The sequence below is a fragment of the Nonomuraea jiangxiensis genome, assembly GCF_900099965.1.
Lineage (GTDB): Bacteria > Actinomycetota > Actinomycetes > Streptosporangiales > Streptosporangiaceae > Nonomuraea > Nonomuraea jiangxiensis.
In genome coordinates, this window is the sequence record NZ_FNDJ01000011.1 from 56433 (window position 1) to 283751 (window position 227319).

Annotated in this window: 212 protein-coding genes, 1 tRNA gene, 1 pseudogene and 2 riboswitches (2 of these 216 running past the window's edge); of the genes and pseudogenes, 122 read left to right on the forward strand and 92 right to left on the reverse strand. The window is 70.1% G+C overall.

Going from position 1 to position 227319, the window contains the following annotated elements; translation table 11 throughout:
* From BLS95_RS23975 to BLS95_RS23985, 3 genes are all read right to left on the reverse strand, one after another.
* Nucleotides 1–854: the 5' portion of an STM4014 family protein gene (locus tag BLS95_RS23975; protein ID WP_342742756.1), read on the reverse strand. Its footprint begins 193 nt before the window's first position; 854 of the gene's 1047 nt are visible here — the first part of the coding sequence; the start codon lies at nt 852–854; the stop codon falls past the left edge of the window.
* Nucleotides 851–1801, reverse strand: a complete 951-nt coding sequence (locus BLS95_RS23980; RefSeq protein WP_090935241.1) for an STM4015 family protein — start codon at nt 1799–1801, stop codon at nt 851–853. Before BLS95_RS23980 ends, BLS95_RS23975 begins: the two co-directional genes overlap by 4 nt.
* Before the next feature lie 115 nt (nt 1802–1916).
* The gene (locus BLS95_RS23985; RefSeq protein WP_176993361.1) at nt 1917–2855 is read right to left on the reverse strand and encodes an STM4015 family protein; all 939 of its coding nucleotides are present in this window, start codon (nt 2853–2855) and stop codon (nt 1917–1919) included.
* A gap of 222 nt (nt 2856–3077) precedes the next feature.
* On the opposite strand from BLS95_RS23985, the gene BLS95_RS59105 reads away from it, so the two are divergent.
* From BLS95_RS59105 to BLS95_RS23995, 3 genes are read left to right on the forward strand one after another with little or no spacing between them, the layout of a single operon-like run.
* On the forward strand, nt 3078–3212 hold the full coding sequence (locus tag BLS95_RS59105) for a hypothetical protein (protein ID WP_281250032.1): 135 nt from the start codon (nt 3078–3080) through the stop codon (nt 3210–3212).
* A complete protein-coding gene (locus BLS95_RS23990) occupies nt 3209–4357 on the forward strand; it encodes a methyltransferase domain-containing protein (RefSeq protein ID WP_090935243.1) in 1149 nt (382 codons plus the stop codon). The genes BLS95_RS59105 and BLS95_RS23990 overlap by 4 nt, the downstream gene beginning before the upstream one ends.
* A 1-nt stretch (nt 4358) precedes the next feature.
* Nucleotides 4359–4751, forward strand: a complete 393-nt coding sequence (locus BLS95_RS23995) for a hypothetical protein (protein WP_143043852.1) — start codon at nt 4359–4361, stop codon at nt 4749–4751.
* A gap of 62 nt (nt 4752–4813) precedes the next feature.
* On the opposite strand, the gene BLS95_RS24000 is transcribed toward BLS95_RS23995, so the two are convergent.
* Entirely contained in the window at nt 4814–5179 is a 366-nt protein-coding gene (locus tag BLS95_RS24000; RefSeq protein ID WP_090935248.1) for a DUF4345 family protein, read from the reverse strand.
* Nucleotides 5180–5536: 357 nt separating this feature from the next.
* Nucleotides 5537–6382 carry an NAD(P)H-binding protein gene (locus tag BLS95_RS24005; protein ID WP_090935251.1) on the reverse strand — a complete coding sequence of 282 codons (846 nt, stop codon included), beginning with the start codon at nt 6380–6382 and terminating at the stop codon, nt 5537–5539.
* 118 nt (nt 6383–6500) lie between these two features.
* Between BLS95_RS24005 and BLS95_RS24010 the strand changes: the two genes are divergently transcribed.
* Nucleotides 6501–6893, forward strand: a complete 393-nt coding sequence (locus BLS95_RS24010) for a winged helix-turn-helix transcriptional regulator (RefSeq protein ID WP_218135962.1) — start codon at nt 6501–6503, stop codon at nt 6891–6893.
* Between the two features lie 89 nt (nt 6894–6982).
* Here BLS95_RS24010 and BLS95_RS24015 read toward each other — a convergent pair whose 3' ends face one another.
* Nucleotides 6983–7444, reverse strand: coding sequence for an ATP-binding protein (locus BLS95_RS24015; RefSeq protein ID WP_143043853.1), 462 nt, complete (start codon nt 7442–7444; stop codon nt 6983–6985).
* 384 nt (nt 7445–7828) lie between these two features.
* Between BLS95_RS24015 and BLS95_RS24020 the strand changes: the two genes are divergently transcribed.
* The 5 genes from BLS95_RS24020 (at nt 7829) to BLS95_RS24040 (ending at nt 11815) form a co-directional block, all read left to right on the forward strand.
* Nucleotides 7829–8656 carry a helix-turn-helix domain-containing protein gene (locus BLS95_RS24020; RefSeq protein ID WP_090935260.1) on the forward strand — a complete coding sequence of 276 codons (828 nt, stop codon included), beginning with the start codon at nt 7829–7831 and terminating at the stop codon, nt 8654–8656.
* Nucleotides 8646–8864: a DUF397 domain-containing protein gene (locus BLS95_RS24025; RefSeq protein ID WP_425434747.1), complete on the forward strand. Its 219-nt coding sequence runs from the start codon at nt 8646–8648 to the stop codon at nt 8862–8864. Before BLS95_RS24020 ends, BLS95_RS24025 begins: the two co-directional genes overlap by 11 nt.
* Nucleotides 8865–9138: 274 nt before the next feature.
* Entirely contained in the window at nt 9139–9606 is a 468-nt protein-coding gene (locus BLS95_RS24030; RefSeq protein ID WP_090935266.1) for an SRPBCC domain-containing protein, read from the forward strand.
* Nucleotides 9607–9629: 23 nt separating this feature from the next.
* Nucleotides 9630–9956 (forward strand): ArsR/SmtB family transcription factor, encoded by a 327-nt coding sequence (locus BLS95_RS24035; RefSeq protein ID WP_090935996.1) that lies wholly within the window; start codon nt 9630–9632, stop codon nt 9954–9956.
* A gap of 188 nt (nt 9957–10144) precedes the next feature.
* Nucleotides 10145–11815 (forward strand): thiamine pyrophosphate-binding protein, encoded by a 1671-nt coding sequence (locus BLS95_RS24040; RefSeq protein WP_090935269.1) that lies wholly within the window; start codon nt 10145–10147, stop codon nt 11813–11815.
* 148 nt (nt 11816–11963) lie between these two features.
* Here BLS95_RS24040 and BLS95_RS24045 read toward each other — a convergent pair whose 3' ends face one another.
* Nucleotides 11964–12587: a TetR/AcrR family transcriptional regulator gene (locus BLS95_RS24045; RefSeq protein ID WP_090935272.1), complete on the reverse strand. Its 624-nt coding sequence runs from the start codon at nt 12585–12587 to the stop codon at nt 11964–11966.
* Nucleotides 12588–12708: 121 nt separating this feature from the next.
* Here BLS95_RS24045 and BLS95_RS24050 point away from each other — a divergent pair, with 121 nt between their 5' ends.
* Nucleotides 12709–13107, forward strand: coding sequence for an ester cyclase (locus BLS95_RS24050; RefSeq protein WP_090935274.1), 399 nt, complete (start codon nt 12709–12711; stop codon nt 13105–13107).
* A gap of 108 nt (nt 13108–13215) precedes the next feature.
* Here BLS95_RS24050 and efeB read toward each other — a convergent pair whose 3' ends face one another.
* The 6 genes from efeB to BLS95_RS24080 all read right to left on the reverse strand — a co-directional run bounded on the left by efeB (nt 13216) and on the right by BLS95_RS24080 (nt 19985).
* On the reverse strand, nt 13216–14793 hold the full coding sequence (gene efeB, locus BLS95_RS24055) for an iron uptake transporter deferrochelatase/peroxidase subunit (RefSeq protein WP_245765233.1): 1578 nt from the start codon (nt 14791–14793) through the stop codon (nt 13216–13218).
* Between the two features lie 11 nt (nt 14794–14804).
* Nucleotides 14805–15950 (reverse strand): iron uptake system protein EfeO, encoded by a 1146-nt coding sequence (efeO, locus tag BLS95_RS24060; RefSeq protein WP_090935277.1) that lies wholly within the window; start codon nt 15948–15950, stop codon nt 14805–14807.
* A gap of 11 nt (nt 15951–15961) precedes the next feature.
* Nucleotides 15962–16807, reverse strand: a complete 846-nt coding sequence (gene efeU / locus BLS95_RS24065) for an iron uptake transporter permease EfeU (protein WP_218135963.1) — start codon at nt 16805–16807, stop codon at nt 15962–15964.
* A gap of 102 nt (nt 16808–16909) precedes the next feature.
* Complete coding sequence (locus BLS95_RS24070) at nt 16910–17752, reverse strand: carbohydrate ABC transporter permease (protein ID WP_090935282.1); 843 nt, start codon at nt 17750–17752, stop codon at nt 16910–16912.
* Nucleotides 17749–18708, reverse strand: coding sequence for a carbohydrate ABC transporter permease (locus BLS95_RS24075; protein ID WP_090935285.1), 960 nt, complete (start codon nt 18706–18708; stop codon nt 17749–17751). Before BLS95_RS24075 ends, BLS95_RS24070 begins: the two co-directional genes overlap by 4 nt.
* Complete coding sequence (locus BLS95_RS24080) at nt 18705–19985, reverse strand: extracellular solute-binding protein (RefSeq protein ID WP_090935289.1); 1281 nt, start codon at nt 19983–19985, stop codon at nt 18705–18707. Before BLS95_RS24080 ends, BLS95_RS24075 begins: the two co-directional genes overlap by 4 nt.
* A 146-nt stretch (nt 19986–20131) precedes the next feature.
* Here BLS95_RS24080 and BLS95_RS24085 point away from each other — a divergent pair, with 146 nt between their 5' ends.
* Genes BLS95_RS24085 through BLS95_RS24095 form a run of 3 tightly spaced genes read left to right on the forward strand, consistent with a single transcriptional unit; the run spans nt 20132 to nt 24732 of the window.
* A complete protein-coding gene (locus BLS95_RS24085) occupies nt 20132–21142 on the forward strand; it encodes a LacI family DNA-binding transcriptional regulator (protein WP_090935292.1) in 1011 nt (336 codons plus the stop codon).
* Between the two features lie 32 nt (nt 21143–21174).
* The gene (locus BLS95_RS24090; protein WP_090935295.1) at nt 21175–21537 is read left to right on the forward strand and encodes a nucleotide pyrophosphohydrolase; all 363 of its coding nucleotides are present in this window, start codon (nt 21175–21177) and stop codon (nt 21535–21537) included.
* Between the two features lie 33 nt (nt 21538–21570).
* On the forward strand, nt 21571–24732 hold the full coding sequence (locus BLS95_RS24095; protein WP_090935298.1) for an AfsR/SARP family transcriptional regulator: 3162 nt from the start codon (nt 21571–21573) through the stop codon (nt 24730–24732).
* On the opposite strand, the gene BLS95_RS24100 is transcribed toward BLS95_RS24095, so the two are convergent.
* Nucleotides 24719–25210, reverse strand: coding sequence for an SRPBCC family protein (locus BLS95_RS24100; RefSeq protein ID WP_090935300.1), 492 nt, complete (start codon nt 25208–25210; stop codon nt 24719–24721). The genes BLS95_RS24095 and BLS95_RS24100 overlap by 14 nt on opposite strands.
* Nucleotides 25211–25281: 71 nt before the next feature.
* Here BLS95_RS24100 and BLS95_RS24105 point away from each other — a divergent pair, with 71 nt between their 5' ends.
* From BLS95_RS24105 to BLS95_RS24115, 3 genes are read left to right on the forward strand one after another with little or no spacing between them, the layout of a single operon-like run.
* On the forward strand, nt 25282–26505 hold the full coding sequence (locus BLS95_RS24105) for an amidohydrolase family protein (RefSeq protein ID WP_090935303.1): 1224 nt from the start codon (nt 25282–25284) through the stop codon (nt 26503–26505).
* Nucleotides 26506–26522: 17 nt separating this feature from the next.
* On the forward strand, nt 26523–27557 hold the full coding sequence (locus BLS95_RS24110) for an alpha/beta hydrolase (RefSeq protein WP_090935306.1): 1035 nt from the start codon (nt 26523–26525) through the stop codon (nt 27555–27557).
* Nucleotides 27558–27585: 28 nt separating this feature from the next.
* On the forward strand, nt 27586–28266 hold the full coding sequence (locus tag BLS95_RS24115) for a helix-turn-helix domain-containing protein (RefSeq protein WP_245765234.1): 681 nt from the start codon (nt 27586–27588) through the stop codon (nt 28264–28266).
* On the opposite strand, the gene BLS95_RS24120 is transcribed toward BLS95_RS24115, so the two are convergent.
* Together BLS95_RS24120 and BLS95_RS24125 are read right to left on the reverse strand one after the other, a co-directional pair.
* Nucleotides 28250–28918, reverse strand: coding sequence for an alpha-ketoglutarate-dependent dioxygenase AlkB family protein (locus BLS95_RS24120; protein WP_090935308.1), 669 nt, complete (start codon nt 28916–28918; stop codon nt 28250–28252). The genes BLS95_RS24115 and BLS95_RS24120 overlap by 17 nt on opposite strands.
* A 47-nt stretch (nt 28919–28965) precedes the next feature.
* Nucleotides 28966–29691: a 2OG-Fe(II) oxygenase gene (locus tag BLS95_RS24125; RefSeq protein WP_090935311.1), complete on the reverse strand. Its 726-nt coding sequence runs from the start codon at nt 29689–29691 to the stop codon at nt 28966–28968.
* A gap of 122 nt (nt 29692–29813) precedes the next feature.
* Here BLS95_RS24125 and BLS95_RS24130 point away from each other — a divergent pair, with 122 nt between their 5' ends.
* Nucleotides 29814–30623, forward strand: a complete 810-nt coding sequence (locus BLS95_RS24130) for an alpha/beta hydrolase (protein ID WP_090935313.1) — start codon at nt 29814–29816, stop codon at nt 30621–30623.
* Here BLS95_RS24130 and BLS95_RS24135 read toward each other — a convergent pair.
* Nucleotides 30620–31114, reverse strand: coding sequence for a hypothetical protein (locus tag BLS95_RS24135; RefSeq protein ID WP_143043854.1), 495 nt, complete (start codon nt 31112–31114; stop codon nt 30620–30622). The genes BLS95_RS24130 and BLS95_RS24135 overlap by 4 nt on opposite strands.
* 54 nt (nt 31115–31168) lie before the next feature.
* Complete coding sequence (locus BLS95_RS24140; protein ID WP_218135964.1) at nt 31169–32818, reverse strand: CocE/NonD family hydrolase; 1650 nt, start codon at nt 32816–32818, stop codon at nt 31169–31171.
* Nucleotides 32819–33762: 944 nt separating this feature from the next.
* Here BLS95_RS24140 and BLS95_RS24145 point away from each other — a divergent pair.
* Nucleotides 33763–34335 carry a maleylpyruvate isomerase family mycothiol-dependent enzyme gene (locus tag BLS95_RS24145; protein ID WP_090935319.1) on the forward strand — a complete coding sequence of 191 codons (573 nt, stop codon included), beginning with the start codon at nt 33763–33765 and terminating at the stop codon, nt 34333–34335.
* A 1982-nt stretch (nt 34336–36317) separates the two neighbouring features.
* On the opposite strand, the gene recQ is transcribed toward BLS95_RS24145, so the two are convergent.
* Both recQ and BLS95_RS24155 read right to left on the reverse strand, forming a co-directional pair.
* Nucleotides 36318–38135 (reverse strand): DNA helicase RecQ, encoded by a 1818-nt coding sequence (recQ, locus tag BLS95_RS24150; protein WP_090935322.1) that lies wholly within the window; start codon nt 38133–38135, stop codon nt 36318–36320.
* 108 nt (nt 38136–38243) lie between these two features.
* A complete protein-coding gene (locus BLS95_RS24155) occupies nt 38244–39440 on the reverse strand; it encodes an MFS transporter (protein WP_245765235.1) in 1197 nt (398 codons plus the stop codon).
* Nucleotides 39441–39538: 98 nt separating this feature from the next.
* Between BLS95_RS24155 and BLS95_RS24160 the strand changes: the two genes are divergently transcribed.
* From BLS95_RS24160 to BLS95_RS24170, 3 genes are all read left to right on the forward strand, one after another.
* Nucleotides 39539–40300, forward strand: a complete 762-nt coding sequence (locus BLS95_RS24160; RefSeq protein WP_090935325.1) for an SDR family NAD(P)-dependent oxidoreductase — start codon at nt 39539–39541, stop codon at nt 40298–40300.
* A 28-nt stretch (nt 40301–40328) separates the two neighbouring features.
* On the forward strand, nt 40329–40574 hold the full coding sequence (locus BLS95_RS24165) for a type B 50S ribosomal protein L31 (RefSeq protein ID WP_090935328.1): 246 nt from the start codon (nt 40329–40331) through the stop codon (nt 40572–40574).
* 362 nt (nt 40575–40936) lie between these two features.
* Entirely contained in the window at nt 40937–41176 is a 240-nt protein-coding gene (locus BLS95_RS24170; RefSeq protein ID WP_143043855.1) for a DUF3040 domain-containing protein, read from the forward strand.
* Between the two features lie 26 nt (nt 41177–41202).
* Here BLS95_RS24170 and BLS95_RS24175 read toward each other — a convergent pair whose 3' ends face one another.
* From BLS95_RS24175 to BLS95_RS24185, 3 genes are all read right to left on the reverse strand, one after another.
* Entirely contained in the window at nt 41203–41433 is a 231-nt protein-coding gene (locus BLS95_RS24175; protein WP_090935334.1) for a DUF6343 family protein, read from the reverse strand.
* Between the two features lie 12 nt (nt 41434–41445).
* A complete protein-coding gene (locus tag BLS95_RS24180) occupies nt 41446–42144 on the reverse strand; it encodes a maleylpyruvate isomerase family mycothiol-dependent enzyme (protein ID WP_090935336.1) in 699 nt (232 codons plus the stop codon).
* Between the two features lie 120 nt (nt 42145–42264).
* Complete coding sequence (locus BLS95_RS24185) at nt 42265–42981, reverse strand: hypothetical protein (protein ID WP_143043856.1); 717 nt, start codon at nt 42979–42981, stop codon at nt 42265–42267.
* A 189-nt stretch (nt 42982–43170) separates the two neighbouring features.
* Between BLS95_RS24185 and BLS95_RS24190 the strand changes: the two genes are divergently transcribed.
* Complete coding sequence (locus BLS95_RS24190) at nt 43171–44043, forward strand: sugar kinase (RefSeq protein WP_090935342.1); 873 nt, start codon at nt 43171–43173, stop codon at nt 44041–44043.
* Between the two features lie 18 nt (nt 44044–44061).
* Here the strand turns inward: BLS95_RS24190 and BLS95_RS24195 are convergent, their stop codons facing one another.
* Nucleotides 44062–47331, reverse strand: a complete 3270-nt coding sequence (locus tag BLS95_RS24195; protein WP_090935345.1) for a discoidin domain-containing protein — start codon at nt 47329–47331, stop codon at nt 44062–44064.
* Between the two features lie 239 nt (nt 47332–47570).
* On the opposite strand from BLS95_RS24195, the gene BLS95_RS24200 reads away from it, so the two are divergent.
* The 6 genes from BLS95_RS24200 (at nt 47571) to BLS95_RS24225 (ending at nt 53998) form a co-directional block, all read left to right on the forward strand.
* Nucleotides 47571–48560 (forward strand): LacI family DNA-binding transcriptional regulator, encoded by a 990-nt coding sequence (locus BLS95_RS24200; protein ID WP_090935348.1) that lies wholly within the window; start codon nt 47571–47573, stop codon nt 48558–48560.
* A 99-nt stretch (nt 48561–48659) separates the two neighbouring features.
* Complete coding sequence (locus BLS95_RS24205; RefSeq protein WP_176993362.1) at nt 48660–50009, forward strand: ABC transporter substrate-binding protein; 1350 nt, start codon at nt 48660–48662, stop codon at nt 50007–50009.
* 4 nt (nt 50010–50013) lie between these two features.
* Nucleotides 50014–50880 (forward strand): carbohydrate ABC transporter permease, encoded by an 867-nt coding sequence (locus tag BLS95_RS24210; RefSeq protein ID WP_090935353.1) that lies wholly within the window; start codon nt 50014–50016, stop codon nt 50878–50880.
* Nucleotides 50877–51863 carry a carbohydrate ABC transporter permease gene (locus BLS95_RS24215; RefSeq protein WP_090935355.1) on the forward strand — a complete coding sequence of 329 codons (987 nt, stop codon included), beginning with the start codon at nt 50877–50879 and terminating at the stop codon, nt 51861–51863. Before BLS95_RS24210 ends, BLS95_RS24215 begins: the two co-directional genes overlap by 4 nt.
* Nucleotides 51864–51866: 3 nt before the next feature.
* Nucleotides 51867–53396 (forward strand): glycoside hydrolase family 13 protein, encoded by a 1530-nt coding sequence (locus tag BLS95_RS24220; RefSeq protein WP_090935358.1) that lies wholly within the window; start codon nt 51867–51869, stop codon nt 53394–53396.
* 74 nt (nt 53397–53470) lie between these two features.
* Nucleotides 53471–53998 carry a carboxymuconolactone decarboxylase family protein gene (locus BLS95_RS24225; protein WP_090935361.1) on the forward strand — a complete coding sequence of 176 codons (528 nt, stop codon included), beginning with the start codon at nt 53471–53473 and terminating at the stop codon, nt 53996–53998.
* A gap of 49 nt (nt 53999–54047) precedes the next feature.
* Here the strand turns inward: BLS95_RS24225 and BLS95_RS24230 are convergent, their stop codons facing one another.
* The 7 genes from BLS95_RS24230 to BLS95_RS24260 all read right to left on the reverse strand — a co-directional run bounded on the left by BLS95_RS24230 (nt 54048) and on the right by BLS95_RS24260 (nt 62630).
* A complete protein-coding gene (locus tag BLS95_RS24230; protein WP_090935364.1) occupies nt 54048–55043 on the reverse strand; it encodes a LacI family DNA-binding transcriptional regulator in 996 nt (331 codons plus the stop codon).
* 32 nt (nt 55044–55075) lie between these two features.
* Complete coding sequence (locus BLS95_RS24235; protein WP_090935367.1) at nt 55076–56446, reverse strand: GH1 family beta-glucosidase; 1371 nt, start codon at nt 56444–56446, stop codon at nt 55076–55078.
* The gene (locus tag BLS95_RS24240) at nt 56443–57246 is read right to left on the reverse strand and encodes a carbohydrate ABC transporter permease (protein ID WP_090935370.1); all 804 of its coding nucleotides are present in this window, start codon (nt 57244–57246) and stop codon (nt 56443–56445) included. Before BLS95_RS24240 ends, BLS95_RS24235 begins: the two co-directional genes overlap by 4 nt.
* Complete coding sequence (locus BLS95_RS24245) at nt 57243–58205, reverse strand: carbohydrate ABC transporter permease (protein ID WP_090935373.1); 963 nt, start codon at nt 58203–58205, stop codon at nt 57243–57245. Before BLS95_RS24245 ends, BLS95_RS24240 begins: the two co-directional genes overlap by 4 nt.
* On the reverse strand, nt 58202–59500 hold the full coding sequence (locus BLS95_RS24250; RefSeq protein WP_090935376.1) for an ABC transporter substrate-binding protein: 1299 nt from the start codon (nt 59498–59500) through the stop codon (nt 58202–58204). The genes BLS95_RS24245 and BLS95_RS24250 overlap by 4 nt, the downstream gene beginning before the upstream one ends.
* A gap of 122 nt (nt 59501–59622) precedes the next feature.
* Nucleotides 59623–60519, reverse strand: a complete 897-nt coding sequence (locus BLS95_RS24255) for a serine/threonine-protein kinase (RefSeq protein ID WP_090935379.1) — start codon at nt 60517–60519, stop codon at nt 59623–59625.
* A gap of 62 nt (nt 60520–60581) precedes the next feature.
* Complete coding sequence (locus BLS95_RS24260; protein ID WP_245765236.1) at nt 60582–62630, reverse strand: HsdM family class I SAM-dependent methyltransferase; 2049 nt, start codon at nt 62628–62630, stop codon at nt 60582–60584.
* A gap of 76 nt (nt 62631–62706) precedes the next feature.
* On the opposite strand from BLS95_RS24260, the gene BLS95_RS24270 reads away from it, so the two are divergent.
* Entirely contained in the window at nt 62707–63477 is a 771-nt protein-coding gene (locus BLS95_RS24270) for a PP2C family protein-serine/threonine phosphatase (RefSeq protein WP_090935382.1), read from the forward strand.
* A gap of 181 nt (nt 63478–63658) precedes the next feature.
* Nucleotides 63659–64651 carry a CHAP domain-containing protein gene (locus BLS95_RS24275; RefSeq protein WP_090935385.1) on the forward strand — a complete coding sequence of 331 codons (993 nt, stop codon included), beginning with the start codon at nt 63659–63661 and terminating at the stop codon, nt 64649–64651.
* A gap of 11 nt (nt 64652–64662) precedes the next feature.
* On the opposite strand, the gene BLS95_RS24280 is transcribed toward BLS95_RS24275, so the two are convergent.
* Entirely contained in the window at nt 64663–65712 is a 1050-nt protein-coding gene (locus BLS95_RS24280; RefSeq protein ID WP_090935387.1) for a glucose 1-dehydrogenase, read from the reverse strand.
* 100 nt (nt 65713–65812) lie between these two features.
* On the opposite strand from BLS95_RS24280, the gene icmF reads away from it, so the two are divergent.
* The 3 genes from icmF (at nt 65813) to BLS95_RS24295 (ending at nt 70454) form a co-directional block, all read left to right on the forward strand.
* Nucleotides 65813–69007, forward strand: a complete 3195-nt coding sequence (gene icmF / locus BLS95_RS24285; protein ID WP_090935390.1) for a fused isobutyryl-CoA mutase/GTPase IcmF — start codon at nt 65813–65815, stop codon at nt 69005–69007.
* Nucleotides 69008–69114: 107 nt separating this feature from the next.
* On the forward strand, nt 69115–69618 hold the full coding sequence (gene tpx, locus BLS95_RS24290; protein ID WP_090935392.1) for a thiol peroxidase: 504 nt from the start codon (nt 69115–69117) through the stop codon (nt 69616–69618).
* A gap of 89 nt (nt 69619–69707) precedes the next feature.
* Nucleotides 69708–70454, forward strand: a complete 747-nt coding sequence (locus BLS95_RS24295) for a helical backbone metal receptor (RefSeq protein WP_090935395.1) — start codon at nt 69708–69710, stop codon at nt 70452–70454.
* 9 nt (nt 70455–70463) lie between these two features.
* Here the strand turns inward: BLS95_RS24295 and BLS95_RS24300 are convergent, their stop codons facing one another.
* Genes BLS95_RS24300 through BLS95_RS24315 form a run of 4 tightly spaced genes read right to left on the reverse strand, consistent with a single transcriptional unit; the run spans nt 70464 to nt 74798 of the window.
* Nucleotides 70464–71612 carry an ROK family transcriptional regulator gene (locus tag BLS95_RS24300; RefSeq protein WP_090935398.1) on the reverse strand — a complete coding sequence of 383 codons (1149 nt, stop codon included), beginning with the start codon at nt 71610–71612 and terminating at the stop codon, nt 70464–70466.
* Between the two features lie 3 nt (nt 71613–71615).
* Nucleotides 71616–72461 (reverse strand): carbohydrate ABC transporter permease, encoded by an 846-nt coding sequence (locus BLS95_RS24305; RefSeq protein WP_090935401.1) that lies wholly within the window; start codon nt 72459–72461, stop codon nt 71616–71618.
* Between the two features lie 7 nt (nt 72462–72468).
* Nucleotides 72469–73431 (reverse strand): carbohydrate ABC transporter permease, encoded by a 963-nt coding sequence (locus tag BLS95_RS24310; protein WP_245765237.1) that lies wholly within the window; start codon nt 73429–73431, stop codon nt 72469–72471.
* The gene (locus tag BLS95_RS24315; RefSeq protein ID WP_090936011.1) at nt 73428–74798 is read right to left on the reverse strand and encodes an ABC transporter substrate-binding protein; all 1371 of its coding nucleotides are present in this window, start codon (nt 74796–74798) and stop codon (nt 73428–73430) included. The genes BLS95_RS24310 and BLS95_RS24315 overlap by 4 nt, the downstream gene beginning before the upstream one ends.
* A gap of 420 nt (nt 74799–75218) precedes the next feature.
* Between BLS95_RS24315 and BLS95_RS24320 the strand changes: the two genes are divergently transcribed.
* The 3 genes and pseudogenes from BLS95_RS24320 to BLS95_RS59865 all read left to right on the forward strand — a co-directional run.
* Nucleotides 75219–76208, forward strand: coding sequence for a zinc-dependent alcohol dehydrogenase (locus BLS95_RS24320; RefSeq protein ID WP_245765238.1), 990 nt, complete (start codon nt 75219–75221; stop codon nt 76206–76208).
* Nucleotides 76205–76990, forward strand: a complete 786-nt coding sequence (locus BLS95_RS24325; protein ID WP_090935408.1) for a sugar phosphate isomerase/epimerase family protein — start codon at nt 76205–76207, stop codon at nt 76988–76990. The genes BLS95_RS24320 and BLS95_RS24325 overlap by 4 nt, the downstream gene beginning before the upstream one ends.
* A pseudogene (locus BLS95_RS59865) lies at nt 76987–78165 on the forward strand (MGH1-like glycoside hydrolase domain-containing protein); the annotation flags it as partial. The gene BLS95_RS24325 and the pseudogene BLS95_RS59865, both read left to right, overlap by 4 nt.
* A 9-nt stretch (nt 78166–78174) precedes the next feature.
* Here the strand turns inward: BLS95_RS59865 and BLS95_RS24335 are convergent.
* Both BLS95_RS24335 and BLS95_RS24340 read right to left on the reverse strand, forming a co-directional pair.
* Entirely contained in the window at nt 78175–79284 is a 1110-nt protein-coding gene (locus BLS95_RS24335) for a zinc-binding dehydrogenase (protein ID WP_090936017.1), read from the reverse strand.
* 4 nt (nt 79285–79288) lie between these two features.
* Nucleotides 79289–80251, reverse strand: coding sequence for a Gfo/Idh/MocA family protein (locus tag BLS95_RS24340; RefSeq protein WP_245765267.1), 963 nt, complete (start codon nt 80249–80251; stop codon nt 79289–79291).
* On the opposite strand from BLS95_RS24340, the gene BLS95_RS58060 reads away from it, so the two are divergent.
* The 3 genes from BLS95_RS58060 to BLS95_RS24350 are packed head-to-tail and all read left to right on the forward strand — an operon-like array spanning nt 80198 to nt 82523.
* A complete protein-coding gene (locus BLS95_RS58060; RefSeq protein WP_245765272.1) occupies nt 80198–80374 on the forward strand; it encodes a hypothetical protein in 177 nt (58 codons plus the stop codon). The genes BLS95_RS24340 and BLS95_RS58060 overlap by 54 nt on opposite strands.
* A gap of 44 nt (nt 80375–80418) precedes the next feature.
* Complete coding sequence (locus BLS95_RS24345) at nt 80419–81390, forward strand: glucosyl-3-phosphoglycerate synthase (RefSeq protein ID WP_090935411.1); 972 nt, start codon at nt 80419–80421, stop codon at nt 81388–81390.
* The gene (locus BLS95_RS24350; RefSeq protein ID WP_090935414.1) at nt 81387–82523 is read left to right on the forward strand and encodes a glycosyltransferase; all 1137 of its coding nucleotides are present in this window, start codon (nt 81387–81389) and stop codon (nt 82521–82523) included. The genes BLS95_RS24345 and BLS95_RS24350 overlap by 4 nt, the downstream gene beginning before the upstream one ends.
* Before the next feature lie 9 nt (nt 82524–82532).
* On the opposite strand, the gene BLS95_RS24355 is transcribed toward BLS95_RS24350, so the two are convergent.
* A complete protein-coding gene (locus BLS95_RS24355; RefSeq protein ID WP_245765239.1) occupies nt 82533–83327 on the reverse strand; it encodes a universal stress protein in 795 nt (264 codons plus the stop codon).
* 205 nt (nt 83328–83532) lie between these two features.
* Between BLS95_RS24355 and BLS95_RS55830 the strand changes: the two genes are divergently transcribed.
* Nucleotides 83533–83709, forward strand: a complete 177-nt coding sequence (locus BLS95_RS55830; protein WP_176993363.1) for a hypothetical protein — start codon at nt 83533–83535, stop codon at nt 83707–83709.
* Nucleotides 83710–83806: 97 nt separating this feature from the next.
* On the forward strand, nt 83807–84355 hold the full coding sequence (locus tag BLS95_RS24365) for a phosphatase PAP2 family protein (protein WP_090935421.1): 549 nt from the start codon (nt 83807–83809) through the stop codon (nt 84353–84355).
* On the opposite strand, the gene pip is transcribed toward BLS95_RS24365, so the two are convergent.
* Nucleotides 84309–85280: a prolyl aminopeptidase gene (gene pip, locus BLS95_RS24370; RefSeq protein ID WP_090935424.1), complete on the reverse strand. Its 972-nt coding sequence runs from the start codon at nt 85278–85280 to the stop codon at nt 84309–84311. The genes BLS95_RS24365 and pip overlap by 47 nt on opposite strands.
* Nucleotides 85281–85303: 23 nt before the next feature.
* On the opposite strand from pip, the gene BLS95_RS24375 reads away from it, so the two are divergent.
* The gene (locus BLS95_RS24375; RefSeq protein ID WP_090935427.1) at nt 85304–86215 is read left to right on the forward strand and encodes a threonine ammonia-lyase; all 912 of its coding nucleotides are present in this window, start codon (nt 85304–85306) and stop codon (nt 86213–86215) included.
* On the opposite strand, the gene BLS95_RS24380 is transcribed toward BLS95_RS24375, so the two are convergent.
* A complete protein-coding gene (locus BLS95_RS24380; RefSeq protein WP_245765240.1) occupies nt 86203–86787 on the reverse strand; it encodes a hypothetical protein in 585 nt (194 codons plus the stop codon). The genes BLS95_RS24375 and BLS95_RS24380 overlap by 13 nt on opposite strands.
* An 85-nt stretch (nt 86788–86872) precedes the next feature.
* Complete coding sequence (gene mscL / locus BLS95_RS24385; RefSeq protein ID WP_090935432.1) at nt 86873–87292, reverse strand: large conductance mechanosensitive channel protein MscL; 420 nt, start codon at nt 87290–87292, stop codon at nt 86873–86875.
* A 221-nt stretch (nt 87293–87513) separates the two neighbouring features.
* Between mscL and glgX the strand changes: the two genes are divergently transcribed.
* From glgX to BLS95_RS24405, 4 genes are all read left to right on the forward strand, one after another.
* Nucleotides 87514–89607, forward strand: a complete 2094-nt coding sequence (glgX, locus tag BLS95_RS24390; protein WP_090935435.1) for a glycogen debranching protein GlgX — start codon at nt 87514–87516, stop codon at nt 89605–89607.
* Nucleotides 89600–91780, forward strand: coding sequence for a malto-oligosyltrehalose synthase (gene treY, locus BLS95_RS24395; RefSeq protein ID WP_090935438.1), 2181 nt, complete (start codon nt 89600–89602; stop codon nt 91778–91780). Before glgX ends, treY begins: the two co-directional genes overlap by 8 nt.
* Entirely contained in the window at nt 91770–93485 is a 1716-nt protein-coding gene (gene treZ / locus BLS95_RS24400) for a malto-oligosyltrehalose trehalohydrolase (RefSeq protein ID WP_090935441.1), read from the forward strand. Before treY ends, treZ begins: the two co-directional genes overlap by 11 nt.
* Before the next feature lie 675 nt (nt 93486–94160).
* Nucleotides 94161–95144: a hypothetical protein gene (locus BLS95_RS24405; RefSeq protein ID WP_090935444.1), complete on the forward strand. Its 984-nt coding sequence runs from the start codon at nt 94161–94163 to the stop codon at nt 95142–95144.
* 129 nt (nt 95145–95273) lie between these two features.
* Here BLS95_RS24405 and BLS95_RS58065 read toward each other — a convergent pair whose 3' ends face one another.
* Complete coding sequence (locus BLS95_RS58065) at nt 95274–95444, reverse strand: hypothetical protein (RefSeq protein WP_245765241.1); 171 nt, start codon at nt 95442–95444, stop codon at nt 95274–95276.
* 246 nt (nt 95445–95690) lie between these two features.
* Here BLS95_RS58065 and BLS95_RS55835 point away from each other — a divergent pair, with 246 nt between their 5' ends.
* The gene (locus tag BLS95_RS55835) at nt 95691–97277 is read left to right on the forward strand and encodes a coiled-coil domain-containing protein (protein ID WP_176993364.1); all 1587 of its coding nucleotides are present in this window, start codon (nt 95691–95693) and stop codon (nt 97275–97277) included.
* Nucleotides 97278–98150: 873 nt separating this feature from the next.
* Here the strand turns inward: BLS95_RS55835 and BLS95_RS24420 are convergent.
* From BLS95_RS24420 to BLS95_RS24465, 10 genes are all read right to left on the reverse strand, one after another.
* Nucleotides 98151–99755, reverse strand: a complete 1605-nt coding sequence (locus BLS95_RS24420; RefSeq protein WP_090935453.1) for an FAD-dependent monooxygenase — start codon at nt 99753–99755, stop codon at nt 98151–98153.
* A 422-nt stretch (nt 99756–100177) separates the two neighbouring features.
* Complete coding sequence (locus BLS95_RS24425; RefSeq protein ID WP_143043859.1) at nt 100178–100447, reverse strand: hypothetical protein; 270 nt, start codon at nt 100445–100447, stop codon at nt 100178–100180.
* Nucleotides 100448–101087: 640 nt separating this feature from the next.
* Nucleotides 101088–101378, reverse strand: a complete 291-nt coding sequence (locus BLS95_RS24430; RefSeq protein WP_090935459.1) for an MTH1187 family thiamine-binding protein — start codon at nt 101376–101378, stop codon at nt 101088–101090.
* A gap of 139 nt (nt 101379–101517) precedes the next feature.
* On the reverse strand, nt 101518–101844 hold the full coding sequence (locus BLS95_RS24435; protein WP_090935462.1) for a hypothetical protein: 327 nt from the start codon (nt 101842–101844) through the stop codon (nt 101518–101520).
* A 10-nt stretch (nt 101845–101854) separates the two neighbouring features.
* Nucleotides 101855–102532 carry a uracil-DNA glycosylase gene (locus BLS95_RS24440; RefSeq protein ID WP_090935465.1) on the reverse strand — a complete coding sequence of 226 codons (678 nt, stop codon included), beginning with the start codon at nt 102530–102532 and terminating at the stop codon, nt 101855–101857.
* Between the two features lie 69 nt (nt 102533–102601).
* Nucleotides 102602–103975: a M1 family metallopeptidase gene (locus BLS95_RS24445; protein ID WP_090935467.1), complete on the reverse strand. Its 1374-nt coding sequence runs from the start codon at nt 103973–103975 to the stop codon at nt 102602–102604.
* Between the two features lie 125 nt (nt 103976–104100).
* On the reverse strand, nt 104101–105006 hold the full coding sequence (locus tag BLS95_RS24450) for a carbohydrate ABC transporter permease (protein WP_090935470.1): 906 nt from the start codon (nt 105004–105006) through the stop codon (nt 104101–104103).
* Entirely contained in the window at nt 105003–106379 is a 1377-nt protein-coding gene (locus BLS95_RS24455) for an ABC transporter permease (protein ID WP_090935473.1), read from the reverse strand. Before BLS95_RS24455 ends, BLS95_RS24450 begins: the two co-directional genes overlap by 4 nt.
* Nucleotides 106380–106391: 12 nt before the next feature.
* Complete coding sequence (locus BLS95_RS24460) at nt 106392–107714, reverse strand: ABC transporter substrate-binding protein (RefSeq protein WP_090935476.1); 1323 nt, start codon at nt 107712–107714, stop codon at nt 106392–106394.
* A gap of 7 nt (nt 107715–107721) precedes the next feature.
* On the reverse strand, nt 107722–108972 hold the full coding sequence (locus BLS95_RS24465) for an ABC transporter substrate-binding protein (RefSeq protein ID WP_245765242.1): 1251 nt from the start codon (nt 108970–108972) through the stop codon (nt 107722–107724).
* A gap of 134 nt (nt 108973–109106) precedes the next feature.
* On the opposite strand from BLS95_RS24465, the gene BLS95_RS24470 reads away from it, so the two are divergent.
* From BLS95_RS24470 to BLS95_RS24480, 3 genes are read left to right on the forward strand one after another with little or no spacing between them, the layout of a single operon-like run.
* Nucleotides 109107–109613, forward strand: a complete 507-nt coding sequence (locus tag BLS95_RS24470; protein ID WP_090935479.1) for a PadR family transcriptional regulator — start codon at nt 109107–109109, stop codon at nt 109611–109613.
* Entirely contained in the window at nt 109610–110338 is a 729-nt protein-coding gene (locus BLS95_RS24475; RefSeq protein WP_090935482.1) for an ABC transporter ATP-binding protein, read from the forward strand. The genes BLS95_RS24470 and BLS95_RS24475 overlap by 4 nt, the downstream gene beginning before the upstream one ends.
* The gene (locus BLS95_RS24480; protein WP_090935485.1) at nt 110335–112596 is read left to right on the forward strand and encodes an ABC transporter permease; all 2262 of its coding nucleotides are present in this window, start codon (nt 110335–110337) and stop codon (nt 112594–112596) included. Before BLS95_RS24475 ends, BLS95_RS24480 begins: the two co-directional genes overlap by 4 nt.
* Before the next feature lie 44 nt (nt 112597–112640).
* Here BLS95_RS24480 and treS read toward each other — a convergent pair whose 3' ends face one another.
* Both treS and BLS95_RS24490 read right to left on the reverse strand, forming a co-directional pair.
* Nucleotides 112641–114347: a maltose alpha-D-glucosyltransferase gene (gene treS, locus BLS95_RS24485; RefSeq protein ID WP_090935488.1), complete on the reverse strand. Its 1707-nt coding sequence runs from the start codon at nt 114345–114347 to the stop codon at nt 112641–112643.
* Nucleotides 114348–114608: 261 nt separating this feature from the next.
* A complete protein-coding gene (locus BLS95_RS24490; protein ID WP_090935490.1) occupies nt 114609–116273 on the reverse strand; it encodes an asparagine synthetase B family protein in 1665 nt (554 codons plus the stop codon).
* 70 nt (nt 116274–116343) lie between these two features.
* Here BLS95_RS24490 and BLS95_RS24495 point away from each other — a divergent pair, with 70 nt between their 5' ends.
* The 5 genes from BLS95_RS24495 to BLS95_RS24515 all read left to right on the forward strand — a co-directional run bounded on the left by BLS95_RS24495 (nt 116344) and on the right by BLS95_RS24515 (nt 122833).
* Nucleotides 116344–118188, forward strand: a complete 1845-nt coding sequence (locus tag BLS95_RS24495) for a hypothetical protein (RefSeq protein WP_176993365.1) — start codon at nt 116344–116346, stop codon at nt 118186–118188.
* Nucleotides 118189–118213: 25 nt separating this feature from the next.
* The gene (locus tag BLS95_RS24500; protein WP_090935496.1) at nt 118214–118837 is read left to right on the forward strand and encodes an anticodon-binding protein; all 624 of its coding nucleotides are present in this window, start codon (nt 118214–118216) and stop codon (nt 118835–118837) included.
* A 125-nt stretch (nt 118838–118962) separates the two neighbouring features.
* Nucleotides 118963–120345: a diaminopimelate decarboxylase gene (lysA, locus tag BLS95_RS24505; RefSeq protein ID WP_090935499.1), complete on the forward strand. Its 1383-nt coding sequence runs from the start codon at nt 118963–118965 to the stop codon at nt 120343–120345.
* Complete coding sequence (locus BLS95_RS24510; protein WP_281250033.1) at nt 120342–121631, forward strand: homoserine dehydrogenase; 1290 nt, start codon at nt 120342–120344, stop codon at nt 121629–121631. The genes lysA and BLS95_RS24510 overlap by 4 nt, the downstream gene beginning before the upstream one ends.
* A 128-nt stretch (nt 121632–121759) precedes the next feature.
* Entirely contained in the window at nt 121760–122833 is a 1074-nt protein-coding gene (locus tag BLS95_RS24515) for a glycosyltransferase family 2 protein (RefSeq protein ID WP_090935502.1), read from the forward strand.
* 13 nt (nt 122834–122846) lie between these two features.
* On the opposite strand, the gene BLS95_RS24520 is transcribed toward BLS95_RS24515, so the two are convergent.
* Complete coding sequence (locus BLS95_RS24520) at nt 122847–124238, reverse strand: glycosyltransferase family 2 protein (RefSeq protein WP_245765243.1); 1392 nt, start codon at nt 124236–124238, stop codon at nt 122847–122849.
* Between the two features lie 253 nt (nt 124239–124491).
* Here BLS95_RS24520 and thrC point away from each other — a divergent pair, with 253 nt between their 5' ends.
* The 24 genes from thrC (at nt 124492) to BLS95_RS24640 (ending at nt 147703) form a co-directional block, all read left to right on the forward strand.
* Nucleotides 124492–125550, forward strand: a complete 1059-nt coding sequence (gene thrC / locus BLS95_RS24525; RefSeq protein WP_090935508.1) for a threonine synthase — start codon at nt 124492–124494, stop codon at nt 125548–125550.
* Between the two features lie 29 nt (nt 125551–125579).
* A complete protein-coding gene (thrB, locus tag BLS95_RS24530) occupies nt 125580–126485 on the forward strand; it encodes a homoserine kinase (protein ID WP_090935511.1) in 906 nt (301 codons plus the stop codon).
* 457 nt (nt 126486–126942) lie between these two features.
* Nucleotides 126943–129015, forward strand: coding sequence for a transcription termination factor Rho (gene rho / locus BLS95_RS24535; protein ID WP_090935514.1), 2073 nt, complete (start codon nt 126943–126945; stop codon nt 129013–129015).
* Nucleotides 129016–129213: 198 nt separating this feature from the next.
* Nucleotides 129214–130479 carry a sensor histidine kinase gene (locus BLS95_RS24540; protein ID WP_218135966.1) on the forward strand — a complete coding sequence of 422 codons (1266 nt, stop codon included), beginning with the start codon at nt 129214–129216 and terminating at the stop codon, nt 130477–130479.
* Between the two features lie 10 nt (nt 130480–130489).
* Nucleotides 130490–131125: a response regulator gene (locus BLS95_RS24545; protein WP_090935520.1), complete on the forward strand. Its 636-nt coding sequence runs from the start codon at nt 130490–130492 to the stop codon at nt 131123–131125.
* Between the two features lie 158 nt (nt 131126–131283).
* A complete protein-coding gene (gene rpmE / locus BLS95_RS24550) occupies nt 131284–131502 on the forward strand; it encodes a 50S ribosomal protein L31 (RefSeq protein ID WP_043616312.1) in 219 nt (72 codons plus the stop codon).
* Between the two features lie 90 nt (nt 131503–131592).
* A complete protein-coding gene (gene prfA, locus BLS95_RS24555) occupies nt 131593–132645 on the forward strand; it encodes a peptide chain release factor 1 (RefSeq protein WP_090935522.1) in 1053 nt (350 codons plus the stop codon).
* Nucleotides 132642–133496 carry a peptide chain release factor N(5)-glutamine methyltransferase gene (gene prmC / locus BLS95_RS24560; protein WP_090935525.1) on the forward strand — a complete coding sequence of 285 codons (855 nt, stop codon included), beginning with the start codon at nt 132642–132644 and terminating at the stop codon, nt 133494–133496. The genes prfA and prmC overlap by 4 nt, the downstream gene beginning before the upstream one ends.
* A 1-nt stretch (nt 133497) precedes the next feature.
* Nucleotides 133498–134154, forward strand: a complete 657-nt coding sequence (locus BLS95_RS24565; RefSeq protein WP_176993366.1) for an L-threonylcarbamoyladenylate synthase — start codon at nt 133498–133500, stop codon at nt 134152–134154.
* 88 nt (nt 134155–134242) lie between these two features.
* Nucleotides 134243–136279, forward strand: a complete 2037-nt coding sequence (locus BLS95_RS55840) for a collagen-like domain-containing protein (RefSeq protein ID WP_090935528.1) — start codon at nt 134243–134245, stop codon at nt 136277–136279.
* On the forward strand, nt 136279–136650 hold the full coding sequence (locus BLS95_RS24575) for a hypothetical protein (protein WP_090935531.1): 372 nt from the start codon (nt 136279–136281) through the stop codon (nt 136648–136650). The genes BLS95_RS55840 and BLS95_RS24575 overlap by 1 nt, the downstream gene beginning before the upstream one ends.
* 65 nt (nt 136651–136715) lie before the next feature.
* Nucleotides 136716–137981: a serine hydroxymethyltransferase gene (locus BLS95_RS24580; protein ID WP_090935534.1), complete on the forward strand. Its 1266-nt coding sequence runs from the start codon at nt 136716–136718 to the stop codon at nt 137979–137981.
* Between the two features lie 57 nt (nt 137982–138038).
* Complete coding sequence (locus BLS95_RS24585) at nt 138039–139322, forward strand: glycosyltransferase family 4 protein (RefSeq protein WP_090935537.1); 1284 nt, start codon at nt 138039–138041, stop codon at nt 139320–139322.
* Between the two features lie 130 nt (nt 139323–139452).
* Nucleotides 139453–139875 (forward strand): Cg1360 family ATP-synthase-associated protein, encoded by a 423-nt coding sequence (locus tag BLS95_RS24590; protein WP_090935541.1) that lies wholly within the window; start codon nt 139453–139455, stop codon nt 139873–139875.
* Between the two features lie 65 nt (nt 139876–139940).
* The gene (locus BLS95_RS24595; protein ID WP_245765245.1) at nt 139941–140159 is read left to right on the forward strand and encodes an AtpZ/AtpI family protein; all 219 of its coding nucleotides are present in this window, start codon (nt 139941–139943) and stop codon (nt 140157–140159) included.
* 82 nt (nt 140160–140241) lie between these two features.
* Nucleotides 140242–141039 (forward strand): F0F1 ATP synthase subunit A, encoded by a 798-nt coding sequence (gene atpB, locus BLS95_RS24600; RefSeq protein WP_090935544.1) that lies wholly within the window; start codon nt 140242–140244, stop codon nt 141037–141039.
* A 71-nt stretch (nt 141040–141110) separates the two neighbouring features.
* Nucleotides 141111–141350, forward strand: a complete 240-nt coding sequence (gene atpE, locus BLS95_RS24605) for an ATP synthase F0 subunit C (protein ID WP_090935546.1) — start codon at nt 141111–141113, stop codon at nt 141348–141350.
* 28 nt (nt 141351–141378) lie between these two features.
* On the forward strand, nt 141379–141936 hold the full coding sequence (locus BLS95_RS24610) for a F0F1 ATP synthase subunit B (RefSeq protein ID WP_176993367.1): 558 nt from the start codon (nt 141379–141381) through the stop codon (nt 141934–141936).
* Nucleotides 141936–142745 (forward strand): F0F1 ATP synthase subunit delta, encoded by an 810-nt coding sequence (locus BLS95_RS24615; protein ID WP_090935549.1) that lies wholly within the window; start codon nt 141936–141938, stop codon nt 142743–142745. The genes BLS95_RS24610 and BLS95_RS24615 overlap by 1 nt, the downstream gene beginning before the upstream one ends.
* A gap of 37 nt (nt 142746–142782) precedes the next feature.
* Complete coding sequence (gene atpA / locus BLS95_RS24620; protein ID WP_090935552.1) at nt 142783–144432, forward strand: F0F1 ATP synthase subunit alpha; 1650 nt, start codon at nt 142783–142785, stop codon at nt 144430–144432.
* A 3-nt stretch (nt 144433–144435) separates the two neighbouring features.
* Entirely contained in the window at nt 144436–145338 is a 903-nt protein-coding gene (locus BLS95_RS24625; protein WP_090935554.1) for a F0F1 ATP synthase subunit gamma, read from the forward strand.
* 1 nt (nt 145339) lies between these two features.
* Nucleotides 145340–146788 (forward strand): F0F1 ATP synthase subunit beta, encoded by a 1449-nt coding sequence (gene atpD, locus BLS95_RS24630; RefSeq protein ID WP_090935556.1) that lies wholly within the window; start codon nt 145340–145342, stop codon nt 146786–146788.
* Nucleotides 146789–146890: 102 nt separating this feature from the next.
* The gene (locus BLS95_RS24635; protein ID WP_090935559.1) at nt 146891–147292 is read left to right on the forward strand and encodes a F0F1 ATP synthase subunit epsilon; all 402 of its coding nucleotides are present in this window, start codon (nt 146891–146893) and stop codon (nt 147290–147292) included.
* Between the two features lie 30 nt (nt 147293–147322).
* Complete coding sequence (locus tag BLS95_RS24640) at nt 147323–147703, forward strand: DUF2550 domain-containing protein (protein WP_090935562.1); 381 nt, start codon at nt 147323–147325, stop codon at nt 147701–147703.
* A gap of 26 nt (nt 147704–147729) precedes the next feature.
* Here BLS95_RS24640 and BLS95_RS24645 read toward each other — a convergent pair whose 3' ends face one another.
* On the reverse strand, nt 147730–148320 hold the full coding sequence (locus tag BLS95_RS24645) for a cob(I)yrinic acid a,c-diamide adenosyltransferase (RefSeq protein WP_090935564.1): 591 nt from the start codon (nt 148318–148320) through the stop codon (nt 147730–147732).
* Nucleotides 148321–148485: 165 nt separating this feature from the next.
* On the opposite strand from BLS95_RS24645, the gene BLS95_RS24650 reads away from it, so the two are divergent.
* The 4 genes from BLS95_RS24650 to BLS95_RS24665 all read left to right on the forward strand — a co-directional run bounded on the left by BLS95_RS24650 (nt 148486) and on the right by BLS95_RS24665 (nt 152053).
* Nucleotides 148486–149382 carry an ABC transporter ATP-binding protein gene (locus BLS95_RS24650; RefSeq protein WP_090935567.1) on the forward strand — a complete coding sequence of 299 codons (897 nt, stop codon included), beginning with the start codon at nt 148486–148488 and terminating at the stop codon, nt 149380–149382.
* Nucleotides 149379–150488 (forward strand): ABC transporter permease, encoded by a 1110-nt coding sequence (locus tag BLS95_RS24655; RefSeq protein WP_090935570.1) that lies wholly within the window; start codon nt 149379–149381, stop codon nt 150486–150488. The genes BLS95_RS24650 and BLS95_RS24655 overlap by 4 nt, the downstream gene beginning before the upstream one ends.
* Nucleotides 150489–151655 (forward strand): sensor histidine kinase, encoded by a 1167-nt coding sequence (locus tag BLS95_RS24660; protein ID WP_090935573.1) that lies wholly within the window; start codon nt 150489–150491, stop codon nt 151653–151655.
* A gap of 80 nt (nt 151656–151735) precedes the next feature.
* Nucleotides 151736–152053, forward strand: coding sequence for an STAS domain-containing protein (locus BLS95_RS24665; protein WP_090935576.1), 318 nt, complete (start codon nt 151736–151738; stop codon nt 152051–152053).
* A gap of 126 nt (nt 152054–152179) precedes the next feature.
* Here the strand turns inward: BLS95_RS24665 and BLS95_RS24670 are convergent, their stop codons facing one another.
* Nucleotides 152180–152722 (reverse strand): TetR/AcrR family transcriptional regulator, encoded by a 543-nt coding sequence (locus tag BLS95_RS24670; protein ID WP_245765246.1) that lies wholly within the window; start codon nt 152720–152722, stop codon nt 152180–152182.
* 534 nt (nt 152723–153256) lie between these two features.
* Between BLS95_RS24670 and BLS95_RS55845 the strand changes: the two genes are divergently transcribed.
* Nucleotides 153257–153394, forward strand: coding sequence for a hypothetical protein (locus BLS95_RS55845; protein ID WP_176993368.1), 138 nt, complete (start codon nt 153257–153259; stop codon nt 153392–153394).
* A gap of 108 nt (nt 153395–153502) precedes the next feature.
* Here BLS95_RS55845 and nucS read toward each other — a convergent pair whose 3' ends face one another.
* A complete protein-coding gene (nucS, locus tag BLS95_RS24675; protein WP_090935582.1) occupies nt 153503–154165 on the reverse strand; it encodes an endonuclease NucS in 663 nt (220 codons plus the stop codon).
* Between the two features lie 68 nt (nt 154166–154233).
* Between nucS and BLS95_RS24680 the strand changes: the two genes are divergently transcribed.
* From BLS95_RS24680 to BLS95_RS24705, 6 genes are all read left to right on the forward strand, one after another.
* Complete coding sequence (locus BLS95_RS24680; protein WP_090935585.1) at nt 154234–154524, forward strand: ATP/GTP-binding protein; 291 nt, start codon at nt 154234–154236, stop codon at nt 154522–154524.
* A gap of 85 nt (nt 154525–154609) precedes the next feature.
* On the forward strand, nt 154610–155314 hold the full coding sequence (locus BLS95_RS24685) for an alpha/beta hydrolase (protein WP_090936041.1): 705 nt from the start codon (nt 154610–154612) through the stop codon (nt 155312–155314).
* 226 nt (nt 155315–155540) lie between these two features.
* Nucleotides 155541–158822, forward strand: coding sequence for a LamG-like jellyroll fold domain-containing protein (locus BLS95_RS24690; RefSeq protein ID WP_090935588.1), 3282 nt, complete (start codon nt 155541–155543; stop codon nt 158820–158822).
* A 39-nt stretch (nt 158823–158861) separates the two neighbouring features.
* A complete protein-coding gene (locus BLS95_RS24695; RefSeq protein WP_090935591.1) occupies nt 158862–165161 on the forward strand; it encodes an RHS repeat-associated core domain-containing protein in 6300 nt (2099 codons plus the stop codon).
* Nucleotides 165162–165392: 231 nt separating this feature from the next.
* The gene (locus tag BLS95_RS24700; protein ID WP_090935594.1) at nt 165393–166151 is read left to right on the forward strand and encodes an SDR family NAD(P)-dependent oxidoreductase; all 759 of its coding nucleotides are present in this window, start codon (nt 165393–165395) and stop codon (nt 166149–166151) included.
* Nucleotides 166152–166561: 410 nt separating this feature from the next.
* Nucleotides 166562–167305, forward strand: a complete 744-nt coding sequence (locus BLS95_RS24705) for an alpha/beta fold hydrolase (protein WP_281250034.1) — start codon at nt 166562–166564, stop codon at nt 167303–167305.
* An 83-nt stretch (nt 167306–167388) separates the two neighbouring features.
* On the opposite strand, the gene BLS95_RS24710 is transcribed toward BLS95_RS24705, so the two are convergent.
* The 3 genes from BLS95_RS24710 to mce form a co-directional block, all read right to left on the reverse strand.
* Nucleotides 167389–168621, reverse strand: coding sequence for an AI-2E family transporter (locus BLS95_RS24710; protein ID WP_245765247.1), 1233 nt, complete (start codon nt 168619–168621; stop codon nt 167389–167391).
* Between the two features lie 102 nt (nt 168622–168723).
* Nucleotides 168724–170019 (reverse strand): DivIVA domain-containing protein, encoded by a 1296-nt coding sequence (locus BLS95_RS24715; protein WP_090935600.1) that lies wholly within the window; start codon nt 170017–170019, stop codon nt 168724–168726.
* Between the two features lie 192 nt (nt 170020–170211).
* Entirely contained in the window at nt 170212–170634 is a 423-nt protein-coding gene (gene mce, locus BLS95_RS24720) for a methylmalonyl-CoA epimerase (RefSeq protein WP_090936047.1), read from the reverse strand.
* Between the two features lie 85 nt (nt 170635–170719).
* On the opposite strand from mce, the gene BLS95_RS24725 reads away from it, so the two are divergent.
* A complete protein-coding gene (locus BLS95_RS24725; protein ID WP_090935603.1) occupies nt 170720–171907 on the forward strand; it encodes an acetyl-CoA C-acetyltransferase in 1188 nt (395 codons plus the stop codon).
* Nucleotides 171908–172502: 595 nt separating this feature from the next.
* On the opposite strand, the gene BLS95_RS55850 is transcribed toward BLS95_RS24725, so the two are convergent.
* The 3 genes from BLS95_RS55850 to BLS95_RS24735 all read right to left on the reverse strand — a co-directional run bounded on the left by BLS95_RS55850 (nt 172503) and on the right by BLS95_RS24735 (nt 175253).
* Nucleotides 172503–172655, reverse strand: coding sequence for a hypothetical protein (locus tag BLS95_RS55850; protein ID WP_176993370.1), 153 nt, complete (start codon nt 172653–172655; stop codon nt 172503–172505).
* Nucleotides 172656–172819: 164 nt separating this feature from the next.
* The gene (locus BLS95_RS24730) at nt 172820–173491 is read right to left on the reverse strand and encodes a DUF4230 domain-containing protein (protein WP_090935606.1); all 672 of its coding nucleotides are present in this window, start codon (nt 173489–173491) and stop codon (nt 172820–172822) included.
* Nucleotides 173492–173516: 25 nt separating this feature from the next.
* Complete coding sequence (locus BLS95_RS24735; protein WP_176993371.1) at nt 173517–175253, reverse strand: hypothetical protein; 1737 nt, start codon at nt 175251–175253, stop codon at nt 173517–173519.
* Between the two features lie 236 nt (nt 175254–175489).
* Here BLS95_RS24735 and BLS95_RS24740 point away from each other — a divergent pair, with 236 nt between their 5' ends.
* From BLS95_RS24740 to BLS95_RS24755, 4 genes are read left to right on the forward strand one after another with little or no spacing between them, the layout of a single operon-like run.
* A complete protein-coding gene (locus tag BLS95_RS24740; RefSeq protein ID WP_090936049.1) occupies nt 175490–176035 on the forward strand; it encodes a MarR family winged helix-turn-helix transcriptional regulator in 546 nt (181 codons plus the stop codon).
* On the forward strand, nt 176019–176957 hold the full coding sequence (locus BLS95_RS24745) for a tetratricopeptide repeat protein (RefSeq protein WP_090935609.1): 939 nt from the start codon (nt 176019–176021) through the stop codon (nt 176955–176957). Before BLS95_RS24740 ends, BLS95_RS24745 begins: the two co-directional genes overlap by 17 nt.
* A 9-nt stretch (nt 176958–176966) precedes the next feature.
* A complete protein-coding gene (locus BLS95_RS24750) occupies nt 176967–177596 on the forward strand; it encodes a cytidylate kinase-like family protein (protein WP_090935612.1) in 630 nt (209 codons plus the stop codon).
* A 55-nt stretch (nt 177597–177651) separates the two neighbouring features.
* A complete protein-coding gene (locus BLS95_RS24755) occupies nt 177652–179061 on the forward strand; it encodes an NAD-dependent malic enzyme (protein WP_090935615.1) in 1410 nt (469 codons plus the stop codon).
* 220 nt (nt 179062–179281) lie between these two features.
* Here the strand turns inward: BLS95_RS24755 and BLS95_RS24760 are convergent, their stop codons facing one another.
* The 4 genes from BLS95_RS24760 to BLS95_RS24775 all read right to left on the reverse strand — a co-directional run bounded on the left by BLS95_RS24760 (nt 179282) and on the right by BLS95_RS24775 (nt 183664).
* Nucleotides 179282–179770 carry a hypothetical protein gene (locus BLS95_RS24760; RefSeq protein WP_245765248.1) on the reverse strand — a complete coding sequence of 163 codons (489 nt, stop codon included), beginning with the start codon at nt 179768–179770 and terminating at the stop codon, nt 179282–179284.
* 24 nt (nt 179771–179794) lie between these two features.
* On the reverse strand, nt 179795–181354 hold the full coding sequence (locus tag BLS95_RS24765; protein ID WP_218135967.1) for a glycerol-3-phosphate dehydrogenase/oxidase: 1560 nt from the start codon (nt 181352–181354) through the stop codon (nt 179795–179797).
* Nucleotides 181355–181367: 13 nt separating this feature from the next.
* Complete coding sequence (gene glpK / locus BLS95_RS24770) at nt 181368–182843, reverse strand: glycerol kinase GlpK (RefSeq protein WP_090935621.1); 1476 nt, start codon at nt 182841–182843, stop codon at nt 181368–181370.
* 71 nt (nt 182844–182914) lie between these two features.
* Nucleotides 182915–183664, reverse strand: a complete 750-nt coding sequence (locus tag BLS95_RS24775) for an IclR family transcriptional regulator (RefSeq protein ID WP_090935624.1) — start codon at nt 183662–183664, stop codon at nt 182915–182917.
* Nucleotides 183665–183835: 171 nt separating this feature from the next.
* On the opposite strand from BLS95_RS24775, the gene BLS95_RS24780 reads away from it, so the two are divergent.
* Complete coding sequence (locus BLS95_RS24780; RefSeq protein WP_090935626.1) at nt 183836–184450, forward strand: TetR/AcrR family transcriptional regulator; 615 nt, start codon at nt 183836–183838, stop codon at nt 184448–184450.
* 7 nt (nt 184451–184457) lie between these two features.
* On the opposite strand, the gene BLS95_RS24785 is transcribed toward BLS95_RS24780, so the two are convergent.
* Nucleotides 184458–184970: a hypothetical protein gene (locus BLS95_RS24785; RefSeq protein WP_090935628.1), complete on the reverse strand. Its 513-nt coding sequence runs from the start codon at nt 184968–184970 to the stop codon at nt 184458–184460.
* Between the two features lie 112 nt (nt 184971–185082).
* On the opposite strand from BLS95_RS24785, the gene BLS95_RS24790 reads away from it, so the two are divergent.
* Nucleotides 185083–185661, forward strand: coding sequence for a YqgE/AlgH family protein (locus BLS95_RS24790; RefSeq protein WP_090935631.1), 579 nt, complete (start codon nt 185083–185085; stop codon nt 185659–185661).
* A 14-nt stretch (nt 185662–185675) separates the two neighbouring features.
* Here BLS95_RS24790 and BLS95_RS24795 read toward each other — a convergent pair whose 3' ends face one another.
* Complete coding sequence (locus BLS95_RS24795) at nt 185676–186284, reverse strand: TetR family transcriptional regulator (protein ID WP_176993372.1); 609 nt, start codon at nt 186282–186284, stop codon at nt 185676–185678.
* Nucleotides 186285–186439: 155 nt separating this feature from the next.
* On the opposite strand from BLS95_RS24795, the gene BLS95_RS24800 reads away from it, so the two are divergent.
* The 7 genes from BLS95_RS24800 to BLS95_RS24830 all read left to right on the forward strand — a co-directional run bounded on the left by BLS95_RS24800 (nt 186440) and on the right by BLS95_RS24830 (nt 194848).
* Nucleotides 186440–188035, forward strand: coding sequence for an MFS transporter (locus tag BLS95_RS24800; RefSeq protein WP_090936055.1), 1596 nt, complete (start codon nt 186440–186442; stop codon nt 188033–188035).
* Nucleotides 188036–188192: 157 nt separating this feature from the next.
* Nucleotides 188193–188453 carry a DUF3039 domain-containing protein gene (locus BLS95_RS24805; RefSeq protein ID WP_090935637.1) on the forward strand — a complete coding sequence of 87 codons (261 nt, stop codon included), beginning with the start codon at nt 188193–188195 and terminating at the stop codon, nt 188451–188453.
* Nucleotides 188454–188528: 75 nt separating this feature from the next.
* A complete protein-coding gene (locus BLS95_RS24810) occupies nt 188529–189425 on the forward strand; it encodes a zinc metalloprotease (protein WP_090935640.1) in 897 nt (298 codons plus the stop codon).
* A 26-nt stretch (nt 189426–189451) separates the two neighbouring features.
* On the forward strand, nt 189452–190849 hold the full coding sequence (locus tag BLS95_RS24815) for an MFS transporter (protein WP_245765249.1): 1398 nt from the start codon (nt 189452–189454) through the stop codon (nt 190847–190849).
* A 163-nt stretch (nt 190850–191012) separates the two neighbouring features.
* Nucleotides 191013–192302 carry a hypothetical protein gene (locus tag BLS95_RS24820; RefSeq protein WP_090935646.1) on the forward strand — a complete coding sequence of 430 codons (1290 nt, stop codon included), beginning with the start codon at nt 191013–191015 and terminating at the stop codon, nt 192300–192302.
* A gap of 124 nt (nt 192303–192426) precedes the next feature.
* Nucleotides 192427–194178, forward strand: coding sequence for a DEAD/DEAH box helicase (locus BLS95_RS24825; RefSeq protein WP_090935648.1), 1752 nt, complete (start codon nt 192427–192429; stop codon nt 194176–194178).
* A gap of 292 nt (nt 194179–194470) precedes the next feature.
* Nucleotides 194471–194848 (forward strand): STAS domain-containing protein, encoded by a 378-nt coding sequence (locus BLS95_RS24830; protein WP_090935651.1) that lies wholly within the window; start codon nt 194471–194473, stop codon nt 194846–194848.
* A 36-nt stretch (nt 194849–194884) separates the two neighbouring features.
* Here the strand turns inward: BLS95_RS24830 and BLS95_RS24835 are convergent, their stop codons facing one another.
* The 3 genes from BLS95_RS24835 to BLS95_RS24845 all read right to left on the reverse strand — a co-directional run bounded on the left by BLS95_RS24835 (nt 194885) and on the right by BLS95_RS24845 (nt 197442).
* Nucleotides 194885–195436 (reverse strand): hypothetical protein, encoded by a 552-nt coding sequence (locus tag BLS95_RS24835; RefSeq protein ID WP_090935654.1) that lies wholly within the window; start codon nt 195434–195436, stop codon nt 194885–194887.
* Between the two features lie 137 nt (nt 195437–195573).
* Nucleotides 195574–196143, reverse strand: coding sequence for a pyrazinamidase PncA (gene pncA, locus BLS95_RS24840; RefSeq protein WP_090935656.1), 570 nt, complete (start codon nt 196141–196143; stop codon nt 195574–195576).
* A 15-nt stretch (nt 196144–196158) separates the two neighbouring features.
* The gene (locus tag BLS95_RS24845; protein WP_176993373.1) at nt 196159–197442 is read right to left on the reverse strand and encodes a nicotinate phosphoribosyltransferase; all 1284 of its coding nucleotides are present in this window, start codon (nt 197440–197442) and stop codon (nt 196159–196161) included.
* A gap of 46 nt (nt 197443–197488) precedes the next feature.
* On the opposite strand from BLS95_RS24845, the gene clpS reads away from it, so the two are divergent.
* The 5 genes from clpS to BLS95_RS24870 all read left to right on the forward strand — a co-directional run bounded on the left by clpS (nt 197489) and on the right by BLS95_RS24870 (nt 200242).
* Nucleotides 197489–197782 (forward strand): ATP-dependent Clp protease adapter ClpS, encoded by a 294-nt coding sequence (gene clpS, locus BLS95_RS24850; RefSeq protein ID WP_090935661.1) that lies wholly within the window; start codon nt 197489–197491, stop codon nt 197780–197782.
* Between the two features lie 25 nt (nt 197783–197807).
* On the forward strand, nt 197808–198332 hold the full coding sequence (locus BLS95_RS24855) for a DUF2017 domain-containing protein (protein WP_090935664.1): 525 nt from the start codon (nt 197808–197810) through the stop codon (nt 198330–198332).
* 9 nt (nt 198333–198341) lie between these two features.
* Nucleotides 198342–198743, forward strand: coding sequence for a M67 family metallopeptidase (locus BLS95_RS24860; protein ID WP_090935667.1), 402 nt, complete (start codon nt 198342–198344; stop codon nt 198741–198743).
* A gap of 277 nt (nt 198744–199020) precedes the next feature.
* Nucleotides 199021–199293, forward strand: coding sequence for a MoaD/ThiS family protein (locus BLS95_RS24865; RefSeq protein ID WP_090935670.1), 273 nt, complete (start codon nt 199021–199023; stop codon nt 199291–199293).
* 1 nt (nt 199294) lies between these two features.
* Complete coding sequence (locus BLS95_RS24870; RefSeq protein ID WP_090935673.1) at nt 199295–200242, forward strand: PLP-dependent cysteine synthase family protein; 948 nt, start codon at nt 199295–199297, stop codon at nt 200240–200242.
* An 89-nt stretch (nt 200243–200331) separates the two neighbouring features.
* Here BLS95_RS24870 and BLS95_RS24875 read toward each other — a convergent pair whose 3' ends face one another.
* Nucleotides 200332–202290, reverse strand: coding sequence for a DUF3352 domain-containing protein (locus BLS95_RS24875; RefSeq protein ID WP_090935676.1), 1959 nt, complete (start codon nt 202288–202290; stop codon nt 200332–200334).
* An 85-nt stretch (nt 202291–202375) separates the two neighbouring features.
* Nucleotides 202376–202702, reverse strand: coding sequence for a hypothetical protein (locus BLS95_RS24880; RefSeq protein ID WP_090935678.1), 327 nt, complete (start codon nt 202700–202702; stop codon nt 202376–202378).
* A gap of 144 nt (nt 202703–202846) precedes the next feature.
* Between BLS95_RS24880 and BLS95_RS24885 the strand changes: the two genes are divergently transcribed.
* From BLS95_RS24885 to BLS95_RS24895, 3 genes are all read left to right on the forward strand, one after another.
* A complete protein-coding gene (locus BLS95_RS24885; RefSeq protein ID WP_090935681.1) occupies nt 202847–203638 on the forward strand; it encodes a thioesterase family protein in 792 nt (263 codons plus the stop codon).
* A 104-nt stretch (nt 203639–203742) separates the two neighbouring features.
* The gene (gene murI, locus BLS95_RS24890; protein ID WP_090935684.1) at nt 203743–204684 is read left to right on the forward strand and encodes a glutamate racemase; all 942 of its coding nucleotides are present in this window, start codon (nt 203743–203745) and stop codon (nt 204682–204684) included.
* Entirely contained in the window at nt 204681–205433 is a 753-nt protein-coding gene (locus BLS95_RS24895; protein ID WP_090935688.1) for an MBL fold metallo-hydrolase, read from the forward strand. Before murI ends, BLS95_RS24895 begins: the two co-directional genes overlap by 4 nt.
* A 10-nt stretch (nt 205434–205443) precedes the next feature.
* Here BLS95_RS24895 and BLS95_RS24900 read toward each other — a convergent pair whose 3' ends face one another.
* Entirely contained in the window at nt 205444–206697 is a 1254-nt protein-coding gene (locus BLS95_RS24900; RefSeq protein ID WP_090935691.1) for an MFS transporter, read from the reverse strand.
* A 53-nt stretch (nt 206698–206750) separates the two neighbouring features.
* Between BLS95_RS24900 and rph the strand changes: the two genes are divergently transcribed.
* The 5 genes from rph to BLS95_RS24925 all read left to right on the forward strand — a co-directional run bounded on the left by rph (nt 206751) and on the right by BLS95_RS24925 (nt 210987).
* On the forward strand, nt 206751–207470 hold the full coding sequence (gene rph / locus BLS95_RS24905) for a ribonuclease PH (RefSeq protein ID WP_090935693.1): 720 nt from the start codon (nt 206751–206753) through the stop codon (nt 207468–207470).
* Nucleotides 207467–208057 (forward strand): RdgB/HAM1 family non-canonical purine NTP pyrophosphatase, encoded by a 591-nt coding sequence (gene rdgB / locus BLS95_RS24910; RefSeq protein WP_090935696.1) that lies wholly within the window; start codon nt 207467–207469, stop codon nt 208055–208057. Before rph ends, rdgB begins: the two co-directional genes overlap by 4 nt.
* A gap of 45 nt (nt 208058–208102) precedes the next feature.
* Nucleotides 208103–209776, forward strand: a complete 1674-nt coding sequence (locus BLS95_RS24915) for a molybdopterin-dependent oxidoreductase (RefSeq protein ID WP_342742759.1) — start codon at nt 208103–208105, stop codon at nt 209774–209776.
* A gap of 198 nt (nt 209777–209974) precedes the next feature.
* Nucleotides 209975–210721: a toxin glutamine deamidase domain-containing protein gene (locus BLS95_RS24920; RefSeq protein WP_245765252.1), complete on the forward strand. Its 747-nt coding sequence runs from the start codon at nt 209975–209977 to the stop codon at nt 210719–210721.
* Nucleotides 210718–210987: a hypothetical protein gene (locus BLS95_RS24925; RefSeq protein ID WP_090935705.1), complete on the forward strand. Its 270-nt coding sequence runs from the start codon at nt 210718–210720 to the stop codon at nt 210985–210987. Before BLS95_RS24920 ends, BLS95_RS24925 begins: the two co-directional genes overlap by 4 nt.
* 8 nt (nt 210988–210995) lie before the next feature.
* On the opposite strand, the gene BLS95_RS24930 is transcribed toward BLS95_RS24925, so the two are convergent.
* The 4 genes from BLS95_RS24930 to BLS95_RS24945 form a co-directional block, all read right to left on the reverse strand.
* Nucleotides 210996–213482, reverse strand: coding sequence for an ABC transporter permease (locus tag BLS95_RS24930; protein WP_090935708.1), 2487 nt, complete (start codon nt 213480–213482; stop codon nt 210996–210998).
* Between the two features lies 1 nt (nt 213483).
* Nucleotides 213484–214236, reverse strand: a complete 753-nt coding sequence (locus BLS95_RS24935; RefSeq protein WP_245765253.1) for an ABC transporter ATP-binding protein — start codon at nt 214234–214236, stop codon at nt 213484–213486.
* A 108-nt stretch (nt 214237–214344) separates the two neighbouring features.
* Complete coding sequence (locus tag BLS95_RS24940; protein WP_218135968.1) at nt 214345–214995, reverse strand: response regulator transcription factor; 651 nt, start codon at nt 214993–214995, stop codon at nt 214345–214347.
* A 15-nt stretch (nt 214996–215010) separates the two neighbouring features.
* Nucleotides 215011–216177: a sensor histidine kinase gene (locus tag BLS95_RS24945; RefSeq protein ID WP_090935716.1), complete on the reverse strand. Its 1167-nt coding sequence runs from the start codon at nt 216175–216177 to the stop codon at nt 215011–215013.
* Between the two features lie 163 nt (nt 216178–216340).
* Here BLS95_RS24945 and BLS95_RS54380 point away from each other — a divergent pair, with 163 nt between their 5' ends.
* Nucleotides 216341–216844 carry a hypothetical protein gene (locus BLS95_RS54380; RefSeq protein WP_143043860.1) on the forward strand — a complete coding sequence of 168 codons (504 nt, stop codon included), beginning with the start codon at nt 216341–216343 and terminating at the stop codon, nt 216842–216844.
* 17 nt (nt 216845–216861) lie between these two features.
* Here the strand turns inward: BLS95_RS54380 and BLS95_RS24955 are convergent.
* Nucleotides 216862–216934 (reverse strand) — tRNA-Leu (locus BLS95_RS24955).
* Nucleotides 216935–217308: 374 nt separating this feature from the next.
* Nucleotides 217309–217782, reverse strand: a complete 474-nt coding sequence (gene bcp, locus BLS95_RS24960) for a thioredoxin-dependent thiol peroxidase (RefSeq protein WP_090935721.1) — start codon at nt 217780–217782, stop codon at nt 217309–217311.
* Nucleotides 217783–217973: 191 nt separating this feature from the next.
* On the opposite strand from bcp, the gene BLS95_RS24965 reads away from it, so the two are divergent.
* Entirely contained in the window at nt 217974–218303 is a 330-nt protein-coding gene (locus tag BLS95_RS24965; protein ID WP_090935723.1) for a DUF3618 domain-containing protein, read from the forward strand.
* 7 nt (nt 218304–218310) lie between these two features.
* Here BLS95_RS24965 and BLS95_RS24970 read toward each other — a convergent pair whose 3' ends face one another.
* On the reverse strand, nt 218311–219504 hold the full coding sequence (locus tag BLS95_RS24970; RefSeq protein WP_090935727.1) for an amino acid deaminase/aldolase: 1194 nt from the start codon (nt 219502–219504) through the stop codon (nt 218311–218313).
* Nucleotides 219505–219641: 137 nt separating this feature from the next.
* Between BLS95_RS24970 and BLS95_RS24975 the strand changes: the two genes are divergently transcribed.
* Together BLS95_RS24975 and BLS95_RS24980 are read left to right on the forward strand one after the other, a co-directional pair.
* Complete coding sequence (locus BLS95_RS24975; RefSeq protein ID WP_090935730.1) at nt 219642–220241, forward strand: DUF6286 domain-containing protein; 600 nt, start codon at nt 219642–219644, stop codon at nt 220239–220241.
* Nucleotides 220241–220735, forward strand: coding sequence for a hypothetical protein (locus tag BLS95_RS24980; protein WP_090935732.1), 495 nt, complete (start codon nt 220241–220243; stop codon nt 220733–220735). Before BLS95_RS24975 ends, BLS95_RS24980 begins: the two co-directional genes overlap by 1 nt.
* 19 nt (nt 220736–220754) lie before the next feature.
* Here the strand turns inward: BLS95_RS24980 and BLS95_RS24985 are convergent, their stop codons facing one another.
* The 5 genes from BLS95_RS24985 to gcvT form a co-directional block, all read right to left on the reverse strand.
* A complete protein-coding gene (locus tag BLS95_RS24985) occupies nt 220755–221012 on the reverse strand; it encodes a Txe/YoeB family addiction module toxin (protein ID WP_090935735.1) in 258 nt (85 codons plus the stop codon).
* Complete coding sequence (locus BLS95_RS24990) at nt 221009–221269, reverse strand: type II toxin-antitoxin system Phd/YefM family antitoxin (protein WP_090935738.1); 261 nt, start codon at nt 221267–221269, stop codon at nt 221009–221011. Before BLS95_RS24990 ends, BLS95_RS24985 begins: the two co-directional genes overlap by 4 nt.
* A 50-nt stretch (nt 221270–221319) precedes the next feature.
* The gene (locus BLS95_RS24995) at nt 221320–222696 is read right to left on the reverse strand and encodes an L-serine ammonia-lyase (protein ID WP_090935741.1); all 1377 of its coding nucleotides are present in this window, start codon (nt 222694–222696) and stop codon (nt 221320–221322) included.
* Between the two features lie 133 nt (nt 222697–222829).
* Nucleotides 222830–223219, reverse strand: coding sequence for a glycine cleavage system protein GcvH (gcvH, locus tag BLS95_RS25000; RefSeq protein ID WP_090935744.1), 390 nt, complete (start codon nt 223217–223219; stop codon nt 222830–222832).
* Nucleotides 223216–224301, reverse strand: coding sequence for a glycine cleavage system aminomethyltransferase GcvT (gcvT, locus tag BLS95_RS25005; RefSeq protein ID WP_090935748.1), 1086 nt, complete (start codon nt 224299–224301; stop codon nt 223216–223218). The genes gcvH and gcvT overlap by 4 nt, the downstream gene beginning before the upstream one ends.
* A gap of 34 nt (nt 224302–224335) precedes the next feature.
* Nucleotides 224336–224431: riboswitch (glycine riboswitch) on the reverse strand.
* Nucleotides 224432–224529, reverse strand: a riboswitch (glycine riboswitch).
* Between the two features lie 95 nt (nt 224530–224624).
* On the opposite strand from gcvT, the gene BLS95_RS25010 reads away from it, so the two are divergent.
* On the forward strand, nt 224625–225464 hold the full coding sequence (locus BLS95_RS25010; protein WP_090935751.1) for a hypothetical protein: 840 nt from the start codon (nt 224625–224627) through the stop codon (nt 225462–225464).
* A 13-nt stretch (nt 225465–225477) separates the two neighbouring features.
* Here the strand turns inward: BLS95_RS25010 and BLS95_RS25015 are convergent, their stop codons facing one another.
* The 3 genes in view from BLS95_RS25015 to BLS95_RS25025 are tightly spaced (at most 13 nt apart) and all read right to left on the reverse strand, a layout consistent with a single transcriptional unit that may run on beyond the window.
* Nucleotides 225478–226167 (reverse strand): gamma-glutamyl-gamma-aminobutyrate hydrolase family protein, encoded by a 690-nt coding sequence (locus BLS95_RS25015; RefSeq protein ID WP_090935754.1) that lies wholly within the window; start codon nt 226165–226167, stop codon nt 225478–225480.
* 13 nt (nt 226168–226180) lie between these two features.
* Nucleotides 226181–226945: a 3-oxoacyl-ACP reductase gene (locus BLS95_RS25020; protein WP_090935757.1), complete on the reverse strand. Its 765-nt coding sequence runs from the start codon at nt 226943–226945 to the stop codon at nt 226181–226183.
* Nucleotides 226946–226953: 8 nt separating this feature from the next.
* Nucleotides 226954–227319 carry the 3' portion of an aldehyde dehydrogenase family protein gene (locus BLS95_RS25025; protein WP_090935760.1) on the reverse strand. The gene runs 984 nt beyond the window's last position, so 366 of the gene's 1350 nt are visible here — the last part of the coding sequence; the start codon falls outside the window, past its right edge; its stop codon occupies nt 226954–226956.

Below are 227319 nucleotides of genomic sequence, written 5' to 3' on the forward strand. Positions count from 1 at the left end.
GCGCTCACTTCCAGCACGCGCTCCCACAGCGGCGCCCGCCCCCGCACCACGTCCAGATCCCCGCGCACCCCGCCGAGATGCAGGTTCGTCATGGGAGCGCGGCCGACCCGCACGACCGCATGCGTGGGCGTCCCGGCCACGGTCACCACCCGCAGGTCGAACGCCGCGCCCCCGACGGACGCCTTCGGGAACCAGCGCTCCACGTGCAGCCCGTCGCCCCCCAGGAAGTCCACCAGCCGCCGGACCTCGGCCTCCTCCGTGACGGTCCGCACCCGCAGCGAGTTGCACCACATCCCGTCGATCCAGCAGGCCGACGTGACGGCCTTGATCCGCCCGCCGTGAGCCTGGAACGCGATCACCCCGGAGGCCGACGAACCGTGCGCCGGTTTCACGAACACCCTGGCCCAGCCGTGCCCGGCCATGCCGTCGCGGAGGTCCGCGTACGAACCGGCCTCGAACGCGGGTGGCACGGGCACTCCCGCCCCGGCCAGCTTCGCGTGGCAGCGCCGCTTGTCGAACATCACGCCGATCTCGCTCACGTCCGCCAGCAACCGTACCCCCGGGAGCGCGGCCAGGCGCTCCAGCCCGGCGGTGAACGCCTTGTACCAGGCGGAGCCCCCGCCGACCCGCGCGGGGTCACCGGGTCCGCGCAGCAACTCGTCGGTCGCCGCGTCCTCCCCGGGCGAGTCGATCCGCAGCAGCGCCCCTTCGGGCACCCCGAGGGGGCGACCGGCCAGCACGTCCACCCACGGGACCACGTACGGCTCGGCGAGTCCCCGCCCGACCACCGCGTCGCGGAACAGGCCGACCCGCCGGTCACCGGGCGTGCCGGCCACGGCGAAACGCACGCTCACTCGCTCACTGCGACGTAACGCGACTCGTTCTCCTCGTCCTCCCCCTGGGGGTCGGAGAGGTCCACCTCCACGCCGGGCAGCGCCGCCGTGACGCGGGCCGCCATCGCCTCGTCGAGGTAGTGGTGTTCGAGGTCGAGGGTGCGCAGGTGGGTGAGAGGCTGTCCGCTGAGCAGCGCCTCCGCGCCGTCGTTGCCCAGGGTGCCGTACGCCAGGCTCAGCGTTTCCAGCCGGGCGACGACGGGGGCGGCGGCCACGGCGGCGGCGATCTCGTCGGCGATCTCGCTGTCCTGCAGCCCCAGGTAGCGCAGCCGGGGCAGGCGCTCGCCGCTCAGGATCGCCGCGCAGTCGCCGACCGTGGCGTCACCGCCGTACTCGGTCACGCCGAGCCAGAGCTCCAGGTGCTCCAGCGCGGGCAGATCGCACTCCCCGACCGCACGCACCACCGCCCCCGGCAGGCCGCCGCTCTCGATCCTGAGCATCCTCAGCGACTCATGGCGCACCGGCCGCAACCCCAGCCCCGAGCCGCCACGCACCTCCAGGCGCTCCAGCTTCGGGTACGCCTCCAGCAGCGGCGTGATGTCGGACTGCTGGATCCAGGAGATCTCGGCCTGCTCGGAGGAGATGTCGCCGAGGAAGAGCCAGCGCAGCCCGGGCAGCCGGTTGGCATTGTCGGCCAGGCGGCTAACGATCGGCGCGCTGTCCTGCGAGTAGCATTCCTCCCAACCGCCGATCACGATGGCCCTGACCTTGGCGGTGTCCACGTGCTCGAAGAACCAGTCGAAGCATTCGCCGATGGCCTTGGGACCCTCGTCATGCCACTCGCTGGCGCTGAGATACCACGCCACGGCATCCGCTTCGGGCTGAGGCTCGTCCTGGTCCCATGGCACGTGCGCCTCGGGCAACCCGGCGTAGCCCTCGTGGTAGTTGTCGTCGAAGTCGTAGACCATGGAACATCCTCGTATCGGGGGGTACGGCGGGTCCTGTCCTACCAGATCCAACCGACATCCTCCGAAAGCCCGCTCCCCCGGTGGTAGGCGGCAGTCACCCCGGGTGGGCCGGGAGTCACTCGCTCACCGCGACGTAAGCCGACCCATACCTCTCCTGCAGAGCGTCGGAAAGGTTCACCTCCACCCCGGGCAGCGCCGCCCTGACACGGGCCGCCGTGGCCTTGCTGAGGAAGTGGTGCTGGAGATCCAGCATGCCCAGGTGGGTGAGAGGCTGTCCGCTGAGCAGCGCCTCGGCTCCCTCATCGCCGAGCGTGCCCATCGCCAGGCTCAGCGTTTCCAGCCGGGCCACGACGGGGGCGCCGGCCACGGCGGCGGCGAGCTCGTCGGCGATCTCGCTGTCCTGCAGCCCCAGGTAACGCAGCCGGGGCAGGCGCTCGCCGCTCAGGATCGCGGCGCAGTCATCGACCGTGGCATCACCGCCGTAGTGGCTGACGCCGAGCCAGAGCTCCAGGTGCTCCAGCGCGGGCAGGTCGGAATCGCCGACCGCGCGCACGACCTCTCCGGGCAGGCCGCCGGACTCGATCCTGAGCATGCGCAGCGACTCGTGGCGCACCGGCCGGAGCCGTAGCCCCGAGCCGCCGCGCACCTCCAGAACCTCCAGCCCTGGGTACGCCTCCAGCAGCGGCGTGACGTCGGACTGCTGGATCCAGGAGATCTCGGCCTGATCGGAGGAGATGTCGCCAAGGAAGAGATGACGCAGCTCAGGCAGCCTGGCCGCCTCCTCCGCCAGCCGGCTGACGATCGGCCCGCTGTCCTCGGCGTAGGACTCGCCCCATTCGCCGATCACGATGGCCCTGACCTTGGCGGTGTCCACGTGCTCGAAGAACCAGTCGAAGCACTCGCCGATGGTCTCGAAGCCGTCGTCGTACCACTCACCGGCGCCAAGCTCCCACACGACGGCGCCCGCATCGGGCTGTGGGCCCAACTCCTCGTCCCACGGCACGGAGGCCGTGGGCAGATCGGCGTACGGCTGACGGAGCTCGAAGTCGGTCATCGGGTGTCCTCGCGTGGGGGGTTCCAGGGGATCCCGTCCTACCAGATCCACCCGACACTTCAGATCACCCCGCACGTCGGCACGACCGGGCAACCCGGATGACCAGTACGGCGCGACGGTCCCTCCCTAGGGCCGGCGAGGCCCATAGAACGGCATCTTGCCCATCCCTTTGCGTAGTCATAAGATCACGCTCAGCGATTCACCCTGGATGAGGAGGCCGACGTGGGCGGGAAACATGCGGGCGGGGAGATCAAGCCTGGCAAGCCCAACCACGACCAGCAGCCTGGCGGTGGACGGCACGGCGGCGGCAAGGGTAACGCGGGCGAAGAAGACGACGCCAAGGGTGAGAGCAAGTGACCGAACCCGACCGGATCGAGGCGCTCATCCGTGAGGTCGGCGCCCGCACCCTGGTCAACGACGCGGTCCGGCGCGCGTTCCACGCCGTTCATCGTCACCTGTTCATTCCCGAGGTCGGCTTGGCCGCGGGTCCCGACGGCGACAAGCGCGTCATCGACCGCGAGGCCGACCCGCAGGACTGGGTCACCGCCGTCTACACCGACATGTCCATCGTCACCCAGCTCGATGACGGCGCGACCGACCTCCGGAAGGTGACGGGCGACTACACGTCCTCGGCGTCCGCACCGAGCACCGTCGCCGATCTGCTGCGCTGGCTGGACCCGCTGCCGGGGCATCGAGTGCTGGAAGTCGGCACCGGGACGGGCTGGACCGCCGCGCTGCTGTCCCACCTCGTGGGCGGGCACGGCACGGTGACGTCGATCGAGGTGGACCCGGGGGTGGCCGAGCAGGCGGCCAAGAACCTGGCCGCCTGCGGCATCCGGCCGCACCTGGTCGTCGGTGACGGCGCCGCCGGTTGCCCCGGGCAGGCCCCGTACGACCGGGTGCACGTCACCTGCGGCGTGCACACGGTGCCGTACGCCTGGGTTGAGCAGTGCAGGCCCGGCGCGGTCATCGTCCTGCCGTACTGCCCGGGGTTCGGTGAGAACCACGGCCTGCGCCTGGTGGTGATGCGGGACGGGACGGCCCAAGGGAGGTTCCCCGGCTTCGCCTCGTACATGATGATGCCTTCCCAGCGGGAGCCGGAGGACCGGGCCGCGCGCCGTCCAGAGGACAAGCGGTGGCTCACCACGAAGGTGGACCCGCGCACGGTCGCGTTCGCGCCCGCCGGGGCGGACCTGGCCATCGCGGCGCTCACCGGACTGACCTCCGTGAGTGCCGCCGACCACGATGAGGACGGCGAGCTGTTCCGGCTGTGGCTGTCGGACCCGGCCGACCCGTACTCGTGGGGGACGGTGGAGTGGCGACCCGGCGCCGATGAGTACGAGGTGTACCAGGTCGGCGACCGGCCCCTCTGGGAGCAGGTGTGTGACGCCTACTTCCGGTGGGTGTCGTGGGGCGAACCTGGTCGGGACCAGTTCGGTATGACGGTCACACCCGAGGGGCAGCGAGTCTGGCTGGGCGCCCCGGATCGGGGTCTGACCTGACATGAACCAGGAGCACCCAAGCAGCCCGTCCTCCGAACGACGTGGCGACGAAAACCTCGATTTGATGCCCGCCGAGCGTTCGGAAGCGGGGGCGACCGGCCTGCGCATCGCGCCCGGGGCGCTGGCCGTCGTGGCCCACCGCAACCGCGACCTCACCGAGGAGCTTCCTTGGCTCACCTCGCTGCCCGACGCCGAGCGTCATGAGTGCGTTCGCGAGCTGCTCGGCCACTTGATCGCGGGAGCGGATACCGGAGAGTCGCTGCCGTTCGGGCGGGCGCTGACCTCGTGGCGGTCAACGGCGGTGGCCTGGAGTGATCCGGAACTCGCCAGCCGGCTGCAGGGGCCGTTCGCCGGTGACGGGCCAGAGGTGGCCCGTCCGAAAGGCAATTCCTGATCACCGCATTGCACAGGCTGCCTGAGGACGAAAAGGTTGACTGAGGCTCTCCAACCTGATGGTCAACGGGCGGCCAGTAGCGCCGCCATCAGTCCTACCTCGACCACCAGGTAAAACCCCGTGGGATAGAACCGCGACGGCCGCTCCAGCAACATGGAGACGACCCGGCCCGCGGCCATGCCGCCCAGCGCCAGTGCCACCGCCACCAGCACGCCGTCTCGCAGGGTGCCCAGGCCGAAGGCGGCCAGCGCCAGCGCGGCCGCCATGGCGAGCCCGAACCCCCCGTACACCGCCCGCACCTCGTTACGGCCGTCCGCCGAGGCCGCCCGCATGCCGAACGGCGCCACCAGCTTCCCCGGCGCAACCAGGCCGTATACGCCCATCCCGGCGAAGAAGATCGCCACCAAACCGATGATCACGTCCGACATGCCCCGCATCCTGGCATTCGCTCCGCGCGCCGGCCATTACCTGGCAGGTAGTGCCACAGGCCAGGGATCGTCGCAGCCCCCTGCTGAACAGCCCATGGCCAGGATGTTCCACGTCTTCGTCGTCATACGCCCGTCGCTACCCAGGATGAAAAGGGCTCAGAGGGTGTTTTTTGATCCCCCGTGAGTGATCTTGTGTCGGGCCAAGAGTGAGTCGAAAAGGCCTTGTCTGCCAGGGATTGTCACATGTCGTGATCAAGCGCATGCTACGGGACATGCTCTCCGCCTTGTCGAGTCAACCGCTCCCGATCTCGACGAGGACGTCGGCAAGGTCAGCCGTTGTTCCCGCGACGTCTCCCGTCAGCGAAAGGCGGCGACGTGGCGTCGAGCCCAGTCGGCAAAGGTACGGGGCTCGCGGCCGAGCACCTGCTCAACGGCGGGGCTGATCCGCTGCTCGGCGTGGGTCGGCTCACCGGAGACGGCGAGCGTGGTGTCCACTGCCCATGCGGGCATGAACTGCAGCATCTGAGCGCGGGCCTCATTGGGGGTCTGCTCGACGAACTGGACAGGCTCGCCGAGTGCGTCACCGATCGCGTTGGCGCGCTGTCGCGGCGTGGTGAGCGCCGGCCCGGTCAACACATAGATCTGCCCGGTGTGACTGTCCTGGCGCAACGTCGCGGCCGCCACGTCGGCAATGTCGGCGGGATCGACCGTCGGCATGCCGACGTCACCGAACGGCGCAATGACCGTCCGACGGGTACGGATCGAATCGGCCCATGCATAGGTGTTGGAGTTGAAGCCACCTGGCCGCAGGATCGTCCAATCCAGCCCCGACTGCCGCACGGTGTCCTCGATCGACCGCATCAGGACGCCGTGGGAGTGGGACTCCGGCCGGGTGCCCACTCCTTGCGAGGACAGCAACACAACCCTGCTCACTCCCGCGGACCTGGCCAGATCGAGCACGGTCCGTGGCTGCAATGCCTCGGCGCTGGCACCGCCGTCGTGAAGGAACAGCGCGTCGGCGCCGTCGAACGCGGGCCGTAGCCCCTCCGAGTCGGTCAGATCCGCCGCCAAGATTCGTACGCCCTCCGGCACGTCCCCTTCCCGGATCCGGCGTGACACTGCCGTCACCTTCTCGCCGGATGCCGCGAGTGCCTGGACAAGCGGTCGGCCGACGTTCCCTGTCGCTCCTGTGACCACGATCATTGGGGTGCTCCTTTGGCAGGTCATCGAGTCCACGACCCTGGCGGCCGGGACAGCGTGACGCTAACACCATCGGTATAGTAGGTACCTAGGAGAAAGTGACTATCCTGGAGGGATGCACATGGCGGGCAAGCCGACCTGGGCGACGCGTACGCCGGTCGATCCCGAGGACGCCTGCCCCATCGGTCCGGTCGTGGACATCGTGTTCAGCCGGTGGACCACGCCGATCTTGTGGAGCCTGAACGAGCACGGCCGGCAGCGCTTCGTCGAGCTGGAGCGGCGGATCGCCACGATCACGCCGAAGGTGCTGACCCAGAGGCTGCGCCAACTCGAACGGGACGGCCTAATCGTGCGTACCTACTACCCCGAGGTCCCGCCTCGGGTCGAGTATGAGATCAGCGAACTCGGCCGCAGCCTCGCCCCGCTGTTCGCCCACCTTGCGGAATGGTCCGCCGCCAACCTAGGGCAGGTTGAGCAGGCCCGGCACGACTATGACACCCAACCGGGCCATTAGCGCGCCAGCAAGACGGCATTCCAGGGAATGGTCTTCTACCGAACTATTTCCTCGGCCGGGAAATGCATCCGCGCACCCTACCGGCAAGATCATTGGGAGGATTGAGAACACCCTCTCGGCGCACGGATCGGGGTAGCGGCTATGGCGTCGTCGGTCGTGGCGCACTCGGCCCAGACGACGTTCCCGCCCAAGGTGTCGCGGTAGACGCCCCACCGTGCCGCCGTCTGCTGGACCAGCCACAGGCCGCGTCCGTGGCAGGCGTTATCGGTGGTCATGCGAGGGTGGGGGATGGTGCCCGCCCCTTCGTCCATCACTTCGACGCGGGCCAGCTTGTCGCTGATCTCCGTGAGCTCGACGACGATCACACCGCCTGGCCGCGCGGAGCGGGAGTGAAGGAACGCGTTGCTCACCAGCTCACTGACCACGAGTTGCGCGATCTCCACGTTCTGATGCCCTGCCGCCGTCAGCGTACGCCCGACGCAGTGCCGGACAACCGGCACCGCCCAATCCACCCCCGGGACGACCATTTCAGCCAGGAGCCGTTTCCTCACAGCGCCACCTCCCGGATCCGTTGGAGCCCGGCATCATTGAAGCCCTCAGACCGGGTCGATCCGAGGATCACCTGTCCTCGAATTGAGGGGACGATTTCGGTGATATGCAGAAATTTCGCCGGGCTGATGACTTGGGGGTCCTGCACTGCAAGGCTCACCTCGCCACGTCCTCATTTGGTCTCGTTGTGAAAATGCCAGGAAGTAGCTCGCCGGTTCCTGTGATGGCGGAATTATTCTCCGGCGACTTTCCCGATTGCCACTCTCAACCATGCCGTCAACGAGTTACGGTGTCCTCAGAATTCGTCCCAGAGCTATCCCAGACTTTTCCTGGCAAATGCCAGTGAACTCTGGAAACTTCGGCCCCCCACCGCCTCGGAGGACGCGATGCCCGCCCTTAAGGAGCTTGATCCGACCGTCGGTCCAGCGGCGCGCTTCGGCGCTGACCTCCGCAAGTACCGGCTGGCTGCTGGTATGAACCAGTCGGAACTCGGCAAAGCGGCCGGGTACAGCAAATCGAGGATCGGAAATGTCGAACGTGGGGACGAGAAGCCGACCCGCGAGATGATTATCAAGTGCGAGGAGGTGCTGGGCCTCAATGGAGAGCTACTCCTGCACTGGCCCAACATCCACGGCAAGGGAAGTCCCGAGTGGTTCCGCGAGTGGCCGCCGATCGAGCGTCGCGCGGATGCGATCATGACCTTCGCGGCGATGAACTTCCCAGGTCTGGTGCAGACGGAAGAGTACGCACGTGCTGTTTTCGAGGGGGAGCCGAACGCCACGCCGGAGCTGGTGGAGGAGTCCGTGAAGTCGCGCCTGGAAAGGCAGGCGATCTTCAACCGAGGCAAGCCACTCAACTACCTGGCTGTTCTGGATGAGGGGTTGCTCTATCGTCCACTGGGAGGGGACGGGGTGGTTCTCCGCCAGCTGGAACACCTGATCAGGATGGTCGAGCAGCGCCTGATCTCCGTCCAGCTTCTGCCCTATGAGGCGAGGTGTGCGGCGGCGACCGCCGGTCTGATGGTCTTGGCACTGGAAGGCGGGGTGCCGATTGCCGCCTCTGTCGAGTCCGCCCTTCGGGGTACCGTCGTACACGACCCCAAAGAGGTTGCGGCGTTGGTGCGCCGACTTGACACGATACGGAGGTCGGCGCTCCCCGAGCATCTCTCGATCCGGCGCTTCAAGGAGAGAGTGGAACGTGGACTTGAGCCCTGAACTGAGAGCAGAGGTCGAGGACTTCGACGGCTACATCACCGCGTCGAGCGGCCAGGGCGGTGAGTGTATCTACGCCAAGCGGCTGTCCAACGGGATGGTCGCGATCCGCGACAGCGAGCAGCCGGACGTGTATCCGACGGTGGTGCGCGGGGCCGTCTGGGAGAAGTTCGCCGAGGGGGTCAAGGCCGGAGTCTTCGACCACCTTTGAATCGCACGCGATTCCCGGACCCCCACGGCCCCCGGTCCTCGATCGGGGGCCGTTCCGTGGCCATCGAAGCTTCAGAGGCTCGCCCGCGCCGCAGGCCAGGCCATCCACCAATCGGCTCAGGCGGTACCGGTCCTCGGCGGGGAACCGGGTGCCTGTGGCTGAACAAGGTCGCCGGAGCGGCCCAGCGGGCCTCGAACTGACACCGGAGGGTTGCAGTACAGCCGGTTATCTGCAACCTTTAGGTGTCAGTACGGCTCGAGCCAAGGAGGTTGGTATGGAAGACGTGCGGGACGAGCAGGACAGCGTCGAGCGGGAGATCGTCGTCGCCGCGCCGGTGGAGAGGGTGTGGGAGCTGATCACGAAGCCCGAGCATGTACGTGTCTGGTACGCCTTCGACGGGACGAGCATCGACTTGCGGCCGGGTGGGACGATCGAGCACATTTGGCGGGAGCACGGCCGCTTCCTTGGTGTCGTCGAGGACGTTGTACCGCCCACGCTGTTCACCTACTGGTACTCCAATGTGCCTGACACCGAACCCGCCCCGGGCACGCGTACCCACGTGTCGTTCCGGCTCGAACCCACCGCTGACGGGCACGGCACCGTGCTCCGGGTACGGGAGAGCGGGCTGGGAGAGCTGACGTTGTCGCAGGAGGAGCGGCGGGCCTACCTGGCCGCCACCACCCAGGGCTGGTCCGGCGGACTGACGAACCTGCGCGAACATGCCGAGCGGGTGGCGAGGTGACCGCCGCTCCGCCGTGTGCCGAGATGCCCGCCGAAGCTGCGGTGGAGGTGCTGGCCGCGCTGGCGGAGCCGATGCGGTGGCGGTTGCTCGCGCTGCTGTCCGCTGAAGCGCAGAGCGCCTCGGCCTTGTCACGGACACTGCCTGTCAGCCGTACGGCGGTGCAGAAGCATCTGGCCGTGCTCGAACGCAGCGACCTGGTCCGCCGCACGCGAGTGGGGCGAGAGATCCGCTACGCCGTGCACACCGAACCGCTCACCAGCATCGGCCGCTGGATGGCCGAGGTCGCGGCCGTGTGGGACACCCGTCTCGCCGCACTGAAGCGCCTCGCCGAAGACGTCGGTGACCGTTGATGCCAGCCGCCTCGACACCTGCGTTATCTTGGGTGGCGCCCAAGGTGGCGATTCCGGATCGTCCACGACGGTCATCTGCCGTTACCGTGAGGCGTTATGGAGGCAATTGAGGTCGCCGGTCTCATCCCCCGACTGCCGACGCCGATCACGAGCCTGGCCCACCGCGCTCCCGACCGCCAGGCCGGGCGATGATCGTCGCCGAGGTGGTGGGCCGCACGCTGGCCGCCCTTGGCGTGGACATGGTGTTCGGCGTGGTGGGTGGTGGCAATTTCCGCGTGACCAGCGCGCTGGTGAATGGCGGCGCCCGTTTCATTGCCGCGCGCCATGAGGGCGGGGCCGCCACGATGGCCGACGCGTACGCCCGCGTGAGCGGCAAGGTCGGTGTGGTGAGCGTGCACCAGGGGCCGGGGCTGACCAACGTGCTGACCGGGCTCACCGAGGCCGCCAAGAGTGGCACTCCGCTGGTGGTGCTGGCAGGCGAGGCCACCGACCCGCGTTCCGGCCGGCACATCGACCAGGACGCCCTGGCCGCCGCCGTCGGCGCGGTGCCGATGCGGGTGGAGGACGCCGGCTCCGCGGCCGGGACCGCCGCCGAGGCGTACGCGACGGCGACCCGCGACCGCCGGGTCGTGCTCCTCAACCTGCCGCTGGAGGTGCAGCACGCCGACGCCCCACCCGCCGCGGGCGAGCCGCCGGCCCTTCCGGTGCGGGACGCCGCCCCCCTGGCCCGCGTGTGGCCGGACAGCGGGGCCGAGGCCCTGGCCTGGATGCTGATGCGGTCCGGGAAACCGGTGTTCGTCGCCGGGCGCGGCGCCCGGCACGCCCGGCGCGAGCTCGAAGAGCTGGCCGACCTCGTCGGGGCGCTGCTGGCCACCTCGACGGCGGCCAAGGGGCTCTTCCGCGGTAGTCCGTGGGACCTCGACGTCAGCGGAGCCTTCTCCTCCCCGCTGACCGCCCGGCTCATCCGCGGCGCCGACATCATGGTGGCCTGGGGTTGCTCGCTCAACCCGTGGACCACCCGGCACGGCGCGCTGATCGGGCCCGGCACCGAGGTCGTCCAGGTCGACCTGGACCCGGAGTCCATCGCCACCCACCGCAGGGTCTCCCTGGGCCTGGCCGGTGACATTTCCGACGTGGCCGCCGCCGTCGCCGGCGCGTTGCGCCCCGCGGGGTCGCACCCGTCGAACCCGGTGCTGCGTGGCTACCGTACGCGGGCCCTGGCCGACCGGATCGCGGCCGAACGTGCCTGGCGGAGTGTGCCGTACGAGGACGAGAGCGGCGACGGCCGCATCGACCCCCGGACGCTCACGATAGCCCTGGACGACCTGCTTCCCGGCGAACGCATCGTCGCCACCGACTCCGGAAATTTCATGGGATATCCAGTCATGTTCCTGGACGTCCCCGACGAGGGCGGCTTCTGCTTCACCCAGGGCTTCGAGTCCATCGGCCTCGGCCTGGCCACCGCCGTGGGCGCCGCGCTGGCCCGTCCCGATCGCCTGCCCGTCGCCGCCATCGGCGACGGTGGTGCGCTGATGGGCATCGCTGAGCTGGAGACGGTGGTCCGGCTCGGGCTGCCCATGGTGATCGTGGTCTACGACGACGAGACGTACGGCGCCGAAGCGCACCGCTTACCCGGGCACCGCCTGGAAACCGTTACCTCCCCGCCCGCCGATCTGGCCTCCATCGCGCGCGGTTACGGCTGCGCCGCCGTCACCGTCACCGCTCTGCGGGATCTCGACGCCGTGGCCACCTGGCTGAACGGCCCGCGCGACCGCCCGCTACTCGTCCACGCCAAGATCACCCGCGACCATCACCCATGGTGGCTGGAGGGATCCCCCGAACGTCCCCGCCCGGCTTGACTCTCCCGCCGGGTTTCACCTACAAGGGGAGGCGGGAAACCACTCGACCAACAAGCCGATGAACAGTCGCGTGACCGCCGACTGTGACTGCCCGCCCCGAGAAAGAAGCTGCTGTCGCGCAGGTTCCTGGCTCAAGAGTGTGTGTTGCTCACCGGGGGTGGGGTCGTAGCCCGTCGAGGATGAGTTGGGCGATGTGCGCGGAGCGGTCGCGGCTGGTTTCCGCGCCTATGTGGCGGATCGCGGCGAAGGCGCCGGCGACCAGGGCCATGACCTCCTCGACGGTGAGGTCGGAGCGTACGGTGCCGGCTGCGTGTGCGCGATCCAGCAGGTCCGCGACATGGCGCGTGAGATCCGCCGCAACATCCGGGGCGGCGGTGCGCAGGTCGAACTCGGCGGCCACCAGCGCGCTCTTGACCGCTACGTTCTCGGCGCCGCTGGCCATCATCGCCGACAGCAGCGTGAACAGGGCTGCGGGATCGCTGCTTGCGGCAAGCGCTTCCGCTTCCGCCACCAGTTGCCTGATCTGGTCGGTCGCGACGGCGAGATACAGCGCTTCCTTCGCCGGGAAGTGCCGGTGGACGGTGCCGGGGCCAACGCCCGCGCGGCGGGCGATCTCATCGAGCGAGACGCCAAGACCTTCCGTCGCGAACAGTTGCTGCGCTGTTCGCAGGACCCGCTCGCGATTGCGGCGCGCGTCAGCCCGCAGCTTCCGGTCGCTCCCGTGGGCTGTCGTCGGGTTGGGTGGGGGTGGCTCAGGCGGCTGGCTGGACATGTCGATCTCAGCATAACCGGTGCGCCGCACCGTATAGTGTGCCGTAACCGGGGCGGTGCACCGGTTAGTGAGCTGCGCCGCCTCTTAGGGCCCGATGCGTCAGCATGAGGAGACCACGCCGATGACCACACGCGAAGACGCGGCCGCCCTGGTACGGCGGATGCAGGAGTGCTTCAACAGCCGGCAGTTCGACCAGGCCGCGGACCTGCACACCCCCGGCTTCTTCAACCATCCGCTCGGCACCACCGGATTCGAGGCGGGCAAGGACGCCTGGCGTGCGGTTACTGCCCGGTTTCCCGGCATGCGCGTCGTCGCCCAGGACATCCTGGTTGATGGCGACAAGGCCGCCGTCCGCTCGACCGTCGAGGGGATCGCGGCCTCGGGCGGCGATGCGGGGCCCATGCTGTTCGAAATCTTCCGCATCCACAATGGGCGGTTCGCGGAGATGTGGGGGGCCAGTGCGGGATTCCCGGCCTCGGCCAGCCCTGAGGATTTGCTCACCAACCCCGAGGCGAGCTGACCGGCGGCAACCACTCCTTATCCGGCCCAGGTCGAAGGGCGCTTGGAGACGTGCCTCAATGAGGACAGCCTGAGCTCTGTGCGCGAAGCCCTTTGTGCTTGGGCGGGGTTACTGGGGTTCGAAGAGGGTGCGGCCCCAGTAGTCGCCTGCGTCTCGTACGCCTGGGGGGCAGGCGAACAGGGCGCTGGAGACGTGTTTGATGTACTCGTTGAGGGGGTCGTTCTTGGCCAACGTCAGCTGTATCGGGACGAACTGCTTCCGCGGGTCACGTTGGTACGCGATGAAGAACAGGCCCGCGTCGAGCCGGCCGAGGCCGTCTGAGCCGTCGACGAAGTTGTAGCCCCTGCGCAGGAGGTGGGCGTTGCCGTGGGCGGTCGGGTGGGCCAGGCGTATGTGGGCGTCATCCTTGATGTACGGCTGTCCGTCCGGGGCCCTGGCCGTGAAGTCCAGGGGGTCGAACTCGGACTTCTTGCCCAGCGGAGCGCCCTCGACCTTGTCCCGGCCGAAGATCTGCTCCTGCTCGGCCAGCGATGTGCGGTCCCAGGTCTCGATGGTCATTCTGATCTTCCTGGTGACCACGTAGCTGCCGCCGGCCATCCATGGGGTGCCGTCTCGCGCGTCCGCCCACAGTTGGGCGCGCAGGAGGTCGGCGTCCTCCAGTTTGAGGTTGTTCGTACCGTCCTTGAAGCCCATGAGGTTGCGCGGGGTGGCCTGCGCGCGGGATGTGGAGGACGTACGGCCGAAGCCGAGTTGTGACCAGCGTACGGAGACCTTGCCGAAGCCGATCCTGGCGAGGTTGCGGATGGCGTGCACGGCTACCTGGGGGTCGTGGGCGCAGGCCTGGACACAGAGGTCACCTCCTGAAATGTCCGGAATGAGTTGCTCTCCCGGAAATTTCGGAAGGTCGGCGAGGGCGGCGGGGCGTAGCCGGGCCAGCCCGAAGCGCTCGTCGAAGAGGGAGGGCCCGAACCCGATCGTCAGCGTCAGCCCCGAGGCCGGCAGTCCCAGCGCCTCGCCGGTGTCGTCGGGCGCGGCCTGCGGGGACACCCCGGCCGCGCCGAACGCCCCCGCCTCCTTGCCCTGCGTCAGCCGCGCCGCCGCGGCCGTCCACTCCTGTAGCAGCTCGACCAGTTCGGCCCGATCGTCGGTGATGACGTCGAAGGCCGCGAAATGGAGCCGATCCTGGGCGGGGGTGACGATGCCGGCCTGGTGCTCGCCGTAGAAGGGGTACGGGTCGGAGGACGACGCGGCGGCGGCGTGCGCCATCTGAGCCAGGTTCGCGGCGGGAGGGGCGGGTGTGGCGGACCGCTCGCCCAGCAGGAGGGAGTGGGCCGTCACAGCTCCGGCGCCCACCACCGCGGCACCGGCCGCTCCCAGCCCGAGCAGCCCTCTCCGGCTGAGCCCGCGCCCCTCGCGACCCTCGCCGGTCCCGCCACCCCTGCCGGTCCCGCCACCCCTGCCGGTCTCGCGGCCCTTGCCGGTCTCCCGGGTGTCGCCGGTCTCCCGGGTGTCGCCGGTCTCGCGGGTGCCGCGGGTGTCGCGGGTCTCCTGGGCGTCGCCGGGCTCGCCTTTGGAGGTGCTTCGGTGGTTCGTGGCTGCTCCGTCTTTCGTGGTGTTCCCGTCGCCCACGGCTGCCTCGCCTTTCGAGGTGTCCCCGGCGCCCTCGGAGTTCGCAGGTTCCGCCATCGTCGCCACCCCTACTTTGCCACCACCGGCGCGACCTCGCTGATCGGCTCGCCCAGCGCGTTGATCGCGTCCGACAACGTCTTCAGCTCGGCCTTCGACAGCTCGTTGTGCAGCCGCCAGCCATCGCCCTTCTGGTGCACCGCGAGCGCCGCCTCGGCCGCCGCGAACTTCTCGTCCAGCGTCTTGACCAGGTCAGGAGCGCGTTCCTCCAGCACCGGCCGGAGGGACTGCACGGCGGCCTTGGAGCCTTCGAGGTTGGCGTCGAAGTCCCACAGGTCGGTGTGCGACCAGATGTCCTCCTCGCCGGTGATCTTCCCCGTCGCCACCTCGTCGAGCAGTTCCTTGGCGCCGTTGGCCAGGTTCAGTGGGGTCAGCTGGGCGGCGTTCGCCTTCGTCACGATGGTCTTGACGTCGGCGATCAGCTTGTCGGCCACCGGGCCGTCCTTGCTGACGTCCTTGTGGATCCACAGGTCCTTCTCGATCCGGTGGAAACCGGTCCACTCCTCGCCCTCGGCCAGGTCGGCCTCGCGGGCGTCGATGGCCGGGTCGAGGTCGCCGAAGATCTCCGCCACCGGCTCGATGCGCTCCCAGTACGTACGCGAGACCGGGAAGAGCTCCTTGGCCCGGTCGATCTCGCCCGCCTTGACCGCGTCCACGAACTCCTGCGTCTTGACCAGCAACGTGTCGCTCTGCGTCTTGATGTAACGCTTGTAACTCTGGACGGCGTCGGCCAGCTTGGCGTCCGCGGTGAGCGCCTGGTGTTCGCCGGTCACCTTGAGCGCGTTGCGGATGCCCTTGCCGATCATGCCGGGCTTGCACACGGTCTCGTACGCGCCCGCGGGCAACTCGGCGATGAGCTCCCTGGTCAGGCCGGGCACGATGTTCTCGACCTCGGCCATGACCCGGTCGCCGGGGGCGTACACGTAGAACTCGGTGACCTTGCTGCCGCCGTTCGTGATCGCGAAGGTGGTGGTGCCGGCCGCGACCTCGGAGGCGGCGACCTTGCACTCGGTGTCGGAGGCGGCTACGGCGATCTTGCCGGGAGCGGCGGACCCGGAGGCCGTGGGGGTGCCGCCGGAGCCGCAGGCGGTCAGCCCCGCCAGGGTGAGCGCCGCCAGGACGAGCGCTCCCGCGGACGGGCGGATTGCGGTGTGCATGGTGCTCCTGTTCAGGCCGCGGAGGAGGCGGGGGCCGGAGTGGACTTCATCCGCTGCGGGCGCAGGAAGAAGAAGAGAGTCGGGACCAGGTAGACGGCCCAGGCCACGACCTCGGCCACGCTGGGCTGCGGAGTGATGTTGAGCATTCCCGCCAGCAACGTTCCGTACCAGGAGTCGGCCGGTATGACGGCGCTGATGTCGAAGGCGTAGGTGCTCAGGCCGGGCAGCACGCCGGCCTCCTGGAGGTCGTGCACGCCGTACTTGAAGATGCCCGCGGCCACCAGGATCAGCAGGAGCCCCGTCCAGGTGAAGAACTTCGTCAGGTTGATCCGCACGGCACTGCGGTAGAGGCCCCAGCCGATGAGCACGGCGCTGACCAGTCCCAGGCTGATCCCGGTCAGCGGCGCCACGGACGTGGTGGCGCCCTGCACGGACGCGAAGAACAGCAGCGCGGTCTCCAGCCCCTCGCGGGCCACGGCGAGGAAGGCCATCACGACCACCGCCAAGGAGCCGAGCCGCAGCGCGTCGGAGAGCTTGCCGCGCAGCTCGCCGGAGAGAGCGCGGGCGGCCCGCCGCATCCAGAAGATCATCCAGGTCACGAACACCACCGCGAGGAGCGAGGTGATCGCGTCGAACAGCTCCTGGCTCTGGTATTCGAGGTGCGCCGCCGTGAAGGTCAGCAGCGCCCCGAACGCCACGGACAGGGCCACCGCCGCGCCGACGCCGGCCCAGACCTGGGGGAGTTTCTCCTTGCGGTCGCTTTTGACGAGGAATGCGATGAGGACGGAGACGACGAGCGCCGCTTCCAGTCCTTCACGCAGTCCGATGAGGTAGCTGGCGAACACCGTCCCACCCATCGACTGAGGAAAGGCTTACCTAATTAGTGCAGGCGAAGCATACCCAGCGCAAGGACGGAACGACACAATCACCCCCTCAGAAACACTTCCCCAGGTCAGAGATCACCCCTTCGTCGCACCGGCGGTCAGGCCGCCGACCAGGTGGCGTTCGGCGATGGCGTAGAAGCCGAGTGCGGGCACCATGGCCAGGACGAGGTAGGCCAGGATGCGGGCGGTGTCGGAGGCGTACTGGCCCTGGAACTGCTGGATGCCCAGCGGCAGCGTCCAGCTCGACTCGTCGCTGAAGACCACGAGCGGCAGCATGAAGTTGTTCCAGCTGCCCACGACGGCCAGCACCGACACGGTGGCGATCGCCGGTCGCGCCATCGGCAGCAGGATCCGCCAGAAGAACCCGAACGGGCTGCAGCCGTCGATGATGGCCGCCTCCTCGATCTCGCCCGGGATGCTGCGGAAGAAGCCGCGCAGGATGATGATCGTCAGTGGCAGCCCGAACGCGGCCTGCGTCAGGATGACGCCCAGCGGGTTGTCCAGCAGGCCGAACATCCGCAGCAGCACGAAGATCGGCAGAATGGCCACCGCGAACGGGAACATCAGCCCCGCCGTGAACAGCGTGAAATACAGCTCCCTGCCCCGGAAGGCGAACCTGGCGAAGATGAACGCCGCCAGCGCCGCCACCCCGACGGTCAGCACGGTCGTGGCGACCGCGATGAACGTGCTGTTCCACAGCTGCAGCCAGAACCCGCCGGAGCCGAGCACGTCGGTGTAGTTGGCCGTCATCCACGTCTCGGGCAGGCCGAACGGGTTGCTGGACAGCTCGCTGGTGGATTTGAAGCCGCCGAGCAGCGCGTACACGACCGGGATCAGGATGAACGCGCCGACGATCCACGCGATCGCGTGCAGCGGGAGGGTGTTGCGCCGGATCGGGGCCGGCTTCCCGTGGTTCATCGGCGATCTCCCATGCTGGTGGCCGCGCCCGCCAGGTCGCGGCGCATCACGAGACGCTGGTAGACGAGGGCGAAGACGAGGCTGAGCAGGAACATCACGACGCTGATGGCGCTGGCGTAGCCGACCTGGGAGCGCTTGAAGCCCCAGTCGATCATCGTGACGGCCATCGTCTCGGAGGAGTGCGACGGCCCGCCCTGGGTGAGGATCCACACCAGGTCGAAGAGCTGGATGGTGTAGATGACGGACAGGAAGATGCTGATCCGGATGGTCGGGCCCAGCAGCGGCAGCGTGATGTGCCTGAACGTCTTCCAGGCCGTCGCGCCGTCGATCTGGGCGGCCTCGACGAGCTCGTTGGGGATGTTCTGCCGCCCGGCCAGATAGATCATCATGTGGAAGCCGAAATATTTCCAGGTCATCACCAGGAAGAGGGACGGCATCACGGTGTCGGGATGGGCCAGGAACTCCGACTCCATGCCGAACACCGACAGGATCCGGTTCGCCAGCCCCGAGTCGGGCGACAGGATCAGCGAGAAGAGCACGCCGGTGATCACTTCGGAGAGCACGTACGGCGCGAAGAACACCACCCGGTAGAACGCCCGCCCGCGGATGCGCTGGTTCAACAGCATGGCGATGGCCAGCGAGAACGGCAGCTGGATCACGATGGACAGCACGACCAGGACCAGCAGGTGCCACAGGTCCTGGGCGAAGATCTCGGTGCTGAACAGCCTGGTGAAGTTGTCCAGCCCGATGAAGTCGGTGGGCAGGCCGCCGAACCCGTTCCACCGGAACACGCTGGCGTACAGCGCCACCAGGATGGGGGCCACCACCAGCGCCAGGAACAGCACGAGCGCGGGCAGCAGGAACAGGGCGATGGTCACCCAGCGGCTGCGCCGCTTGGGGGTGGAGGCGGGGGCCGGAAGCCGACGAGCCTCCGGCCCTCTCGTGAGAGTCGTCATCCTTCGCTCTTGGCCACTTCGGTGATGTCCTGACCGACTTCCTCGGGGGTCTTGGTGCCGCCGATGAGCTCGGCCGTGCTGTCGTTGACCTGCTGGCCCACGGCGGGCGGATAGGCCTGGTCGAGGTAGAGCTGGTAGCCGCCGGCCGTGGCCAGCAGGGTCGCCACCTGCTTGAGGTTGGCGTCCTTGATCACGCTCTCCTCGCCCTTGAGCACCGGCAGCACGCCGCCGGCCTCCACGGCCTTGGAGTGGTTGCCCATCTCCGTCATGAACTTCACGAACGCCACCGCCTCCGGCGGGGCGTCCGCGCCCACGGCCAGCCCGCCGCCGCCGCCGAACGCGTCGGTGGCCGCGCCCTTGCCGCCCTCGACCGCGGGGAACGGGAAGAAGCCCAGGTCCTCGCCGAGCCCCTTGCCCGCGTCGGCCTGCACGCTCGGCGCCCACTGGCCCATCAGCTCCATGGCCGCCTTGCCGTTGCTCACCGCGGCCGCCTGGCCGTCCGGGGTGGAGTACGCGGCGCCCAGGAAGCCCTTCTGGAACGGCTGCAGGTCGGCCAGCGCCTTGAGCTGCTGTCCCGCGGCCACGAAGTCGGGCTTGGTGAAGTCGTGGTCCACGCCCGCCTGCTGGAGCGCCGGCAGCCCGGCGATGCGCATGGCGAGGTAGGCCCAGTAGTAGTGGCCCGGCCACTTCTCCTTGCCGGCCAGGGCGATCGGGGTGATGCCCGCGGCCTTGAGCTTCTTGACGTCATCGAGGAACGCCGACCAGGTGGCCGGCGGCTCGGTGATGCCCGCCTGCTGGAAGAGTTTCTTGTTGTACCAGAAGCCGACCATGCCGATGTCGGTCGGCAACCCGTACGTCTTGCCGTCGAGCTGGTACGCGCTCAGCGCCGCCGGCGTGAAGTTGGGCAGCACGTCGGCGACGTCGGCCGAGATGTCCTTGACCAGCCCGGCGTCGATCTGCTGCTTCAGGACCCCGCCGCCCCACGACGCGAACACGTCGGGCGCCTGGCCCGACTGCGTGATCGTGGTGAGCTTGGCCTTGTAGGCGTCGTTCTCCAGAACGGTGGCCTTGATGGTGACGTTCGGGTTCTTGGCCTCGAACTCCTTGGCGCGTTGCGCCCACAGCGACTTGAGCGGCTCGGCGGTCGACAGGTGCCACCATTCGAGCGTGACCTTGCCCGGCGACCCCTGCTGAGGAGCGGCGGATTCCCCGCCACCACCGCCCCCACACCCGGCCACCAGGACTGCGGTCGCGATCAATGCCAGAGTGCGTTTCATTAGGGGCCCTCTCCTTGGCATGGCGAAAGTTTCGTGAACACCCCGAAATTTTTCGTTGCCTGGATCGTAGGTAAACGCCATGTAAAGCGTCAACACCTCGGGCGGGAGCAATCCCAAACCGAAACTTTCGGATACACTCCCCATTTGTGTCAGCGAAGAGGCGGGTCACGATCGCACTGATCGCGGAGGAGGCCGGGGTCTCCATCCCGACGGTCTCGAAAGTCATCAACGGGCGCCCGGAAGTAGCCCCGGCGACCCGCCATCGTGTCGAGCGGCTGCTGCAGGAGCACGGCTATCAGCGGCGCATCAGCCAGGACGACACCCCGGCGGGCCTGGTGGACGTGGTGTTCGCCGAGATCGAGTCGCCGTGGGCCATGGAGATCGTGCGCGGCGCGGAGAGCGCGGCCCACGAGGCCGGGGCCAGCGTCGTCATCTCGGTCCTGCACACGCACGCGGGCCCGGGCCGCGACTGGCTGGAGCGGCTGGCCGCGCGCCGCACCGACGGCGTGGTGATCGTCGCCTCGAAGCTGTCCACCGGGATCCAGGCCCAGCTGAGCGCCCGGTCGCTGCCGTTCGCGGTGGTGGACCCGGAGGGCGAGCCCGCCCCCGGCGTGGTCTCGGTCGGCGCGACCAACTGGAACGGCGGCCTGGCCGCCACCCGCCACCTGCTCGAACTCGGCCACCGGCGGATCGGCACCATCAGCGGCCCGGCCGACATGCTGTGCAGCCAGGCCCGGGTGGACGGTTATCGGGCGGCGCTGGAGACCGCCGGGGTGCCGATCGCGCCCGAGCTGATCAGGCGTGGCACGTTCCTGGTGGAGTCGGGCCACGACGAGGGGCACGCGCTGCTCTCGCTCGACGAGCCGCCGACGGCGATCTTCGCGGGGAGCGATCTGATGGCCTTCGGCGTGTTCGAGGCGGCCCGGCAGCGGGGGTTGCGGGTTCCGGCGGATCTGAGCGTGGTGGGGTTCGACGATCTCCCGCTGGCCAAGTCGGCCTGGCCGCCGCTGACGACCGTACGCCAGCCGTTGCAGGAGATGGCGGCGCTGGCCACGCGTACGGTGCTGGCGATGGGCCGGGGCGAGGTGCCGGACAGCAAGCGGGTGGAGCTAGCCACGGAGCTGATCGTCCGGGAGAGCACCGCGGCGTACGGGTAGCCCGTCGGCAGGGGTCGGTAGGGTCTGGTGGCGTGACGACGGAGTTGGAGCATCTTGCCGCCCGCCTGCGGGAGTTCGCGCGGGCCAGGGAGTGGGAGCGGTTTCACACGCCGAAGAACCTGGCGATGGCGCTGGCGGGCGAGGTCGGGGAGCTGGTGGCGGAGTTCCAGTGGCTCACGGCCGAGGAGTCCGGCAACCCCGACCCCGACACGCTCGCCAGGATGCGTACGGAGCTGGGCGACGTGACCCTCTACCTGGTACGGCTCGCCGACGTCCTGGGCGTCGACCTGATGGCGGCGGCGCACGCCAAGATCGACGACAACGAACGCCGCTACGACGCCGACCTCTACCGGGGCTCGGCCAGAAAGGCGCCGCCGTCTCCCCGAGGGACGTGACCCGGGCTCGCAGCCGCACATAGGGTGACGGGCATGCGTTTTGGGGTGTTAGGTCCGCTGGCTGTGTGGACCGACGCGGGGGAGCCTGTCACGATTCCCGGACTCAAGGTCCGGGCCCTGCTCGTGGACCTGCTCGTCCACGAGGGCCATCCCGTGTCCGTGGACCGGCTGGTCGACGACCTGTGGGGAGCCGAGCCGCCGGGCAACCCGGCGGGCGCGCTGCAGGTGCGCGTCTCGCAACTGCGCAAGGCACTGGAGGACGCCGAACCCGGCGCGAAGAACCTGGTCGTCTCCCGCGCCCCCGGCTACCTGCTGCGCCCCGACGACGGGGCCGTGGACGCCGCCCGCTTCGCGGCGCTGCTGTCGCGGGCCGAGGCCGCCGACAGCATGCGGACCAGGGCGGGGCTGCTGGCCGACGCGCTGGCCCTGTGGCGGGGGCCGGCGTACGCGGACTTCGCCGACGAGGAGTACACCAGGTCCGCCGTCGTCCGGCTGGAGGAACAGCGGCTGTCGGCGCTGGAGCAGCACGCCGAGGCACGGCTGGAGCTGGGCGAGCACGGGCTGCTGGTGGGCGAGCTGGGGGACCTGGTGGCCCGGCACCCACTGCGGGAGCGGCTGCGGGCCGTGCACATGCGAGCGCTCTACCGCGCCGGCCGCCAGAGCGAGGCCCTGGCCGGCTACGCCGAGCTGCGCGAGCGGCTGGCCGAGGAGCTCGGGCTGGACCCCGGGCCGGAGCTGGTCGCGCTGCACCAGGCGATACTCGGGCAGGACCCGGCGCTGAGCGTGCCCGCCGAGCGCCCCCTGACGAACCTGCCCGCCTCGGTCAGCAAACTGATCGGCAGGGACGAGGCCCTGGCCGAGGTGTGCGCGCTGGTCGAAGACGAGCGGCTGGTGACGCTCACGGGCACCGGCGGGGTGGGCAAGACCCGGCTGGCGCTGGAGGCCGCGAACCGGCTGGTGGACGGGTTCACGGACGGGGCCTGGCTGGTCGCCCTCGACCAGGCGTCCCGCGCCCCGGCCGAGGCCGTCATGGCGGCGCTCGACATCAGGGAGGACGCCGCCGCCAAGTCCCTGGGGGAGGCGGGTCCGGGCGGGCAGCCCGCCTCCGGCGCCGACCGGGTGCTGGCCGCCGCGCTCCGGCCCCGGCGCATGCTGCTGGTGCTGGACAACTGCGAGCACGTCGTGGAGCAGGTCGCCGAGCTGGTCGAGGTGCTCCTGCGGGCCTGCCCCGAGCTGCGCATCCTGGCCACCAGCAGGGAGCCGCTGGCCGTGGCCGGCGAGGTGCTGTGGAACGTCCCGCCGCTCGACGTGCCCGCCGTCGCCGACCTGGCGGCCATGGCCCGTTCGGACGCCGTCAGGCTGTTCGTGACCAGGGCCGCCGCCTCGGCCCGCGGGTTCGCGCTGGACGCCGGCAACGCGGCGGCCGTCGCGCAGCTCTGCCGGCGGCTGGACGGCATCCCGCTGGCGCTGGAGCTGGCCGCGACCCGGGTACGGGCGCTCGGCGTGCAGGGCGTGGTGGCCCGGCTGGACGACAGGTTCCGGCTGCTGGCCGCCGGGCAGCGCGGCGCCCCGGCCCGCCAGCAGACGCTGACGGCGGTGATGGACTGGAGCTGGGACCTGCTGTCCGACGCCGAGCGCCGTGTCCTGCGCCGCCTGGCCGTGCACGCCGACGGGTGCACGCTGGAGGCCGCCGAGGCCGTCGCCGCCGACCCGGACCTGGACGTGCTCGACCTGCTGGCCCGCCTGGTCGACCGCTCGCTCGTGGTGGTCGCCGACGGCCCCGCGGGGGTCAGGTACCGGCTGCTCGAATCGGTGTCGGAATACTGCCGCGCCCGGCTGGCCGACGCCGGTGAGCTCGACCGGACCCGCCTGGCGCACCTGGACCACTACCTGGCGCTGGCCGTACAGGCCGAACCCGGGCTGCACGGGCACGGGCAGCGCGACTGGCTGCTGCGCCTGGACGCCGAGGCCGCGAACATGCGGGCGGCGCTCGACACGGCCGTCGCCAGGCGGGCCGCCGACAGCGCGACGCGGCTGGTGAACGCGCTGGCCTGGTACTGGTTCCTGCGCGGCAGGCTGGCCGAGGGCAGGCGAGCGCTGGAGACGGCGCTGGCGGTCGAGGGGGAGCCCGCTCCCGGCCGGGCCAGGACGGCGGCCTGGGCGGCCGGGTTCGCGCTCACCCTGGGTGAGGACGCCGCGTGGCAGGCCACGCTCGACGGGATCGAGGACCCCGGCGAGCGGGCCAGGGCCGAGCTGTTCATCGGCTGGCACCTCAGGGACATGCCGACCGGGCAGGAGCTGACGCGCAGGGCGCTGGCCACGTTCCGGGCCGTCGGCGACCGGTGGGGCGTCGCCGCCGCGCTGGCCAGGCAGGCCAGGGACCTGTTCACGATGCGGGACACCGACGCGCTGGAGCGGGTCGGCGAGGAGAGCGCGCGGCTGTTCACCGAGCTGGGCGACCGCTGGGGGCTGCTGCAGGCCACCGGGTGGCTGGCGTCGCTGGCGGAGATGGCCTACGACTCCGAGCGGGCCAACCGGCTGTTCGGCGAGGGACTGCGGATGGCCGAGGAACTCGGGTTGTGGCCGGAGGTCGCCACCCGTACCGCCTGGCTGGGGTGGATCGCGATGCAGGGCGGCGATTACGACCGCGCCATCGAGATCTGCGAGCGTGCCATGAAGCTGGCCGTCAGCCAGGGGTTCATGGAGGGCACGGCCATGGCCCGGATGGGCCTGGCCTTCTCCGCGCGCCGGGCCGGGCGGCTCGACCTGGCCGAGACGCACCTGCTGAGCCTGCTCGACGGGGTGCCCCGAGACCCGGACCTCGAACCACCCCTGCACCTGCCCTCCACGCTGGTCGAGCTCGGACTGCTCAAGGAGGCGCGCGGCGACACGGCCGCCGCCATGGAGATGCACCGGGAGGCGATGGTCGCGGCCCGCAGGATCGGCGACCCCCGGACGATGGCGTGGGCCGTGGTCGGCGCGGCCTCGGCCGCCGGGGCGACCGAGCAGGCCGCCAGGTTGCTGGGGTTGTCCATGGCCGGGGGCGAGGAGGGCACGATGTTCGCTCCGTCGGAGCTGGCCGACGTCGAGCGCGTCTCGGCCAGGTTGCGGGACGCGCTGGGGGACGAGGTGTTCGAGGCGGCGTACGCGGAGGGAACCGGCCACAAGCTCGACGACGCGCTCAACCTCCTCTGAGCGTCAGGCCGGGCGGGTCGTCACCGACGTGCTCGGCCAGGCGGTCGAAGAACTCCATCCAGCCCGCCCTGGCCTGCTCGGCGTGCTGCTGATCGGTGTTGACGCCGTACTGGTGGAAGCGCATCTCGGTGCGGCCGGCCACCGCCTTGAACTCGATCGTCACCACGGACGCCGGCCCCTCGCCGGGGTGGTCGGGGTCGCCGGTGGTGAACACCAGCCGCTCCGGCGCCGTCACCTCCCGGTACGTGCCGTCGAGCGTCACCTCGAACCCCTCCTCGCCCACCAGCGTGGCCCGCCAGACCCCGCCCGGCCAGGCGTCCAGGGTGATCCGGCCGACCGGCGTGGCCAGCATCCGGAGCCCGAACCACCGGGAGAAGCGTTCGGGATCGGTCCAGGCGGCCCACACCCGCTCGCGGGGCGCGTCGAAGACCCGGGTGAGCTCGTAGGCGGCGGTCTGGCGCTTCGTCGTTTGCTCCATGGTCTCCACTGTGGGCGGCGGTGCTTATGATCCCCTTCTCGCGGCCTTAAGCCGCGTGGCAGGCTGAGGACATGAGGATCATCCGTGCCGCGAAAGTGCTTACGGGACGTTCCGGAGAGGTGATCGAGGACGGCGAGGTCCTCATCGACGGCCCGGCGATCGTCTCGGTCGGGCCACGGGGCAGCGCGGGCGCCGCGGGCGAGGCGGCGGAGGTCCTTGAGCTGCCCGGCCACACGGTGCTGCCAGGGCTGGTCGACGCGCACGTGCACCTGGGGTTCGACGCCACGGTCGATCCCCTGACGGGGCGGAGCGCGGAGAGCGAGCGGCACCTGCTGCTGCGGATGGCCGAGAACGCCCGCAAGCTCGTCTCCGCCGGCGTCACCACCGCCCGCGACCTCGGCGGGCGCGCCTTCCTCGACCTGGAGCTGCGCGACGCGATCGAGGAGGGGCTGGCCGTCGGCCCGCATCTCGTGGTCGCGACCAGGCCCATCACCGTCACCGGCGGCCACTGCTGGTACATGGGCGGCGAGGCCGACGACGAGCCCGCCATCCGCCGGGTGGCCAGGGAGAACCTGCGGGCCGGGGCCGACTGCCTCAAGGTGATGGTCTCCGGCGGCCTGATGACCCCGGGCGCGCCACCGAGCTGGGTGCCCCAGTACGGCACCGAGCAGCTCCGGGTGGTGGTGGAGGAGGCCGCCACCCGCGGCAAGGGCGTCGCCGCCCACGCCCACGCGCACGCGGCCGTCCGCAGCTCCATCGAGGCCGGCGTCACCACGATCGAGCACTGCTCGTTCTTCACCCCGGAGGGCCACCAGTACGACGCCGAGCTCGGCGACAAGGTCGCGGCCAGCGGCACGTACGTGTGCCCCACCGTGCACGGGTCCGTCGACCGGATCCGCAAGGTGCACGGGGACAGGATGCTCGAACAGTGGCTCAACGGGATCGCGGCCATGCGCGCGGCCGGAGTACGGCTCATCACGGGGACCGACGCCGGGTTCGCGGTCGGTGGCATCGCCAACCCGACGGACGCGTTCGTGGCGGGGCTGGAGGTGTTCGCGCAGATCGGGTTCGGCAACGCGGAGATCATCGAGATGGCCACCGTACGGGCCGCCGACGCCTGCGGGGTGGGCGGCGTCACCGGCACCCTGGAGGCGGGCAAGCGGGCCGACCTGATCGCCGTCGCCGGAGACCCGCTGGCGGACCTGGCCCACCTGCGCGACCTCGCACTCGTCCTGGTATCGGGGCGTTCCGTCACCCAGGCCGGCGTGGACACCGTGACCTCGTCCGTAGGCTGAACCCGAGAGGAAATCCCATGCTGCCCTGGTCCGCCGAACTGGCCGGCCGCCTCGACCACAACGTCATCGACAGTGAGCTGCTGCGCGGCAACCCGCTGGGCGACCCGCACCGGCGGCCGCTGCTGGTCTACGTCCCGCCGGGCTACGACGACGCGCCGGAGCGCCGCTACCCCTCCGTCTACGTGCTGCTCGGCTACACCGGCCACGTCACCATGTGGCTCAACAGGGCGCCGTTCCGCCGGCCGTACCCCGAGCTGGCCGACGAGGTGTTCGCCGGCGGCGACGTGCCGCCGGCGATCGTCGTCTACGTGGACGCGTGGACCGCGCTCGGCGGCAGCCAGTACCTCGACTCGCCCGGCACCGGCCGCTACCACTCCTACCTGCGCGACGAGGTCGTGCCGTGGGTGGACGAGCACTACCGGACCATCCCCGACCGCGACCACCGGGCCGTCACCGGCAAGTCGAGCGGCGGCTACGGCGCCATGGTGAGCGCCATGCTGGCGCCCGACGTGTTCGGGGCGCTGGCCACGCACGCCGGGGACGCGCTGTTCGAGGTCTCCAACCGCAGGGCGTTCCCCGAGGTGGCACGCAGGCTGCGCGACATGTACGACGGCTCCTACGACAAGTTCCTCGCCGACTTCCGCGGCCGGCTGGCCGGCACCAAGGAGGGCGATCTCGACCTGCTGGAGATGTACGCCTACTCGGCCGCCTACTCCGCCGACGACGACGGCACCGTGCGCCTGCCGTTCGACGACACCGGCGCGGTCGTGCCCGAGGTGTGGCGGCGCTGGCTGGCCCGCGATCCCGTCGTGATGGCCGGCGAGCCACGGTACGCCGAGGCGCTGCGCTCGATGCGGGCGATCTGGGTGGACGCCGGGGACAAGGACGAGTATTTCCTGGACTTCGGCGCGGTGGCGTTCCGCCGGGCGCTGGAGGCGGCGGGCGTACCGGACGAAAGGGTCTATTTCCAGCTCTTCCCGGCCGGTCACGGCGCGATCGAATACCGCTACCCGCTCGCCCTCGCGTGGCTCGCCCACCGCCTGAGCCCGTGAGCCCGCCCGGGGCGGCTAGGCTGCCCCAATGGAACTGAAGGACCAGGTACGCGAGCTGCGCCTGCGGGGCCGGTCGCCCAAACAGATAGCCAGGGAGCTGGGGGTGTCGCCCTCGGTCGTGGCGCCGCTCGTGCGGGCCATCGCCGCCGAGACCGCCGAGACCGGCGAGCCCGAGGTGGTGGGCTGCTGGGTCAACGTCGGCTGGAGCGAGGGGCTCACCGTGGACCCCGCGCGCGGGTGGGCGGACGAGAAACCGGACGCGGGCACGGGCGGCATGGTGAGCGTGCTCCTCGCCCGCCGCCACACGTGGGACCGGATGACGGTCTGCGGCTATCTGGCCGACGTCTACTGCCTGGGCGTGAAGAACTCGCTCGGTCCCGACGTGCTGGACGACCGGGACCTGCGGCGGTTCCGCGAGTTCTTCTTCAGCGACTACGCGGGCTGGCAGGAGGCGCCGGTCGAGCTGGCCAGGGACCTGGTGTTCGGGTCGATCGACTACGCGCGCACGCTCGGCTTCGAGCCGGAGGAGGCGTTCAAGCCCGCGGCCGACCTGCTCGGCACGTGGGAGGGGAACTCGGCGATCACCTTCGGCCGCGACGGCAAGCCGTTCTACGCGCAGCACCCGCAGGACGATCCGGGAAAGGTGCTCCGGACGCTGCGGCGCACGCTGTCGGACGACGAGTTCGACTACCTCATCCTAGACCAGTGACCCGCATCGTGATGTTGAGCCGGCCGGCGGCCAGCCCGGTGGCGGGGTCGCCGGTGCCGGGATAGACCTTCGGCACGCCGTGGTAGGCGAAGCGGGCCGGCCCGCCGAAGACGAACAGGTCGCCGGAGGCGAGCTCGACGTCCGTGTACGGCCGGCCGCGCGTCTCGGTGTTGCCGAAGCGGAACAGGCACGAGTCGCCGATGCTCAGCGACACCACCGGGGCATCGGACTTCTCGTCCTTGTCCTGGTGCATCCCCATCCTGGCCTGGCCGTCGTAGAAGTTGACCAGCGCGGTGTCCGGCTCGTAGGCGTCGGCGGGGCGGCCGTACGCGTCCGACAGGGCGCGGCGGCCAAGGTCGGCGAGCCAGCCCGGGAAGCCGGCCACCTGGCGGCCGTTCACGTCGTGGGCGACCCGGGTGTACCGGTAAGGCTGCCAGTGCCAGCCCACGCACACCGTTTGGACGGACATGACGCCGCCCCGGGGGAGCACGGTGTGCCGGATCGGCACCGGGCCGGTCGCCCACTCGCGGCAGGCCCGGACGAGGTGGCGCTGCTCGTCGAGGTCGAGCCAGGCGGGCACGTGCACCGCACCGGGCGCGATCTCCCGCCTCCGCCGGTGCTGGGCCGGGCCGGCTCCGTCGTGCTGGGCCATGTCCTCCAGTCTCCTCCTCGGCCGAGGCCGCTCGGGCGCCCTGGGTTTCATCCGGCGTCGTGCAGGACTAGGCCGAGTGTGTGCCGCAGCCCGGACCGTACGGTGCTGACGCCGTGCCGCACCGGAGCGGCCGACCAGCCGCGCGCCGAGCGCACCGGCCGGTCGCGCGTGGTGAAGACCAGCCCGTGGCCCTGCTCCAGCAGGGTCACCGTGCCCCGGGACTGGGCCCTCGGCCGCTGCTCCACCAGCAGGAACTCGCCCCCGGCGTAGTCCGCGCCGGGCCGGTCGAGCCCGATCACGACCTGCAGCGGGAACACCAGGTCCCCGTACAGGTCGCGGTGCAGGGCGTTCCAGTCGTTGTCCCGGTAGCGGAGCAGGATGGGCGTCGGCTTGGTCTGGCCGGCCCGGTGGCACATGTCCAGCCACTCGCCGAAGTCGTCGGGCCAGGGCGCGGGCCGGCCGAGCCGGGCCGCCCAGTCGCGGGCGATCGGCAGCAGGCGCGGATAGAACGCCGCCCGCAGGCTCTCGACCAGCGGGGGGAGCGGCCGGCTGAAGTACCGGTACTGACCGGCGCCGAACCGGTGCCGCTCCATGTCGATGGTGGCGCGGAAGAGGCCGGGCTCGTCGTACAAGCCGGATATCTCGCGGCATTCCTCGGACGTGAGGATCTGCGGGGTGAGCGCGCATCCGTGGGCGTCGAGCTCTCGCGCGAGCGCGTCCCAGTCGTAGCCGGCGATCCGCGCCAGGTCGTCGGTGGTGGTGTGGGTGTCCATATTCGGTACAACACCGCCGAGCTGCGGAAAGTCAGCGGTTTTCGGACGTCGTGGCGGCCCGGGAGATGGACGATCACCGGCGGGCATCGTACGCTCACCGCAATTTCGAACGAGGAGTGAGCATGGCCGAGTCACGCGAGCACACCTTCATCGGAACCCGGGGCCGCAACAGGGTCCGCGCCTGGCCCCATGACCGGCCGCGTTACGTCGCCGTCCTCGTGCACGGGTACGGCGAGCACATCGGCCGCTACGAGTACGTGGCCGACCGGCTCGTCCGCCACGGCGCCGCCGTCTACGGTCCTGACCACATGGGCCACGGCAGGTCGGACGGCGACAGGGTGCACATCGAGGACTTCGAGGACGTGGTAACGGACGTGCACTCCGTGGTGGGACAGGCCAGGGCCGACCACCCCGGCGTGCCCGTCGTGGTCATCGGCCACTCCATGGGCGGCCTGATCGCCACCCGCTACGCCCAGCGGTACGGCGACGACCTGACCGCCCTGGTGCTGTCGGGCCCGGTGATCGGCGAGTGGGAGGTCCTCACCACCCTGCTGGCGTACGAGGAGCCGCCCCACACCCCCATCGACCCCGCCACCCTGTCCCGTGACCCCTCGGTGGGCACCGCGTACGAGGAGGACCCGCTGGTGTGGCACGGCCCGTTCAAGCGTCCCACCCTGGAGGCGCTCGCCACGACCCTCGCGGAGATCGCCAAGAGCGGGCGGCTGGGGGCGCTGCCCACGTTGTGGGTGCACGGGGCCGACGACGCGCTCGTCCCGCTGGCGGGCAGCCGCTCCGGCATCGAGGCCACCAAGGGCCCGAACCTCACCGAACGCATCTATCCGGGGGCCAGGCACGAGGTGTTCAACGAGACCAACAGGGACGAGGTGCTGGACGACGTGACAACATTCGTGGACCGCGCCTTGCCGACCTAGCGGACGGCGAGCCAGACGTGGCCGGAGCCGCGCGTACGGGTGAGCTGGATCTTCCAGCACCCGGCCCTGGGGAAGACGAACCCCGTGCCCCACTCGTCGCCCGGCCGTCGCCAGGTCGAACCTTCGTGTTCCTCCGGCCCCCAGAGCAGCTTGGCGGCGGTCCCGTCGGGGAGCGTGGCCTCGACCCGCACCGGTCCCTCACCCGTCATCCGCCACACGATCTTGGTCTGCTCGCCCCGTCTGATCGGCGGGGCGCCGACGAACAGCAGCCCCCACAGCGTGGCGTCCCGAGCCGTCCCCCGCACCTCCGGGAACCCCGCCCCCGTGAGCACCTGGGAGCTGTCGCACCCGGCCTTGGTGATCATCGGAGTCGGGGTGGCGGGGGATGGCGCGGCAGAGCCCCGGGCTGCCACCGGTGCCTCCACGGCACATCCAGCCATCCCGGCCGCCACGAGAACGGCGGCCGCCACCCGAACCATCGACACTCTCATCGAACCTCCTCGCCCTGACTACTCCCGATCAGGGCAGGAGGTTCCAACGCTTCATCAGTGGTTGTCCGGGGTGGGTGCGTCATCGTCCAGCACGGGCAGCGTCAGCATCGACGGACGGCCGGCGTCCTGGAAGACCTCGAACCGCGTGGTCCGGGTCCGCACGGCCCGTCCCACCGGCTCCCCGGTCCCGTGATTGCGCGCGAACCGGGGAAACGCCCCGCCCGCCACCTGCACCCTCAGCCGGTGCCCGAGCTTGAACCGGTATCCCGTCGGGTGCAACTCGACCTCCACCTTGACCTCTCCCGTCTCCGAGGGCAGCCGGACGATGCCGTCCGTGACGTTGCGCGACACCCCGGCCAGGTCGACGTCGCACAGCCGGACGAAGAGGTCGGCGTGGCCGGTGTCGGTGCGGACGTACACGGTCGCCGTGACGGGACCGACCAGGTCGAGGTCGCGGGGCAGCGGCTGGCCCGTGTAGACCAGCACGTCGGAGCGGAGCTCGGTCTGCCGGTTGTCGCGCTGCTTCGACTGCCGCACGTCCAGCAGTGGCCCGCCGCTGGACCGGGTGGGATGGGCGGGGTCGTACGTGAACGTGGCCGAAGCGCTCCCGTCGGGCGGCGACTCCCAGCCGAGCCCCCGATGGGGCAGCAGGTAGAGCGACGTGGGCGTGGACTGCGCGGGCGGCCACCGGTCGAAGTCGAGCCACCGCCCGGCCCGCTGCAGGTAGAGCCGTACGGGGGAGCGGTTCGTCGGGGTGGGGCCGTCGAGCAGGTGGGCAGAGAGCCAGGACACCTGGTCGATCAGCAGCGCCCGGATCGCGTCCAGGTCGTGGCCCCACGGCCCGATCACGATCCGGCTGTGCCGCCCGGCCTCCCGCAAGGCCGCGAAGTCGCGTAGCTGCGCGGGCAGGAACAGGTCCCACCACCCGGTGACCATGCTCGTCGGCGTCGACAACTTGGCCAGGGCGGAGTTGTGCTCGGTGCCCGACCAGAAGTCGTCCCCCGGTTCGGCATGACCCGTCACCTCACGCAGGAACGGCACCTCCTTGCCGATCGCCGCCACGTCGGACGTGCTGATCGGCACGTGCGCCATGGCCCGGCGCAACCGGCGCTGCCGCCTTGGGTCCGGCAGCAGGCCGCCCAGCCGCGCCTCCTCCTGCGTGCCGATCAGGGCCGCCCAGGTCAGCATGTTGTGCAGGGCGAGCACCCCGCCCGGGTAGAACGACGTGGTGAACTCGCTGGCCGTGATCCCCAGGCACATCGCCTCCAGCGGCGGATCGAGGTAGGGACCGACCGCCCACTGCGTGTACCCCAGATAACTGGCCCCCGTCATCGCCAGCTTCCCGTCACACCATGGCTGCTCCCGCAGCCAGGCGGCCGTGGCCAGCCCGTCGTCCCTCTCCTGGTGGAAGGCCGAGAACCGCCCGCCGGAACCGAAGGTGCCCCGGGTGTCCTGCACCACCACCTGCATGCCACGCCTGGCCAGCACCCCCGCGATGCCCTTGCTCAGGAGCTGGTGCTTGCCGTACGGGGTGCGCACCAGCACCACGGGCAGCGGCCCGGCCCCGCGCGGGCGATAACGGTCGGCCGACAACACCACACCGTCCGGCATCGGCACGTCCAGGCCCCGGGTGACCTCGATCGCCGGGGTCGTGGCCTTCGGAAGCCCGAGGAATCGGTCGAACAGCCTGCTGAGCACGCTCATGGCAGATCCTTTCGCTCCGACCCCCAGCGTACGATGATCTACCCGACCGGGCACCGCGCCAAGAACTCATCCCCAAGCCGATGATTTTTCACCTGCACGCGGGTCCTCATCCACGAGGAGGCGATATGCGCGAGGGTGGATGGATCTCAGCCAAGGGACCGGCCGACTTCACACAGCCGTGGCCCCGAACCACGAGCACCTGGCGACAAGCACAACCCCCACCGCCAAGCACCCGGGACAACACCCACCCCACAGGGACGAGCAACTCCCGAGGCACATGCCCCCAGACGGCGGCCGACCCGCAGGGCAGATGGCCTCAGTCGGCGGGCGGCTCGCAGGGTGCGTGGCCCGGGGCGGCGGGGGGCTCGCAGGGTGGGTGGCGCGGGGCGGTGGCCGACCCGCAAGGTGTGTGGCCCCGGGCGGCTGGCGCCTCTGATCGCGCGTGGCCCCAGGGGACCGACGCCCGCGTCCAGGCATCAGCCGACGAGGCGGACGAACCCGGGCGGGCGATCGCCAGGAGGGACCAGGCACCGGCCGGCGAAGCGGCCGAACCCGGGCGACCAGCGGACCCCGAATGGGGGCCAGCGGGTGGGACTGGCGGCAGCGGACAGACAGCGGAGCCCGAGCAGACGCCTTCCAAGACGCCACCGCCTGAGAGGCCCCCGTCTGAGGGAGCCCCGTCTGAGGGGACGCCGTCCGGGAGAGCACCATCGAGGAGGGCACCATCCGCGACGGCGGAGTCCAGGCAGGGACCTTCGGGGAGGGCACCGTCCGGGAGGGCGGCATCCGAGAGGGCGGCGTCCGAGAGGGCGGCGTCCGAGAGGGCGGCGTCCGGGAGCGGGCCTACCACGCAGGGGCCTGCCAGGCAGGGGTCTTTCGGGAGGGCGGGCGAGTGCGGGCGGGCGCCGGCCGACGCGGCCGCTGTCGCCGAGTACAGAAAGGCGATGATCGCAGGCACGGCTTTGCTCGAACGCGCGATCAACTACACACTCGGCAGCCTGCGCGTCGTGACCCCGGCCGCCCTCTGCCGCACCACGCCCTGCGCCGACTGGAACCTACAAGAGCTCCTAGACCACGTGAACGACGCTTTCCAGGCGCTCAGCGAGGCCGCCTCCGGCCAGATCACCCCAAACCCGCCGCCCCCTCACGCCCCCAACCCCAACCCGGCCCTCGCCCTCCGCGACGGCGCCAGAGAACTGCTCGGCCGCTGGACGGGCATGCTCACGAGCGATCCGATCCTCATCGCGGACCGCCATCTGACGAGCCCCATGGTGGCCGCAGTCGGCGCGATCGAGATCACGATCCACGGCTGGGACGTCTCGAAAGCCTGCGGCGAGCACCACCCGATCCCCCCGCTCATGGCCGAGGAGTTGCTCGATCTGGCCCTCCTGTTCATCACGAGGTCGGACCGCCCGGCCAGATTCGCATCACCACTCACAGTCCCGCCATGCGCCCCCGCCCAGGACCATCTCCTCGCCTACCTCGGCCGCGACCCCGACTGGCGCCCCCACCCCTGACCAGCCGACACACCCGACCGCGCGCGAGGAACTCCACCCCACCCCGCATTTCCGGCCAACACGCCGTACGATCATCCTGTACGCCAAGCCATGCCACTCATCCAGCCGCACCTCTCCGCCGAAATTCACATGTTCGGCCGACACGCTGAAAAGCGCGAAGGGCCCACCGGCCACCATTCCGACCACGGCGCCAGGGGCACGAAACCGTCCGGCCCGGTCAGCGGACACCCAGGCCGACCACCGCGACCAGGCCGCTCAACGTGGTGGCGACGACCGTTCTTCGTGCGGCCGTCGCCACCACCACACCCTCCCGCCGACGCCACCATCACCACACCCCCTCGCTGACACCACCCACCCAGCCCTCCACCAGGCCGCACTACGGCCCCCACCCGGCCGCACTACGGCCCCCACCCGGCCGCACTACGGCCCCCACCCGGCCCTCCACCAGCCGCACTACGGCCCCCACCCCGAAAAGCCACCAGGCCCAACCCAGCCCCGCTACCACGCCGCACCCACAGCCCCCACCGCGCAATGCCCCCACCACGCGCGCTCAGGTCCCCACCGCGCCTGCACTCACGAGGCCCCACGGGCACTCAGCCTCCACCACGCCCGCACGCAGGCCCCATTACGCCCGCACTCACAACGCCACGCCACCGGGCCCAACCCAGCCCCTCACCACGCCGCACTCATGGCCCCCCGCCACGCAACGCTCCACCAACGCGGGCGCTCAGCCCCACCACGCCCGCAGCCACGACGCCACCCCGCCGCACCCACGACACTCGCACTCGCGAGGGCACCCGGTGGCACCCACGACCCCACTACGCTCGCACTCGCGACGCCGCTGGGCGGGACTCGGGCCCGCACTACGCTCGCGCTCACGAGGCCACGGGCGGCACCCACGCCCGCACTACGCCTGCACTCACGACGCCGCTGGGCGGGACTCGGGCCCGCACTACGCTCGCACTCTCACGACGCCACCAGGCCGCACGCACGACGCCACCACGCAACGCTCCTGGGCCTCACCACACAACGCGCCACCACGCCGCACTAACGACCTCGCCCGAGTACATGCACGACCTCGCCCGAGCACACGCACGACCCCGCCCAAGCCACGCTTATGACCCTGCGACGCAACGTTCCTGAGCCCCCGCTCACGCCACGCTCACGTCCCTGCAACGCCGCCAGTTGGGCATCCCCTGAGCGGCGGGAGTGGCGTTGGCGAGGGTGAGTGGGGTGGGCGCCCACAAGAGGGCGTGGCGGGCCGAGGGGCGCCGCTTGTCCCGGCGCGGGCTCAGCGCGGGCCCACGACGTCGTGCCACCATCGTTGCGGCGGATCGCGAGGAACGTCGGTCGCGAGCGCAGCGAGGGTTGCGCTGTCCGCGACCGGCACGGCGAGCGCGCGGGCATCGGCGGACGTGTTACCGCGTGCAGGCTAGCGGGGTACGGGCCAATGACAGCCGCGCGTGAGGTGTCGCCGGTATGGGGTGCTGTAGCGCGCATCTCCCGAACTGCCGGCACGAAGCTCACCCAGAGCGGCCCCTACCTGACGGCAGACGTGCGGCCCGGCGGTAGGCGTGCGGCCCCCCGCCGCCGGTAGGCGTGCCGCCTCACTCCCACGGAGGGGTGCGATCCCATCCCCGCGGTGGGTGTGCGGCCCTCGCCTCACGGTGGGCGTGCGATCCCAGCCCCCCGGTGGGTGTGCGGCCCTCGCCTCACGGTGGGCGTGCGATCCCAATCCCACGGTGGGTGTGCGGCCGGCCCTTGCCTCACGGTAGGCGTGCCATCCCAGCGCCACGGTGGTGTGCGGCCCTCGCCTTAGGTAGGCGTGCCATCCCAGCCCCACGGTAGGTGTGCGGCCCCCGCCTCATAGTGGGTGTGCGACCCCAATCCCACAGTAGGTGTGCGGACCCCGTACCACAGTAGGCGTTCTGGCCCCGCGCAGCGGTAGGCGGGCGTTGGTCGCCTCCGTGGTGGGACGGGCCTCAGGCGGCTTCGTGGAGCGTTTTCAGTACCTGCTCCCCGTATTTGGCCAGTTTGTTCTCACCGACCCCGTTCACCTGGCTCAGCTCCGCCAGCGTGGTCGGGGATGTGGCCGCGATCTCGCGGAGCGTGGCGTCGTGGAAGATGACGTAGGCGGGGACCCCCTGCTCCTTGGCCGCCGCCGCGCGCCAGGCACGCAGGCGTTCGAAGACGGGGGCGGCCTCGGGGGACAGGTCTACCGCCTGGCGTGGCTTGGCGGGGCCGGTGGTGGTGGACTTGGTGCGGGCCGGGCGGAGGGTGTCGCGGCGGAGCAGGACCTCGCGTTGGCCGCGGAGCACCGCCGCGCTGTCGTCGGTCAGCACCAGGGCCCCGTGGGCGGGCTCGACCGCCAGCAGGCCCTGGGCCAGGAGCTGGCGCACCACCCCGTGCCATTCCGTGTTGCCCAGCTCGGACCCCACGCCGAACACGGTCAGCGTGTCGTGGCCGTGCTGCAGCACCTTGGCGGTCTTCTTGCCGAGGAGGATGTCCACCACCTGCCCCACCCCGAACTTCTGCCGCCGCTCCCTGGCCAGCCGCAGCACGGTGGAGAGCACCTTCTGGGCGGGGACCGTGCCGTCCCACGACTCCGGGGCCGTCTGGCAGGTGTCGCAGTTGCCGCAGGGCTCGGAGCCCTTCTGGCCGAAGTAGTCGAGCAGCATCACCCGGCGGCAGCCCACGGTCTCGCACAGCGCCAGCATGGCGTCCAGATGGAGCACCTGGCGGCGGCGGTGCGCCTCGTCGCCCTCCATGGCCATCCGCCGGTGCTGCACCACGTCCTGCAGCCCGTAGGCCATCCAGGCGGTGGCGGGCAGCCCGTCGCGCCCGGCCCGCCCGGTCTCCTGGTAGTAGCCCTCCACCGACTTGGGCAGGTCGAGGTGGGCGACGAAACGCACGTCGGGCTTGTCGATGCCCATGCCGAAGGCGATCGTGGCCACCACGATCAGCCCGTCCTCCCGCAGGAAGCGGGCCTGGTGCAGGGCGCGGGTGCGGGCGTCGAGCCCCGCGTGGTACGGCACCGCCGCGATGCCGTTGTCCACCAGGAACTCGGCGATCTTCTCGACCGAGGACCGCGACAGGCAGTAGACGATGCCGGACTCGTCCGGATGCTCGGTGCGCAGGAACTCCAGCAGCTGCCGCTTGGGCTCGCTCTTGGGCGTGATGCGGTAGTGGATGTTGGGCCGGTCGAAGCTGGCGACGAAGTGACGGGCCTGGTCGAGGCCGAGCCTGGTGGAGATCTCGGCGTGGGTGGCCGGGGTGGCGGTGGCGGTCAGGGCGATGCGCGGCACGTCGGGCCAGCGCTCGTGCAGCTCGGAGAGCGCCAGGTAGTCGGGGCGGAAGTCGTGGCCCCACTGGGACACGCAGTGGGCTTCGTCGATGGCGAACACCGAGATCTCGCCCTTGGCCAGCAGCCGCATCGTGGCATCGACGCGCAGCCGCTCCGGCGCGAGGTAGAGCAGGTCGAGCTCGCCCGCCAGGAACTCGGCCTCCACGAGCTGCCGCTCGTCGAAGTCCTGCGTGGAGTTGAGGAACCCCGCCCGCACGCCGAGCGCCCGCAGCGCGTCCACCTGGTCCTGCATGAGCGCGATCAGGGGCGAGATGACGACCCCCACACCGGGGCGCACCAGGGCGGGGATCTGGTAGCAGAGAGACTTGCCGCCGCCGGTGGGCATGAGGACGAGCGCGTCACCCCCGGCCACGACCTGGTCGATGATCTCCTGCTGACCCGCCCTGAACGAGTCGTAGCCGAACACGCGGTGCAGAACCTCGATGGGGGTATCCATGCGGCTACCTTACGTGTTCGGCGGGCGGGGCATCGCCGGTTAGGCAGCGGGTTCGCCGTCGGCGATCGGCGCCCGGACCCGGGTGCTCCCATGCTCGCACACGGCCGATCAGGCGGGCGCCTCCTCGGCCCGGTCGCCCCGATCGTAGGCGACCAGGGACAACGCGCCCAGCGCGCACGCCGCCGCCACCGCCGCCATGACCGCCGGATACCCCACGAACTGCGCGATCCCGGCCGCCAGCAGCGGCGCGACCGCCTTGGCCACCGTGATCGGCAACGCGAGCGCCCCGCTCAACGACGCGTACGCGGTGCTCCCGTACCGGCCGGTCAGCAGCGCGGGCCGGGCGATCGTCCCCACCCCGAACCCCAGCCCGAACAGCACCACGGCCGCCACGGCACCCGGCACGCTCCGGCCGACCAGCGGCAGCAGCACCGCCGCCAGCCCCTGCAGCCCGAACATGACCGCCGTGACCAACGCCACCCGCCACCGGGCCTGCAGCCCCGTGGTCACCAGCCGCCCGGTCACCGACAGCACCCCGAGCAGCCCGGCCACGCTCGCGGCGAACACCGGCCGATGGCCCAGCGCGATCAGGTACGTGACCAGGAGCACCCCCATCACCGCCACCGCGCCCGTCTGCGTCAGGAAGGCCGCCGCCAGCAGCCAGAAGGGCCGCTCGCGCACGGCGGTCCCCACGATCTGCCGCCGGTCACCGGAGCCGGCCACCGGCCGGTGGCGTACGGCCAGCCCGTGCAGGGGCACGGCGACCACCGCGTACCCGGCGGCCAGCAGGACCAGCGCCTGCCGCCACCCGTACCGGTCGACCAGGAACCCCGTCAGCGGCAGGAAGATGCTCGACGCGAACCCCGCCACCACCGTCACCGCCAGCAGCGCCCGCGCCCGCCGCGCCGCGTCGAACCAGGCCACGATCACCGCGAACGCCGCCTCGTACAGCACCATCGCCGAGGCCACCCCCAGCACCCCGCACACCACGTACAGCTGCGCCACCGAGCTCACCTGCGACCAGGCCAGCACCGCCAGCGACCCCAGCACGGAGCCCGCCGTCATCAGCCCGCGCCCGCCGCGCCGGTCCAGCAGCCGCCCGATGGCGGGCGCCACCAGCCCCGACACGAGCACGGCCAGCGTGATCGCCCCGGTGAGCTGCGCGACCCCGGCGTCCAGGTCCTCGGACATCGGCGGAATGAAGACGGAAAAGGCGTAATAGAGAACGCCGTATCCGGCGGTCTGCGTGATCGCGAGTGCGCCGATCAACCGAGCGGGCGACTTCAGCTCGGGTGTGGCGATCACGCTTGGAATGGTTCCCGTTCACTCTCCGGAAATACGGTGATAAAGGTCACTATGATTGGCCGGATTTCCCGGGAATATCGCACAATAACGTCGTTCCCATGACTCTTTCCTATGTGGTGACCGGTGGCGGGCGTGGCATCGGGAAGGCCGTGGTCGAACGGTTGCTCGGCGAGCGGAACACCGTCGTCGCCCTCGAACGCGACCCCGACGCCCTGGCCTGGGCCGGCCCCAGGGTCATCCCCCTGATCGGGGACGCGGCCGACGAGGAGGTCGCCGCCCGGGCCGCCGACCTGGCCGCGCGGGCGGGCACGCTGGCGGGCTGGGTCAACAACGCGGCCGTCTTCCGCGACGCCTCCCTCCACACGGCCCCGATCGCCGAGGTCAGAGCCCTGATCGCGGCGAACCTCGATCTCGCCGTCGTGGGCTGCGCCACCGCAGTCCGCCACTTCCTGCGCTCAGGTACGCCCGGCGCCATCGTCAACGTCACCTCCCATCAGGCCACCAGGCCGGTCCCCGGCAGCCTGCCCTACTCGACCGCCAAGGCCGCCGTCGAGGGCCTGACCAGGGCACTGGCCGTCGAGTACGGCAGGCGCGGCATCCGGGTCAACGCCGTGGCGCCGGGATCGGTGGCCACGGAGCGGTACGAGGCGTTCCTGGCCGCGCAGACCCCGGAGGCGGCCGGGGCCGTCGAGGAGCAACTGGCGACGCTGCACCCCCTGGGCCGCGTCGCCGTGCCCGCCGAGGTGGCCTCCGTCGTGGCCCACCTCCTGTCGGACGAGGCCGCCTTCGTCAACGGCGCGACCATCCCGGTGGACGGCGGCCGGACGGTGCTCGGACTCGATCCCGAAGCGCGGGAATGAAAACCGTTGTCGCTCGGTTCAAGGGGACATGAAGAAGAACCTGCACCCCGCGTACCGGCCGGTCGTCTTCCGCGACCCGAGCGCCGGATTCGCCTTCCTGACCCGCTCGACCCTGACCAGTGACAGGACGATCGAGTGGGAGGACGGCAGGACGTACCCGGTCATCGACGTGGACGTGTCGTCGGCGAGCCACCCCTTCTATACGGGCCGTGGCCGCATCCTCGACACCGCCGGCCGCGTCGAGCGCTTCAACCAGCGCTACGGCAAGCGCTGACCGCACCCACCCGCAGTTGCGATCACCCCTGTCCGCCCGGCGAGGACGAGCCGCCGGCGCGGGCAGGGGTTTTCGACGGCCAGGAGGCCGGCATCGTGAACGGGTCCATCGCGGCCGCTGTACGCGGCGAGTTCGGCGAGGTGCGTTTCACCGGCAGGCCCCGGGGCAGCCAGTTGTTCATCAACCCTCTCATGTCGATCTAGGCCATGCGGCAGACGTCGCCGCCGTCGAGGCGTTCCGGGAGGAGGTGGCGCCGCGCCCGCCCAAGGCGTTCCCGCACTAGCGCCGCTTCAAGAGACGGGCATGCTCGGGCTACTGGTGGGTAAAACGCAGGCACCGGCGTGAGAGCAATGGTGATCGCGATGAGTCTCTCTGGAAGGGAACGCCGCATTCTCGCTGAGATCGAGCAGGCGCTCGAGCGGGAGGACCCCGAGCTGGCCCAGCGCGTCGCGGCTATCAACAAGATCGAGGGGGAGGGCAACACCTTTCCCCAGGCCTACGGAGAGCGACTGCGCGTGTGGGCTCTGGCCCACGTCTGGATGATCTTCTCGATCGGTGGCCTGCTGATCGTCCTGCTGCTGCTGGCCGTACTGACGACCTGAAACGGCGGCCTGGGCGTCGGAGCCGCTCAGCGGCGGTGCCGCAGCACCGCAAGGTCGATGGCGGCCACCAGGGCCACCGCCGCCGCGATGGCGGCCTCCCAGCGCCAGACCTCTTCCCCCGTACGCATGGCCAGCACGACGAAGACCACCGCGATCACGACACCCAGCACCAGCGCGATCCAGGACAGGATCCGCCGGGCGCGCACCGGGCTGCGCGCGCTCACTGGCTCCGTGCCCTGCCGGTTACGCAGCCACATGACGAGCCTCCCTCAGGCCAGGCACCTCAGAGCGGAGACGATCCGCGGGTCCAGCCGGGAGTCGCCGCCCAGCCGCCCCACCGTGGCCTCCACGAACTCCGGGTACGACAACGTGGCGTTGACCCCGTCCACGGCCGCCCAGATCTGCTCGGCCGTCTGCTCGACCTGCACCTTGGCCTCCTGCTCGGCCAGGGCGAACCGGCCCACCGCCACCCGCCACGCCGTCCGGTCGTCGATCTCCTCCTCGGCCACGGGAGCGCCGACGTCGTCGGCGTGGGTGGCGTACTCGGAGTCGTAGTGGAAGGCCTGCCGGCCCGCCGGGTACGGCCCGGCCATCGTGTCGAGCAGGCCGTCCGGCCCGAGCGCCCGCATGCGCCTGCGCGTCTCGCCGTTCCGCTCCCGCCACTCCTCCAGCACCTCTTCGACCGGCTTGCCGCGGCGCTGCCGTACGGACCACTCGTTGAAGTCGTTGAACCCGCTCACCCCCGCGCGCGCCAGCCGGGTCAGCAGATCCTGCACATCGCCGTCGAGGCAGGCGTGGTTGTACAGCTCCTCACCGGCCAGATGCCCGAGCACGTCACGGACCGACCAGCCTGCGCAGCGGGAGGGCCGCTCCCAGCCGGCCTCGTCAAGCCCCGCGAAGAACCGGTCGAGCCTGGCGGCTTCCCGGTCGAAGATGTCGAACGGGTTGAAATCCTTGAGCAGCTCCATACCGGGACGCTACCCCTCACGTGATGACTTTCACGGCCTCTCGCAGGTCCGGGCCCCCGGAAAGCCGGAGGCCCGGCCCCCAAGAGGGAGTCGGGCCCGCGGTGCTGCTGACTAGCGGATTTACCGGTAGACCCGCACGTAGTCGTAACGGCTCGTGCTGTCCTGCAGCTTGCTGTTGCCGCCGTACACCGCCTTGAACGTGCCGCTCTTGTAGGCACGGGTCTCGGCGCTGTACTTGCCGCCCCAGGAGGTGTAGTCCGAGGCGACCCACTTCCAGACGCTGGAGCCGCTCTGGCGGTAGTAGATGTTCACCTTCTGCCCGCGCACGCCTTCCCAGCGGCGGTCCTTGACCTGCAGGGCGCCTTCGAAGTGGATGTGCCGGCCCTTGCGGATCTTGGACGGGTCGGCGTCCAGGGAGACGCGGGTGTCGGCCTGCTTACGGACGACGAGCGTGAAGAAGGAGTCGTCCTTGGCGATCTCCTTGCCGGCGCGGTCGAACGCCACCGCGGTGGCCTTCCACTTGCCGGCCGGGTCGCTGTCGTTGAAGGCGACGGAGTAGCGCCAGTTGTGGAGGTCCCTGATGCTCTTGGCGCTCATGGTGTGGACGCCCTCGACGGGCGCCACGCTGAGCTCCACCCGCCTGACGTCGCGGCTGGCGCCGATGTCGAAGTACGCCTTCGTCTCGCCGCCGGCCTTGACCACGACCGGGTTCGGCGAGATGTCGCGGATCCGCAGCTCCGCGGAGGAGGACGTGGAGGCGGAGGCGGCGCCCGCGCCCGTGACCAACATGGCCCCGCCGACCATGGCGGAAATAATGCCTACTGCGATCTTTCTCATGAGGGTGCTGATTCCTCTCCCCGTATTGACAAGGTGCCGGCCCGGGGTGGCCGACCCCACTACTCCTTAGAGGCACTGGACGAGGAAAAGGTTGGCTAAAGTTACCCGAAAATATTTGATCACGGTGTTTACCTGCGCTTCTGCCGGAAAATCCGTTTTGGTCAATCTTGATCCACTAGAGTCGATCCCATGACCGACGTCTACACGCTCGGCGAGCCGGTGGGCGTCGTCTCCAGCGGCCGGGTCCGTCATGAGAGCGAGGCCAGGCTGGACGTCTGCGGGCCCGAGTTCACCCTGGCCGTCGCCCTGGCCAGACTCGGGCACCGGGCCGCCTACCTGGGCAAGGTCGGCGGCGACGAACTGGGCGCCAGAGCGCTCACCGTGCTGCGGGGCGAGGGCGTGGACGTCGCGGACGTGCGCGTGTCGGAGGGGCTGCCCACGGGGCTGCTCCTGAGGGACGGCCACGTGGCCAGGGAGCTCAAGGTCACCCACTACCGCACCGGTTCGGCGGGCTCCCGCCTCTCGCCGGGCAACGTGCCGATCGACCGCGTCGCGTCCGCCAAGATGCTCCACGTCACGGGTCTCACGGCGGGCCTGGGCAGGGAAGCGCTGGAGGCCGTACGGGTCGCCGTCAGCGCCGCGAAGAACGCCGACGTGGTGATCTCCTTCGCGGTCGAGTACGTCCCCGACTTCTGGCCGTCGGTACGCGACGCGGAGCGGGTGCTCGGCGAGCTGGCCTGCGACTCCCACCTGCTCTTCCTCCGCCAGGACGAGCTCGACCTGGTCAAGCCCGCCCTCACCCCGGAGCGCGAGGTCGTGGTGGACCGGGGTGCGAAGGGCGCCAGCGTGCGGGCCGACCGCATGCGCTACGACGTGCCGGGCTGGCAGGTCCCGGTGGTGGACACGGCGGGCTCGGGCGAGGCCTTCGCGGCCGGCTACATCAGCGCCGCCCTCGACGGCCTCACCCCCCAGGAACGCCTGCACCGCGGGGCGCTGCTGAGCGCCGCCGCGGTGACCAGCGTGAGCGACTGGCAGGGGTTGCCGACCAGGGACGAGCTCTAGTCAGCAGTCGGGCGTGAGCTAGTTGGTCGTGAGCGTGAAGGTCGAGGTCGTGTTCTTGATGTTCTGCGCGTTGTTGCTCATGCGTAGGTTGTTGATGGTCGCCGAGCCGACCGCGGGGCCCTGGCCGGGCTCGGGCATCTCGTTCACCCAGATCCCGAACCCGGACTTGGCGTCGAAGGCGTCACCGCTCTTCTGCGCCCCGGTGATCGACACGTTCGTGAACACCGTGTCCGTGATCGGGTTCAGCGGCGCGCCGCCGGAGTAGCCGGTCTGGAACATGATCCCGCTGTACGTCGGGTCCACGATGTCCAGGTTGCTGACCCGGATGCCCTGGAACACCTTCGAGGAGGAGAAGATCCACAGGGCCGGGAACGTCTGCTGTCCCCAGAAGTGCCCGCCGGCTCTCACCAGCGAGATGTTGTCGAAGGTCGTCGGCGGGCTGGCCCCGAACCCGTGCATCGGGATGCCGAAGTCCAGCGAGCTGATCGTCACGCCGGGGTAGGTCAGCGTGTCGGCCACGTAGATGTTCCTGAAGGTGTTGTCGTAGCCGCCGTACACGGCGATGCCCGCGGCCCGCCAGGTGAGCAGCGAGGTCAGGTTCTCGTAGACGTTGCCGAACTGCTGGCCGGAGTTGTTGTCGATGGCCGAGAACAGCGCGAAGCTGTCGTCGCCGGTGGACCTCGTCTCGATGTTGGTGACGTGGTTGCCGGTGCTGCCGTTGGTCATGTTCAGGCCGTCGGCGAACACGTTCCTGATGCGCGAGTTCCTGATCGTCAGGTTGTCGGTATTGGTCCCCCACAGCATGCAGATCTGGTGTTCGACCCAGATGTTGTCGATGGTGAGGTTCGCCACGTTCGACAGGTCGAACACCTTGCCGGGGCCGTCGATGCGCGAGGTGTAGTTGCCGAAGTAGGCGAAGTTCGCGAACGTCGAGCCGTTGGCCGTGGCCTCCGCGCGGAAGCCGACGTCGGTGTTGTCCTGGCCGGTGGGCGCGAAGAACCTGGTGTACCACGGGCCGGCGCCGACGATCCGGACGGACTTGCCGTACACGTGGAACTTGCTGGAGGTCTGGTAGTCACCCGGGGGCAGGTAGACGCCGACCAGGTTGGTCTCCATGCGGGCCCGGTCGAGCGCGTTCTGCACGTCCTGGTGGGTGAATCCGGCCGGTACGGCGTATCTCGCCGGGTCCGGGTTGGCGATCGGCGCCACCTGCTCGAAGTCGACGAAGTCGATCGCGTACGTGTGCGGGTTGGCCGCGTCCTTCTGCAGCCTGATCCTGCTGCCGGCCGGCACGGTGCTGCCCAGCATCGTGTTCGCCTCGTCGTAGATGTGCCGGGGCGGGCCGGAGCCAGGGGAGTTGTTCGGGCTGGCCTCGGCGCCGTAGAGCCAGGCGTAGCGGGAGGTCAGGTTGATCGCCTTGAGGAACGTGCCGTTGACGTAGACGTTCAGGGTGGAGTTGAGCCCGCCGCCGCCCGGAGCGTCGGGCATGGAGAAGCGGGTGACCAGCGTGTTCGTGGGCGCTCTGGTGGTGAACTCGACGTAGGCGCCGTTCTGGTTCAGCGTCACCGCGCGCCGCCCGGAGGCCTCGCCGGCGATGGTGCCGATGTCCCTGCTCGGGCCGACGCGGGCGGCGCCGCCGCCGATCGCGGCGTCCTCGGCCTCGTACGTGTCGTACGGCATGTTCGCGCCGCGGCCCACGAACAGGGGCAGCTCGCTGGTGTTGTTGGCCCGCTTGACCGGCAGCTCGTTGGCGTCGGCCGCGAGCACGGTCCTGATCGTGTACCTGCCGTTGGCGGCCGTCCAGGTGCCCAGGTTCACCGGGGCGGTGGTCGAGCCGGGGGCGATGGCGCCGCTGATCGAGCCGGTCAGCGTCTGGACGACGGAGCCGGAGGCGTTCACGACGGAGAGCGTGATGCCGTGGGAGCCGGACGACGCGGCGACCGTGCCCTGGTTCCTGATCGCCACCGAGAACGTCACGGAGTTGCCCGCGGCGGGGTTGCCGGGCGTCCAGGCGACGGGGGAGGCGATCAGGTCGGCCGTGTCGACCGGGCGCACGGTCAGCGTGCCGGTGGCGGTGTTGTTGGTCTCGTTCTGCTCGATGACCTGGTTGTCCTCGTCCACCTTGGCGGACAGCTGGTACGTACCGGCATCCCTTGTCCCGATATTTGCGGACACGGTGGTCGACGCTCCGGCGGCGAGCGCGCCCACACCGGCCGTGCCGACCTTGGTGGTGCCCGCGTAGAAGTTGACCGAGGTCGCGCCGGAGCCGACGGTGCCGGCGTTCCTGACCGTAGCCGACAGCGTCACGGCGTCGGTCTCGACCGGCGAGCCCGGCGCGGCGGTCAGGTTCGAGACCGTCAGGTCGGGGTTGGCCGCCGGCGTGCCGAAGATCTGGAACTCGGCCACCTGCCCGCCGGGCGCGCCGGAGTTGGCGGTGATCTGCAGCCGCACGTCGGCGACCTTGGCGGTGACCGGGATGGTCACGGAGTTGCCGGTGGCCGGGTCGAACGTGTACGTGGCCGCGGAGACGAGGGAGGTGAACCCGCTCGCGCTCTGCTCACGGCCCAGCACCTGAATGGTCTGCGTGCGCCGGCCCCAGACGGGGTCCGGGTTGAGCTTGAGGGTGACCGAGGTCAGGTCGGCGTTGGCGCCGAGCTGCACGGTGAGGGTGTTGGGGTAGGCGGCGCCCTCCCAGTAGGTCTGCAGGTTGTTGTCGTTGGCGTTGGCCGGGACGAAGGTGTGGGTGTGGGAGGAGGCGGTCACCGGCTTGCCGGGGGCGAGGTTGTCGCCGCCGGTCGGCGGGTTGCCGGTGCCGGTGCCCCAGACCTCGAACTCGGACAGCTGCCCGGCCGGCCAGCCGGTGTTGGCGGTGATCTGCAGCCGGACGTAGCGGGTGGTGGTGGCGGCGAAGGTGATCGTCGCCGTCGGGTTGAAGGTGTAGGTGGCCGAGGCCACCAGCGTGCTGAACGGTGACCCGGTGGCGCTGTGCTGCACGGTCAGGGTCTGGGTGCGGCTCGGCCAGCCCGTGGGCAGCTTGAGCACGAGCCGGTTGACGCTGGCGCTCGCGCCGAGGTCGACCTGGACCCACTGCGGGAAGGCGTTGTTGGCCGATTCCCAGTAGGTGGCCTGGTTGCCGTCGGTGACGTTCGCGGCGCCGTAGACGCCGGTGGAGCTGCTCGCGGTGGCGGCCTTGCCGGCGGCCAGGTTGGTGTCAGCTTGCGCGGAAGCCGCGGCAGGCGCGACCAGGACACCGATGAGTAACGTAAGGGCGGCTAAGAGAGCTCTCATGGGGGATGGCCCTTCGGCGGAGTCGGTTGGCCGAACCATAAGATGTCATGCACATAGCCGCAATATTCCGACGAGATTTCGCAAACCTTTGACTGACTGCACTTGGTGAGTGATGTCCTCCGGCCCTGGTCAGGACGGCGGAATCAGCAGGAAGACCGCCCTGGTCGCGGTGCAAGGTTCGACGTCCGATCCACGTAAGCCATTGCAAGCGCTTGCGCTCCAGGCCGTATAGTTTGCGCATGACGCGACGACTCGCAGAGGTGGCCAAGAAGGTCGGAGTGAGTGAGGCGACCGTGAGCCGCGTGCTCAACGGCAAGCCCGGGGTGTCCGACGCGACCCGCGAGGCGGTGCTCACCGCACTCGACGTGCTCGGCTACGAGCGCCCGACCCAGTTGCGCGGCGACCGGGCCCGGCTGGTCGGCCTGGTGCTCCCCGAGCTGCAGAACCCGATCTTCCCCGCCTTCGCGGAGGTGGTCGGCGGCGCCCTGGCCCAGCAGGGGTTCACCTCGGTGCTGTGCACCCGCACGCTCGGCGGCGTCTCCGAGGCCGACTACGTCGACCTCCTGCTCCAGCAACAGGTCAGCGGCGTCGTCTTCGCCGGCGGCCTGTACGCCCAGGCCGACGCCTCGCACGGGCACTACGAGCTGCTGCACGAGCGCAAGCTCCCCACGGTCCTGGTGAACGCCGCCGTCCGGCACCTCGACTTCCCACAGGTGTCGTGCGACGACGTGGTGGCCGCCGAGATGGCGCTCGCCCACCTGCGCGCGCTCGGCCACGACCGGATCGGCATGGTGCTCGGGCCCAAGGACCACATGCCCTCGCGGCGCAAGCTGGAGAAGTTCCAGGCGGCGGGCGGCGACCCGGAGCTGGTCGAGCACACGATGTTCTCCCTCGAAGGCGGCCACGCGGCCTCCACCCGGCTGGTCAGGCGCGGGGTCACCGGAGTCATCTGCGCCAGCGACCTGCTCGCGCTGGGCACGGTCAGGGCCGCCCGCCGCGCCGGGCTCTCGGTGCCGGACGACATCTCGGTCATCGGCTTCGACGACTCCGCGCTGATGAACTGCACCGAGCCGCCGCTGACCACGGTCCGCCAGCCGATCGACGCCATGGGCCGGGCCGCGGTGGACCTCCTGGTCGCGCAGATCGACAAGGCGGCGGTGCCCGCGGACGAGCTGCTCTTCGAGCCGGAGCTGGTGGTCAGAGCCTCCACGACCCGGGCCAAGGCCTGAGCGTGATTCAGTCGTTATCTTGCAATATGAAGTCGAAATCTTGCGGGTTCAGGGTGGCGATCCTATGGTGTGGGCACCTCGCATCAGAAGGGTCAGACCATGCAGAGATCCACCGGACTCTTGCTCGCCACCGTGATCGGGCTCGTGGCCACGGGTTGCGGCTCGGGTGAACCTGCCACTCCTTCCGCCGGCGGCGCCAAAGCCGTGACGATCACGGTGGCCTGCCAGCCCGCCAGGACCGCGCCCAAGGAACGGCAGGCCTGGGATGACGACGTGGCCACGTTCATGAAGGCCCACCCCGGCGTGACGGTCAAGAGCACGGACCAGCAGCCGTGCTTCGACCCCAAGACGTTCGGTCCCAAGCTGGCGGGCGGCCAGATGGAGACCGTCTTCGTGGTGCCCGTGACCAACTACAACGACGTCATCGGCCAGGGCCAGGCGCTCGACATCACGCAGTACACCAGCTCGATCAAGAACTGGAACGACCTGCGCGCCGACGCCCGCGAGCTGGTCACCAAGGACGGCAAGGTCTACGGCGTCCCGAACGTCCTCTACGGCGTCGGCCTGGTCTACAACCGGGCCCTGTTCACCCAGGCCGGGCTCGACCCCAACAACCCGCCCAAGACGTGGGCCGAGGTGCGTGAGGCGGCCAAGAAGATCGCCGGGCTCGGCTCGGACTACGTCGGCTACGGCGAGTACTCCGGCGGGAACACCGGTGGCTGGCACTTCACCCAGGCCATCTACGGCCGCGGCGGCGAGGTCCTGAGCGCTGACAACAAGACGGCCGCCTTCAACTCCCCCGAGGGCAAGGCCGTCCTGCAGACGCTGCACGACATGCGCTGGGTGGACAACAGCATGGGCAACAAACTGCTGATCGGCTGGGAGTCGCTCATGGTCGCCATGGGCGGCGGCAAGGTCGGCATGATGCTGGGCGCCCCTGACGTGGTCACCGACGTGGTCACCAAGTTCAAGGGCAAGACCGCCGACTACGGCATCACCGCCCTCCCCGAGGCCAAGGCGTCGCTGAGCGGCGGCGAGGCGTACATGATCAACCCGAAGGCCACCCCTGACGAGGTCAAGGCGGGCATGGAGTGGATCGACTTCCGCTTCAACACCGTCGGCAAGGGCCGCTTCGACTTCGCCCGCGGCAAGGCCATCGGCAACCCGGTCGGCGTGCCCGACAACGCCGTCTACGGAGACTCTCCCACCGGCAAGGCCATCCAGGCCGACCGCGTGAAGAACGCCTCCCTGCCGGTCGAGAACTACCAGTCCTACGTCGACTCCGCCGCGTCCATCGCGCCCAAGGCCGAGCCGATGCACGCCCAGGAGATCTACGCCGTCCTCGACGTGCCCATGTCCGCCGTGCTGAGCCGCAAGGACGCCAACATCGACGACCTGCTCAAGGACGCCGAGACCAAGGTCAACAACCTGCTGGCGGCCAAGGGCTGACATTGTGGGAATTTTGCGGCGCAACCTGACGGCCTACGGTTTCCTGTGCGCGGCGCTGTTCTGCTTCGCGGTGTTCGCCTGGTATCCGATGGTCAGGGAGTTCATCCTGAGCTTCCAGAAGACCGACCTGATCAACCCGCCCGAGTGGGTGGGCCTGGAGAACTTCAAGGGTGCCGTCCAGGACCCGGCCTTCGGTGAGGCCTGGCTGAACACCGTGGAGTTCACGCTCCTCGCACTGCTCTGCGGTTACGCCGTGCCGTTCGTCGTCGCGCTCGTGCTCAACGAGCTGCGCCATGCCCGGGCCTACCTGCGGTTCGTGGTCTACCTGCCGGTCATGCTCCCGCCGATCGTGGCGGTGCTGCTGTTCAGGTGGTTCTACGATCCGGGGCCCGGGCTGTTCAACCAGATCCTCGACCTCGTCAACCTGCCACCGCTGGCCTGGCTGGACAGCTCGTCCACCGCCCTGATCTCCCTGGTCATCGTCTCGACCTGGATGAACATGGGCAGCGCGACGCTGATCTACCTGGCGGCGCTGCAGAACATCCCCTCCGAGCTGTACGAGGCGGCCGAGCTCGACGGGGCCGGGGTCTTCAAGCGCATCAGGCACGTCACGATCCCGCAGACCCGGCTGATCCTGCTGCTCATGCTGATGCTGCAGATCGTGGCGACCATGCAGGTGTTCATCGAGCCGTACATGCTCACCGGCGGCGGGCCGGAGAACGCCACGGTGTCGGTCGCGTACCTGATGTACCAGTTCGCCTTTTCTCAGATGAACTACGGCCAGGCCGGCGCGCTGGGCATGATGCTCATGATCGTGCTGCTCGCCTTCGCCGCCTTCCAGCTCAGGACCACCCGGGAGGACGCCGCATGATCTCCGGTGCGCGCGGTCAGCTGAAGGACGAGCGGCGGGAGCGCGGCGACGGCGGTGTGCGCCGGGCTCCGGCGGACCGGCGCAGGAGCGGCGGGCGACGCAGGTCGCCGAGGCCGATCCACGTCCAGTTCCGTACGATCATCTCGCCGCACCAGCTCAACAGCAGGTGGGGACGGCGGCTCTACTGGCTGGCGCTGGTCACCGTCATCGTGGTGTTCACCCTGGCCTTCGTCCTCCCGCTCTACTGGATGATCACCGGTGCCATGAAGACGCCGGAAGAGGTCGCGGAGATGCCGCCGACCCTCTTCCCCGCCCAGCCGACGCTCGACCCGTTCTTCGAGGCGTGGGACCTGTTCGACATCGGCACGCTGCTGGTGAACACCGTCTACTACGCCCTGGGCGGCTGGTTGTTCTGCATGGTCGTGGACGTGACGGCGGCGTACGCGCTGTCGAAGCTGCGGCCGATGTTCGGCAACGTGATCCTCGGGGCGATGCTGGCCACGCTGATGATCCCGCCCATGGTCATCCTCATTCCGCTCTACGTCACGATCGTGGACCTCGGCCTGCTCAACAACCCGTGGGGCCTGTGGTTCCCCGCGGCGGCCAACGGCTTCAACATCTTCCTGCTCAAACGCTTCTTCGACTCCATACCGCGGGAGCTGATCGAGGCGGCGCAGATCGACGGCGCGGGGCCCGTACGGGTGCTGTGGTCGGTCGTGCTGCCGGTCTCCCGGCCGATCCTGGGCGTGGTGTCCATCTTCACGATCGTCACCGCGTTCAAGGACTTCGTCCTGCCGCTGCTGGTCATGACCGAGAGCGACAAGATGACGATCAGCGTGGGCCTGTCGCAGACGGCCGGAGCGGTGACCCAGAACCAGGTCATGGGCGGCCTGGTCATCACCAGCATCCCCATGATCATCGTTTTCTTCATCTTCCAACGTCACATCATGGCGGGACTCACCGCCGGAAGCATTAAGGGATAGCGCATGTCGCACACGTGGTGGCGGGGGGCCGCGATCTACCAGGTCTACCTGCGTAGCTTCGCCGACGGGAACGGCGATGGCGTCGGCGACCTCGCCGGCCTGCGCGCACGCCTGACGTATCTGAAGGATCTCGGGATCGACGCCATCTGGCTCACCCCGTGGTATCCGTCGCCGATGGCCGACGGCGGCTACGACGTGGCCGACTACCGGGACATCGAGCCGGTCTTCGGGACGCTGGAGGAGGCGGAGAAGTTCATCTCGGAGGCGCATGAGCTGGGCATCAAAATCATCATCGACGTGGTGCCGAACCACAGCTCCACGGAGAGCGCCTGGTTCAAGGAGGCACTGACCGACCGCGCCGCCCGGGACCGCTTCTGGTTCAGTGACGAGCCGCTCAACGACTGGCAGTCCATCTTCGGCGGCTCCGCCTGGACCCAGGTCCCGGACGGCCAGTGGTACCTGCACCTGTTCGCCCCCGAGCAGCCCGACCTCAACTGGAACAATCCCGAGGTCCACCAGGAGTTCGAGGACGTGCTGCGGTTCTGGCTGGAGCGCGGGGTGGACGGCGTGCGCATCGACTCGGCGGCCCTGCTCATCAAGTCGGACACCGGTTACGAAGACCTCGACGAGGTCCATGACGTCTACCGCCGGTGGCGCGAGGTGACCGACGAGTACGACGAGCGCATCCTGATCGGGGAGGTATGGCTCCCCGATCAGGAGCGTTTCGCCCGCTACCTGCGCCCCGACGAGTTGCACACGGCCTTCAACTTCGACTTCCTGTCCTGCCCCTGGGACCCGGCGGAGCTACGCCGGGTCATCGATCTGACCCTCGCCACCCACACGCCGGTCGGCGCCCCGCCCACCTGGGTGCTGTCGAACCACGACGTGACCAGGCCGGTCACCCGCTACGGCCGGGCGGACACCACGTTCGCGCACGGCGGCCGACTCCACGGCACCCCCTCGGACCTGGAGCTCGGCTACCAGCGGGCGCGGGCGGCGGCCCTGCTGGCGATGGCCCTGCCCGGCTCGCTCTACGTCTACCAGGGCGAGGAGCTGGGCCTGCCGGAGGTGGAGGACCTCGCGGACGAGCTGCGCCAGGACCCGATGTACGCCAGGTCGGGCGGCACCAACCCGGGCCGCGACGGCTGCCGCGTCCCGCTGCCGTGGTCGGGCGAGGAGCCCCCGTTCGGCTTCGGCGCCGGCACGCCCTGGCTGCCGCAGCCGGACAGCTGGCGCAAGCTGACCGTCGAGGCCCAGCGCACGGATCTGGGCTCCATGCTCAACCTGTATCGCACGGCCCTGGGGCTGCGCAGGGAGCTGCTCGGGGACGGCACGCTGACGTGGGCGCAATGGGCGCAGCCGGGGGACGGGGTCCTGGCCTTCACCCGGGACTCGGGGCTGACCTGCGTCACGAACCTCGGTCCCGAGCCGGTGCCGCTGCCCGCCGGCGAGGTCCTGCTGGCCAGCGGCCCGCTGGAGGGCGGCCTGCTGCCCTCCGACACGACGGTCTGGCTCACCGGCGTCGAGGCGTGACCGCGTAGGGTCCCGGCCGCCGCGCGCCGGGACCCTGCCACCATGCCGTGCCCGTCCGGCGTTACGATCACGCCATGGCAAGGCTGCCCAGGAGCACTCCGCGAGACCTGACCCCCGACGCGCTCGCCCTCTACGAGAAGATCACCTCGGGTCCGCGCGGCGGATTCATGATCGACGCGGCGGGCGGGCTCACGGGCCCGTTCAACGCGATGCTGCTCAGCCCGACCGTCGGCGATCCCCTGCAGCAACTGGGCGCGGCCATCCGCTACCGCACCTCGCTGCCGGACCGGGCCAGGGAGCTGGCCATCCTGGCCGTGGCCGCCCACCATGACAGCGCGTTCGAACGGGCGGCGCACGAGCCGATCGCCCGGGAGCTGGGCTTCACGGACGACCAGCTGGAGTCGCTGCGCGCCGGAGCGCCCGTGGCCCTCCAGGACCCCGTGGAGGCGACGGTGCTGGAGATCGCCCGCGCGCTGCTGGCCCACGGCGACCTGGACGACGCCGAATACGCGGCCCTGCCCCCGGCGCAGCTCTTCGAGCTCACGACCCTGGTCGGCTACTACAGCACGCTCGCGCTCCAGCTCCGCGTCTTCCGCGTGTGACCGCCCGGGTGGGGGCGCCGGTCGGCGCTGGGCGCACCGGTCGGCGCGGTCAGGCGGACTCGCGGACGACCAGCTCCGTGGGCAGGATCACCGGATCGATCGCGCCGCCCTCGAACAGGCCCAGCAGCAGCTTGACCATGGCCGCCGCCTGCTCGCTCACGGGATGGCGCAGGGTCGTCAGCGGCGGCTCGGTGTATTTCGCCGCCTCGATGTCGTCGAAGCCCACCACGGCCACGTCGTCCGGCACCCGCCGCCCGGCCTGGCGCAGCGACTGCAGGGCGCCGACCGCCATCAGGTCGTTGGCCACGAAGACGGCGTCCAGCCCGGGGTCGTCGCCGAGCAGCTGCCGCATGGCCACCGCGCCGGACTCTCTGGTGAAGTCGCCGACCGCGACGATCGAGCGGCGGTCGGAGTCGCGCAGCACGTTGCGGTATCCGGCCAGCCGGTCCTGACCCGCGATCATGTCCTGCGGGCCCGCGATGGTGGCGATCCTGCGCCGCCCCGACTCCACCAGGTGCCGGACCCCGGCCTCGGCCCCGCCCACGTTGTCGTTGTCCACGAACGGGATGTCCACCGGCACGGCCGGCCGCCCGTAGGAGACCACGGGGACGCGCAGGCGCGACAGCGCGGCCGGCAGCGGGTCGGCGCCGTGCATGGAGATCAGCATGACGCCGTCCACGTGGCCGCCCGCGATGTAACGCTCCACGCGGGCGTGGCTCTTGGCGGAGGAGGCCAGCATCAGTACGACCTGCTTGTTCACCGCCTCCAGCTCCATCGAGGCGGACCTGATCGCGGTGGAGAACAGCGGGTCCTCGGAGAAGACCCGGGTGCCGGGCTCGCTGACGACCAGGGCGACCGAGTCCGTACGCTGGGTGACCAGGCTGCGCGCGGCGGGGTTGGGCACGTAGCCCAGCTCGTCGATCGCGCGCAGCACGGCATCGCGGATGTGGGGCGCCACCGTCGTCTGCCCGTTGACGACCCGGGAGGCGGTGGCGCGCGAAACGCCCGCCCGGGCGGCGACCGCCTCCAGGGTCGGGCGTCTCATGACTGCACCAAAGGGGAGAGCACGGGAAAAATCTACAGGCCGTTGCGCGCGATGACGTCGCGGTACCACACTGCGCTGTCCTTGAGCACTCTGGTTTGTGTCGTGAAGTCCACATGGACGATGCCGAACCGCCGCCGGTAGCCCTCCGCCCACTCGAAGTTGTCCAGTAGCGACCACACCAGATAGCCGCGCAGGTCCGCGCCCGCCTCGATCGCGCGCCAGACCTCGCGCAGATGCCCGTTCAGGTACGCCACTCGGTCGGCGTCGTGCACCCTGCCGTTCTCCACGACGTCCTCGAAGGCCGCCCCGTTCTCCGTGACCATGAGGCCGACCCGGGGGTAGTCCCGCGAGAGGCGTACGAGCAGCCTGGACAGCCCGTCGGGCACGATCGGCCAGCCCATCGCGGTCGTCGGCGCGTCCGCCGTGGCGAACCTGACACCCTCCGACCCCGGCCACGCGGCGTCCGCGGGCAGGCCCGGCCCCGACTCGACCACGCACGGGTTGTAGTAGTTGACGCCCACCAGGTCGATCGGCGCGTTGATCAGCTCAAGGTCGCCGTCCTTGATGTGGCCGGCCCCGCCGTTGCGCTCCGCCGCCTCCAGCACCTCGGCCGGGTAGGTGCCGTTGACCGCCGGATCCAGGAACTGCCTGGTCAGCAGGGTGTGGATGCGGTGCACGGCGGCCGCGTCCGCCTCGCCAGGCACCGCTGCCGGGTCGTTGACCTGCGCGGGGGTGAGGACGGGGGCGGAGTTCACCACGAGCATGATGCGCCGCGCGCCGCCGTCGCGCAGCCGCCGCGCGGCCAGCCCGTGACCGAGCAGCAGGTGGTGCGCCGAGCGCATGGCCGCCGCCGGATCGCGCTGGCCGGGCGCGTGCACCCCGTTGCCGTAGCCGAGGTAGGCCGACACCCACGGCTCGTTCAGCGTCGCCCAGTCGCCGACGCGGTCCCCGAGCTTGTCGTGTACGGCCTGAGCGTAATCGGCGAACCGGAAGGCCGTATCCCGATCCGTCCATCCACCACGCTCTTCGAGCCCTTGGGGAAGATCCCAGTGATAAAGCGTGACATAAGGCGAGATGTCGGCTTCAAGCAGTGCGTCGACGAGCCTGTCGTAGAACGCCAGCCCGCGCGGGTTGATCGACCCCCACCCGTCCGGCTGGATCCGCGGCCACGCGATCGAGAACCGGTAGGCCGCCAGCCCCAGCTCGCGCATCAGCCCGACGTCGTCCTGGTAGCGGTGGTAGTGGTCGCAGGCCACGTCGCCGGTGTCGCCGTTCGCCACGTTCCCGGGGGCGTGGGAGAAGGTGTCCCAGATCGACTGGCCCCGCCCGTCCTCCTTGACCGCCCCCTCGATCTGATAGGAGGCCGTCGCGGCACCCCAGACGAAGTCCTCGGGAAAAATCATCCTTTTATCGCTCCTTGCATGATTCCGCCGATGATTTGCTTGCCGAACAGAGCGAAGACGGCCACGAGCGGCAACGTGCCGATCGCCGTGCCGGTCAGGCCCAGCACGTAGTCGTTGACGTACCCGCTGGCGAGGGTGGACAGCGCCACCTGGACCGTCGGGTTGTCCGGGCTCAGCACGACCAGCGGCCAGAAGTAGTCGTTCCAGGCCGACATGAACGTCAGCATGCCCAGCACGGCCGCCGCCGGACGGGCGGTGGGCAGCACGACGTGCCAGAACAGCCCCCAGGTCGTGCATCCGTCCACCCGCCCCGCCTCCAGCAGTTCGGTGGGCAGGGCGCGCGTCAGGAACTGCGTCATGAAGAACACGCCGAACGCGTTGACCAGCGCGGGCGCGATCAGCGCGTAGTTGGTGCCGGTCCACTCCAGCTTCACCATGAGCATGTAGAGCGGGATGATGCCGAGCTGGGTCGGGACCATCATGGTGGCGACGGTGATCACGAGCAGCGCGTTCCGGCCCCGGAACTTCAGCTTGGCGAAGGCGAACCCGGCCAGCGTCGAGAAGAACATCACCGCGACCGCGATCGACCCCGCCACGATCACGGAGTTGACCAGCGCGAGCGCGAAGGGGACGGTGTCGAAGACCCGGGCGACGTTGGCGAAGAAGTTCCCGCCGGGCACCAGCGGCGGCGGCACCTGGGCCAGCGCGGAGTTGTGCCGGGAGGCCACCACGACGCTGTAGTAGAGCGGGAACGCCGAGAAGAAGGCCACCGCGATCAGGGTCAGATAACGCAGCCTCATACGAGCCCGCCCTTCACCCTGCGGCTGATCAGGAAGTTGATCCCGGAGACGATCACGACGGCGACGAACATCAGCCAGGACGCCGCCGAGGCGTAGCCGAAGTCGAAGGTCGCGTTGCCGAAGGCCAGCTCGTAGACGTAGAGCGCGAGGGTCTGGAACTGCCGGTCGGGCCCGCCGGTGACCATGACGCCACCGCCGCCGCTGCTCTGCCCGAACAGCATGGGCTCGGCGATGATCTGCATGGCGCCGATCGTGGAGACGATGACCACGAAGATGATCGTCGGCCGGATCATCGGCATGGTGATCTTGCGGAGCTGCGTAAAGGTGCCCGCGCCGTCGATGGTGGCGGCCTCGTACAGCTCGCGCGGCACGGCCTGCATCGCGGCCAGGAAGATCAGCGCGTTGTAACCGGTCCAGCGCCACATGATCATCACGGACAGCGCGATGTGCGAGGTGGCGGTGCCCGCCGCCCAGTCGATCTTGCCGGCCCCGAACCACGACAGCACCCAGTTGATCAGTCCGAAGTCCCGGCCGAAGAGCTGGCTGAAGATCACCACCACCGCCACCACGCTGGTGACGTTGGGGATCAGCAGCGCGACCCGGAACAGCGTCTGCATCCGCAACCGCCGGTTGAGCAGGTGCGCCAGCCAGATGGCCAGCGCGAGCTGCGGCACGGTCGAGAGCAGGCCGATGGACAGGGTGTTGAAGGTGGCGTTCCAGAAGTAGCCGTCGGCCAGCAGTGTCGAGTAGTTGTCCAGCCCGACGAACGTCTGGGTGTCCGACAGCAGCGTCCACTCGTGCAGGCTCACCCAGGCCGTGTAGGCCAGCGGGAACAGCCCGAAGGCGCAGAACAGCAGGAAGAACGGCGCCACGTAGGCGTACGGCGACACCCTCACGTCGAGGGTGTGCCGCACGCTGCGCCTACGCCGTCGCGTGATCGCGAGGGGAAGGGCGCTCATTTGATCTTCTTGACGTCCTCGAGCACCTGTGCCCACGCCTCGTCCGGGGTCTGCTTGCCCTGCTCGACCCGGCCGAGGCCGTTGCCGATGGCCACGCGGACGTCGGCCTCCTTGGGGCCGAGGTGCTGCGGCTTGAGAGCCTTGGCGGCGTCGGAGTAGATCTGGCCGATCGGGGCGTCGCCGAAGAAGGGTTTGGTGAAGTTCCGGATCGACGGGTCGTCGTAGAGCGCCGGGATCGACGGGAAGGTGCCCTCCTCCTTGAACACCCTGGCCTGGTTGTCCTTCGAGGTCAGGAAGTCGATCAGCTCGGCCGCCTCCTTCGGGTGCTTGCTCTGCTTGGGCACCATCAGGTGCGAGCCGCCGCTGTTGCCGCCACCGCCGGGCACGGACGCGATGTCCCACTTGCCGCTGGAGTCCTTGGCCTGCTCCTGGATGAAGCCCGTCATCCAGGCCGGGCAGATGATCGTGGCGAACGAGCCCTTGGCGAACCCGGTGTTCCACGGTGGCGAGAAGGCGGCCAGCTTGGCGGTCAGCCCCTCCTGGGTGAGCTGGTTGGACAGGTCCCAGGCCTTCTTCACGTCAGGGTTGGTGCCCACGATGATCTGGTCCTGGGCGTCGTACAGGCCGGTGGGCGCCTGGTTGACCATGGCGCGGAAGAGTTCGCCGGGGCTGTCGGTGAACTTGGTGTCAGGCAGATTCGCCGCGGCGAACTTCTTGCCGGTCGCGATGTACTCCTCCCACGTCGGCCAGAGTTTCGCCACCTCGGCGCGGTCGGAGGGGAGCCCGGCCTTCTCGAACAGGTCCTTGCGGTAGCACATGGCCAGCCCGCCGACGTCGGTGCCGAGGCCGAGCACCTGCGAGCCGTCCTTGCTCAGGCCCTGCTGCCACTTCCAGTCGAGGTAGTCGGACTGGCGCTTGTCGAGCCCGTACTGCTTGAGGTCGACGAACTTGCCGGGCTGGGCGGTGAACGTACTGATGTATCCGACCTCGACCGCTTCGATGTCGCCCGCGCCGGCGTTGGTGGCCAGGCGCTTGACCAGGTTGCTGTGGTGGTCGTTGAACTGGGCGATGCTCTCGACGATCTCGATGTTCGGGTGGGTCTTCTTGTATTCCTCGTAGAGCGGTTTGAAGCCGAGGTCGCCGAAGCTGCCGACGGTCAGCTTGATCTTCTCTCCTGGCTTGGCGCTCGCCTCGGTGGCGGTGCCGCCACCACCACCGCCGCAGGCCGCGATCGCTAGGGCGAGCACGGAGGCGGTGAGCAAGGGCAGCGCGAGCCGGCGGACACGAGGGGTCATGGAAACCCTCCTGGATCGGAGCTGGGGGGTATGAGAGAGCGCTCTCTCGACAGGTTCGGGTTCGCCGTGGCTATGTGTCAACGGAGCTTACGTAACGATCCGGGTTATCGAAGAGAGCGCGTTCAGCTCTGGTCGGTGAGCACTCGGCCCGCTATCCTGGCGTACATGCGGCCCGGGCTCGGGGCCTTGGCCAAGAATCCGGGCAGCTCGGGCAGTCCGACGGCAAACGGGTCGAGCCGCTCATACAGCTCCTCGGCGTCGAGCGGACGGTCGTCCGGGTGCTTCTCCAGCACCTGCGCCAGCAGCGCGCCCAGCTCTCCCGGCAGCCCGGGGATGTCCGGCGGGCGTTCCTTGACCTGCTTCTCGAACACGACGTAGTCGGTCGGCCCGGTGAAGAGCCGGCGCCCGGTCAGCATCTCGTGCAGCACGCAGCCGAGCGAGTAGAGATCGCTGCGCGGCTCGGCGACGCCGCGCTGGATCTGCTCGGGAGACATGTACGCCGGCGTGCCCAGGATCTGCCCGATCCTGGTGAACGTCGTGGTCTCCGCGTCACGCAGCAGCGCCAGCCCGAAGTCGAGCACCTTCACGCTGCCGTCGGGGCAGAGCATGAGGTTGGTCGGCTTCAGGTCGCGGTGGCAGATCGCCAGCGCGTGCGCCGCCGACAGCACCGCGCACGCCTGGGCCGCGATGGCGGCCGCCCACGGCACCGGCAGCGGGCCGTGCTCGTTGACCAGGTCGGCCACGGTGACGCCCTCGATGAACTGCATCACCTGGTAGAGGCGCTGCTCGTGGGTGCCGAAGTCGTACAGGACGGGGGCGCCCGGATGCTCCAGCCGGGCCAGGATGCGGGCCTCGCGGATGAAACGGCGTTCGAGCTCCTGGTCGTGGCCGCTGGGCAGCCTGAGCAGCTTCACCGCGACCCGGCGGTCGAGGTGGCGGTCGTGGCCCGCGTAGACGGCACCCATGCCGCCCTGCCCTAAGGGAAGGTCTTCGAGCTCATAGCGGTCACCGATGACCATTCGCCCTCCCCACCGCTTTCTGGAGAAAATACACCGTCAGCCGACGAGGGAATGCCGTCGCCTCACGGGGTGAGGCCATGGGCAGGGGGGTGCAGGTGGCCGTCGGCGAGCCCGTCGAGACCGAGCCTGATCAGTGCCTGTCCCAGCGTCGAGGTCTCGCGGATGGCGTCCTCCAGCACGGCGAGCTTCCTGAACGCCTCGCCGTAGGCCTTCTGGTCCTTGAGCGACAGCCTGGGCAGGCGGGTGCGGCGCACGTCGAACCTGCTGGAGCCGGTCGTCACCCGCCCACCCGCGGCGCGCAGGAACCCGGCCAGGAAGTCGGGGTCGAGCCGGCGCGCGTCCACCCGGTAGAGGGTCAGGTGCGGGCCCAGCACCGCGCCGCCGTCGGAGATCACCCGCACGCTGGAGTAGGAGGCCACCACGTCGCCCGGCCTGATCGCGATCAGGCCCGGCTGCACGGCGGTCAGGCCGGACGGCGGTGCGCCGTTGAGCACGTCGTCCGAGGTGAGGACCGGCACGTCGCCGCCGTCGGCGGACATCTTGGGCGGGGCCTGCGAGGTGGTCACCAGGCCCTCCTTGATCAGGTCGCCGATCGTGGTGGCGGGCTGGTCGAGCGGCTGCTCCAGGACCTTCAGGTCGGGCGGCAGGGCGGCGGCGGCCAGGAAGCGGTCACGGGCCTCGGCGTAGGCCTTGCCGACGTCGTCGCGCCGCTGGTGGCGGGCCGGGGCCATGTCGACCTCGTCGGCCAGCAGGTCGATGATGCGTACGGTCTGGTCGGAACGGTCCTCCAGGTAGGCCGCCCAGGCGGGCTCGACCGCCGACAGGTCGGCAGTGGCGTCCAGGATCAGCACGTCCGACGGCGGCCGCTCGCCCGCCGCCGGGCGGCGCAGCAGCCACAGGTCGGAGCCCGGCAGCGCCACCACCGCCCGCAGGGCCCCGGCGCGCAGCAGGTTGGCGCGGATGCGGCGGCCCGCCTTGCGGCTGGCCGCCGCCGGGGGCATCAGGATGGCGACCAGGCCGCGCGGCTTGACGTGGGTGAGGCAGTGCTGCACCCAGGCCAGCTCCGGCTCGCCGCGCGGCGGCAGGCCGTATTCCCAGCGCGGGTCGCCGGTCAGCTCCTCGTAGCCCCAGGCCCGTTCGTTGAACGGCGGATCGCACACCACCGCGTCGGCCCGCACGCCCGCGAAGCCGTCGGCCCGCATCGAGTCGCCGGACACGATCGTGGCCTCGATGCCGCGCAGCCGCAGCCGGGAGGCGGTGATGGCGGCCGAGGTCTCGCTGAGATCCTGGCCGAGCATCCTGGCCGCCGCGGGCGGCCCGGCAGGAGCCGCCCGGGTGGGGGCCAGCAGCAGGGTGCCGACGCCGCAGGCCGGGTCGAGCAGCGTGGTGCCGCCGTCGCTCACGAGCCGGACCATCAGCTCCGCCACGTCCTCGCGGGTGACGGACAGCTGCCGCGAGTGCGCCTCGAGATAGCGCTCACACAGGAACTCGTACGCGGTCAGCGGGTCATGACGCGCGGCCAGCTCCCTGAGAAGCCCAGCCAGCTCCGGCTCCATCCGGGCGGGATCGGCACCGTCCAAGGCCGCCCGGCCACCCGCGACCCCGGCGTCCGGGTCGCCCGCCGCACCGGCTTCCGGGCCGTCCCCCGAACCGGCGCCAGGAGCGCCCGTCGCACCCGCACTCGGTGCGCCCGTCACACCGGCACTCGGTGCGCCCGCCGCACCGGCTCTCAGAGCGCCCGCCGCACCGGCGTTCGGGGTGCCCGCCGCATCGGTGTCCGGGGCCTCCGCCGTGTCGATCCCCTGTGAGTCCGCGGCCGTGATCTCGCGGGTCAGCAGCGCGCCGGCCTGGGCCACCAGCTCTCCCAGGTGCAAATCACCCGCGGCTTTCAGGCGTTGCCACACCCGATCTCCCAGGGAGACCTGGTAGGACTTCCCATAGCGGCGCAGCCAGGACTCGATCTGACGCAGCGAGAACAGCGGCTGGTTGGCGGTGCCGCCGACGGGCTGGGGGAAGTCGTCGTGGCGGCGGCGCCAGTTGCTCACCGCGGCACGCCCGACACCGGCGAGCCGGGCAATGTCCCCGGCATTGACGGTCGGGTCGTGGCTCATGCAGCCCACAGTAGTTCACAAGAGTCTTCAGCGCATCTGCTTGTGAAGTCTTTCAACCAATGATTTACTGCAGGGTATGAAGCACAACATCCGCTATGCCGCCGGGTCAGACGTTGGCCGTCGCAGGGAGCAGAACGAGGATTCCGGCTATGCCAGTGGCCGGTTGCTCGTGGTGGCCGACGGGATGGGCGGGCACGCCGCCGGCGAGCTGGCGAGCTCGGCGGCGATCGCCGTCATGCGCGAGCTGGATGCCACGCTTCCCGAGACGGGCTCCGACCTGGAGGCGGCCCTGGAGGGCGCCGTGCACGAGGCGGCGCGCAGGCTGGTCGAGCTGGCCGACATCGACCCCGCGCGACGGGGGATGGGGACCACGGTGACCGCCATGTTGTGGGACGGCTACCGGTTCGCCCTGGCTCATCTGGGTGACTCCCGCGGATATTTGCTTCGTGACGGCGCGCTCTACCAGATGACCAAGGATCACACACTTGTGCAGTCGATGGTGGACGAAGGGCGGATAACGGAGGATCAGGCCGCCGTGCATCCCCGGCGTTCGATGGTGCTGCGGGTGCTGGGCAGCGAGGGCAGGGCCGAGCCTGACATGGCGCTGCGCGAAGCCGAGCCTGATGACCGTTACCTCCTCTGCTCCGACGGCCTCACGACCGTGCTGGGTCCCGAGGTCCTGCACGAGGTGCTGACCACGGTGGCAGACCCCGGCGCGGCCGTCCAGCGGCTCATCGACCTGGCCAACGAGGGTGGCTCGCCCGACAACGTGACCGTGATCGTGGCCGATGTGGTCGCGCCGGGCGCGGGGGAGACGGGCATCTACCGCGTGGGCGCCGGCTCCTAGCAGAGGTAGGGGTCAGTCCCACGAGTCTCACCAGTCACATAGCCGATTTTTCGTCTCATAGCACGACAACTTCTGGTTCATTCGCGCGATTTCGCGATGGCGCTACTACAGTCCATCGTGATCTGTCGGATTTCTGGGAGGAGTCACCCTGGACCCGATCGCGGATGAGCTGCTGAAGACGGTGCGGCAGGAACTCGGCTATAAGGAGAAGAGCGGCCAGTTCACCAAGTTCGGCCAGTGGTACGCGGAACGTGTCCAAGACCCCCAGTACCGCAATGCGCCGTGGTGTGACATGTTCCTCGCCTGGGCTGCGGACAAAGCCGATATCACCGACTATGTCGGCCAGTTCGCCTGGACGCCGTCCCACGCGGCCTGGTTCATCGAGCAGGGCGCGTGGACGCAGAAGCCCGAGCCGGGAGCGCTGGTCTTCTTCGACTGGCGCGGGGGCAAGAGCTACAAGGGCGTCGACCACGTGGGAGTCGTGGAGCGCGTCACCGGCGCGAAGATCCACACCATCGAGGCGAACGTGGACCGCGTCTGGCTCAAGCGCAAGACCAGGGAGACGGACAAGGTCGTCGGGTACGGCCTGCCGCGCATGGTCAAGGCCAACGCCGAGCGCCTGGACGAGATCCGCTCCACCGAGCGGCCGTTCGTGTCGCCGCCGCGGCAGGAGACCGGGCAGGGGTCCCCGCTGGACATGCTGGGCACGCCGCACGCGCTGCTCGCCGCCATGGTGCTGGTGACCGTCGTGCTCTCGTTACGTGCCACCCGTCGCGGCCGCGGCACCCACCGCCGCCTGCCCTGGCCCTGGAACGCACCAAGCTCCCCGCCCTCCGGCCCGGCCCCGGACCGAGCGAACGCCCTGGTCATCGGCAAGGCGCCGTTCGCCCAGGAGAAGACTCCGGCCAAGCCGCTCGCCAAGGAAAAGGCACTCGCCCAGGAGAAGCGGCTCGCCAAGGAAAAGGCACTCGCCAAGGACAAGGCGCCGGCCAAGTCGCACCCCGCTCCAGCGCAGCCCGGCCGCCCGGCCCGCGCCCGGGTCCCAGCGGGTCCCGCCCACCAGCCCGCCCACCAACCGGCGCACGAGCCCGCCCATCAGCCGGCGCACCAGGCGGCCCGCGAGCCGGTCAGGCATCCGTCCCCCAGCAGGCGCAGGCCCTACGACCTCGACTGAGGCTCCGGCGCTCAGGCCGTGAGGTCGATGACCGCCTTGATGTCGCCGGCGGGCTCGAAGACCTCCAGGGCGTGCTCCAGCGGCACCCGCCGGGTGACCAGCCGCCGCAGCCACCCGAGGTCGGCCTGCGCCAGCGCCGTCGCGGCGGCCCTGAAATGCCGCAGGTTCGCGTTGACGCTGCCGAAGACCACGTCGTTCTCCAGCACGATGTCCCGGTTGACCATCCCGGCGTCCACCTGGAGCGCCCGGCCCTTGGCCGAGAGCCCGCACAGGCAGACGATGCCCGCGGCGGCCGTGGCGGTCATGGCCTCCAGCACCAGGGATCCCGCTCCGGTGCACTCGATGATGAGATCCGGCCGGTCCTTCGCGAACTCCTCCAGCGAGCCCGCCGAGTGATAGGTCGCGCCCAGCTCGGCCACCAGGCTCGACTTGAGCCCCTCCGGCGCCCGGTCCAGCACGTGCACCTCCAGCCCGCGCTGCCGCCCCATCAGCGCGGCCATCAGCCCCACCGGCCCGGCCCCGGTGACCAGCACCGAGCGGGGCTCGAACCAGGCCCGCGAGCCGATCCGCTCGATCTGCTCCCACGCCTTGGCGACCACCGACGCGGGCTCGACCAGCATGCCGACGCTCTCCAGCGCAGGATCCAGGCGTACGGCGTAGGCAGCTTTGAGTGTCCAGCGCTCGCCGGCGTACCCGTCGAGCTCCTTGATGCCGCGCTCGGTGTAGCGGCCGTTGCGGCACATGTCGAACTCGCCCCGCCCGCAGGCCCCGCACGGCACCGGATCGGGGCGGCGCACCACGCCCACCACCAGGTCGCCGGGGGAGTACGCGGAGCCCTCCGGCGCCTCCAGCACGCGGCCGAGCGACTCGTGGCCGATGATCATCCTTTCCCGGCCCGGGGGCGGCCAGCCGTACTCGCCCGCGGCCAGCTCTCTGTCGGTGCCGCAGACGCCCACGGCCAGCCCTTGCACGAGCAGCTCGCCGGGACCGGGCCGCGGATCCGGCACCTCCTCCACGGCGAGTGACCCTCGTTTGCCCGGCGCATACGTGAGCGCGCGCATCTGCCCCACCCCCTTGAGCGGTCTCTACCCGGTCATGGCACAGAAATAGTAGGACGTCCTAGTATCTTAGAGAGAGAGCTCTACGAAGGAGTGATCAGGCGTGCACGTCCCGGTACACCCCGTCCGTTTCGTGACCGCCGCGGCCCTGTTCGACGGCCATGACGCGGCGATCAACATCATGCGACGCATCCTCCAGTCGCAGGGTGCCGAGGTCGTCCACCTCGGACACAACCGTTCGGTGGACGACATCGTCACGGCGGCCATCCAGGAAGACGTCCAGGGGGTGGCGATCAGCTCGTACCAGGGCGGGCACGTGGAGTTCTTCACGTACCTGGTGGAGTTGCTGCGCGAGCGCGGGGCCGGACACGTCAAGGTGTACGGCGGCGGGGGCGGAGTGATCGTCCCCGAGGAGATCGAGTTGCTGCATTCACGCGGTGTGACCCGCATCTTCTCGCCCGAGGACGGCCAGCGTTACGGCCTGCCCGGCATGATCAACCAGTTGATCCAGGAGTGCGACGTCGAGCTGGACGACCCGCCCTCGGCGGAGGCCGTCGTGTCGGGCGACCAGGCGGCACTGGCCCGCGCGATCACCCTCATCGAGTCGGGGCGCGCCCCGGCCGAGCTGGTCGAGGGCCTGCGCGGGACGGGGGAGCGGCGCGCGCCCGTGCTCGGCATCACCGGCACCGGCGGCTCGGGCAAGTCCTCGCTCACCGACGAGCTGGTCCGCAGGTTCCGCGTCGACAACGACGACAAGCTGCGCATCGCGATCATCGCCATCGACCCGACCCGCAGGCGTGGCGGCGGCGCGCTGCTCGGCGACCGCATCCGGATGAACAGCCTGGCCCCGCAGACCTACTTCCGCTCCCTGGCCACCAGGGGCGCGCCCAGCGAGGTGCCCGCCTGCCTCGACGACGTGATCAACGCCTGCCGGGCCGCCGGCTACGACCTGGTGATCGTCGAGACGCCCGGCATCGGCCAGGGCGACGCCGGGATCGTGCCGCACGTGGACGTGCCGGTCTACGTGATGACGCCGGAGTTCGGCGCGGCCTCCCAGCTGGAGAAGATCGACATGCTCGACTTCGCCGAGGCCGTGGTGATCAACAAGTACGAGCGGCGCGGCGCGGAGGACGCCCTGCGTGACGTGCGCCGCCAGCTCGTACGCAACCGCGAGGCGTTCGGCGTCTCACCCGATGAGATGCCGGTCTTCGGCACCATCGCCGCCCGCTACAACGACGCCGGGGTCACGGCCCTCTACCACCACCTCAAGGGCCTGCTGCCGACCGGGGAGAGTCCGGGCCTGCTGCCGGAGGTGTCCGGGCGCACGTCCAAGGCCTCGGCCGCCATCGTCCCGCCCGCCAGGGTGCGCTACCTGGCCGACATCGCCGAGACCGTGCGCGGCTACCACGCCGAGACGCTCGCCCAGGCCGAGATCGCCCGCCGCCGCCAGCAGGTCGCCGCCGTGCGGGCCCTGCTGGACGACGAGCGGCTGGCGGAGCTGGAGAGCCGGGCCGAGGCGGAGCTGAGCGACGAGAGCCGTACGCTGCTCGACACCTGGCCCGCCCTCAAGGAGCGCTACACCGCCGACGAGCTGGTCGTGAAGGTACGCGACCGCGAGATCCACACCCCGCTCTGGCGGGAGACGCTCTCCGGCAGCCGCATCCCCAGGGTGGCGCTGCCCCGCTACAGCGATCACGGCGACCTGCTCAGGTTCCTGCGTGGGGAGAACCTGCCGGGGATGTTCCCGTTCACCGCCGGCGTGTTCCCGTTCAAGCGGGACGACGAGGACCCGACCCGGATGTTCGCCGGCGAGGGCGACCCGTTCCGTACCAACCGGCGCTTCAAGCTGCTGTCCGAGGGGCAGCCGGCGACCCGGTTGTCCACGGCGTTCGACTCGGTGACGCTCTACGGGCACGACCCGGCCATGCGCCCCGACATCTACGGAAAAGTCGGGACCTCTGGGGTCTCCATCGCGACGCTCGACGACATGAAGGTGCTCTACGACGGCTTCGACCTGGCGGCGCCCAACACGTCGGTGTCCATGACGATCAACGGCCCCGCCCCCACGATCCTGGCCTTCTACCTCAACGCCGCCATCGACCAGGCGAGGGAGCGCTTCCGCACCGACCACGGCCGCGACCCCGACGAGCGCGAGGACCACGAGCTGCGTGCCCGCACCCTCGCCACGGTCAGGGGCACCGTCCAGGCCGACATCCTCAAGGAGGACCAGGGCCAGAACACCTGCATCTTCTCCACCGAGTTCTCGCTGCGGATGATGGCCGACATCCAGGAGTGGTTCATCCGCAACGGCGTGCGCAACTTCTACTCGGTCTCGATCTCCGGCTACCACATCGCCGAGGCCGGGGCCAACCCGATCAGCCAGCTCGCCTTCACGCTCGCCAACGGCTTCACGTACGTGGAGGCCTACCTGGCCAGGGGCATGCGGATCGACGACTTCGCGCCCAACCTGTCGTTCTTCTTCTCCAACGGCATGGACCCCGAATACAGCGTGCTCGGCCGGGTGGCCCGCCGCATCTGGGCGGTGACCATGCGGGAGCGCTACGGCGCCGGCGAGCGCTCGCAGAAGCTGAAATACCACATTCAGACCTCGGGCCGGTCCCTGCACGCCCAGGAGATGAACTTCAACGACATCCGCACCACCCTCCAGGCCCTGATCGCCATCTACGACAACTGCAACAGCCTGCACACCAACGCCTTCGACGAGGCCGTGACCACCCCGTCGGCCGACTCGGTGCGCAGGGCCATGGCGATCCAGCTCATCATCAACCGCGAGTGGGGCCTGGCCAAGAACGAGAACCCGTTGCAGGGCTCGTTCATCGTCGAGGAGCTGACGGACCTGGTGGAGGAGGCGGTGCTGTCCGAGTTCGAGCGCCTGTCCGACCGTGGCGGCGTGCTGGGCGCGATGGAGACCGGCTACCAGCGCGGCAAGATCCAGGACGAGTCCATGCTGTACGAGATGCGCAAGCACGACGGCTCGCTGCCCATCGTCGGCGTGAACACCTTCCGCAACCCGCGCGGCGACGACGAGCCCGAGCTGCACAAGCTGGAGCTGGCCAGGGGCACCGAGGAGGAGAAGCGCTCGCAGCTCGACCGGCTGCACGCCTTCCACGAGCGCAACCGCTCCGAGGCCCCCGCCCAGCTCGCCCGGCTGCGCGAGGTGGCGATGTCGGAGGGGAACGCGTTCGAGGTGCTCATGGAGGCGGCCCGGCACTGCTCGCTCGGCCAGATCACGGAGGCCCTGTTCGAGGCGGGCGGCCAGTACCGGCGCAACGTCTGAATCCGGACCCGCACGCGATCGGCCGATTCGTGCGGGTGGTGATCGAGTGGGAAGACGCGCGCCGATAGGATCACGGTCCGGGGCACATCGCTATCTGGGAGGCTTTCATGTCCGACGTCAGTTTCAAGGGCAACCCCGTCACCGTAGGCGGCACCTTCCCGCGGCCCGGGGCCGCCGCTCCCGCGTTCCGCCTGGTGGGCGCGGACCTCGCCGAGCGTTCCCTGGAGGACTTCGGCCAGGCGACCAAGGTGCTCAACATCTTCCCGAGCCTCGACACGGGCGTCTGCGCCGCCTCGGTGCGCCGCTTCAACGAGATCGCCGCCGAGCACCCCGACGTGGTGGTGCTCTGCATCTCCGCCGACCTGCCCTTCGCGCAGAAGCGCTTCTGCGGCGCCGAGGGGCTCGACAAGGTGACCACGCTCTCGCTCATGCGGGGGCGGGAGTTCCTGAGCGACTACGGCGTGGCTCAGGAGTCCGGGCCGCTGGCCGGGCTGGCGGCGCGGGCAGTGGTGGTGCTCGACGGCGACAATAAGGTGATCTACTCCGAGCTGGTGCCGGAGATCACCCAGGAGCCCGACTACGACAGCGCGCTCAGCGCCCTCAAGGGCTGACCCTGTCCGGCCGCGCCGCCCGGGACGACCCCGGGCGGCGCGGGTCCGTGGAGGGGCTCACCAGGCGGCTGCGGATCTAGGCTGGCGGTGTGGACGACACAGGTGCTGACGTGCGGGTCCCCGACACGGTCCGGCGGATCGTGTCCCTGGTGCCGTCGCTGACCGAGTCGGTGGCCGCGACGGTCCCCGAGGCGCTCGTGGGGGCGACCGACTGGTGCTCGCACCCGGAGGACCTCGACGTGACCAGGGTGAGGGGCACCAAGAACCCGGACCTGGACGCGATCAGGCGGCTGCGGCCGGATGTCGTGCTGGCCAACGCCGAGGAGAACCGCGCGCCCGACATCGAGGCCCTGCGCGCCTCGGGCCTCGCGGTCTGGGTCACGAAGATCGAGACCCTGGCGGAGGCGTTCGCCTCGCTGGAGCGCATGTTCACGCACGCGTGCGGGACCGGCCGCCCCGGGTGGCTGGACGCGGCGGAGGAGGCGTGGCGCGAGCCCGGGCGGGGCCCGCGGCGGACGGCGATCGTGCCGATCTGGCGCCGGCCGTGGATGGTGGTGGGTCGCGACACGTTCACCGGAGACGTGCTCAGGCACCTCGGCGTGGACAACCTCTACGCGGGCCACGCGGAGCGCTACCCCAAGATCCCGCTGGCCGAGCTGGTCGAGCGGCGGCCCGACCTGGTGGTCCTGCCGGACGAGCCCTACGCCTTCAGCGAGACCGACGGGCCGGAGTGCTTCCCCGGCCTGGACTGCGCGCTGGTCAGCGGCCGCTTGCTCACCTGGTACGGCCCCTCGCTCGTCACGGCCCCCGGCCTGCTGCGTCGCGCCCTCGGCTGACGAACGAGGTCACGTCACCGTCGTGGCCAGGGCGGCGTCCACGGACGCGGGGGAGAGCACGTGCTCCATGACGATCACGGCCATCCCCACGATCCCCGCCCGGTCACCGAGCGAGGTCGTGACGATCTCCAGGTTCCTGGTCGTGTACGGCAGGCTGCGCCGATAGACGATCTCCCGGATGCCCGTCAGGTAGTGCTCCCTGGTCTCGGCCATGTCCCCGGCCAGCACCAGCACGCCAGGGTTGAGCAGGCTGACGGCCGTGGCCAGCACGATGCCCAGCGTGCGCCCCGCCTCCTGGGTGCGCGCGATGGCCCCAGGATCGCCCGCCTGCACCAGGCGTACGACATCGCGGCTGTACTGCACGCCGAGGTCGCCGGCCAGGGCGTGGCCGCTGGCCAGCGAGGCCACGCAGCCGCGTGAGCCGCAGGTGCACACCCGGTCGTCGGTCTCGCGCAGCCGTACGTGACCGATGTTCCCGGCGGCCTCCTCGACCCCCCGGTAGATCCGCCCGTCGATCACGATCCCGGTGCCTATCCCGGTGGACACCTTGATCAGGATCAGTGAGTCCGTGTCCCGCCAGAACGACCACCACTCGCCCAGCGCCATCGCGTTGGCGTCGTTCTCGACCAGGATGGGCACGTCGTACGTCTCCCCGAGCGCCGCCCCCACCGGATGGTCGTCCCAGCCCGGCATCAGGAACGACCTGATCACCCGGCCGGTGGTGTGGTCCACCGAGCCCGGCAGGTCCAGGCCGATGCCGCACACCTCGGCGGCCGTCCGCCCGACGCTGTCCAGCATGCGCTGGAACGCCTGCCGCACCCACGACAGCACGGCCTCGGGGCCGAGCTCGATGCGCATCTCGGTGCTCTCCTCGGCCAACGGGCGGGCCGCCAGGTCGGTCAGCGCCACCCTGGCGTGGCTGGCGCCCAGGTCGGCCACCAGCACCAGGCGCTTGGCGGCGTCCACGGCGAGCATGGAGGGCGGCCGCCCGCCTCCCGAGGCGCCGACGCCGGACTCGTGGATGTAGCCGGCGTCGATGAGCCGGTCGACCCGGTCGGTGATCGTCGACCGGGACAGGCCGGTGTACTCGATCAGTTCTTTGCGCGTCCGGCAGGAACCATCGCGGATGAGCTGGAGGATCTGCCCTGCCGTCAGCATGGTCTATCCCTTCTCTGCTCCTGCCGTGAGCCCCTCCGTCAGCAGTCGCTCGCCGGCGAAGAACACGATCACGATGGGCAGTGTCAGCACCACCGATCCTGCCATCAGGACCGTCGTCGGGATCTCTATGCTCCCCGCCAGCTGTGAGAGCCCCAGGGAGACGGTCCAGCTCTCCCTCCTCTCCACCAGGAAGAGCAGGGCGAACAGGAACTCGTTCCAAGCGATCATGAATGCGTAGAGGCCGGTGGCCAGCAGCGCGGGCCTGGACAGCGGCAGCACCACGCGCCAGATGGTCGACAGTCTCGTGCATCCGTCGATCGCGGCCGCTTCCTCCACGCTTCGCGGCACGGTCTCGAAGTAGTTGCGGAGCATGTATACCGTGACGGGCACCGTTTGCGCGATATAGACCAGGATCAGGCCGACCAGCGATCCCCGTAGCCCGAGCATCGTGAACAGCACGAACAGCGGGATGGCCAGCACGATCGCCGGAAAGAGGTAGACGGCCAGGAACAGGAAGTGCACCTGCCGCCGGCCGAAGAAGCGCAGCCGCGCCACCGCGTACGCGCCGGGGATCGAGATCAGCAGCGTGCACGCCACCGAGGCGACCGCGATGATCGCGCTGTTCCTCAGGAAGGTCAGGAAGCCCTGCCTGGTCAGCACGTCCACGTAGGTGTCCAGGGTGAAGCCGCGGGGCCACAACGAGCCCGGTTCCAGGATGAGCTCCTGGATGTCGCGGACGGACAGCATCACCATGTAGAGGAACGGGAACGCGGTGATCAGGAAGAGGAAGGCGATCACCAGCGGCTTCAGCACCTTGAGGAGCCCCCGCTCGAACCTGTCCCTGCTCATCGGTCGCTTAGTTCTCACGTTCGCCCCCCGCGAAGAAGCGCAGGTAGATGGCCAGGAAGACGACCAGGAACAGGGCCAGGACGATCGCCTGGGCCGCCGAGGCACCGATGTCGTCGCGGGCGGTCAGGAAGTTGTAGACGCGCACGCTGACCACCTCGGTCCCGGCCCCGCCCCCGGTCAGCAGGTAGACGTCGTCGAACTTGGTGAAGGTGAACACGAACCGCAACACCGACAGCAACGCGATGATCCGCCAGAGCTGGGGCATGATCACGTACCGGAACCGCTGGGTCGGCGTGGCCCCGTCCACCACCGCGGCCTCGTCCAGCTCCGCCGGCAGGGCCTGCAGCCTGGCCAGGATGAACAGGAACGCGAACGGGAAATACCGCCACGCCTCGAACGCGATCACCGTCAGCAGCGCCACCGGCACCTGCACCCCCAGGAACTCGCCCCTGGCCTGGGTCAGGAAGGCGATGGGCTCGCTGAGCCAGGTGTTGACGATGCCGTACTGGGGGTTGAGCATCGTCTCCCACAGGAACGCCACCGCCACGACCGGCGCCACGTACGGGATGAGGATCGAGGCCCGGATCAGGGTCCGGCCCCTGAACCTGTCGCGCAGCGCCAGCGCCGTCACCAGCCCGATCGCGATCGACAACACCGTCCCCGCGACGGTGTAGACGAGCGTGTTGACCAGCGAGGACCAGAAGCCGGGCTCGGACATCACGTACGTGAAGTTCTCCAGCGTGTAGTGACCGAAGACGCCCACCCGGCGGATGTTGATGAGCCGCGCGTCCTGGAACGCCAGCATGATCGCCCACAGCAGCGGCAGCACCACCACGACCAGCGTGATGATCAGCGTCGGCGAGATGAGCGCGAGCCCGGCGCGCCCCTCCTGCTCCCGCAGCGTCCGCCCGCGCGACCGGCGCCCCGGCGGCGCCGGCGGCCTCACGGTACGGGCGGGCGTCGCGGTCATTGCCGGATCCCGCGTTTGATCGACTCCACGTCGGCCTTGGCCTGGGCGGCGGCGGCCTGCGGGGTCAGCGACCCGTCGGCGACCGAGCTGAGCGCCTTGGGCACGGGCAGCTCGCCCATCGTGGCGCCGACCAGCTTGCCCTGCCCCTGCGGGATGCCCCAGCGGGCGAAGGTGTCGGGACTCTTGCGCAGGGCGTCGAGCACGTCGGCCGGGTAGACGTCGGCCAGCGGCTTCTTGGTGTCGACCCCGGCGGGCAGCTTGTTCCACCTGTCCTCGAAGCCCTTGCGGGTGGGGAACTTGCCCTCGGGCGCCATGCCGATCCAGCGCTCGTAGCCCTCGTTCATCATGTAGGAGACGAACTTGGCCGCCGGGTCCCTGGAGGCGTCCCGGGTGATCACCCACGAGACGATCTCGCCGTACTGGGCGGGCGCGCTCCCGTCGGGGCCCTTCAGCGCCGTGACCACGCCGGTGTTCGCGGCCAGCCACTCGGGGTCGGCGCGGCACTCCTGGCAGCTCGGCGTCGCGTCCTTGCGCAGGCCCGCCAGCTCGTCCAGGATGAACGACGACCAGATCGTCATGGCCGCCTTGCCGGAGAAGTAGGTGGCCCGGGTGGAGTCCACGTCCTGCTTGCCCTTGACGGAATAGTCCCTGGCCAGCTTCGCGTAGAAGTCGAACGCCCTCACGCACTGCGGCGAGTCAAGGGTGACATTTCCGGAATTGTCCACGAGCTGGCAGCCGTTCGCCTGCGCGACGTGCTCGAAGCTCTGCGCGGTGAAGGCGTCCTTCGGCGCGATGGCCAGGGTGATGCCCGCCACCCCACCCGTGTTGAGCTTGGCCGCCGCGGCCTCCAGGCTCTCGTACGTGTCCGGCGGCCGCAGCCCGGCCTTCTCGAACAGGTCCTTGCGGTAGAGGATCAGCTGGGCCCACCCGTCGCTGGGCACGCCGAGCAGCTTGCCCCCCGAGCTGTCGAGCTCCAGGGCCCGGGCCGAGAACGAGTCCCGGCCGAGCTGGTCGACGACCTTGGCGGGGGTCTCGGTGTCGAGCAGGTCGTTGGCCTCCATCTCGCGCACGGCGGCCAGCGGCAGCGCCCCGATCACGTCGGGCAGGTCGCCCGCCGCGGCCGCGGCCGTCATCGTCTGGCTGAACTGGTCCTCGGCCACGCCGACCAGCTTCACCTGGATCCCGGTCTTACGGGTGAACTCGGAAACGATCGTGTTCTGGACGGCCATCCGGTCCGGGAGGTTCTCCTCGGTCCAGACCGTGATCTGGTTGGCCGCGGACTGCTCGCCACCGCCGTCACCGCAGGCCGCGAGCGAGGCGGCGATCAGCAGCGTGGCGGAGAGGACGGCGGTTACCTGTTTCGGCATGGCACGCTCCTCCATTTGGGGTTATGCCGCCCTTACCCCTGCCACGATCCGGGCAACGTGCGGTAGTCGATACGAGACCGGTCTGTACTCTCCTCGTGCTTACGACCGTTAAAGCGGATCATGTCCCGAAAAAATCTACTTTGGGCCTTTTCGGTCATCCGTAAGTCACCCAATGGCCTGGAAACCCCTGGTCGGCGGGCAGGCAGGGCTTGCCGGTATGGTGGCTTTCCGGAAGACACGCTGCCAGAAACCCCAATTTCATCAGCCGCCTCCGGCGGAAGTCGTAGACTTAAGAGTGTTACGAGCGCAACTAACGACTGCAAACGACTCGTAAAGCTTCGACTTTTGTTTGATCATTAAGCGTAAGTGTGGGGAATGCGCGTCATCACTTTTCAACAGCCAGGCCAAGTCCGCGTCAGCGTGGAGTCACCCGCTGTCCTGGTGCCGGGTTCCGTACGCGTCCGTACGATCTATTCCGGAGTCTCCGCGGGCACCGAGCTCACCGCCTATCGCGGTACCAATCCATACCTGAGCCGTAAATGGGACGCCGAGCGCCGGTTGTTCGTCGACGGGCGGACGCACGCCTACCCGCTGGCCGGCTGGGGTTACCAGGAGGTCGGCGAGGTGGTGGAGGCGGCGCCCGACGTGGCGGATCCCCCCGTGGGCAGCCTCGTCTGGGGCATCTGGGGCCATCGGGCCGAGGCCGTCGTGCCCGCGGAAAAGCTCGTGGGCCACGTGCTGCCGCCCGGGGCCGACCCGCTGACCGGCGTCTTCGCCCGGGTCGGGGCCATCGCGCTCAACGCCGTGCACGCCGCCGACGTGCACCTCGGCGACCAGCTCGCGATCTTCGGACAGGGCGTCATCGGGCTGCTGGCCACCCGCCTGGCCGTCCTCAGCGGCGCCCGGGTGGTCGCCGCCGACGCCATCCCCGACCGGTTGGAGCTGGCCCGCAGGTTCGGCGCGGCCGAGGTGTTCGACGTGCGGTCGGGGTCGGTGGCCGAGTTCACGCGCAAGCGCATCGAGGGCGCCGACACGGTCATCGAGCTGAGCGGCAGCCATCTCGGGCTGCACGAGGCGATCAGGACCGTACGCAAGGGCGGCCGGGTCGTGGCAGCCGGGTTCTACCAGGGCGACGGCATCGGGCTGCGGCTGGGCGAGGAGTTCCACCACAACCAGGTCCAGCTCGTCTCCTCCCAGATCGGCGGCGTCGCCTCCTGGCTGGCGCACCGGTGGGACGTCGAGCGCCTGCAGCGGACGTTCATGCGGCTCGTGCACGAGGGCCAGGTCGAGGCCGGCGAGCTCGTCAGCCACGTCATGCCCGTCGACCAGGCAGCCGAGGCCTTCGACCTGCTCGACCAGCACCCCTCAGAGGTGCTCCAGCTCGTCTTCCACTTCGAGGAGGCACAATGAAGCTCGCCGTACAGGAGCAGCTTCTGCCCGGTCGCACGCTGCAGGAGAAATTCGCGTTCGCGGTCGAGGCCGGATTCGACGCCATCGAGCTGCGGGGCAAGGGCGACTTCCACTTCGCCGGCCGCCTGACCGAGCTCAAGCGGGCGCTGGCCGACGGCGTGGTGATGCCGACGGTGTGCGTGGACATGCCGCACTTCATCGGCGACTTCGACGCCGCCCGGCGCAAGGACGCCATCCAGCAGCTCAGGTCCCAGCTCACGGTGATCGGCGAGCTGGGCGGCCTGGGCGTCATGACCCCGGCGTCGTGGGGGCAGTTCTCCCGCCGGCTGCCACCGTTCGAGCCGCCGCGCAGCGCCGAGGAGGACCGCGAGGTGCTGACCGAGGCCCTCGGCGTGCTGGGCGAGCACGCCCAGCGCAACGGCGTGCTGATCATGCTGGAGCCGCTCAATCGCTACGAGAACCACATGGTCAACACCCTGGCCGAGGCCGTGTCCTACTGTGCCATGGACTCGATCAGGGTCGTCGGCGACACCTACCACATGAACATCGAGGAGGACGACCCCTGCCGCTCCCTGGCCGAGGCCGCGCCCTACCTCGCGCACATGCAGATCAGCGAGTCCAACAGAAACCAGCCCGGCACGGGGCACCTCGACTGGGGCGCGCAGCTCGCCACGCTCGACGCCGTCGGCTACGACGGCTATCTCGCCCTCGAATGCCGGCTCCGCGGCGAGCCCGAGATCGTCCTTCCCCAAACCGCAGCCTTCGTCAGGAAATTCCTATGATCCTCCGTGACGCCGTGCGGGTCCTGGTCGCCAACTGGGACGGCAGCCATACGGTTCCCTCCCGCCGTCTCTATCCCCATCAGTGGAGCTGGGACTCGGCCTTCACCGCGATCGGCAACGTGCACTGGTCGCCGCGGCGGGCCCGTTCGGAGCTGCTCGCCCTGTTCGGCGCCCAGTGGGACGACGGCAGGGTGCCGCACATCGTGTTCAACCCGCGGGTGCCGGAGGGCGCCTATTTCCCCGGCCCCGAGTTCTGGCAGGTCCGGGCGCCGTCCGGGAGCGCGACCTCGGGCATCGTCCAGCCGCCGGTGCACGCGCTGGCCGCGTGGAAGGCGCATCTGGTCGAGCCCGACCCGGCGTTCCTGCGCAGGATCTATCCCCGGCTGGTGGCCCAGCAGGCGTTCCTGCGCGCGGCCCGGCGCTCGCCCGAGGGCCTGATCTCGATCGTGCACCCCTGGGAGTCGGGCATGGACAACAGCCCGGCCTGGGACCTGCCGCTCAAGGCGGTGCAGGCGGGGCAGTCCGGGTTCGTCCGCAGGGATCTCGCCGACGTCAGCGCCGACGAGCGGCCCACCGACCGCGACTACGAGCGTTACGTCGCGCTCGCCCGCGCCTATCGCGACTCCGGCTACCGCGATCCGGGAGCCTTCCAGGTCGAGGATCCGCTGTTCAACGCCGCGTACGGGGCGGCGGAGAGCGCGCTGGCCAAGATCGCGGAGGTGTGCGGCCTGGACCCGGAGCCGCACGAGCGGGAGGCGGCCGCGATGACCGCCGCCATGGTCGAGCACCTCTACGAGGACGGCCTGTTCCACCCCCGCGACCGGCTCACCGGCTGCCTGATCCGCTCCAACAGCGCCGCCGGGCTGACCCCGCTCATGCTGCCCGGGCTGCCGCGCGAGATCGTCAACGCGCTGGTCGGCACCGCGCTGGACCGGTTCGCGCTCAAGGACGGGGTGCTGCCCAGTTTCTCCCCGGTCGCGCCCGAGTTCGACCCGGCCCGCTACTGGCGCGGCCCGAGCTGGATCAACCTCACCTGGCTGGTCTGGCAGGGGCTCAAGGAGCGCCGCCCCGACCTGGCCGGCCCGCTGGTCGAGGGCGTGGTCAGGGCGGTCGCGCAGTCGGGCTTCCGCGAATACTTCGACCCGTTCACGCTGCGCGGGCACGGTTGCCGGGACTTCAGCTGGTCAGCCGCCCTCGTCCTCGACATGGTCGCAGAGCACGGCCTGGATGGCCTGCCGGCGGCCCGTCGCGAGGTCGGACAGCAGGCCGGGGGCCTCGGGGAATCCGACGACGTCGGTGATCACGTGCTCGCGTAGCGGGCCGCCACGCTCGCGGAGCAGCCCGATCGTCTCGTGTGACAGCCGTTCGCGGTCCCAGGCGTGCGCCAGGCCGCGCGGCACCCTGCCGATCTGTGCGCAGCGCACGGTCAGCCCGTTGTGGTGGAACTCCTCGCCGAGCCGCACCTCCTGCGCGCCCTGGGTGTAGAAGGCCAGGTCCACCAGCGTGCCCTGGGGGCGCAGCAGCCGCAGCGCGAGCGCCAGCGCCCTGGGCTGGCCGCGGCACTGGAAGACCACGTCGGCGCCGCGGTCGCTGGGGCTGTGCCGCCAGCGGCGCTTGAGCGCCACGGCCGGGTCGTCGTCGGCGGCCAGGACGTTCGCGCCGAGCCGGGCGGCGATCGCGAGCCTGGCGGCGGTCTCGTCCACGACCACGACCTCGGCGGCGTCGGCCCACATCGCGAAGCAGGCCGTCAGCAGCCCCACCACGCCCGCGCCGACGACCGCCACCCGCCGTCCGCGCACGCCGTCCCCGAGGTGCCGTACGGCGGGTCCGTGCAGGTCGTGGGCCGCGTGCAGGAGTCCGTTGGCGCAGATCGGGCCCATGTGGGCGACGTAGACGCCGAGCACCGGGTCGAGGTCGTCGGGCAACACCACAAAGCGGTCGGCCATCGGGTCGGCCACGTACGCGGTGCGGTGCCCGTACGCCATGGCGACCAGCGAGCCTTCGGCGACCGCCCGGGTACGGCTCTCGACCACCAGGCCGACCTGCATGTAGCCGATGCCGCGTACCGGGTAGGTCACCGAGGGCGTGCCCTCACTGAACAGCCCGAGCGCCGGGTCCCAGGACGAGGTCAGGTAGGGGTTGGTGCCCTTGACGTAGGTCAGTTCGGTGCCGGCGGAGACGCCGCTGTGCGTGGTCGCCACCAGGAACCCGCCCTCGGGCAGCTCGGGCAGCTTCTCCTCGACCAGTTCCACCCGTCCGGGCGCCTCGATGCTGAGCATTGCCGCGACGTTCATGGCCTCACTCCGCGAGTCCGGCTCGGTCACCGGCTGTCACCGCTGTCGCCTCGCCGGCGGGGTCGAGGGTCACGGGCCGGCCGTCGGCCGCGGACCGCGCGAGCGCCAGGGCCAGGCGGTGGGTGCGCAGGGCCTCCCGGTACGGCACGCGCACGTCGGCCTCCAGGCTCCGGACGGCGTTGATGAACTCCCGGTCCACCCGCGTCTTGGCCTGGCCGTTGTCCTTGATCACCCGTTCGCCGTCCACCAGCAGCCGGGTCTCGCTCAGCTCCAGCGCGATGCCGTCGGCGCACACCTCCAGGCCGACCCGGTGCTTGCGGGTGAGCAGGCACGAGGTGGCCAGCAGCCCGGCCGCGCCGTCCGCGAACCGCAGCACCGCCGCCGTGGCCCGGTCCACCTCGCCGTTCACCTCGCCGTTCACCTCGCCGTCAATGGGGGTGGTCCCGCACGGTACGGCGTGCACCATCGTCACCTCGCCCACCAGGAGCCGCGCCAGGTCCAGCACGTGGACCGCCTGCTCCACGATCTGGCCGCCGGACCTGCCGCGGTCCAGCCACCAGGCGACCGGGGGGACCTTGTCCAGCCAGTGGCCGAGCGCGAGGCGTACCGGGCGGCCGGCGAGCAGGTCGTGGGCCCGGGCGGCGATGTCCAGGTAACGCCAGTGATGGCCGACGGCGGACGGCAGAGATCTCCGCTCTATTTCGGACGCGATTATTTCTGCGGTTTGGAGGTCAAGCGAAAGGGGTTTTTCCACAAAAATCGGCAGATTGCACGACAGAACATCAAGCTCCGGGTTACCGTGCGCGAAAGGAGGCACACAGACATAGACAGCATCCAGACCGCCGGCACTGAGCAAGTCCGCATGGCCTCCGTAGGCGCTGGCGCCATGTCGTGAGGCCAGAGCCTCGGCTCTGTGGGGATCTGTGTCGGCGATCCCAGCGATCGTGACATCGGGGAAACCGGACAGGACGTCTGCATGACGAGCGGCGACATTTCCGGCACCTATGATGCCGACTCGGGTTATCGGGGACACAATCCGGCATATGCCACCTATAGCCGCGATCAAACAAAAATGTTCGAAGGCGTATAGATCGGGCAAGATGCCGTGACCCTCATGAGATCGGGACTGACCGCATGGATACAGATCTGCGAGCCTTGACCGGCGACCAGCAGTGGTATGGCCCGCACTCGAGCAGCGCAGCCGAGTGGCCGGTCGACGCCTTGATGCTGGCCAAGGGCAAAACCAAGATAAGTGTCGTACTGCCCGCGCGTGACGAGGAGAGCACCGTGGGCGACATCGTCTCCGTGATCCGCCGCGATCTCGTCGAGCGGACCCCGCTCGTGGACGAGATCGTAGTCGTGGACTCCAAGTCCACCGACCGCACCGCCGAACGGGCCCGTGCCGCGGGCGCCCGGGTGGTGAAGCAGGACGAGGTGCTCCCGCACCTGCCGGCGTTGACGGGCAAGGGGGAGGCGCTCTGGAAGGGGCTGGCCGCCTCCGGCGGCGACCTCGTCGTGTTCGTGGACGCCGACCTGCGGAATTTCGCCGCGCACTACGTGTCGGGGCTGGTGGGCCCGTTACTGGTGAACAGCGGCACCCACTTCGTCAAGGCCACCTACGAACGGCCGTTCACGGGCGCGGACGGGGTGGTGCATCGTGGCGCGGGCGGCCGGGTGACCGAGCTTGTGGCCCGGCCGCTGCTCAACCTGTTCTGGCCGGAGCTGGCCGGGTTCGCCCAGCCGCTCGGCGGCGAGTACGCCGGGCGCCGCGAGGTGCTCGAACGGGTGCCCTTCGTCACCGAGTACGGCGTGGAGTTCGGCCTCCTCGTCGACCTCCTCCAGCTCATCGGGCTGGACGCGATGGCCCAGGTGGACCTGGGACAGCGTACGCACACGCATCAGTCGATGGCCGCGCTCGGCCGGATGGCCGGGCAGATCATGCTCACCGCCTGGTCCCGCCTGGAGCGCCAGGGCCGCGTGCTGGCGTCGGAGCCTCCGGCGCACACGCTGCTGCAGTTCGGGCCCGAGGGCGCCGACCTGGTGAACGTCGCCGTGGCGGAGCGACCTCCGCTCGCTTCCCTTGTCCTTGAGGAGGATCCGGCATGAAAGTCCTGGTGAACGCGGGGCCCTGGCTGGGGGTGCCGCCTCCCGGCTACGGCGGGATCGAGAACGTGGTGGCCACCCTCGTCCCGGCGCTGCGCGAGCGCGGCGTCAGCGTGGTGCTGGCCTCGGTCGGGTCGAGCACCCTTGAGGTGGACGAGCTCATCAGCACCTACGACGACGGCCAGTTCACCGAGCTGCAGAAGCCGTACAACCAGGTCATGGGCATCGCGCACGCGCACCAGGCCAGGGTGGCGGCCGAGCTGCGCGCCCGCGACGACATCGACCTCGTCCACGATCACCTGGAGGTGGTCGGGCCGGCGATGCTGTCGGCGCTCGGCGGGCCGCCGGTGCTCCACACCCTGCACTGGGACCTGCGCAAGCACCCCGCCTTCTACGGGGCGTTCCCGCCGTCGATCGCCGTCAACGGCGTGTCGGAGTCGCAGCTCGCCCGCGCCCCCGCGGCCCTGCGCGCGGCCTCGCTCGGCGCCGTCCACCTCGCCACCCCGCTCGCCGACGGGAACGGCGACCCGCGGGTGGACCGGGGGGAGCACTTCGTGGTCATGGGCCGCATCTGCGGGCTCAAGGGTCAGCACGTGGCGGCCCGGATCTGCCAGAAGCTCGGCCTCCCGCTGGTGCTGGCCGGCCCGGTCTGCGGCCGGAACACCGCCGCCGAGCTGGACGTCGTCACGCAGAACCCCTACCACCCGCTGCACAGCCACCCGGACGTCCGCTACCACCTGGACCAGGTCTCCCGCTATCTCGACGAGGAGCGGGTCAGATGGGTCGGCGCGGTCAGCGGCCCGGCCAGGGACCTCCTCTACGCCTCGGCCAGGGCCGCGCTCTTCCCGATCCAGTGGGACGAGCCCGGCGGCACGGCCGTCGTGGAGGCCCTGGCCCTCGGCGTCCCCCCGGTGGGCCTGCGCCGCGGCTGCCTGCCGGAGATCATCGACCACGGCCGCACGGGCTTCCTCGCGGACACCGAGGAGGAGCTGGCCGAGTGGATGCTGCGGGTCGACGAGCTGGACCCGGAGGAATGCCGTCGCGAGGCCCGCCGCCGCTTCTCACCCTCGGTCATGGCCGACCGTTATCTGGAACTGTACGAAACCATCACGAAGCGTCGCCTGCCCCCCACGTGACAGGGCGGTTCAGGAGAAGCCCCTGGGCAGCACGGTGACCGGACACGAGGAGGCCCGTAGGACCTTCATGGCCAGCTCGCCGAGAAAGACCCGGTGCGGTTGCGCGTCCTCGCTGGCGGCGCACACCAGCAACTCGCCGGGCAACCACTCGACGTCCTCCATGGCGGCGGCCACGGAGTGCCCCTCGGCCACCTCCGACTCCGCCTCCATCCCGGTGCTCTCCCAGGCCAGGCGCACGGCCAGGGCGAGGTCGTCGCGGAGCCTGCCCTGGTCCTCGGTGCGCAGGTCGAAGGTGACCAGCCGCAGCGGCACGCCGAGCCGCAGCGCCGCCTGCGCCACCCGTTCGACCGCCTCGTCGCACTGCGGCCGGTGCACGTAGGCCAGCGTGAGGCGGGCGGGGGCCTCGGGCGGGACATAGCGGGCGGGCGCCAGCATGACCGCCTCGGCCGAGCGGTGCAGCAGGTGGTCGGAGGTGGCGCCGATGGCGATGCGGCCGGGCGGCCCGCCCGCCGCGGAGCCGGCCACGATCAGGTCGGCCCTGATCCTGCTGGCCAGCACCGACAACCCGCGGCCCGTGCCGCGGCTCTCGAACGCCATGTACTCGGCCGCGGTCGCGCCCAGCTCCTCCGCCGCGTGCGCCAGGTTGGCCTGTGCCTCGACCGCCAGCCCGGGGCTGCCCGGCGGGTAGATCGTCGCCACGGTCAGCTCGCCACCGGTGACCCGGGTGATCGCGGCGCCCAGGGCGAGCGCGTCCCGCCCGCCCGGGTCGGTGGTGTAGCCGACGATCACGTGCTCTCCGATCACGACTGCCCTCTTACCCGATCTGAACTGGGAATACGCGGCTTTATCGGGAACGTTGCAAACATACGGAGGCGCAAAAAAGGTGAAGATCACTCTTGACACCCGCTTCAATGGAGCCCTGGGTCCGGTCTCGCTTCGTGAAGCGGTTCAGCAACTCAGAGAGCGGGATCTCGCGTGCACGGTGTCCTCGGAGACCGTGGAGGAGAAGGTGACCATTTTCTCCGACTGCGTGGAGCGCGGGTTCACGCCGCTCCGCAGTGAGATCATGGCCGCCTATTACGTGGCCGAGCGCGACGCCACTACCGAGGCGTTCGACCGAGGGCTGATCACCAAGGCCGAGCTGGAGAGCAAGCAGGCCGCCCTGGCCGCCCGCCTCCTGACCTGAGACCACGCTTTTCCCGACTTTTCGCCGGGTAGGGGCGGCGGTTGACGATCTTTGTTCGTTAGGTTGTGTCCATTGATCATTCACGGAATGGACACACGTGTACCAGGACATCGTCGGCTTCGCCAACGCCACGCCCGGGTGGCTGCACACCTTCGCCGAGGTCGGCACGGACGCCGGGTTATTCGTGTTCGCGGCGCTGTTCGCGGTGGCCGCGCTGCGAGCCTGGCGGGCTCCGGCGCGTGACCTGGCGCTGGTGATCGCGGGTCCGGCCGGGGTGGTGCTCGCCTACCTCGTGAGCGAGGCCCTCAAGACCTTCGTCAGGCAGGAGCGGCCGTGCCGAGGCGGGGTCGAGACGATCGCCGCCTGCCCGCCGCCGGACGACTGGTCCTTCCCCAGCAACCACTCGGTGATCGCGGCGGGGGCGGCGGGCGCGCTCGTCCTGGCCTGGCGCGCCCTGGCCTGGGTGGTGCTGCCGCTGGCGGCGCTGATGGCGTTCTCGCGGGTGTTCGTGGGCGTGCACTATCCGCACGACGTGGCCGCGGGGTTCCTGCTCGGGGTGGTGCTCGCCCCGCTGTTCACGCTGCTCGCGGTGGGGGCCGTCACTCCTGCCGTACGGCTCGCGCGAAGCGGTCCGTCGCCTCGATGAGCCGGTGCAGGATGCCCGGCTCGGTGAAGGCGTGCCCGGCGTCGTCGACCACCTGGAAGTCCGCCTCGGGCCACGCCTGGTGCAGGTCCCAGGCGGTGGCCATGGGCGTGCAGGCGTCGTAGCGGCCCTGCACGATCACGGCCGGGATGTGCCTGATCTTGTCGACGTCCCTGATGAGCTGGCCGGGCTCGAACCAGCCGGCGTGGTGGAAGTAGTGGTTCTCGATCCTGGCGAAGCAGAGGGCCAGCTTGTCCTCGCCGAACTCGGCGACGCGCTGGGGGTCGGGCAGCAGCGAGATCGTGGCGGCCTCCCACTGGGCCCACGCCTTGGCCGCCGCCAGCCGGGCCACCGGGTCCGCGCCCTCCAGCCGCTCGCGGAAGGCCGCCACCAGGTCCTCGCGCTCCGCGGCGGGGATGGGGGCCACGTACCTCTCCCACAGGTCGGGGAACAGGTGGCCGGCGCCGTCCTGGTAGAACCAGCGCAGCTCCTGGGGCCGCAGGGTGAAGATGCCGCGCAGCACCAGCTCGGTCGTGCGGTCGGGGTGGGACTGCGCGTACGCGAGCGCCAGCGCGCTGCCCCACGACCCGCCGAACACCTGCCACCGGTCGATGCCCAGGTGCTCCCTGAGCCGCTCCATGTCGCGTACGAGGTGCCAGGTGGTGTTGGCGCTCAGATCCGTGGCGGGGTCACCGGCGTGCGGGCGGCTGCGGCCGCAGTTGCGCTGGTCGAACAGGACGATCCGGTAGCGCTCGGGGTCCCACTGGCGGCGGTGCTTGGCGCTGCACCCGCCTCCCGGGCCGCCGTGCAGCATGACCGCGGGCTTGCCGGTCGGATTGCCGCAGACCTCCCAGTAGATCTCGTTGCCGTCGCCGACGTCCAGCAGGCCCGAGTCGTGGGGCTCGATCGGCGGGTACAGGGTTCTCATGGCCCCACACTAGGGTTGACCGCATGGAGCTGGTTACCCTCGATGACATCCGGGCCGCCGCCGAGCGGATCAAGCAGGTCGTGGTGCGCACCCCTCTCGTCCGCATGGGCGAGGCCTGGGTGAAGCCGGAGAGTTTGCAGCCGGTCGGATCCTTCAAGCTCAGGGGTGCCTACAACGCGGTGGCCTCGCTGCGGCCCGGCGGGGTGGTCACCCACTCCTCCGGCAACCACGGGCAGGCCCTCGCCTACGCGGCCGGGAAGTTCGGCGTGCCGTGCGTGGTCGTCGTGCCCGAGGGCACCCCGCAGATCAAGGCCAGGGCGATCGAGTCGCGCGGGGCCGAGCTCGTGGTCGTGCCGCCCGAGGAGCGCGAGGTCGTGGCCGAGAAGCTGGCGGCCGAGCGGGAGCTGACCCTGGTGCCACCCTACGACCACCCCGCGGTGATCGCCGGTCAGGGCACGGTCGGGCTGGAGATCCTCGCCGACCTGCCCGACGCCGAGGTGGTGCTGGTGCCGGTGGGCGGGGGCGGCCTGGCCTCCGGGGTCTCCTCGGCCATCAAGGCCCTCGCCCCGGGCGTGCAAGTGATCGGAGTGGAGCCCGAGCTGGCCGCCGACGCCGCCGAGGGCCTGGCCGCCGGCCGGCGTGTGGTGTGGGAGCCGGCCAGGACCTTCCGCACCATCGCCGACGGGGTGCGGACGCCGCTGTCCGAGCTGACCTTCGCGCACCTCAGCGCGCGGCTCGACGGCATCGTGACCGTGTCCGAGGACGAGATCAAGGCCGCCATGGGACACCTGGCCCGGTCGGCCCGGCTGGTGGCCGAGCCGACCGGGGCCGTCGCCACGGCGGCCCTGCTGTCCGGGCGTGTCCCCGCCGGCCGCACGGTGGTCGTGCTGTCCGGGGGCAACGTGGACCCCGACCTCTACCGTCAGGTGGTCTGAGCCCAGGTGTGGCGGGCCAGAAACGAGCGGTCGCCGGTGGCGTACTCGCTGAAGGCCCGCTGCACCTCGGCCAGCTCCGGCACCATGGCCCGGATGAGCGTGTTCTCCTTGTACTCCAGCTCGTAGCCCGGCGAGACCTGGAGGAAGTGGCGGCCGAAGTTCACCAGCGCCACGAACGGGTTCTGCGGCGACAGCGTGGCCAGCACGTCGTTGACCAGGCCGAGGTCGGGGTCGTGGACGATCATGCCGTCGCCGGTGTGGAGCTGCATGCCCTCGTAGACGCCCAGCGGCGCCACGTTGTGCACCAGGTCGCGCTGAGGGTCGTAGCAGACCAGCCCGTGCGCCCGCGCGATGGTGAACACCTGGGCGGAGGTCTCGTCCATGGTGTCCAGGTCCATCGACACCAGCACGTGCCCCGGATAGAGCGTGACCTCCCCCGGCAGCTCCTTGGCGACCTCGGGCACGTCACCGCCGCTCACCGGACGGGTCCTCCTGACCGCCAGGTAGGTCGCGCGTGCCTGGTCCCTGCCGATCGGAACCGGCTCGTCCCAGACCATCAACTCAACGCTCATCGGTCCATCTTGTCGGACCCGCACCCTGCCCGCGCGCCACTGGTCCAAGAGCAGGAAACCCGCGTCGCGGCATAACCGGGCAAACTCACGCGGGCTTCTCGGAATTCGGCACCAGCTCGACCGTGCAGTGCGCGCAGCGCCGCGCCTCGGCGGGGATGTCGCTGAGGCATTCGGGGCACTGCTTGGTGGTCGCGGCCTTGTGGCGGTCGAGCAGGCTGACCAGCCGGGCCATGGGGGCCATGATCAGCCAGTAGACGATCGCCGAGATGGTCAGGAAGCCGAGCAGGTGGTTGAGGAAGTCTCCGTACCGGAACCTGCTGCCGTTCACGGTGAAGGAGTAGTTGGCGAAGTCCGGCTGCCGGCCGCCGGTGACGGCGCCGATCAGCGGCGTGACCAGGTCGGTGACCAGCGCCTGCACCAGACCGCTGAACGTGGCGCCGACGATGACCGCCACCGCCAGCTCGACGATGTTGCCGCGCAGTAAGAACTGTTTGAAACCGCTCATGCCAACCGCATGTAGCCCGGAGAGGCGGAGGCAAACGATCCGGGTGCATGCTGTGGACGTGGGCCGCCTCCGATACCGCGCCGTTGGAGGCGGCTCACCCCCCTTTGAGCTCGAACGGAGTAATGATCCGGTGTGCGTGGGAAAGAACAGGGCAGTCGGGCTCGGTCTTGTTCGGCAGAGCGGGGGAACGGAACATGGGGAGAGACCGCAAGGGAGCCTCGATGATCGAGATCTGGCCGGGAGATCCCTATCCCCTGGGGGCCACCTACGACGGCGCGGGCACCAACTTCTCGCTCTACACCGAGGTCGCGGACGCGGTCGAGCTGTGCCTCTTCGACGAGGACAACACCGAGTCCCGGGTGTCGCTGACGGAGGTGGACGGGTTCATCTGGCACGGCTACCTGCCGGGGATCGGGCCTGGCCAGCGTTACGGATACCGGGTGCACGGGCCCTACGACCCGGCCCGCGGGCTGCGCTGCAACCCGGCCAAGCTGCTGCTCGACCCGTACGCGATGGCCATCGAGGGCGGCGTGAAGTGGCACGAGGCGGTGTACGGATACCGGTTCGGCCAGCCCGACACCCGTAACGACCTCGACTCGGCCCCCTACGTGCCGCGCTCGATCGTGATCAACCCGTTCTTCGGCTGGGGGCACGACCGGCCGCCCGCGACGCCGTACCACGACACCGTGATCTACGAGGCGCACGTGCGGGGGCTGACGACCAGCCATCCCAAGATCCCCAAGCACCTGCGCGGCACATATGCGGCCCTGCACCACCCCGAGATCCTCGACCACCTCACCAAGCTGGGCGTGACGGCGATCGAGCTGATGCCGGTGCACCAGTTCGTCACCGACCACATCCTGGAGCAGCGCGGGCTGGCCAACTACTGGGGCTACAACTCCATCGGGTTCTTCGCGCCGCACAACCGCTACTCCAGCCAGGGGCAGCGCGGGGGCCAGGTGCTGGAGTTCAAGGCCATGGTCAGGGGGCTGCACGAGGCCGGCATCGAGGTCATCCTGGACGTCGTCTACAACCACACCGCCGAGGGCAACCACCTCGGGCCGACGCTGGGGTTCCGGGGGATCGACAACCCCGACTACTACCGGCTGGTCGAGGGGGACAGACGTTACTACGTGGACACCACGGGCACCGGCAACAGCCTGCTCATGCGGTCCCCGCACGTGCTGCAAATGATCATGGACTCGCTGCGTTACTGGGTGATCGAGATGCACGTGGACGGGTTCAGGTTCGACCTGGCCTCGACGCTGGCGCGGGAGCTGCACGAGGTCGACCGGCTGAGCGCGTTCTTCGACCTGGTGCAGCAGGACCCGGTGCTGTCGCAGGTCAAGCTGATCGCCGAGCCGTGGGACGTGGGTCCGGGCGGCTACCAGGTCGGGAACTTCCCGTCGCGGTGGACGGAGTGGAACGGGCGCTACCGCGACACGATCAGGGACCTGTGGCGGGGGCAGGCGGCGACCCTGCCCGAGTTCGGGTCCAGGTTCACCGGGTCGAGCGACCTCTACCAGGACGACAGCCGCCGCCCGGCCGCCTCGATCAACTTCGTGACCTGCCACGACGGCTTCACCCTCCAGGATCTCGTCTCGTACAACTCCAAGCACAACGAGGCGAACAAGGAGGGCAACCGCGACGGCACCGACGACAACCGCTCGTGGAACTGCGGCGAGGAGGGCCCCGCGGGGATCGACGTCGAGTCGCTGCGTGAGCAGCAGAAACGCAACTTCCTCACCACGCTCTTCCTGTCGCAGGGCGTGCCGATGCTCTCGCACGGCGACGAGCTCGGGCGCACCCAGCGCGGCAACAACAACGGCTACTGCCAGGACAACGAGCTGACCTGGGTGGACTGGTCGGACGTGCGGGAGAACTGGCTGCTGCTGGAGTTCACCCAGAGCCTGGCCGCGCTGCGCAAGAAGCATCCCGTCTTCCGGCGCAGGAGGTTCTTCTACGGCAAGCACGTACGCGGGCTGAACGACATCGCCTGGCTGACCCCCTCCGGGGAGGAGATGACCGACAGCGACTGGCACGTCGGATACGCGAAGTCGCTGGCCGTCTTCCTCAACGGCGACGCCATCACCGAGCCGGACCGGCGTGGCCGGACGATCCGGGACGACTCGTTCCTGCTGCTGTTCAACGCCCACCACGACACGATCAAGTTCACGATCCCCAAGGACTACGGCGAGATGTGGCACACCGAGATCGACACGGCCATGCCGATCAGGCTCGACGCCCGGATGTGCCGGGCGGGGGAGGCCGTCGCGGTGCCGGGACGCAGCGTACGGGTGCTACGCCGTGTCTAGGCCCACCTCCACCTACCGGGTGCAGCTCACCCCCGACTTCGGTTTCGCCCAGGTGGCCGAGATCGCCGGTTATCTGCGCGATCTCGGCGTGAGCCACGTCTACCTGTCGCCGATCCTGCAGGCCACGCCCGAGTCGCGGCACGGCTACGACGTCACCGACCACTCCAGGATCAGGGAGGAGTTCGGCGGGGCGAGCGGGTTCAGGGAGATGGCCCAGCAGCTGGCCGCCCATGATCTGGGCGTGGTGGTGGACATCGTGCCCAACCACATGAACACGGTCAACGCGCAGTTCTGGTCGGTGTTGCGGGACGGGCCGGCCTCGCCGTACGCGAACTGGTTCGACATCGACTGGAACGACGGGAAAGTGGCGCTGCCCGTGCTGGGCGACGACGTCGCGTCGGCGGTGGACGGCGACGCCGGGCCGGTTCCCGACGGGCTCGTGGTGGACGGCGAGGTGCTGCGTTACCACGAGCACGCCTACCCCTATCCCGGGCACTACCGGCTGGTCGGCTGGCGTGCGGGGCCCGGATACCGGCGCTTCTTCGACGTGGCGTCGTTAATAGGGCTGCGGGTGGAGGACCCGGCCGTGTTGTTCGCCACGCACGAGGTGATCTTCTGGCTGCTGGACGAGGGGCTGGTCGACGGGTTGCGCGTCGACCATCCCGACGGGCTGGCCGATCCCCGGGGCTACCTCGAACGGCTGCGCGACCGGGCGGGCGGCGCGTGGACGGTGGTGGAGAAGATCCTCATCGGGCCCGAGCGGCTGCCCGACGACTGGGCCTGCGACGGGACCACCGGTTACGAGGTGCTGAACCGGGTCAACGGGCTCTTCGTCGATCCGGCCGGGCAGGCGCCACTCATCAAGATATTTGCGGATATGACGGGGCAGCCTTCCGCATACCGGCCCGTGATGGCGCAGGCCAAGCAGGAGGTGCTCGACCTGTTCTTCGGCGCCGAGGTGGACCGGCTGGCCCGGGCCGCCTCCTGCGACCCGGCCGCCGTGCGCGAGCTGCTCGCCGCGATGCCGGTCTATCGCGCGTACGTGGTGCCGGGGGAGCCGCCGCCGCCCGAGTCGGTGGAGATCGTGGAGCTGGCCGCCGACGCCTGCTCGCCCGCCGTGCGACCGCTCGTCCGCGAGGTCCTGTACGGCTCCGCCGAGGCGATCGTCCGGTTCCAGCAGGCGTGCGGGCCGGTCATGGCCAAGGGGGTCGAGGACACGGCGCTCTACCGGTGGTATCCGCTGGCCTGCCTCAACGAGGTGGGCGGGGAGCCGGACCGGTTCGGGGTGTCGGTGGAGGACTTCCACGACTTCTGCGCCGAGATGTCGCCCTATACGATGACGACGTTGTCCACGCACGACACCAAGCGGTCCGAGGACGTACGGGCAAGGTTGTCGGTGTTGTCGGAGCTGCCCGGGGAGTGGGGCGCGGCGGTGGCGGAGTGGTCGTCGGCCGTGCGGTTCGATCCGCTGCTGGACTACCTGGCCTGGCAGAACCTCATGGCGGCCTGGCCCATCTCCGTCGAGCGGTTCACGGACTACCTGCTCAAGGCGGCTCGCGAGGCCAAGACCGCGATTTCCTGGATAAATCCGGATCCGTCCTATGAGCAGCGGCTGCGGGACTTCGCCGCGGCGGCGGTCCGGCAGCCGGTCGGCGAGTTCGCCGAGCGGATCGAGCCGTTCGCCATGTCCAACTCGCTCGGGGCCAAACTGGTCCAGCTGATGATGCCGGGGGTGCCCGATGTGTACCAGGGCAACGAGACGACCGACTTCTCGCTGGTCGATCCGGACAACCGGCGGCCCATCACCTACCCGCGCAAGCCCGAGACCTCGTGGGACGCGGCCAAGCTGCTGGTGACGACCCAGGCGCTGCGGCTGCGGCGGCGGCTCGGGGGCGCGGCGCCGTACGCGCCTCTGGAGGCGGAGGGGACGGCGGCGGAGCACGTGATCGCCTTCACCCGCGGCGGAGACGCCCGCGGCCGGCCGCTCGCCGTCGCCGTCGCCACCCGCCTCCCGGTACGCCTGGCCGCCACGGGATGGGGCGCCACGACCTTGACCCTGCCCGCCGGGACCTGGCGCGACCTGCTCACCGGCAATTCCCACACCGGGCGGATCCCGCTCGCTCACCTACTCGGTCAGTATCCGGTCGCACTGCTGGAGAGACATGATCTTTGAGGTCTGGGCACCGAGGGCCACGGCTGTCGAACTGGACGTCCTGGGCGGGCGTCGTCCCATGTCGGCGGGGGCGGGGGGCTGGTGGTCGGCCGAGGTGGCCGGGGCCGGGCACGGCACCAGGTACGCGTTCCTGGTGGACGGGGACGGGCCCTATCCCGATCCGCGCTCGCGGCGTCAGCCCGAGGGGATCTTCGGGCCGAGCGCCGTGTACGAGCACGCCCGGTTCACCTGGTCCGATCACGACTGGCGGGGGCGTGACCTGCGGGGGGCGGTGATCTACGAGCTGCACGTGGGGACGTTCACGGCGGAGGGGACGTTCGAGGCGGCGATCGAGCGGCTGCCGCATCTGGTGGAGCTGTGCGTGGACCTCGTGGAGGTCATGCCGGTCGCTCCCGTGCCCGGGGGGCGTAACTGGGGGTATGACGGGGTGGACCTGTATGCCGTGAACGAGACGTACGGGGGGCCTGACGGGCTCAAGTCGTTCGTGGACGCCTGCCATCGGGCCGGGATCGGGGTCATCCTGGACGTCGTCTACAACCATCTCGGTCCGTCGGGGAACTTCCTGCGGCCGTTCGGCCCCTATTTTTCCGACTTTAAGGGGAGCTATTGGGGCGATGCGGTCAATCTGGACGGGCCCGGCTCTGACGAGGTGCGGCGATACTTCATCGGCAACGCCGTCCAGTGGTTGCGCGACTACCACCTCGACGGGCTGCGCCTGGACGCCGTGCACGCGCTGCACGACCGGCGCTCCCGGCACCTGCTGGCCGAGCTGTCGGAGGAGGTCGACGCGCTGGCGTGCTCCGTCGGCCGGCCGCTGTCGCTGATCGCCGAGTCCGACCTGAACGATCCGCGCATGGTGCGCCCTCTGGAGGCGGGCGGACTGGGGATGACGGCGCAGTGGAACGACGACGTACACCATGCACTGCACTGCGCGGTGACGGGGGAGTCGCACGGCTACTACCCGGACTTCGCCGGGCTTGCGGCGCTGGCCAAGGTGCTGACGTCCGGAGTGTTCCACGACGGGTCCTATTCGAGCTTCCGCGGCCGTACGCACGGGCGGCCGTTCACGGGCGTACCCGGCCATCGGCTGGTCGCCTGCCTGCAGAACCACGACCAGATCGGCAACCGCCCCCAGGGCGACCGGCTGCCGATCCCGGCACTCAAGCTGGGCGCGGGCCTGCTGCTGACCTCGCCGTTCACCCCGATGCTCTTCATGGGGGAGGAGTGGGGGGCGCGCACACCGTTCCTGTTCTTCTCCGACCACGTCGAGCCCGAACTGCGGGAGAGCGAGGCGGTGCGCAGGGAGCGGGAGTTCGACGGGTTCGGGTACACGTGGGACGCGCCGGATCCGTCGGAGGAGGAGACGTTCCTGCGCTCCAAACTGGACTGGGACGAGCTGAAGGAGGAGGCGCACTGGTCGCTGCTGTGCTGGTACCGCGACCTGATCGCGCTGCGCAAGGCGCTGCCCGAGCTGTCCGACCCGCGGCTGGACCGGGTCCGGGTGGAGGTGGATCCGCAGGGGAAGTGGCTGGTGATGTGGCGGGGGGAGCTGGCGGTGACCGTGAACTTCGCCGAGGAACCGGCGCTGGTGCCGGTCGCGGCCGGAACCGTACTGCTGTCCTCGGACGAGCCCCCGACCCCAACCCAGACCGGCCTCCACCTCCCCGCCCAGTCCATGACCATCAGCCGACCCACCCCCCAGTAACCCACCACACCACCGCCCTTCGACCCCTGATCACGCCCTCGCCGCCCTGCTCACGTCCTCGACGTCTTGCTCACGTCCTCCGCCAAAGTCCGACCACCACCTGAACCACTACCACCTGAACCACGAGCACCCGCCCTCAACGGACGCCCAGCCGCTCAATCGACGCCCCACCGAACGACCAGATACCATCCGCAACCGGTCAGCCCTTGACCAGCCCTTGACCAGCCCCCATCAGCTCCTGGTCAGCCCGGACCGGCCCTGCAGCGGCCGAGGCGACGCCCATCCACGGGACCCGCACCAGCGGCCCGCCAGCCCCTGACCAGCCCCGCAGCGGCCGAACCGACCCCCACCCCTGAACCGGCGCCCCCGGAACCGACCCCCCGGAACCGACCCCCCGAAACCCGCACGCCCGGAACCCGCATCAGCGGCCTGCCCGAACACCTGGCATCGAACCGACGCGCAGCCCTTCAACCGCCCGCCCCCTTAATCGACGCCGGGCTGCGCTGCACCCATAGCCCGCCCGGCCGGCCGGCCCCTACCTAAAACGAGTTGTCCACAGGGGTGCGCATGGCTGTCCCTCGTTATCCACAGAACCGCGCTCCACCCCACACACCCCCGACCCCACCCCCCATCCTGAGTGCCTCACGCAGTTCGACCCGCCCCCCGGAGGCACCAATGAAGATCGTTCTCCCGCTGCCCGGCACGCTGACATCCCAGTTCATCGTGGCGATGGAGCACCTGACATTCGACATCGAGTCGTTCGTGCCCTGGCGCGTCGGCGGCCCCTTCAGAAGGGCGGCGACGAGCGCGCTGGCCACGGGAGCCCTGACCGTCACCCATCACCCGACCCCATGGAGACCCACCGGCCTCACCTTCGCCGACGAGGAAAGACGCCGCCTGCGCCGCACGAGCGAACATATCGTGGTGTCCACCACGGCACCCCCGCACAAGCTCCCCGCCACGATCCAGGCGGCGCGAGCCACGGCCAGGGCACTGGCCCGCCAATGCGACGGCCTGCTGATCGACCCGCTGACCGGCTCCTCCATCCTGACCTGCGGCAGATGCGCCGGCGAGCCTACAGATTTCCACCTCAAGGACGACTGGCTGAGCTGGGACGTCCAGGTGCACGACGCCGCGACCTGCCCGCCGTGGGACCCGGCCGACACCGACGTGTGCGACTGCCTCCGCGTGACTTCGCGTGGTCTCCACCGCTTCGCCCTCCCGGAGATCACCCTCGACGGCGCCGCGTGCGCCCACAACCTGTGCGCGACCAACCTCCTGCGCACGGTGGCCCACCGCCTGACCACCGACCACCTGGCCTACGTCACCACCCATCCTGCAGCCACCAGCCGCCAGATCGACGATTTCCTCCAGATCCACCCCGCAGGCCAGCTCGATGGCGGCCTTCCCTTCGGCGTACAGCTGACCCCGTACGACGCGGCCCTCGGCGAGCTGGGCCGCACCGGCAGCATCCGCCGCCTGAAGGTCGGCCCCCCACCAGGCACAGGCCAGATCACCTGCCTCAAGGTCGGCCCACCTTCCGGCTTCACCGGTTCCCTCAACGACTGGCTCTGCGCCACCCAGGAAGCCGGCCACACCACCTTGACCCCCTTGATCGACTCCCCACCCCTAGACCCAGCCCCCGCCCTCGCCGCCTAACCCAAGCCCCCACAACAAGCCCCCCAGCCCCAACCCAGCACGAGACCACCCACGACACCACCACCCGACTTACCCCACCACGAGTCGTGCTGCCCTGAGCCATGCCGTTCCGGCGCGTACGGCCCCGGCTCAGAGCATGCCCGGCACCGGCACGAACAACTCCATGCACCCCAGCCACAACCCGACCCGCAATCCAAGCCACAACCCGACCCGCAATCCAAGCCACAACCCGACCCGCAGCCCGAGCCACAACCCGACGCGCAGCCCGAGCCACAACCCGACCCGCAGTCCGAGCCACAATCCTGACCCACAGTCCGAGCCACAACCGATCCACAATCGAAGCCACAACCCTGACCCTCAGTCCGAGTCGCAATCGACCCACAACCCAACACACCGTCGGCTTGCACGACCAGGAACTGCGCGTCCCAGAGCGACGTGCCAAGTGGTGACTTCAACCGTTCTGACCCGTTTTGATGAGAAAAGTCCATGGTCGTCTTGAACCGTTCGGGGCAGTGGCGGCGTCCAAGTGGGGTGATCCCGTTTGAGATGATCAACGAAGATCTGCGAACCGCACGTCAGCGCGCGTGTCGCTGGGAGGAACTGGACGAGCGCCGCCAAGGTCTTGCCGACTTGGTGCAGAATGCACGCCAGACGGTCGAAGCGCGGGGCGACGCGCTCGGCGTGCGGGATTTGGAGGCGCTGGCCGCCGAGGAGGCCAAGCTGGGCGCGCTCGTCGTCATGCTGGAGGCGGTGAAGCGGGAGCAGGCCGAGCTAGGTCCGGCGCGAGAGCTCTACGAGGAACTGCTGGCACGAGAAGAACAACGGCTTACCGAGTCCGCGGACCCACGCGGCGCCAAACTGCTGGAAATCGGACGCTTGCTCGCTGAGCTGGCTGTCGAACTACCCGCCAGGGAACGTGCCAGAGCAGCAGGCCACGAGGCCCTCCGCCGTCGAGGCGATCAGACGGCACAGGCCACCTTCATCCGAGAGGTCCAAGCCCTAGGAATGATGATCGATCCAGCCGCTGCAGACCCAGCCGCAGCCGATCCGGCCCTGAACGCTCCGACCGCAGTCGATCCAGGCGTGAGCGCTCCGGCCGCAGTAGATCCGGGCGTGGATGGGCTGGCCGCAGTCGAGCTGGGCGTGGGTGCTCCGGCCGCTGGTGATAGGGCTACTGGTGGCTTGGCCGTGGATGATGTGGCTTCGCACGGTCCAGCAGCGCACGGTCCAGCAGCGCACGATCTGGCTGCGGCTGATCCGACTGCGGGTGATCCGGCTGAGGGTGACTCGGCGGTGGATGATGTGGCTGCGATCGATCCGGCGCTGGGTGATCTGGACGCTCGTGATTCGGTTGCGCGTGGCTTGGCCGTGGGTGATGTGGCTGCGGTCGGTCTGCCGCTGGTTGATCTGGCTGCGGGTGAACCGGTTGTCGGTGTACCGGCCGGAGGCGACCACGGTCCGACTGATCGTGACCCTGCCGACTCCCCGACTGATCGTGACCCTGCCGACTCCAGAAACGTCGATCGTGGCCATGACCCTTCGGGATCCGACGCTCGTGGGTTTGATGGCCACGGGTCGGGCGGTGGTTGGTCGGTGGATCCTGGTCCGGATCGTCGTGAGTCGATTGGCCCCGGAGACGGCGGTCTTGGGTCGGGCCACCTTGGGTCGGGCCACCTTGGGTCGGGCCACCTTGGGTCGGGCGACCTTGAGTCGGTTGGCCCTGGGTCAAGCGGTTACGGGCCGGCCGGTTGCAAGTCGGGCGGTCAGGGTCCGGCTGGTTACGAGTCGGGCAGTCAGAGGCCGGCTGGTTATGAGTCGGGCAGTCAGAGGCCGACCGGTTATGAGTCGGGCAGTCAGAGGCCGACCGGTTATGAGTCGGGCGGCTACGCGCTGACCGGTCACGGGCTGGCCAGTTACGAGTCGGCCGGTTACGGGGCGGTTGGTTACAAGGCGGGCGATCACGGGTCGGGTGGTTGTGGGCCTGATGGCCGTCAGGCAGGGGACCACGGGTTGCGTGATCACGGGATTGGGGGAGTTCAGGCGTTGGTGGAGCTGCTGGAGGAGCGTTGCGAAGAGTTGGAGCGGCTGCACGATGAGCTTCGTGTCCGCCGCGAGAAGTTGCTCCTCGATTGATCCGTGCCCCTCGGCCCCTGGCGGCCGGCCTCCGTATGGAAGAAGTAGCTGCTGGAAAGGAGTAGCTTCAACGCAAGCCAAGCCGGACTGGCCGTGGGGCCACCACCGGGCCGGGGCCGTCGCCCTATTGAGGGCTAACCGCCTTTCGCTCTGGTCAGGGCCTGCCGCCGCCGCCTCCTGCTCTCTGGCCGGGGCTTGCACCCTTGCTCTGGCTAGGGGCCGTCGTTCCCCGTTCTGGCCGGACCTGCCGTCTCCCTGTCCTCGTGGGGGCTTAATGTCCCTTGCTCTGGTTGGGGCTGCCTCGTTCCGTTCTGGCGGGGGCCTGTCGTGGCCCCTGTCCTGGTGGGGGCTTGATGTCCCTTGCTCTGGTTGGGGCTGCCTCGTTCCGTTCTGGCGGGGGCCTGTCGTGGCCCCTGTCCTGGTGAGGGTTTGATGTCCCTTGCCCTGGCTAGGGGCCGCCGTTCTCCGCTCTGGCCCGGGCCTGTGGCCTCCTGCCCTGGCCAGGGGTGCCGTCTCTTGCTGGGGCTACGGTCTGTCGCTCTTGCGTAGCCCGGCCCGCGCCCCGGAGCCGCCATCCTTGGTCGGTTCAGGTTTGGATCCTTGTTTGGATCGCTGGTTTGGCCTGATCGGTTTGGATTCGGCCATGGCGTTGCCTGAAATGGGGTTGGGATTGTGGCGGCGTCTGGTGCGCGGGGGATCGGTGCATTGAGCTGGATTGCGCTGGGTTGGAGCGTTAAGGCCTGAATTGTTTTGCTGGGTTGGGGCGTGAAGGCCGGAGTTGTTCCACCTCGCTTTGCCCGTGACGCCCCACACAGTCCTGGGCTTGGACCGGGCCCGGTGCTGGAGGTGGAGGGCGCCGGGCCCGGTTGCTTGTCAGCGGCTGAGGAGTTGGCGCATGACGGTCTCCAGGGTGGTCGTCGGGTCGGAGGCCGGGTGCTGGGCGCGCCAGGCCACGTATCCGTCCGGTCGAACCAGGACGGCACCGCCCCTGCTGATGCCGTACCGCTCCTGGAAGCGTCCCTCCACGTCCAGCAGTTCCTCGCCCACCAGCAGCCGCGTGAGCTGCACCCCGAGCCGCTCCTTGACCAGGCGGCCGGCGTCCACCCAGCTCTGGCCGCCCTGTTTGTCGGCCAGCAGCACGAAGCCGGAGCCGAACAGGTCGATGGTGGAGATGCGTTGCCCGTCCCAGTCGAACACCACGTGGGGAGCGCGGCTGCCGGGGCGGCCGTTCGGTACGCGTGGGTCTTCGAGGAGCGAGCCGTCGTCGCCGGGTTCGGCCAGAATGGCCGTGGAGTGGTAGCGGGTGCCGAGTAGGGCGCCCAGCGGGTCCTCGATGGGCTCCGGGTAGCCGACGCGGGCCGCGGGAGGCATGCGTACGCCGAGGTTGGCGAGCTGGGCGTCGGCTGTCAGGGTGCCGATCGGGCGGCGTTCGGCGTCGTACGTGTCCAGGAAGGCAGGACCGGCCTGGCCCGTGAGGACCAGCCACAGCCGCCAGGCGATGTCGCAACCGTCCTGGAGCGCCGTGCTGCCGCCCTGCCCGCCGGTGGGCGGCATGGTGTGGGCGGCGTCACCGGCGAAGAACACCCGCCCCGCCCGGTACGTGTCGGCGACCACGTGCGCCATGGAGAACGTCGTCTTGTCCAGGATCTGAACGTCCAGGTCCGGCCGGCCGGTCCCGATCCGGACGAGCTCCACGCAGCGCTCGTCGGTGAAGTCGGCCTCGCTCTCGCCCTTGGAGACGTCGAAGTTGACCCCGAGCACGTGCGCTCCGACACCGGTGCCGCTCACGAGGGCGCCGTTGAAGGTCTCGTTCTGCAGGTACCAGAGCGTGACCTCGCGCTCGCGCACCATCCCGGTCAGATCGGCGTCGAACATGATCGAGCACATGTCGCCCAGACTGCCCTTGCCCGAGGTGGGCACGCCCAGCAGCGTACGCAACGGGCTGCGGTAGCCGTCGGCGGCCACCACGTAGTCGGCTCGCACGACGCGCTCCTCGCCCCCAGCGTCGCGGATCACCGCCGTCACCCCGTCCGCGTCCTGCTGCAGGCTGACCAGTTCCGTGGAGAAGCGCAGGTCGGCGCCCAACTCCTCGGCCTTCGTCCGCAGCACGCGCTCGATCTCGGCCTGAGGAGCGCCGATGGTCGCTGCGGGCGTGAGCTCGGTCAGGAATGCCGCATCCTCGGCCTCGTCGTTTATGATCATCTGCGGGTTCGGGTCGGACAGTGACTTGGCGATGGCGATGCGCATGTTGTCGCCGATGCCCGCCCAGACGTCGGCCAGCGCCTCTTCGAGGCCCGGTACGGGGCGCAGCAGCTCGACCGCGCGCGGGCCGACACCGAACGCCTTGGGCTGGATCGAGGTGCTCGGGTGGCGTTCGACCAGCATGACGGGGATTTGACGCCATGCCAGCAGTGTCGCCGCGCTCAGACCTGCGTACCCACCGCCCACGACCAGGACGGGCACTCGCTCTTGCTCCATTGCTTCCACCTCCGTGAAACGCGTAGTATCGCGTTGTGATCGAGCGACACGATATGTCGTGTCCGGAGGTCGGGTCAAGACATATCTCGAATTGTCTCGGGGATGGATGACTTATGAAGGCGTGCGTGGTGGGTGGGGTGATGATCGAGGGGGGCGCGGGTTGGGTCGTCCTGGTACGTCGATGCGAGGGCAAGGCGTTGAGGTGGACACGTCAGGGGGGCTTGCTGAGGCCGAGCTCGCCCGTACGCGCCGAGGGGGTCCCGGGGAGCCTGCCCGAAGCGTCGTCCAGGGGCTGCCCGATGTGGCGATCTGCCTGCCACGGGCTCGGCTTCCGCCTCACCCCGTGGGCCCCATGGAGCAGGTGGTGGGCCGTCGGCGCCGCTTGCCCTCATTCATGGCGAGCGCATAAATCGCGGCAGGTACTACAGGTTCTCCATCATCGAAGTCCAGATGTAGCCGACCGACCCGATCAGCAGGCATCCGGCGCCTATCGCCGCTCCCGCCCAGCTCGCGGCGATTCGGTCGGCATGCGGCCGTCTCGCCGCGATGGCCCGCCCCAGCATGACGCCGACGGCGGGAAGAGCCACGGCCGCGATGCCACCCACCGCCGCCAGGTCCGTGGTCATCCACTCCAGCTTCCACAGGCTCCAGGCGAGGACGCCGAACCCGGTAAAGGCCAGCACGAACATCACAGCGCAGCAGCCTGTGGCAGACCCCTGCCTGGTGCGTTGATCAGGGGAGGGGGTCATGGCGTTCATGATCGCATTTCTCATCACCCATGTCAGGCTCCCAGCGCAGGTTCGGTCAGCTGCATGCCCGGACGAGCCTCCACCACCCGCCTCGATGAGGGCATCACCAGCGGGCGCCTGGCCCTGGAAACGGCACAAGGCCGGCTGAACGTCCGCGGTCGGGAAAGCCTTCCAGAGTGGGAACCGGTGGCAAGCTTCTTCGACGCATGCGACTTCAACTTGAGGAATAGCGGCCTCAACCCCGATCCCATCCTCGGAACGCGAGACCAGGGTTTCAGCGCTCCCAGGATGCTCGCCCACCAGCAGGCGATTGATGAGCCTACGCCGGCTGCCCCCACCCTGGCATAACCCCTTCGGACTGCTACGTGATGACCTTGCCGCTGATGCGGTGACGCCCGCGACCGCGCGGACTGCGGCGGGCCGGGCACCATGCCGTCTCATGCCGTTCTGAGCAGCGGACGCGTCGGGTTCGGGAGCGTCGGGCGGACGCGTGTGGGGGTGCGGCGATGTCGGGGTGGAGGTCGTACGCGGGTCAGTACGGCCGCCGGCCGGCAAAGGGAGCCCAGGGATGACCTGGGGTGCGTCAGGAGAGGTGGTGTTCCAGGGATTCCACCTTGGAGGTCATGCCGTCCGTGACCCCCTCCCGGAGGTCGGCCTTCAGTACCAGGCCCACCCTGGGGGCGACCTCGGCCACCGCCTCCACGGCGCGCTTGATCACGTCCATGACCTCGTCCCATTCACCCTCGATCGTGGTGAACATGGCATCCGTCTGGTTGGGCAGCCCGCTGTCGCGGACCACCTTGACGGCGCGGGCGACCGGCTCGGCGACCCCTTCGCCGACGCCCAGCGGAGTGATGGAGAATGCGACGATCACTACTCGGCCCCCTTACAGGCTCGCCAGACTCACGATCTTAGCCAGCCCGGAAGAGCCTCCTGCATGCGGGAACCGTTCTGGACGCGAAAAGCCACGACGCCTCCGAACGCCGTGGCTGCCGCCGTATTCAGAGCACAGGTCACACGTGGTCGTGCGCCTCTTCCTCGTCCTCTTCCTCGCTCGGCCCGTCGGAGGGCTCCACCCCGAGCACGGCCTCACGCGGCTCGATCTCGGTGATGTGCTCAACGAGCTGCAGAACGTGGTCCGGCTCGATGAGCCACTGCAGGGCCGAGGCCCCGGTCTCGTCGGAGCCGACCAGCTCGGCCTGCTCCGTGCGCTCCTCCTCGGTGAGATCGGCGTCGGGGTGCCTGATCTCAGCCAGCGCCGCCGCCTGCAGCGCGTCAACGTCGAGCACTTCGACGGTCAGCTCGACCGTGAGGCGCAGGTACTTAGGTTCATCACTCATGGCGACGATGCTATGGCAGCTTCCACTCGACAGGTGCGGCGCCTTGCTGGGTGAGCAGTTCGTTGGCGCGGCTGAACGGCCGGGAGCCGAAGAAACCGCTGCGGGCCGACAGAGGGGAGGGATGGGCGGACTCGATGCGGGGCACGCTGCCGAGCATCGGGGCCAGGTTGCGGGCGTCGCGGCCCCACAGGATGGCCACCATCGGCTTGTTGCGTGCCACGAGGGCGCGGATGGCCTGCTCGGTGACCTGCTCCCAGCCCTTGCCCCGGTGCGAGGCGGGCTTGCCGGGCATCACCGTGAGGACCCTGTTGAGCAGCAGCACGCCCTGCTCGGCCCACGGCGTCAGGTCGCCGTTGGAGGGCCGGGGCAGGCCGAGGTCGGTCTCCATCTCCTTGTAGATGTTGAGCAGGCTGCCCGGCAGCGGACGCACGTCCGGGGCCACGGAGAACGACAGCCCGACGGGGTGCCCGGGCGTGGGGTAGGGGTCCTGGCCCACGATCAGCACCTTGACGTCGTCGAAGGGCTGGTTGAAAGCGCGCAGTACGTGCGCGCCCGCGGGCAGGTACTGCCTGCCTTCGGCGATTTCCTTGCGCAGGAACTCGCCCATCTGGGCGATCGGCTCGGCGACGGGCTCAAGCGCCGCGGCCCATCCGGCTTCGACGACTTCGTTCAGGGGACGACCAGACATGGCTGTTGAGCTTAACCAGGTCTGGTACGGCTTGCCGCCGGAATGCCGGTGCCCGCCGTACCAGAATGATCACAACGATGGCTTGCCCGGCTGGAAGAGCCAGGCGTCGAAGAGGGCGTCGAGCTGCCTGCCGGACACACGCTCGGACAGGGCGATGAAGGCGGCGGTGTCGGCGTTGCCGTATTTGTAGTCGGTGGCCCACGCCCGCAGGATCGCGAAGAACGTGGCGTCGCCGACCTCACGCCGCAGCACGTGCAGCGTCATCGCGCCGCGGTCGTAGACGGGGTCGTGGAAGAGGTTGGCCGGGCCGCCCGGGTCGGCGGTGGGGGTCTGCCAGAACTCGTCGTCGGCGGCCGGCGCGTAGGCCGCCTCGAACGCCTCCTGCACCGTACGGGTGCCCTTCTGGTCGAGCCAGAGCCACTCGGAGTAGGTGGCGAAGCCCTCGTTGAGCCAGATGTCGCGCCACAGCGTGGGCGTCACCGAGTTCCCGAACCACTGGTGCGCCAGCTCGTGGGCGAGCAGCGACTCGCTGGGCACCCGGGGGTAGAGGGGCCGGGTCTGCGTCTCCAGGGCGTAGCCGACCTCAGGCGCCTGGTCGATGATCCCGCCGGTGGAGGAGAACGGGTACGGCCCGAAGAGCGAGGCGAAGTAGTCGAGAAGCGGGGGGTGCCGCTCGGCGAAGCCGGTCGCTCCGTCGGCCAGCTGCGGGTCCACAGCGGTGGTCACCCTGAAATTTCCGACCTTGGTGTCGGAGAGGTGGAACTTCCCGATCGACACCGTGGCCAGGTAGCTCGCCATCGGCTCCCGCGCGTCCCACACGTACGTCGTCCGCCCGCGCTTGGACACCTTCCCCACCAGGTCCCCGTTGGCCACCGCCACGACCGGGTCCGGCACGGTCACCGTGAACCGGTAGGTGGCCTTGTCCGTCATGTGATGGTTGCCGGGGTACCAGGTCATCGCGCCCTGGGGCTCGTTCGCGTTGTAGACCCCGTCGCTCGTCCGGATCCACCCGTCCATGGAGCCGTCCGGGTCGACGACGTGCGTGGGCCTGCCGTCGTACCGGACCACGACGGAGAAGCCGCGACCGGCGGACAGCCGCGAGCGCGGGGTGACCACCAGTTCGGTGTCACGCTGCCGGAACGAGGCGTCCGTGCCGTTCACGGTCACGGACCGGACCGCCAGCGTGCTGACGAGGTCCAGGTTGAAGCGGCTCAATGACTGCGTGGCGCGGGCGGTGAGGCGTGCCACGCCGGCCAGCCGCTTGGAGTTCGGGTCGTAGTCCAGGGTGAGGTCGTAGTGGCCGGTGTCGTAGCCGCCGTTCCCCTGATCGGGGAAGTACGGGTCGCCCGCGCCGGGGGCGCCGGGCCGGCCGTCCTGGGCGACGGCGGGGGTGAGGGGCAGGGAGATGAAGGCGGCCGCGGTGAGGGCGAGAAGACGCTTCATGAAGCCTCATCGAGGCCGCACGAACGCACGTTACGGGCCCGCCCGCCCGGATCAGCGCGCGGGCGCCCCGTACACGGCCGTCATCGACGGCCACGGGAGCGCCCGCACACCTGCGACCGGCGACGTCACTTGACGGAGCCGGCCATCATGCCCTGGACGAAGTACCGCTGGAACGCGAAGAACAGGACCAGCGGAATGATCAGCGACAGGAACGCGCCGGACGAGAGAATGTCCATGTTCGACCCGAACTGCCGCATCTGGGACTGCAGATATTTGGTCATCGGCTGGTTCCCGGAGTCGGCGAAGACCAGCGCGATGAGCATGTCGTTCCACACCCACAGGAACTGGAAGATCCCCAGCGAGGCGATGGCGGGCTTGCCCAGCGGGAACACCACCGAGACGAAGATCTTCCACTCCGGCGCCCCGTCCATCCGGGCCGCCTCCAGCAGGGAGGCCGGGATGCCGACGAAGAAGTTACGCAGCAGGAAGATCGCGAACGGCAGCCCGAACGCTGTGTGGAACAGCACCACTCCCAGGATCGACCCGAAGATCCCCACGTTCCCGTAGATGACGGCGATCGGGATCAGCGCGATCTGGATGGGCACGATCAGCAGCCCCACCACGACCAGGAACGCCCCGTCCCGGCCGGGGAAGTCCATCCACGCGAACGCGTACGCCGCCATCGCCGCGATGCCGATCACCAGGACCGTGGTCGGCACCGTGATCAGCACGGTGTTCCAGAAGGAGGCGGTGAAGCCGCCGGCCAGCAGGCCCTGGTAGCTCTGCAGGGTCAGCTCGGCCGGCTTGGTGAAGATCGTCCACCAGCCCTCGGCGTTGTTGACCTCCGTCGTACGCATGGAGACGACCAGCAGACCCAGCGTCGGCACCAGCCAGAACAACCCCAGCAGCACCATCACGACCTGGACCACGCCGCTGCCCAGGCGATCGACGATCTTGCTCAGTACGCCCCTGCGCGGTGTCCCGGTCTCCAGTCCACTGGAAGGAGCCGCCGCCGTCGCGGTGGTGGTCATGAGTCCCCCCTCCGGAACCGGCGAATGTTCATGATCATGAAGGGCAGGACCAGGATCAGCAGGAAGATGGCCAGCGCGCTGCCCAGGCCCTGGTTGTTCCCGCCCTGGAACGACACGCGCCACATCTCCAGCGCGATCACGTTCGCCTGGGGTTGCACCGAGGGCGGCGCGATGATGAAGACCAGGTCGAACACCTTCAGCGTATTGATGATCATCGTCACGAAGACGACGAGCAGCACCGGCGACAGCAGCGGCACGGTGATCTTGCGGAACACCTGCCACTCCGTGGCGCCGTCGATGCGGGCCGCCTCCAGCGCGTCCCGCGGGATCGCCGCCAGCCCGGCCGCGATCAGCACCATCGCGAACCCGGCCCACACCCAGACGAACGCGCCTATGATCGCCGGCGTGATCAGCGCCGGGCCGAGCCAGGTCAGCCCGCCGTAGGCGGCCTCGAAGTTCGACTGCGGGAGCCGTACGACGTAGGAGCCCTGGGGGAGCCCGTCGAAGCGGAACGTGCCGTCGTCGGCCGTCGTGGCGGTCGCGGCGACCTGGCCGTCCCGCACCGCCTCGACGGTCACGCCGGGCAGGCCGCGCTCGGAGGCGTCCACCGCGTTGTTCGTGCCGCCGCCACCCTGGGTGAAGTCGAACCAGACGGTCCCGGAGAGCCCGTCGCCCGCCGGGGCGGCCTTGGCGGGCTGCGCGTTGGACGGCATGACCTCCGGCTTGACGCCCACGATCGGGAACAGCACCGGCGTGCCCACCTGCGCGGGCTGCTTGGTGACGACGGCGCCGCCCTGGAGGGCCACCGGCGACTGGTCGCCCTCGCGCGGGCGCGCCTCCGGATAGCCCTGCGAGGAGGAGAACGTGTCGTGCACGGTGGTCAGGATGGCGTTGGCCAGCCCCTTGTCGGGATTCTCCTCGTAGACCAGCCGGAAGACCACGCCGGCCGCCATCAGGGAGACGGCCATCGGCATGAAGACGATCAGCTTGAACGCCGTCGCCCACCGGATGCGCTCGGTGAGCACGGCGAAGATCAACCCGATCGTGGTCACCACGATCGGCGCGACGACCACCCAGATGAGGTTGTTCCGGATGGTGGTGAGCATGCCCTGATCGGAGAAGATCATGGCGTAGTTGCCCAGCCCCACGAATCCGCTGCCGGTGGAGTCGAACAGGCTCCGGAAGATGGAGTAGACGATCGGGTAGACCACCCAGATGCCCAGCAGCAGCGCCGCCGGGAGGAGGAAGACGATCGCGACCGTCGGCGAGGGGCCTAGGCGACGTTGCTTGCGGGGGGTTTCAGCCGGTCCGGTGGAGGGCCCGCCCGCGACCTGCGCGGGCGGGTCCTGCGGGCCGTCCAACCGTTCGGTCACGGCCTTACCTCTTTACTTCCAGGCCTTCTTGGCCTCGGCTTCGAGCGCTTCCTGGGCACCCTTGACGTCGCTCGGGTTCCGCATGAAGTCCTGGAGCACCTTCCACTGGCCCTTGCCGTCGGTGCCGCCGAACGCGCTCGGCGCCAGGTCGGACATGTCGTAGCGGACGGCGTCACCGGCCGAGATGATGGTCTGGCCGAGCTGCTTGGTCAGCTCGTCCGGGTAGTTGTCGGGGGAGACGTTCTTGTTGGGGGACAGGTAGCCGGGGAGCTTGGCCCAGACCTCGCCGCCCTCCTTGGAGGCCAGGAACTGGATCAGCGCCATGGCGCCGGGGGAGTCCTTCATGGCCACGGCCACGTCGCCGCCCAGCACGACCGGAGTGGTGTCACCGGCCTTGGGGAAGGGGAAATACTTCGCCTCCTCGCCGACCTTGGCGCCCGACTGGTCGGCCTCGACGGCCACGAAGTCGGCCTCGATGACCATGGCGGACTTGTCGGTGCCGTAGACCTTGCTCACGCACGTGGGGAAGTCGGTCTGCATGGTCCCGGAGGTCCCGTCGACCAGGAACTCCTGCTTGCCGGCGATCTGCTGGATCTTCTCCAGCGCCGTGGCCACGGTGGGGTCGGTCCACGGGATCTCGTGCTTGGAGAGCTTGTCGTAGTTCTCCGGCCCGGCGGTGGACAGGTAGATGTTCTCGAAGAGGTCGGTCAGGGTCCAGCCGGAGGCGCCGCAGAACGAGAACGGCGGGGTGCCGGAGTCGGCGATCGTCTGCGCGGCCTTGATCAGCTCGTCCCAGTTCGTCGGCGGCTGCACGCCCGCGTCCTCGAACGGCTGCGAGCGGTACCAGACCAGCGACTTGTGCGCCGCCTTGACCAGCACGCCGTACACCTGGCCCTCGGCGGAGCCGAGCTCCTTCCAGTACGGGGTGTAGTTGGCGTCGATCTCCTTGGTGACCTCGGCGGTCAGCGGGATGAGCGCGTCCTGCTCGGCGTACTGCTGGACCAGGCCCGGCTGGGGCAGGATCGCCACGTCCGGCGGGTTCTTGCCCTGGATGCGCGGGCCGAGGTAGGCGCCGGTGTCCTCACCGGTCGAGGCGTAGGTGACCTGGGCGCCGGTCTTGTCGGTGAAGGCCTTGAGCACCGCCTCGAAGTTCTTCTGCTCGGCGCCGGTCCACTTGGCGGCGACCTCGATCTTCACGCCCTCCAGCGGCTTGGCGCCGCCGCTCGCGGGTGCCGACCCCGAAGCGGTGGGCTGTGTCGTCGTCGGTGCGTTGCCGCAGGCGGCTGCGGCTATCGCGAGCCCGGCCAGGATCGCTGCTGCTCTGGCTTTTCGCATGACTGCCTCACTGGGTTCTGATGATCTCTTCGAGTTCGGACTTCATGGAGGCCGCGACGTCGTCGGCGGACTCGGTGGTGGGATTGGCCAGGGCCTTGGCGACCGAGCTGGCGATCACCAGGCTCAGCTGGTTGTAGTTGGCGCTCACCGGCCGGGCCTTGGCGGCCAGGATGCTCTCCTTGAGCACCGGCAGGTAGGGGAAGCGCCTGATCAGCGCGGGATCGTCGTAGAGCTCGGTCCACACGGGCGGGAACGAGCCCTCGGTGAGGACCCGCCGCTCGTTCTCCAGGCTGGTGAAGTAGCGGATGAACTCCTGCGCGGTGTGCTGGTGCTCGGAGTAGGCGCTGATGGCCAGGTTCACGCCCCCCAGCGTGGCCTCACCCGGCCGGTCGAGCCCGGGCAGCCGGGTCACGCCCAGCTTGTCGCCGAGCCTGGCCTTGGCGGGGCCGTACGCGTGCGGCCAGTTGCGGGCGAAGGCCAGCCGCCCCTCCTGGAAGGCCAGGCGCGACTCCTCCTCCTTGTAGCTCAGCGACTCCTTGGGGATCCAGCGCTCGCGCAGGCCCTGGAGCAGGAAGTCGAGCGCGGTCGCGCCCTTGGCCGGATCGAGGGTCACCTCGCCGCCGTCGTCGCTGAGGATCTGCCCGCCGGCCGACTGCACGGCCTCGGAGAAGTTGACGGTGAGCCCTTCATAGGCAAGGAACTGCCCGGCATAGCCGTCTATGTTGTGATTTTTCTTGATTTCTCGTGCTTGATCGCGAAGCTCCGCCCAGGTCCGCGGCGGCTTGCCGACCAGGTCCTTCCGGTAGTAGAGCAGCCCGGCGTTGCTCGTGTACGGGACCGCCCAGAGCTTGTCCTTGTAGACGGCCGTCTCCACGACGGGCGGCAGGAACCTGTCGAGCGGGAACAACCCGCGCTCCAGGGGGATGATCCAGCCGTTCTCCGCGAATTCGGCGGTCCACACGACGTCCAGTCCGAGCACGTCGTACCGGCTGCTCTGGGCCTGCAGGTTGGCCACCATCTGGGCGCGTTGCTCGTCGGCGGCCTCGGGCAGCTCCAGCAACGTCACCTTCTCGGCCGGATGGGCCTGGTTCCAGCGGTCCAGCAGGGGTTGCAGGTACGCCGTGGTGTCGCGGCCGGTGGCGAACGTGATGGGCCCGGTGCCTCCCGTGCCCGTGGCGCCGTCGCTCTCCCCGTCCGCCGCCGCGCACGAGGCCGTCAGGAGCACGGCCAGCACGGCGATGGGGAGGGAGTGCGGCACTCTTTTTCCTCCGTTTTACGAGTGATTACATACGTGTTAGGTAGATGCATTCATGTTATGCACACAGGTAATCTGGAGGTCAACGGATAGCCACGTAACGCATCCGTAACACAGCGGACGGTGGGAGGTGAGGCGTGCGGCTTCACCTGCTGGCGCTCCTGGCGAAAGAGCCGGCACACGGCTACGAGCTGAAGCAGGCGCTGGAGCAGACCTTCGGCAGTGCCTATCCCTCCCCCAACATCGGCCAGATATACGTGACGCTCGGCAGGCTGGAGAAGGACGGCCTGGTCAGGGCGGTCGACGTGGAGCAGTCCAACCGGCCCAACAAGAAGGTCTACTACCTGACGGCCAAGGGCCGCGAGCTGCTCACGACCTGGGTGGACGAGCCGACCGAGGGTCCCAGGGTGCGGGACGAGTTCTTCATGAAGCTCGTGCTCGCGCCGCTGACCGGCATCGCCGACCGGATGGCGCTGATCAACCGGCAGCGCCGCCACTACCTGTCTCTCATGAGGGACCTCAACGACCTTCTGTCCCGCACACCGCCGACCGACCGGGTGGCGATGCTGCTCATCGAGGGCGCCATGCTCCACCTGCAGGCCGATCTTGACTGGCTGGAGCGCTGTCAGGAGGATCTGGCATGACCCCTGTACTAAAAACGGTCAGATTGGTCAAAATCTACCAGGACGGGGCAGTCCCGGTGCCCGCCGTCCGGGGAGTGGACCTCCAGGTCGAGCCGGGCGAGTTCGTTGCGATCATGGGGCCCTCGGGATCGGGCAAGTCCACGCTCGTGCACATGCTGGGCGGGCTCGACACCAGGACCAGCGGCGAGATCTGGCTCGACGACCATCGGGTGGACACCCTCTCCGAGAGCGCCTGGGCGCTGCTGCGGCGCAAGAAGATCGGGTTCGTCTTCCAGTTCTTCAACCTCGTCGCCAACATGACCGTCGGCGACAACGTCGAGCTGCCCGCGCTGCTGGCCGGGGCCTCGCCCAAGGTGGCCCGCGAGCGCCGGGAGAGCCTGCTCGGCGCGCTCAACCTGGGCGAGCGGGCCGACGCCGCGCCCGCCCAGCTCTCCGGCGGCGAGCAGCAGCGGGTGGCGCTGGCCCGGGCGCTGGCCAACCAGCCCAGCGTGCTGCTGGCCGACGAGCCCACCGGCAACCTCGACAGCCGCAACACCCGCGACGTGCTGCGCCTGCTCGGCGACGTGCACAAAGAGGGCCAGACGATCGTCATGGTCACCCACGACGCCCGGGTGGCGAGCCTGGCCGACCGGGTGGTGTCGCTGTTCGACGGCGAGATCGCCGACGACGGCCGCATCGCCCGCAGACGCACCGGCACCGTCGGCGAGGTGATCGACCTTCGATGAGCGCCACCCTGGCCGGGACCCGCTGGGTCCGGGCCGATCTGCGGGCCAGGAAGGGCCAGGCGGTGCTGACGGTGCTGGCCGTGGCCGGGATCGTGGCCGCGCTGATCACCGCCGCGACCCTGCTGGAAGACGGCACCAACCCGTGGCGCGGCCTGTTCGCCGAGACCGACGGGGCCCACGTCTGGCTCTACACCGACGGCAGCCCCCAGGCGGCCCTGGGCGCCATCGACGGCGTGACGGCGACGGCCGGCCCGTACCGTTCGGTGCCCGTGACCGTGGCGCAGGACGGGCGGAAGGAGCCGGCGGCGCTGCGCGCGATGCCCGCCACGCCGCCGGCCGTGGCGCACCCCGTGGTGGCCGAGGGCAGGTGGCTCGACCCCGCCCAGCCCGACGGGGTGGTCGTCGAGCGGTCGTTCGCGAGCGCGCTGGCGCTCAGGGTCGGCGCGCCCTTCACGATCATCGCGCTCAGCGGCGAGCGCCACACCCTCTACGTGCGCGGCATCGCCGACACGGCCGACCAGGGCTTCTACCCGGAGTGGACGCCCGGCCTGGCTTATGTGCTGCCGCCGATGCTCGACCGGATCGAGCCCGGCCGCAGCGAGTGGGTGACCGGGCTGCGCCTGGCCGACCCCGACGCCTCGCAGGTCGTCTCCCAGCGGGTGGTGGTCATGCTGGAGGACGAGCTGCAGCGGGTCTACACCTGGCGTGAGGTCAGGGCCGCCATGGAGCTGGACAACCGGCTGCTGGGCACGATGCTGGCGCTGTTCGGGGTGGTCGGGCTGGTGGCCGCCGCGCTCGCGCTGGCCAACGCCGCCGGCGGCCGGGTGCTCGGCCAGCTCCGCGACCTGGCCACGCTCAAGTCGATGGGCTTCACCCGGGGCCAGGTCGCGCTGCTGCTCCTGGTCGAGCACGGCGCGCTGGGCCTGCTCGGCGTGGCGCTGGGCGCGCTCGCGGGCTGGGGGGTGATGGCGGCGGTGCTGGGCGCGACGTCCGTGGCCCCGGCTCCGGTCCTGCTCATCGTCGCCGGCACGGCCGTGGTGGTGCTGGCCGCCGTGGGCCTGCCCGCCTGGCGGGGCAGCCGCACCCCGCCGATCCCCGCCGCGCCCGCCGTGCCGCCGCGTGGCCACCTGTCCAGGCTGGCCAGGCTCGCCCTCCTGGTACGCCTCCCGCCCGCACTGGTCCTCGGCACCAGAGACGCCTTCACCAGGCGGACCCCGGCGTTCCTGACCGCGTTCGGGCTGGCGGTGCCGATGATGATGATCACAATCGGGCTCGGCGTGTGGGCCACCCTGGACAACTTCCTCAGCCATCCCGAGCAGGTCGGCCAGCACGCCTCCCTGTACGTCCGGCCGGCCAAGCTGGAGCCGGCCGCCGCCGAGCGCATCGCCGGGCAGGACAAGGACGTGGCCGAGATCTACCCGGGCGCCGACGTGAACGCCCTGGCCCCCGGCGAGGCCCGCTCGGTCAGGGTGCGGGCCATCGGCGCCTCGACGAAGCCGTACCCGTTCCCCGTGGTCGAGGGCCGCATGTACGGCAGGCCAGGCGAGGCCGTGGCAGGGCAGGGCCTGCTGGACCTGCTCGGCCTCAGGATCGGCGACCGGGTGCGGCTGACCGTGGGCGGCTCGCCGCTGATCGTCCGGATCGTCGGCAGGACCGTGGAGCCCGACCTGGACGGCGAGGTGCTGTCGGTGGGGCTCGACAGCCTGGCGGCCAAGGACTCGGTGCCGCCCGAGTTCTACGCGCTCGCGCTGAAGCCGGGGGCGGACCCGGCGGAGGTGCGCGGCAGGCTGCTGGCCGATTCGGCCGAAGGGCTGGACGTGCAGGCCGTGGTCAACCCGGCCGACCGGCTGGCGATCATCCGGGTGGTGATCGTGGCGCTGATCGCCGTACTGGCCCTGATCGGGCTGGCCAACCTGCTCACCGCGAGCGCGCTCGGCCTGCGTGACCACGCGTTCGACCTGGCCGTGCTCAAGGCCATGGGGCTGACGCCGCGCCAGGTCATGGCCACGCTGGTGACCGGCACGGGACTGCTGGTGGTGCTCGGCGTCGGCGCGGGCGCCGCGGTGGGGGCCTCCGTCGTCAAGGGACTCATCGACCTGCAGGGTGACACGAGCGGCGTGGGCGCGGGCATCGGCCGCGCGCCGTCCCCGCTGACGCTGGCGGTCGCCGTCGTGGTGGCCGTGGGCACGGCCCTCGCGGTGGCGCTGATCCCCGCCCGCCGCGCGGCCCGTGCCCAGGTGCCGGTCACCTCCCGCTGATCCCTCCCGGCCGCGGCACGCATGTCACGGCCGTGGCGGGCGGGTCACGTCGCGCTGACCTCTCCCGGCCGCAGCACGAACCAGTAGAACCCGTGCCCCGGCAGCGTGAGCAGGTAGGGGAGCTCCCCGATGGCAGGGAAGGCCACCCCGCCCCGCGCCTCGATCGGGATCATGCCCTCGAACCTGCGCAGATCCAGCTCCACCGGCTGCGGGAACTTCGACAGGTTGTTCACGCACAGCACCACGTCGCCGCCGTCCTCGCGGACGAACGTGAGCACCGACGGATTGGACGACCACATCTCGGTGTACGCGCCGATGCCGAACACCGGGTGGTTGCGCCGGATCTCCAGCATGCGGCGGGTGAAGTGGAGCAACGATCCTTCGTTCCGCTGCTGGGCCTCGACGTTGACCGCCTGGTAACCGTAGATCGGGTCCATCACCACGGGCAGGTAGAGCCGTCCCGGGTCGGCCGCGGAGAACCCGGCGTTGCGGTCGGGGCTCCACTGCATGGGCGTGCGGACGGCGTCGCGGTCCTCCAGCCATATGTTGTCGCCCATGCCGATCTCGTCGCCGTAGTACATGATCGGCGACCCCGGCAGGCTCAGCAGCAGCGCGGTGAAGAGCTCGATCCGGTCCCTGTCGTTGTCCAGCAGCGGGGCCAGCCGCCGCCGGATGCCCAGGTAGGCGCGCATGCGCGGGTCCTTGGCGTACTCCTTGTGCATGTAGTCGCGCTCTTCCTCGGTCACCGTCTCAAGCGTGAGCTCGTCGTGGTTGCGGAGGAAGATGCCCCACTGCCCGTGCTCGGGCAGCTTGGGGGTGCGGGACATGATCTCGGAGATCGGCTCGCGGGTCTCCTTCTTGACCGCCATGTAGATGCGCGGCATCAGCGGGAAGTGGAAGGCCATGTGGCACTCGTCACCGCCCGTGGTGGGGTCGCCGAAGTATTCGACGACGTCCTCCGGCCAGCCGTTGGCCTCGGCCAGCAGCACCCGGTCCGGGAAGAGGCGGTCGACCTCGGCGCGGATCTTCTTCAGGTAGGCGTGCGTCTCCGGCAACCCCGCGCACGCGGTGCCCTCGCGCTCGAACAGGTAGGGCACCGCGTCCAGCCGGAATCCGTCGATGCCCAGGTCCAGCCAGAACCGCAGCACCTCCAGCATGGCCTCCTGCACCGCCGGGTTGTCATAGTTCAGGTCCGGCTGGTGGTGGAAGAAGCGGTGCCAGTAGTACTGCTTGCGCACCGGGTCGTAGGTCCAGTTGGACTCCTCGGCGCCGACGAAGATGATCGGCGCGTCCGGAAAGGCCCCCGGGTTGTCGGACCACACGTAGAAGTCCCCGTACGGGCCCTCCGGGTCGTGCCGGGACGCCTGGAACCAGGGGTGCCGGTCACTGGTGTGGTTCATCACAAGATCGGTGACGATGCGCATGCCGCGCTCGTGCGCCTTCTCGATCAGCTGTACAAAATCCCCCAGATCACCAAAATCCGGAAGGATCTTCATGTAATCCGAGATGTCGTATCCACCGTCGCGCAACGGGGACTCGTACAACGGGAGCAGCCACAGGCAGTCCACGCCCAGCCACTCGAGATAGCCCAGCTTCTCGATGAGGCCGCGCAGGTCACCGGTGCCGTCGCCATTGGAGTCCTTGAACCCCCGGACGAGGATCTCGTAGAACACCGCCCGCTTGTACCAAGCTGGATCCTCCGAGACGAAAGCCTCGGAGACCGGCTCCGGCGTTGGGGATGCGTTGATCATATGTCGCTCACAGGAAGAGATGTGGGCAGGACGAAGTCACCGGAGTTACCCCGGCGTTTCTATCTGGTGACCGCGCCGCCTGGGGTCGTCATCCCTGCGAACCCCATGCCCTCGAACGAGACCGGATTTGTGATCCGTTGCCCGTTTGTGCGGCGCTTACGGGCCGAACACTACCAGCCCGGTGGCTTTCCGGAACCCGCTTCTGCTGTGCGACGGTTAATACCCGTGAGATCCGTACGTAATCGCCCTGTTACCCAGAGTTCACGAAAAAGGCGGAACGAGATCGTTGAGGTCGTTCTCGAAGTCGTTCAGCCACAGCCCGAACAGCACCAGCCCGCGCACCCAGAAGCGGTCGTTCCAGCCGTTGAACCGGGTCAGGGCGTCCGGCCCGCCCGCGACCACCTCGTGCAGCTCCTCCGAGAGCAGTGTCGGCACCCGGCTCGCCACGGTCTCCAGCATGCGGTGCGAGTAGGCCCGGGCCGGGGCGGCCGTGGAGCGCAGCGGGATCCGCTGGAGCGGCTGCTTGACCACGTTGGTGGAGGGCAGCGCGGCCACCCGCGGGTTGGCCACGTGCAGCACCTCGCGGTAGAAGCGCCCCTTGTCCTTGCGGGCCACGCCGACCGACAGCGCGGCGTCGAAGAAGTCGGGGTGGATGAACGGCGCGGCGAACGACGCCTCCGGCCCCACCAGGTTGACCGCCGAGCGGGCGATGCCGCGTACCGTCCTGGTGTGCAGCACCGACAGCGGCAGCTCGGCCCGGTGCCCGTGCAGCATGGAGGTGGCGGAGGCGAACTGCTCGCGCACGGTCTCCTCCATCCACTGCGCGGCGCCCTTGGACAGGAACGGTTGTGACGGCGCCCCGAGCGAGAGCGAGCTCAGCACGGCCGCCGACCGCTCGGCCTGCGTCCTGGCCTCCAGGGCGGCCCCGCTGACCATGAAGTTCTTCAGCAGCGGCCCGCCGGCCAGCCCGTCGATCAGGACCCGGCCGGCGCCGTGCACCTCCTTGGCGAAGGGCGCGTACCAGGCGTGGTGCGGCGTGAGGTATTCGAGCCGGCGCGCCACCGCCATCGCGTCGTCCGGGTAGTCGGCGGCGTCCTGGAGGATCACCCGGTGCGGGATGCCCAGCTCCCTGGTGATCGACCTGGCGAACGCGATGTCGGTGTCGGTGCCGTCGTCGGGGCTGGTCGTCCACGACTCCACGTCGGCGCCCCTGGCCCTGGCCACGCTCGCGAGCAGCCGCGAGTCGTAGCCGCCGCTGACCGGCACGAGCAGCTTGCGCCCCTCGTAGTCCCGGTAGACCACGTGCAGCAGCTCGACGATCTCCTCTGGACTGATCCACGCCTCGTACGGCTCCGAACGCAGCCAGCGCGGCAGCCGGCGCTCCACGACCACCTCGCCCGATCCGTGCGGGCCATGGTCGAACACCAGCGCGCTCGACCCCGGCAACCGTTTGACCTCCAGGTAAGGCGTCGCCTCGCCCAGCGGGAAGGTCACTTGCAGGATCGAGGCCCACGCCGACCAGTCGATCTCGACCGGCACCAGGTTGAGCAGCGGCTGGATCAGGGACGAGAAGTAGACGGCGTCGCCCTGGCGCACGTAGTAGACGTCCACCAGCCCCAGCGCCCCCGTGTGGAGCGTGACACGCGTGCCGTCGCCGATCAGCCCGGGCGTCTCGTACGTCTCCGCGACCGCCATCCACTCGCCGGCGGAGTCCGGGGCCGCGGCGGCCCGATGTTCCCCCCAGGCGAACGCGAACGAGTGCTCTGCCCGGTGGTAGGGCGGCAGCGGCGTGGAGCTGAACAGCGCGGCGTGCGCCGACTGCAGCGCGGGCCGCACCCGGGGGCCCGCGGCCATCAGCTTGCCCAGTACCGCGGTGTCGATCCGGCCGAGAGCGCCGCATATGTAGGGCCGCACGTTAAACTGCACCGGATTTCATCCCTTCGAGCCGCTTCCCGCAAAAGAGTATCCTTTGCCGGGCTAAGGGAGCGGAGGTCCTTTGTCTACTGAGCTTGAAAGCACCCGGAGGGCGTTGCGGGAAGCCGTCGCCCAGGCAGGGCGCGCCGCCGAGCTGGCCAGGCTGCTGGACGCCGCCCAGGCCAAGCTGGCCACCGCCGAGCGGAGCGTCGAGGAGGCCAGGGCGCTGAGCGAGCAGCTGGCCGAGGCCGAGGATCGGCTGGCGGCCGAGCAGGCCGCGGCCGACAAGCTGCGCAAGGAGCTGGCCGAGCAGCGCTTCCAGGCCGAGGTGGCCAACTGGAAGCTGTCCTCGATCAAGGTCGCCCGCTGGAACCGGCTCGGCGACGCGATCAAGAGCGGCAAGAGCAACCCGATCCGGCTGGCCAAGGGCCTGCGGGGCGCCTCCAGGCCGGTCAAGCGGCCCACCGCGCCCAAGCGCAGGCCCGTGAGCGCCGCCAAGGCCAAGGAGGAGCGCCCCGGTGTCGCGTTCCAGGCCACCAGCACGACCAGGACGGTCGGGGGCGCCTCCTTCAGGCTCAAGCCGTTCCGGGTGCCGACCGGCCCCAACACCCGCCCGCACCTGACCGCCGCGGTGATCGCCGACCCGCACGCGGAGGCGCTGCTGCGCTACGAGTGGCGGCAGACCACCGGCTTCACGCCGCGCGACTTCGCCCGGGTGCTCCCGCTTGAGGTGCCCCACCTGCTCGTGGTCGAGTCGGTCACCCAGGGGCCGTGGGCCGAGGAGATCACCGGCGAGCCCGGCGAGGGGCTGAAGGCGCTGCTGGCCTGGTGCGGCGAGCGCGGCATCCGTACCGTCTTCTGGCACACGCAGGGCGACGTGGCCGCCTACGCCAGGGCGGCCGAGCTGTTCGAGCACCGGTTCACGACCGATCTGTCGGTGGCGTGGCCGCGGCTGCAGTTCGGGGTGCAGCCCCGGGTGCACAACCCGCTGCCGCTGGCGGGCGGGCGCATCGACCGGGTGCTCACGCTCGACCAGCTGCTGCCCGAGCACCTGTCCTACCCCGACGTGCTGACCTCCTACCGCTGGCCCGCCGCTGCCGACTGCCCGCCAGGCACGCCGCAGTGGCGGCTGGCGGAGCTCGCCGCCTGCGGCACCTCCATCGGCACCGAACCGGACGACCGTCGGGCGCACGTGGCGATGCGCCGGGCCTACGGGATGGGTACGATGACCGAGCGCATCGACGAGCTGCTGGAGGCGATCGGCCTGCCCAGCGCCCGCGCCACCCTCAACACCTCGGTGCTGCTGCCGATCATGGACCCGTTCCTGATGGAGCACGCGCTGGCGCAGGTCGCCCGGCAGTCGGGCGTGGACCAGCTCATCGTCATCGGGCCGCCGGAGACCGAGTTGCGGGCCCGCGACGTGCTGCCGGACGTGGAGATCGTCTACCGCCGCCCGCACCCGGCGATGACCGAGGGCGCCATGCTGGCCGCCGGCATCGACCTGTGCGAGGCCGACCTGGTGGCGGTCATGGACCCGCGCGACGTCTACGGCGCCCACTACCTGTCCGACCTGCGGCGCGCCTTCCTGTTCAGCACGGCCGACATCGTCGGCAAGGCCGCCTTCTACGCCCACCTCCGCAAGCCCCAGGCCACGCTGCTCAAGCAGCCGGACGCCGAGTACGCCTACCTCCCGGAGATCGCCGGCGCGACCCTCCTGGCCCGCCGCAACACCTTGCGCGAGCTGGGCTTCGCCGACCTCACCGAGGGGTGGGACGAGGTCCTCATGCGGCAGTGCCGCACCGACGGCGTCAAGGTGTTCTCGGCGGACCGGTTCGGCTACGTCCGCGTCCGCGACGAGGACCGCTGGCTGCTGGGCGCCGCCCACCTGGTCGAGTACGGTTCGGCGGAGCCGCACGCGCTCATCTAGCGGCCGGGCGTCTAGGGTCGGGACCATGACGCCCGACAGGCTGGCCGAGGTGCTGGGGGAGCCGCCCGCCCCCATGGGGTCGTGGGAGGAGGAGGCGGCCTACCTGTCCGCCGCGGCCCCGCGCCGGCACGTCCCGGCCGAAGGGCTGGCGGAGCGGGTGCGGGAGGTGCCCGGGGTCGCCGGGGTGGAGGTCCGGGAGCACGGGTTCCTGCGGATCGTTGTGAGCGTGCCCGGCGAGGTGGTGGAGTGCGTCGGGCCGGTCGAGATCCCCGAGCCCGCCTGGCCGGACTTCCCGCGTACGTGGGACAACCCCGGCTTCGTGGTGCGATACGCGCATGCGCGGGCCTGCGCGGTGCGGCGCTGGGCTCGTGAGCTGGGGGTGCCGGAGGAGGGGTTCCGGCCCGAGGAGCTCGACGGTCCCCATGATCGGCAGGTGCTGCGGGTGCTGGCCGAGCTGCCCGGGCGGGCGGTCAGCAGGGAGCCGGGGTGGGAGGCGTACCTCGTGCGGCTGGCGCTGGCCTACCACGACGCGCACGAGCGCGCGCCCGCGGTGCCCGTCGGCGACGCGGCGCCCGCGCCGGTGCACACCGCCCGGGTGCGGATGGCGCAGGCCGTACGGATGGTGCTGGTGGGGCCGGAGCGGTTGTGATGTTTCACAAAATATCCGGTAAAACGGCGAAAAATCGTAAAAATATCCCTGCTGAGCCTTGATGGCGTCTCGATACGTGGTCATGGGGTCCTGGAAGGGGCGGCGGGTCCGATAGCCTCGATCGGGTGAGTCGATTCGCCCATCCAGCCGGGGACCGGCACGCTGAGATGCTGCCCCACGAGCGCCCTCCGCAGGCGCCCGCCGACCTCAACCGGATCAATCCCGCGATCTGGCCCCGAACGTCGGCCCGGACCGACGGCGCGCTCACTGTCGGCGGCGTGGACGTGCGTGACCTGGCCCGCGAGCACGGCACGCCCCTCTACGTCCTCGACGAGGACGACGTACGCTCCCGCATGCGCGACTACGCCACGGCCTTCTCCGACTCGGACGTCCACTACGCCGGCAAGGCGTTCCTGTGCAAGGAGCTCGTGCGCTGGCTGCGCGAGGAGGGACTCGGGCTCGACGTGGCCAGCGGCGGCGAGCTGGCGGTGGCGCTCAGCGTCGGGTTCCCGCCCGAGCGCATCACCATGCACGGCAACAACAAGTCCGCCGCCGAGCTGACCAGGGCGCTGGAGGTGGGGGTCGGGCACATCGTGGTCGACTCCTTCGACGAGATCGCCCGCCTGGGCTTCCTCGCCGAGCGGCTCGGCAAGCGGCCCAAGGTGATGGTCAGGATCACCACCGGGGTCGAGGCCCACACGCACGAGTTCATCGCGACGGCGCACGACGACCAGAAGTTCGGGCTGTCGCTGAGCTCCGGGGCCGCCGCCGAGGCCGTCCGCCGCATTCTCGCGCTGCCGCAGCTTGAGCTGGCCGGGCTGCACTCCCACATCGGCTCCCAGATCGTGGACACGGCGGGGTTCGAGGTGGCCGCGCGGCGGCTGGCCTCGCTGCTCGTCGAGATCAAGGAGGAGCACGGCGTCTTGCTGCCCGAGCTGGACCTGGGCGGCGGCTACGGCATCGCCTACGTCGAGGGGGACGAGGCGCCCGACATCAAGGAGCTGGCCGACGGGCTGCGCGAGATCGTCGCCAAGGTGTGCGTGGCCGCGGGGCTGTCCGTGCCGCGCCTGACCGTGGAGCCGGGGCGCACCATCGTGGGACCGGGCGGCATCACGCTCTACGAGGTCGGGACGGTCAAGGACGTCGAAGGGCTGCGCTCCTACGTGAGCGTCGACGGCGGCATGAGCGACAACGTACGCACGGCTCTTTACGGCGCCGACTACACGGCGGTGCTGGCCAGCCGCGAGAGCCAGGCCGAGCCGGTGCTCAGCCGCCTGGTCGGCAAGCACTGCGAGAGCGGCGACATCATCGTGCGCGACTGCCACCTGCCCGCCGACCTGGCCCCCGGCGACCTGATCGCGGTGGCCGCGACCGGCGCCTACTGCCGCTCGCTGGCCAGCAACTACAACTACCTGCCCAAGCCCGCCGTGGTGGCCGTCTCCGGCGGCACCGCCCGCGTGATCATGCAGGGCGAGACCGAGGACGACCTGTTGAGGGGGCAGCTGTGAAACCGCTGAAAGTGGCTCTTCTGGGCTGCGGCGTCGTCGGCTCGCAGGTCATCAGGCTCATGCACGAGCAGGCCGCCGACCTGACCGCCCGGGTGGGCGCGCCGCTGGAGCTGGCCGGGGTCGCGGTGCGGCGGCTGGGCCGCAAGCGCGACGTCACGGTGGACCCCGCGCTGCTCACCACCGACGCCGAGGCGCTGGTCGCCCGCGACGACGTGGACATCGTGATCGAGGTCATCGGCGGCATCGAGCCCGCCCGCTCGCTGATCGTCTCGGCCCTGTCCAGCGGCAAGTCGGTGGTCACCGCCAACAAGGCGCTGCTGGCCGAGGACGGCGCCACCCTGCACGAGGCCGCCCGCGCGGGCGCCGGCGACCTCTACTTCGAGGCCAGCGTCGCCGGGGCCATCCCGCTGCTGCGCCCGTTGCGCGAGTCGCTGGCCGGCGACCACGTCACACGGGTGCTCGGCATCGTCAACGGCACCACCAACTACATCCTCGACAAGATGGACTCCACCGGCGCGTCCTTCACCGACGCCCTGGAGGAGGCCCAGACCCTGGGCTACGCCGAGGCCGACCCGACCGCCGACGTCGAGGGCTTCGACGCCGCCGCCAAGGCCGCGATCCTGGCCGGGCTGGCCTTCCACAGCCGCGTCACGGCCGCCGAGGTGCACCGCGAGGGCATCACCGACATCACCGCCACCGACGTGGCCTCGGCCAAGGCCATGGGCTACGTCATCAAGCTGCTGGCCATCTGCGCCCGCTCCGACGACGGCCGCTCGATCGGGGTGCGGGTGCACCCGGCGATGATCCCGCGCTCCCATCCGCTGGCGGGGGTGCGGGAGGCGTACAACGCGGTGTTCGTGGAGGCGGAGTCGGCGGGGCAGCTGATGTTCTACGGCAAGGGCGCCGGCGGCGCCCCCACGGCCTCGGCCGTGCTCGGCGACCTGGTGGCCGTCGCCCGCAACCGCCTGGCGGGCACCCACGGGCCGGCGGAGTCGACCTACGCGGAGCGGGTGGTGCACCCCATGGGGGAGACCGTCACCCGCTGCCACGTGGCCCTGGACGTGGCCGACAAGCCGGGCGTGCTGGCCCGGGTGGCCGAGCTGTTCGCCAAGCACGACGTGTCGATCCAGACCGTGCGCCAGGAGGGCCACGGGGACGACGCCCAGCTCGTCATCGTCACCCACCGCGCCACGGACGCCGCCCTGACGGCGACCATGGAGGGGCTGCGGGAGCTGGACATCGTGCGCGCGGTGGCCAGCGTGATGCGGGTGGAGGGCGACGACTAGCGGCGCCGGAAGGCGTGAGGCGCCCGCTCCCACCGTGAGCCCGGGAATGTGGGCGCTCGCGTCTGCCCGTGGGTGGAACGGGCGTAGGGTAGGCGCCGACTGAGTCCCCGTCGCCGAGGAGCTTGCCCATGTCCGTCACCCCTTGCGGCTTCACGCGTACGCCGGAGCAGGGGCTGGCCCGGTTGCGCTGGGCGGACGGCGGCTGGGCGGTCGAGGGGCCGGGGCGCGAGGAGCAGGAGTTGCACGCGCTGCGTGGCCTGGAGGTCGAGTGGCCCGCCGAGCAGGTGCCGCTGGGGGGCCTGCTGCGGCTGGCGGCGGCCGGGATTCCGCTGACGGCCGAATCGGCGGCCCCCTGGGTGCCCGCCGAGCTCGCCGCGCTGCTCACCGACCGCGACTGGCTCGGCCACGCCGCCGACGGCACCCCGCGCTCCCTCGCCGACCTGCGGCGCGAGGAGCACAGCGTACGCCTGCGCCGCCTGGCCCACCCCACCGGCCGGCCGAAGATCAGCATCGTCATGTCGACCAAGAGGCCGGGCATGGTCGGGGCGGCGCTGGCCCGGATGGAGCGGCAGCGGGACGTCGAGGCCGAGGTGCTGCTGGGGCTGCACGGGGTGGCGTTCGAGCAGGTGCGCGCGGCGGTCGAGGGCTGCTCGCTGCCGGTCGCGTGGGTCGAGGCGGAGGCGTCGGTGCCCTTCGGCGAGGTGCTCAACCGGGCGGCGGCCCAGGCGAGCGGCGACTACCTGGCGAAGTGGGACGACGACGACTGGTATGGTCCCCGCCACCTGGCCGACCTGTTCATGGCGCTGTCATACGCGGGGGCGGACGTGGTGGGCACGACGGCCGAGTTCTTCTATCTGGAGCCGCTGCGGGCGACGATCAGGCGGACGACGTTCGCGAGCGGGGCGAGCTACCCGAGCGAGGTCTGGGCCGATCACATCGCTGGCGGCACGATCATGCTTCCTTTGCCGAAATTTCAAGAAATCGGGGGATTTCCTGGTTTGCCGCGGGCCGTCGACCTCGAATTCCTGAAGGCCGCGCAGCAGGCCGGGGCGCGCATCTACCGCACCCACGGCCTGGGCTACGTCCTGCGCAGGGGCCTCAGCGACGAGCACACCTGGCAGCTGCCGCTGGCCCACTTCCTCAAGGTGGCCGCCAACCAGTGGCGCGGCTTCCGCCCCAGCCTGCTGATGGAGGCGGCGTAGGGCTTGCCCCGCGTCAGTTCGGACGCAGGGCCGACTTCAGGCGCCTCAGGAGGGTCTTCTCCGGGGACTCGGCGGCCGGCTGCTGGGCCGGGGCCGGGATGGTGACCGGCTCGGGTTTCGCGGGCGCGGGCCAGAAGCGGTCCGGCGGCTCGTGGCGTATCCCGTGGGTGGTGGCGATGACGGCGTCCGGGTCCGCGTCCGGGCCGGCGAGCAGGGCGGCGCGCCCGAGCGCCGAGGTGCGCTCCAGCCGGGCCGTGCGCCCGTCGGGGAGGTCCACGACCAGCACGCCAACGAGATCCTGCTGCACCGACTCGACCATCCGCTCCAGCGTCACCCGGTGCAGCGCCACGTCCACCGGGCCGCGGTAGCGGAACGGGGTCGGCGCGGGGGTCGGGGCGGCCTCGTCGATCAGACGGACACGTTCGTCGTGCGCGAACAGGTCACGCATCAGCCGCAGCTCGAAACACGCGTCCGAGAGCGCGAAGCGGCGCGAGGAGTCCAGCAGCGACCACGGCCCGACCAGCGTCACCACGACGTCCTGCAGCTTGCCGTCCAGCGCCGCCGACACCGCCTCCCGCACCACGGACATCGAGGTGTCCCGCACGTCGAACACGATCTCCACGTACGGCACCAGCCACCGCCGCCCCCGCTCCTTGCGCAGGTCCCTGCGCAGCGGGATCCGATGCGCCAGGTACGGCTCGACCGCCCGCACGGCCCGCTCCTTGTCGCGGCGCTGCGCCGGCAGCCCGAGGTGCACGGCCTGGGCGTCCAGGTCGGGCACGAACACCACGCCGTGCATCGCCAGCCGGTAGGAGAACTCGGTGTCCTCACCCCGCACCACGTTCGGGTCCAGCCCGCCCACGGCGTGGAACACCTCCCTGCGCAGGGCGAACGTCGGCCCGGTGCACACGTGGTACGGATTGCGGCTCTTGCGCAGCCCGTCGGTCTTGGCGATCGTCGCCTCGGTGGAGCTCGCCACGGCCCCGGCCAGGTCGAACACCTCTCCCAGCCGCTCGGCGCGGAACACCTGCCGTGGGGTGACGGGCGGCGCCTCGACGAACTTTTTCATCCCGATCGTCACCAGGTAGTCCGTCACGTGGTGCCAGCGGGCCAGGGCCTCGATGTGCTCGCGGCAGGCCACCATGTCGGCGTCCAGTCGCTGGATGATCTCGCCGTCGGCGGCCTTGGCGCCGGTGTTGACCGCGTTGGAGATGCCCCAGCCGTCGCGTACCCGTACGACCCGGGTGCCGGCCGGCTTCAGCTCGGGCAGCCGGATCGGCGGCTCGCTGCCGTCGTCGACGACCAGAACCTCCATGAGATGGGCCGGATACGTCTGCGCCGCCAGCGCGGCCAGCGTCAGATCCAGCCGTTCCTGCCCGCCGTGAGCGGGTATCACCACGCTCACGGAGAGGGCGGGTGTCCAGGTGCCGAGCGGCGGTGCCGCTACAGGTGAATAGTCGTTCTGCCTCAAAGCAGGACGCGCGTCCATGGTGGTGACCCCCTGGCCGAGACCTTATCGGGAGATGCTGAGAATTTCCTGAATAGTGCCCCTGTCCAACAAGGGTTTTACGCGGCCCGTCCGACCTGTGGACACGGCTCTGCGACGGGCCGCCCCACCCCGTAAACTCGGTGCCCAACACCGCAGGTAGGGAGTCATCATGAGCAGGTCATGGCGTGGCCTCATAGAGGAATATCGCGAGCGTCTTCCTGTCACGCCGAGGACGCCCGTCATCACGCTGCTCGAAGGCGGCACGCCGCTGGTGCCCGCGCACCGCGTGTCCGCCCTCACGGGGTGCGACGTCTACCTGAAGGTCGAGGGGGCCAACCCGACGGGCAGCTTCAAGGACCGCGGGATGACGATGGCCATCAGCAAGGCGGTCGAGGAGGGGGCCAAGGCGGTCATCTGCGCCTCGACCGGCAACACCTCGGCCTCCGCGGCGGCCTACGCCGTTCGCGCGGGGCTCACCTGTGCCGTGCTGGTGCCGAAGGGGAAGATCGCCATGGGCAAGCTGGCCCAGGCGCTCGTTCACGGGGCCACGCTGCTGCAGGTCGAGGGGTCGTTCGACGACTGCCTGGAGATGACCAGGAAGTTGTCCTCCAGCTATCCCATCGCGCTGGTCAACTCGGTCAACCCCTACCGGTTGCAGGGGCAGAAGACGGCGGCCTTCGAGATCGTCGACACGCTCGGCGACGCGCCGGACATCCACTGCATCCCGGTCGGCAACGCGGGCAACATCGCGGCCTACTGGATGGGCTACAGCGAATACGCGGGCGACGGCGTGTCGTCGAAGCGGCCGCGGATGTTCGGCTTCCAGGCCAGCGGCGCGGCGCCGATCGTGACGGGGGCGCCCGTGGCCCATCCGCACACGATCGCCACCGCGATCCGCATCGGAAACCCGGCCTCCTGGTCGCTGGCCACCGCGGCCCGCGACGAGTCGGGCGGGGCCATCCAGTCGGTGACCGACCGGCAGATCGCGGCGGCTTACAAGCTGCTGGCGCAGGAAGAGGGCGTGTTCGTGGAGCTCGCTTCGGCGGCCAGCGTGGCCGGGCTCCTGCAGGCCCACGCGCAGGGCATGGTGGAGGCGGGGCAGCGTATCGTCTGCACGGTCACGGGCAACGGGCTGAAGGACCCCGACTGGGCCATCTCGGGGGCTCCGGCGCCGGTCGTCGTACCCATTGACGTCCACGCCGCCGCGGCGGCGCTCAATCTCGCATGACGGCGAGCAACGGGAGGACACGTGAGTGAATGAGGACCGTTGAGATTCGCGTGCCGGCCACGTCGGCGAACCTCGGGCCGGGGTTCGACGCGCTGGGGCTGGCGCTGGGTCTGCACGACGAGGTCGAGGTCGCGCTCACCGGTGACCGGGGTGTGCACGTCACCGTGGAGGGCGAGGGCGCGGGAGAGGTCGACCTCGGTGAGGGCCACCTCGTCGTCAGGGCCATGCGGCGGACGTTCGGCAGGATGGGAGTCCCTCAGCCGGAGGGGATCCGCCTGCACTGCCGCAACCGGATCCCGCACGCCCGCGGGCTGGGATCGTCCTCGGCGGCGGTCTGCGCGGGGATCCTGGCCGCCCGGGCCCTGGCCGGCGGCGACTTCTCCGACGATGCGGTGTTCGAGCTGGCCACCGAGCTGGAGGGCCATCCGGACAACGTGGCCCCGTGCCTGGCCGGCGGTCTGACCGTGGCGTGGGTCGACCACGCCGGAGCGCCGCATATGGTGAAACTAGTACCCGACGCGCGCGTCCGCCCGGTCGTCCTCGTTCCCACGACTCGGCTGGCCACGGAGACCGCGCGGGGACTACTGCCGAAGGATGTGCCCCACAAGGACGCCTCCTTCAACGCCGGCCGGGCCGCGTTGCTGATCGCCGCGCTGACCCAGCGGCCGGAACCAGGGCTTCTGCTCGCCGGCACTGAAGATCGGCTCCATCAGCATTACCGCGCGCCTGCCATGCGGGAGAGCGCGGATCTGGTAGAACGTCTCCGTGCGGTGGGCGTGCCCGCCGTGGTTTCGGGAGCGGGTCCCACGGTGCTTGCGTTTTCGACATCGGATTCGCAGGATTTGATCGCGCCAGAAGTGGGTAATGACTGGCACATCCAGCAAATGGACGTCGACCCGGTTGGTGCGAACGTTCAGTTCCCCGAGACACGCTGATGCCTCTTTAGACCTTCAGGGAATAGCCGTGTGCGCTGGTGATGTTAGGCTGATAGCCGCACCAGATGCCCCCTTGGTGGGTGCGTGCTTGTCAGCCATACATCGCTGCATCATGCTTCACGTCGCGAGGCGTGAGCAGCGCGGCTGTCTCCCCGGAATCCGTCGCCTCCGGTTGGCCCACACCCGGTTGGCTCGACGCGAGGTGGCGACGACGGGGACCTGCGCGTTCGAAGCAACTCGACATCTGGTTGGCGACAGCAATCCGGGGGGTGTCAGCCACGCGCCAAGGCCCATGGGCGGCGTGGACCAGCCCCTCCCCGAGAGTGGCGGCCGTCTCCAGCGACAGCCGAAGATCGCAAAGTGCACCCCGACCCGGTCTGTCCCGCCGGATCGCAAGCACCTCCGGGACGCCCGGCAGAACAAAACCGGCGCCCGACCCCTGGGAAGGACCTTTTAGTTGAGCGACACCACCGAACTCCTCTCCGACGCATCAGGCGCTGAGCCGGCGTCCGGCGACACCCCCACCCGCGCCCCGGCCAAGCCGCGTGCGCGTCGCTCCGGCACCGGACTGTCCGCCAAGGTGCTGCCCGAGCTGCAGAAGATGGCAGCGGAGCTGGGCATCAGCGGGACCGGGCGTATGCGGAAGAGCCAGCTCATCGCGGCCATCCAGGAGAAGCAGGGTGGCGGTTCCGGCGATGGCGCACCGGCCACCGCACCCGTAGCAGAGGCTCCGGCCGCGACGGACTCGGCCGCGGCTCCCGCGGCCGAGCGGCCGACCCGCACGCGCAGGGAACGTTCCCGCCCCAAGACAGTCGAGGACCCCGCCCCGCCACCGGCGGCTCAGCCGGCCGAGCCCGTGATCGCGGCCCCCGAGCCGGTCGCCGCCGCGGCGCCGGCCGACCCGATCGTGGAGCAGCCCGCGCAGCCCGCGCAGCCGGTGCAGTCCACGCAGCCCGTGGACGCGGGCCAGGGTGACACCAGGGCCGAGCGTGGCGAGAGCCGCCGCGAGCGCCGCAGCCGTGGCGAGCGCCGCGACCGTGGCGAGCGTGGCGACCGCAACGAGCGCGGCAGTGACCGCAGCAGCGACCGCAGCAGTGACCGCGGCAGTGACCGCACCGGCGACCGTGGCGGCGACCGCCTTGGCGACCGCTCGGGCGGCGACCGCGGTGAGGGCGGTCGTGCCGACGGGCGCGGCGAGCAGCGTGAGCGTGCCGCCGACCTCGGTGGCCGCGGTGACCAGCGCGGTGATCAGCGCGGAGACCAGCGGGGCGACCAGCGCGGCGGCGAGGACGACGACCGTGGCGGGCGCGGCCGCAGGGGCCGCTTCAGGGAGCGCAACCGCGGCCGGGGCCGCGACCGCTTCGAGGGCAGCGAGCCGGTCATCGGCGACGACGACGTCCTCATCCCGATCGCCGGCATACTCGACATCCTCGACAACTACGCGTTCGTCAGGACCAGCGGCTACCTGCCCGGCAGCAACGACGTCTACGTCTCGCTGGCCCAGATCCGCCGCAACGGCCTGCGCAAGGGCGACGTCATCACCGGCGCCGTTCGGCAGCCCCGCGAGGGCGAGCGGCGCGAGAAGTTCAACGCCCTGGTCCGCCTCGACACCGTCAACGGCATGGACCCGGAGCAGGCCCGCAACCGGCCCGACTTCAACAAGCTGACGCCGCTCTACCCGCAGGAGCGCCTGCGGCTCGAGACCGAGCACAACATCCTCACCACGCGGATCATCGACCTGGTCTCGCCGATCGGCAAGGGCCAGCGTGGTCTGATCGTCTCGCCGCCCAAGGCCGGCAAGACGATGGTGCTGCAGGCCATCGCCAACGCGATCACCCGCAACAACCCCGAGTGCCACCTGATGGTCGTGCTCGTGGACGAGCGGCCTGAAGAGGTCACCGACATGCAGCGGTCGGTCAAGGGCGAGGTCATCCACTCGACCTTCGACCGTCCTGCCGAGGACCACACCACCGTCGCCGAGCTCGCCATCGAGCGGGCGAAGCGTCTGGTGGAGCTGGGCCACGACGTGGTCGTCCTGCTCGACTCGATCACCCGCCTCGGCCGCGCCTACAACCTGGCGGCCCCGGCCTCCGGGCGCATCCTGTCGGGTGGTGTCGACTCCACGGCGCTCTACCCGCCCAAGCGCTTCTTCGGCGCCGCCCGCAACATCGAGAACGGCGGCTCGCTGACGATCCTCGCCACGGCCCTGGTCGAGACCGGGTCGAAGATGGACGAGGTCATCTTCGAGGAGTTCAAGGGCACCGGCAACATGGAGCTCAAGCTCAACCGCTCCCTGGCCGACAAGCGCATCTTCCCGGCGGTGGACGTGGACGCGTCCGGCACCCGTAAGGAAGAGATCCTCATGGCCAAGGAGGAGCTGCAGATCGTCTGGAAGCTGCGGCGGGTGCTGCACGCGCTGGACATGCAGCAGGCTCTGGAGCTGCTCCTGGAGAAGATGAAGGAGACCAAGTCCAACGCGGAGTTCCTCCTGCAGGTCCAGAAGACCACGGTGAGCAACGACCGCGACTAGCGGATCTCTGCGGATCATCTCTGCGGAAGGGGGCGGTCGGGGGTTTCCCCGGCCGCCCCTTCCGTTGTCCAGAAGCCTCGGGTGTCCTTGATCGAGGGGCTTCGGAGTTCTTGCGGGGGCGGGGGTGGGGGTAGCCCTACCTTGAGACGGAAGCTCGCTGCATTCACTCCTGAGGCCCGCGCGGGCACGCTGGGAGGCATGCGATCGGTGGCGTTGAAAGACCGCGTGCCATTAGGCCCCAAGGGGCCGCTGGGGGCCCTGGTCGATCCGATGACCTGGCGGGCGGCCCCGTACTTGCTGGTCAGTGGGGCCTTCGGGTTCGGCTGGTTCGTGTTGCTGGCGTTCGCCGTGCCGGTGTCGCTCGCACTGGCGATCATCTGGGTGGGTGTGCCGCTGACGATGGCCACCGTGCTGATGTGGCGCGGCGGGGCGATGCTGGAGCGGCGGCTGCTCCGGGCGGCGTTCGGGATCACGATCGCCGACCCGTACCGGCGGCGGCCCGAGCGTGGCGTGGGGGCGCACATCCGGTGGCTGCTGGGCGATGCCGCCACCTGGAAGGACCTGGGCTACCTGCTCATGCTGCTGCCGCTGGGGCTCGTCGAGGGCGCGCTGTCGGTCGCGTTGTGGATGGCCACGGGGGTGCTGCTGTTCGCGCCCGTGTGGCTGGCCCTGGACAGGGGTACGGCGTTCCACAGCGATATCGTCATCGACGACTGGGCGGGGTCGTTCGTCGCGGCGGTGTTCGGGGCCCTGGTGCTGGTGCTGACCGCGTACCTCGTGCGGGGGATGGCCTGGCTGCACGGGACGCTCGCCGTCGTGCTGCTCGGCGGCGGCGAGGAGGAGCGGCTGCGGGCCAGCAGGGCCCGCGGGATCGACGCGGCCGAAGCCGAGCGGCGCCGGATCGAACGGGATCTGCACGACGGCGCCCAGCAGCGGCTGCTGTCCGTGGCGGTGGACCTGGGGCGGGCGCAGTCGAAGTTCGACACCGAGCCCGAGACGGTCAGAACGCTCATCGCCCAAGCTCACGCGGGCACGAAGGCCGCCATCGCCGAGCTGCGCAACCTGGCCAGGGGCATCCATCCGGCCATCCTGAGCGACCGCGGGCTCGACGCCGCCCTGTCCGGGCTGGCCGCGCGGGCGCCCATCCACGTGGACGTGTCCGTGGAGCTGGCCGAACGGCCTCCGGCGGCGGTGGAGAGCATCGCGTACTTCACCGTGGCCGAGGCGCTGACCAACATGGCCAAGCACTCGGCGGCGACCGAGGCGACGGTCACGGTCATCAGGGACCACCGCGGGGTGGTCGTGGACGTGTGGGACAACGGCGTCGGCGGGGCGGTCATGTGCCCTGGAGGCGGCCTGTCGGGGCTGGCCGACCGGGCGGCCACCATCGACGGCGTGCTCGTGCTGCACAGCCCGGTGGGCGGGCCCACGATCGTCCGCGCGGAGCTGCCCTGCGAATGGTAGGCATGAGCCCATGCGCGTGGTCATCGCCGAGGACTCCGTACTGCTGCGGGAAGGGCTCTCGCGGCTGCTGGCCGACGGGGGCATCGACACCGTCGCCGCGGTCTCCGACGGCCCCTCGCTGGTCGACGCGGTGCGGGAGCACGAGCCCGACCTGGCGATCGTCGACGTGCGCATGCCGCCGAGCCACACCGACGAGGGCCTGCGGGCGGCGCTGCGGGTGCGCGCGGCCAGGCCCGACTTCCCGATCCTGGTCCTGTCGCAGTACGTGGAGGAGCGTTACGCCGGGGACCTCATCGGCAGGGCCGTCGGCTACCTGCTGAAGGAGCGGGTGGCCGACGTGGCCGAGTTCCTGGAGGCGGTGCGGCAGGTGGCGGCGGGCGGCACGGTCATCGACCCCGAGGTCGTCGTGCAGTTGCTCAGCCGGCAGCGCCGGGGCGCCCCGCTGGACTCGCTCTCGCCCCGGGAGCGGGAGGTGCTGGCCCTGATGGCCGAGGGCCGCTCCAACACCGCCATCGCCTCCCGGCTGGTCGTCACGGAAGGCGCGGTGGAAAAGCATATTTCCGGCATCTTCGCCAAGCTGGCGCTCGGACCCGCGCCGGAGGACCATCGGAGGGTGCTCGCCGTGCTCACCTATCTGGGCCGCTGACGGGTCAGGCGGGGCAGGTGTGGCCCGAGTGAAGATCGTGGGAATGCCGGATGGCCTGGGATGGTTGCACGATCTGGCACACTGGTAGCTGACCATTTCGCGGTTCCGGTTCACGCCTGTGACGGCGACCCGGCGGCCGCGGCCCCGAAAGGACAGCGATGAAGCGCGACATTCACCCTGACTACCACGTGACGCAGGTGTCCTGCTCCTGCGGCAACACGTTCACCACCCGCAGCACCGCGAAAAACGGCGTGATCCACGCCGACGTGTGCTCTGCCTGCCACCCGTTCTACACCGGCAAGCAGAAGATCCTCGACACGGGCGGCCGGGTGGCGCGCTTCGAGAAGCGCTTCGGCAAGAAGGCCACGGGCAAGTAGCTTCACTCACGCCGGTCCGGACGCACCCCGGTGCGCCTGGGCCGGCGTTGTTGGTGCGACAAGGGCCACCCAACGGACGAAGGACCCACGGTGAATCTCGACGAGTTGCTCAAGGAGTATTCCGAGCTGGAGGTGCAGCTCGCCGATCCCGCCGTGCACGCAGACCAGAACAGGGCCCGCACCCTCGGTCGGCGCTATTCCCAGCTCACGCCGATCATCGGCACCTATCGCGAGCTGGAGTCGGCCCGCGAGGACCTCGCCGCCGCCAAGGAGCTGGCAAGCGAGGACGAGGCGTTCGCGGAGGAGGCCGCCGAGATCCAGGAGCGCATCCCCCAGATGGAGGAGAAGCTCCGGCACCTGCTCATCCCGCGCGATCCCAACGATGACAAGGACATCATCATGGAGATCAAGGCGGGCGAGGGCGGTGAGGAGTCGGCGCTGTTCGCGGGCGACCTGCTGCGGATGTATCTCCGTTACGCCGAGCGGCTCGGCTGGAAGACCGAGGTCATCGACAGCCAGCCCTCCGACCTCGGCGGCTACAAGGACGTCACGGTCGGCATCAGGGCCAAGGGCGACGAGGGCGTGTGGTCCAGGCTCAAATACGAGGGCGGGGTGCACCGCGTCCAGCGGGTGCCCGTCACCGAGTCGCAGGGCCGCATCCACACCAGCGCCGCGGGCGTGCTCGTCTACCCGGAGGCGGAGGAGGTCGACGTCCAGATCGACCCCAACGACCTGCGCATCGACGTCTACCGGTCCAGCGGCCCCGGCGGCCAGAGCGTCAACACCACCGACTCCGCGGTCCGCATCACCCACCAGCCCACGGGCGTGGTCGTCTCGTGCCAGAACGAGAAGAGCCAGCTGCAGAACAAGGAGTCGGCGATGCGCATCCTGCGCGCCCGGCTGCTGGCCATCGCCCAGGAGGAGGCCGAGGCCGCCGCCCAGGCCGAGCGCAAGTCGCAGGTCCGGACGGTCGACCGGTCCGAGCGCGTACGCACGTACAACTTCCCGGAAAATCGCATCTCCGACCACCGGGTGGGCTTCAAGGCGTATAACCTCGACCAGGTTCTCGACGGTGAGCTCAGCGCCGTCACCCAGGCCCTCATCGACGCCGAGATGGCGGAGAAGCTCGCACAACACTCATGACATTTCTCCTGGACGAGATCGCCCTCGCCACCGCCCGGCTGGCCGAGGCAGGTGTTCCCTCCCCGCGCACCGACGCGGAGGAGATAGCGGCGTTCGTCCACGGCGTGCGCAGGAGCGAGCTGCACACGGTCAAGGACGCCGACTTCGACGCGCTGTTCTGGGAGGGCGTCGCCAGGCGGGAGGCCCGCGAGCCGCTGCAGCACATCACCGGGCACGCCTATTTCCGCTATCTGGAGCTGGCGGTCGGGCCCGGGGTGTTCGTGCCGCGGCCGGAGACCGAGGTGGTGGCGGGCTGGGCCATCGAGACGCTGCGCGAGATGGACGTGACCGCGCCGCTCGTGGTGGACCTCGGCACCGGGTCGGGGGCGATCGCGCTCTCCATCGCCCAGGAGGTGGCGCTGGCCGAGGTGCACGCCGTGGAGGTCGATCCCGGGGCGTACACATGGGCCAAGCGCAACATCTCCGAGCACGGGCAGGGCCGTACCCACCTGCATCCCGAGGATCTCGCGGAGGCGCTCCCCGAGCTCAACGGGAAGGTGGACCTGGTCATCTCCAACCCGCCGTACATCCCGCCCGGGGCCATCCCGCGTGATCCCGAGGTGCGTGACTACGACCCCTCCAGGGCGCTCTACGGTTCGGGCGAGGATGGGCTGGGGGAGGTGCGCGCGGTCGAGCGTACGGCGCGGCGCCTGCTGCGGCCCGGCGGCTGGGTCGTCGTCGAACACGCCGACGAGCAGGGCAGGGCGGTCTACCTGACCTTCCCCGAGGACAAGGGCTGGCGTGACGTGCGGCTTCGCCAGGACCTCACCAGAAGGGACCGCTTCGTCACGGCCCGGCTGGGGCAGGACTAGGATGCACGCCGTGGGAAGACGCTATGACTGCTCCGACCTCGACCAGCGGAGCGAGGGACTGACGGAGGCCGCCGCCGCGGTGCGCCGCGGCGAGCTCGTGGTGCTGCCGACCGACACGGTCTACGGCATCGGCGCCGACGCGTTCACGCCGGCGGCCGTGACCGCGTTGCTCGACGCCAAGGGGCGGGGGCGGGAGATGCCGCCGCCGGTGCTCGTGGGGACCGTCAGAGCCGCCACAGCGCTCGTAGAGGACCTGGGACCCTATGGGCAGGATTTGATAGACGCCTTCTGGCCCGGGGCGCTCACGCTCGTCTGTAAGGCCAACAGGGCCCTTACCTGGGACCTGGGGGAGACCAAGGGCACGGTGGCCGTTCGCATGCCGCTGCATCCGGTCGCGCTCGACCTGCTCAAGGAGACCGGTCCCATGGCCGTCTCCAGCGCCAACCGCTCCGGCGCGACGCCGGCCATGACGGCGGAGGCGGCTCAGGAGCAGCTCGGCGATTCGGTCGCGGTCTATCTCGACGGCGGCAGGACCACCGACAACACGCCCTCCACCATCCTCGACCTCACTACGGCCGTGCCCCGGATGTTGCGGCGCGGCGCGATCCCGGTGGAGAAGCTGCGCGGCATCATCGGCTACGTCGCCACCGACGACTGATCGATACCGTCTGCTTATCCCGGCTGCGGTCGTGACGCGGCCAAGATTACGGTGAGGCCCGGAGCGGTGAGACGTCCGGGAGTGGCCGATGGGCAAGTTCGACGGCATGGATCCCAAGCTGGTTCGTGACCTGCTGACCGAGGTGAAGCACGCGGCCACGCAGATGCGCGCGGTCGAGGACCGGGTCAGGGCCGCGATGAGCCGGGCCGGCCTCGCCACCCAGACCACCCACCGTCCCGTCCAGGTCGCCGAGGCGGCGGACGCGATGGTCAAGGACGTCAACGTCCGGCTCGGGACGCTGGAGAAGCGCGTGGACCAGCCGCCGGGGGACGTTCCCGAGCTGGGAAGGGAATCGGCCGACGAGCGGGGCAGAACGGGCGAGGAAGCGAAGACCGGCGAGGAGGGCAAGTCCGGCGAGGACGGGACCGTCGGTAAGGACGGGGCTGCCGGTAAGGACGGGACGAGGGACGACGGCGGGAGCTCCGGGAGAGACGGGGACCAGGCCAAGACCGGGGATACTCCGAAGGCCGGAGACGAACCTAAGGCCGGGGACAACCCGAAGACCGGGGACGACCCGAAGGCCGGGGATGGGGCGAAGGCCGGGGATGGGGCGAAGACCGGCGACGGCGAAGGCACGACGGACTCTGACGGGAAGCGGCGCGACGACGCCGAAAGCGCGGGGGCCGGTAAGGACACGGGGACGGGTAAGGACACCGGGACCGGCCAGGGCACCGGGGCTGGGAAGGACACGGGAGCCGAGGGCACGGCCTGCGACCAGCCCGCGGACCAACCCAAGGACGTCGATCAGGACGGCAAGCGGGACGGCGGGGCCAAGACCGACGGGAGCGCGACCGGCACCCCGGCCAAGGACCAGCAGGACGCGACGAAGCCGCAGATCGTGGTGGTCGACGGGGTCAAGGTTCTCCAGGTGCCCATCGACCCGCCGACGGCCGAGCAGTTGGAAGCCCTGCTGGAGAACACCGACGACGTGCGACCCGCGGAAATGCCGAAGGTGTCCGTGGACGCCGACGCCGCGGCGGACGTCAGCGTCTGGACCAACGACGGCAGCGACGTGGTCTCCGCCAACACGACCCCGCCCAGCCCGGACGCCCTGAAGACGGTGATCGAGAATTACCGGGATGTCCAGCCGATGGAGATGCCGAGGGTCGAGGTCCCGGCGGGCGAATACGGAAAGGGCGATGGGGTGGACATCCGCGTCGACGGCCCCACGGGCTCGATCGACCCGGGCCGGCCGACCACGGGCGGCGGCGACGGGGTGATCCTGCCTCCGCCTGGAACGGCCCCAGAAGCCGGCTCCACGACGCAGATCCCGGGCATCCCCACCACGCCCGTGAACGACACGCCCGGCGACGTCTCACCCGCCTACGGAGGCCCGCGTGGGGATGGCTCGCCGGCCGACGACACGGCCTCGGCCGCGCGGGCCGACGACGCATGCGCCTCAGGCTCGGATCGGTCGCCCGGCGGCACGGACACCACTCCCGGCGGGTCGGCAGGAGATCAGCCGGGCCAGGGATCCGGTGACGGCCAGGGCACCGGTGGCAGGGACGCTGGCGGCCAGGACGCCAGGGGCAAGGATGCCGGCGATCAGGGCACCGGTGGCAGAGAGACCGGCGGCCAGGGCACCGGTGGCACCGGTGGCAGGGATGCTGGGGACCAAGGCGCCGGCGGCCAGGGCGCCGGTGGCGCCGGTGGCAGGGATGCTGGGGGCCAGGGCGCCGGGGGCAGGGAAGGCGGCGGCCAAGGGGCTGCGGAGCGGGGCTCGGGTGATCAGGGGACCGCTGAGCGGGGCGGGGGCGACCAGGGGACTGCTGAGCGGGGGGCGGGTGGCCAGGGGACCGCTGAGAGCGGGACGGGCGGACGGGGGGAGCCTGTGAGGATTCCGCCGACGCCTCCGGCGGCCGAACAGCAACAGCCTGGTGGCGCCGTGCCCGAGGCTTCTGGCGGCGCCTTGCCCGCACGGTCCGATGGCGGTGGCGGCTATTCAGTCGGTGGTGGGGTTGAGAGGGAGGTCAAGTTCCAGGTGGTGGTGGGCGACGGGAGTGATGTGGTCACGGTGAATGTCGCGCCGGTCGACGAGCCCGGTGGGCCGGAGAGGAGGGCGTGATGTACGTCGATCCGCCGGCCCCCAAGCCCCGAGGACGGGACGAGGTCCCGCCGGTCCCCACGGGACCCCTGGACAACCCCCAGAGAGCCTGGGCGTTCAATCCCGACTACCAGCGCCTGATCGTCGCCTGGAACACGGTCATGCCGCAGCTCGACACCCTCAGAACGGCCCTCGACAGGGCGTACGACCTGGCCAGGAGCCCGCAGACGTGGGACGCCCCGGTGGGCAAGCGTTACGTCGAGGACATCCGCGAATGGCGCACCAGGCTGGCCGTCTACCGTCATTCCGTGCTCACCGCGATCAGCGACGAGGCGGCCGACACACCGCGCTGGATCCCGACGGAGAGCAACGCCCCGCACGCCTTCCAATGAGGTGATATTTCCGCCCAGAGCTCTGGCATCTGGGAGAACCGGACATTGGGCCGTACAGTGGGGAAATGGGTGCAGAGCCCTACTACGGCCCGGACTTCGGGCTGCTACGGCGGCAGGATCCCGAGCTCGCTCAGGTCCTGCTCGACGAACTGGACCGGGTGCGCGGCGAGCTCCAGCTCATCGCGAGCGAGAACTTCACCTCGCCCGCGGTCCTGGCCGCCCTGGGATCCACCCTGACCAACAAGTACGCCGAGGGCTACCCGGGCCGGCGCTACTACGGCGGCTGCGAGGTCGTGGACCGGGCCGAGCGGCTGGCGGTGGAGCGGGCACGCCGGTTGTTCGGCGCCGAGCACGCCAACGTCCAGCCCCACTCCGGCGCCTCCGCGAACCTGGCCGCCTGCGCCGCCCTGCTCCAGCCCGGCGACACGATGCTGGCCATGGCCCTGGCCCACGGCGGCCACCTCACCCATGGCTCGAAGGTGAACTTCTCCGGAAGATGGTTCGACGTCGTCTCGTACGGCGTGCGTCGGGACACCGAACTCATCGACTACGACGAGGTACGCGACCTCGCCCTGCGGCAACGGCCGAAGGTCATCGTGTGCGGCGCCACGGCGTACCCGAGGTTGATCGACTTCGGGGCCTTCCGCGGGATCGCCGACGAGGTGGGGGCCTGGCTGCTGGCCGACGTGGCGCACCCGATCGGGTTGATGGCGGGCGGCGTGATCCCGTCGGCGGTGCCGTACGCGGACGTGGTGACCTTCACCACGCACAAGGTGCTGCGCGGGCCGCGCGGCGGCGCCATCCTGTGCACCGAGGAGCTGGCGAAGCGGATCGACCGGGCGGTGTTCCCGTTCGTGCAGGGCGGGCCGCTGATGCACGTGGTGGCGGCCAAGGCGGTGGCGTTGGCGGAGGCGATGCGGCCGGAGTTCGCCGGCTACGCCAGGCGGGTGGTGGTGAACGCGCGGGCGCTGACGGACGCGCTGGCCGCCGCGGGGATGCGGCCGGTGTCCGGCGGCACGGACACCCACCTGGCCCTGATCGACCTGCGTGACCTGGGGGTGTCGGGGGCGGAGGCGGAGCGAAGGTGCGCGGCGGCCGGGATCACCCTCAACCGCAACGTGATCCCCTACGATCCCGAGCCCCCGGCCGTGACCTCGGGGATCCGCGTCGGCACGCCCTGCCTGACGACCCAGGGCATGGGGCCGGAGGAGCTGGAAGAGGTGGGTACGCTGGTGGCCCGCGCGGTGCGCCGGCCGGACGAGGCGGAGGAGGTTCGGGCAAGAGTCTCGGCGCTTCTCGCCATACATCCGCCATATCTCAGCGAATATTAAGCTGGTCTGTGTTGTTTTCCGGTCACAGTCGGCCGGAGTATCCGGGAAACTAGGTCCGTGCGCGAATACCTGTTCATGGCGCTCATCTCAGCGGCTGTGACCTACCTGCTGGTCCCCTTGGTGCGCCGTTTCGCCATCCGCATCGGCGCCATGCCTGAGATTCGCGATCGTGACGTGCACACCACGCCGACGCCCAGGCTGGGCGGCCTGGCCATGTACGGCGGGCTGGTCGCGGGCCTGTTGCTGGCCGGCCAGCTCACCCACTCCGGTTCGGCTCTGCTCGACACGGGAGCCCAGCCGGTGCTGGCGCTGATAGTCGCGGGCGGGCTCATCACGATCACCGGCTTCCTGGACGACTGGTGGGGCATGGACGCCTTCATCAAGCTCGCCGGCCAGGTTGCGGCGGCCGGGGTGCTGGTCTACTTCGGGATGCGGCTGACCTCGCTCCCGCTGCCCGAGGCGTGGGGCGGCCCCACCAGCCTCGACTACACGCTGAGCACCGTGATCACCATCCTGGTCGTGGTCGTGACGATCAACGCGGTCAACTTCGTGGACGGGCTCGACGGGCTCGCCGCCGGGATCGTGTGCATCGCCGGCATGGCCACCTGGGCCTACTCGATCATCATTTCCCAGGACATCACCGGCAGCAACATCACCGCCACGGCCGCCATCGCAGCCGTTCTCATCGGCACCTGCCTGGGCTTCCTGCCGCACAACTTCCACCCGGCGAAGATCTTCATGGGCGACACCGGCGCCATGCTGATCGGGCTGGTGCTGGCCTCCTCGATCGTCACGGTGACGCCGGTCGACACCTCGGCCATCGTGGACATGAACAAGTTCCCGGTGGTGCTGCCGCTGCTCGTCCCCGCAGCGGTGCTGGTGCTGCCGCTCATCGACCTGATCACCGCCGTCGTGCGGCGCACCTCCTACGGCATGTCGCCGTTCGCGCCCGACCGGGGCCACCTGCACCACCGGTTGATGGACATCGGCCACTCGCACCGGCGGTCCGTGCTGATCATGTACGCCTGGACCTTCCTGTTCTCCTTCGGCATCGTGGGCATGTCCACCGTGGGTGTGCCCGTCCTGCTGTTCCCCGTGGTCATCGTGCTGGCGGTGGCCGTTCTGGTGCTGATGGCCCTGCCGCGCTGGCGGGGCAGGGGCGGTGCGCACGCGGCGCAGCGCGGTAAGCCCGACGACGACGGGCCGCCCACCGGTCCGATGCCGCCGATCCTGCCGGATACCGAGGTCAGGCGGCGGATGCCACCCGCGGACGGCTCATCGCCCGAGCGCGCGACCGCCGAGGGCAAACCGGTCATCCCTGCCTTTCCGAGCGGTTCTTGATCGCGAACTAGAAACGGCAGGTAAAAGCGGCCTTCCGTGAGCTTGTGATATCTTTCACGAGCAGGGACTCCAGATTCGCCGATTCTGGAGGTAGCAAACGCTCGCTTGACAACTGGTTGATGGAGCACCGATGCAGGCCAATGACGTGCGCGTACTCAGGAGCGCCGCCATACCGACCTTCGCGGTCGGGATGGTCGCCGTGGTCGCCTCCCTGCTGATGGCAGGTGGCAAAGGCGCGCTGGGGGCGGCGCTCGGCGCCTTGCTCGTCGGGGTTTTCTTCAGCATCAGCGTGGTAGCGGTGTCCTATGCCGCCCGGGTCTCCCCCCAGTTGATGGCGATCGCCGCGATGGTCAGCTACCTCGTCAAGGTCGTTGTGATCATGGTCGTGCTGAACGCGTTCCGGGATACCACCGCCTGGAACACCATGGCGTTCGCCTGGACCGTCGTGGTCTGCACGCTGGTCTGGACCGGGTTCGAGGTTCGGGCGTTCCTCAAGACGAAGATGCTCTACGTCGACCCGGAGGCCTCGGTTCCGGGCAAGGGCGAGTCATGAGGTCGGTGCCCGGGCGGGGCCCGATATGACTAGTCCTCCAGTTGCCTGCTATCGTCAGCCCCGCGATGAGCGCACAGGAACGCCGACCCGAAGAGGACGGTCGCGACTTCGCCGACGCCATGTGGTCGGTCCCCAGCTACCTGCTTGCGGGGATGGCCATCTACGGCGGTGCCGGCTGGTTGCTGGACCGCTGGCTGGACATGTCCGCGTTCTTCTTCCCCATAGGCATCGTCCTTGGGGCAGTGCTCGGCGGCTATCTGGTCTACCGGAAGTTCGGTCGCTAGCCCGACCCGGCGATCACCCCGCCGAACACTCCGCCGATGAGGAAACCTTTGTGATCCACTACGACGTTGAAGGGAACGCCGCGTGAACGCGCTGACGGTCCTAGCTCCCGACGATCAGTTCCGGGCGCCATCGCCTGACGAACTGTTCAACTCCTTCACCCCGATCATTCCCGGGGTCGACTGGTTCACCAAGCCGGTGCTGCTCGCCATCCTCAGCGCCGTCGTGGTGATCGGCGTTACCTGGGCGGCCTTCGCCACTCCCAAGGTCGTCCCCAGGGGTGTGCAGAACGTCGTCGAATACGGCTACATGTTCGTCCGCGACCAGGTCGCCCGGCCCTTCCTCGGCAAGGACACCGACCGCTGGATGGGCCTGCTGGTCTCGATCTTCTTCCTGGTCCTGGTGTGGAACCTGATGGGCGTCGTGCCCATCCTGCAGTTCCCCGTGGCCTCGCACATCGCCTTCCCGATCGTGCTCGCGGCGTTGATCTACGTCATCAAGATCTACCTGGGCATGAAGCACCAGGGCGCGATCGGCTACTTCAAGAACATGATGTTCCCGCCGGGGCTGCCCAAGGGCATCTACGTGCTGCTGGCCCCGATCGAGTTCATGTCCAACCTGATCATCGCGCCGTTCACGCACGCGGTCCGACTCTTCGCCAACATGTTCGCCGGTCACATGCTGCTGGCCTTCTTCAGCATGGTGGGCTTCTGGTTCCTCTTCGAGAAGCTGACGCCGCTCGGCGCCGGCGTGGGCGTGGTCGGCGTGATCATGACCATCATCCTCACGGCCTTCGAGATGTTCATCCAGTTCCTGCAGGCGTTCCTGTTCGCGTTGCTGGCGGCGATGTACATCGGTGGCTCCTTGCACGCAGAACACTGAGAACCACATACCGGAATATCCATGACCGGTGAGACTTCCCTTCACCGGCCGTCCAGTAAAGGAATACAGCAATGAGCGTTCTCGCTGAGGTCTCCGGCAACGTCACCGCCATCGGTTACGGTCTCGCCGCCATCGGCCCCGGCATCGGCGTCGGCATCATCTTCGGTCAGGGCGTGCAGGCCATCGCCCGCCAGCCCGAGGCGTACCCCCTGATCCGCCAGAACATGCTCCTCGGCTTCGTCCTCACCGAGGCCCTCGCCCTGATCGGTCTGGTCGCGCCGTTCATCTTCCAGGGCATCGGCGCTTCCTGATACACCCTTCTGACGAAAGGCTGCACCCATGATGATCAAGGCAGCTGCGCTCCTCGCGGCGGAGGAGGGCGCCAACCCGCTCCTTCCGCACGACTTCGAGCTTGTCGTCGGTATCTTCTCGTTCCTCGTCGTCTTCCTCGTCGTCGGCAGGATGCTCGTCCCGCGTATTCAGAAGACGCTGGCTGAGCGGACCAACGCCATCGAGGGCGGCATCAAGAGGGCCGAGGAGGCTCAGGCCGAGGCGCAGGCGCTGCAGCGGCGTTACACCGAGCAGTTGGAAGAGGCCCGGCGCGACGCGGCCAGGCTGCGCGAGGAGGCTCGCGAGCAGGCCGCGCAGATCAAGGCTGAGCTCCGTGAGGAGGCGCAGGCCGAGGCCCGCCGTCTCGTGGAGGCCGCGCACGCTCAGATCGAGGCGGACCGCCAGGCGGCGTTCGCTCAGCTCCGTACGGAGATCGGTCGCCTGTCGACCGACCTGGCCGGCCGCATCGTCGGCGAGTCCCTTGAGGACGAGGCCAGGCAGAGCCGCATCGTCGACCGGTTCCTCGATGAGCTGGAGAGCTCTCAGTCGGCGCAGGCGGTGCGCTGATGAGAGGCCTGAGCAGGTCGTCGTTCGCGCAGGTCGAAGAGCGGTTCAACGCGGTCGCCGGCAGTGCCGACCTCGGCACGCTCTCCGACGAGCTGTTCGCCATCGCGGATCTGCTCGATCGCGAGCACGGCCTGCGCCGTGCCCTGTCCGACCCGGCCAGGCCAGGAGAGCAGAAGGCGCGGACGGTGCGCGCGCTGCTCGGCGGCAAGGTCAGCGAGGCCGCGGTGGCCACGGCCGAGGCTGCGGTCTCGGTCCCGTGGTCGCGCGGCGGTGACCTGGCCGACGTGCTCGAACGGCTCGGTGTCGTCGCAGCGGCGGCCGAGGCGGAGAGCCAGTCCAGGATCGACGACGTGGAGGACGAGCTCTTCCGCTTCGGTCGCATCGTGGCCGCCAACGCCGGCCTGCGTCGCGCCCTGGCCGACGCGGGCGCTCCGGAGTCGGGCAAGCGGGAGTTGCTGCGCGACCTGCTCGACGGCAAGGTCGCGCCGACCAGCCTGCGCCTGATCACGCAGGTGGCGGTACACCCGCGAGGACGTAGCCTGGAGTCAGGCCTGGAAGAGGTCGGCCAGCTCGTGGCGCAGCAGCGCCAGCGCCTCGTGGCCGTCGTACGCAGCGCGGTCGAGCTGACCGAGGAGCAGAAGCAGCGCCTGTCGGCGTGGCTGAGCGCCTCCTACGACCGTGACGTCCACCTGAACGTCGAGGTCGACAAGCGAGTGCTCGGTGGGTTCTCGGTCCGCATCGGCGACGAGATCATCGACACCACCATTGTGGGACGAATCGAAGAAGTCCGCCGCCGGTTGGCCGGCTAGCGAATCGGTGGACCGTGGATAGGGAGACAGAGTAGAGATGGCGGAGCTTACGATCCGGCCGGACGAGATCCGGGACGCGCTTGAGCGCTTCGTCCAGGCGTACGAACCGGAAGGAGCCGCGCGCGAGGAGATCGGGACCGTCGTCGACGCCGGCGACGGCATTGCCCATGTCTCAGGCCTTCCCTCGGCGATGGCCAACGAGCTGCTCGAGTTCGAGGACGGCACGCGCGGCCTGGCACTTAACCTCGACACCCGCGAGATCGGTGTCGTGATCCTGGGCGACTTCAGCCGCATCGAGGAAGGTCAGACGGTCCGCAGGACGGGAGAGGTCCTGTCCGTGCCGATCGGCGACAACTTCCTCGGTCGTGTGGTCGACCCGCTGGGCAACCCGCTCGACGGCAAGGGCGCCATCGAGTCCGAGGGCCTGCGCGCCCTCGAGCTCCAGGCCCCCTCGGTCGTCCAGCGGCAGCCGGTGAAGCAGCCGCTGCAGACCGGCATCAAGGCGATCGACGCCATGACGCCGATCGGCCGCGGCCAGCGCCAGCTGATCATCGGCGACCGCGGCACCGGCAAGACCGCGATCGCCGTGGACACCATCCTCAACCAGCGGGACAACTGGGCCTCCGGTGACCCCGCCAAGCAGGTGCGCTGCGTCTATGTCGCGGTCGGCCAGAAGGGCTCGACGATCGCGCAGGTCAAGGCCCGCCTGGAGGAGGCGGGTGCGCTGGAGTACACCACCATCGTCGCCGCCCCCGCCTCCGACCCGGCCGGTTACAAATACCTTGCCCCCTACACCGGTTCGGCCATCGGCCAGCACTGGATGTACCAGGGCAAGCACGTCCTGATCATCTTCGACGACCTCACCAAGCAGGCCGACGCCTACCGCGCCGTGTCCCTGCTGCTGCGTCGCCCGCCGGGCCGCGAGGCCTTCCCCGGCGACGTGTTCTACCTCCACTCCAGGCTGCTGGAGCGCTGCGCGAAGCTCTCCGACGACATGGGTGGCGGCTCGATGACCGGTCTGCCGATCATCGAGACCAAGGGCAACGACGTGTCGGCGTTCATCCCGACCAACGTCATCTCCATCACCGACGGGCAGTGCTTCCTGGAGACGGACCTGTTCAACGCGGGTGTCCGGCCGGCCATCAACGTCGGTATCTCGGTTTCCCGAGTCGGCGGTTCCGCGCAGGTCAAGGCGATGCGCAAGGTCGCCGGCACGCTCAAGCTGTCCTTGTCGCAGTATCGCGACCTGGAGGCGTTCGCCTCGTTCGCCTCCGACCTCGACGCCGCCTCCCGCGCTCAGCTGGAGCGCGGTCAGCGCCTGGTCGAGCTGCTCAAGCAGCCTCAGTACCTGCCGTTCCCGGTCGAGAAGCAGGTCGTGTCGGTGTGGGCCGGCACCACCGGTGAGCTCGACGACGTGCCGACGGAGGACATCCGCCGGTTCGAGTCGGAGTTCCTCGACTTCCTGCAGTCCTCGCACAAGGGCATCTTCGACGGCATCAGGGAGACCAACGACCTTGCCGACGACGCGGTGACGGCTCTGAAGGACGCCATCACCGAGTTCAAGAAGGGCTTCACCACGTCCTCCGGCGAGCTGCTGGTCAAGGACGAGCCGGTGGCTCCGCTGGAGGCCGGCGAGGTGGGCCAGGAGAAGATCAAGAAGGTCGTCCGGCCGGCGACGGAGAAGTAGGACATGGGTGCCCAGCTAAGGCTGCTGCGGCGGCGGATCAACTCGGTCAAGTCGACCGCGAAGATCACGCGCGCCCAGGAGCTCATCGCCTCCTCGCGGATCGTGCGGGCGCAGCAGCGGATGCAGGCGGCGCTGCCGTACGAGCGCGAGATCACTCGCGCCGTCACCGGCGTCGTCAGCAACGCGGCCAGCGTCGACCACCCGCTGACCGTGGCGAAGGAGAACCCCACCAAGGCGGGCGTGCTCATCGTTACCAGCGACAGCGGGTTCTGCGGCGGCTTCAACGCCAACGTGCTGCGCGAGGCCGAGGCCCTGCGCGGGCTGCTGGAGACCCGCGGGCTGACGGCGGTGCCGTACGTCACCGGGCGTAAGGGTGTCACCTGGCACACCTTCCGCAACCGGGAGATGGGCGGCAGCTGGGTGGGCTTCTCCCGGAAGCCCTCCTACGCCGACGCCAAGGAGATCGCGAACGTGCTGATCGACTCGTTCAAGGACGACAACGGGATCGACGAGATCCACATCGTGTCGACCGAGTTCGTGTCGATGCTCACGCAGAACGTCGTGGTCAAGCGGGTGCTGCCGCTGGAGGTCGAGGAGACCGAGGCGACGGACAGCACCGCGATCCCTCCTTACTTCGAGTTCGAGCCGACCGCGGGCGACGTGCTGGAGTCGCTGCTCCCGCGTTACGTGGAGTCGCGCATCTTCACGGCGTTGCTGCAGTCGGCGGCGGCGGAGGAGGCCGCGCGGCGGCGCGCGATGAAGGCCGCCACGGACAACGCCAACGAGCTGATGCGGGTGCTGACCCAGCAGATGAACCAGGCTCGCCAGGCCGAGATCACCCAGGAAATCAGCGAGATCGTCGGTGGGGCCAACGCGCTCGCTGACGCCGCAGCGGGGAAAGAGTGAAATGACTGCAGAGGCTGTTGAGACTGTAGAAACCCCCGCGGCCGGCACAGGCCGCGTGGCACGCGTCACCGGCGCCGTCGTCGACGTGGAGTTCCCCGTCGATGCGATGCCCGACATCTATAACGCTCTCCACGTCGAGGTGACCCTCGGCGGCGAGACCAGGACCCTGACGCTGGAGGTCGCCCAGCACCTCGGTGACAACCTGGTGCGGGCCATCTCCATGCAGCCCACCGACGGCCTCGTTCGCGGCCGGGCTGTGAAGGACACCGGCGGCCCGATCTCGGTGCCGGTCGGCGACGTCGTCAAGGGCCACGTGTGGAACGCGCTGGGCGAGACGCTCGACGTGCCGACCGCGTCGCTCAAGATCGAGGAGCGGTGGGGCATTCACCGGCCGTCGCCGCCGTTCGACCAGCTCGAGTCCCGTACCGAGCTGCTGGTCACCGGTATCAAGGTCATCGACCTGCTCACCCCGTACGTGCAGGGTGGGAAGATCGGTCTGTTCGGCGGTGCGGGCGTCGGCAAGACCGTTCTGATCCAGGAGATGATCCGCCGCGTCGCCCGTAACTTCGGTGGCACCTCGTGCTTCGCCGGGGTGGGCGAGCGCACCCGTGAGGGTAACGACCTCTGGCTGGAGATGGAGGAGGCGGACGTCCTCAAGGACACCGCGCTCGTGTTCGGCCAGATGGACGAGCCGCCGGGCACCCGCCTGCGGGTGGCGCTGTCGGCGCTGACGATGGCGGAATACTTCCGCGACGTGCAGAAGCAGGACGTGCTGCTGTTCATCGACAACATCTTCCGCTTCACGCAGGCCGGTTCTGAGGTCTCGACGCTGCTCGGCCGTATGCCGTCGGCGGTGGGTTACCAGCCGACGCTGGCCGACGAGATGGGTGTGCTCCAGGAGCGCATCACCTCGACGCGCGGTCACTCGATCACCTCCATGCAGGCGATCTACGTGCCCGCCGACGACATCACCGACCCGGCTCCGCACAACGCGTTCGCGCACCTCGACGCGCAGACCGTGCTCTCGCGGCCGATCTCGGAGAAGGGCATCTACCCGGCGGTGGACCCGCTCGACTCCTCCTCCCGGATCCTCGACCCGCAGATCGTGGGCGAGGAGCACTACCGGGTGGCCCAGGAGACCAAGCGGATCCTGCAGAAGTACCGCGAGCTCCAGGACATCATCGCGATCCTCGGTATCGACGAGCTGTCCGAGGAGGACAAGGTCACCGTCCAGCGGGCCCGTCGCATCGAGCGTTTCCTGTCGCACCCGATGTACGCCGCCGAGGCGTTCACCGGCCAGCCGGGCGAGACCGTCCCGCTGGACGAGACGATCGCCTCGTTCAAGGGTCTGTGCGCCGGTGAGTACGACCACCTGCCCGAGCAGGCGTTCTTCATGGTCGGTGGCATCGAGCAGGCCGTCACCAAGGCCAAGGAACTCGAGCGCCGCTAATCGCCGCAGGACGGGCCGCGTCCAGCGGTCCATCCGCACCTACGGTAGTGAGGTGGCGCGGAAGGGCCACCTCACTACCTGATCAGAAAGGAACCTACACAAGTGGCGAAGCTACGCGTAGGGGTTGTCTCACCCGAGCGTGAGATCTGGTCGGGCGAGGCCGACATGGTGATTGCCAAGACCGTGGACGGCGAGATCGGTATTATGCCGCAACACGCACCTGTGCTCGGCGTCCTCGTCGAGGGCGGCGTGCTGCGCGTGAAGCGGGAGGGCGAGGGCGATCTCGTGGCGGCCGTGCACGGGGGTTTCATCTCCGTGGCCGACAACGAGGTGTCCGTGCTCGCCGAGGTGGCCGAGCTCGGTTCCGAGGTCGACGTCGCCGCTGCCCGTGACGCTCTCGACCGGGCCCAGGCCTCCATCGAGGCCGACCACGAAGACGCCGACGCGGCCATCGAGGCCAAACGTGCCAGGGCGCGGCTGAAGGCGGCCGGCGAAGAGGTTTAATACTTAGAACAGCGGGCTCAGGGGGGCGGCATGGTGGCGACGGTTGTGACTCTCGTATTGCTGTGTGCCGCCCTCATCATGCTGCGCGGGGTCACGCTGGCCCGTTCGCGCGGGAGTGTGCCCTGTCGCTTGCGGGTGGATGAGGGGGGCTGGCAAAGCGGAGTAGCCCGCTATGCCGACGGGGAGCTCCATTGGATTCCGCTCCTGGGCATCCGATTGAGGCCGCGCCACGCTATCGCGAGGCGCGGCCTCGTCGTTTCAGCCCGCCGTGAGATCGACGGCGGGCTTTTCGCGGTCGACTTCGGCGGGAGCACGCGGGGCATGTCGATCGCGATGAGCGCCGACGCGATGACGGGCTTCCTGGCCTGGCTGGAGTCGGCTCCGCCCAGCGCCTATCTTGACGTGGCCTGAAGCCGTCGTGACGTGGCCTGACGCGCTCAGCGGGTGCCGCCGGGCCTCCAGAGGATCTCGTTGCCGTCGTGGGCCACGCGGCAGGCGATGAAGAGCAGGTCGGACAGGCGGTTGAGGTATTTCGCGGTCAGCGGGTTGATGTCGTCGTGCTCGTGCAGGGCGGCCCAGGTGGTGCGCTCGGCGCGGCGGACCGTGACCCTGGCCACGTGGAGCGCGGCCGTGGCCGGGTCGCCGCCGGGCAGGATGAAGCTGCGTAGCGGCTTGAGGCCGGCATTGAGGCGGTCGCACTGCTCTTCGAGGCGGTCGATGTAGGACTGCTCCACCCGCAGCGGGGGGAACTCCGGATTGTCGGTGACCGGCGTGGACAGGTCGGCTCCGAGGTCGAACAGCTCGTTCTGGACGCGGATCAGGATCTCCACGAGCTCGGCGGACAGCGTGCCATGGGACAGGGCGACGCCGAGGTGGGCGTTGGCCTCCTCCACGTCGGCGTAGGCGGCCAGCCGGGAGTCGGTCTTCGAGGTGCGGCTCATGTCGCTGAGCGTTGTGCTGCCGTCGTCCCCGAGCCGGGTGTAGATGCGGGAGAGGACGACCGGCTTGTCCTTGTCGGCGCGCGTCATGGCCTCAGCGTAATGCCGGCGGGACGGCCGCCGCGTGCCGGCGGTAGGTCATGACAAATGTCATCGACATCGGACGCGGGATCCATATCGGGCTGGTGATTTAGGCGACTGGCCGGGCGAATGACCTGAACGCCACTATTGACCCATGACGAAGGAGAGGACCTGATGCTCGAGATCAGCGATCTGCGCAAGCGATTCGCGGGCGGGCCCGACGCCCCCGGCGGCAAGGTCGCCCTGGACGGAATCGGCTTCAGCGTACGGCCGGGTGAGATGTTCGGCTTCGTCGGCGCCAACGGTGCCGGCAAGACGACGACCATGCGCATCGTCATGGGGGTGTTGCAGGCCGACTCAGGTTCGGTGAGCTGGCAGGGCAGGTCGCTCGGGTATGACGAGCGGCAGCGCTTCGGCTACATGCCGGAGGAGCGGGGGCTGTACCAGAAGATGCGGGTGGCCGAGCAGATCGAGTATTTCGGCCGGTTGCACGGGCTGGGCCCGGCGGAGGCGAAGAAGGCCACCGACGACCTGCTGGAGCGGCTCGGGCTGACCGAGCGCCGGAGTGACGCGGTGCAGACGCTCTCCCTGGGCAACCAGCAGCGGGTGCAGCTCGCCGTGGCGCTGGTGCATGATCCCGAGGTCCTCATCCTGGACGAGCCGTTCTCCGGGCTCGACCCGATCGCTGTGGACGCGCTGGCGACGGCGCTGCAGGAGCGGTGCAGGGGCGGCGTGCCGGTGATCTTCTCCAGCCACCAGTTGGAGCTGGTGGAGCGGCTGTGCGACTCGGTCGGCATCGTCTCGGCGGGCCGGATGGTGGCCACGGGTACGGTGGCCGACCTGCGTGCCGCCGAGGGCAACTCGTTGCGCGTGGTGGTCCGGGATCCCTCTCCGGGCTGGGCGGACGGCCTGCCCGGCGAGGTCACGGTGTTCGGCGACCGGCACACCCTGCGCACCGAGGGCGGCGACGACCAGGAGATTCTGCGCCGCGCCATGAAGGCGGGGCACGTCGAGCACTTCGGCATCGAGCAGCCGACCCTCACCGAGATCTTCAAGGAGGCCGTGGCGTGAACGGACTGATGCTGGTCGCCCGACGGGAGATCACCACGCAGATACGGACGAAGGGGTTCCTGATCGGCCTGCTCGTCACGGCGTTGCTGGTGGCGGCGGTGTCCTTCGCGCCCAAGATCTTCGGTGGGCCCACCTCCTACACGCTCGGCACGGTCAACTCCCAGCAACTGCCGCTGCAGGCCGCCGCGCCGGACGCCGAGGTCACGTGGCGCTCCTTCCCCGACGAGAACGCGGCCAAGCAGGCCGTGCTCGCAGGGGACGTGGACGCCGTGCTGGTCAACGGCGTCAAGGTGCTCACCGACGGGGAGATCGACCCCCAGCTCGGCGTGCTGCTGCAGAGCGTCAACAAGGAGACCAAGCTCGGCGCGGCCGGGGTCTCGATCCCGCCGCTGCAGATGCAGTCCGTGGGCGCCGACACGCGTTACGAGGCCGCCCGCGCTGGGATCGCCGTGGTGCTGGTGCTGCTGCTCTTCATGCTTCTCATGGGTCAGGTCATGATGGTGGCGATGGGCGTCGTGGAGGAGAAGGGCAGCCGGATCGTGGAGATCCTGCTCTCCACGGTGCGGCCGTGGCAGCTGCTCGGCGGCAAGATCATCGGATTGGGCGTGCTCGGCCTGATCAACCTGGTCACGATCGCCGTCGTCGGGCTCGCCGCCGCCATGGTCTCCGGCCTCGCCGCGGACTTCCCGCCTGGCATTCCGGGCCTGCTGGCGGGCGTGCTGGTGTGGTTCATCCTGGGATATGCCTTCTTCGCCACGCTGTCGGCCGCGTTCGCGTCGCTGGTCTCGCGTCAGGAGGAGGTGAGCAGCGTGATGACGCCGCTGACCATGCTCATCATGGTCACCTACTTCGTCGCCTTCTACACCACCAACGACGCCACCGGGACGCTGGCCACCGTGCTGTCCTACGTGCCGCCGTTCTCCGCGATGATCATGCCGGTCCGGATGGCCGCGACCGAGGTGCCGCTGTGGCAGGTGGGAGCCTCCATGGCGGCGATGGTGGTGGCCGTGCTGGCGGTGCTGAGCTTCGGCGCCACGGTCTACCAGCGGGCGGTGCTGCGTACGGGGGCCCGGCTCAAGCTCGGCGACGTGTTGCGTACGCGGTAGATGGATCCGATCAAGCGGGCGCGGCGCTTCACCTGGATCATGCTGCTCTCCAGCTTGGTGATCATGTGGGTTCTCATCGTCCTGACGATCGCGATCGCGATCGGTGAGGGGAGGATCTCCTGGTGGCGTACCGCGGCCGCACTGGTCGCCGCGATCTTGTTCACCTGGCTCGCGCTGCGGATGCTCACGTCGCTGCTGGACCGCCGTTACCCCACCAGGCTGGTGGTGGGAACGGCGGTTCTCGCGCTGGTGGTGGCGGTGCTGGGCGGGGGGTCCCCGTTCAGCTGGGGATTCACGCTCATGGTCTGGTTGACCCTGGCGGTGCTGGAGGTTCGCAGACGCACGGTCGTGCTGATCGCGGTGGGCACGTGGGTGGTCAGTGTCGGGGTCTCCGCCCTGTACCTGGTGGACGGATCGAGTCCCGTGAGGCCGGGCTCGGACGCCGTGAGCATGATGATCATAATGGTGCTGGTCTACGGGATGTGGTGCGCGTTCCTGCCGCCGTGCAACCGGATGTGGATGTGGATCTGGTCGCTCGCCGTACAAGCACACGAGGGCCGTGAGGCGCACACGCGGCTGGCACTGGCCGAGGAGCGGCTGCGCTTCGCGAGGGACCTGCACGATCTCGTGGGACACCAGCTCTCGGCCATCGCGGTCAAGACCGAGCTGTCGGTACGCCTGTCGGACGTGAACCCGGCGGCGGCCAAGGCGGAGATGGCCGAGGTCAACCAGCTGACCAGGAAGGCGTTGCGGGAGCTGAGGCAGGCCGTGCGCGGCTACCGTGAGCTTGACTTGGCCGCTGAGCTGAATAGCGTGAAAAGCGTGCTCGAAGCGGCCGGTGTCCGTTGTCAGGTTCACCTGCCCTACCGTGAGCTGCCCGACGGAGTGGCCCCGGTGTTCGCCTACGCGGTCCGCGAGGCGGTGACCAACGTGCTCAAGCACAGCATCGCGACGGTCTGCGACATCACGATCCGCTTCACCGCCGAGGAGGCGGAGCTCCGCGTACGCAACGACGGGGTCGGCCGGCAGCAGGTCGCCGAGCTGGGCACCGGGCTGGCGGGTTTGGGGGAGCGGCTGGCCCAGGTGGGGGGCAAGGTCACCGCCCTGCCGACGAAAGATGGACAGTTCATCCTGAGTGCGGTCGTGTCACTGCCGATACGTGGGTAGGGGCATCGTGTGGGGTGTTCACCGGGGTGAGCGCTTCGCGCGGGGTAGGACCACGCTGTGAGCGTGATTGAGGAGGTGGCATGCGCGTCCGGGGCAATCCGAGGGCACAGGTGGTGCGGATCGGCGCCCGGCTCGACGCCGGCACGTCGGCCGGGGTGCGTGAGAGCCTGCACGAGGCTCTCGACTCCGGTGACGGCGATCTGATCCTGGATCTCTCCGAGCTGGAGATGATCGACGCTACCGGTCTCGGGGTGCTCGTGGGGGCGCATCGGCGCGCGCTCAGCGTGCAACGCCGCCTCGTTCTTCGGGGGGTGCCACCGCGGATCATGCGGATACTGGCGGTGACCCGGCTGAATCGGGTGCTGCACGTGGAGGTTCCGGCAGCCGCGGTGGCCTGATGTGACATATCGGGGCGGGCGACGATCAGCCGTCGCCCGCCCTTTTCTGACTTAGACGAAATGCAGATTGCGGCTGTCCGAATGGCGCTGCCGCAATCCGCGGCGAATGGCGATTATCACTCTGGCTCAAGGGCCGCCGAGGCTGCGGGTGAAGATGTGCACGGCGACGTCCGCGAGTTCGTCGATCGGCGGCTGCGGTTCGGTGAGCAGCCATTCGATGAGCAACTCCTGTAACGCGCCAATGACACCGAGTGCCACCAGCCGCCGATTCAACGGGGTGGCGGCCGGGAAATCGGCCGCCGCTTCCTCCACGAGCCGGGCGAAGGAGTCCACCGCGCGCTGACGTGAGGCGGTCAGGACGTCGCCCGACCGGCGTACCTCGACGTGCATGATGCGGGCCCGCCGCCAGTCGGCCGTGGTGAACTCGATATAGGCGCGAATCCCGGCTTTGACCCTGTCGTCAAGCGCGTTCGGCGCGTCCTGGATCGCTTTGGCGACGACTATCAGGCTTTCCTCCACACATCGCTCGTGCAGCGCCTGCAGGAGCTCCTCGCGGCCACCGAAACATTCGTAGAAGGCCCGGTTGGAGATCCGCGCCTCCGAACACAGCCTTTCGATGGTCGTCGCCGCGAAACCCGGCTTCGCGTATAGCGTGTAGGCGGCTGTCATCAGCCGCTCGCGTCTGTCGGCCAGCCTTTGCTCAGCCGACATTCCCCGGTAAGACCGGTTCACATTCCACCCGTCCAACATGATCGTGGCCCCCAGAGCACACAATTATGGACGGATGATCCGTTTAGGGAAAGGGCGGGATGATTATCTCTTGCGTCACCCGTGCAAGAACGTGACAAGTCTGATCAGCTGCTCAAGTTCTCCGAGCCGGGGTGAACGGCGCCAACTTCGCCCGGAGCACCGCCGGGCATCGGCGCGAGATGGGCCGTTCGCCGGCGCGCGCGATGCTGCGATTCCCCATGAAACTTTCACCCCCCAACCCAAACCCCTTCCTAGTCGTTACGCTCCGCCAAGCCGACCACCCGCCGTAAGGGGCTGGCGGCCCTCCAGGAAACGGCCTCTGACCCTTCACCGCTGACCCGCCGTAACGCGAGCCCCCCTGGGCCGCCTGGGTGGTTCCTTCGGGGGTCCCTTGGCGGCGCTCATTCGGCTCCAGCGGGCTTCAAGGATGGCCGGGTGTAACCAGGGCGCACCATGGCCAATACGGCCGCGATGCGCCACCTCAGCCTCCTCCAGCCGGTCGAGAGGACCGCTTCCCGATCGGCCAGGGACGGGACCACCCGCTCGGTCAAGAAGGGGACCACCCAGCCGGTCAAGGAGGCGCTCGCGTAACGGCGGGCCACCGGTGAAGGGTCAGGGGCCGTTTCCTGGAGGGCCCTCAGCCCCTTACGGCGGGTGGCAAGCTTGGCGGAGCGTAACGAATAGAAAAGAGTTTGAACTTTAAAACAGGGTCGGGTTTTCGGGTTCGATGCCGCGGAGGGTGTCGTAGTCCAGGGTGACGCAGGAGATGCCGCGGTCGGTGGCGAGCACGCGGGCCTGGGGTTTGATCTCCTGTGCCGCGAACACCCCCCGCACCGGCGCCAGCAGCGGGTCGCGGTTGAGCAGCTCCAGATAGCGCGTGAGCTGCTCCACCCCGTCGATCTCGCCGCGGCGCTTGATCTCCACCGCCACCGTCGCCCCCACCCCGTCACGGCACAGGATGTCCACGGGCCCGATCGCCGTCATGTATTCGCGGCGGATCAGCGAGTAGCCCTCGCCCAGCGTGGTGATGTGCTCGGCGAGCAGCTCCTGGAGGTGCGCCTCCACGCCGTCCTTGATCAGCCCGGGGTCCACGCCCAGCTCGTGGCTGGAGTCGTGCAGGATCTCCGCCATGGTCAGGACCAGCTTCTCGCCGGTCTTGCCGTGCGTGACCGTCCAGGTCTCGCCGTCTTCCTTGAGCTTGCACGGCGGGTTCATCCAGTTGAGCGGCTTGAACGCGCGGTCGTCGGCGTGAATGCTCACGCTGCCGTCCGCCTTGATCAGGACGAGCCGCGGCGCCAACGGCAGGTGCGCCGTGAGCCGCCCGATGTAATCCACGCTGCACCGCGCGATGACCAGCCGCATGACGACCCACCTTAGCGGCTCTGGAAAACTGGAGGCATGGCGTTCACACAGGCGGTGCGGGAGCCCCGATGAGCCCCCGCCGTGCCCGCCGCAGGGAGTCCTCCCGCCCCCTCGGCTTCCCCACCGGCCTGGACACAGTGGAGGAATGGCCCGACGGCGAGTGGAAAGTACGCATACTCACCGGCGCGTCCTCCACCAAGGACTACCGCTGTCCCGGCTGCGACCAGGAGATCCGTGGCGGCCGGCCGCACCTGGTCGCCTGGCCCAACTGGCCGGGCGGCGACGAGGAGCGCCGCCACTGGCACCAGACCTGCTGGCGTAAGAGACTCGACCGCGGCCCCGGCAGGAGCCGCTACTGATGGGAAACCTGCCCGCCCTGCCCTGGGCAGCGGCCGGTGTGGCAGCGTGTCGGCAGATATGTCACGAGCACTGAAGGGATCCATGGTGGAGATTCGCGCGGCGACCGTGCTGCCCGCCCGGCGCGAGCCGATCGAGTTGCACACGGGTGACGGCCTGACCCTGGTCGGCGAGCTGGCCCTGCCCCAGGACCGGCCTCCCGTGGCGACGCTGGTGACGCTGCATCCGCTGCCCACCCACGGCGGCTTCATGGACAGCCACGTCTTCAAGAAGGCCGCCAACCGTCTGCCCGCCCTCGCCGACCTGGCCGTGTTGCGGTTCAACACGCGGGGCACGTCCTCGGAGCGCGGCACCTCGGAGGGCACGTTCGACGGGGGAGAGGGCGAGCGGTTCGACGTCGCCGCGGCGCTGGAATACGCCGAGTTCCACGACCTGCCGCACGTGTGGGTGGTCGGGTGGTCGTTCGGGACCGAGCTGACGCTCAAGTGGGCCCACGATCCGCTGGTCGAGGGCGCGATCCTGCTCTCGCCGCCGCTGCACAGGGCGACCGACGCGGATCTGGACGCCTGGGCCGGGTTCGGGCGTCCGCTGACGGCGCTGGTGCCCGAGTTCGACGACTACCTGCGGCCGGAGGAGGCCCGCAAGCGGTTCGCGCGCGTGCCGCAGGCCGAGGTCGTCGGGGTGGACGGGGCCAAGCACCTGTGGGTGGGGGAGCCGTACGTGCGGATCGCGCTGGACGAGATCGTCAAGCGGGTCAACCCGGCGGCCTGGCCGCTGCCGACCGAGGTGTGATCGGGCTGCCGACCGCTGTCTGATCGGCGGTCAACGCCCGGCGTCCCGGCATCGGCGGATATTTCCGGACATGTCGCCGGTCTGAAGGTTTTTTTGAGCATAAGGCTCAAAAGTCTGGACCCTGTACGTGGCCCAGGGTGAGAATCCGATCGGCAATCGAAGATCGTGGAGACGCCGGGCCGCCCCTGTCCCGCGCGTAACCCCTGCTCGTTGGAGCGAGGTACGTATGCGCTTGGTGCGTGGACTGATCGCGGCGGCGTTGGCGGGGACGGTGTTGACAGCGCCTCTACAGGCGTCCGCCCAGCAGGCGGCGCAACCCGTACGGACGGTTGATCCGGCCCGTCCCGCCGAGCAGCCGGACGGGGCGGAGCGGGCAGCGCTCGCGCAGGCCCGCCAGGACGGCAGGCCGGTCAAGGTCGAGTCGATGCGCAGCGAGACCCGCCAGGTCTTCGCCCAGCCCGACGGCACGCTCATGATGGAGGTGAACGCCCGCCCGGTACGCGTCCGCAAGGCCGACGGCTGGGTCCCGGTGGACACCACGCTCCGGCTGCGCCCCGACGGCGCGGTGGAGCCGGTCGCCGCGGCGGTCGATGTGACGTTCTCCGGCGGCGGCACCGTCCCGCTGGCCAGCCTGTCGCGCGGCGCCAAGACCCTGGAGCTCGGCTGGCAGGGCAACCTGCCGAAGCCCGTGCTGAAGGGCGACACCGCCACCTACCCCGAGGTCATGCCGGGTGTGGACCTCCAGGTCACCGCCGACGTGGACGGCTTCTCACACCTGCTGGTGGTCAAGTCGCGGGCCGCCGCGGCCGGGCTGACCGAGCTGGCCTTCCCGCTCTCCGTCTCCGGCATGTCGCTGAAGTCGGACAAGGCGGGCAACGTGGAGGCCGTCGACACGAGCGGCGGCACGATCTTCGTCGCGCCCACCCCCAAGATGTGGGACTCGGAGGGCATCAGCAGCCCGCAGGCGCTCAAGGAGGGCCGCTCCCCTGAGGCCAGGGAGGCCACGATGGGCGTGGAGCTGACGGGCCGCCAGCTGCGGCTCAAGCCCGACAGGGCCATGCTCACGGACCCGGAGACCACGTTCCCCGTCTACCTGGACCCGTACTTCTCCGCCAACCGCGGCTCGTGGACGGCGGTCTGGAGCAACTGGCCCAACTCCAACTACCTCAACTCCAGCGACGTCGCCAGGGTGGGCCACGTCGAGTCGCAGAAGAACCGTACGTTCTTCCAGATGGCCAGCGGCTCGACCATCCACGGCAAGCAGATCATCAAGGCGACGCTCCGTACGTACGAGACGTGGTCGTACTCGTGCAGCGCCCGCAAGGTCGAGGCCTGGGGCACCGGCGCGATCAGCAAGAGCACCACCTGGAACAATCAGCCGGCCTGGACCAGGCTGCTCTCCACCGTGAACGTGGCCAAGGGCTGGGGCGCGTCCTGCCTGCCCGGCGGCGTGGAGTTCGACGTGACGTCGTGGGCCGCCGACGCCGCCGCCAAGAACTGGTCCACCATGACCATCGGCCTGCGGGCCACCAGCGAGACCGACCAGTACGCCTGGAAGAAGTTCAGGAACAACCCGACCCTGGTGATCGAGTACAACTCGCTGCCCACCGCCCCCGTGGCGGCCGACGCGTGGTCCGACCCGGGCGGCCCCTGCGTCTCCGGCGACAGCCGGCCCATCATCAGCACGGCCACCCCCAAGCTGTGGGCCAAGCTGAAGGACGCCGACAACACGGTCAGGGGCCGGTTCGAGTGGTACAGGGCCGACGGGGTGAAGGCCGGCGAGTATCTCACCCCGATGGGCTCGACGGGCACCGCCTTCTCCGCGACCGTCCCGAACACCCTCTACGCCGACGGCGCGCTGATCCGCTGGCGGGTCCGCGCCGAGGACGGCCAGGCCAACAGCGCATGGAGCCCGTGGTGCGAGGCCACCGTGGACGCCACGGCCCCCGGCCGGGAACCCGCGGTCTCCTCGCCCCAGTACGCCGAGAACGCCTGGACCGACGGCGTCGGCCTGGCCGGTACGTTCGCCTTCGCCCCCAACGGCGTCACCGACGTGGCCGGTTACGTCTACGGGCTCGACACCACGCCCAAGGCGGAGGTCCCCGCAGGCCCGGACGGCGGCGCCACGATCCAGCTCACCCCGCGTCACGACGGTCCCAACGTCCTGGCGGTGCGCAGCAAGGACCGCGCGGGCCAGCTCGGCCCGATCCGTACCTACGTCTTCAACGTCAACCCGGGCCGCGCCCCGAGCGGCCACTGGGCCCTGGATGAGGGCACGGGCCAGGTGGCCCGCGACGCCACCGGCGCCCACCCGGCCACGCTTTACGGAGGCACCTGGACCACCGGCAGGACCGGCAGCGGCCTGCGCCTGGCGAGCGCGTACGCGCAGACCTCGGGCCCCGTCGTGGACACCTCGAAGAACTTCACCGTCACCGCCTGGGCCCGCCTCACCGGCACGGCCGCCACCGCCACCGTCGTCACCCAGGAGGGCACCAGGACCGGCGCCTTCGCCCTGCAGTACTCCAAGACGGACGACCGCTGGGCGCTGACCCGCCCGGGTGCCGACGCGGACGGCGCAACGGCCGTGCGCGCCCTGTCCCAGGCCGCCCCCAGGCTCAACGAGTGGACCCACCTGACCGGCGTCTACGACTCGGCCGCCGGCCAGCTCTCGCTGTACGTCAACGGCAGGCTGGAGTCCACGGTGGCCTACACCCAGCCCTGGAACGCCACCGGCCCCGTCACCATCGGCCGCGGCCGGGCAGCCGGCGTCGCGGCGGACTACTGGCCCGGCGACGTGGACGAGGTCCGGCTCTACGGGCGGGCCATGTTCGCCGACGAGGTCGCCGACCTGGTGAACAGCGCCGCCACCCTGGTCGGCCACTGGAAGCTGGACGAGGAGTCCGGCCTGACCGCCGCCGACTCCTCGGGCCGGGCGACCCCCGCGACGCTCTCCGGCGCCGCCTCGTGGACCTCCGGCTGGCTGGACGGCGCGCTCGCGCTCGACGGCGTCACCGGCCACGCCCAGACCACCGCGCCCGCGGTGAACACCAAGGGCGGATTCACCGTCGCCGCCTGGGTGCAGCTCGACTACCTGCCCACCCGTGACACCACGATCGCGGCCCAGCCCGGCAGCCGGGCCGCCGGGTTCCAGCTCGGCTTCGACAAGGAGCAGCAGCGCTGGGCCCTCGGCATGGCCGCCGCCGACACCGACACCGCCGCCCTCGTCCGTACCCGCTCCGACGCCGTAGCGTCCCCGCTGGAGTGGACGCACGTGGCGGCCGCGTACGACCCGCTGGCCGGTGAGCTGCGCATCTACGTCAACGGCCAGCTGTCCACCACCACGATCACCGACCACGTGAGCGCCTGGAACGCCACCGGCCCGCTGCAACTGGGCCGGACCAAGGCCGCGGGCGCCTTCACCGGCTACTGGCCGGGCACCCTCGACGACATCCGCCTGTACGACGGCGTGCTGAACGCCGAACAGATCGCTCAACTAGCCGCCCAGTAACTCGACCGCCCAGCAAGCCCCCCCGACTGGGAGAGATTCATGGACCCCCAGAGCGAGTTCGACCTGCCGGAATCCCGCTGGAATCGTTTACCGGACCCCACGGAAACCGACCTCCCCGACCCCTACTGGAATCGTTTTCTCCATCCCAAGGCCGAATCCCGCTGGCCCCGCCGGCTGGCCGCCGTCCTGACGATCGTCGTCGCGCTGCCGCTCGTTCACGCGCTGCCGGCCGCCGCGGCGCCCCGCCCGGCCCCGTCGGTGCAGCGTGAGACCCCGGTCACGGGCGGCAAGGTCCCCGTCAAGCCGCCGCTGGAGAACCCGGTCACGGAACAGGCATGGAAGGCGCCACCTGCCGTCACCTGGCCGAAACCCCAGGTCGCGGAGCTGGGCGGCAGCACGGACACGGCCCGGACCATGGCGGCCGGCTTCCCCGTGAAGCTGGCCCCCGCGCCGGACGAGACCGAGACCGCCAAGGGCGCGGTGGCCAAGGCCGCGGCGGAGCCCGCTCCCGTACGTGTCGAGCTGCTCGACACCGACCTGCTCGGCCTCGCGATGCGGGTCACCCCGGGCGGGCAGGACGGCGCGCAGGCGGCGGTGGCCAGGTCGGCCACGAAGACCCGGCTGCAGGTCGACTACTCCGGCTTCCGCTACGCCTTCGGCGGCGACTACGGCGCCCGGCTGCGGATGGTCAAGCTGGAGGAGTGCGCCCTGACCGGGGCCGCGAACTGCGCCCGGCCACAGCCCCTGAAGAGCGAGAACAACGCGCAGGACGGCACGCTGACCGCCGAGGTCGAGACCTCCGGCCTGTACGCACTGATGGCCGGCCCCGCCGGCCAGTCCGGCGACCACGCGGCCACCTCGCTGGCCCCCGCGGCGAGCTGGAGCGTGGGCACCCAGTCCGGCGACTTCTCCTGGAGCTACCCGATGCGCACGCCGCCCGCGCTGGGCGGTGAGGAGCCGGAGCTGTCGCTCGAATACTCCTCGCAGAGCGTGGACGGCCGTACCGTCTCGACCAACAACCAGCCCTCCTGGGCGGGCGAGGGGTTCGAGCTGAACCCGGGCGGCTACATCGAGCGCCGCTACAAGTCCTGCATGATCGACGGCAAGAAGACCGGCGACCTGTGCTGGGACCAGGACAACGCCACGATGTCCCTGGGTGACTCGGCCATCGAGCTGGTCAAGGACGCCACGACCAAGCAGTGGCGGCCCAAGCGCGACGACGGCACCCGCATCGAGGCCCTCACCGGCGCCACGAACGGCGACAACAACGGCGAGTACTGGCGCGTCACCACCCTCGACGGCGCCCAGTACACCTTCGGCCTCAACCGGCTGCCCGGCTGGGTGAGCGGCAAGCCGGAGACCAAGTCGGTGCAGACGGTGCCGGTGTTCGGCAACAACAGCGGCGAGCCGTGCTACTCCAGCACCCCGGCGAACGCCTGGTGCCAGCAGGGTTACCGGTGGAACCTGGACTACGCGGTGGACACCCACGGCAACGCCACCACCTACTGGTACGAGCGCGAGACCAACCACTACGGCCGCAACTCCAAGCCCGAGTTGGGCACCCAGTACATCCGCGGCGGCTACCTGACCCGCATCGACTACGGCTACCTGAAGAACGAGCTGTTCACCAAGGCTCCGGCGGCCCGCGTGGTGTTCGACGTGGCCGAGCGCTGCCTGCCCAGCGGGACCGTGACCTGCGCCCCCGAGCAGCTCAAGAAGGAGACTGCCAGCCACTGGCCGGACGTCCCGTTCGACCAGATCTGCGACGCGGGCGTGAAGTGCACCGACCGGCTGGCGCCGACGTTCTTCTCCAGGAAGCGGCTGACCAAGATCACCACCCAGGTGCTCAACGCCTCCGGCCAGTACTACCCGGTGGACTCGTGGGCGCTCGCGCACCAGTTCCCGGCCCCCGGTGACGGCACGAGCCCGTCGCTCTGGCTGGCCTCCGTCCAGCAGACCGGCCACGTGGGCGGCACGATCACGCTGCCCAAGACCACCTTCGTCGGTGTCCAGCTGGCCAACCGGGTGGACAGCAACGAGGGCCGCGCCCCGCTGGTCAAGTGGCGCGTCCAGGCGATCGGCAACGGGAGCGGCGGCGAGCTGCGGGTCAACTACGCGCAGGCCGAGTGCCAGCCCGGCGCCGTGCCGGCCGCCGACAAGAACTCCAAGCTCTGCTTCCCGCAGCGCTGGGCCCCGCCGGACGAGTCCGAGGTCACCGACTGGTTCCACAAGTACGTGGTGTCGCAGACCGTCCAGGTCGACCGGGTCGCCGCTTCGCCCAACGTGGTCACCAGCTACGAGTACCTGGACGGCGGCGCCTGGCACTATGCCGACAACATCCTGGTCAAGCCCGAGCACCGCAACTGGTCGGAGTGGCGCGGGTTCGGCCGGGTCCGGGTCCGCGAGGGCGACGGGCAGGACACCAGGCGCACGCTCACCGAGTTCCGCTACTTCCGCGGCATGCACGGCGACCGCCAGGCCGACGGCTCCAAGCGCAGCGCGCAGGTCGAGGACACCGAGGGCGGCAAGCTGGACGACCTCGACCAGTACGCCGGGTTCGAGCGCGAGGAGATCATGTACGACGGCGACGGCGGGTCCCTCCTGACCGCTACCGCCGAGCAGCCGTGGTCGCTCAAGACCGCCGAGTCCACGCAGGGCGGCGTCACCAAGACCGCGTACGTGGTGCAGGCCAAGTCCATGGTCACCCGTACCGCGCTGGCGGGCGGCAAGTGGCGGCGGACCGGCGAGTCCCGCTCGTACGACACCAAGGGCCTGCTGACCCAGGTGGAGGACCAGGGCGACCTGTCCAGTGCCGACGACGACCAGTGCACCCGCTACACCTACGCCCGCAACGACACCTCCTGGATGATCGACTACCCCAGCCGGGTCCAGAAGGTCGCGGCGAGCTGCGCCACCGGCGTGGCCAAGCTGGCCGCCGACGAGGTGATCTCCGACGAGCAGGTCCAGTACGACGGCCAGGCCACCGGCACCGCCCCGACCAAGGGTGACGTGACCGCGGTCCAGCAGCTCGCCTCCGGCGACGGCGCGACGATCACCGACAGCACCCACACCTACGACGTCTACGGCCGCGAGACCAGCGAGACCGACGCGGTCGGCGTCACGGACACCACCACCTACACCCCGGCCACCGGCGCTCCCGCGACGGAGGTCAAGGAGACCAACGAACTCGGCCACGTCGAGCGCACGCTGCTCGAACCGGCCTGGGGCGAGCCGGTCGTCCAGATCGACGCCAACAACCGGCGCGTGGACATGGCGTACGACGCGCTGGGCCGCCTGCTCAAGGTGTGGCAGCCCGACCGCAGCAAGGACGCCGGGCAGTCGCCCAGCACCGAGTACGTCTACGTGACGCGCGACGACGGCCCCAGCTACGTCACCACGAAGACGCTGCGCGGGGACGGCGGTTACACCGTCAGCCACGAGCTGTACGACGGCCTGACGCGCGAGCGGCAGACCCAGGAGTCCGCGCCCCGCGACGATCAGACGAGCGATCCGGCGCTGCGTGACGGGCGGACGATCACCGACACCTTCTACAACTCCCAGGGAGAGCAGTACAAGTCGAACACCGGCTACTTCGCCACCGGCACCCCCTCCACCGACCTGCTGGCGGTGGCCGACGCCGACGTGCCCACCCAGGTCGTGTCGACCTTCGACGGCTCCGGCGAGCTCAACGCCCAGATCCTCATGGCGAAGGGCAAGGAGAAGTACCGGGTCACCGCCAAGCAGGAGGGCGACCGGATCCACATCACGCCGCCGGACGGGGGCACCGCGACCACCCGCATCGGCGACACCGATGACCGGCTGATCGAGCTGCGCCAGTACAAGGGCAAGACCCCGACAGGCGAGTACGAGGCCACCAAGTACACCTATGACCACGCGGGCCGGCTGGCCACGGTGACCGACCCCGCGGGCAACGTGTGGCGCCACTTCTACGACGTGCGCGGCCGGGAGATCAGAACGGAGGACCCGGACAAGGGCGTCACCACGACGACCTACAACGACGCCGACGACGTGGTCACCACCACCGACTCCCGCGGCAAGACGCTGTGGTACGGCTACGACGACCTGGGCCGCAAGACGGCGCTGCGCGAGGGCTCCGCGACCGGTCCGCTGCTGGCCGAGTGGAAGTACGACGCGCTGGCCAAGGGCCACATGAACGCCAGCATCCGCTACGTGGGCGGGCAGGCGTACACGACGGCGATCACGGACATCGACACCGACTACCGCCCGCGGCGCGAGACGGTCACCATCCCCGAGCGTGAGGGCAAGCTGGCCGGCTCGTACGTGCTCAACACCCGCTACACGCTCGACGACCAGGTCCAGTCCGTGAGCTTCCCGGCGGGCGGCGGCCTGGCGGATGAGTCGGTCGTCTACTCCTACGACGAGCTCGGCCAGCCGACCACGGTCACCGGCCTGTCGGCGTACGTGTCGGCGACCCGCTACTCCAAGCTCGGCGAGACGCTGCAGTACGAGCTGGGCACCGGGACCAGGAAGACCTGGCTCACCTACACCCACGACGAGGGCACCCGCAGGCTGACCGGCATGCGGCTGGATCGGGCCGGCGCCTCCGCCACCGACCTGGACCTCCGCTACAGCTACGACGCCGTCGGCAACATCACCAAGATCGCCGACCAGGCCGGTGGCCAGGACACGCAGTGCTTCACCCACGACTATCTGCGCCGCCTGACCTCGGCGTGGACGGCCACCGACGACTGCGCCTCGGGCTCGCCGCAGTCCGGCAAGATCGGCGGCGTGGCCCCGTACGCGGTCAACTACGCCTACGACGCCACCGGCAACCGGATCAAGGAGACCAAGCCCGCCTGGGGCGGCGCGTCCGAGCAGGTGCGCACGTCCACCTACCCGGCGCCGGGCGGCAAGCAGCCGCACGCGTTGCAGACCGTCGGCTCCGACCTCTTCCAGTACGACGAGGCGGGCAACACCATCAGGCGCAAGGTCGGCACCTCCGACCAGACCCTGGTCTGGGACGCCGAGGGCAACCTGGCATCGGTCACGGAGGCGGGCAAGACGACGTCGTACGTGTACGACGCGGACGGCAGCCGGCTGATCCGCCGGACGACGACCGACGCCACGCTCTACATCGACGACATGGAGCTGCGACTCGACCTCGCCAAGGACGCGGTCGAGCAGACCCGCTACTACACCGTCAACGGCGAGCCCATCGCGGTGCGCACGCCGGACAACCAGGTGTACTTCCTGGCCAACGACCACCAGGGCACCGCGCAGGCCGCGGTGAACGCCGGCACCGGCGAGCTGGCCGTCCGCAGGAAGACCCCGTTCGGCGAGGACCGGGGCTCACCACCGCCATGGTGGCCGGGGCAGCGCGGGTTCGTCGGCGGAACGCAGGACCCGACGACCGGACTCGTCACCCTCGGGGCCCGCGAGTACGACCCCAAGAACGGCCGGTTCATCTCGGTCGACCCGGTCATCGACGAGGAGGACCCGCAGCAGCTCAACGCCTACGCCTACGCCAACAACAGCCCCGTCACCATGAGCGACCCCGACGGGCAGCTGTTCTGGATCGTCGTCGGCATCGCGGCCAGGATCGCGGCACAGGCCATCGCCAGGAGGCTGGCGGCGGCCGCGGCCAGGCGGGCGGCGCTCGCGGCGGCACGGGCGGCGGCCAGGCGCGCGGCCATCGCGGCGGCCAAGCGCAGGGCGGCGGCACTGGCCAGGAAGAGGGCCCTGGAAGCGGCCAGGAAGCGGGCCGCGGAGGCGGCGCGGAAGAAGGCCCTCGCGGCGGCCAGGAAGAAGGCGGCCGAGGCGGCCAGGAAGGCGAAGGAAGCGGCGGCGAGGCGGCGGGCCGCGCTGGCGGCCAGGAGGGAGGCCAGGAGGAAGGCGGCCGAGGCGGCGGCGAAGCGGCGGGCCACTCTCAGGGCCAGGGAACGGAACCGGCGGGCGGGCAGGCTCCCGGCCGGGATCCGGCACGCTCGCAGCCGTCCCGCGCAGCGGCCGACCAGCCATCGGGCGGCCCAGCGGCCGGCGCCGCCCAGGGCGAGCAGGCAGCCGGCGCAGCCGCGGCCGAGCCAGACCTACCGGCTCGACGGGACGACCCAGCAGACGCAGTCCTACACCGTCTACGGCAACGGCCGGATGTACCCGGAGGGCCGGCCGCCGTCGAACCTGCCGCGCGGCGGCGGCTCCGGCCAGGGCGAGAAGCAGCTCTTCCGGCCGGATGAGATCTCGCCGTCGAACACGAGGACCGGCACGGTCGCGGAGACTGGCGCCCGGGTGGTCCGCTGGTACGACAAGAGCGGTCTCGACGACGCCATCGACCTGCTGGGCGGCTTCTTCGGCTTCTAGCAGGAGGCCACCAGCCCGGGCCGGTATCCGCTGCCTGCCCGGGCGGGTGGCCGCCACTCGCCCGGGCCGGTGTCCGCTGCCTGCCCGGGCTGGTGTTCGTCACCGCACGGTGGTTCGTACCCCGCCACCGTCGGTGGCTTCGGCGCGGGGCTCTCATGGGCCCCGCGCCGTTGACGTTCCTCGGGCCACTGATCATAGAATATTGTTCGGTTCCGATGTGAGGAGGCAGCGGTGGGCGCGTTCGATCTCAGCGGTAAGCAGGCGCTGGTCACCGGGGCGTCGAAGGGGATCGGCAAGGCCATCGCGCTCGCGTACGCCGAGGCCGGGGCCGACGTGGCGCTCGTGTCCAGGTCGGCCGGGCTGCTCGCCGAGGTGGGCAAGGAGGTCGAGGCCCGGGGGCGGCGCGCCGTCGTCATCCCCGCCGACCTCACCGACCGGGAGGCCGCCGCCGGAGCCGTGGCGGCGGCGATCGACGGGCTGGGCCACCTCGACATCGTGGTCAACAACGCGGGTGGCTCGAACTTCCTCGTCGAGTTCAAGGACCTGCGGCTGGCCGGGTGGGACAAGCTCATGCGGCTCAACCTCGACTCCGCCATGGCCGTCTGCCACGCGGTCGCCCCCCACCTGCTGGAGCGGGGCGACGGCGTGGTCATCAACGTGGCCTCGGTCGCGGCGCTCGGCGCGCCCCTGCTGGCCCCCTACGCCGCGGCCAAGGCCGGGCTGGTCGCGCTGACCAGGACGCTGGCCGTGGAGTGGGCGCAGGCGGGCGTGCGGGTCAACGCCCTGTGCCCCGGATGGACGGCCACCGACCTCAACCGCAACCTCTGGGAGGACGAGACCACGGCCGCCGCCACGGTCGCCACCGTGCCGATGCGGCGCTGGGGGACGGTGGCGGAGATGGCCCAGCCGGCCGTGTTCCTGGCGAGCCCGGCGGCGGCGTACATGACCGGCCAGGTGCTGTTCGTGGACGGCGGCGCCACCGCCATCTGAAGGGCGCGCCGGGGTGGGGGAGGATCCCGGCGCGGCCGGGTTCCGTCCCCGACGGGGGCGGGTGCCGTCCCGGCGCGGCCTCACGGGCGGGGTTTCCCCCGGCGCGGCCTCCGCCCGCCCGACGCCCGCGCCCGACGCCCGACCGACGCCCGCGCCCGACGCCCGCCCTCCGCCCGCCCGGCGCTCGCCCGGCGCCCGTCCGGCGCCGATCGGGGTGATCTCGATCGATGGGCCAGGCCGGGTTTATGGCGAATTTTGGCTGATTGTTCCTTTTTGGGAAGGTTCAAGGAGGCTGGTTGGATTCATTGGGGGATATCGGCATACGTCGGAGAGTGATTGTCGCCGGGAACCGGGCTACCGTGTGGTCCGTGCAGCTCTACACGAGATCGTCCGGGACCGGGCTCCCGGTTGTGTTGCTTCACGCGTTCCCGCTGTCATCGGCCATGTGGCTGGCCCAGCGGGAGGGGCTGGCCAAGGTCTGCCGGGTCATCACACCTGACCTGCGCGGCTTCGGCGGTTCGCGGCTGGGCGAAGACGAGCCATCACTCGACCTGATGGCCGACGACGTCGCCAGGCTGCTGGACGGGGAGGGCATCGAGAGGGCGGTGGTCGGCGGGCTGTCCATGGGCGGCTACGTCACCATGGCGTTCTGCCGCCGGCACCCCGACCGGGTGCTCGGCGTGATCCTGGCCGACACCAAGGCGAGCCCCGACCCGCCCGCGGCGCGGGACAACAGGGAGCGCATCGCTCAGGCCGTGCTGGCCGACGGCAGCGAGGTGCTGGTCAGCGAGGTGCTGCCGGCGCTCATCGGGCCGACGACCAAGGAGCGGCGGGCCATGGTGTTCGGGCGGGTCAAGGGTCTGGTGCAGTCCGCACCGCCGGGCGCCGTGGCCTGGGCGCAGCGGGCGATGGCCGCGCGGCCCGACTCGTTCGAGACGCTGAGAGAGCTGAAGGTGCCGCTGCTGGTCGTGGTCGGCGAGGAGGACGAGCTGTCGCCGCCCGCCGACGCCGAGGCGATGGCGGAGGCCGTGCCCGAGGGCAGGCTGGAGATCATCCCGAAGGCCGGTCATCTGAGCGCGGTCGAGCAGCCGGAGGCGTTCAACGCGGCGGTGACCGAATTCCTCCGGACGGAGCTCTCCAAGACGAACCGCTGACCGGACCCTTCGGGACGGGGCGGTGAGGTCGCGGGCCGGGGTGTGGTGGCCGCTTCCGCAGGGGAGGCGTACGCGCCGGCCCGCTAGGCGCGTTCCTGGCGGGGGACCACGACCTCGCGGACGATCAGCGCGATCGCCGCGGCGACCGGGATCGCCAGCAGCGCTCCGACGATGCCCAGCAGCGCGCCGCCGAACAACGCCGCGATCACCGTCACGGCGGGGGCCACGTTCACCGAGCGTTTCATCACCCTGGGGTAGATGAGGTAGTTCTCGATCTGCTGGTACAGCAGGAAGAAGACCGCGCACGCGATCCCGGCGGGCAGCGACTGCAGCAGCGCGACGCTCGTCACGAGCACCGCGCCGATCGTGGCGCCCACCAGCGGGATGAAGTCCGTCAGGGCCACCACCAGGGCGAGCGCCAGCGCGTACCGGACGCCCATCACCGACAGGAAGATCCAGGTCACCACGCCGGCGACGACGGAGATCAGCACGTTGCCGGCGACGTAGCCGCCGATGCCGCTGAGGATCTGCTCGCTGATCGCGCCCGTCCGCGCCCGGCGGGAGGCGGGCACCAGCTTGAGCAGGTATTCCTTGATCGTGTGCAGCGAGCCGAGAAAGTACAGCATGAGCACCAGCAGCGTCACGGTGGTGAACACGCCGTTCAGCACCACCAGGCCCGCGCCCATGATGCCGCTGGCCAGCGCCGGCCCGAGCGTGGCGGTCACGAACGTACGCAACTGCTGCAGCACCTGGTATTCCGCGTCGAGCTGGCGCAGCGTCGGATGGTTGCTCAGGTCGGTGATGTAGCCGGGTACGGCCTCGATGAACTCGGTGAGCTGCTGGCTGACCGGCGGCACCACGGCCAGGCCGAACAGCACGAACGCCACGATGACCCCGGCGAACACGATCGAGATCGCCCCCCGCCTGGCCAGGCCGCGGCGCTGTAGCGCCTCCACGGCCGGGTTGAGCCCGACGGCCAGGAACATCGCCACCACGATCAGGATGATGGTGCTCAGCGAGTAGACGACCATCTGCGCGAGGGCGATGGCCGTCAGCACGCCCAGCCCGCCGACCAGGCCGAACAGGAAGGGGCCGCGGGCGAGCGGCTTCCCTGGCAGCCCGTACGGCTGCCCGCCCGGGTCGTGGGCGGCATGGGCGGCATGGGTGGCATGGCCACGCGAGGCCCGCTCCCGGCCGCCGCCGCCGTCATGGGCCGTCTCCTGCGCGGTCACCGGGCTGGTGACGGGCACATCGTCGGGCACATCGGCCGGCACGTCGGCGGGGTCGGACTTGGCGGGATCGGCTTCTGTGGACAAGGAGAACTCCCGGGCACCGGCAAACAAAGAGAGAGCCTAGCGACCATTCGGATCGCCAGGCTCTCTCCAGCCGTCATCCAGCCCCCGTCTACGGGCGGCCGGCTACTCCTGCCACCACTCGGCGTCGTCCTCGGACTTGGACTCGACCTTGGCCGCGGGCGTCGGGGCCGGAGCCTCGACCACCGGCGCGGGCGCGGGCGCGGCGAGAGCCGGCTTCGGCGGGGCCGCCGTGACCGCGGGCTCGGGCTCCATGCCCGGCAGGGCGGCGCCACCGAGCAGCTGGCGGAGCTGCGCCAGGTGGCTGGTGATGCTGTCGCGCTGGCGGGTGAGCTCGTCGACCTGGCGCTGCATCGCCGTACGGGTGCGCTCGGCTTCGTTCTTCGCCTCGGTGACGATCGTGTCGGCGCTCGACTTGGCCTCGGCCACGATCGACTCGGAGCTCTTGCGGGCGTTGGCGACGAGCTGCTTGGCGTGCAGGTCGGCCTCGCGGCGGGTCTGGTCGGCCTGCTGGGTCGCCTTCGTGGCCCTCGACTCGGCCGTGGCGGCCCGCTGCTCGGCCTCGGCGACCAGCTTCTGCGTGGCGGCCTGGGCGCTGGCGTGGCGCTCGGCCTCCTGGCGCTCGGCGTCCTCGCGCCGGGAGGCGAGCTGGATCTCGAACTCCGCCTCGTCCTGCGCCCGCTTGGCCTCCGACTCCTCCAGCACCCGCTGCGCCTGCGCGCGCATCTCGTCGGCCTGCCGCTTGGCGGTCGTCAGCACCTCGTCGCGCTCACGCTTGGTGGAGGCGCGCAGCTGCGCGACCTCGCGCTCGGTGGTGGTGCGAAGCTTGGCGATCTCCCGCTCGGCGTCGGCCCGCTTCTCCGCCACCTCGTGGTCGGCCGTGGCCCGCAGCTTGGCGGCCTCGCGCTCGGTGGTGTTGGTCAGCTCGTCGGCCTCGCGGCGGGCGGTCGACCGGATCTCCTCGGCCTCCCGCTCCGCGGTGGTGCGCATGTCGTCGGTCTCGCGCGTGGCCTGGGCCCGCTTCTCGGCGGCCTCGGCCTCGGCGGCGGCCCGCATGTCGGCGGCCTCGACCTTGGCCTGCGCCTTGATCTCGTTGGCCTCGGACCTCGCGGCCTGCACGAGCTCGGTGGCCTGCTCCTCGGCCAGCCTGAGCAACTGCTCGATGCGGGCGCCGAGCCCGGAGTAGGTCGGCCGCTCCTGCTCCTGGAGTTGGCGCTGGGAGTCGGACAGATCGCGCTGCAGGCCGGCGACCTGCTCACGGGCCTGGCGTAGCTCTCCGTCTATCTGCTTCAGGTGATCGTGGACCTGATGCCGGTCGTAACCACGGAGCACTACGTCGAACTCGCGTGCTGGGGCGTCCTCGAAGAAGTTGTTGAGCTGGGCGTCGATGTCGGACTGCATGGAGGCTCGATCCTGGGTTGTCGAGACGGCTACACGGGCCGGACGGGGGGTTCGGGGCATCCGTACCAGGAGCCTGGCCTCGCGGCAGGCCCCATGTCCGGTGGAAGGCCAAGCGTACTCCGCTGGTGCCACCGGCGAAGCCCCGTCCAGCTTTCTGCGTGACTAGTTACGTATGAACGTTTTCTCCGTTTCCTAAGGCCGGGCTGCCTGGACCAACTCGGTCAGCATTCCGCCGACATCCTTGGGATGCAGGAAAGCGATTTCCGAGCCCATTGACCCATGCCTGGGACGCTCGTCCAGCAGCCTCACACCCTTCTCTTTGATCTTAGCCATGGCTTCCGAGACGTCGGGCACCCCGAATGCGACGTGATGGAGGCCCTCGCCCCGCCTAGCGAGGAATTTTCCCACAGGTGAGTCCTCCGAGAGAGGCTCTAGAAGCTGAATGTAGGAGCCCCCACCTTCGCCGTCGGCGATGTGCAGCATGGCCTCCTTGACGCCCTGCTCCTCGTTGACCTCGCGGGCCACGACGGTCAGCTCGAACGTCTCGGAGAAGAAGGCGATCTTCTCCTCCAGGTCGTGACAGGCGATGGCGACATGGTCGATACGCATGAACATTGTGTGGCCTACCTCCATAGCGAGGGTCACCCTACTCGTGGGTATGGTGTCAAAGAATCCGACGCGAGCACAGGAGGCCGTTGTCATGTCCAGTTCCGTCATCGTCGCCGGAGCTCGCACCCCGATCGGCAAGCTGCTGGGCGGCCTGTCCGGGCTCCAGGCCGTGGATCTCGGCGGCATCGCCATCAAGGCCGCGCTCGACCGGGCCGGGGTGGCGCCGGAGGCCGTCGAGTACGTCATCATGGGCCAGGTCCTGCAGGCCGGGGCGGGCCAGATCCCCTCCCGCCAGGCGGCCGTCAAGGCCGGCATCCCGATGACCGTCCCCTCGATCACGATCAACAAGGTGTGCCTGTCGGGCCTGGACGCCATCGCCCTGGCCGACCAGCTCATCCGGGCCGGCGAGTTCGACATCGTGGTGGCCGGGGGCATGGAGTCCATGACCAACGCCCCCCACCTGCTGCCCGGGATGCGCAAGGGCGTGAAGTACGGCGGGGCGCAGGTGGTGGACTCGATGGCCCACGACGGCCTGTTCTGCGCCTTCGACCAGTGCGCGATGGGCGAGTCGACGGAACGCCACAACACCAGGCTGGGCATCGGGCGCGAGGAGCAGGACGCCCTGTCGGCCCGCTCCCACCAGCTGGCCGCCGCCGCCACCAAGAACGGCGTCTTCGAGGACGAGATCGTCCCGGTGGAGATCCCGCAGCGCAAGGGCGAGCCGCTGGTGGTCAGGGAGGACGAGGGCGTACGCGGGGACACCACGCAGGAGACGCTGGCCAGGCTGCGCCCGGCCTTCGCGGCGGACGGCACGATCACGGCGGGCTCGGCCTCCCAGATCTCCGACGGCGCCTGCGCCGTGGTGGTCATGTCGAAGGCCAAGGCCGAGGAGCTGGGCCTGGAGTGGCTGGCGGAGATCGGCCGGCACGGCAACGTGGCGGGCCCGGACGCCTCGCTGCAGTCGCAGCCGGCCAACGCCATCAAGCAGGCCATGGCCAAGCAGGGCGTGACCGCGCAGGACCTGGACCTGGTGGAGATCAACGAGGCGTTCGCCAGCGTGGTCCTGCAGTCGGCCAAGGAACTGGGCATCCCGCTGGACAAGGTCAACGTCAACGGCGGCGGCATCGCCCTGGGCCACCCGATCGGGGCCTCGGGGGCGCGGATCGTGCTGACGCTGGCGTACGAGCTGAAGCGGCGCGGCGGTGGCCTGGGCGCGGCCGGGCTGTGCGGCGGTGGCGGTCAGGGCGACGCCCTGCTCATCCGGGTCCCCAAGTCCTAGCCGGGAGGGCCGCCGGTCACCGTGCCCCGGGCGGGGGCCGGTGACCGCCTCCGGCCGAGCGGTATGTCCATGCCCATGAGCAGAGAGTTGCGATCTCGTTACTCTCCGTGTGCATAATGGGCTACCCGCAGGCCGAAAGGAGATCTTCCGCCGCAGAAGGCCGTTCCCATCGCATTCGTATCGCTACCTCACACCGGAAGCAGACCACGACTTCAGCGTCACCTGTCCACGTCGTGGTCGTGGAGGACGCTTCCGGGGCGTTCTCGTAGACGCCGTGACAGGCGTCACTACGAACGGAGGGCCAGCCGATGTCTCTCGACCCGGGCCACCGCACCCACCCAGGCGCTGCCCCACAACGCCGCGCGCAGGGTCCGGGTCGAGTCGGCCGGCGGTGATGGCGGCGGACCGGCCGCGGGAGAGGACCGAGCGTCCCTCAAGCCGGTACAGCACGAAGCCCCGGTCCGACCAGGAATGGACCGGGGCTTCGGATGTCGCGCTTCGGAGCCGGCCAGGAATCCGGTCCCGCGCGTGCCCCTCTAAGGGGGCAGTTCAGCCCGGCCGCGAGGGAGGTTGCGGCCGGGCTGCTTGTGGGCGGTCACGAGGTCAGGAACTTCGGCAGGATCGAACGGTGGCGCCGATCCGAGCGTCCGGCCCGCACCGCCTCGCGCACCTGACGCTGCTCGGCGGCGGCCCGCCTGAGCTCCGAGGCACGGTGCTGCATCACCGTGTAGTCAAGTTCGGCGTTCATCCGAGTGCTCCCCCTGTTGGTAGGTCTTTCTTCTCCGCACTCTTAAGACTCCGCCTAAGGCCCTCCCCGCCGCATCGGGCGTATGCCTTATCTCCGGCCCCATCCATTCCTAGGTACGTCCTTAGGGGGCGCACGAGGCGCCTAAGGTAGCCGTCAGCAGCGGCTCAGGGCTCGTCGGTGTACTTGACGGTGACCTTCGTGAAGCCGAGCGACTTCAGCATTCCCGACAGCATCGCCTTGGTGTTGGCGTCGGCCCTGGCGCGCAGGTCGCTCGCGACGGCCGCCTCGGTGATCTTCTGCTCGGCCAGCAGATAGAGCTCGCGCTGGTCGCCCGGCGAACCCGACAGGAAGTCCTGCACCCGGTCGAACAGGCCGCGCTGCTGCGCGAACACGTAGGAGCGCCTGTTGTCCAGGTTGGGCTTCTCCAGCTGGGCCCGGGGGAGGCGCACCGTCGCCTGGGTGCGGTCCTCGGAGACCGTCACGGCGGTCGTCGCCATGGCGGAGAAGTCGACGTACGCGTCCACCCCGCCGGCCCCGACGAACAGCGTGCGCGTGCCCTTGATCGCGTCGGGCAGGAAGTTGGCGTCCTTCTCCAGGTCCACGACCACCTGGAAGTTCCCCGTCGCGGCCTCGAACCTGCTCAGATCCTTGATCGACTGCAACAGCACCGGCTGGCTGCGGTCGATGGTCCGCTCGCCGACCGGGTTGAGCCAGGACCAGGCCAGGCGGCCGCCCACCACGAGCAGGACGGCCAGGACCAGGAACCCCGCCACATATCGCCACCTGCGGCGCCGCCCGGGAACCATCTCGGGCGCCGTCGTACGGGAAGTCGTCATGCGAGCATGCCTACCCGCTCGACGATCACCAGTCCCAACGGTTTGGTGACATCTCCGAATCCAGGCCGTCCTCCTCCGCCACCGGCGGTCCGTCGGCCACCACCATGCGCGCCGGACCCGAGCCGCCCGCCCAGGACACCGCCGCCAGGGCCGCTGACACGGCGGCCGACATCGCCGGACCCATCGCAGGGCCCATCGCCGGGGACATCACCGCTGACCTCGCCGGGGACGTGGCGGGCGGCGCGGACCCGGCCGGGGCCGTCGCCGGGAACCTCCTGGCGGACATGGCCCGGGTCCAGTTCGCCGTCGGTGTGACCGGGGTCCAGTCGCCGGACGGCGGGCCTGAGGTCCATCCCGTGCCGGACCCCGGCACCGCACCGGAGCCGGGCGCACCGGATCCGGGCGCTGAGCCGGACCCGGGGGTGACGGGCACCGAATTGTGCGTGGGCGTGTGACCGGGATCCGGGTACACCGGGTAGACGTGGCTGGACTCCGGTGTCGGTCGTACGGACGGGGCCACCTGCACCCGCGCGGGACCCCCGCCGAAGTGCGTGCTCGACAGGCCGCAACGCTGGAAGTCGCTGTAGAACATGCGCATCCACTCTCGCCGCTGGTGCTCGCTAAGCCCCGAGAACCACGAGGCCGCGTACTGGTGCTCCGGCATCGGCCCGCCGGGCAGCGGCTCGCTGCGCAGCCAGGCCATCACGATCTGCCGGTAGCCGTCCGCGACCGTGCCGGGGCACCGGGCGGCGAGCGAGTCGATGTACTCGTACGCCGCCTCCTCCGCGAACCCGGCGGACAGGTCAGGGACGTGCACCGGCGCCAGCCCGCTCGACGGCTTCAGCTCGTCGTCGAGCGGTCGCTGCTCCACCCGGGTGAAGGCGGCCGGCGTGCCCGCCAGCCGGGAGGCGATCTGCGTGAACGCGGCCCCCAGCTCGGTCAGCCCCGCCCGCATCCCCGGATGCACGCACACCGTGATCGGCCACTCCTGGCAGCTGTAGGCGATGTCCTCGGCCGCGGCCGGCTTCGGCTGCGCCAGCACCCGCGACACGCCCATCGCGGCGGCCAGCACACCGAGCAGCGCGCACGCCAGCACCAGGGCCTGCCTGGTCACCAGCGCCGCCCAGCCGAGCAGCAGCGCCGCCGTGATGCCCAGCAGCCAGATCGTCTGGTCGAAGAACGGCGCCCCGCTCAACCCCTGGAACAGGTCGTACGGCTCCCCGGTGCCCGGCGCCAGCTTGTCGGCCCACCCGCGGTCGTCGGCCAGCCACGAGAACACCACGTAGCAGGCCAGCCCCGCGACAGGCGGGGTGAACGCGCGCGGCACCACCCAGCCGGCCACCCACCCGATCACCGAGTAGAGCGCCAGCCCCGCCATGCCCATGCCCAGCCCGGACAGGCTGAGCCGGCCGGCCTGGTCGGTGAGCACCGTCTTGACGGCCAGCACCAGCACCGTCGCCCCGAACGAGCCCAGCACCACCACCACGATCGCCAGCGGCGCCTTGAGCGCCCGCCACGTGGTGAGCGAGCGGCCGCGCAGGGCCCGGCGCTTGCGCAGCGCCACCCAGGCGGCGAACGCGGCCGCGACCGGCCCGGTCATCCGCAGCGAGCCGATGACCGCGGCCACGATGTTCTCCCAGGCGTCCACGCCGGGTATCAGGACGTTCCACGCCGCGACCAGGCCGAGAGCCAGGAGCACGGCAACGGTGACCGCCGCGCTCTGCTTCAGCTCCTCTCGTGAAACGCCCGCGTGCTCACGCACCCGTTTTCCCGTTGACGTACATCAAGCACCCCCCGTGCCCCTCGGTGAGGCGTCATTGCTCAGTCCGCTGCCGGTCCCCACGGGCTCTCGGACTTGGCTTCGCCGTCACCATTCGTATGAGAACCATAACTGAGCGTGATGATTGATGTCCGGACTCTTGGTCAAGCGGAGAGGCCTGTCGCGCGGAGTACTCAGACGAAAGGGGACGAGGGGCGCGCTACGGTAGCGCTGTGACGCTGCCGAAGCCTCTCAACCTGCCGTTCGATCCGATCGACCGCGCCGCGGAGTCCTGGCGTGCCCACTTCGGGCCCTCCGCCGCCATGGCGGCCGTGACCTCGATCATGAGAGCCCACCAGGTTCTGCTGTCGCAGCTCGACTCGCTCCTGAAGCCTTACGACCTGACGTTCGCCCGCTACGAGGCGCTGGTGCTGCTGACCTTCAGCAAGACGGGCGCGCTGCCGCTGTCCAAGATCGGCGAACGTCTCATGGTTCACCCCACCAGCGTCACGAACACGGTGGACAGGCTGGAGAGGTCCGGATTCGTCAGCAGGCAGCCCAATCCGCGCGACGGCCGTGGCGTGCTCGCCGAGATCACCGAGGCGGGCAGAGACGTCGTACGGCGGGCCACGGACGACCTGATGGCCGCCGAATTCGGCCTGACGATGTACGCCGAGGACGAACTCCAGGACATGTTCGACCTGTTGCGTACGCTGAGGGTGGCGGCGGGTGACTTCACCTCTCCGTCCATGCGGCAAGATGAAGGGCATGGCGGACTTCTCTAGGCCCGGGTCACTCTACGGAGCGGTGGACCTGGGCGCGCGCAAGCAGGCAATCGAGGCGCAGGCCCGGCGGGAGGCTTCGGGCCCCCAGGCGGCCACGTCCGCCTCGGTCGTCGACGTGACCGAGGAGACGTTCACGGCCGATGTCATCGACCGTTCGATGACCGTGCCCGTCGTTCTCGACCTCTGGTCGCCCAGGGCGCCGGGCAGCGCCCAGCTCAGCCCGGTGCTGGAGAAGGTGGTCGGCGACCTGGGCGGCAGGGCCGTGCTGGCCAAGGTCAACGTGGACGCCAGCCCGCAGATCGCGCAGGCCCTGCGGGTGCAGGCCGTGCCGACCGTGCTGGCCATCTTCCAGGGCCAGGCCGTGACCGGTTTCCAGCAGGTGCTGCCCGAGCAGGAGGTGCGCCGCTGGCTCGACGAGCTGATGGGCGCGGTCGAGCAGTTCTACCAGGCCAACCCCGACGCCCGGCCGGCCCCGGCGGACGGACAGCAGCAGGAGCCCGCCGGGCCGCCCGCCGACCCCGACCTGGTGGCGGCCGAGCAGGCCATCGAGAGCGGCGACCTGGAGGCGGCGCAGGCGGCCTACCAGCGGCTGCTGGCCCGCGCGCCGGGCAACGAGGACGCCAGGATGGGGCTCGCCGGGGTCAGCCTGATCAGGCGCACCGACGACGCCGACCCCGCCGACGTGCAGCGGCGCCTCCAGGACCCGGCCGACATCGACGCGCAGTTGCTCGCGGCCGACCTCGCGATGCTGCAGGGCGCGGTCGACGAGGCGTTCGAGCGCATCATCGCCGTGGTCAAGCGCACCTCGGGCGACGACCGTGACAAGGCCAGGCGGCACCTGCTCGGCTTGTTCGACGCGTTGCCTGCCGAAGACCCATCTTTGGCGAAAGCACGTAGAGCTTTGGCGAGCGCCCTGTTCTAGCCTGGGGTTATGCGGGTCGTCACGATATCGGCGACGTATGGCACGGCCGGCAGTCAGATCGGCCCGGCCGTGGCCGAGCGTCTTGGTGTGCCCTTCGTCGACCGCGCCATCCCCAGCGCCGTCGCCCAGGAGCTGGGCTGCACGATGGAGGAGGCGCTGGCCCACGACGACCGGGCGGAGCACGGTCTGGGCAGGCTGCTGTCGGGGGCGATGCGGCTGCCGACGGTCACGTTCGGCGGCGTGGACATGTACGTCCCCGGCGCGATGCCGCTGCCGCCCGAGGAGTTCGTGCGCCGTACCGAACGCATGCTCATTGAGACGGCCCGCTCCCAGGGCGGCGTCTTCCTGGGCCGGGCGGGGGCGATGGTGCTGGCCGACCACCCCGGCGCGCTGCACGTCCGGCTGGACGCCCCGGTCACGCGCAGGATCCGCCAGACGGCCACGCTGGGTGAGCTGAGCGAGCGCGAGGCCAAGAAGATCATCGAGGACAACGACCGCGCCAGGACGGCCTACGTGCGCCACTTCTACCGGACCGACCCCGCCGACCCCTGCCAGTATCACCTGGTGCTCGACAGCACCACGATCCCGGTCCCGACCTGCGTGGACCTCATCGTCACCGCCGCTGAGGCACTGGATTGACCCAAAGGCCCCTAACATGGAGGCATTCTTGGTCAGTCCCGAAGGAGCGATTGGCGTGGCGACCGTCCCGAGTGTGTCATACTCCATCACCGTCCGGCTCGAGGTGCCCGCAGGCGGCCAGGCCGTCAGCCAGCTCACCCACGCCGTAGAGTCGGCGGGCGGTGTCGTGACCGCCCTAGACGTCACCAACGCGGGCCATGAGAAGCTCCGCATCGACGTGACCTGCGCCGCCAGGGACACCGACCACGCCCAGGCCATCGTCGACCAGCTCGAGGCCATCGACGGCGTCGTGATTCACAAGGTGTCCGACCGCACCTTCCTCATGCACCTCGGCGGCAAGATCGAGATGAAGTCGAAGGTGCCGCTGCGCAACCGCGACGAGCTGTCGATGGCCTACACCCCGGGCGTGGCGCGCGTGTCGATGGCGATCGCGCGCAACAAGGAGGACGCGCGGCGCCTGACCATCAAGCGCAACACGGTGGCGGTCGTCACCGACGGCTCGGCCGTGCTCGGCCTCGGCAACATCGGGCCCGAGGCGGCGCTGCCGGTGATGGAGGGCAAGGCGGCGCTGTTCAAACGGTTCGCGGGCATCGACGCCTGGCCGATCTGCCTCGACACGCAGGACGTGGACGAGATCGTGCGCACGGTGCAGGTGATCGCGCCGGGCTTCGGCGGGATCAACCTGGAGGACATCGGCGCGCCGCGCTGCTTCGAGATCGAGCGGCGGCTGCGCGAGCTGCTCGACATCCCCGTCTTCCACGACGACCAGCACGGCACCGCGATCTGCGTGCTGGCGGCGCTGACCAACGCGCTGCGGGTCGTGAACAAGAGCATCGACGCCGTCAAGATCACCATGGCCGGGGCGGGCGCCGCCGGTAACGCGGTGCTGCGGCTGCTGCTGGCGGCGGGGGCGCGCAACGTGGTCGTGTGCGACTACCTGGGGGCCGTGCACAAGGGGCGCGACGACCTGGACGACTCGCTGCAGTGGATCGCCGACCACACCAACGCCGACGGATACGCCGGAGACCTGCGGGGGGCGATCAAGGGCGCCGACGTGTTCGTCGGCGTCTCGGCCCCGGGCATCCTGACGGGTGACGACATCGCGGCGATGGCCACGGACGCGGTGGTGTTCGCGCTGGCCAATCCGGAGCCCGAGGTGTCGGTGGACGAGGCGCGCCGGCACGCGGCCGTGGTGGCCACGGGGCGCTCCGACTACCCCAACCAGATCAACAACGTGCTGGCCTTCCCGGGGGTGTTCCGCGGGCTGCTGGACGCCCAGGCCGGCGGGGTGACGCAGGAGATGCTGCTGGCGGCGGCGGGAGCGCTGGCCGCCGTGGTGACGCCGGAGGAGCTCGGGCCCAACTACATCGTGCCGAGCGTGTTCCACCCCGACGTGGCGGGCGCCGTCGCCGCCGCCGTCCGGGAGTCCGCCGGCGGGCGTGCTCGGGGCTTCACCGAGGCGTAAAACCCTTTCACTGTTACGGCGGGGCCAACGGCACGCACCCGCCGCTCGGGGCGCGGGGCATCCAGGGGGACGGCCGCTGACCCGCACGTGGCGGGCCACCGTAACGGCGCGTAGTGGGCCGTCCGGGTGGTGCCCAGCTGGGCCTTGGCCGCCCGGCCAGTCGTCCGGGTGGTGGGGCGCCGGGCCTTGGCCGCGTCGCGCGGTTCTGCCCCTGGCGGGGTCAGGACGTCCGGGTGATGGCGGGCATGATGCGATAGCTTTCCTGGAAGACCAGGTTGTGGGCGTCGGCGGCGGCGATCACGCGGAGCGTGTCGAGCTGGGACCGGGCGTCCGCCGCGTCGAAGACGTTCAGCGGCCAGTCTCCGGACGTGTTGCCCCGCAGGTGCGGATGGTGGAAGTCGCGGCCATAGTGCGCCACGATCGCGATCGGCTGGATCCCGGCCGCGCGCTGCTCCGGCCACGTCAGTGACCACAGGGCGTTGAGCCCGCCCTCGTGGGACCGGGTGATCCCGCTGGCCACCACCTCCCCGGTGCCGAGCAGCAGGTCGGTGTTGGCCTCGTCGAGGGCCGTACGCGCCACCGGGTCCAGCAGCTCGACGGCCGTGTAGAACAGCCGTTCCTTGTCCTCCCGCGTGACGGCCGGGCCGTGGTTGCCGTCACGCAGGTCGCGGAAGTGGCGCAGGAGGGCTTCGTTCATCGGAGTGCTCATGCCCACCCCCTTCCCCGAGGGGCGTCAGGTGAGCAGGCCGGCGATGCGGCCGCGAATCTCGGGGGTGTCCAGGCCGCGAACCGTGAGCGTGGTGCGGCGGCGTACGACGTCGTCCACCGTGGCCGCCCACTCGTGGTCGCGGGCGTAGACGGCCTGGGCCCAGATGTCGGGGCCGTCCGGGTGGATGCGTTCCCCGAGCGCCGGGTCCTCGCGGATGAGCCGGGCCAGCTCGAAGGCGATCGTGCCGTAGTGGGTGGCCAGATGGCGGGCCACCAGCGGGTCCATGCGCGTGCCCGGGTCGCGGTCGGTCCACAGCCGCATGGCCACCGCGTCCGGGCTGGCCAGGCCGGGCAGCGGCACGACGGGCAGGATGTCGGCCAGGTCGTCGCCCAGGGGCCGTCCCGGCAGGTGGGCCAGCATGTCGAACACGTGCCTGCCGATGTGCCGATAAGTCGTCCACTTCCCGCCCGCGACGGACAGCATGCCGCCCGAGCCCCTGGTCAGCACGGTCTCCCGCTTGGCCGCCGCCACCTCGCCGGGACCGCCGGGCAGCACCCGCAGCCCGGCGAAGGCGTAGGTGATGTCCTCGCGCCTGAGCTGGGTGTCGCGGACGGAGTGGCCCGCCTCGTCGAGGATCTGCGTGATGTCGGCCTCGGTGGCGCTCACCCCGCCCGGGTCGCCTTCGTACGCCTCGTCGGTGGTGCCCAGCAGCAGGTGGTCCTCCCACGGGATGGCGAACGTCACCCGGTATTTGTCGATCGGCGTGGTGAGGGCCGCCTTCCACGGCTCGTGGCGGCGCATGACCAGGTGCGCGCCCTTGGACAGCCGGATGCTCGGCGCCGCGTCCGGGTCCTCCATCCGCCGCAGGTGGTCCACCCAGGGGCCGGTGGCGTTCAGCACGAGCCGGGCCGAGACGCCGAACTCCGTGCCGTCGAGCCGGTCGCGCAGGTCGGCGCCGGTCACGCTGCCGCTCGTCTTGCGCAGCCCGACGACCTCGGCGTGGTTGAGCACGATCGCGCCCGCGTCCACGGCGGCCCGCACGGTCATGACCGCGACCCGGCTGTCGTTCATCTGGTGGTCGCCGTAGACGGCGGCGCCCCGCAGGCCCTCGGTACGCAGGGCGGGCACCCGGGCCACGGCCTGGTGCGGCGTGATCACCCGGCCCATCCCGTCGCCGAACACCGACAGCGCCGAATACAGGAACACCCCGGCACCCAGCTTGGCCGCCCCGTGCGGCCCGCCCCGGTAGATCGGCACCAGGAACGTCAGCGGCTTGACCAGGTGCGGCGCGATGTCGGCGGCCAGCGCGCGGCGCTCTCGGTGGTTCTCCGCGACCAGCTTGACGTTGCCGGTCTGCAGATAACGCAGGCCGCCGTGGACGAGCTTGGAGGAGGCGCTGGAGGTGGCCCCGGCGAAGTCGCCCGCGTCCACCATGGCCACCCGCAGCCCCGCCTGGGCCGCCATCCAGGTCACCGACGTGCCCAGGATGCCGCCGCCGATCACCAGCAGGTCATACGCATTGCGGGACAGTTCATGCCGGACCTCTGCCCGGTCGGTCCCGATCGCGGTCGTCATCGCCGTCATCCCCTCCAGACGCCTACTGCTCGACCCAGCCGAGCGTGCGGGCCACGGCTTTCTTCCAGTTGTGGTATTCCTGCTCGCGTACGGACTCGTCGATCGCGGGCCGCCACTCGGCGGCCTTGTGCCAGTTGGCGCGCAGGCCGTCGATGTCCGGCCAGTAGCCGGTGGCCAGGCCCGCCGCGTAGGCGGCGCCCAGGGCGGTCGTCTCGGCCACCATGGGGCGGATCACCGGCACGTCGAGCACGTCGGCCAGCGTCTGCATGAGCAGGTTGTCGGCCGTCATGCCGCCGTCGGCGCGCAGCGTGGTCAGGTCGAGGCCGGAGTCGGCGTTCATGGCGTCCACGACCTCGCGCGTCTGCCACGCGGTGGCCTCCAGCACGGCCCGCGCGATGTGCCCCTTGTTGACGAACCCGGTCAGCCCCGCGATCACCCCGCGCGCGTCCGAGCGCCAGTGCGGCGCGAACAACCCCGAGAACGCCGGTACGAAGTAACAGCCGCCGTTGTCGTCGACCGTCCTGGCCAGCGTCTCGATCTCGGCCGCGCTGGAGATCAGCCCCAGGTTGTCGCGCAGCCACTGCACCAGCGAGCCGGTCACCGCGATGGCGCCCTCCAGGGCGTAGGTGGCCGGGCCGTCGCCGATCTGGTAGCCGACCGTGGTGAGCAGGCCGTGCTTGGAGAAGACCGGCTCGTGGCCGGTGTTCATCAGCAGGAAGCTGCCGGAGCCGTAGGTGCTCTTGGTCTCACCGGGATCGAAGCACGTCTGGCCGAACAGCGCCGCCTGCTGGTCGCCGAGCGCCGAGGCGACCGGGACGCCGCCGGCGGTGCGGCCGTAGACCTCGGCGGACGGGCGGATCTCGGGCAGCATCGCGCGGGGCACGCCCAGCGCGGCGAGCAGCTCGTCGTCCCAGGCCAGGGTGTGGATGTTCATCAGCATCGTGCGGCTGGCGTTGGTCACGTCGGTGAGGTGGCGGCCGGTGAGGTTCCACAGCAGCCAGCTGTCCATCGTGCCGAACAGCACCTCGCCGCGCTCGGCCCGCTCCCGCAGCCCGGGGTGCTCGTCGAGCAGCCAGCGGATCTTCGGCCCGGAGAAGTAGGTCGCCAGCGGCAGCCCGGCCTTCTCCCTGAACAACCCCTCGTGCTCGGCGAGGGCGCGGGTCAGCGGGTCGGTGCGGGTGTCCTGCCAGACGATGGCCGGGCAGACGGGCACGCCGGTCTGCCGGTCCCACAGCACGGTGGTCTCGCGCTGGTTGGTGATGCCGAGGGCGGCGATCTGGTCGTCGGCCAGGCCCGCGCCGCTGACGGCCTCCGCCAGCACGCCCTGCACGGCCTGCCAGATCTCACTGGCGTCGTGCTCCACCCAGCCGGGCCTGGGGAAGATCTGGCGGTGCTCGCGCTGGGCGACGGAGATGATGTGGCCGGCCTGGTCGAAGACGATGCACCTGCTGGACGTGGTGCCCTGGTCGATGGCTGCGACGTAGTGGGGTCGAGGCACGAGGTTCCTCGCTTCGCTCAGGTTCGACAATGCCGAACGAATGCTATTCGTGGGAGAGGGCGGCGGACAAGTCAGCGGGCCAGGTCGCGGGTGATGGCGCGGGCGGCGTCTCGTACGTAGGAGACGTACTCCATGTGCAGGGGACCGTCGGGCGCGAGGCGTTCGAGGGCGCCGCGGATGCCGATGGCGCCCACCACGATGCCGCGCGAGTCCTTGATGGGCGCGGCGATGGCCACCTCGCCCTCCGTCAGCTCCTCCGTCTCGGCGGCCCAGCCGCGCGTCCTGACCAGGTCGAGCTCGGCCTCCAGGGCGGCGGGTTCGACGATCGTGCGCTTGGTGTGCGGCCGCAGCGGGAGGGCGGGGAGCTCGCCGTACGGGTCGTGGGCGAGCAGCACCTTGCCCAGTGCGCTGGCGTGCGGCGGCAGGTAGGTGCCGACCTGGAGGGTTTGCATGCTGTCGTCGGGCCGGAACACGTGGTGGATCACCAGGACCTGGCCCTCGTGCAGGGTGCCGATCCAGGCGCTCTCCCTGCTGCGCCCGGCCAGGGCGTCGGCCCAGTTGATCGAGCGGGTGCGCAGCTCGTTGACGTCGAGGTAGCTGCTGCCCAGGTGGAGCAGGGTCGCGCCGAGCCTGTACTTGCCGGTGGCGCCGTCCTGCTCGACGAACCCGACGTGGACCAGCGTACGCAGGATGCCGTGCAGCGTCCCCTTCGGCAGGCCCAGCGCCCTGGCCAGCTCGGCGACCCCGAGCCGGCCGGGGCCTGAGGCCAGCAGCCGCAGGATGGCGGCCGCCCGCTCGACCGATTGAATCGTCTCTCCCACACCCGCACCATAACGCAGCAGCGTTCGATATTGCCGAACGATCCAGCTGAGAATTGGCTGTGGAACCGATCACTCGTCGATCACGTCCAGAGGGTAGGGCCCGGGGGTGGAAATGCCCGCGCCTTAATGGAATGAAAGTTCCATTAGAATGGGCGGCGAGAAGGAGACCAGATGGACCAACCTTCCCGTTCGGCGGGAACCGTGCGACCGGGGGGTCGCACCGCGCGGGTGCGCGCGGCCGTGCTGGAGGCGACACAGAACGGGCTGGTCGAGCACGGCTTCCACGGCCTGACCATGGACCAGGTCGCGGCCAGGGCGGGGGTCGGCAAGACGACGGTCTACCGGCGCTGGGGAAGCCCCGCGGGGCTGGTCGCGGACCTCATGACCGAGCTGGCCAACCAGTCCTCGTCCCACACGGACATGGGCACGGTCGAGGAGGACCTGCGCGCCAACGCCCTGAGCGTGCAGCGCGCGCTCGCCGACGAGCGGCTCGGGTCCACGCTCCAGGCGGTGATCGCCGCCGCCACCTGCGACGAGCAGGCCGCCCAGGCGCTGCGCTCGTTCTATCTGCGCCGCATCGAGGAGTGGGCCCACGTCGTGGACCTGGCCGTCAAGCGGGGCGAGCTGCCCGAGGGCACGGACGGCAGGGAAGTGGTGCGCGCGGTCTCGGCCCCGCTCTACTACCGCCTGATGGTCACCAGGGAGCCGGTGACGCGCGAGGACGCCGAGGCGTCGGTCTCGCGCGCGCTGGCCGCCGCCCGGGCCGGCGCCTTCGTCAGGCCGTAGACCCGGGTCAGGGGAGCCTGCGCGGCCAGATGGAGCCGTACCACCACAGGATCCCGCCCATCACCACCAGGCCGCCCGCGGTGGCGAGCTTGGCCATGAGGTCGGTGGGCGGGCCGGTGAAGGGCAGGTGGCCGGTGCGATGGCCCCAGGGGCAGTCGTTGTCGACGATGGTGGAGTCGATGAGCGCCTCGGGTTGCTTGTCGGTGACGTGGTACGCCTCGATCTCGGCGTTGCTGCCCTTGTGCACCGGGACGTGCTTGACGATCGTGTCGCGGGCCGGGATGGCGCCGCTGGACACGCTCGACGAGTCGGCCTTGAGGCTGTAGTAGACGGGCTGGCGGCTCTGGTTGTGCAGCCGGACGGCCACTCGTCCCGTGCCGCAGGCCACGTCGTCGACCGACATCGTGAACGGGTCGCCGGCGTCGGGGCGGGGCCACGGCCAGGCGTGCGCCGCGGAGGGAAGAAACAGCGCGAAGCCCACCGGAAAGGTGGCCAGGGCGAGACGGAATCCGGTGCGCATGCGCTCCCTCCAGGGTGTGATCTATGGTACGTAAGGTGCCCATGTGTGCGCGGAGAGTAACATGGACACTCTAGGGGAGCGCGCCCCCCTCATTACCCTTCATGATGGATGTATGGCGGAAGCGATCTACGTCGGCGGTTTGTTGGTGGCGACGCCGCTTCTCGACGACCCCAACTTCCGGCGTAGCGTCGTGCTGATCCTCGAACACGACCTCGACGGCGGAACCTTGGGCGTCGTGCTCAACAGGCCGAGCGACATCTCGGTGACGCAGGTGCTCCCCGTCTGGGATCCGCTGGTGACGGGGCCCTCCGTGCTCTTCGAGGGCGGGCCGGTGCAGACCGACAGTGCGCTGGCGCTGGCGGCGGTGCCCAGCGGGGAGGAGCCGCTCGGCTGGCGCAGGCTGCACGCGGGCACCCCGGCCGTCTCCCGGCTGGGGACGGTCGACCTGGACGCTCCGCCCGAGATCCTCCAGGGAGAGATCGCCCAGATGCGGATCTTCGCGGGATATGCGGGGTGGTCGTCGGGCCAGCTCGAAAGCGAGATCGCGGAGGGCGCCTGGTATGTCGTCGACTCCGAGGTCGGCGACACCTTCCATGGGGACCCCGGCTCGCTCTGGCGGCACGTGCTGCGGCGGCAACCTGGCGAACTGGCCTTCGTGGCCACCTGCCCGGACGACCCGACGCTGAACTGACCCAGGGTTTCCGGTCAGAGGTCCCAGCCCGGGCGCAGGGAGCGCTCGGCCAGGGCGATGGTCTCGCGCATGCGATCGATGATCTCCGTCACCGTGCCGTCGCGGCGCGGGCACTCGAAGCCGACCCGCATCGTGGACATGGCGAAGGCCACGATCAGGTGGCAGAGCTGGTCCTGGTCGGGGTCGGTGCCGCGGCGGGCGGCGATCAGCTCGGCCATCCGGCGCTCGGTGTCGGCGCCCCGGGCCACCGACAGGCCGACGAGGTGCGGGTGCTCCTCCAGCAGCCGGCGCAGTTTCAGGAACCTCTGCGCGTCCGCGGGCGTTGAACCCTGCATGTCGCTCAGCACCGCGCGTACGGCGTGCATGAGTGCCGTGAACGGAGGCTCGTCGGACGGCACGGACCGCAGGGTCTCCAGCATGATCCCCTCGCCGTGGTCGTGAAACCACAGCACCAGGTGATCCTTGCTGGTGAAGTACCGGAAAAAGGTGCGGGGCGAGATCTCCACGGCCCCCGCTATCTGCTCCACAGTGGTGGACTCGTATCCTTGTTCGAGGAACAGGTCGAGCGCGGCGTCGAGGATCGACAGCCGCGTGCGTTCCTTCTTCAGCTCCCGTAGACCCACCGTCACTCCCTCGAAACCTTTCTGTCACAGTGTGCCATATGTCATAGGCCGCCGGATGAAAGTCGATTGCAATCTGTCATCCACTGACATAAATTACCTGTGACTTAGGTGATAAAAGCCCCGGTGTGGGGCTTCTGTGGACTCAGGGGGACTTCATGGCTCAAGCGAAGGCGGTCGACGCGCCGTCGTCGCCCGGCCCCACGAAGGTGGGGACCGGCGGCAATCCATGGCTGGTGCTGCTGGCGGTCAGCCTGGGCGTCATCATGGTGATGCTCGACGGCACCGTCGTGGGCATCGCCAATCCGGTCATCCAGGTCGAGTTGAAGGCGTCACTGTCCGATCTGCAGTGGGTGACCAGCGGCTATCTGCTGGCGCTGGCGGTGTTCCTGATCACCGCGGGCAAGCTGGGTGACCTGTTCGGGCACAAGCGGGTCTTCCTCATCGGTGTGGCGGGGTTCGCGGTCTCGTCGGTGGGCATCGGTCTCAGCGCGGAACTGCCCGACCTCATTCCCGGCATCTCGCCGGTCGGCGCGCTGATCGCCCTGCGGGTGCTGCAGGGCCTGTTCGGAGCGTTGCTGCAGCCCGCCGCGCTGGCGTTGCTGCGCTCGGCCTTCCCGGGGGAGAAGCTGAACCAGGCGATGGGCGCCTGGGGCGCGATCATCGGCCTGTCCAGCGCGGCCGGTCCGATCGTGGGCGGTGTGCTGGTCGAGAACGTCAGCTGGCAGTCGGTCTTCTTCATCAACGCGCCCGTCGGCATCGTCGCGCTGGTCATGGGCATCTTCCTGATCAAGGATAACCGGGTGCAGACGCTGGCCAGGATCGACTGGCTCGGCGTGGTGCTGCTGTCCGGCGCGATGTTCTCGCTGGTCTGGACGATCATCAAGGCTCCCGAGTGGGGCTGGGGCGACTCCACGACGCTGACCTTCGTGGCGGCGTTCGTGGTGCTCATCGCGGGCTTCATCTTCTGGCAGTCCAGGGCGCGCCAGCCGCTGGTCCCGCTGTCGCTGTTCAGGAACCCCTCGATCTCCATCGGCACGGTGCTGATGATGATGGTCGCCTTCGCCATGTTCGGCGCGATGTTCTTCCTGGGCTTCTTCTTCCAGGGCGTGCACGGGCTGACCCCGCTGGAGGCCGGCCTGCGCATGCTGCCGATGAGCGCCGGCATGATCGTCGCCTCGCCGCTGGCGGGCATGGCGATCGGCCGCCTCGGACCGAAGATCACGATGGCCGCCGGTCTGCTGATCACCGCGTTGTCGATGTTCCTCATGTCCCAGCTCAGCATCGACGCCTCGTTCATCGAGAGCGGCATCCCGTTCGTGCTGCTGGCCTTCGGCCTGTCGCCGGTCTTCGTGGGCGCCACGGAGATCATCGTGGGCAACGCGCCGGTGGAGCTGAGCGGGGTCGCCGGTGGTGTGCAGCAGTCGGCCATGCAGGTCGGCGGCGCGCTCGGCACCGCGATCCTGGGCGCCGTGATGGCCGGCGAGATCTCCAGCAAGCTGCCCGGCTACCTCGGCCCCGCGGCCCAGGAGATCCCGGCGGCCCAGATGACGGCGCTGGAGAAGGCGGCCGCGTTCGGCGCGGTGCCGCCCGGGGTGCCGCAGCAGATCGGTGAGGCCGTGCACATGTCCTTCATGGACGGCATGCACCTGGCCTTCCTGGTGAGCACGGCCATCGCGGTGCTGACCGCCGCTCTGACGCTGTTCGTCAGGGCCGGCAGGAAGACCGAGGGCGCGCCGGTCCACATGGGCTGACCCGGCTTCCGTACGGCCCTCGCCATCCCCGGCGGGGGCCGTACGCGTGTGTCGGGACGGGCGCCGGGGCGGCCCGCCGTATGTGCCGGGAGGGGGCTCGCGGCGGTTGCGCGTGGGTTGTCGGGAGGCGCTCGCGGGCGGGCATAAACTCGGTGGCGTGAGCACCACGAAGATCCTCCCAGAGCAGGAGACCACTCCGCGGACGTCGCACGGCGACGGCGATCACGAGCGGTTCGCGCACTACGCGGACAAGCACAAGATCACCGAGAGCATGGTGACGGGCACGCCCATCCGCGCCCTGTGCGGCAAGGTCTGGGTGCCCAGCCGCGACCCGAAGAAATACCCGGTCTGCCCGGAGTGCAAGGAGATCTACGAGGGCCTGCCCCCGGGCGGTGGCGAGGGCGACGACAAGCAGTGAGTGTTGCTGAGCGGTAATCCCCCTGCCTGAGGCTACGGTCAGTAGCCGGATCAGGTCAGATCATGGGGGGACCGTATGGCCCGGCGCGCGACCGCCGTCTCGTTGGCATGCCTGCTCGCGGCCGGGCTCGTGCCGCTGCTCCGGCCCGGCGCGGCTCTGGCGGCCGGTTGCGCCGCCGCCACTTCCGCCGCTCCGGCCACTCCCGCGCGGTCGCCGCACCCGCGCTCGCCCAAGCCGGGAGACGTGGCCAGGGTCATGGCCGAGCTGGACGAGCGGCTGGCCGGGATGACGCCGTCCGGCCAGATCACCGTTCCCACCCGCGTGCACGTCATCGTCCGCGACGAGCGCCAGGTCTCCGACGAGGTCGTCAGGGCCCAGATCGACACGCTCAACTCCGCGTACGGCGGCGTCTTCGGCGGCGTGGACACCGGCGTGCGGTTTCGGCTGGACGGCATCGACGTCAAGAGGCACGCCGCCTGGTTCACCGATCCCGTCGGCCACGAGAAGGCCATGAAGAACGCCCTGCACCAGGGCGGGGCCGACACGCTCAACCTCTACATCGCCCAGCTCAACCAGCTCATGCTGGGCTTCGCCAGCTACCCCTACTGGTACGAGGGCGCGCCCGAGCTCGACGGCGTGGTGATCGACTGGCGCAGCCTGCCCGGGGGCGCGATGAGCAACTACAACCTGGGGTTCACCGGCGTACACGAGATCGGCCACTGGCTCGGCCTCTTCCACACCTTCGAGAACGGCTGCGAGCCGCCCGGCGACGGCGTCGAGGACACCCCGGCCGAGGCCAGGCCGAGCGAGGCGTGCCCGCCGGGCAGGGACACCTGCACCCGCCCGGGCGAGGACCCCTCGCACAACTTCATGGACTACGCCCACGACCGGTGCATGTCGGAGTTCACGCGGGGGCAGGCGGTGCGCATGCATGAGATGTGGGCGGTGTACCGCAACACCGCCGATGCCTGAAGTTCCGGGCAAACTACCATGTGCGAGTGACAGCACCAAAGGCACTCGACGCTCCCCACCAACCCCCTCGTATCTTCGGCCCCGAATACCGTACGGCCACCCTCGGCATCCTCCTGGTGATCACGCTGATCGCCTTCGAGGGCATGTCGGTAGGCGTTGTCATGCCCCAACTCGCCAAAGAGCTGCACGCCCTGGACCTCTACGGGCTCAGCTTCTCGGCCTTCCTCATCGCCAGCCTCTTCGCGAACGTGGTGGCCGGGCTGTGGTCGGACCGGCGTGGTTACCCGCTGCCGTTCCTGGCCGGGGTGGTGCTGTTCGTGACCGGGATGGCGCTGGCGGGGGCGGCCGAGTCGGCGGTGATCTTCCTGGTGGCCAGGGCCGTACAGGGGCTGGGTGCGGGGGCCGCCGTCGTGGCGCTGCTGGTGATGATCGCTCGGGTCTATCCGGCGGACGCACGGCCCAAGGCGTTCGCGGCGGTGTCGGCCGCCTGGGTGCTGCCCGCCATGGTGGGGCCGGCCGTTGCGGGGTTCGTGGCGACCCAGTGGGACTGGCGGTTCGTGTTCTTCGGGATCATCCCGCTGGTGGTGCCCGCGCTGGTGATGCTCGTCCCGGAGCTGCGGATGCGCTCCGCGCCCGGCGAGGACGCGCCCGGTGAGCAGGTGCGCGGGCCGCGTTCCCGGCCGGTCGCGATGACGCTGGCCGCCACCGCCACCGCGGGCGGGGCCGGGGTGCTGCTGCACGGGGTGAACCGGCTGCACCTGCGTCCGGTGCCCGGGACGATCGAGGCGGTGGTGGGGCTCGCGTTCCTCGTGTACGGGGTCTACCGGCTGATGCCCCCGGGGGCGTTGCGGTTCCGCCGCGGGCTGGCCACCACGGTGATGATGAGAGGGTTCTTCTCGGCCGCGTTCTTCGGCGTGAACTCCTTCATCCCGCTGGCGTTGGAGGAGGTCAAGGGCTTCCCGCTGAGCCAGGCGGGGATCGCGCTGACGACCGGGGCGCTGGGGTGGTCCGCGGGGTCGTACCTGCAGAGCAGGCGGGCAGGGTCGTCGCACCTCAGGATCCGGCTGGGGGCGGCGGGGGTCATGGTCTCGACCCTGATCTGCCTGCTGTGCGTACTGCCCGGGGTGAGCGGGTGGATCGCGGTGCCCGCGTGGATCGTGGCCGGGTTCGGGATGGGGTTCGGCATGACCACGGTCAGCGTCACGGCGCTGCAGCAGTCGCCGGTGAGCGAGCAGGGGGCCAACTCGGCGGCGCTGTCGGTGTCGGACCAGCTGGGCTCGGCGCTGTCGATCGGGGCCGGCGGTGCGCTGATCAACCTCATCGGGCACTCCGCCGGGGAGATCGCCACCGGATTCGTCGTCATCTGCCTCCTCATGGCGGGTATCGCCTTGATCGCCACCTTGCTGGCGGGGCGTACTCGCTGAACTCAGGGCGTACGAGCTGCACTCGGGCACACTTCCCCTTCTCCGGCGACTCCGCTGTTTCCGGCGCAGTTGCTGAATTCCGTCCCTTCCGTCACAGCGATCACGGTTCTCCTGATGCCCGGGGCGAGGAGTGATAGGACAAGCGGGACGGGGAGGAGGGCCCATGGAGGATGATCACCGGGTCTGGCCGCCGCCATCGCGGCCCGCGGCCAGACACCGCCGTACTCCTCCAGCGGACCCCGAGCCCGAGCCGGAGACCGCGCCGGAGGACCCCACGTCCGGGCGTGCGGACCCGGAGCCCGCGTGGGGCATCACCACCGGACGGGTGGGGCCGGAGTCCGCGTGGGAGAGGCCGACGTCCCTGGGGAAGGGCTCGGAGGCCGCGTGGGAGGCGCTCCAGTCCCACTGGGAGGACCCGGATGCCGGCTGGGAGGATCCGGAGTCCGCCTGGGACACGATTCAGGACGGGTCGCCGAAGCGGCGGAGGCGGTGGATTCCGCGTAAGCGATCGCATCCGCTGGATCTGGTCGACGAGGACGACGAGCAGCCCAGGAGCCCGGGGAACGGCAGAGCCGACGATGACGAGGAGTCCTGGAACGCGAGAAGCGGCGGGACCGAGGACGACGAGGAGCTCTGGAGCCCGCGGAGCGGCAGAGCCGACGACGACGAGGAGTCCTGGGGCCCGGGGAGGGGCCGGACCGAGGACGACGAGGAGCCTTGGGGCCCGGGGGGCGGCCGGACCGAGGACGACGGGGAGTCCTGGAGACCGAGGGTTGGAAGGACGGCGGCGCTGCGGGGGCTGGAAGGCGCCAGGGAGCCCGAGGACGGGGATTGGGAGGCATTACCTCCCTCCGCGCGAATTCACGGCTCTCCGACGGATCCGGGGACGCGCCGCGGCGGCGGTGGGCGGGTGTGGCGGCGGTGGAGGGGCGTACTGGTCGCCACGGTGGCCGGGATGGCGCTGGTGGCCGGGGCGACCGCCGTGGTGTTCAGGCTCACCGCGCCGGAGGCGGAGAGCGGGCGGTTGAGCGACTCGCTGGCGGGGGTGACGGTGACCCTGCCGGCGGGGTGGCACACCGACCCGGTGGCGCCGGTGACAGGGTTCACGTCGGTGATGAGGGACGGGGGCGGGGGGCTCGTCATGGCCCGGCCGGTCCCCGGGCCGGTGGAGAACGCGAAGAAGGCCACGGCGGAGGCGGCGGAGCTGTACTCCAGGCTGCTGCTGAAGGGGGACAAGCTGACGGTCGTCGAGGACAGGGAGTTCCCGGGCGGTCACACCAGGGCGCTGCGGGCGGAATATCAGGACGTGAGCAACCAGCCCGCCTTCCTGCGGGTGATGCTGCTCACTCGCGACGAGGGGCCCGACCGGGCCGTACTGCTCGTCGGGCTGCTCCAGCCCGAGGAAACCAGCCGCAGGCAGGCGCTGGACGCGGTCATGACGAGCATCCGATAAGCCGCATAGCACGTGCGAAAGACCTTGGCCAGAATCCCCGGCTCACGGCACGTCTTGTCAGTGCGCCCGTCTACTCTTGGGTCACTGTGAGAGAGCGAAGCACACGAACCCCAGAGGTGATGCGGTGAGCACCTTCGCCGCGTCCCACCTTTCGCCTTCCTTTCCAGACCGAGCCGCTTGGGGCACCGCCCCCAAACTGCGTGCCTGGCAGCAGGAGGCGTTCGACCTCTACTTCAGGCGCGAGCCGCGTGACTTCCTCACCGTGGCGACGCCGGGCGCGGGCAAGACGACCTACGCCCTGCGCATCGCCAGCGAGTTGCTCGCCAACGGGGTGATCAGGGCGGTGACCATCGTCACCCCCACCGAGCACCTCAAGCGCCAGTGGGCCGACGCCGCCGGGCGGGTCGGCATCGGCATCGACCCCGAGTTCAAGAACAGCCAGGGCACGACCTCACGCGACTACACCGGGGTCGCGGTGACCTACGCGCAGGTCGCGATGCACCCGGCCCTGCACAGGGCGCGCACGGAGGCCCGCAAGACGCTGGTGATCTTCGACGAGATCCACCACGCGGGCGACGCCAAGTCCTGGGGCGACGGGGTGCGCGAGGCGTTCGAGCCCGCCACCCGCCGGCTCCAGCTCACCGGCACGCCGTTCAGGTCCGACGACAACCCGATCCCGTTCGTCGCCTACGAGGAGGACGGCGAGGGCCTCAAGCGCAGCGTCGCCGACTACTCCTACGGCTACGGCCCGGCCCTCGACGACGGCGTCGTCCGGCCGGTGATCTTCCTGGCCTACTCCGGCGAGATGAAGTGGCGCACCCGCGCGGGCGACGAGATCGCCGCCACGCTCGGCACGCCGCTCACCAAGGACCAGCTCTCACAGGCGTGGCGGGCCGCGCTCGACCCCAAGGGCGACTGGATCCGCCAGGTCATGCAGGCCGCCGACCGGCGCCTGACCGAGGTGCGGCGGGGCGTGCCCGATGCCGGTGGCCTGGTCATCGCCACCGACCACGAGACCGCCCGCGCCTACGCCCGCCACCTGCGCAACATCTCCGGCGAGGGCGCCACCGTGGTGCTCTCCGACGACCCGGGCGCCTCCAAGAAGATCAAGCAGTTCTCCGCCTCGGAGGCCCGCTGGCTCGTGGCCGTGCGCATGGTCTCCGAGGGCGTCGACATCCCCCGCCTGTGCGTGGGCGTCTACGCCACCTCGACCTCCACCCCGCTCTTCTTCGCCCAAGCCGTGGGCCGCTTCGTGCGGGCCCGCAAGCGCGGCGAGATCGCCTCGGTCTTCCTCCCCTCGGTGCCCACGCTCATGGGGCTGGCCAACGAGATGGAGGCCGAGCGCGACCACGTGCTCAACAAGAAGCCTCCGGAGGACGGCCTCGACGACAGCCTGCTGGAGCGGGAAAACCGCCAGAAGGACAATCCCGACGTCCTGGGTGACGAGCTCCCGTTCGAGACGATGGAGACCTCGGCCACGTTCGACCGGGTGCTGTTCGATGGGGGTGAGTTCGGCACCGGAGCGGAGATCGGCTCGGCCGAGGAGGAGGACTTCCTCGGGCTGCCCGGCCTGCTGGAGCCCGACCAGGTGGCGACGCTGCTGCGTAAGCGGCAGTCGGAGCAGCAGGCCGCCAAGCGCAAGCAGACCGCGCAGGAGCCGCAGCCGGCACTGGCCCCGCACGAGCAGATCGCCGACCTGAGACGCGAGCTCAACGGCCTGGTAGGCGCGTGGAACCACCGCACGGGCCAGCCGCACGGCGTCATCCACTCGGAGTTGCGCCGCTCGTGCGGCGGACCGCCGATCGCCCAGGCCACCGCCGAGCAGATCCAGGAGCGCATCGACACGATCCGCCGCTGGGCCACCCAACGCCGCTGACGAGCGGGCCCACCGACCGCCGGCGAGCGGTCGGTGACCGGGCCCGCCTGTCCAGGGTGCCGCACAGCTCCCATCGGTCGCTGTCAGAGTTCCGTCCTGGCCGCACGACGTGGCCATGCCGCCGGTAGGGAACATAGGGTCCCGATCGCACGTGGGTAGGTGGGTGGTGCCTATGGTGACATTGCGTGACTCTGTGCATTTGGGCCCGCAGCAGTGGTCATTTGTTAGAAACTCGACAGGAGCGGCAACAACCACTCTTGGCTGATTTCGGATATGCAAAAGGACTCTGCCCATGTCGTCTGAGGCTTCCGGAAGGTCGATGCTCGTCGTCACCTCCGGCCTCTCTGGAAACGCCGTCATCGTCAGGCTCGAAGGCGAACTCGACGTCAACGCGGTGCCGGTGTTACAGGACCACCTGCGGCATGTCTGGGACCTTCCTCCCCAGCCCTTCCTGATCCTCGATCTCGGCGAGGTCGGGTTCTGCGACTCGATGGGAATGAGCGAGCTCATCAGCGTCATGCAGCGTTGTGAGGCCCGGGGCACGCGGCTGCTGCTCGGCGGCGTGCAGGGCGTCATGGCGCGGGTGCTGTCGATCACCGGGCTGCGCCACGCGTTCGAGGTCTTCGCGAGGTTCGACGACGCCCTGCGGCTGGCCGTCTCGGCGTCCTAGACCGCCTCGGCCGGGCGCGGGCCCATGGTCACATGGTCACATGGTCGCATTGCTTACCGGAGTGACAGGTTTCGGTATCCGACGCCCGGTGCGGCCATCAATTGGGACATATCCGGCTTTGCCGTGCAACGGGATGGTCAGTGCGGCAACGCCATCGTGGACCTGCACGGGGAGGATGAAGGCCCTTCCGTCACTCAGCGTGAGCGTGCTTGTACGGGTCCGTTCCGCCGGGCTCTCGTGCAGCCAGAACAGCAGTTTCCTGCCCTTGGCGTGGACCACGACGTCGGCGGTCCCGCACTCGTGCGGGGTGGCCGTCCAGGTCAGTACGACGTCCTCGCCCATCTCCGCGGACCTGGGCATCGGGACGCTGTTGTCGCAGGTCGGCGGTGCGGGCGGCAGTGCGTGCGCCGCCGCGGACGGGGTGATGGCGGCGGGATGGAGGGCGGAACTCATCACGATCGTGCCCCCCTCCAGCAGCACCAGTGTCACGATCGCGCCCGCTCGCTCGCCGCTGGTGCCCCTCACGATCAACCACAAGCTGAGGGGGGCGAGGAGGAGCCAGGCCACACCAAGGGAGAGCGCCAGCATGGAAAACCTCCGCGAGGGTGGAAGGATGATTACTCTCCGTATTAGCGTGGATTCGGAGAGGGTTCGCCCTCTTGGATATCACATGACCTGAGAGTTGCATATCGCATACTCTTCGTGATCGTCGGCCGATCGGGGGGTCAGCCCACCACGGGTGCTCCCCGCAGGATGGCGCCCGCGTCCTCCATCTCGGCCAGCGCCGCCTCCGTCGTGGTCGGGGCCACGCCTGCCGTCAGGTTCAGCAGGACCCGCACCGCCAGGCCGTTCTTGACCGCGTCGAGCGTCGTGGCCCGGACGCAGTGGTCGGTGGCGATGCCCACCACGTCCACCTCGTGCACCCCGCGCTCCCGCAGCCACTGCGCCAGCGGCTGCCCGGCACCGGAGGCGCCCTCGAAACCGCTGTACGCCGCCGCGTAGGCGCCCTTGCTGAAGACCTCCGCCACCGCCGACGTGTCGAGCGACGGGTGGAAGTCCGCCCCCGGCGTGCCGGCCACGCAGTGCGCGGGCCAGGTGAAGACATAGTCGGGGGAGCCGGAGAAATGGTCGCCGGGCTGGACGTGGTAGTCCCTGGTCGCCACCACGTGGTCGTAGGGGTGGGCGGCCACATGGCGGGTGATCGCCGCGGCCACCTCCGAGCCGCCGGCCACGGCAAGGCTGCCGCCCTCGCAGAAGTCGTTCTGAACGTCAACGATGATCAACGCGGTGCCCATATCTAGCACGATACGTCAGGCGAACTCCGTGGGGATGGCCGCGTACCCCCTGCCGAGGTGGAGGGCTTCCTGGGGGAGGGAGGCGACGGCCGCGGCGTGGCGTTCGCGGGCGGCCCGCAGGGGTTCGCCGCCGACGATCCGGCCGTCGCGCACCAGCTCGTGCAGCAGGGGGATGCCGCCCTCGGGGGCCGGGCCGCCGGTGGTGATGAGCTCGGTCTCCACGTTGCCGGCGGCGTCCAGCAGCCGGTACGCCTCCTTGCGCCCGCCACGCGAGGGCTTGCCCACCGAGCGCTTGGCCACGGGCTCCAGCTTGCCCGTGGCCGTCTCCCTGGCCACCAGCTTGTAGACGAGGGCCGCGGTGGGGACGCCGGAGCCGGTGACGAGGGAGGTGCCGACGCCGTAGCCGTCCACGGGGGCGGCGGCCAGGGCGGCGATGGCGTACTCGTCGAGGTCGGAGGTGACGAGGATGCGGGTGTTGAAGGCGCCGAGGGCGTCGAGCTGCTCGCGCACCTCCTGGGCAGCGGCGGCCAGGTCGCCCGAGTCGATGCGGACCGCGCCCAGCTTGGGGCCGGCCAGCTCGACGGCCGTGCGGACCGCGGCGGCCACGTCGTACGTGTCCACCAGCAGCGTCGTCTCCGGCCCGAGGGTGGCGATCTGGGCCTCGAACGCCGCCCGCTCCGAGTCGTGCAGCAACGTGAACGCGTGCGCCGCCGTACCGGCCGTGGGAACGCCGTACATCCGCCCGGCCTGGAGGTTGGAGGTCGAGGCGAACCCGGCGATGTAGGCGGCCCTGGCGGCGGCCACCGCGGCGCCCTCGTGCGTGCGGCGCGAGCCCATCTCGATGAGCGGCCGCTTGCCCGCGGCGTTGGTCATCCGGGAGGCGGCCGAGGCGATGGCGCAGTCATGGTTGAGGATCGACAGCGTGATCGTCTCCAGCAGTACGGCCTCCGCGAACGTGCCCTCCACCACCATGATCGGGGAGGCCGGGAAGTACAGCTCGCCCTCGCGGTAGCCGTAGATGTTGCCGGAAAATCGGTAATCGGCGAGAAACGCCAGAGTCGTCTCGTCGACCACCCGGTTCTCCCGGAGGTAGGTGAGTTCTTCCTCACCGAAGCGGAAGCGTTCCAGCTCGTCCAGGACACGCCCGGTGCCCGCGACAACCCCGTAGCGCCGCCCGCCGGGCAGATGCCTGGCGAACACCTCGAAAACCGCCCGCCGATGGGCCGCCCCGCTCCGGAGGGCGGCCTGCAACATCGTCAGCTCATAGTGATCTGTGAGCAACGCAGTGCTCATGGTCATTGTCACGACTCGAAGACTACGGCCCAGATAGGGCAGACTCGTGAATGTGGGTAGCACCGCTCCAATCGCCGTTGAGCGTCCGTCATCGGACGTCCGACCCGATCTGCCATGGGTGACCATCGTCTGGAACGACCCGGTCAACCTGATGTCCTACGTGACCTATGTCTTTCAAACGGTCTTCGGCTACACCAAGGAGAAGGCCGAAAAGCTCATGCTGGACGTTCACCACAAGGGCAAGGCGGTCGTGTCCAGCGGCACGCGCGAAGAGATGGAACGCGATGTGCAGATTCTCCACTCCTACGGCCTGTGGGCGACGCTCCAGCCGGATTCGGTCAAGTAGACATGGGACGAGTGAGGCGACTCGGGTGAGTTCGGGGTTCTCGCAGGGCAAGAACGGCGGCGTCGTCGCGGAGTTCGAGGCGGCGGAGGTTTCGCTGCTGCGCTCGCTGGTCTCGATGATGCTCGGCCTGGTCTCGCCGGGGGAGACGAGCGACGACCCGCTGGAGCGCGCCCTGGGCATCGGAGGCGGGGACGCGCCCTCGGATCCGGTGCTGGCCAGGCTGTTCCCGTCGGCGTACGAGGACGTGAAGGAGGCGGCCGAGTTCCGCCGCTACACTGAGGCCACGCTGCGCGACGGCAAGCGGGCCGACGCCCAGACCGTCTTCGACACCGCCAGGTCGGGCCGTGCCGAGCTCACCTCGGAGCAGGCCCAGGCCTGGCTGCGCGCGCTCAACGACGTACGCCTCACCCTCGGCACCAAGCTTGAGGTGACCGAAGAGGTGCACGAGGAGATCGCGATGATGTCGGAGGAGGACCCCCGCTACCCGGCCTACGTCACCTACGACTGGCTGACCTACCTCCAGGACAGCCTGGTCCGGGCCCTCTGGTAATTTCCGGGCATGCTGTCGATCTCGCAGGAACTTGTGGACAAGATCGTCGCGCACGCCCGGGCCGACCACCCCGACGAGGCGTGCGGCGTCATCGCGGGCAAGAACGGCGTGCCCGAGCGCTTCATCCCGATGGCGAACGCCGAGCGTTCGCCAACGTTCTACGCCTTCGACTCGATGGAGCAGTTCCGGGTCTGGCGTGAGATGGACGACCGCGACGAGGAGCCCGTCGTGATCTACCACTCTCACACCGCCACCGAGGCCTACCCGTCGCGCACCGACGTGTCCTACGCCTCCGAGCCGGACGCCCACTACGTCCTGGTCTCCACCAGGGACGAGAACGAGGTGGAGTTCCGGTCCTACCGCATCCTCGAAGGCGTGATCACAGAGGAAGAGGTAAGGTTTATCCCATGATGGGGTGGGCCGTACAGAGCTTCCTCTTCGCGCATACCCCGGCTGTCGTCGTCTACGACTGTCCATCGATCACGGCTGCCCGCTGAAAAATCCGCCGGGCGGGCCTTCCTCGCGCCCCTGACCGTGCAGGCCGCGGTGGGGCGGGCGGTCCGGTGAGCGGGTTTTCTCATCGGAAGCGTTCCGGAATCTGCATCCAACCATCGGCGTTGCTGCCGATGGGACGACGAGACTTCTTATGTCGCCGAGTCCGCGACATCACCTGAGGAGATTGACCGCGATGGCCATCGAAGTTCGTATTCCGACCATCCTGCGCAACTACACCGACGGCGCGAAGGCCGTCAACGCCGAGGGCGCCACCCTCGACGAGCTGATCAGCAATCTTGAGTCCCGCCACCCCGGCATCAAGGACCGCCTCGTCGACCAGGGCAACCTGCGCCGTTTCGTCAACGTCTACCTCAACGACGAGGACGTCCGCTTCCTGGGCGGCCTGGGAACGCCCGTGTCCGACGGCGACACGGTGACCGTGCTGCCGGCCGTCGCCGGTGGATGACATGCGTTTCGACTCACTGATCGACTCGGTCGGCCGTACGCCTCTGGTCGGGCTGCCGCGCCTGTCGCCCTCCGCGGAGGTGCGGATCTGGGCCAAGCTGGAGGACCGCAACCCGACCGGTTCGATCAAGGACAGGCCCGCGCTCTGGATGATCCAGGAGGCGGAGAAGGACGGCCTGCTCAAGCCGGGCTGCACGATCCTGGAGCCCACCAGCGGCAACACCGGCATCTCGCTCGCGATGTCGGCCAAGCTCAAGGGCTACAGGCTGATCTGCGTCATGCCGGAGAACACCTCGGAGGAGCGGCGCCAGCTCCTGCGCATGTGGGGCGCGGAGATCATCTCCTCGCCGGCCGCGGGCGGCTCCAACGAGGCCGTGCGCAGGGCCAAGGAGCTGGCGGCGCAGAATCCGTCGTGGGTGATGCTCTACCAGTACGGAAACCCGGCCAACTGGCGCTCCCACTATGAGACGACGGGCCCCGAGATCCTGGCGGACCTGCCCACGGTCACCCATTTCGTGGCCGGACTCGGCACCACGGGGACGCTCATGGGGGTCGGGCGGTTCCTCCGCGAGCGCGTGCCGGACGTGCAGATCGTGGCCGCGGAGCCGCGCTACGGCGAGCTGGTCTACGGGCTGCGCAACGTGGACGAGGGCTTCATCCCCGAGCTCTACGACGAGTCCGTGCTGACCACCCGCTTCTCGGTCGGCTCCGCCGACGCCCTGCGGCGCACCCGCGAGCTGCTGACCACCGAGGGAATCTTCGCCGGGGTCTCGACCGGGGCGGCGCTGCACGCGGCGCTCGGGGTCGCCGGGAAGGCGGTCAAGGCGGGTCAACGTGCCGACGTCGTGTTCGTGGTGGCCGACGGCGGCTGGAAATACCTGTCCACGGGTGCTTACGAGGGCACCCTGGACGAGGCCGAAGAGCGCCTCGAAGGTCAGCTCTGGGCATGAGCGCGGTGGCCGGCGAACCGGCCGCCCGAACCCCGGTCATGGGCGGGGCGGCCGGTCGCTGACCGGCCGCCCCGCTGCTTCGATCTCGGTCAGTTGAACAGGACCCGCAGCGAGAACGACCCCTCGCTCGCGGTCGCCTTGGCGCTCAGCCCGACCGCCCTCAGCACCTGCGCGTTGGCCTTGTCGTCGCCCTTCAGGGACGCCAGGTAGAGGTTCTCGACCTTGTCCAGGTCCACGAAGACCGCGTAGTTGACGTTGTCGGCGTCGGGGATCGCCGTCTGGAACGTCTCCGAGTCGCCCAGCGCGCCCTCCTCGCTGAGCTTCTTGGCGTACTCGTCCGTCGTCGCGACCGTGAGGACGCCGTCACCGGCGACCTTGGCGACCGGCGGAACGGCCTGGCCGGCCGTCTGCGTGCTCTGCAGGATCTTGTCGAGGATCGACTGCGCCTTGGCCGGGTCGGTCACGACGCGAACGCCGCCCTTGAACTGCTGGCTGGCCAGGCCCTCGCTGTCCAGCGCCACGGTGAGGTTCTGGCCCAGCAGAGTGGCCAGGTCGCCGGGCAGGCTCAGCCCGGTCTGGGCCGTGAACCCGTCCACGAGCTGCTTGGTCTCCGGCGACGCGGCGATCTGCTTCTCCACCTCGGCCCACTGCTTGGTGATGATCTGGTCGATGCCGGAGATCGACAGGGCCGCCGCCGTGGAGTCGGGGAGGGTGGAGAGGGTCGTGGCGGGCAGGTCGCCCTCCAGGCCCAGCCCTTCGGTCCCGCGTACGATGCCGGTCAGCTCGGCGTAGGCGCTGTCGAAGCGCAGCGCGCCGGCGAACCTGGCGTTCTTGAGCTGCTGCACGATCGCCTGCTCGGCGGCGGGCACGCTGCTCCCGGCCAGGTCGAGCAGCCCTTTCATGCTGGCCCAGAACGACAGCACGCCCTGCTCTCCGACCGCGCCCATGTCGTCGGCGAACTCGGCGTTGTCGGCCAGGGTCGTCTCGGCCTGGGCGTACTTGTCGGCGAGCTGCTGGCTGGACGCGAGCAGCGCGTAGTCCTCGCGGAAGGCGATGCCGAAGTTCTCGCCCTCCGTCAGCTTGGCGAGGCCGGCCTTGGCCAGCTCCTGGTCCTTGACCTGGACGGCCACCGCGACGTCGGGCTCCTCCTTGCCGGAGGGCACGGCGGCGAAGCCGATCCTGCTGCCCAGCCACGGGTCGACGTCCTTGGTGAAGTCGATCTTGGTGTCGGAGTCGGCGGTGAACGTGTTGAACAGCGCCTGGCGCGGGTCCTCGCCGGAGAAGTCGTCCTTGGTGACCGTGAACTTCCTGGCGATCTGGAACAGCGCCAGCTTCTGGTTCGCCGCCGGGTCCATGTCGAGGCGGGTGTAGGCGATCGCGTTGGCGGGCAGCACCTCGTGCGGTTGCGTGCCGCCGCCGCCGATGGCGCCCACGGCCCAGACGGCGCCGCCGCCGAGCAGGATCACGGCCAGCGACGCGGCCGCGGCGATGATCCAGGTCTTGCGGCTCTTCCTGGCCGGCTGCGAGGAGTCAAAGCCTTCAGGGCCCTGCTGCTGCCAGCCGCCCTGGGCGTACTGGCCCTGCTGCTGCCAGCCTCCCTGGTCCTGCTGCCAGCCCTGCTGCTGGACTTCCTGCTGCCAACCCTGCTGTGGTGCTTCCTGTTGCCAACCCTGCTGTGGCTGTTGCTGTTGTTGGTGCCAGCCACCCTGGTCCTGCTGTTGCCAACCGCCCTGGTCCTGCTGCGGCCAGCCCTGCTGGGGCTGCTGGCCGTACCCGGCGCCGTAGGCGGGCTGCTGTCCGTACGGCTGCTGGGGGTGGTACGGCTGCTGGCCGGAGGACGCCTGCTGACCGTAGCCCCCCTGCTGCTGTCCCTGAGGGCCCTGCTGGCCGTAGGACTGCTGCGGCGGGTAGGGCTGCTGAGGCGGGTACGGCTGGCCGGATGAGGACAGCGGCATGGTCGGGGGGTGCTCCGGCTGCTGCCCCTGGTTCCAGTTGTAGGCCGTGGTCCGCTCGGGATCCTGGCCATAGGGGGGGTTATTCGCAGACATCACTCAACTCACAATGTGGACTTTTGACCACAGAGAAGGTAGCTGATGTTGCTAGATGGGCGCTTGCAATGTGCTGAAGATGGGTTTATACGCGGTTTAGTTCCTTTCGGACCACGCCGATGTGGACTTCGCCGCCGCCGTAATCCGCGACGCAGGCCCACGGCACGAACGTGCAGCCCGCGTACACCACCCGCGCCATCGCGCGCTGCAACCACGACGCGCGGCCCTCGCGGTCGCGGGTCATCCCGAGCAGGAGCGGCCCCCGCCGGCTGGAGACGACGAGGCCGTAGACGGTGTGGCTCTGCTGGAGTTCGCCCTTGTGCCTGACGACGCGGATGTCGACGACGAAACCGACCCACACCCCGTTCGAGTCCCATACGGACTGACCGATGAGTTCGGTGACACTTGTCATGATCGAACTGTCTCAGCAGGATCGCGTTTTCGCAGGTAGGCGCGCTGACAACAGGCGTCACCCGCACCCTGTGGGGCGGCAGGCGCGGCCCGCCGTAGAGTAGGTGAGCAACAGAATAAGGTTCCAGAGGTGAGGCGGGCGCGCATGACCAAATTCGACGAGGCGACGCAGGCGATTCGGGTCGAGGAGGGCTGCTACGACGTGTGCCTGGACCCCGGATACGCGATCGGGGGCCCGCTCAACGGCGGCTACCTCCTGGCCGTGATCCTGCGTGCGGCGGTGGACGCCTCGCCGTTCGAGCATCCGGTGAGCACGGCCGCCCAGTTCCTCAAGGCGCCCGTCCCCGGTCCCGCGCAGGTCAGGGTGGAGCCGATCAAGTCGGGCAGGACGGCCGCCTTCGCCAGGGCCACGCTCGTGCAGGACGGCGTGGCGCAGATCGAGAGCCTGATCACCACGGCCACGCTGAACGAGGCCGAGCCCGTCTACACCGCCGAACCGGCGTACGGCATGCCGGACATCGAGGACTGCGTCAAGCTGCCCGACCCCAAGCCCGAGTCGAACATGACGCTGAACGCCCAGATGGAGCTGCTCTTCGACCCGCCCACGATCGGCTGGCTGAAGGGCGAGCCCAGCCGCAGGCCCGAGTCCCGGGCGTACTTCAGGATGGCCGAGCCGCAGGACCCGGACCCGTACGTGCTGGCGCTGGCCGTGGACGCGCTGCCGCCCGTGGTGTTCTCGGCCGGGATGCGCGGCTGGGCGCCGACCGTGGAGCTCACCTGGCACCTGCGCGCGCTGCCCGCGCCCGGCCGGCTCACGCTGCTCGGCAGCGGCCGGTTGGTCTCCGACGGCTGGTTCGACGAGGACGTCGAGGTACGCGACTCCGCCGGCCGCCTGGTCGCCCAGTCACGCCAGCTCGCCCGGGTCGGGAGGGGTTGAGGGGCGAGGGGTGTGAGCAAGACAACACCACGTGACGCTCAGGTGTCGCCGATGTGAGCATTCTTACGCAGTGTTGATCGCCCAGGTCGCCTACCCTCTAGAACGTGCCGGACGCGAGTATTGGGATCTTCGACAGCGGAGTCGGTGGCTTGACGGTCGCCCGGGCGATCATCGACCAGCTGCCGCACGAATCGATCACTTACGTGGCCGACACGGCCCGCCAGCCGTACGGGCCGAAACGCATCGCGGAGGTGCGCGCCTACGCCCTGGAAGTGATGGACCACCTCGTCGAGCACGACGTCAAGATGCTCGTGATCGCGTGCAACAGCGCCAGCGCCGCCGTGCTGCGCGACGCCCGCGAGCGTTACGACGTGCCGGTCGTCGAGGTGATCCAGCCCGCCACCAGGCGCGCGGTGCGTGCCACCCGCACCGGCAGGGTCGGCGTGATCGCCACCAGGGCCACCATCGACTCCATGGCCTATCACGACGCCTTCACCGCGGCACCCGACGTGCAACTCACCGGCGTGGCCGCCCCACGCCTGGTGGAGTACGTCGAACGAGGAGAGACGATGAGCGACGAGCTCATCGAGGTCGTACGCGACTACCTGGCACCCATCAGGGCCGCCGGGTGCGACACTCTCATCCTCGGCTGCACCCACTACCCGCTGCTCACCGGCGCCATCTCGTATGTCGCCGGCAACGGGGTGACGCTGGTCTCCAGCGCGGAAGAGACGGCCAAGGACGTCTATCGAATCCTGCATGACCGCGATCTGGCGGCGGGCAGCGAGGCCACCCCCCGGCACCGCTTCCGAGCCACCGGCGACTCCCTGCTCTTCGCCCGTCTGGGGCGGCGATTCCTGGGTCCGGAGATCGATGCGGTCGAAGTCGCACCAGTGGGGGGTACTACCTTTAACGGCCGCTCGGCCGTGCCGGTGTCCGGACTGAGAAGCGGCGGGAGCGCAGCGACCAGGGCGACGAGGGAAGACACCGGATCCGAGCGGCCGAGCCGCGACGCGGAGCGTCGCAACGAGAAGGAGCCCACATGAAGGTGACCATCGTCGGATGCTCGGGCAGCTACCCCGGCCCTGACAGCCCCGCGTCCTGCTATCTGATCGAGGCGGCCGGCTTCCGACTGCTGCTCGACCTCGGCAGCGGCTCGCTGGGCGCGCTCCAACGCCACATCGGCCTGTACGACGTGGACGCGATCTGCCTGTCCCATCTGCACGCCGACCACTGCCTCGACATCTGCGGCTATCACGTGGCCCGCACGTACGGGCCGCAGGCGCCCTACCCCACGGTGCCCGTCTACGCGCCGGCCGACGCCCCCGCCCGGCTGGCGGCCGCGTACGGCATGCCGGACGAGCCGGGCCTGGAGACCGCCTTCGACTTCGTGCCGCTGTCGCAGGGGACGTTCGAGGTCGGGCCGTTCACCGTCACCGCGGGGCTGGTCAACCACCCGGTCGAGGCGTACGGCTTCCGCGTGGCCAACGGCTCGGGCTGCGTGGCCTACTCCGGCGACACCGGGGAGTCCGCCGAGCTGGTGAGGCTGGCCGCCGACGCCGACCTGCTGCTCTGCGAGGCGTCGTTCGTCGAGGGCCCCGACCTGCCCACCGGCCTGCACCTGACGGGCCGCCAGGCCGCCGAACACGCCGCCAAGGCCGGCGTCGGCAGGCTCGTGCTCACCCACCTCGTCCCCTGGAACGACCAGGCGGTCGTGCTGGAGGAGGCCGCGGGAGGAGGTTTCGACGGCCCCGTGGAGCTGGCACGCAGCGGCGCGGTCTACGACCTGGGGTGAGCGGGGCGGGCTACCACCTGGCCTGAACCTCGGTGAAGTCGCGCATGCGCGGCATGGGGGAGAACAGCAGCGGCAGGAACGCCAGCAGCCTGGCGCCCATGAACACCCACAGGGTCTCCCGGACGCCGATCCGGTTGGCGATCAGGCCGCCGAGCAGCGCGCCCAGCGGCAGGGCGCCCCAGACCACGAACCGCACCGACGCGTTGATCCGGCCGAGCAGCCCTTCGGGGGCCACGGTCTGCCGGTAGGTGACCTGGCCCACGTTCGAGACGGCCGCGCTCCACGAGAGCGCGATCGAGGTGATCGCGAAGTACACCACCCGCCAGTCGGCCTGCGTCATGGGCAACAGCAGGCCGAAGGGCGAGGCCACGATGACGGACAGCCACGTCATCCTGGCGGCGCCGTATCTCCTGGATAACCAGCCGGCGGAAATGCCGCCGAGCAACCCGCCGATCCCGCCGGACATGAGCAGCGTACCGATCAGCCCGGGCGTCAGCTCGACCTCGTGGACCAGGAAGAACACCGATAAGCTCGTCACCGCGCTGACGCACAGGTTCATGGCGGCGGTGGTGGTCATGAGCGCGCGCATCAGCCGGTCGTTCCACACGAAGGAGAGCCCCTCGCCGATGCCGCGCATCAGCGGCGCGGGCTCGGTGACGGCGGGCGGCTTGTCCGGGACCTTGATCGAGCGCAGGAAGAGCACCGAGGCCAGCGCGCCCAGCGCGGTGGCGGTCATGGTGCGCGACGCGCCGAGCAGCTGCACCAGCGCGCCCCCGAGGCCGGGCCCCGCCAGGAACGATCCCGAGCGCACGACCTCCAGCTTGGAGTTGCCGTCGCTGAGCTGCTGGACGCTGACCACATCGGGCAGGTACGTCTGGTCGGCCACGTCGTTGAAGACCTGGGCCACCCCCACCAGCAGCGTCACCACGAACAGCATCCCGATGGACAGCAGCCCCAGCTCGGCCGCGACCGGAATGCTCCCGAGCAGAACGAACCTGGCCAGGTCCGTCGTCATCATCACGCGGCGCCGGCGCATCCTGTCGACCCACACCCCCGCGGGCAGGCCGAGCAGCAGGAAGGCGGTCGTCTGCAGTGCGGACAGCACGCCGACCTCCACCGGACTGGCGTGCAGCAGCAGCACCGCCACCAGTGGCAGGGCCACCCGTGAGATATTCGCTCCGACTTCGTTCGCGATCTGCGAACTCAAGAACCGACGGAAGTCGGGGTTTCGCAACACCCCCGTTGTCATTGCGTAAGGATCCATGTAGCGGACACATTTGGTCAAGAGCGTCGCGGCGCGGAGATAGGGTGAGCTGCATGTCCCGACAGGATGGCCGCAACCCTGACCAGCTACGTCCCATCACCGTCACCCGGCAGTGGCTCACGCACGCCGAGGGCTCGGTGCTGGTCGAGTTCGGCGGCACCAGGGTGTTGTGCGCCGCTTCCGTCCAGGACAGCGTGCCGCGCTGGCGCAGAGGCAGCGGCCAGGGATGGGTAACGGCCGAATATGCGATGTTGCCCCGGGCGACCAATACCCGTAACGATCGCGAATCGGTCCGCGGCAAAATCGGCGGCAGGACGCATGAGATTTCCCGGCTGATCGGGCGCTCGCTGCGGGCCTGCGTCGATTACAAGGCGCTCGGCGAAAACTCCATTCTGCTCGACTGCGACGTGCTGCAGGCCGACGGCGGCACCAGGACCGCCGCGATCACCGGCGCCTACGTGGCGCTGGCCGACGCGGTCGCCTGGATGCGCAAGCGCCGGATGTGCCCGGGTGACCCGCTGATCGCCTCCGTCTCCGCCGTGTCCGTCGGAGTGGTCGGCTCGGTGCCGATGCTCGACCTCTGCTACACCGAGGACGTCGCCGCCGAGACCGACATGAATGTCGTGATGACCGGTGAGGGCAGCTTCGTCGAGGTGCAGGGCACCGCCGAGGGCGCCCCGTTCGACCGTGCGGCCCTGGACAAGCTGCTCGACCTGGCCGTGGCGGGCTGCGCCGAGCTCACGCTGATCCAGCAGGAGGCCCTGGCGTCATGAAGATCGTGCTGGCCACCCGCAACCCGGGCAAGATCGCTGAGCTGCGCCGCATCCTGGCCGGGTTCGAGATCCTCGGGCTGGAGGAGTTCCCCTCGATCGGTGAGATCGCGGAGACGGGGGTCACGTTCGAGGCCAACGCCCTGCTCAAGGCGCATGCGGTCGCGCAGGGGTCCGGGCTGCCCGCGGTGGCCGACGACTCGGGGCTCTGCGTCGACGTGCTCAACGGCATGCCCGGGGTCTTCTCCGCGCGGTGGGCCGGGCGGCACGGCGACGACCGGGCCAATCTCGACCTGCTGCTCGCCCAGGTCGCCGACGTGCCCGCCGGCGCGTTGAGCGCGCACTTCACCTGCGTCGCCGCGCTGGCGCTGCCGTCGGGGGAGTCCCGTGTGGTCGAGGGCGTGCTCCCGGGCCACCTCGTCACCACGCCGCGGGGGGCCAACGGGTTCGGCTACGACCCGATCTTCGTGCCCGACGGCGAGGAGCGCACCACGGCCGAGCTGCCGCCGGAGGAGAAGGACGCCATCAGCCATCGCGGGCGGGCCTTCCGCGCGCTGGCGCCGGTCGTCCGGGAGCTGCTCGGCTCGTAACCACCGCGTAAGAACCCGGTGGGCGCGGCGGCGTACGTTCGTATTGTGCAAAGGAAAGAGATGGTGCCCGGCTGGGCCGGCGCCCTGGCGGGGCTGGTGTCCGGGGGCGTGGCCCTCGGGATGGCGCAGCTCGTGGCCGGCGTCGTGGGGCCGGAGACGTCTCCGGTCGTGGCGGTCGGCGATGCGGCGGTGGACCTGACGCCGGCTCCGCTCAAGGAGTTCGCGATCAGGACGTTCGGCGAGAGCGACAAGACGGTTCTCGTCGGCGGCGTCCTCGTGGTGCTCGCGGTGATCGCCGCCGCCATCGGGGTGCTGGCCCGGCGCGCTCGCGCCTACGGTTTCGCCGGGTTGTCCGCGTTCGGGGTGATCGGCCTGCTGGCGGTGCTGACCCGGCCGGACGCCGGGGCCCTGGACGTGCTGCCGACCCTGATCGGGGTGGTGGCCGCCGCCTGGACCCTCTCCTGGCTGCTGGGGCGGGCGGAGGGCGGACCGGTGCCGGGCTCTGCGACGTCCGGCGGCGTGGCCGGGGACGGTGCCGGGGTGAAGCGGTCCGTGGCGGGCGCGGATGACGGGCCGCCCGTGGCGGCCGGGGCCGCGGAGGATGTCGGGGTGGAGCGGCCCGCGGTGATGCGGGCCGGGGCGGAGTTGCGGGCCTTCGACCGGCGGCGGTTGCTGACCGGGGTCGCCGGGGGCGTGGTGGTCGCGGGGGCGGCGACCGTGCTGGGGCGGCAGCTCGGCGGGCGGCAGACGGTGGACGCCGCGCGGGTGGGGGTGGCGCTGCCCAGGGCCGCGAACCCCGCCAAGCCCCTCCCAGCGGGTACGGACTTCCACATCAACGGCTTGTCCTCATTTATTACGAAAAATAAGGACTTCTATCGGGTGGACACCGCGCTCGTCGTCCCCCAGGTGGAGCCCGCCGACTGGACGCTGCGCATCCACGGCCTGGTCGACCGCCCGGTCGAGCTCACCTACGACGACCTGCTGAAAATGCCCCTCACCGAGGCCGACGTCACGCTCACCTGCGTCTCCAACGAGGTCGGCGGCCCCTACGTCGGCAACGCCCGCTGGCTGGGCCTGCGCATGTCCGAGGTGCTGCGCCGAGCGGGCCTGCGGTCCGGTGCCGACATGCTCCTGTCCACCTCCGCCGACGGCTTCACCTGCGGCACCCCGGTGGACGTGGTCATGGACGGGCGCGAGGCACTGTTCGCCGTCGCGATGAACGGCGAGGCGCTCCCGGTCGAGCACGGCTTCCCGGTGCGCCAGGTGGTGCCCGGCCTGTACGGCTACGTCTCGGCCACCAAGTGGGTGGTGGACGTCAAGGTCACCACGTTCGACGCGGACGAGGCGTACTGGACGCCGCGCGGCTGGTCCGCCAAGGGCCCGATCAAGACCCAGTCGCGCATCGACGTGCCCAGGCCAGGCGACTCGCTGCGGGCCGGACGTACCAAGATCGCCGGGGTGGCGTGGGCGCAGCACACCGGAGTGGACGCGGTGGAGGTGCGGGTCGACGGCGGGCAGTGGAAGCAGGCGACGCTGGCCCAGGTGCCGGGCCCCGACACCTGGCGGCAGTGGTCGATCGACTGGGACCTGGCCGCCGGCGATCACACGATCCAGGTGCGGGCGACCGACGCCTCCGGATACACCCAGACCGAGCAGCTCGCCCCGCCCGCGCCCGACGGCGCCACCGGGTGGCACACCGTCACGGTGCAGGCGGCCTGAGCCGCCCGCCCGCCCGTGATTGGGGGTGTTTGCCCAGGTAGAGCGGGTGATCCTGGCCTCGAATCTGGCTGACTTCCCCTCCCGGTCACGGTGACGCCTCTACGATCGTTCGTCGAGCAAGACAGGAGGCAGGCCGTGTTCCGCGAGCGCAAGCCGAGTGTCCGATGGGTCCTACCAGAAGGCCGGTACAACCCCGCCGTGGCTGAAGGGGTGCGGTGGCTCGACTACGAGCGGGCCGCCGATACCGACGCCGATCCCGCCCCGCCCGCCGCGGAGGTCACCTTCGAGCCCATGGACGAGCCCGTCGAGGCGGAGGCCGTGGAGCTCGACTGGTTCGATCAGCGGCAGCGGCCGCCCCGGCTCGCCGACTTCCGGCCGTACGGCGTGCCCGGCGGGCTCGCGCGGCCGGACCCGCAGGTGGAGCGGGACCTGGCGGAGGCGCTGCGGCCCGGCGCGCGCTTCCCCGACCCGCGTGGCACCTGGGTGCGGCTGATCAACGGCGGCGGCCCGGCCGACGACCCGTTCCGCGCCACCAACGCCGCCGACTGCGCGCTCGCCGTCCTGTCCACCTGGCACGGCGAGCCCGCCGCGGCCGCACCCAGGCTGCCCGAGTACGACGGCATCGGCCGGCCGATGCTGACCGGCGAGTACGGCAGCACGGCCAGGATCGAGCGCTGGGTCGGGCACCGGCTCCAGTACGCGGGCCAGGGCCGGCACGCCTACCCGATGATCGCGCGGCGGCTGAGCGAGGCCGGGCCCGGGGCGGGCGCGGTCATCGTGGTGCGCTGGCCCGGCGGCGGCTGCCACGTCTGGAACGCGGTCAACGCCGACGGCGAGGTGATCTGGATCGACGCCCAGCGGGGGCACATGTCCGTCGAGCCGCCGTACTCGACGGTGACCGGGGTGTTCTGCGTGATACTCGACCGGCAGGGACGGCCGCGATGAACCACGACCAGGCCAGGGCGCTGGCCGAGGAGTACTTCAACGGCGTGCGGCCGCTGGACGAGCCGTTGTCGGTGGGGGTGCACGGGTTCGCCGGCGGCTATGTGGCGTGGGTGCGCGACCTGGACCCCGACGATCCCGCCAAACTGCCGGAGACGCTCGGGGGCGGGTGCGTCGTGATCGACCGGGCCACGGGTGAGGTGGTGGCCCGGCCGCTGCTGGACCCGGAGACGGTCGCGGAGCTCTGGCCGGGCCGTACGCCCCGCTGACGGGCGGGTCACCCGGTGGCGAGGGAGTCGACGATCGAGGCCCGCGCGGCCCGGCGGGCCGGGAGGACGGCGGCCAGCACGCCCGCCAGCCCGGACAGCAGCACGAAGAGCACGACCTGCGGCACGGGCAACGAGTAGGCCGCGTCGGCCAGCATCGCCATCATGGCCGCCCAGCCGAAGACCCCGCCGAGCACCACCCCGACCAGCGCCCCGATCAGCCCGAGCACCAGCGCCTCGATCGAGAGCATGCCGCGTAGCTGCCGCCGGGTCAGCCCCAGGGCGCGCAGCAGGGCCGACTCCCTGGTCCGCTCGTGTACCGACAACGAGAGCGTGTTCGCGATGCCCAGCAGGGAGATCAGGATCGCCAGCCCCAGCAGCCCAGTGACGATCATGAGCACCATGTCCAGCGTCTCGTCGAACTCGCCGCGTACCTCGGTCGAGCTCGTCACCTGCACGACCGGGTAGTTGGCCGCGGCGGCGTCCACCAGCTTCCTGGCCTGTTCCGGTGGCACGCCGTCCTTGGCGTTGACCATCACCATCGTGTCCGGCACCGCGCCGAAGTACCGGTCGAACGGCCCTTCCGCCACCGTGACGGGCGGGAGCGACGACTGGGAGCCGTCGAGCAGTGCGGTCACCCTCAGCGCCACCCGGCCCGCCTCGGCCGTCTGGAGGGAGAGCGAGTCGCCGACCCGCGCGCCGAGGTCTCTGGCCGTGGACTCGTTGAGGGCCACCTGACCGGGGCCGAAGCCCGTCATGCTGCCGGAGGCGACGGCGGGGGTGATCGGCCCGCTGTAGGTGCCGACGTCGACCCGCCGGCCCGCCACCGTGGCCCTGACCTCGCGGATCTGCACCACCGAGGACAGCTCGGGCCGCCGGCGCAGCTCGGCCGCCACCGCCCTCGGGACCACGGGGTCCCGCTCCTGGCCGGCCAGCAGATAGTCGATCGGGAACTGCGCGTCGAGCTGGGCCGTCATCGTCGTCCTGGTGGACGCGGTGACCACCGAGATCAGCGTCATGAGCGTCACGCCGATCGTCAGTGCCACGGTCGTGGTCGCCGCCCGCCCCGGGTTGCGTGCCGCGTTCTCCACCGCGAGCCGCCCCGGCACCCCGAACAGCCTGGCGGGCAGCCGGCCGACCACCGCGCTCAGCGGCTTGACCAGCACCGGGCCCAGGATCAGCACGGCCAGGAAGGTCAGCGCGCCGCCGGCCACCACGACGACGAGCGAGAGCTGGCCGGGGTCGAACATCAGCACGCCGGCCGCGGTCGTGCCGAGCCCGGCCACCAGCAGGAGACCGGAGACGATCAGCCGCGGCAGGCCCGTGCGGAACGCCGGCTCCTCCACCTGGGCACGCAGCGCCGCGATCGGCGGGACCCGGGTGGCCGCCCTGGCGGGCAGCACGGCCGCGCCCACGGTCACCAGCAGGCCGACGGCCAGGCCGATGGCCATCGTGGCCGGGGTGAGCGACGCGGTCGCGTCGGTGGGCAGCGGGGTGTCGAACACGCCGAGCACGGTCAGGGCGAGCGCGGCCAGGCCGTACCCGGCGAGCAGGCCCAGCGCGGAGGCGAGCGCACCCACCACGGCGGACTCCAGCAGGATCGAGCCGAACACCTGCGCCCTGGTGGCCCCGACACACCGCAGCAGCGCCATCTCCCTGGTGCGCTGCGCGACCAGGATGTTGAAGGTGTTGTAGATGACGAGCGCGGCCACCATCATCGCCACGATCCCGAACAGCAGCAGGGCCAGCGTGAACGAGCGCGCCTCCACCCCGGCGGCCCTGGCCAGGTCGGCGGCCAGTTCGTCGCCGGTCTTGACCACGTGGCCGGGCCCGGCGGCGGCCGCGACGGCCCGCTCCAGCCCGGGAGCGTCGCCCGCGACGTCGATCTCGCGGTAGCCCTTCGCGCCGGTGAGGCGCTGGGTGGTGGCGGGGGTGAAGCCGAGCGCGCCGGTGACGGCCAGCATCTGGTCCACGCCGGTGTCGATCAGGCCGACGAGCTCGAACCGGTGCTCGCCCCTCTCATGGTCGAGCACGGTGATCGTGTCGCCGATCCGGAAGCCCTGGGCCTTGGCGGTGTTCTCGTCCAGCACGGCGGCGTGGTCGTCGGTGCCGGGGCCGGTGCCGGAGACGACGTTCGTGCGGTCGAGCGGGCCGCGGACGACCGACAGGGCCGTGGTGGGCAGGCTCCCGACGGTCTTGCCGTCCCTGCCCAGCAGCGGTGCCGGGCCGCGGACCAGGCCCTGGGCGTCGGTCACGCCGTCCAGCGCGCGGATCCGGTCCAGCAGCCGCGCGGGCAGCACCGCGTGGGCGTCCCTGGGCAGTACGGCCACGTCCACCTTGTCCGCGTCGGCCGTGACGCGCTGGGAGAAGGCCGCCTGGACGGTGTCGTTCAGCACGAACGTGCCCGCGATGAAGCCCACTCCCAGCAGGATCGCCAGCGCGGTCAGCAGCAGCCTGAGCCGGTGCGCGCGCAGCCCGGCGAGTGCCGTCCTCAGCACCTCACGCCTCCAGCTTCACGAGCGTGTCCAGCACGGACTGCGGCGTCGGCGTGGCGAGCTCGGTGACCAGCTCGCCGTCGCGCAGGAACACCACCCGGTCGGCGTACGAGGCCGCCACGGGGTCGTGCGTGACCATGACGATGGTCTGGCCCAGCTCGCGTACCGAGGTGCGCAGGAAGGACAGGATCTCGGCGCCGCTGCGGGAGTCGAGATTGCCCGTCGGCTCATCGGCGAAGATCACCTGCGGCTTGCTGATGAGCGCCCTGGCCACGGCCACGCGCTGCTGCTGGCCACCGGAGAGCTCGGCCGGCCGGTGCGAGAGCCGGTTGCGCAGCCCGACGGTGTCGATGACCCGGTCGAACAGCGGCTGGTCGGCCTGCCGGGAGGCGATCTCCAGGGGCAGCCGGATGTTCTGCTCGGCGGTCAGCGTGGGCAGCAGGTTGAAGGACTGGAAGACGAACCCGATCCGTTCGCGGCGCAGCCGGGTGAGCCGCCGGTCGTCCAGCGCGGTCAGCTCCACGTCGCCGACGTGCACGGTGCCGGAGGTGGCGGCGTCGAGGCCGGCCAGGCAGTGCATCAGGGTGGACTTGCCCGATCCGGAGGGGCCCATGATGGCGGTGAACGCGCCGGTCGCGAAGGCCACGTTCACGCCGCGCAGGGCGTGCACGACGGCGTCGCCCTGGCCGTACACCTTGGTCAGATCGGTGGCCACCACGGCGGGCGGGGCCTGGTGCCGGTTGTCCGTGAGTGTCACGGTCACTCCTTGTCATGATTTATCAGCGCAAACCACGTTAGGAGCGGAAATTTCGCCATCCATGGGCCCTGAGGAGGGACTTCGCGTACGCGGTTGGATGACCCCCGGTCAGACTTGTGGCCGATGCGAGGGCACGACCAGCCCGGTCTCGTACGCGTAGACCACCGCCTGGGCCCGGTCCCGCAGGCCCAGCTTGGCCAGCACCCGGCCCAGATGCGTCTTCACCGTGGCCTCCGCGACCTCCAGGCCGCCCGCGATCTCCTGGTTGGACAGGCCGCCGGCCACCATGAGCAGCACCTCGCGCTCGCGCGGCGTCAGCTCGGACACCGCCGACAGCTCCTCGGTCGGCAGGTGAGCGGCGAACCTGTCCAGCATGCGCCGCAGCGTGCTCGGCGCCACCACCGCGTCGCCCGCGTGCACGAGCTTGATGGCGTTGACCAGCTCGCCGGGCGGCACGTCCTTCAGCAGGAATCCGGCCGCGCCCGCCTTGACCGCAGCGAAGGCGTATTCGTCCAGGTCGAACGTGGTCAGGATGAGCACCTTCGGCCCCTCGATGCGCCGGGTGGCCTCCACGCCGTCCATGTGCGGCATGCGTACGTCCATGAGCACGACGTCGACCTCGGTCGTCCTCAGCAGCTCCAGCGCCGCGAGCCCGTCGCCGGCCTCCGCGACGACCTCGATGTCCGGCTGGGCCCCGAGCACCATCCTGAACCCGGCCCGCAGCAGCTCCTGGTCGTCGACCAGCATCACCCGAATCACCAGGCCCCTCCCTTCCTATGCCGCCTTGACCATGGGCAACCGGGCCAGCACCTCGAAGCCGCCGCCCTGCCTGGGGCCCGCCGCCACGGTGCCGCCGTACATGACGACCCGCTCGCGCATGCCGATCAGGCCGTGCCCGTCGGGGCTCCTGGGGGCCGCCGCGCCCCGGCCGTCGTCCGTCACGCGCACGACCAGGTCCGGGCCCCCGTAGTCGACCTCCACGAGGGCGCGCACGCCGGGGCCGCCGTGTTTGAGGGCATTGGTTAGCGCCTCCTGGACGATCCGGTAGACGGCCAGCTGCTGGCCCTCGGGCAACTCGGCAGGCGCCCCGCCGACGCGGAGCAGGGCGGGCACGGCCGAGCCGCGTACGAGCTCTTCGAGCTGCCCGAGACCGGGCTGCGGGGTGTAGTCGGTGCTCGGGGCCTCGTCCCCGCGCAGCACGCCGACCAGCCTGCGCATCTCGGCGAGGGCGGCGCGGCCGGTCTTGGAGATGTTCCTGACGGCCTGGCGGGCCTCCTCGGGGTCGCTGTCCAGGGCGTAGCCGGCGCCGTCGGCCTGCACCACCATCACGCTGACGTTGTGCGCCACGACGTCGTGCAGCTCCCTGGCGATCCTCGCGCGCTCGGCCGCCGCGGCCATCCTGGCCTGCTGGTCCCGCTCGCGTTCGGCTCGCTCGGCCCGCTCCTCCAGACCTTCCAGGTAGCGCCTGCGGGTGCTGGCGTACAGGCCGGCCAGCCAGACGGTCACCACGAACACCGAGCCGCTGAAGAACATGCCGAGCGTGGGCGTCTGCCAGTTGACCAGTGCCAGGAACACGCCCAGCTCCGTCACCAGCAGCGCCGCCAGCGCCCAGCGGAACACGCACTGGTAGGCCACCGCCCACAGGGCGACCAGGATCGCGCCGTTCGCCGGTATCGGGGCGGCGTGCGCCAGCCACTGGCCGAAGCTGATCAGCGCGATGACGGCGAAGGAGGTGAGCGGCCGGCGGCGCCACGCCAGCGGCAGCAGCAGGATCGCCGACAGGCCCAGGTAGCGGGCCTGGGCGAGGAGGAGATCGGGCCCGCTGACGCTGGCCGCGTACGGGATCGCCAGGAGCAGGCACAACAGGGCCAGCGGCGCCATCCGGGAGACGGTCGCCGGCTTCTCGTGGCGTCGCGACCACGCCCGCATCCTGCCGAACACATCATCACGATATGTATCCGCGGCCCGGTCCGGTTCCGCCTGGAGGTGGAAGTACGGGTACGACCCAGGTCTTACGTGATCCGGTCTTACAGCGGGCTTACGGGGGTTGGGGCATGCTGTTCTTTGGGAGCGCCCTTCGCGGGGCGAGTAAAGGGAGATCGTGATGGCGGATCATGATCGAAACGTCGGGTCGCGCGGTGAAGAGGAAGCACCGCGCGACCCGGCCCCAGCGGGGACCGGGGACACCGGCGACTTACCCCCGGACGACCAGTTGAGCTACGGCGAGGCGCCCGACGGCCCTACGCCACGATCATCCGGCTACCGGCCTGGCGCGGACACCATCCCACCTGGCATGCCGGGCTCGGGCGGCTGGGAGCGTGAGTCCTCCTTCAGGGACTTCTTCCGGCAGAAGCAGGCCCAGATCATCGGTGCGGGGCTCATCGGCCTGGTCGTCGGCGGCCTGCTCGGTGGCGGTGCCGTGCTCTTCGTCAGCAGCGTCGTGGAGCGGAACGAGATGCACGCGCCCTACCGCCCAGGACAGGACTTCTTCCACCCGGTCGAGCCGTCCTGCCGGACCACTCCCACGGGCGTCCATTGCGTCGCGCCGCCGTTGAAGATGCCCCGGCCGGTCCCGACCTTCGTCCCCGAACCCACCCGCACCGGTTGATTTTCTGTCGAGAAAAGTAGGGCCGGTGGGATTCGAACCCACACTAACAGCCACCTAAAGACTGCGCCTCTGCCATTGGGCTACGACCCCTTTTTTCGCCTTTCTCCACCAAGTATTTCAGCTGGCGAGTGGCAATTCGGACATGGAATCCGTAGATTTCCGCGCCACGATGCGCCAATCCTACAGCCTGCGCACCGCTGCGGGGCCCGGCTTCCCGAAGCGCGCTGACAGACCGAGGCGGCTGGAAATCGCGAGAAGTCGCTGGTCAGGGCCTGGATCAGGGGAACGCCGCCCGTCTGCCGTCGCACTCGGCCCGCCACGCGGGACGGGCCGACGCGCGGCGGGCGGGCGGCGGCCGATGCGGGCACGGCTGCCGCCCGTCGACTTGCTCCCGCCTGACAGTGATTACCCCATCAGGTCAAATATCGTGTCGGGACCGTGAACGGGCACCCTGAGAGGCCGCGTCAGGCCAGGCCGAGCTTCTTCAGCAGCGAGGCCACGTGACCGGTGGCCTTCACGTTGTAGAGGGCCTGCTCGATCTTGCCGTCCCCGTCGATGACGAACGTCGAGCGGATGACGCCCACCACCTCCTTGCCGTAGAGCCTTTTGGTGCCGTAGGCCCCGTAGGCCTGGTGCACGGTCAGCTCCGGGTCGGACAGCAGGGGGAAGGTCAGGGCGTCGCGCTCGGCGAACTTGACCAGCTTGGCCGGCTTGTCCTTCGAGACACCGAGGACGACGAAGCCCTCGGCCGTGAGCCGGCTCAGGCTGTCACGGAAGTCGCAGGCCTGCTTGGTGCAGCCCGGCGTCATCGCCGCGGGGTAGAAGTAGACGATCACCCGCTTGCCACGGTAGGCGTCAAGGGAGACGGCGGTGCCGTCGGCCGCGGGCAGCGTGAACTCGGGCGCGGCGTCGCCGGGCGCGAGCTTGGTTTCGGTCAATGGGCCCTCCTGAGTTCCTCACGCCAACCTACCGGCCCCGCCCGCCCTGCCGGGCCTGGCGGCCGACATGCCGGACCGGGTCGCCGTGCCGTACGGTGCGCCGACCTGACAGACTGATCGCGACGACAACGGACGGAGCTCGCACGGCACGCGAAGTGGGCGCGGCCACGCGCACGGTCGAGAGGAGAGCCATGGCTGACACCGATCCCGATGAGCTGGAGCGGCGGATCGCGCGGACACGCGCGGAGTTGGCTCAGACGGTCGACGCCATCGCCGACCGGGTGAGTCCCCGGCGGGTCGCCGAGCGTACGGTGGCCGACGTCAAGAGCAAGGCCGGGCACCTGGTGGCGTCCGTGGGGGACGCCCTGGGCGTCACGCCGCGGCCGGCCGACTACGGCAAGGACATGGACCAGGTGTGGGAGGACGAGCGGCCCGATCTCGCGCCGGTGCTGATCGGGATCGGCGCCGTGCTGGTCGTCGGGGCCGCGATCGTGCTCTGGCGGCGGCGCAGGAGGGGCTGACCCGCCGTCAGAGGAAGGTCCGTCCCTCGCCCCGATAGGTGGGGACGGATCCGACGACGGTGTCACCCTCGATGAGGTGCAGCGTGTCGAAGTGCTCGCACAGCTCGCCCGCCTTGGCGTGCCTGAACCACACCCGGTCCCCGAGCCGCAGGTCCTGCGCCGCCTGGCCGAGCAGCGGCGTCTGCACCTCGCCCGCGCCCTCGTCCGGGGCGTAGCGCAGGCCCGGCGGCAGGTACGGCTGGGGCAGGCGGGCCGGTCCCGGAGGGCCGGAGGCCAGGTAGCCGCCGCCGAGCACGGTGACCGTGTCCGGAGCCGGCCGGCGCACCACCGGCAGGGCGAACAGGGCCGCCGGACGGCCCGTGAACCTGCGGTAGAAGTCGAACAACCTCGGATGGAAGAACCCCGAGCCGGCCGCGACCTCCGTGACGGCCTTCTCGCGTACCGTGCGCTCGATCGAGCCGGTGCCGCCGCCGTTGACGAAGTCGAGGTCGGCGAGCCGGCGCACGGCCTTGACGATGCGGCCCCGCCGGACGAGGAGTTCCTTGGCCGAGCGTGACTGCATGAGGCGGAGGGCCCGGGTGCGGACGGCGTTCCCGGGCGGGGCGTCGCCGACGCCGGCGATCTGGCCCTCGTACGCCAGCAGTCCCGCCAGCCGGAAGCCGGGGCGTCGGGCGAGGTCGGCGGCCAGGTCGGCGGCCTCGTGGGGCTCGCGGACGGGGGAGCGGAGGGCTCCAGCCCGAAATTTCCCGCCGAGGGCGACATATCCAGCGTCGATGTCCATACATATCCGGATGTCTGCGCGTGGCTGGACCGCGGCCACGGCCGCCTCGATGAAGGCCAGGTGGGCGGTGGAGTCGATGGTCACCGTGATGTGCCCGGCCGCGTGCGCGTCCCCGGCCAGCGCCCGCAGCGCCCGGCGGTCGGCCGTGGGATAGGCCACCAGGATGTCGGTGAAGCCGTGCCCGGCCAGCCAGAGTGCCTCGGGCAGGGTGTAGGCCATGACGCCCTGGAAGCCGTCCATGGCCAGGATGCGTTCGAGGATCGGGCGGCTGCGTACCGACTTGCTGGCCACCCGGATCGGTTTGCCCGCGGCCCGCCGTACGAGGTCCGCCGCGTTGGCCCGCATGGCCGCCAGGTCGAGAACGGCGAACGGTGGTTCGAGAGCCGCTGTGGCGCGATCGTAGCGCTGGCGGTCATCCATACCAGCAGCGTAACGGCATATGGGACAAATGAATATGAGCCTGGTTCATATTCACGTCCGGCCCCGTAATGTTCGGGCAAATCGGCGGCGAGGATGCGGTCCGGACGATCCGCGGTCCATGTACGTCTGTCGTTGTGATGACCACGCTTCAGCAGATACTTCCCGGTGCCGCCGTGACCCCGCAGCGCACGGGGCTGCGCAGGGCGAGCAGGGTGCTCAGGCCGGCGCGCACGCTGCCCGGGGTCCTCGTCTCGCTCACGCTGGCCGCCGCGTCCGGGGCGACGGCGGCCGAGGTGGTGTCGGGCCTGCTCGGCACGCCGCTCGGCTGGGTCCCGGTGGAAGACGCGGTGGAACTCGCGAGGAAGACCACCTGGCCGGAGCTGTCCCAGGCCGCCCTGTCGGTGGTGGCGGCGGGCACGCTGATGTTGCTGCTGGCGGCCGTGCCCGGCCGCTGCCGGCTGGTGCCGGTGGAGACCTCCGACCCGCTGATCGTCGTCGGCGTCACCCGCACCGGCCTGCGCCGCACGCTGCGCGCCGCCGCCCAGCAGGTGGCCGGGGTGGACCGCGCCCGGGTACGGCTGCGCCGGCGCACCATCGAGGTCACCGTCATGACCTCGGCGGAGAGCTCCGGGGCGATGCTCCGGCAGGTCGGCACCGCGGTGGGGGACCGGCTGGCGGGCGTCGGCACCCTCGGCACGGGCGAGGTCGTGGTCCGGCTGCGGCGGAGGAGCGCGTGATGCGGCAGTACGCCGGCAATCGTGTCGGCCTGGCCCTGGTGGGCACGACGCTGGCGGGCCTCGGCGCCTACGCCTGGCTACGCGGCCAGGACCGCTTCTTCGACCTGCCGCCGAACGCCCGCGTCCTGCCCGCCCACGTCCACCGGGGCCTCGCCGAGGAGCCCTGGCCGCTGTGGGCGCTGGCCACCGCCCTGGTGTTCCTGTCCCTGGTGACGCTCCGCTGGCTGCTGCTCAGCCTGGGCTGGGGCCGCCGCGGCGACTCCAGCGGCACGGGCACCGCGATGCTCTTCGTCGGCCTCAAGGGCGTCGAGGGCCTGGGCCGGGCGCGGGTCCGGGTCGGGGCGGACGGCCTGCGCATCGGCCTGAGCTGCCCGTCGACGGCGGACGTGGGTGCGGTGGTGAGCAAGCTGGACCAGGACATCGTAGGCCGGATCCGCCGCGAGATCACCGACGACGACGCCCCCACCGTCGTCCGCCTGCACGTGCGCCGCTGACGACGTGATGGCCGGGTTGTCACTCGTAGTGGTAGCGGGCCTGCAGGATGACGATCTCGTCGTCCACCGCCAGATAGACCAGGCGGTGCTCGTCAGTGATGCGTCGCGACCACGCGCCCGCCAGTCCGTATTTGAGCGGCTCGGGCTTGCCGATGCCCTCGTAGGGATCGCGCAGGGTGTCCTCGATGAGCCGGTTGATCCGCTTGAGGATCTGCCGGTCGGCCGTCTGCCAGTGGACGTAGTCCGCCCAGCCTTGGCTGGTGAAAGCCACCTTCACCCAGCAGCCTCGTCGTCCGGTAGCTCGTGCCGCTCGTAACGTCCGGCGACCGCCTCCTGGTAGGACTCGATCAGGCGGCGCGCGTTGGCGGGGGAGCGGAGCAGATAGGCCGTCTCCTGAAGGGCCTCGTATTCCTCCGCGGCCACGAGGTAGGCGTTGCCGCTCTTGGAGACGATCTCCACGGCGGTGCGGTCGTTGTTGACCTCTTCGATCAGGGGGAACAGCCGACGGCGTGCCTCGCTGGCGGTGATGGACACGACCCACGCTCCTTTTCGAGTGGTACAGCATTATGGTACCACTCGATGGGTCAGCACTCGATCACGTTGACGGCGAGGCCGCCGCGTGAGGTCTCCTTGTACTTGTCGAGCATGTCGCGGCCGGTGTCGCGCATCGTCTTGATGGCCTTGTCCAGGGCCACGTAGTGGCGGCCGTCGCCGCGCAGGGCGATTCTGGCGGCCGTGATCGCCTTGTTGGAGGCGACCGCGTTGCGCTCGATGCACGGGATCTGGACCAGGCCGCCGATCGGGTCGCAGGTCAGGCCCAGGTTGTGCTCGATGCCGATCTCGGCGGCGTTCTCCACCTGCTCCGGCGTGCCGCCGAGGACCTCCGTGAGGGCGGCCGAGGCCATCGAGCAGGCCGAGCCGACCTCGCCCTGGCAGCCCACCTCCGCGCCCGAGATCGAGGCGTTCTCCTTGAACAGCACGCCGATCGCGGCGGCCGTGAGCAGGAAGCGGACCACGCCGTCGTCGTCGGCGCGCGGGATGAAGCGGGTGTAGTAGGTGAGTACGGCCGGGATGATCCCGGCGGCGCCGTTGGTGGGGGCGGTGACGATGCGGCCCCCGGCGGCGTTCTCCTCGTTGACCGCCAGCGCGAACAGCGTCACCCAGTCGATCGCCTGCAGCGGGTCCTTCTCCGCCGACTCCGACTGCAGGCGGCGGTGCAGCTGGTTGGCGCGGCGCTTGACCTTGAGCCCGCCGGGCAGCACGCCCTCCTTCGAGATGCCGCGCCGCACGCACTCCGACATGACGTGCCAGAGGTGGAGGATGCCCGAGCGGATCTCCTCCTCCGTGCGGCCGAACGCCTTCTCGTTCTCCATCATCAGGGCGGAGATCGACAGGCCCGTGTGGGAGCAGTGCTTGAGCAGCTCCTCCCCGGTGGTGAACGGGTAGGGCAGGACGGTGTCGTCTGGCTTGATGCGGTCGGCGCCGGTGGCCTTCTCGTCCACGACGAAGCCGCCGCCGACCGAGAAGTAGACCTTCTCCCTGACCCGCTCGCCGGCCGCGTCGTAGGCCGTGAAGCGCATGCCGTTCGGGTGCTCGGGGAGGGAGATCTTGCGCTCGAAGACGAGGTCCAGGCCGACGACGAAGGGGATCTCGTGGGTCCCGTAGAGCTTGATCAGGCCGGTGTCGCGCATCTCCGCCACCCGGGCCTCGACGGTGTCCACGTCGACCAGCTCGGGCTTCTCGCCGGACAGGCCCAGCAGGACCGCCTTGTCGCTGCCGTGGCCCTTGCCGGTCAGGCCGAGCGAGCCGTACAGGATGGCCTCGACGCGGGCCACTCGCGGCAGGAGGCCGTCCTCGTGCAGGCCGCGGGCGAACTTGTGAGCGGCCGCCATCGGGCCTCCCGTGTGGGAGCTCGACGGGCCGATACCGATCTTGAAGAGGTCGAAGACGCTGATCGCCATTGATGTGCGCCCTTCAGAAGGGGCCGGGGCCCGGGAGCCCCGGCGGGCCGATGCAGGAAACCGCTCAACGACTGCCGCTGTCTGGAACGACAGTGGGGCGGCGGGGTGATGAGCGGGTTTCTCGCCGGGTGGGTCAGGACTCGCCGGCGGTGAGCGCGGCGTACTCCTCGGGGGAGAGCAGGTCCTCGGGGTCGCCTTCCACGCGCACCCGGAACATCCAGCCGTCGCCGTACGGGTCGCTGTTGGCCAGGCTCGGGTCGTCCACCACGGCCTGGTTCACCTCGACGACCTCGCCGCCGACCGGCGTGTAGATCTCGCTCACCGACTTGGTGGACTCCACCTCGCCGATGGATTCTCCCGCCTCGACGGTCGAGCCGACCTCGGGGAGCTGCACGAAGACGACGTCACCAAGCGCCTCGGCGGCGAAGGCCGTGATGCCGACGGTCACGGTGATGCCGTCGTCCAGGCCGGCGACCCACTCGTGTTCCTTGGTGTAGTTCAGCTCGTCGGGGATGTTGCTCACTTGTTCCTCCTGTAAAAGGGCAGCTCGACCAGGTCCATGGGTTCATGGCTGCCCCGGATGTCCACAGCCAGGCCTGAGTCGGCTCCGGCGTCCACGTAGGCCATCGCGATGGGCCTGCCCAGGCTCTGGGAGGGCGCACCGCTGGTGACCTCGCCGACGACGACGCCGTCTCTGGTGACCGGGTAACCGTGGCGCGGCACCCGGCGGCCCCGCGCGACCAGGCCGACGAGCCTGCGCCGGGGCTGGTCGTCCTTGACCGCCTCGAGCGCAGACCTGCCGACGAAGTCGCCCGGCTTGTCGAATTTCACCACCCTGCCCAGCCCCGCGTCGAACGGGGTCAGCTCCGGGCCGAGCTCGTTGCCGTAGAGCGGCATGCCCGCCTCCAGCCTGAGCGTGTCCCGGCTGGACAGGCCCGCCGGCTTGAGCCCGTGCGGCTCGCCCGCCGCCATGAGCGCGTGCCAGAGCGGCACCGCGTCCTGGTTGGCGACGAACAGCTCGAAGCCGTCCTCGCCGGTGTAGCCGGTACGGGCGATGAGTGCCTGACGCCCGTCGACCAGCCCCGGCAGGCCCGCGTAGTACTTGAGCCCGGCGAGGTCGGCGTCGGTGAGCGTGGCGAGGATCTCCTGGGAGCGGGGTCCCTGGACGGCGATCAGCGCGTACTGGTCCGAGCGATCCTCGACCACCGCGTCGTACGCCTTCGCACGATTTTTCAGCTCATTTCCGACTTTTTCGTAGTTCGAGGCATTTGCCACGACCATGAACTGCTCGTCCTCAAGCCGGTAGACGATGAGGTCGTCGAGCACCCCGCCGCGCTCGTTCACGATCATGGTGTATCTGGCCCGCCCGGGTGCCAGCGCCGACAGGTGGCCCACCAGCGCGTAGTCCAGTGCCTGCCCGGCCTGTGGCCCGGTCACGAAGATCTCGCCCATGTGGGAGAGGTCGAACAGCCCGGCCGCCTCGCGGACGGTCTTGTGCTCCGCCGACTCGCTCCCGTACCGGAGCGGCATGAGCCACCCCGCGAAGTCGGTGAGCGTGGCGCCGAGGGTCTCGTGAACGTCTCGTAGCGGTGTAGGTCGGGACATTTGTCGCACCTCAGGACAGGATTGGATGCCAGCATCCTCCCCCTCTGTCATCGATGCCTGAGAGCTTCGCCCGACTTTTACCGGACTTTCACCTTCGGCGAGGCCGACAGGCCTGCTTTCCAGAGGTCACCTCGGCCGTGCGGTCCTTTGCCTTGAGAGGTTCGCGGGGAGGGCTTGCTCCTTCAGGGACCCTGACCGGCTGTCAGGGCGCTCTCCCGCACGGTTTCGCCAGTGATGTCCGTCAAGCCTAGTGCCGCGACAGGGGTCTTGTCGCGCTTGGGTCTGTGGTGAACCGTCCGGAACGCGGGGACGTCGTACCGAATATGTACCGGCGTACGGCGACCCTCGGCCTGGCGGCCACCCTGGCCCTCACCTCCTGCGGCACCCAGCGGGCCGGTGCGCCGCCCGCGCCGGCGCCCCGCTACGAGGCCAGCGTGACCGTGCTCGAAGGCCACGGACACGGGCCCCAGCTCTGCGCGGCGGTCGCCGAGTCGCTGCCGCCACGGTGCGGCGGCCCCGACGTCGTCGGCTGGGACTGGAAGGCGGTGGCGCACGAGTCGCAGTCCGGGGTGAGGTGGGGCTCCTACCGGGTGGTCGGCACCTGGGACGGCGCCAGGCTGACGCTCACCGAGCCGCCGGGCGCGCCCGAGCGGGAGACCCCGCCAGGGGAGGACTTCTCCAGCCCGTGCCCGGCGCCGGAGGGCGGCTGGCGGCCGGTCGATCCGGCCAGGGCCACGCAGCCGGCCCTGGAGCAGGCCATCGCGCGGGCCGGCACGGCCAAGGAGTTCGCGGGCGCCTGGGTGGACCAGGACTACCTGGGCGAGCGGGGCGCGGATTCCCCGGACGCCAACGACCCGGCGCGGCTGGTGCTCAACCTGCGGTTCACCGGCGACCTGTCGGACCGCGAGGCGTGGATCCGCGAGGTGTGGGGCGGCGCGCTGTGCGTGAGCGGCGCGCGGCGCACCGAGGCCGAGCTGAACTCGATCCAGGAGCAGGTCCAGAGCGGGCTGGGCGAGGCCATGATCACGGCGTCGTCCAGCGTGCTGCGGAACCAGGTGGAGGTGGGCGTCTGGCTGGTCACCGAGGAACAGCGCCGCGCCGCCGACGAGCGGTACGGCGCGGGCGCGGTGGTGTTCGACAGCGTGCTGCGGCCGGTGGGGTGACGTCGCCTGCAGGTCAGCAGGCGGCGACCAGCGCCTCGAAGAGCGCGCAGTCCGCGGCCGCCTCCGGGTGCCACTGCACGGCCATGACGAAGCCACCGGAGTCCGGCTCGACCGCCTCGATCGTGCCGTCCTCGGCGGTGGCGGCGACCGCGAGCCCGGGGGCCAGGCGGTCGATGGCCTGGTGGTGGTAGTGCGGGACCGTGACGGGATCCGTGCCCAGGGCCTTGGCCAGGCGGGTGCCGGGTCTCGGCGTGACGGGCAGGTGGCCGAAGCGGCCGGGCTCCGGGGAGTGGCCCTGGTGCCCGACCACGTCGGGGAGGTGCTGGTGCAGGCTGCCGCCGAGGGCGACGTTGAGGACCTGCATGCCGCGGCAGACACCGAGGAACGGCAGGCCCGCGTCGAGGGCCGCGCGCAGCACGGTGAACTCGGCCTCGTCACGGAACTCGCGGACGTAGCCGGTGCGGTCGTGCGGTGGCTCGCCGTACCTGGCCGGGTCGATGTCGCCGCCCCCGGCCAGGACGAGGCCGTCCAGGCGGCTCACGACCGGTCCTGGATCGCCGGCCGGGGGCAGCACGACGGGCTGGCCGCCGGCGCGTACGACCTGCTCCACGTACATGTACGGAAGCAGCGCGACGGGCAGGTCCCACACCGTGAACTTCGCGGGCTCGACGTAGCACGTGATGCCGATGACGGGACGGCGCACGATGCGATACCTCCTAGAACGGCGTGACGTAGGCGCCGGAGATGCCGCCGTCCACCAGGAACTCGCTGCCCGTGATGAACGACGCGTCGTCGCTGGCCAGGAAGGCCACCGCCGCCGCGATCTCCGAGGCCTCGGCGAAGCGGCCCACCGGGATGTGCACCAGCCGCCGCTGCGCCCGCTCCGGGTCCTTGGCGAACAACTCCTGCAGCAGCGGCGTGTTCACCGGCCCCGGGCACAGGGCGTTCACCCTGATGCCCTCCCGGGCGAACTGCACGCCCAGCTCCCGCGACATCGCCAGCACCCCGCCCTTGGAGGCCGTGTACGAGATCTGCGAGGTGGCCGAGCCCATCACCGCCACGAAGGACGCCGTGTTGATGATCGAGCCCTTGCCCTGGCGGCGCATGTAAGGAATGACGTGCTTGCAGCACAGGTAGACGCTGGTCAGGTTCACCTCCTGGACCCGGCGCCAGGCGTCGATGCCGGTCTCCAGGATGGAGTCGTCGTCCGGGGGCGAGATGCCGGCGTTGTTGAACGCGATGTCCACGCTGCCGTAGGTCTCCTGGGCCGTCGCGTACATCCGGGCGACGTCGTCCTCGCTCGTCACGTCGGCCTTGACGAAGAGGCCCGCGACCTCGCTCGCGGCCTTGGCGCCGGACTCCTCATCGATGTCCGCGCACACCACCTTGGCGCCCTCGGCGGCGAACCTGCGGGCCGTGGCCAGCCCGATCCCGCTGCCGGCGCCGGTAATGACGGCCACCCGATCCTGCAAACGCTGCATGTGATTGCTCAATCCGTTGAGATGAACACGTTCTTGGTCTCGGTGAACGCCGCCAGGGCGTCCGGGCCGAGCTCCCTGCCGAGCCCCGACTGCTTGAAGCCGCCGAACGGGGTCCAGTAGCGCACCGACGAGTGCGAGTTCACCGAGAGGGCGCCCGACTCGACCGCCCTGGCCACGCGGAGCGCCCGTCCGACGTCGCGGGTCCAGATCGAGCCGCTGAGGCCGTAGGGGGTGTCGTTGGCGATCCGCACGGCCTCCGCCTCGTCCGCGAACGGCACCACCGACACCACCGGGCCGAAGATCTCCTCGGTGAACGCCGGGTCGGTGACCTCGGGGGTCAGCACGGTCGGCGGGAACCAGTAGCCCTTGCCCCC

Excerpts from the sequence above, each read along its gene's own strand:
- BLS95_RS24615 (WP_090935549.1), top strand. The coding sequence starts at position 141,936 with ATGAGAGGCCTGAGCAGGTCGTCGTTCGCGCAGGTCGAAGAGCGGTTC.
- BLS95_RS24725 (WP_090935603.1), top strand. The coding sequence starts at position 170,720 with ATGTCCAGTTCCGTCATCGTCGCCGGAGCTCGCACCCCGATCGGCAAG.
- BLS95_RS24185 (WP_143043856.1), bottom strand. The coding sequence starts at position 42,981 with ATGAGAAAGATCGCAGTAGGCATTATTTCCGCCATGGTCGGCGGGGCC.
- recQ (WP_090935322.1), bottom strand. The coding sequence starts at position 38,135 with ATGGATACCCCCATCGAGGTTCTGCACCGCGTGTTCGGCTACGACTCG.
- BLS95_RS24175 (WP_090935334.1), bottom strand. The coding sequence starts at position 41,433 with ATGTGGCTGCGTAACCGGCAGGGCACGGAGCCAGTGAGCGCGCGCAGC.
- BLS95_RS24420 (WP_090935453.1), bottom strand. The coding sequence starts at position 99,755 with ATGGAGCAAGAGCGAGTGCCCGTCCTGGTCGTGGGCGGTGGGTACGCA.
- BLS95_RS24680 (WP_090935585.1), top strand. The coding sequence starts at position 154,234 with ATGAGCCCCCGCCGTGCCCGCCGCAGGGAGTCCTCCCGCCCCCTCGGC.
- pncA (WP_090935656.1), bottom strand. The coding sequence starts at position 196,143 with ATGGGCACCGCGTTGATCATCGTTGACGTTCAGAACGACTTCTGCGAG.
- BLS95_RS24020 (WP_090935260.1), top strand. The coding sequence starts at position 7,829 with ATGCCCGCCCTTAAGGAGCTTGATCCGACCGTCGGTCCAGCGGCGCGC.
- BLS95_RS24315 (WP_090936011.1), bottom strand. The coding sequence starts at position 74,798 with ATGCCGAAACAGGTAACCGCCGTCCTCTCCGCCACGCTGCTGATCGCC.
- BLS95_RS24310 (WP_245765237.1), bottom strand. The coding sequence starts at position 73,431 with ATGACCGCGACGCCCGCCCGTACCGTGAGGCCGCCGGCGCCGCCGGGG.
- BLS95_RS24745 (WP_090935609.1), top strand. The coding sequence starts at position 176,019 with ATGGCGGACTTCTCTAGGCCCGGGTCACTCTACGGAGCGGTGGACCTG.
- BLS95_RS23995 (WP_143043852.1), top strand. The coding sequence starts at position 4,359 with ATGAACCAGGAGCACCCAAGCAGCCCGTCCTCCGAACGACGTGGCGAC.
- BLS95_RS24665 (WP_090935576.1), top strand. The coding sequence starts at position 151,736 with ATGCGCGTCCGGGGCAATCCGAGGGCACAGGTGGTGCGGATCGGCGCC.
- BLS95_RS24005 (WP_090935251.1), bottom strand. The coding sequence starts at position 6,382 with ATGATCGTGGTCACAGGAGCGACAGGGAACGTCGGCCGACCGCTTGTC.
- glgX (WP_090935435.1), top strand. The coding sequence starts at position 87,514 with ATGATCGAGATCTGGCCGGGAGATCCCTATCCCCTGGGGGCCACCTAC.
- BLS95_RS24460 (WP_090935476.1), bottom strand. The coding sequence starts at position 107,714 with ATGCGAAAAGCCAGAGCAGCAGCGATCCTGGCCGGGCTCGCGATAGCC.
- BLS95_RS24515 (WP_090935502.1), top strand. The coding sequence starts at position 121,760 with ATGTCCGTCACCCCTTGCGGCTTCACGCGTACGCCGGAGCAGGGGCTG.
- BLS95_RS24100 (WP_090935300.1), bottom strand. The coding sequence starts at position 25,210 with ATGGAGCAAACGACGAAGCGCCAGACCGCCGCCTACGAGCTCACCCGG.
- BLS95_RS24030 (WP_090935266.1), top strand. The coding sequence starts at position 9,139 with ATGGAAGACGTGCGGGACGAGCAGGACAGCGTCGAGCGGGAGATCGTC.
- BLS95_RS24640 (WP_090935562.1), top strand. The coding sequence starts at position 147,323 with ATGGTGGCGACGGTTGTGACTCTCGTATTGCTGTGTGCCGCCCTCATC.
- BLS95_RS24695 (WP_090935591.1), top strand. The coding sequence starts at position 158,862 with ATGGACCCCCAGAGCGAGTTCGACCTGCCGGAATCCCGCTGGAATCGT.
- BLS95_RS24255 (WP_090935379.1), bottom strand. The coding sequence starts at position 60,519 with ATGGTCATCGGTGACCGCTATGAGCTCGAAGACCTTCCCTTAGGGCAG.
- BLS95_RS24140 (WP_218135964.1), bottom strand. The coding sequence starts at position 32,818 with ATGAGCGTGCTCAGCAGGCTGTTCGACCGATTCCTCGGGCTTCCGAAG.
- BLS95_RS24040 (WP_090935269.1), top strand. The coding sequence starts at position 10,145 with ATGATCGTCGCCGAGGTGGTGGGCCGCACGCTGGCCGCCCTTGGCGTG.
- BLS95_RS24345 (WP_090935411.1), top strand. The coding sequence starts at position 80,419 with ATGGATACAGATCTGCGAGCCTTGACCGGCGACCAGCAGTGGTATGGC.
- BLS95_RS24880 (WP_090935678.1), bottom strand. The coding sequence starts at position 202,702 with ATGACAAGTGTCACCGAACTCATCGGTCAGTCCGTATGGGACTCGAAC.
- BLS95_RS24235 (WP_090935367.1), bottom strand. The coding sequence starts at position 56,446 with ATGATTTTTCCCGAGGACTTCGTCTGGGGTGCCGCGACGGCCTCCTAT.
- pip (WP_090935424.1), bottom strand. The coding sequence starts at position 85,280 with ATGAGAACCCTGTACCCGCCGATCGAGCCCCACGACTCGGGCCTGCTG.
- BLS95_RS24435 (WP_090935462.1), bottom strand. The coding sequence starts at position 101,844 with ATGAGTGATGAACCTAAGTACCTGCGCCTCACGGTCGAGCTGACCGTC.
- BLS95_RS24230 (WP_090935364.1), bottom strand. The coding sequence starts at position 55,043 with ATGAGACGCCCGACCCTGGAGGCGGTCGCCGCCCGGGCGGGCGTTTCG.
- rdgB (WP_090935696.1), top strand. The coding sequence starts at position 207,467 with ATGAAGATCGTGCTGGCCACCCGCAACCCGGGCAAGATCGCTGAGCTG.
- BLS95_RS24115 (WP_245765234.1), top strand. The coding sequence starts at position 27,586 with ATGGAACTGAAGGACCAGGTACGCGAGCTGCGCCTGCGGGGCCGGTCG.
- BLS95_RS24900 (WP_090935691.1), bottom strand. The coding sequence starts at position 206,697 with ATGGATCCTTACGCAATGACAACGGGGGTGTTGCGAAACCCCGACTTC.
- BLS95_RS23985 (WP_176993361.1), bottom strand. The coding sequence starts at position 2,855 with ATGACCGACTTCGAGCTCCGTCAGCCGTACGCCGATCTGCCCACGGCC.
- BLS95_RS24540 (WP_218135966.1), top strand. The coding sequence starts at position 129,214 with ATGCGATCGGTGGCGTTGAAAGACCGCGTGCCATTAGGCCCCAAGGGG.
- BLS95_RS24190 (WP_090935342.1), top strand. The coding sequence starts at position 43,171 with ATGACCGACGTCTACACGCTCGGCGAGCCGGTGGGCGTCGTCTCCAGC.
- BLS95_RS24220 (WP_090935358.1), top strand. The coding sequence starts at position 51,867 with ATGTCGCACACGTGGTGGCGGGGGGCCGCGATCTACCAGGTCTACCTG.
- BLS95_RS25020 (WP_090935757.1), bottom strand. The coding sequence starts at position 226,945 with ATGCAGCGTTTGCAGGATCGGGTGGCCGTCATTACCGGCGCCGGCAGC.
- BLS95_RS24660 (WP_090935573.1), top strand. The coding sequence starts at position 150,489 with ATGGATCCGATCAAGCGGGCGCGGCGCTTCACCTGGATCATGCTGCTC.
- mscL (WP_090935432.1), bottom strand. The coding sequence starts at position 87,292 with ATGAGCGGTTTCAAACAGTTCTTACTGCGCGGCAACATCGTCGAGCTG.
- BLS95_RS24445 (WP_090935467.1), bottom strand. The coding sequence starts at position 103,975 with ATGAAGCGTCTTCTCGCCCTCACCGCGGCCGCCTTCATCTCCCTGCCC.
- BLS95_RS24300 (WP_090935398.1), bottom strand. The coding sequence starts at position 71,612 with ATGCTGACGGCAGGGCAGATCCTCCAGCTCATCCGCGATGGTTCCTGC.
- rpmE (WP_043616312.1), top strand. The coding sequence starts at position 131,284 with ATGAAGCGCGACATTCACCCTGACTACCACGTGACGCAGGTGTCCTGC.
- BLS95_RS24250 (WP_090935376.1), bottom strand. The coding sequence starts at position 59,500 with ATGACCCCTCGTGTCCGCCGGCTCGCGCTGCCCTTGCTCACCGCCTCC.
- BLS95_RS24105 (WP_090935303.1), top strand. The coding sequence starts at position 25,282 with ATGAGGATCATCCGTGCCGCGAAAGTGCTTACGGGACGTTCCGGAGAG.
- BLS95_RS24645 (WP_090935564.1), bottom strand. The coding sequence starts at position 148,320 with ATGACGCGCGCCGACAAGGACAAGCCGGTCGTCCTCTCCCGCATCTAC.
- BLS95_RS24240 (WP_090935370.1), bottom strand. The coding sequence starts at position 57,246 with ATGAGGCTGCGTTATCTGACCCTGATCGCGGTGGCCTTCTTCTCGGCG.
- prmC (WP_090935525.1), top strand. The coding sequence starts at position 132,642 with ATGACATTTCTCCTGGACGAGATCGCCCTCGCCACCGCCCGGCTGGCC.
- BLS95_RS24180 (WP_090935336.1), bottom strand. The coding sequence starts at position 42,144 with ATGGAGCTGCTCAAGGATTTCAACCCGTTCGACATCTTCGACCGGGAA.
- BLS95_RS24170 (WP_143043855.1), top strand. The coding sequence starts at position 40,937 with ATGAGTCTCTCTGGAAGGGAACGCCGCATTCTCGCTGAGATCGAGCAG.
- BLS95_RS24145 (WP_090935319.1), top strand. The coding sequence starts at position 33,763 with ATGATCGCAGGCACGGCTTTGCTCGAACGCGCGATCAACTACACACTC.
- mce (WP_090936047.1), bottom strand. The coding sequence starts at position 170,634 with ATGTTCATGCGTATCGACCATGTCGCCATCGCCTGTCACGACCTGGAG.
- BLS95_RS24730 (WP_090935606.1), bottom strand. The coding sequence starts at position 173,491 with ATGACGACTTCCCGTACGACGGCGCCCGAGATGGTTCCCGGGCGGCGC.
- BLS95_RS24500 (WP_090935496.1), top strand. The coding sequence starts at position 118,214 with ATGACGCCCGACAGGCTGGCCGAGGTGCTGGGGGAGCCGCCCGCCCCC.
- BLS95_RS24200 (WP_090935348.1), top strand. The coding sequence starts at position 47,571 with ATGACGCGACGACTCGCAGAGGTGGCCAAGAAGGTCGGAGTGAGTGAG.
- rph (WP_090935693.1), top strand. The coding sequence starts at position 206,751 with ATGTCCCGACAGGATGGCCGCAACCCTGACCAGCTACGTCCCATCACC.
- atpE (WP_090935546.1), top strand. The coding sequence starts at position 141,111 with ATGAGCGTTCTCGCTGAGGTCTCCGGCAACGTCACCGCCATCGGTTAC.
- atpD (WP_090935556.1), top strand. The coding sequence starts at position 145,340 with ATGACTGCAGAGGCTGTTGAGACTGTAGAAACCCCCGCGGCCGGCACA.
- nucS (WP_090935582.1), bottom strand. The coding sequence starts at position 154,165 with ATGCGGCTGGTCATCGCGCGGTGCAGCGTGGATTACATCGGGCGGCTC.
- BLS95_RS24135 (WP_143043854.1), bottom strand. The coding sequence starts at position 31,114 with ATGAGAGTGTCGATGGTTCGGGTGGCGGCCGCCGTTCTCGTGGCGGCC.
- BLS95_RS24080 (WP_090935289.1), bottom strand. The coding sequence starts at position 19,985 with ATGAAACGCACTCTGGCATTGATCGCGACCGCAGTCCTGGTGGCCGGG.
- BLS95_RS24110 (WP_090935306.1), top strand. The coding sequence starts at position 26,523 with ATGCTGCCCTGGTCCGCCGAACTGGCCGGCCGCCTCGACCACAACGTC.
- BLS95_RS24070 (WP_090935282.1), bottom strand. The coding sequence starts at position 17,752 with ATGAACCACGGGAAGCCGGCCCCGATCCGGCGCAACACCCTCCCGCTG.
- BLS95_RS24380 (WP_245765240.1), bottom strand. The coding sequence starts at position 86,787 with ATGAGCGTTGAGTTGATGGTCTGGGACGAGCCGGTTCCGATCGGCAGG.
- BLS95_RS24785 (WP_090935628.1), bottom strand. The coding sequence starts at position 184,970 with ATGCGCACCGGATTCCGTCTCGCCCTGGCCACCTTTCCGGTGGGCTTC.
- BLS95_RS24875 (WP_090935676.1), bottom strand. The coding sequence starts at position 202,290 with ATGTCTGCGAATAACCCCCCCTATGGCCAGGATCCCGAGCGGACCACG.
- BLS95_RS24075 (WP_090935285.1), bottom strand. The coding sequence starts at position 18,708 with ATGACGACTCTCACGAGAGGGCCGGAGGCTCGTCGGCTTCCGGCCCCC.
- BLS95_RS24625 (WP_090935554.1), top strand. The coding sequence starts at position 144,436 with ATGGGTGCCCAGCTAAGGCTGCTGCGGCGGCGGATCAACTCGGTCAAG.
- efeU (WP_218135963.1), bottom strand. The coding sequence starts at position 16,807 with ATGGGTGGGACGGTGTTCGCCAGCTACCTCATCGGACTGCGTGAAGGA.
- BLS95_RS24305 (WP_090935401.1), bottom strand. The coding sequence starts at position 72,461 with ATGAGCAGGGACAGGTTCGAGCGGGGGCTCCTCAAGGTGCTGAAGCCG.
- BLS95_RS24130 (WP_090935313.1), top strand. The coding sequence starts at position 29,814 with ATGGCCGAGTCACGCGAGCACACCTTCATCGGAACCCGGGGCCGCAAC.
- BLS95_RS24965 (WP_090935723.1), top strand. The coding sequence starts at position 217,974 with ATGGCTGACACCGATCCCGATGAGCTGGAGCGGCGGATCGCGCGGACA.
- BLS95_RS24925 (WP_090935705.1), top strand. The coding sequence starts at position 210,718 with ATGAACCACGACCAGGCCAGGGCGCTGGCCGAGGAGTACTTCAACGGC.
- gcvT (WP_090935748.1), bottom strand. The coding sequence starts at position 224,301 with ATGTCCCGACCTACACCGCTACGAGACGTTCACGAGACCCTCGGCGCC.
- BLS95_RS24225 (WP_090935361.1), top strand. The coding sequence starts at position 53,471 with ATGGCAAGGCTGCCCAGGAGCACTCCGCGAGACCTGACCCCCGACGCG.
- BLS95_RS24405 (WP_090935444.1), top strand. The coding sequence starts at position 94,161 with ATGAAGATCGTTCTCCCGCTGCCCGGCACGCTGACATCCCAGTTCATC.
- thrC (WP_090935508.1), top strand. The coding sequence starts at position 124,492 with ATGAGCAGGTCATGGCGTGGCCTCATAGAGGAATATCGCGAGCGTCTT.
- efeO (WP_090935277.1), bottom strand. The coding sequence starts at position 15,950 with ATGCACACCGCAATCCGCCCGTCCGCGGGAGCGCTCGTCCTGGCGGCG.
- BLS95_RS24480 (WP_090935485.1), top strand. The coding sequence starts at position 110,335 with ATGAGCGCCACCCTGGCCGGGACCCGCTGGGTCCGGGCCGATCTGCGG.
- BLS95_RS24765 (WP_218135967.1), bottom strand. The coding sequence starts at position 181,354 with ATGACGGCGATGACGACCGCGATCGGGACCGACCGGGCAGAGGTCCGG.
- BLS95_RS24590 (WP_090935541.1), top strand. The coding sequence starts at position 139,453 with ATGCAGGCCAATGACGTGCGCGTACTCAGGAGCGCCGCCATACCGACC.
- BLS95_RS55845 (WP_176993368.1), top strand. The coding sequence starts at position 153,257 with ATGGCCAATACGGCCGCGATGCGCCACCTCAGCCTCCTCCAGCCGGTC.
- BLS95_RS24325 (WP_090935408.1), top strand. The coding sequence starts at position 76,205 with ATGAAGCTCGCCGTACAGGAGCAGCTTCTGCCCGGTCGCACGCTGCAG.
- BLS95_RS24565 (WP_176993366.1), top strand. The coding sequence starts at position 133,498 with ATGCACGCCGTGGGAAGACGCTATGACTGCTCCGACCTCGACCAGCGG.
- BLS95_RS23980 (WP_090935241.1), bottom strand. The coding sequence starts at position 1,801 with ATGGTCTACGACTTCGACGACAACTACCACGAGGGCTACGCCGGGTTG.
- BLS95_RS24205 (WP_176993362.1), top strand. The coding sequence starts at position 48,660 with ATGCAGAGATCCACCGGACTCTTGCTCGCCACCGTGATCGGGCTCGTG.
- BLS95_RS24245 (WP_090935373.1), bottom strand. The coding sequence starts at position 58,205 with ATGAGCGCCCTTCCCCTCGCGATCACGCGACGGCGTAGGCGCAGCGTG.
- BLS95_RS24750 (WP_090935612.1), top strand. The coding sequence starts at position 176,967 with ATGCGGGTCGTCACGATATCGGCGACGTATGGCACGGCCGGCAGTCAG.
- BLS95_RS24690 (WP_090935588.1), top strand. The coding sequence starts at position 155,541 with ATGCGCTTGGTGCGTGGACTGATCGCGGCGGCGTTGGCGGGGACGGTG.
- BLS95_RS24575 (WP_090935531.1), top strand. The coding sequence starts at position 136,279 with ATGTACGTCGATCCGCCGGCCCCCAAGCCCCGAGGACGGGACGAGGTC.
- BLS95_RS24280 (WP_090935387.1), bottom strand. The coding sequence starts at position 65,712 with ATGCGCGCGCTCACGTATGCGCCGGGCAAACGAGGGTCACTCGCCGTG.
- BLS95_RS24610 (WP_176993367.1), top strand. The coding sequence starts at position 141,379 with ATGATGATCAAGGCAGCTGCGCTCCTCGCGGCGGAGGAGGGCGCCAAC.
- BLS95_RS24045 (WP_090935272.1), bottom strand. The coding sequence starts at position 12,587 with ATGTCCAGCCAGCCGCCTGAGCCACCCCCACCCAACCCGACGACAGCC.
- BLS95_RS24215 (WP_090935355.1), top strand. The coding sequence starts at position 50,877 with ATGATCTCCGGTGCGCGCGGTCAGCTGAAGGACGAGCGGCGGGAGCGC.
- BLS95_RS24810 (WP_090935640.1), top strand. The coding sequence starts at position 188,529 with ATGGCCCGGCGCGCGACCGCCGTCTCGTTGGCATGCCTGCTCGCGGCC.
- BLS95_RS24760 (WP_245765248.1), bottom strand. The coding sequence starts at position 179,770 with ATGAGCACTCCGATGAACGAAGCCCTCCTGCGCCACTTCCGCGACCTG.
- tpx (WP_090935392.1), top strand. The coding sequence starts at position 69,115 with ATGTCCGACGTCAGTTTCAAGGGCAACCCCGTCACCGTAGGCGGCACC.
- BLS95_RS24010 (WP_218135962.1), top strand. The coding sequence starts at position 6,501 with ATGGCGGGCAAGCCGACCTGGGCGACGCGTACGCCGGTCGATCCCGAG.
- BLS95_RS24440 (WP_090935465.1), bottom strand. The coding sequence starts at position 102,532 with ATGTCTGGTCGTCCCCTGAACGAAGTCGTCGAAGCCGGATGGGCCGCG.
- BLS95_RS24120 (WP_090935308.1), bottom strand. The coding sequence starts at position 28,918 with ATGGCCCAGCACGACGGAGCCGGCCCGGCCCAGCACCGGCGGAGGCGG.
- treZ (WP_090935441.1), top strand. The coding sequence starts at position 91,770 with ATGATCTTTGAGGTCTGGGCACCGAGGGCCACGGCTGTCGAACTGGAC.
- BLS95_RS24450 (WP_090935470.1), bottom strand. The coding sequence starts at position 105,006 with ATGACCACCACCGCGACGGCGGCGGCTCCTTCCAGTGGACTGGAGACC.
- BLS95_RS24475 (WP_090935482.1), top strand. The coding sequence starts at position 109,610 with ATGACCCCTGTACTAAAAACGGTCAGATTGGTCAAAATCTACCAGGAC.
- BLS95_RS54380 (WP_143043860.1), top strand. The coding sequence starts at position 216,341 with ATGGCGGATCATGATCGAAACGTCGGGTCGCGCGGTGAAGAGGAAGCA.
- BLS95_RS24050 (WP_090935274.1), top strand. The coding sequence starts at position 12,709 with ATGACCACACGCGAAGACGCGGCCGCCCTGGTACGGCGGATGCAGGAG.
- BLS95_RS24715 (WP_090935600.1), bottom strand. The coding sequence starts at position 170,019 with ATGCAGTCCGACATCGACGCCCAGCTCAACAACTTCTTCGAGGACGCC.
- BLS95_RS24885 (WP_090935681.1), top strand. The coding sequence starts at position 202,847 with ATGACCAAATTCGACGAGGCGACGCAGGCGATTCGGGTCGAGGAGGGC.
- BLS95_RS24995 (WP_090935741.1), bottom strand. The coding sequence starts at position 222,696 with ATGGCGATCAGCGTCTTCGACCTCTTCAAGATCGGTATCGGCCCGTCG.
- BLS95_RS24545 (WP_090935520.1), top strand. The coding sequence starts at position 130,490 with ATGCGCGTGGTCATCGCCGAGGACTCCGTACTGCTGCGGGAAGGGCTC.
- BLS95_RS24270 (WP_090935382.1), top strand. The coding sequence starts at position 62,707 with ATGAAGCACAACATCCGCTATGCCGCCGGGTCAGACGTTGGCCGTCGC.
- BLS95_RS24830 (WP_090935651.1), top strand. The coding sequence starts at position 194,471 with ATGTCGTCTGAGGCTTCCGGAAGGTCGATGCTCGTCGTCACCTCCGGC.
- BLS95_RS24975 (WP_090935730.1), top strand. The coding sequence starts at position 219,642 with ATGACCACGCTTCAGCAGATACTTCCCGGTGCCGCCGTGACCCCGCAG.
- BLS95_RS55850 (WP_176993370.1), bottom strand. The coding sequence starts at position 172,655 with ATGAACGCCGAACTTGACTACACGGTGATGCAGCACCGTGCCTCGGAG.
- BLS95_RS24800 (WP_090936055.1), top strand. The coding sequence starts at position 186,440 with ATGGCTCAAGCGAAGGCGGTCGACGCGCCGTCGTCGCCCGGCCCCACG.
- BLS95_RS24125 (WP_090935311.1), bottom strand. The coding sequence starts at position 29,691 with ATGGACACCCACACCACCACCGACGACCTGGCGCGGATCGCCGGCTAC.
- BLS95_RS24980 (WP_090935732.1), top strand. The coding sequence starts at position 220,241 with ATGCGGCAGTACGCCGGCAATCGTGTCGGCCTGGCCCTGGTGGGCACG.
- BLS95_RS24580 (WP_090935534.1), top strand. The coding sequence starts at position 136,716 with ATGGGTGCAGAGCCCTACTACGGCCCGGACTTCGGGCTGCTACGGCGG.
- treS (WP_090935488.1), bottom strand. The coding sequence starts at position 114,347 with ATGATCAACGCATCCCCAACGCCGGAGCCGGTCTCCGAGGCTTTCGTC.
- BLS95_RS24165 (WP_090935328.1), top strand. The coding sequence starts at position 40,329 with ATGAAGAAGAACCTGCACCCCGCGTACCGGCCGGTCGTCTTCCGCGAC.
- atpA (WP_090935552.1), top strand. The coding sequence starts at position 142,783 with ATGGCGGAGCTTACGATCCGGCCGGACGAGATCCGGGACGCGCTTGAG.
- BLS95_RS24650 (WP_090935567.1), top strand. The coding sequence starts at position 148,486 with ATGCTCGAGATCAGCGATCTGCGCAAGCGATTCGCGGGCGGGCCCGAC.
- BLS95_RS24160 (WP_090935325.1), top strand. The coding sequence starts at position 39,539 with ATGACTCTTTCCTATGTGGTGACCGGTGGCGGGCGTGGCATCGGGAAG.
- BLS95_RS55840 (WP_090935528.1), top strand. The coding sequence starts at position 134,243 with ATGGGCAAGTTCGACGGCATGGATCCCAAGCTGGTTCGTGACCTGCTG.
- BLS95_RS24335 (WP_090936017.1), bottom strand. The coding sequence starts at position 79,284 with ATGAACGTCGCGGCAATGCTCAGCATCGAGGCGCCCGGACGGGTGGAA.
- efeB (WP_245765233.1), bottom strand. The coding sequence starts at position 14,793 with ATGGCGGAACCTGCGAACTCCGAGGGCGCCGGGGACACCTCGAAAGGC.
- BLS95_RS24870 (WP_090935673.1), top strand. The coding sequence starts at position 199,295 with ATGCGTTTCGACTCACTGATCGACTCGGTCGGCCGTACGCCTCTGGTC.
- BLS95_RS24670 (WP_245765246.1), bottom strand. The coding sequence starts at position 152,722 with ATGACAGCCGCCTACACGCTATACGCGAAGCCGGGTTTCGCGGCGACG.
- BLS95_RS24035 (WP_090935996.1), top strand. The coding sequence starts at position 9,630 with ATGCCCGCCGAAGCTGCGGTGGAGGTGCTGGCCGCGCTGGCGGAGCCG.
- BLS95_RS24845 (WP_176993373.1), bottom strand. The coding sequence starts at position 197,442 with ATGACCATGAGCACTGCGTTGCTCACAGATCACTATGAGCTGACGATG.
- BLS95_RS24895 (WP_090935688.1), top strand. The coding sequence starts at position 204,681 with ATGAAGGTGACCATCGTCGGATGCTCGGGCAGCTACCCCGGCCCTGAC.
- BLS95_RS25010 (WP_090935751.1), top strand. The coding sequence starts at position 224,625 with ATGTACCGGCGTACGGCGACCCTCGGCCTGGCGGCCACCCTGGCCCTC.
- BLS95_RS24835 (WP_090935654.1), bottom strand. The coding sequence starts at position 195,436 with ATGCTGGCGCTCTCCCTTGGTGTGGCCTGGCTCCTCCTCGCCCCCCTC.
- BLS95_RS24970 (WP_090935727.1), bottom strand. The coding sequence starts at position 219,504 with ATGGATGACCGCCAGCGCTACGATCGCGCCACAGCGGCTCTCGAACCA.
- BLS95_RS24865 (WP_090935670.1), top strand. The coding sequence starts at position 199,021 with ATGGCCATCGAAGTTCGTATTCCGACCATCCTGCGCAACTACACCGAC.
- BLS95_RS24095 (WP_090935298.1), top strand. The coding sequence starts at position 21,571 with ATGCGTTTTGGGGTGTTAGGTCCGCTGGCTGTGTGGACCGACGCGGGG.
- BLS95_RS24595 (WP_245765245.1), top strand. The coding sequence starts at position 139,941 with ATGAGCGCACAGGAACGCCGACCCGAAGAGGACGGTCGCGACTTCGCC.
- BLS95_RS24260 (WP_245765236.1), bottom strand. The coding sequence starts at position 62,630 with ATGAGCCACGACCCGACCGTCAATGCCGGGGACATTGCCCGGCTCGCC.
- BLS95_RS24860 (WP_090935667.1), top strand. The coding sequence starts at position 198,342 with ATGCTGTCGATCTCGCAGGAACTTGTGGACAAGATCGTCGCGCACGCC.
- BLS95_RS24790 (WP_090935631.1), top strand. The coding sequence starts at position 185,083 with ATGGCGGAAGCGATCTACGTCGGCGGTTTGTTGGTGGCGACGCCGCTT.
- BLS95_RS24350 (WP_090935414.1), top strand. The coding sequence starts at position 81,387 with ATGAAAGTCCTGGTGAACGCGGGGCCCTGGCTGGGGGTGCCGCCTCCC.
- BLS95_RS24195 (WP_090935345.1), bottom strand. The coding sequence starts at position 47,331 with ATGAGAGCTCTCTTAGCCGCCCTTACGTTACTCATCGGTGTCCTGGTC.
- BLS95_RS24780 (WP_090935626.1), top strand. The coding sequence starts at position 183,836 with ATGGACCAACCTTCCCGTTCGGCGGGAACCGTGCGACCGGGGGGTCGC.
- BLS95_RS24000 (WP_090935248.1), bottom strand. The coding sequence starts at position 5,179 with ATGTCGGACGTGATCATCGGTTTGGTGGCGATCTTCTTCGCCGGGATG.
- BLS95_RS24820 (WP_090935646.1), top strand. The coding sequence starts at position 191,013 with ATGGAGGATGATCACCGGGTCTGGCCGCCGCCATCGCGGCCCGCGGCC.
- thrB (WP_090935511.1), top strand. The coding sequence starts at position 125,580 with ATGAGGACCGTTGAGATTCGCGTGCCGGCCACGTCGGCGAACCTCGGG.
- BLS95_RS24375 (WP_090935427.1), top strand. The coding sequence starts at position 85,304 with ATGGAGCTGGTTACCCTCGATGACATCCGGGCCGCCGCCGAGCGGATC.
- BLS95_RS55835 (WP_176993364.1), top strand. The coding sequence starts at position 95,691 with ATGATCAACGAAGATCTGCGAACCGCACGTCAGCGCGCGTGTCGCTGG.